170 protein-coding genes, 3 tRNA genes and 3 pseudogenes (2 of these 176 cut by a window edge) are annotated in these 230,686 nt (G+C 43.7%); 79 read left to right on the top strand and 97 right to left on the bottom strand.

What is annotated here, in order from left to right; translation table 11 throughout:
- The 9 genes from BQ7394_RS15485 to BQ7394_RS15525 all read right to left on the bottom strand — a co-directional run.
- A protein-coding gene (locus tag BQ7394_RS15485; RefSeq protein ID WP_235848757.1) for a RagB/SusD family nutrient uptake outer membrane protein crosses the window boundary here: on the bottom strand, positions 1 to 110 show its beginning. 1,372 nt of this gene lie to the left of the window's left edge; only the first 110 of its 1,482 coding nucleotides appear in the window; the start codon lies at positions 108 to 110; its stop codon lies off the left edge, out of view.
- Between the two features lie 16 nt (positions 111 to 126).
- A complete protein-coding gene (locus tag BQ7394_RS15490) occupies positions 127 to 3,264 on the bottom strand; it encodes a SusC/RagA family TonB-linked outer membrane protein (RefSeq protein WP_075558255.1) in 3,138 nt (1,045 codons plus the stop codon).
- A 168-nt stretch (positions 3,265 to 3,432) separates the two neighbouring features.
- A complete protein-coding gene (locus tag BQ7394_RS15495; RefSeq protein ID WP_075558256.1) occupies positions 3,433 to 7,536 on the bottom strand; it encodes a hybrid sensor histidine kinase/response regulator transcription factor in 4,104 nt (1,367 codons plus the stop codon).
- Positions 7,537 to 7,778: 242 nt separating this feature from the next.
- Positions 7,779 to 10,247, bottom strand: a complete 2,469-nt coding sequence (locus BQ7394_RS15500; RefSeq protein WP_075558257.1) for a glycoside hydrolase family 2 protein — start codon at positions 10,245 to 10,247, stop codon at positions 7,779 to 7,781.
- Between the two features lie 29 nt (positions 10,248 to 10,276).
- Complete coding sequence (locus BQ7394_RS15505) at positions 10,277 to 11,518, bottom strand: glycoside hydrolase family protein (protein ID WP_075558258.1); 1,242 nt, start codon at positions 11,516 to 11,518, stop codon at positions 10,277 to 10,279.
- Positions 11,519 to 11,568: 50 nt separating this feature from the next.
- Positions 11,569 to 12,735 (bottom strand): alginate lyase family protein, encoded by a 1,167-nt coding sequence (locus tag BQ7394_RS15510; RefSeq protein ID WP_075558259.1) that lies wholly within the window; start codon positions 12,733 to 12,735, stop codon positions 11,569 to 11,571.
- A gap of 221 nt (positions 12,736 to 12,956) precedes the next feature.
- The gene (locus BQ7394_RS15515; RefSeq protein WP_075558260.1) at positions 12,957 to 13,784 is read right to left on the bottom strand and encodes a DUF5032 domain-containing protein; all 828 of its coding nucleotides are present in this window, start codon (positions 13,782 to 13,784) and stop codon (positions 12,957 to 12,959) included.
- A 241-nt stretch (positions 13,785 to 14,025) separates the two neighbouring features.
- Positions 14,026 to 16,338, bottom strand: coding sequence for a family 20 glycosylhydrolase (locus BQ7394_RS15520; RefSeq protein WP_075558261.1), 2,313 nt, complete (start codon positions 16,336 to 16,338; stop codon positions 14,026 to 14,028).
- Positions 16,339 to 16,343: 5 nt separating this feature from the next.
- Entirely contained in the window at positions 16,344 to 19,043 is a 2,700-nt protein-coding gene (locus tag BQ7394_RS15525) for a glycoside hydrolase family 3 C-terminal domain-containing protein (protein WP_235848758.1), read from the bottom strand.
- Positions 19,044 to 19,228: 185 nt separating this feature from the next.
- On the opposite strand from BQ7394_RS15525, the gene BQ7394_RS15530 reads away from it, so the two are divergent.
- The 4 genes from BQ7394_RS15530 (at position 19,229) to BQ7394_RS15545 (ending at position 26,214) form a co-directional block, all read left to right on the top strand.
- Positions 19,229 to 19,846 carry an RNA polymerase sigma-70 factor gene (locus BQ7394_RS15530; RefSeq protein ID WP_075560065.1) on the top strand — a complete coding sequence of 206 codons (618 nt, stop codon included), beginning with the start codon at positions 19,229 to 19,231 and terminating at the stop codon, positions 19,844 to 19,846.
- A gap of 46 nt (positions 19,847 to 19,892) precedes the next feature.
- Positions 19,893 to 20,858 carry a FecR family protein gene (locus tag BQ7394_RS15535; protein ID WP_075558262.1) on the top strand — a complete coding sequence of 322 codons (966 nt, stop codon included), beginning with the start codon at positions 19,893 to 19,895 and terminating at the stop codon, positions 20,856 to 20,858.
- Between the two features lie 299 nt (positions 20,859 to 21,157).
- Positions 21,158 to 24,598: a TonB-dependent receptor gene (locus BQ7394_RS15540; RefSeq protein WP_235848759.1), complete on the top strand. Its 3,441-nt coding sequence runs from the start codon at positions 21,158 to 21,160 to the stop codon at positions 24,596 to 24,598.
- 17 nt (positions 24,599 to 24,615) lie between these two features.
- Positions 24,616 to 26,214, top strand: a complete 1,599-nt coding sequence (locus BQ7394_RS15545) for a SusD/RagB family nutrient-binding outer membrane lipoprotein (protein WP_075558263.1) — start codon at positions 24,616 to 24,618, stop codon at positions 26,212 to 26,214.
- 65 nt (positions 26,215 to 26,279) lie between these two features.
- Here BQ7394_RS15545 and BQ7394_RS15550 read toward each other — a convergent pair whose 3' ends face one another.
- Positions 26,280 to 28,541 carry a monovalent cation:proton antiporter family protein gene (locus BQ7394_RS15550; RefSeq protein WP_075558264.1) on the bottom strand — a complete coding sequence of 754 codons (2,262 nt, stop codon included), beginning with the start codon at positions 28,539 to 28,541 and terminating at the stop codon, positions 26,280 to 26,282.
- Positions 28,542 to 28,677: 136 nt separating this feature from the next.
- Between BQ7394_RS15550 and BQ7394_RS15555 the strand changes: the two genes are divergently transcribed.
- On the top strand, positions 28,678 to 29,541 hold the full coding sequence (locus tag BQ7394_RS15555) for an alpha/beta hydrolase (RefSeq protein WP_075558265.1): 864 nt from the start codon (positions 28,678 to 28,680) through the stop codon (positions 29,539 to 29,541).
- Between the two features lie 84 nt (positions 29,542 to 29,625).
- A pseudogene (locus BQ7394_RS15560) lies at positions 29,626 to 30,015 on the top strand (SDR family NAD(P)-dependent oxidoreductase); the annotation flags it as partial.
- Positions 30,016 to 30,039: 24 nt separating this feature from the next.
- Here the strand turns inward: BQ7394_RS15560 and BQ7394_RS15565 are convergent.
- The 5 genes from BQ7394_RS15565 to BQ7394_RS15585 all read right to left on the bottom strand — a co-directional run bounded on the left by BQ7394_RS15565 (position 30,040) and on the right by BQ7394_RS15585 (position 36,265).
- Positions 30,040 to 31,569 (bottom strand): fimbrillin family protein, encoded by a 1,530-nt coding sequence (locus BQ7394_RS15565; protein WP_082211971.1) that lies wholly within the window; start codon positions 31,567 to 31,569, stop codon positions 30,040 to 30,042.
- A gap of 139 nt (positions 31,570 to 31,708) precedes the next feature.
- The gene (locus tag BQ7394_RS15570; RefSeq protein WP_075558268.1) at positions 31,709 to 32,704 is read right to left on the bottom strand and encodes an isoaspartyl peptidase/L-asparaginase family protein; all 996 of its coding nucleotides are present in this window, start codon (positions 32,702 to 32,704) and stop codon (positions 31,709 to 31,711) included.
- Between the two features lie 184 nt (positions 32,705 to 32,888).
- Positions 32,889 to 35,105, bottom strand: coding sequence for a GH92 family glycosyl hydrolase (locus BQ7394_RS15575; RefSeq protein WP_075558269.1), 2,217 nt, complete (start codon positions 35,103 to 35,105; stop codon positions 32,889 to 32,891).
- A gap of 101 nt (positions 35,106 to 35,206) precedes the next feature.
- Positions 35,207 to 36,067, bottom strand: coding sequence for a twin-arginine translocase subunit TatC (tatC, locus tag BQ7394_RS15580; protein ID WP_075558270.1), 861 nt, complete (start codon positions 36,065 to 36,067; stop codon positions 35,207 to 35,209).
- 3 nt (positions 36,068 to 36,070) lie between these two features.
- Positions 36,071 to 36,265 (bottom strand): Sec-independent protein translocase subunit TatA/TatB, encoded by a 195-nt coding sequence (locus BQ7394_RS15585; protein WP_007652767.1) that lies wholly within the window; start codon positions 36,263 to 36,265, stop codon positions 36,071 to 36,073.
- Positions 36,266 to 36,405: 140 nt separating this feature from the next.
- On the opposite strand from BQ7394_RS15585, the gene fabD reads away from it, so the two are divergent.
- Positions 36,406 to 37,287: an ACP S-malonyltransferase gene (gene fabD, locus BQ7394_RS15590; RefSeq protein WP_075558271.1), complete on the top strand. Its 882-nt coding sequence runs from the start codon at positions 36,406 to 36,408 to the stop codon at positions 37,285 to 37,287.
- Positions 37,288 to 37,439: 152 nt separating this feature from the next.
- Positions 37,440 to 38,285, top strand: coding sequence for an endonuclease VIII (locus BQ7394_RS15595; RefSeq protein WP_075558272.1), 846 nt, complete (start codon positions 37,440 to 37,442; stop codon positions 38,283 to 38,285).
- Here BQ7394_RS15595 and BQ7394_RS26295 read toward each other — a convergent pair.
- Together BQ7394_RS26295 and BQ7394_RS15605 are read right to left on the bottom strand one after the other, a co-directional pair.
- Positions 38,276 to 38,638, bottom strand: a complete 363-nt coding sequence (locus BQ7394_RS26295; RefSeq protein WP_235848760.1) for a type II toxin-antitoxin system RelE/ParE family toxin — start codon at positions 38,636 to 38,638, stop codon at positions 38,276 to 38,278. The genes BQ7394_RS15595 and BQ7394_RS26295 overlap by 10 nt on opposite strands.
- Positions 38,635 to 38,931, bottom strand: coding sequence for a hypothetical protein (locus tag BQ7394_RS15605; RefSeq protein ID WP_075558273.1), 297 nt, complete (start codon positions 38,929 to 38,931; stop codon positions 38,635 to 38,637). The genes BQ7394_RS26295 and BQ7394_RS15605 overlap by 4 nt, the downstream gene beginning before the upstream one ends.
- Before the next feature lie 89 nt (positions 38,932 to 39,020).
- Here BQ7394_RS15605 and BQ7394_RS15610 point away from each other — a divergent pair, with 89 nt between their 5' ends.
- Positions 39,021 to 39,611, top strand: a complete 591-nt coding sequence (locus BQ7394_RS15610) for a nitroreductase family protein (protein ID WP_075560067.1) — start codon at positions 39,021 to 39,023, stop codon at positions 39,609 to 39,611.
- Positions 39,612 to 39,737: 126 nt separating this feature from the next.
- Here BQ7394_RS15610 and BQ7394_RS15615 read toward each other — a convergent pair whose 3' ends face one another.
- Positions 39,738 to 41,798: a glycoside hydrolase family 2 protein gene (locus BQ7394_RS15615; protein WP_394333716.1), complete on the bottom strand. Its 2,061-nt coding sequence runs from the start codon at positions 41,796 to 41,798 to the stop codon at positions 39,738 to 39,740.
- A 499-nt stretch (positions 41,799 to 42,297) separates the two neighbouring features.
- Between BQ7394_RS15615 and BQ7394_RS15620 the strand changes: the two genes are divergently transcribed.
- From BQ7394_RS15620 to BQ7394_RS15655, 8 genes are all read left to right on the top strand, one after another.
- Positions 42,298 to 42,891, top strand: coding sequence for an HU family DNA-binding protein (locus BQ7394_RS15620; protein ID WP_075560068.1), 594 nt, complete (start codon positions 42,298 to 42,300; stop codon positions 42,889 to 42,891).
- Complete coding sequence (locus BQ7394_RS15625; protein WP_075558275.1) at positions 42,888 to 46,973, top strand: hybrid sensor histidine kinase/response regulator transcription factor; 4,086 nt, start codon at positions 42,888 to 42,890, stop codon at positions 46,971 to 46,973. Before BQ7394_RS15620 ends, BQ7394_RS15625 begins: the two co-directional genes overlap by 4 nt.
- Before the next feature lie 97 nt (positions 46,974 to 47,070).
- Positions 47,071 to 48,195 carry a glycoside hydrolase family 88/105 protein gene (locus BQ7394_RS15630; protein ID WP_075558276.1) on the top strand — a complete coding sequence of 375 codons (1,125 nt, stop codon included), beginning with the start codon at positions 47,071 to 47,073 and terminating at the stop codon, positions 48,193 to 48,195.
- Positions 48,196 to 48,363: 168 nt separating this feature from the next.
- The gene (locus BQ7394_RS15635) at positions 48,364 to 51,399 is read left to right on the top strand and encodes a SusC/RagA family TonB-linked outer membrane protein (protein ID WP_075560069.1); all 3,036 of its coding nucleotides are present in this window, start codon (positions 48,364 to 48,366) and stop codon (positions 51,397 to 51,399) included.
- Positions 51,400 to 51,420: 21 nt separating this feature from the next.
- The gene (locus tag BQ7394_RS15640; RefSeq protein ID WP_075558277.1) at positions 51,421 to 53,028 is read left to right on the top strand and encodes a RagB/SusD family nutrient uptake outer membrane protein; all 1,608 of its coding nucleotides are present in this window, start codon (positions 51,421 to 51,423) and stop codon (positions 53,026 to 53,028) included.
- Between the two features lie 85 nt (positions 53,029 to 53,113).
- On the top strand, positions 53,114 to 55,387 hold the full coding sequence (locus BQ7394_RS15645; RefSeq protein WP_075558278.1) for a hypothetical protein: 2,274 nt from the start codon (positions 53,114 to 53,116) through the stop codon (positions 55,385 to 55,387).
- A 32-nt stretch (positions 55,388 to 55,419) separates the two neighbouring features.
- Complete coding sequence (locus tag BQ7394_RS15650) at positions 55,420 to 57,837, top strand: glycoside hydrolase family 3 C-terminal domain-containing protein (RefSeq protein WP_075558279.1); 2,418 nt, start codon at positions 55,420 to 55,422, stop codon at positions 57,835 to 57,837.
- Entirely contained in the window at positions 57,827 to 58,267 is a 441-nt protein-coding gene (locus tag BQ7394_RS15655) for a hypothetical protein (RefSeq protein ID WP_075560070.1), read from the top strand. Before BQ7394_RS15650 ends, BQ7394_RS15655 begins: the two co-directional genes overlap by 11 nt.
- Positions 58,268 to 58,367: 100 nt before the next feature.
- On the opposite strand, the gene BQ7394_RS15660 is transcribed toward BQ7394_RS15655, so the two are convergent.
- The 3 genes from BQ7394_RS15660 to BQ7394_RS15675 all read right to left on the bottom strand — a co-directional run bounded on the left by BQ7394_RS15660 (position 58,368) and on the right by BQ7394_RS15675 (position 67,230).
- A complete protein-coding gene (locus BQ7394_RS15660; RefSeq protein ID WP_075558280.1) occupies positions 58,368 to 59,852 on the bottom strand; it encodes a RagB/SusD family nutrient uptake outer membrane protein in 1,485 nt (494 codons plus the stop codon).
- Positions 59,853 to 59,876: 24 nt separating this feature from the next.
- Positions 59,877 to 62,957 (bottom strand): SusC/RagA family TonB-linked outer membrane protein, encoded by a 3,081-nt coding sequence (locus BQ7394_RS15665; RefSeq protein ID WP_075558281.1) that lies wholly within the window; start codon positions 62,955 to 62,957, stop codon positions 59,877 to 59,879.
- A gap of 172 nt (positions 62,958 to 63,129) precedes the next feature.
- Positions 63,130 to 67,230 carry a hybrid sensor histidine kinase/response regulator transcription factor gene (locus BQ7394_RS15675; protein WP_075558283.1) on the bottom strand — a complete coding sequence of 1,367 codons (4,101 nt, stop codon included), beginning with the start codon at positions 67,228 to 67,230 and terminating at the stop codon, positions 63,130 to 63,132.
- 449 nt (positions 67,231 to 67,679) lie between these two features.
- Between BQ7394_RS15675 and BQ7394_RS15680 the strand changes: the two are divergent.
- Positions 67,680 to 70,706 (top strand): annotated as a pseudogene (locus BQ7394_RS15680) (SUMF1/EgtB/PvdO family nonheme iron enzyme); the annotation flags it as partial.
- 3 nt (positions 70,707 to 70,709) lie between these two features.
- Here BQ7394_RS15680 and BQ7394_RS15685 read toward each other — a convergent pair.
- Genes BQ7394_RS15685 through BQ7394_RS15695 form a run of 4 tightly spaced genes read right to left on the bottom strand, consistent with a single transcriptional unit; the run spans position 70,710 to position 75,991 of the window.
- Positions 70,710 to 71,567 (bottom strand): HEPN domain-containing protein, encoded by an 858-nt coding sequence (locus BQ7394_RS15685; protein ID WP_075558285.1) that lies wholly within the window; start codon positions 71,565 to 71,567, stop codon positions 70,710 to 70,712.
- A gap of 21 nt (positions 71,568 to 71,588) precedes the next feature.
- Complete coding sequence (locus BQ7394_RS26555) at positions 71,589 to 71,729, bottom strand: nucleotidyltransferase family protein (RefSeq protein ID WP_317043291.1); 141 nt, start codon at positions 71,727 to 71,729, stop codon at positions 71,589 to 71,591.
- Between the two features lie 42 nt (positions 71,730 to 71,771).
- Entirely contained in the window at positions 71,772 to 74,744 is a 2,973-nt protein-coding gene (locus tag BQ7394_RS15690; protein WP_075558286.1) for an AAA family ATPase, read from the bottom strand.
- Positions 74,741 to 75,991 (bottom strand): exonuclease SbcCD subunit D, encoded by a 1,251-nt coding sequence (locus tag BQ7394_RS15695; RefSeq protein ID WP_075558287.1) that lies wholly within the window; start codon positions 75,989 to 75,991, stop codon positions 74,741 to 74,743. Before BQ7394_RS15695 ends, BQ7394_RS15690 begins: the two co-directional genes overlap by 4 nt.
- 199 nt (positions 75,992 to 76,190) lie before the next feature.
- Here BQ7394_RS15695 and BQ7394_RS15700 point away from each other — a divergent pair, with 199 nt between their 5' ends.
- The 4 genes from BQ7394_RS15700 (at position 76,191) to BQ7394_RS15715 (ending at position 84,365) form a co-directional block, all read left to right on the top strand.
- Complete coding sequence (locus tag BQ7394_RS15700; RefSeq protein ID WP_075558288.1) at positions 76,191 to 79,544, top strand: SusC/RagA family TonB-linked outer membrane protein; 3,354 nt, start codon at positions 76,191 to 76,193, stop codon at positions 79,542 to 79,544.
- Positions 79,545 to 79,562: 18 nt separating this feature from the next.
- Complete coding sequence (locus tag BQ7394_RS15705; RefSeq protein WP_075558289.1) at positions 79,563 to 81,362, top strand: RagB/SusD family nutrient uptake outer membrane protein; 1,800 nt, start codon at positions 79,563 to 79,565, stop codon at positions 81,360 to 81,362.
- A gap of 57 nt (positions 81,363 to 81,419) precedes the next feature.
- Positions 81,420 to 82,544, top strand: coding sequence for an Sb-PDE family phosphodiesterase (locus BQ7394_RS15710; RefSeq protein WP_075558290.1), 1,125 nt, complete (start codon positions 81,420 to 81,422; stop codon positions 82,542 to 82,544).
- Between the two features lie 150 nt (positions 82,545 to 82,694).
- The gene (locus BQ7394_RS15715) at positions 82,695 to 84,365 is read left to right on the top strand and encodes a putative transporter (RefSeq protein WP_075558291.1); all 1,671 of its coding nucleotides are present in this window, start codon (positions 82,695 to 82,697) and stop codon (positions 84,363 to 84,365) included.
- Positions 84,366 to 85,045: 680 nt separating this feature from the next.
- On the opposite strand, the gene BQ7394_RS25715 is transcribed toward BQ7394_RS15715, so the two are convergent.
- Positions 85,046 to 85,405 (bottom strand): hypothetical protein, encoded by a 360-nt coding sequence (locus BQ7394_RS25715; protein WP_139317718.1) that lies wholly within the window; start codon positions 85,403 to 85,405, stop codon positions 85,046 to 85,048.
- A 68-nt stretch (positions 85,406 to 85,473) separates the two neighbouring features.
- Between BQ7394_RS25715 and BQ7394_RS25720 the strand changes: the two genes are divergently transcribed.
- The 3 genes from BQ7394_RS25720 (at position 85,474) to BQ7394_RS15735 (ending at position 87,102) form a co-directional block, all read left to right on the top strand.
- Entirely contained in the window at positions 85,474 to 85,893 is a 420-nt protein-coding gene (locus BQ7394_RS25720) for a hypothetical protein (protein WP_139317719.1), read from the top strand.
- 305 nt (positions 85,894 to 86,198) lie between these two features.
- Positions 86,199 to 86,864: a hypothetical protein gene (locus tag BQ7394_RS15730; RefSeq protein ID WP_075558294.1), complete on the top strand. Its 666-nt coding sequence runs from the start codon at positions 86,199 to 86,201 to the stop codon at positions 86,862 to 86,864.
- Positions 86,865 to 86,877: 13 nt separating this feature from the next.
- Positions 86,878 to 87,102 carry an HU family DNA-binding protein gene (locus BQ7394_RS15735; protein WP_235848761.1) on the top strand — a complete coding sequence of 75 codons (225 nt, stop codon included), beginning with the start codon at positions 86,878 to 86,880 and terminating at the stop codon, positions 87,100 to 87,102.
- Between the two features lie 103 nt (positions 87,103 to 87,205).
- On the opposite strand, the gene BQ7394_RS15740 is transcribed toward BQ7394_RS15735, so the two are convergent.
- The 10 genes from BQ7394_RS15740 to BQ7394_RS15785 all read right to left on the bottom strand — a co-directional run bounded on the left by BQ7394_RS15740 (position 87,206) and on the right by BQ7394_RS15785 (position 104,272).
- Entirely contained in the window at positions 87,206 to 88,855 is a 1,650-nt protein-coding gene (locus BQ7394_RS15740) for a Gfo/Idh/MocA family oxidoreductase (RefSeq protein ID WP_075558295.1), read from the bottom strand.
- Positions 88,856 to 88,859: 4 nt separating this feature from the next.
- On the bottom strand, positions 88,860 to 89,366 hold the full coding sequence (locus BQ7394_RS15745) for a DoxX family membrane protein (protein ID WP_075558296.1): 507 nt from the start codon (positions 89,364 to 89,366) through the stop codon (positions 88,860 to 88,862).
- A gap of 59 nt (positions 89,367 to 89,425) precedes the next feature.
- Entirely contained in the window at positions 89,426 to 91,681 is a 2,256-nt protein-coding gene (locus tag BQ7394_RS15750) for a DUF5703 domain-containing protein (RefSeq protein WP_139317720.1), read from the bottom strand.
- A 125-nt stretch (positions 91,682 to 91,806) separates the two neighbouring features.
- Positions 91,807 to 94,137 carry a DUF5703 domain-containing protein gene (locus BQ7394_RS15755; RefSeq protein ID WP_139317721.1) on the bottom strand — a complete coding sequence of 777 codons (2,331 nt, stop codon included), beginning with the start codon at positions 94,135 to 94,137 and terminating at the stop codon, positions 91,807 to 91,809.
- 72 nt (positions 94,138 to 94,209) lie between these two features.
- The gene (locus BQ7394_RS15760) at positions 94,210 to 95,922 is read right to left on the bottom strand and encodes a RagB/SusD family nutrient uptake outer membrane protein (protein ID WP_075558299.1); all 1,713 of its coding nucleotides are present in this window, start codon (positions 95,920 to 95,922) and stop codon (positions 94,210 to 94,212) included.
- A 12-nt stretch (positions 95,923 to 95,934) separates the two neighbouring features.
- Positions 95,935 to 99,351, bottom strand: coding sequence for a SusC/RagA family TonB-linked outer membrane protein (locus tag BQ7394_RS15765; RefSeq protein ID WP_075558300.1), 3,417 nt, complete (start codon positions 99,349 to 99,351; stop codon positions 95,935 to 95,937).
- 167 nt (positions 99,352 to 99,518) lie between these two features.
- A complete protein-coding gene (locus BQ7394_RS15770; RefSeq protein ID WP_161951802.1) occupies positions 99,519 to 100,523 on the bottom strand; it encodes a FecR family protein in 1,005 nt (334 codons plus the stop codon).
- Positions 100,524 to 100,539: 16 nt separating this feature from the next.
- Positions 100,540 to 101,142 (bottom strand): RNA polymerase sigma factor, encoded by a 603-nt coding sequence (locus BQ7394_RS15775; RefSeq protein ID WP_075558302.1) that lies wholly within the window; start codon positions 101,140 to 101,142, stop codon positions 100,540 to 100,542.
- Between the two features lie 188 nt (positions 101,143 to 101,330).
- Positions 101,331 to 102,515, bottom strand: a complete 1,185-nt coding sequence (locus tag BQ7394_RS15780; protein WP_075558303.1) for a THUMP-like domain-containing protein — start codon at positions 102,513 to 102,515, stop codon at positions 101,331 to 101,333.
- A gap of 23 nt (positions 102,516 to 102,538) precedes the next feature.
- Positions 102,539 to 104,272: an AraC family transcriptional regulator gene (locus BQ7394_RS15785; protein ID WP_075558304.1), complete on the bottom strand. Its 1,734-nt coding sequence runs from the start codon at positions 104,270 to 104,272 to the stop codon at positions 102,539 to 102,541.
- Between the two features lie 340 nt (positions 104,273 to 104,612).
- On the opposite strand from BQ7394_RS15785, the gene trpB reads away from it, so the two are divergent.
- From trpB to trpA, 7 genes are read left to right on the top strand one after another with little or no spacing between them, the layout of a single operon-like run.
- Positions 104,613 to 105,800, top strand: a complete 1,188-nt coding sequence (trpB, locus tag BQ7394_RS15790; protein ID WP_075558305.1) for a tryptophan synthase subunit beta — start codon at positions 104,613 to 104,615, stop codon at positions 105,798 to 105,800.
- Between the two features lie 3 nt (positions 105,801 to 105,803).
- The gene (locus BQ7394_RS15795) at positions 105,804 to 107,210 is read left to right on the top strand and encodes an anthranilate synthase component I family protein (RefSeq protein WP_075558306.1); all 1,407 of its coding nucleotides are present in this window, start codon (positions 105,804 to 105,806) and stop codon (positions 107,208 to 107,210) included.
- A 4-nt stretch (positions 107,211 to 107,214) separates the two neighbouring features.
- Entirely contained in the window at positions 107,215 to 107,784 is a 570-nt protein-coding gene (locus tag BQ7394_RS15800) for an anthranilate synthase component II (RefSeq protein WP_075558307.1), read from the top strand.
- A 4-nt stretch (positions 107,785 to 107,788) separates the two neighbouring features.
- The gene (trpD, locus tag BQ7394_RS15805; RefSeq protein WP_075558308.1) at positions 107,789 to 108,784 is read left to right on the top strand and encodes an anthranilate phosphoribosyltransferase; all 996 of its coding nucleotides are present in this window, start codon (positions 107,789 to 107,791) and stop codon (positions 108,782 to 108,784) included.
- A 2-nt stretch (positions 108,785 to 108,786) separates the two neighbouring features.
- Complete coding sequence (trpC, locus tag BQ7394_RS15810; protein WP_075558309.1) at positions 108,787 to 109,599, top strand: indole-3-glycerol phosphate synthase TrpC; 813 nt, start codon at positions 108,787 to 108,789, stop codon at positions 109,597 to 109,599.
- Positions 109,593 to 110,267 carry a phosphoribosylanthranilate isomerase gene (locus BQ7394_RS15815; protein WP_075558310.1) on the top strand — a complete coding sequence of 225 codons (675 nt, stop codon included), beginning with the start codon at positions 109,593 to 109,595 and terminating at the stop codon, positions 110,265 to 110,267. The genes trpC and BQ7394_RS15815 overlap by 7 nt, the downstream gene beginning before the upstream one ends.
- Positions 110,268 to 110,282: 15 nt before the next feature.
- Complete coding sequence (trpA, locus tag BQ7394_RS15820) at positions 110,283 to 111,056, top strand: tryptophan synthase subunit alpha (RefSeq protein ID WP_075558311.1); 774 nt, start codon at positions 110,283 to 110,285, stop codon at positions 111,054 to 111,056.
- Between the two features lie 142 nt (positions 111,057 to 111,198).
- On the opposite strand, the gene BQ7394_RS15825 is transcribed toward trpA, so the two are convergent.
- The 3 genes from BQ7394_RS15825 to BQ7394_RS15835 form a co-directional block, all read right to left on the bottom strand.
- The gene (locus BQ7394_RS15825; RefSeq protein ID WP_082211974.1) at positions 111,199 to 113,544 is read right to left on the bottom strand and encodes a glycoside hydrolase family 127 protein; all 2,346 of its coding nucleotides are present in this window, start codon (positions 113,542 to 113,544) and stop codon (positions 111,199 to 111,201) included.
- A gap of 198 nt (positions 113,545 to 113,742) precedes the next feature.
- Positions 113,743 to 113,829: transfer RNA gene (locus BQ7394_RS15830), tRNA-Ser, on the bottom strand.
- Between the two features lie 166 nt (positions 113,830 to 113,995).
- The gene (locus tag BQ7394_RS15835) at positions 113,996 to 114,547 is read right to left on the bottom strand and encodes an NADH peroxidase (RefSeq protein ID WP_007652517.1); all 552 of its coding nucleotides are present in this window, start codon (positions 114,545 to 114,547) and stop codon (positions 113,996 to 113,998) included.
- 186 nt (positions 114,548 to 114,733) lie between these two features.
- Between BQ7394_RS15835 and BQ7394_RS15840 the strand changes: the two genes are divergently transcribed.
- A complete protein-coding gene (locus tag BQ7394_RS15840; protein ID WP_075560072.1) occupies positions 114,734 to 115,792 on the top strand; it encodes a class I fructose-bisphosphate aldolase in 1,059 nt (352 codons plus the stop codon).
- 102 nt (positions 115,793 to 115,894) lie between these two features.
- Positions 115,895 to 116,836, top strand: coding sequence for a DMT family transporter (locus BQ7394_RS15845; RefSeq protein WP_075558312.1), 942 nt, complete (start codon positions 115,895 to 115,897; stop codon positions 116,834 to 116,836).
- Positions 116,837 to 116,850: 14 nt separating this feature from the next.
- On the opposite strand, the gene BQ7394_RS15850 is transcribed toward BQ7394_RS15845, so the two are convergent.
- The 5 genes from BQ7394_RS15850 to BQ7394_RS15870 form a co-directional block, all read right to left on the bottom strand.
- Complete coding sequence (locus tag BQ7394_RS15850; protein ID WP_075558313.1) at positions 116,851 to 118,389, bottom strand: family 43 glycosylhydrolase; 1,539 nt, start codon at positions 118,387 to 118,389, stop codon at positions 116,851 to 116,853.
- Positions 118,390 to 118,508: 119 nt separating this feature from the next.
- Entirely contained in the window at positions 118,509 to 119,183 is a 675-nt protein-coding gene (locus BQ7394_RS15855) for an RluA family pseudouridine synthase (RefSeq protein WP_075558314.1), read from the bottom strand.
- Between the two features lies 1 nt (position 119,184).
- Complete coding sequence (gene fabG / locus BQ7394_RS15860; protein WP_046148650.1) at positions 119,185 to 119,931, bottom strand: 3-oxoacyl-[acyl-carrier-protein] reductase; 747 nt, start codon at positions 119,929 to 119,931, stop codon at positions 119,185 to 119,187.
- A 23-nt stretch (positions 119,932 to 119,954) separates the two neighbouring features.
- On the bottom strand, positions 119,955 to 120,899 hold the full coding sequence (locus BQ7394_RS15865) for a 3-oxoacyl-ACP synthase III family protein (protein ID WP_075558315.1): 945 nt from the start codon (positions 120,897 to 120,899) through the stop codon (positions 119,955 to 119,957).
- 7 nt (positions 120,900 to 120,906) lie between these two features.
- Positions 120,907 to 121,494, bottom strand: coding sequence for a TetR/AcrR family transcriptional regulator (locus tag BQ7394_RS15870; protein ID WP_028727551.1), 588 nt, complete (start codon positions 121,492 to 121,494; stop codon positions 120,907 to 120,909).
- Between the two features lie 157 nt (positions 121,495 to 121,651).
- On the opposite strand from BQ7394_RS15870, the gene BQ7394_RS15875 reads away from it, so the two are divergent.
- The 17 genes from BQ7394_RS15875 to BQ7394_RS15960 all read left to right on the top strand — a co-directional run bounded on the left by BQ7394_RS15875 (position 121,652) and on the right by BQ7394_RS15960 (position 140,801).
- Positions 121,652 to 121,723: transfer RNA gene (locus BQ7394_RS15875), tRNA-Met, on the top strand.
- Between the two features lie 160 nt (positions 121,724 to 121,883).
- Positions 121,884 to 122,795, top strand: coding sequence for a DnaJ C-terminal domain-containing protein (locus tag BQ7394_RS15880; protein ID WP_075558317.1), 912 nt, complete (start codon positions 121,884 to 121,886; stop codon positions 122,793 to 122,795).
- Positions 122,796 to 122,807: 12 nt separating this feature from the next.
- Positions 122,808 to 123,122, top strand: a complete 315-nt coding sequence (locus BQ7394_RS15885) for a chaperone modulator CbpM (protein ID WP_075558318.1) — start codon at positions 122,808 to 122,810, stop codon at positions 123,120 to 123,122.
- A gap of 176 nt (positions 123,123 to 123,298) precedes the next feature.
- A tRNA-Met gene (locus tag BQ7394_RS15890) sits at positions 123,299 to 123,370 on the top strand.
- Positions 123,371 to 124,288: 918 nt separating this feature from the next.
- Positions 124,289 to 125,416 (top strand): MraY family glycosyltransferase, encoded by a 1,128-nt coding sequence (locus tag BQ7394_RS15900; protein WP_075558320.1) that lies wholly within the window; start codon positions 124,289 to 124,291, stop codon positions 125,414 to 125,416.
- A 17-nt stretch (positions 125,417 to 125,433) separates the two neighbouring features.
- Positions 125,434 to 126,639: a UDP-N-acetyl-D-mannosamine dehydrogenase gene (gene wecC, locus BQ7394_RS15905; protein ID WP_075558321.1), complete on the top strand. Its 1,206-nt coding sequence runs from the start codon at positions 125,434 to 125,436 to the stop codon at positions 126,637 to 126,639.
- A gap of 69 nt (positions 126,640 to 126,708) precedes the next feature.
- On the top strand, positions 126,709 to 127,899 hold the full coding sequence (locus BQ7394_RS15910; protein WP_161951803.1) for an oligosaccharide flippase family protein: 1,191 nt from the start codon (positions 126,709 to 126,711) through the stop codon (positions 127,897 to 127,899).
- Positions 127,899 to 128,987, top strand: a complete 1,089-nt coding sequence (locus tag BQ7394_RS15915; RefSeq protein WP_075558323.1) for a glycosyltransferase family 4 protein — start codon at positions 127,899 to 127,901, stop codon at positions 128,985 to 128,987. The genes BQ7394_RS15910 and BQ7394_RS15915 overlap by 1 nt, the downstream gene beginning before the upstream one ends.
- Positions 128,988 to 128,992: 5 nt before the next feature.
- A complete protein-coding gene (locus tag BQ7394_RS26650; RefSeq protein ID WP_075558324.1) occupies positions 128,993 to 130,036 on the top strand; it encodes an EpsG family protein in 1,044 nt (347 codons plus the stop codon).
- 15 nt (positions 130,037 to 130,051) lie between these two features.
- Complete coding sequence (locus BQ7394_RS15925; RefSeq protein WP_075558325.1) at positions 130,052 to 130,918, top strand: glycosyltransferase family 2 protein; 867 nt, start codon at positions 130,052 to 130,054, stop codon at positions 130,916 to 130,918.
- 4 nt (positions 130,919 to 130,922) lie between these two features.
- Positions 130,923 to 131,972 carry a glycosyltransferase gene (locus BQ7394_RS15930; RefSeq protein WP_075558326.1) on the top strand — a complete coding sequence of 350 codons (1,050 nt, stop codon included), beginning with the start codon at positions 130,923 to 130,925 and terminating at the stop codon, positions 131,970 to 131,972.
- 19 nt (positions 131,973 to 131,991) lie between these two features.
- Positions 131,992 to 133,380, top strand: coding sequence for a phenylacetate--CoA ligase family protein (locus BQ7394_RS15935; RefSeq protein ID WP_075558327.1), 1,389 nt, complete (start codon positions 131,992 to 131,994; stop codon positions 133,378 to 133,380).
- Between the two features lie 266 nt (positions 133,381 to 133,646).
- Complete coding sequence (locus tag BQ7394_RS15940) at positions 133,647 to 134,969, top strand: alginate lyase family protein (protein ID WP_235848762.1); 1,323 nt, start codon at positions 133,647 to 133,649, stop codon at positions 134,967 to 134,969.
- Positions 134,966 to 136,177 carry a glycosyltransferase family 4 protein gene (locus BQ7394_RS15945; RefSeq protein ID WP_075558329.1) on the top strand — a complete coding sequence of 404 codons (1,212 nt, stop codon included), beginning with the start codon at positions 134,966 to 134,968 and terminating at the stop codon, positions 136,175 to 136,177. The genes BQ7394_RS15940 and BQ7394_RS15945 overlap by 4 nt, the downstream gene beginning before the upstream one ends.
- On the top strand, positions 136,174 to 137,334 hold the full coding sequence (wecB, locus tag BQ7394_RS15950; RefSeq protein WP_075558330.1) for a non-hydrolyzing UDP-N-acetylglucosamine 2-epimerase: 1,161 nt from the start codon (positions 136,174 to 136,176) through the stop codon (positions 137,332 to 137,334). The genes BQ7394_RS15945 and wecB overlap by 4 nt, the downstream gene beginning before the upstream one ends.
- Positions 137,331 to 139,721, top strand: coding sequence for an SLBB domain-containing protein (locus BQ7394_RS15955; RefSeq protein WP_075558331.1), 2,391 nt, complete (start codon positions 137,331 to 137,333; stop codon positions 139,719 to 139,721). The genes wecB and BQ7394_RS15955 overlap by 4 nt, the downstream gene beginning before the upstream one ends.
- A 6-nt stretch (positions 139,722 to 139,727) precedes the next feature.
- Entirely contained in the window at positions 139,728 to 140,801 is a 1,074-nt protein-coding gene (locus BQ7394_RS15960) for a Wzz/FepE/Etk N-terminal domain-containing protein (RefSeq protein ID WP_075558332.1), read from the top strand.
- 18 nt (positions 140,802 to 140,819) lie between these two features.
- Here the strand turns inward: BQ7394_RS15960 and BQ7394_RS15965 are convergent, their stop codons facing one another.
- Positions 140,820 to 143,657 carry a bifunctional fucokinase/fucose-1-phosphate guanylyltransferase gene (locus BQ7394_RS15965; protein WP_082211977.1) on the bottom strand — a complete coding sequence of 946 codons (2,838 nt, stop codon included), beginning with the start codon at positions 143,655 to 143,657 and terminating at the stop codon, positions 140,820 to 140,822.
- Between the two features lie 320 nt (positions 143,658 to 143,977).
- Here BQ7394_RS15965 and BQ7394_RS15970 point away from each other — a divergent pair, with 320 nt between their 5' ends.
- The 5 genes from BQ7394_RS15970 (at position 143,978) to BQ7394_RS16000 (ending at position 148,122) form a co-directional block, all read left to right on the top strand.
- The gene (locus BQ7394_RS15970; RefSeq protein ID WP_075558334.1) at positions 143,978 to 144,580 is read left to right on the top strand and encodes a master DNA invertase Mpi family serine-type recombinase; all 603 of its coding nucleotides are present in this window, start codon (positions 143,978 to 143,980) and stop codon (positions 144,578 to 144,580) included.
- A 617-nt stretch (positions 144,581 to 145,197) separates the two neighbouring features.
- Positions 145,198 to 145,659 carry a nucleoside-diphosphate kinase gene (gene ndk / locus BQ7394_RS15985; protein WP_075558337.1) on the top strand — a complete coding sequence of 154 codons (462 nt, stop codon included), beginning with the start codon at positions 145,198 to 145,200 and terminating at the stop codon, positions 145,657 to 145,659.
- A 288-nt stretch (positions 145,660 to 145,947) separates the two neighbouring features.
- Positions 145,948 to 146,457, top strand: a complete 510-nt coding sequence (locus BQ7394_RS15990; RefSeq protein WP_075558338.1) for a DUF4494 domain-containing protein — start codon at positions 145,948 to 145,950, stop codon at positions 146,455 to 146,457.
- Complete coding sequence (locus BQ7394_RS15995; RefSeq protein ID WP_075558339.1) at positions 146,454 to 147,122, top strand: YggS family pyridoxal phosphate-dependent enzyme; 669 nt, start codon at positions 146,454 to 146,456, stop codon at positions 147,120 to 147,122. Before BQ7394_RS15990 ends, BQ7394_RS15995 begins: the two co-directional genes overlap by 4 nt.
- A gap of 22 nt (positions 147,123 to 147,144) precedes the next feature.
- On the top strand, positions 147,145 to 148,122 hold the full coding sequence (locus BQ7394_RS16000) for a dihydroorotate dehydrogenase-like protein (protein ID WP_075558340.1): 978 nt from the start codon (positions 147,145 to 147,147) through the stop codon (positions 148,120 to 148,122).
- A 52-nt stretch (positions 148,123 to 148,174) separates the two neighbouring features.
- Here BQ7394_RS16000 and BQ7394_RS16005 read toward each other — a convergent pair whose 3' ends face one another.
- Positions 148,175 to 148,501, bottom strand: coding sequence for a cupin domain-containing protein (locus tag BQ7394_RS16005; protein WP_075558341.1), 327 nt, complete (start codon positions 148,499 to 148,501; stop codon positions 148,175 to 148,177).
- Between the two features lie 170 nt (positions 148,502 to 148,671).
- Here BQ7394_RS16005 and BQ7394_RS16010 point away from each other — a divergent pair, with 170 nt between their 5' ends.
- Positions 148,672 to 149,037 carry a MarR family winged helix-turn-helix transcriptional regulator gene (locus BQ7394_RS16010; protein ID WP_075560073.1) on the top strand — a complete coding sequence of 122 codons (366 nt, stop codon included), beginning with the start codon at positions 148,672 to 148,674 and terminating at the stop codon, positions 149,035 to 149,037.
- Between the two features lie 65 nt (positions 149,038 to 149,102).
- On the top strand, positions 149,103 to 151,559 hold the full coding sequence (locus BQ7394_RS16015) for a CoA-disulfide reductase (RefSeq protein ID WP_075558342.1): 2,457 nt from the start codon (positions 149,103 to 149,105) through the stop codon (positions 151,557 to 151,559).
- 77 nt (positions 151,560 to 151,636) lie between these two features.
- Here the strand turns inward: BQ7394_RS16015 and BQ7394_RS16020 are convergent, their stop codons facing one another.
- From BQ7394_RS16020 to BQ7394_RS16125, 22 genes and pseudogenes are all read right to left on the bottom strand, one after another.
- On the bottom strand, positions 151,637 to 152,932 hold the full coding sequence (locus tag BQ7394_RS16020) for a DUF3472 domain-containing protein (RefSeq protein ID WP_075558343.1): 1,296 nt from the start codon (positions 152,930 to 152,932) through the stop codon (positions 151,637 to 151,639).
- Positions 152,933 to 153,029: 97 nt separating this feature from the next.
- Positions 153,030 to 154,304, bottom strand: coding sequence for a serine--tRNA ligase (gene serS / locus BQ7394_RS16025; RefSeq protein ID WP_075558344.1), 1,275 nt, complete (start codon positions 154,302 to 154,304; stop codon positions 153,030 to 153,032).
- Between the two features lie 79 nt (positions 154,305 to 154,383).
- The gene (locus tag BQ7394_RS16030) at positions 154,384 to 154,917 is read right to left on the bottom strand and encodes a C40 family peptidase (protein ID WP_075558345.1); all 534 of its coding nucleotides are present in this window, start codon (positions 154,915 to 154,917) and stop codon (positions 154,384 to 154,386) included.
- A gap of 83 nt (positions 154,918 to 155,000) precedes the next feature.
- Positions 155,001 to 155,483: a hypothetical protein gene (locus tag BQ7394_RS16035; RefSeq protein WP_075558346.1), complete on the bottom strand. Its 483-nt coding sequence runs from the start codon at positions 155,481 to 155,483 to the stop codon at positions 155,001 to 155,003.
- A gap of 13 nt (positions 155,484 to 155,496) precedes the next feature.
- Positions 155,497 to 155,907 (bottom strand): D-Ala-D-Ala carboxypeptidase family metallohydrolase, encoded by a 411-nt coding sequence (locus BQ7394_RS16040; protein WP_075558347.1) that lies wholly within the window; start codon positions 155,905 to 155,907, stop codon positions 155,497 to 155,499.
- A complete protein-coding gene (locus BQ7394_RS16045; RefSeq protein WP_075558348.1) occupies positions 155,904 to 156,107 on the bottom strand; it encodes a hypothetical protein in 204 nt (67 codons plus the stop codon). The genes BQ7394_RS16040 and BQ7394_RS16045 overlap by 4 nt, the downstream gene beginning before the upstream one ends.
- Before the next feature lie 53 nt (positions 156,108 to 156,160).
- Positions 156,161 to 156,598 (bottom strand): HU family DNA-binding protein, encoded by a 438-nt coding sequence (locus BQ7394_RS16050; protein WP_075558349.1) that lies wholly within the window; start codon positions 156,596 to 156,598, stop codon positions 156,161 to 156,163.
- Between the two features lie 208 nt (positions 156,599 to 156,806).
- Positions 156,807 to 157,292 (bottom strand): hypothetical protein, encoded by a 486-nt coding sequence (locus BQ7394_RS16055; RefSeq protein ID WP_075558350.1) that lies wholly within the window; start codon positions 157,290 to 157,292, stop codon positions 156,807 to 156,809.
- A 117-nt stretch (positions 157,293 to 157,409) separates the two neighbouring features.
- Positions 157,410 to 157,682, bottom strand: coding sequence for an HU family DNA-binding protein (locus BQ7394_RS16060; protein ID WP_075558351.1), 273 nt, complete (start codon positions 157,680 to 157,682; stop codon positions 157,410 to 157,412).
- Positions 157,683 to 157,757: 75 nt separating this feature from the next.
- Positions 157,758 to 160,754, bottom strand: a complete 2,997-nt coding sequence (locus BQ7394_RS16065; protein WP_082211980.1) for a BACON domain-containing protein — start codon at positions 160,752 to 160,754, stop codon at positions 157,758 to 157,760.
- Positions 160,755 to 160,769: 15 nt separating this feature from the next.
- Positions 160,770 to 161,927 (bottom strand): BF2992 family fimbrillin-A clan protein, encoded by a 1,158-nt coding sequence (locus tag BQ7394_RS16070; RefSeq protein WP_075560074.1) that lies wholly within the window; start codon positions 161,925 to 161,927, stop codon positions 160,770 to 160,772.
- Between the two features lie 35 nt (positions 161,928 to 161,962).
- Positions 161,963 to 163,114 carry a fimbrillin family protein gene (locus BQ7394_RS16075; protein ID WP_075558353.1) on the bottom strand — a complete coding sequence of 384 codons (1,152 nt, stop codon included), beginning with the start codon at positions 163,112 to 163,114 and terminating at the stop codon, positions 161,963 to 161,965.
- A gap of 21 nt (positions 163,115 to 163,135) precedes the next feature.
- The gene (locus tag BQ7394_RS16080) at positions 163,136 to 164,458 is read right to left on the bottom strand and encodes a fimbrillin family protein (RefSeq protein WP_210436535.1); all 1,323 of its coding nucleotides are present in this window, start codon (positions 164,456 to 164,458) and stop codon (positions 163,136 to 163,138) included.
- A 53-nt stretch (positions 164,459 to 164,511) separates the two neighbouring features.
- Complete coding sequence (locus BQ7394_RS16085; protein WP_075558354.1) at positions 164,512 to 165,477, bottom strand: fimbrillin family protein; 966 nt, start codon at positions 165,475 to 165,477, stop codon at positions 164,512 to 164,514.
- Positions 165,474 to 166,442 carry a fimbrillin family protein gene (locus tag BQ7394_RS16090; RefSeq protein WP_075558355.1) on the bottom strand — a complete coding sequence of 323 codons (969 nt, stop codon included), beginning with the start codon at positions 166,440 to 166,442 and terminating at the stop codon, positions 165,474 to 165,476. The genes BQ7394_RS16085 and BQ7394_RS16090 overlap by 4 nt, the downstream gene beginning before the upstream one ends.
- A gap of 33 nt (positions 166,443 to 166,475) precedes the next feature.
- Complete coding sequence (locus BQ7394_RS16095) at positions 166,476 to 167,885, bottom strand: DUF3575 domain-containing protein (protein WP_235848763.1); 1,410 nt, start codon at positions 167,883 to 167,885, stop codon at positions 166,476 to 166,478.
- A 467-nt stretch (positions 167,886 to 168,352) separates the two neighbouring features.
- Complete coding sequence (locus BQ7394_RS16100; RefSeq protein WP_075558357.1) at positions 168,353 to 169,267, bottom strand: tyrosine-type recombinase/integrase; 915 nt, start codon at positions 169,265 to 169,267, stop codon at positions 168,353 to 168,355.
- Between the two features lie 659 nt (positions 169,268 to 169,926).
- Positions 169,927 to 170,034: pseudogene (locus BQ7394_RS16105) on the bottom strand (ATP-binding protein); the annotation flags it as partial.
- A 171-nt stretch (positions 170,035 to 170,205) separates the two neighbouring features.
- On the bottom strand, positions 170,206 to 171,420 hold the full coding sequence (locus tag BQ7394_RS16110) for a DNA/RNA non-specific endonuclease (RefSeq protein ID WP_075558358.1): 1,215 nt from the start codon (positions 171,418 to 171,420) through the stop codon (positions 170,206 to 170,208).
- Positions 171,417 to 172,532: a hypothetical protein gene (locus BQ7394_RS16115; RefSeq protein ID WP_139317722.1), complete on the bottom strand. Its 1,116-nt coding sequence runs from the start codon at positions 172,530 to 172,532 to the stop codon at positions 171,417 to 171,419. Before BQ7394_RS16115 ends, BQ7394_RS16110 begins: the two co-directional genes overlap by 4 nt.
- A gap of 603 nt (positions 172,533 to 173,135) precedes the next feature.
- Positions 173,136 to 175,517: an ABC transporter permease gene (locus tag BQ7394_RS16120; protein WP_075558360.1), complete on the bottom strand. Its 2,382-nt coding sequence runs from the start codon at positions 175,515 to 175,517 to the stop codon at positions 173,136 to 173,138.
- Between the two features lie 13 nt (positions 175,518 to 175,530).
- A complete protein-coding gene (locus BQ7394_RS16125) occupies positions 175,531 to 176,229 on the bottom strand; it encodes an ABC transporter ATP-binding protein (RefSeq protein WP_075558361.1) in 699 nt (232 codons plus the stop codon).
- Positions 176,230 to 176,442: 213 nt separating this feature from the next.
- Here BQ7394_RS16125 and BQ7394_RS16130 point away from each other — a divergent pair, with 213 nt between their 5' ends.
- Positions 176,443 to 177,795, top strand: a complete 1,353-nt coding sequence (locus BQ7394_RS16130; RefSeq protein ID WP_075558362.1) for a sigma-54-dependent transcriptional regulator — start codon at positions 176,443 to 176,445, stop codon at positions 177,793 to 177,795.
- A complete protein-coding gene (locus BQ7394_RS16135) occupies positions 177,792 to 179,015 on the top strand; it encodes a sensor histidine kinase (protein WP_075558363.1) in 1,224 nt (407 codons plus the stop codon). The genes BQ7394_RS16130 and BQ7394_RS16135 overlap by 4 nt, the downstream gene beginning before the upstream one ends.
- 76 nt (positions 179,016 to 179,091) lie before the next feature.
- On the opposite strand, the gene rpmA is transcribed toward BQ7394_RS16135, so the two are convergent.
- From rpmA to BQ7394_RS16165, 6 genes are all read right to left on the bottom strand, one after another.
- Positions 179,092 to 179,358: a 50S ribosomal protein L27 gene (gene rpmA, locus BQ7394_RS16140; RefSeq protein ID WP_075558364.1), complete on the bottom strand. Its 267-nt coding sequence runs from the start codon at positions 179,356 to 179,358 to the stop codon at positions 179,092 to 179,094.
- Between the two features lie 22 nt (positions 179,359 to 179,380).
- Positions 179,381 to 179,698: a 50S ribosomal protein L21 gene (gene rplU, locus BQ7394_RS16145; RefSeq protein WP_007657805.1), complete on the bottom strand. Its 318-nt coding sequence runs from the start codon at positions 179,696 to 179,698 to the stop codon at positions 179,381 to 179,383.
- A 138-nt stretch (positions 179,699 to 179,836) separates the two neighbouring features.
- Positions 179,837 to 180,418 carry a Maf-like protein gene (locus BQ7394_RS16150; RefSeq protein ID WP_075560076.1) on the bottom strand — a complete coding sequence of 194 codons (582 nt, stop codon included), beginning with the start codon at positions 180,416 to 180,418 and terminating at the stop codon, positions 179,837 to 179,839.
- A gap of 14 nt (positions 180,419 to 180,432) precedes the next feature.
- Complete coding sequence (locus BQ7394_RS16155; protein ID WP_075558365.1) at positions 180,433 to 180,954, bottom strand: KdsC family phosphatase; 522 nt, start codon at positions 180,952 to 180,954, stop codon at positions 180,433 to 180,435.
- Entirely contained in the window at positions 180,947 to 181,714 is a 768-nt protein-coding gene (locus tag BQ7394_RS16160; RefSeq protein WP_075558366.1) for a Rossmann-like and DUF2520 domain-containing protein, read from the bottom strand. Before BQ7394_RS16160 ends, BQ7394_RS16155 begins: the two co-directional genes overlap by 8 nt.
- Entirely contained in the window at positions 181,711 to 182,265 is a 555-nt protein-coding gene (locus tag BQ7394_RS16165) for a nitroreductase family protein (RefSeq protein WP_075558367.1), read from the bottom strand. The genes BQ7394_RS16160 and BQ7394_RS16165 overlap by 4 nt, the downstream gene beginning before the upstream one ends.
- 141 nt (positions 182,266 to 182,406) lie before the next feature.
- Here BQ7394_RS16165 and BQ7394_RS16170 point away from each other — a divergent pair, with 141 nt between their 5' ends.
- The 6 genes from BQ7394_RS16170 (at position 182,407) to BQ7394_RS16195 (ending at position 189,539) form a co-directional block, all read left to right on the top strand.
- Entirely contained in the window at positions 182,407 to 184,821 is a 2,415-nt protein-coding gene (locus BQ7394_RS16170; RefSeq protein ID WP_075558368.1) for a TonB-dependent receptor, read from the top strand.
- 190 nt (positions 184,822 to 185,011) lie between these two features.
- Positions 185,012 to 185,422 (top strand): methylmalonyl-CoA epimerase, encoded by a 411-nt coding sequence (gene mce / locus BQ7394_RS16175; protein WP_075558369.1) that lies wholly within the window; start codon positions 185,012 to 185,014, stop codon positions 185,420 to 185,422.
- Positions 185,423 to 185,460: 38 nt separating this feature from the next.
- Entirely contained in the window at positions 185,461 to 187,014 is a 1,554-nt protein-coding gene (locus tag BQ7394_RS16180) for an acyl-CoA carboxylase subunit beta (RefSeq protein ID WP_075558370.1), read from the top strand.
- 21 nt (positions 187,015 to 187,035) lie between these two features.
- Entirely contained in the window at positions 187,036 to 187,920 is an 885-nt protein-coding gene (locus BQ7394_RS16185) for an OadG family transporter subunit (RefSeq protein ID WP_075560077.1), read from the top strand.
- A 22-nt stretch (positions 187,921 to 187,942) separates the two neighbouring features.
- A complete protein-coding gene (locus BQ7394_RS16190; RefSeq protein WP_075558371.1) occupies positions 187,943 to 188,374 on the top strand; it encodes a biotin/lipoyl-containing protein in 432 nt (143 codons plus the stop codon).
- A 4-nt stretch (positions 188,375 to 188,378) separates the two neighbouring features.
- On the top strand, positions 188,379 to 189,539 hold the full coding sequence (locus tag BQ7394_RS16195; protein ID WP_075558372.1) for a sodium ion-translocating decarboxylase subunit beta: 1,161 nt from the start codon (positions 188,379 to 188,381) through the stop codon (positions 189,537 to 189,539).
- A 108-nt stretch (positions 189,540 to 189,647) separates the two neighbouring features.
- On the opposite strand, the gene BQ7394_RS26480 is transcribed toward BQ7394_RS16195, so the two are convergent.
- The 3 genes from BQ7394_RS26480 to BQ7394_RS16205 form a co-directional block, all read right to left on the bottom strand.
- A complete protein-coding gene (locus BQ7394_RS26480) occupies positions 189,648 to 189,779 on the bottom strand; it encodes a hypothetical protein (protein WP_255419298.1) in 132 nt (43 codons plus the stop codon).
- A 222-nt stretch (positions 189,780 to 190,001) separates the two neighbouring features.
- Positions 190,002 to 192,083: a BT4734/BF3469 family protein gene (locus BQ7394_RS16200; protein WP_075558373.1), complete on the bottom strand. Its 2,082-nt coding sequence runs from the start codon at positions 192,081 to 192,083 to the stop codon at positions 190,002 to 190,004.
- Positions 192,080 to 192,469, bottom strand: a complete 390-nt coding sequence (locus BQ7394_RS16205) for an HU family DNA-binding protein (protein WP_075558374.1) — start codon at positions 192,467 to 192,469, stop codon at positions 192,080 to 192,082. Before BQ7394_RS16205 ends, BQ7394_RS16200 begins: the two co-directional genes overlap by 4 nt.
- Before the next feature lie 457 nt (positions 192,470 to 192,926).
- On the opposite strand from BQ7394_RS16205, the gene BQ7394_RS16210 reads away from it, so the two are divergent.
- Genes BQ7394_RS16210 through BQ7394_RS16220 form a run of 3 tightly spaced genes read left to right on the top strand, consistent with a single transcriptional unit; the run spans position 192,927 to position 195,868 of the window.
- Positions 192,927 to 194,039: an SPFH domain-containing protein gene (locus tag BQ7394_RS16210; RefSeq protein ID WP_075558375.1), complete on the top strand. Its 1,113-nt coding sequence runs from the start codon at positions 192,927 to 192,929 to the stop codon at positions 194,037 to 194,039.
- Positions 194,040 to 194,061: 22 nt separating this feature from the next.
- Positions 194,062 to 194,739, top strand: coding sequence for a hypothetical protein (locus BQ7394_RS16215; RefSeq protein ID WP_075558376.1), 678 nt, complete (start codon positions 194,062 to 194,064; stop codon positions 194,737 to 194,739).
- Between the two features lie 28 nt (positions 194,740 to 194,767).
- Positions 194,768 to 195,868 carry a hypothetical protein gene (locus BQ7394_RS16220; protein WP_075558377.1) on the top strand — a complete coding sequence of 367 codons (1,101 nt, stop codon included), beginning with the start codon at positions 194,768 to 194,770 and terminating at the stop codon, positions 195,866 to 195,868.
- Between the two features lie 105 nt (positions 195,869 to 195,973).
- On the opposite strand, the gene tsaB is transcribed toward BQ7394_RS16220, so the two are convergent.
- Positions 195,974 to 196,669, bottom strand: a complete 696-nt coding sequence (gene tsaB, locus BQ7394_RS16225; protein ID WP_075558378.1) for a tRNA (adenosine(37)-N6)-threonylcarbamoyltransferase complex dimerization subunit type 1 TsaB — start codon at positions 196,667 to 196,669, stop codon at positions 195,974 to 195,976.
- 211 nt (positions 196,670 to 196,880) lie between these two features.
- Here tsaB and BQ7394_RS16230 point away from each other — a divergent pair, with 211 nt between their 5' ends.
- From BQ7394_RS16230 to BQ7394_RS16255, 7 genes are all read left to right on the top strand, one after another.
- Positions 196,881 to 197,753: a YicC/YloC family endoribonuclease gene (locus BQ7394_RS16230; protein WP_075558379.1), complete on the top strand. Its 873-nt coding sequence runs from the start codon at positions 196,881 to 196,883 to the stop codon at positions 197,751 to 197,753.
- A gap of 1 nt (position 197,754) precedes the next feature.
- A complete protein-coding gene (gene gmk / locus BQ7394_RS16235) occupies positions 197,755 to 198,324 on the top strand; it encodes a guanylate kinase (RefSeq protein ID WP_075558380.1) in 570 nt (189 codons plus the stop codon).
- Positions 198,321 to 198,497 carry a hypothetical protein gene (locus tag BQ7394_RS26010; RefSeq protein ID WP_167369476.1) on the top strand — a complete coding sequence of 59 codons (177 nt, stop codon included), beginning with the start codon at positions 198,321 to 198,323 and terminating at the stop codon, positions 198,495 to 198,497. The genes gmk and BQ7394_RS26010 overlap by 4 nt, the downstream gene beginning before the upstream one ends.
- Positions 198,482 to 199,069, top strand: coding sequence for a nicotinate (nicotinamide) nucleotide adenylyltransferase (gene nadD / locus BQ7394_RS16240; protein WP_075558381.1), 588 nt, complete (start codon positions 198,482 to 198,484; stop codon positions 199,067 to 199,069). Before BQ7394_RS26010 ends, nadD begins: the two co-directional genes overlap by 16 nt.
- An 83-nt stretch (positions 199,070 to 199,152) precedes the next feature.
- On the top strand, positions 199,153 to 200,883 hold the full coding sequence (gene lysS / locus BQ7394_RS16245) for a lysine--tRNA ligase (RefSeq protein WP_075558382.1): 1,731 nt from the start codon (positions 199,153 to 199,155) through the stop codon (positions 200,881 to 200,883).
- Between the two features lie 8 nt (positions 200,884 to 200,891).
- Positions 200,892 to 201,887: an NAD(P)H-dependent glycerol-3-phosphate dehydrogenase gene (locus BQ7394_RS16250; RefSeq protein WP_075558383.1), complete on the top strand. Its 996-nt coding sequence runs from the start codon at positions 200,892 to 200,894 to the stop codon at positions 201,885 to 201,887.
- A gap of 2 nt (positions 201,888 to 201,889) precedes the next feature.
- On the top strand, positions 201,890 to 203,233 hold the full coding sequence (locus tag BQ7394_RS16255; RefSeq protein ID WP_075558384.1) for a glucose-6-phosphate isomerase: 1,344 nt from the start codon (positions 201,890 to 201,892) through the stop codon (positions 203,231 to 203,233).
- A 94-nt stretch (positions 203,234 to 203,327) separates the two neighbouring features.
- On the opposite strand, the gene BQ7394_RS16260 is transcribed toward BQ7394_RS16255, so the two are convergent.
- Positions 203,328 to 203,933 carry a hypothetical protein gene (locus tag BQ7394_RS16260; RefSeq protein ID WP_139317723.1) on the bottom strand — a complete coding sequence of 202 codons (606 nt, stop codon included), beginning with the start codon at positions 203,931 to 203,933 and terminating at the stop codon, positions 203,328 to 203,330.
- Positions 203,934 to 204,052: 119 nt separating this feature from the next.
- Between BQ7394_RS16260 and BQ7394_RS16265 the strand changes: the two genes are divergently transcribed.
- The gene (locus BQ7394_RS16265) at positions 204,053 to 204,787 is read left to right on the top strand and encodes an inorganic diphosphatase (RefSeq protein WP_075558386.1); all 735 of its coding nucleotides are present in this window, start codon (positions 204,053 to 204,055) and stop codon (positions 204,785 to 204,787) included.
- Between the two features lie 88 nt (positions 204,788 to 204,875).
- On the opposite strand, the gene BQ7394_RS16270 is transcribed toward BQ7394_RS16265, so the two are convergent.
- From BQ7394_RS16270 to BQ7394_RS16300, 7 genes are all read right to left on the bottom strand, one after another.
- Positions 204,876 to 205,763 (bottom strand): sugar phosphate isomerase/epimerase family protein, encoded by an 888-nt coding sequence (locus tag BQ7394_RS16270; protein ID WP_075558387.1) that lies wholly within the window; start codon positions 205,761 to 205,763, stop codon positions 204,876 to 204,878.
- Positions 205,764 to 205,876: 113 nt separating this feature from the next.
- Positions 205,877 to 207,133: an ABC transporter permease gene (locus tag BQ7394_RS16275; protein ID WP_075558388.1), complete on the bottom strand. Its 1,257-nt coding sequence runs from the start codon at positions 207,131 to 207,133 to the stop codon at positions 205,877 to 205,879.
- A gap of 11 nt (positions 207,134 to 207,144) precedes the next feature.
- On the bottom strand, positions 207,145 to 208,323 hold the full coding sequence (locus tag BQ7394_RS16280) for an ABC transporter permease (protein ID WP_075558389.1): 1,179 nt from the start codon (positions 208,321 to 208,323) through the stop codon (positions 207,145 to 207,147).
- On the bottom strand, positions 208,320 to 209,333 hold the full coding sequence (locus tag BQ7394_RS16285; RefSeq protein ID WP_075558390.1) for an HlyD family secretion protein: 1,014 nt from the start codon (positions 209,331 to 209,333) through the stop codon (positions 208,320 to 208,322). Before BQ7394_RS16285 ends, BQ7394_RS16280 begins: the two co-directional genes overlap by 4 nt.
- Positions 209,334 to 209,354: 21 nt before the next feature.
- On the bottom strand, positions 209,355 to 210,746 hold the full coding sequence (locus BQ7394_RS16290; protein ID WP_075558391.1) for a TolC family protein: 1,392 nt from the start codon (positions 210,744 to 210,746) through the stop codon (positions 209,355 to 209,357).
- A gap of 190 nt (positions 210,747 to 210,936) precedes the next feature.
- Positions 210,937 to 211,530 (bottom strand): Crp/Fnr family transcriptional regulator, encoded by a 594-nt coding sequence (locus BQ7394_RS16295; protein WP_075558392.1) that lies wholly within the window; start codon positions 211,528 to 211,530, stop codon positions 210,937 to 210,939.
- Between the two features lie 2 nt (positions 211,531 to 211,532).
- Positions 211,533 to 212,438 (bottom strand): hypothetical protein, encoded by a 906-nt coding sequence (locus BQ7394_RS16300; RefSeq protein ID WP_075558393.1) that lies wholly within the window; start codon positions 212,436 to 212,438, stop codon positions 211,533 to 211,535.
- Between the two features lie 194 nt (positions 212,439 to 212,632).
- Between BQ7394_RS16300 and guaA (BQ7394_RS16305) the strand changes: the two genes are divergently transcribed.
- Together guaA (BQ7394_RS16305) and guaA (BQ7394_RS16310) are read left to right on the top strand one after the other, a co-directional pair.
- A complete protein-coding gene (gene guaA / locus BQ7394_RS16305; RefSeq protein ID WP_075558394.1) occupies positions 212,633 to 214,153 on the top strand; it encodes a glutamine-hydrolyzing GMP synthase in 1,521 nt (506 codons plus the stop codon).
- A 50-nt stretch (positions 214,154 to 214,203) separates the two neighbouring features.
- On the top strand, positions 214,204 to 215,511 hold the full coding sequence (gene guaA, locus BQ7394_RS16310) for a glutamine-hydrolyzing GMP synthase (protein ID WP_075558395.1): 1,308 nt from the start codon (positions 214,204 to 214,206) through the stop codon (positions 215,509 to 215,511).
- A gap of 80 nt (positions 215,512 to 215,591) precedes the next feature.
- On the opposite strand, the gene BQ7394_RS16315 is transcribed toward guaA (BQ7394_RS16310), so the two are convergent.
- From BQ7394_RS16315 to BQ7394_RS16365, 11 genes are all read right to left on the bottom strand, one after another.
- Positions 215,592 to 216,173 carry a sugar O-acetyltransferase gene (locus tag BQ7394_RS16315; RefSeq protein ID WP_075558396.1) on the bottom strand — a complete coding sequence of 194 codons (582 nt, stop codon included), beginning with the start codon at positions 216,171 to 216,173 and terminating at the stop codon, positions 215,592 to 215,594.
- Between the two features lie 48 nt (positions 216,174 to 216,221).
- A complete protein-coding gene (locus tag BQ7394_RS16320) occupies positions 216,222 to 216,920 on the bottom strand; it encodes a 16S rRNA (uracil(1498)-N(3))-methyltransferase (RefSeq protein WP_075558397.1) in 699 nt (232 codons plus the stop codon).
- 34 nt (positions 216,921 to 216,954) lie between these two features.
- Positions 216,955 to 218,271, bottom strand: a complete 1,317-nt coding sequence (locus BQ7394_RS16325) for a NupC/NupG family nucleoside CNT transporter (RefSeq protein ID WP_075558398.1) — start codon at positions 218,269 to 218,271, stop codon at positions 216,955 to 216,957.
- Positions 218,268 to 218,903 (bottom strand): bifunctional nuclease family protein, encoded by a 636-nt coding sequence (locus BQ7394_RS16330; protein WP_075558399.1) that lies wholly within the window; start codon positions 218,901 to 218,903, stop codon positions 218,268 to 218,270. Before BQ7394_RS16330 ends, BQ7394_RS16325 begins: the two co-directional genes overlap by 4 nt.
- Positions 218,904 to 219,185: 282 nt before the next feature.
- Positions 219,186 to 219,971, bottom strand: a complete 786-nt coding sequence (locus BQ7394_RS16335; protein WP_075560078.1) for a M48 family metallopeptidase — start codon at positions 219,969 to 219,971, stop codon at positions 219,186 to 219,188.
- A 23-nt stretch (positions 219,972 to 219,994) separates the two neighbouring features.
- The gene (locus BQ7394_RS16340; RefSeq protein WP_075558400.1) at positions 219,995 to 220,924 is read right to left on the bottom strand and encodes a DUF5106 domain-containing protein; all 930 of its coding nucleotides are present in this window, start codon (positions 220,922 to 220,924) and stop codon (positions 219,995 to 219,997) included.
- A 273-nt stretch (positions 220,925 to 221,197) separates the two neighbouring features.
- The gene (locus tag BQ7394_RS16345) at positions 221,198 to 222,364 is read right to left on the bottom strand and encodes a SusF/SusE family carbohydrate-binding protein (RefSeq protein ID WP_075558401.1); all 1,167 of its coding nucleotides are present in this window, start codon (positions 222,362 to 222,364) and stop codon (positions 221,198 to 221,200) included.
- A gap of 22 nt (positions 222,365 to 222,386) precedes the next feature.
- A complete protein-coding gene (locus BQ7394_RS16350) occupies positions 222,387 to 224,018 on the bottom strand; it encodes a RagB/SusD family nutrient uptake outer membrane protein (RefSeq protein ID WP_075558402.1) in 1,632 nt (543 codons plus the stop codon).
- Between the two features lie 12 nt (positions 224,019 to 224,030).
- A complete protein-coding gene (locus BQ7394_RS16355; protein WP_075558403.1) occupies positions 224,031 to 227,048 on the bottom strand; it encodes a SusC/RagA family TonB-linked outer membrane protein in 3,018 nt (1,005 codons plus the stop codon).
- A 57-nt stretch (positions 227,049 to 227,105) separates the two neighbouring features.
- On the bottom strand, positions 227,106 to 229,316 hold the full coding sequence (locus BQ7394_RS16360; RefSeq protein ID WP_075558404.1) for a glycoside hydrolase family 97 protein: 2,211 nt from the start codon (positions 229,314 to 229,316) through the stop codon (positions 227,106 to 227,108).
- Positions 229,317 to 229,341: 25 nt separating this feature from the next.
- On the bottom strand, positions 229,342 to 230,686 hold the 3' portion of the coding sequence (locus tag BQ7394_RS16365) for a glycoside hydrolase family 13 protein (protein ID WP_075558405.1). The gene runs 500 nt beyond the window's last position; the window shows 1,345 of its 1,845 coding nt (coding positions 501–1,845); its start codon lies off the right edge, out of view; the stop codon is at positions 229,342 to 229,344.

Raw genomic sequence — 230,686 nt, forward strand, 5'->3', positions numbered from 1 at the left:
GCTTCTGACGGAGAGGTCGTCGGAGGTGTATCCAGAATATCTGAGCAAGAAGATACAGTCATCATACCGGCAACCAACAAGGATATATATGATAGTTTATTTATTTTCATAACTACTTATTTTTAATTAAAATTCAAGGTTTACACCAAATGAGATTATACGGTTCTGAGGATAAAATACCAAACGGGTACCTTTGGTCGAACTATAATTACGTTCCGGGTCACCCCCTTGTGGAAATTTACTAAATGTCAACAGATTATCACCAGAGAAATAGAAACGCAAACGTTCAATCTTTGCCTTGCTGGTCAGCGCTTTCGGCAACGTATAACCGAATGTCAGGTTCTTCAAACGGAAATAAGATGCGTTATGTAACCAGTAAGTACTTTCACGCTGGTTCTTTGTTCCTCCCATATCAGCAAAATATAAACGCGGATATTTAGCATCGGTATGCTCTTCTGTCCACATATTGTCTATATAATCCTGCGAGATAGGTGTTCCTTGATAGAATGGACGCAATCCCCACGCAGTAGCATAATGCTTTACACCTTGTACACCTTGTCCCATCAATGACAGGTCGAAACCTTTCCAGTTGGCACCCAGATTCACTGTATATTCGAAATCCGGAGTACGACCATCGAGCACCATACGGTCATTCTCATCAATAATTCCGTCCGGAACTCCATTGGGGCCGCTGATATCGGCATATTTAATATCACCCGGCAACGTTTTGTCATTAAACTGTTTAGGAGAGCCGGAAACATCTGCTTCGTCCTTGAAAATACCGATTGCTTTATATCCGTAAAACGATTCATAAGGTAATCCTTCTTTATAGATCAAACCTTTGGAAGAATCGATAAAATCGGCACCATATTTCGTCAGCTCATTTCTTGTGCGATCGAAGAATACACCTGCATTATAGCTCATACCTTTAAAAATGCCTTCCCGAATATATCCATTATAGGCCAACGTTACTTCAATACCTTTGTTTACCATCTCACCCTGATTTACATTCGGAGGAGTTAATCCTAACAAAGAATTACCTTGTGCTCCACGAAGAATATCGTATGCTCTCTTTCTATACCAGTCAAATGTGATATTAAAGCCATTGAAAGCCGTGATATCGATCCCAAAATCACCCAAAGAAGTCGATTCCCATTTCAAATCGCGGTTACTGATAGCAGTCTGTGCCACTCCTGATTGCAGATTTGAATTGTCAAAACTGTAATCTTTACCGGTCGTAACCAAAGCATAATAAGAATACAATCCGATATTCTGGTTACCCAGTATACCCCATGAACCACGAATCTTCAAGCTATTCAGCCAGGTCCAATCCAGACTCTTCATCCATTCTTCTTCAGTTATACGCCATCCCACAGAGAAAGAAGGGAATATACCCCAGCGGGAATCGGGTGAGATACGTGAAGAACCGTCATAACGGGCATTCACTTCCAATAAGTAACGCTGCTTATACGCATAATTAGCACGGAAGAAAGCAGACATGATACCCCACTCTTCCGATTTACCTTCGTTTGTCTGAACGGAAGAGCTTCCGGCATTCAATTCATGTAACGGGAAATCGAAATTTTGGCGATAACCTTTTAGGTTATCCAATTTATAATATTCCAAGTTGTAACCAGCCATTACAGAAAAATCATGTTCCTTATTAGGGGCTACCCAGTCATATTTCAAATAAGTATATAAATTATAGTAAGAACTATTATCCATCGTACTGGTCAAACCCGTACCATTCGTATTTAAAGTACCATTCTGAACACCATCATGATAGAAATAAACCGGTGTCGGAAGTGCTCCCCAGTCTTTTACATGTTGTTGCTTATAACGCATAGCCCCTTTGGTATACCAACTTAAGCCCTTAACCGGATTTACTTCCAGCCAAGCCTGTACGTTCACATCCGTATTAATATAATTCTTGAAGTTTTCTGTTTCAACGATAGCCGGCATATTCTTGTTGTTACTTTCAAAAGTAAAAGCCTTTGATGTATAACGTCTGATACCTGTTCCATCATCCGGCAACCAGGGCATATAAGTCGGAGCCTGCGAAATTGTCGACAGATAAGCATCCGTATCCCCCTGACGGGTTTCCTGGCGATTGCTGCGGCTACCAGTAAAATACATACCGAAGCGTACCCAGTCGTTCACCTGTGAAGTCAAATCCAACGTAGCATTATAACGTTTAAATTCCTGACCTTTCATTGTTCCCGGCTGATTAATCATACTTAAAGCAGCGTTATAAGAAGTTTTACCCGTAGTTCCGGAAATATTCAGATTGTGTTGTTGAACAAAAGCCGCACTGAACATATAATCAACCCAATCGAAACTCGGGTATTTGTTCGGATCGGACGGATTGGTATAATTAGCAATCATTTCCTGTGAATAACGATCAGTTGCCGGAGCACCGGAGTTATCTTTCGCCATGTTGAAATACTTCATGTACGTAGGAGAATCCCAAATTACATCCAACAGGCTTGTCGGATTGTGAATCGCAAAGTTTCCGTTATAACGGATAGAAACGCGGTCTTTTGTTTCCGAACCATTTTTTGTAGTAATCAAGATTACACCATTTGCTGCACGCGATCCATAAATAGAAGCAGAAGCAGCATCCTTCAAAACAGAAACACTTTCAATAATATTCGGATCAAGGGAGGCCAAGTCTCCCTCGACTCCATTAATCAGGATTAATGGGTTGGAACCGGCACTTGAATAGGTACCCTGTCCACGTACACGAATCTGAACGTTTTCATTACCTGGTTGTCCTCTGTCGGAAGTGATACGTAAACCCGGCATCTGCCCCTGCAACATCGTCGATGTATTGGCAACCGGACGTTTCGCTATTTCTTCACCGGTCACAGCAGATACGGCACCGGTCAGATTCACTTTCTTCTGCGTTCCGTAACCAACAACAACAATTTCATCCAGATTCTGAGTATCTTCCTGAAGACTGATTTTCAGGCGTGCATTACTCATCACTTTCACTTCGTGGTCTTTGTACCCTAGATACTTAACCAAAAGAATATCCCCGATTTTAGCCGAAACGACAAAGTTCCCGTCTACATCTGTTATGATCCCTGTGGTTGTTCCTTTTACCAGTACCGACACCCCAATCATCGGGTCGCCAAACTCATCTAAAACGACTCCGGAAATAGTCTGTGTTTGCGCAAACAAACTTAGGCTCGAATTAAACACCACCATTAATAATAGTAATCGCCAGAGCGATTGTGTGGTCCTTTTGATTTCTTTTTTCATTCAATCATGGATTTAATTAGACTCAAAATTTCAACAAATTCAATTTCACAAAGAAAAGTATTCCCTTTTTCACAAAAGAAAATAGGTTTCCAATTTAGTATTAAATTATTCTATATGAATAGATTGATACAAAAGTGACAGGAATGTGATACAAATTTATCAGTTACTCTATTCCGAATGATCTTTTATCTGTACAAACTCAGTCGGGGTATAACCGTAAAATGCCTTAAAGGAGTTCGAGAAGTAAGAATGACTATTAAATCCCAGATGGACTGCAATTTCGGAAACATTCATTTCCGAATCTTTTAATAATTTCGCAGCCATCTCCAAACGTTTGTTGCGGATTAGTTCCATCGGAGAAAGTTCGGTGATGGACTTCAGTTTGCGGTATAAGTTTGCCCGGCTGATACCAATCTCCGTACATAATAATTCGACATCCAGCTTTTCGTTGGAGATATTCCGTTCAATCACGTCAAACAGTTTCTGGGAGAAACGTTCATCTGCCGATTTGACTTCAATCCCCATCACTTCCGGTGAGAAACGTTTCCCATACAGTTTTTTCAACTGCTCCCTGGAAGCCAGGAGACTGCGGATACGCGTTTGTAACACATCCATATTGAATGGTTTGACGATATAATCGTCTGCTCCGGCCTGGAATCCTTCCTTTATATGTACCACCATGGAACGTGCCGTCATCAGGATCACCGGGATATGCCCTACCCGTATGTCGTTTTTAATCATGGTACAAAGTTCCAGCCCGTCACGCTTCGGCATCATGATATCACTGAGGACAAGATCGGGGAAGTCCTGGATCACCTTTTCATAAGCTCTCACTCCGTCTACCGCTTCTATAACGGTATATTCGGTTTCCAGACTATTCTTCAGATAACTACGCACATCCTTATCGTCTTCAACCAATAAGATTTTATATTTCGGCCCTTCCTGCTTTTCTATAGCCGGGAGCGATACGGATATATCTTCCATATTCGTTACTTCCGATATTTTATCAAACTCTACGTTTTCAATCTGATCTTCTGCGAAAGCCGAACGGGAAATCGGAAGGATGACTACAAAGCAAGCCCCTTTCTGCCCAGTATTGTCCACATAGATAATCCCATGATGAAGCTGTACAATCGTATATACAAGGCTCAAGCCTATTCCCGTACCGGACAGGTTAATCCCGGATGTTTCCGGGATCTGATAAAAAGGTGTAAATATCTTATCCACCTCCCCTTCTTCGATACCTTTCCCGGAATCTTTCACTTTCAATACCAGATAGTTCGCATTTTCCTCCTTATACAGGCCATCGGTACGTTTCGGATCCAATCCGCTCAATGAGGTCTCCGTAACTTCCATCGTGACGGACTCACCGGACGGAGTATATTTGAACGCATTCGATAAAAGGTTGAATACAACTTTCTCCAAAAGAGACTTATCGAACCAGGCCCGGATTGTTTTAGGAGTACAGTTCAACGAGAAAGCAACCTCATTGGTCAAAGCAATCTGGTTGAAAGCATAATAAATCTCTTTTATATATTCGCAAACATCCCCTTCGCTGACCTTCAACTCAAGGCTTCCCGCCTGATTCTTATGTAAATCCATCAACTGGTTCACCAAAAGTAAAAGTTTCTGGGCATTCTTGTAGATAATAGAAAGCTTCTGATGCAGTTCCATCGGAATATCTACCCGCTTGACCAGCTCTTCAAACGGAGTGATAATCAACATCAAAGGGGTACGCAATTCGTGGGAGAAGTTCGTGAACAAACGAATCTTGGCATCATGAAACTCTTCCTGTTTTTGTTTCTCCAACTGCTTCATTCTCAAACCAGCTTCCAGGTTACGCTTGATACTTACATAACGAAGGATAGCATAACCAATGGCTACCAATGCGATCACATAAAACAAGTAGGCATACCAGGTTCTCCATAAAGGAGGTTGAACGATAATAGTCAACGAGCGTCCCTGTTCATTCCATACTCCGTCATTATTAGAACCTTTCACATGAAAGACATATTTACCCGGACTCAGATTGGTATAAAATGCAGAATGACGCCCTCCTACATAATTCCAATCGTTATCATATCCTTCCAGTTTATAAGCATATTGATTTTGAGTAGAATAAATATAGTTCAATGCCTGGTAGGTGATTGAAAAGTTATTCTCGTTATAATGTAAACGGATCGTATCCATACTATCCAGTACCTTATCCAGAATATCCGACTCATCTCCCACAGCTATCGGCTGGTTATTGACGGAAAGTTGTTCCAGCACCACAGACGGAATGTTTTCATTCTTATCCATTGCTGCCACCTGGAAAGTAACAAAGCCATTGCTTCCGGCAAAACACAGATTACCATCCGGCAAAGCAATTCCACTATGTAATGTAAACTCCCGGATATCAATTCCGTTATGACGATGGTAATTTCTGACTTCCCCATCCGCAGGATTAAACATGATTAATCCGTTTACGGTACTCATCCAAAGTTTTTGGTCGCTACTCTCTACCAAGGTACAGATGTTATTATCCAACAACCCCTGTTTAGTGGTCATGATCCGTTGGATATGGTTTGTTTTGTCAAACTTAAAAATACCACCGCCATAAGTAGATACCCATATTTCACCCGATTTTGTGCGGATAATAGCTGATACATAATTATTGGGAATACGGAAACTTTCCACCGATGCTTCGTTGGAGTATTTCATCAATTGCTTCTTATTCGTATCGAAACGGAGTAGACCATCCGCCGTACTGCCTAACAATAAAATGCCATCTTCCTCTTCCAGAATGCAACGGACATTCGATAGATAAAAAGGTTCATCCTGATTATTGGTAAAAGTCGTTACCAGTTGATCGTTCACAAAACAAGTCAGGCCGAATTCTGTCGATGCTCCTCCTACCCACAAATACCCTTTATGGTCCCGCATAATGGAGTAGATGGAATATTCCACTGGGTATTGATGATAAAGAGTAAACTTCTTCGTCTTGATATTAAACTTATAGATCTCCCCTTTAGTGGTTCCGCACCATATATATCCGTCTTCATACAAAACAGATTTGATGATATTCGTATTAAAAGCAAAATTAGCCGAAGGATCTATCAGGTAATATCGTGACTTTCCCGTCTGGTTATTATAATTCAAGAGCCCGTATCCTTCTGTGGCAATCCATAAATCCGAAGGAAACTCATAGGTTATCGCCCCATAAATACCGGTACGAATATTCAATTCATCTTCAGGCCTGTGAAGCACAAAACGATTGGTGTATTTATTCAGATAATTGATACCACCTGCAAATGTGCCGACCCATAACGTATGATCGCGGTCCACATAAAAAGCATAGACGGAATAATGGCTCAACGAATGGTTAACATCATCATAACCGGACACTTTTACTATCTGTCCGGACTTGGGTTCAACAGAGAATATTCCGTCGAAAGTTCCTACCAACAGTTTTCCTTGCCATTCTATCAGGCACCGAACGGAATTATTACTCAACCCGCTATTCTCACTTGTAAACGAAAGAACATCATTATTAAGTAAATCGATCTTATTTAATCCGTACTTGCTACCGATCCATATTTGCTTATATACGTCTTCATATATACAGGTGATATCATTATTATTCAATGACATATTTTTCGACTCACGGGTAAAATGGCTGATTACATTCATGTTATGGTCACACAAATAAATACCTTTTTCCCTCGTTCCAATCCAATACCTGCCCGAGCTGTCTTCAAAGATAGTGGATAGAGTAGCTCCTTTAAATTCATCGTTCAACAGGATTTGTTCAAAACGATCTTCTTCTCTATTATAACGGTTTAAACTTCCTCTGATCTCAACCCAGAGATCACCGGCAGCATCGGTATATACTTTTGTGATACCTCCCTGAGTCAATCCGTCAGTTGTCGAAGTATATCTTTTAATCTGATCAGTATTCAAATCTATCCGGTTCAATCCCTTATTAGTACCCACCCAAAGAAAACCTTCCCGGTCTTCCGTAATCGAAGATATGGAATTGCCGGACAAACTTTGTTCATTTCCGTCTTCCCGGCGATAAATCATATATTCCTTTCCATTAAACCGGTTCAGCCCGTTCTTGGTGGCAAACCACAAATACCCTTTCGAATCCTGGTATATATCCATGACGGAAAGCTGGGAAATACCTTCATTCAAATCCGAATTAAAAGAATACAAATAGTTTGTCTTTTCGGCATGCGTAATTAATACGGAAATGATTATGAATAGTGTAGGTAAAAATATCCTGATCATACATGTAGTGGTTTCAATAGTGATTTTTGTTATACAGAACAAATATAATAAAAAATCCGATAGAAGGGAATAGGCTTCTTATTATTGAAGAATCGTTTTATCGGCATAAAAAACCTTTGCCATTATGGTGGCAAAGGTTTGCATTCCCTTTGGCAAAACTTTGCACATGCGATGGCAAAACATTGCACAAGGCATGGCAAAATATTGCGTTTTAATGCACAATTGTATCGGTGCCTTTTCGTCTACATCAGCTCTATAAAAGTAGTAGGAATGCCATCCGACTTTACAGCAATGATGCTCTTACCTTTATTTAGATTCGCCTTAATCCGGGCTCTTCCATTATAAGCCTGTACCTTGCGACTACCGGTAGATGTTCCCTGATTCTGGATCAACGAACCGTCGCCGGCTATTTCAAACTCGATATATTCCTTTGAATCAAGACAGCGAACACCATCTTTGTCAAAAAGCTGCGCTTCCAATAGAACGGTATCGCCTTCACGGGAAATGACGGACAATGTAACAGATGCTTCTTTGCCCCACTTAGCCGTCTGATATTCCTGGCAGATCTCATCCGTCACCTCAGTTTTTCCTTTCACGGCAACAGCACGAATCTCATTATTTCCCTCTTCATACACACAGTTCCAACGCAGTCCGGCTGCCGGATAATCCTGGCTGTTGCGTTTCTTCACGCCCTGGCTGATGCCGTTAACGAATAATTCGACAGCTTCGCAGTTTGAGTAAACCAGAATCTCTTTACGATCGCCTTTATTTCCCCAGCGTACCGACCAGCTATGGCCATAGATATGCACCATCGGCTTGGTTGTCCAGTAGGATTGGAAGACATAATAGCTTTCTTTCGGAGTAAAATCGCGTTCGACAACTCCCTTTTGATTCACGTATGGAACCGGATTTTCAGGGCGGACAGGTGTCGAGAAATCCTTAAACGGCCAATAGGCAGAACCTGTTAGCCACGGCATTGTTTCCTGCTCTTTCAAATGCCAGTCTATCAGGCGGACAACATAGCTTTCAGACCAGTCGCCATCTTTCGATGCGCGGGCTGCACCTCCGTATAAAGAGGCATCGCCATCGCGTTCGTCTGCACCTTTTCCCGACTCAATGCCTTTCAGGTTGGCAAATCCATTTTCCGAATGACGCCGGGCATGGCTATCACCTCCCCATTCCACATGCAGAAAATGTTTTACTTTCTTCATTTCTTCTTCGGATACAGATTTATAATCGGTGAATATACCGCGATACCAACCTGCCCAGATGGAAGGAGAATAAACATCGACGATATCGCTGCAAAATGCACAACGACGTATGGCAGTCATACGGGTATCATCCAAACGGTGTGACAGGTCGTGTTGCTCTTTCATAAAAGCACGGATAGCTCCTTTATCGAACGTGCTGAAATCATTCGGCCAGTCGTTTTCATTCCCCAACCCCCAGATAATAACAGACGGGTGGTTATGATGCTGGTCGATCATATTCGTCAACATACGGCGTGCCTGCTCCTTATAAGTTTCTCCGCCCAAGCCGCCACGACACCAGGGTATTTCTTCCCAGACCAGAATACCCAGTTCATCACAAAGCCGGAGGATTATGTCCGATTGTTGATAATGCCCGAGACGGATAAAGTTGACACCCATATCTTTCATCATCTGCATTTCAGTACGCATCATATCTTCGGTCATGGCCTGTGCCACTCCGGCATGATCTTCATGACGGTGAGTTCCGCGAAGCAAAAGTCGCCGTCCATTCAGGAAGAACGGACCTTTCTCTTTAAATTCAAATTGACGGAAGCCAAAACGTTCGCTGACGGTCAGGCTTTGACCATCGGCTTTGACAGTCAGTTCGCAAGTATAAAGATTCGGAGAGTCGACATCCCATAAAGCAGGATTTTTGATCTTTGCTTCTGCCAGCAACAGATTTCCAAGGGGCAGGACGTTGTCAACCGTTTGAGAATAGACCTGCTTACGGTCTGCATCATAGATAGCTACGGTGACATCGGCTTCCCGAATATCTTCCGGATTATAGAAAGAGGCCTTTATACGAACGGTTCCCTCTTTCCGTCCGGCCGAAAGTTCCGGCTCCAGTCGGATCAGTTCAAAGGATGTTTTCGGCAAATAGACCAGATTCAGGTAACGGTAAAGACCACCATACAAGTTAAAGTCGGACAAATCGGACGGGATCATTTCCAAATCGCGCGAATTGTCACAGCGGATAGATAAAGGCACTTTCCCTTTGAAACGTTTCACTAACTGATCATCTGCCATAAAGGATTTTACGGCATCGGTTATATCGACACTCCATTCATCGTAACCGCCTACATGCTCGCCAACCAAAGTCGTATAAATATAGACTTTCGTTTTCTGTCCGGCCCCTTCGAAATCGAGTACGACACGACCTTCGGCGTATGGATTATCAATAGTCAATAATGTTTTGTACCAGCCCGGACCCTGATAATAATTGATATCGGGATCTACGGCATCTTCTGCATTGAAGCAATGGGGTAAAGTAACTTTCTGCCAGACAGGCACGGTTTCCGGATTTCCCGGTGAAGCCGGACGTACAGCCTCCCAGATTCCTCCCAAGTCGCCTTTCAGGTATTCCCAATTTTCCGTTAACCGTATTTTCTGATTACTGGGTACTTTTCCTGCCACCGATAAACAGTAGAACAGGAAAAGACAGGTATAAAGAATGTTTCTCATTATGTTTATTTGTTTTATTGATTACTCATTTATAATATCGCAGTTCCTTCCTTTTCCAGTTTCTGTTTTCTAAGGAGAGCTTCCAGATAATAATAATCGGCATATACGATCGGGACATCTACCTCTACGTTATGCATTTTAGAGCCTGTACTGTGTAATAATAGAAAGCCTCTATCTTTGCCGGGCGCAGTACGATACTCCCGGGATAGATTCTCCAGGATCGTATTTGCTTTTGTGACATAATCGGAACGGTTTGCAGAATCATACATACTCAACTCGTATAAAGCGGAAGCCGTTACAGTTGCAGCCGATACGTCACGAGGTTCGGCCGGTATTCCTGGAGCATCGAAATCCCAATAAGGGATCTGATCTTCCGGCAGGTTCGGATGCGAAAAGATGTAGTTCTCTATATGTTTCGCCTGTTCCAGAAATTCAGGCAAACCTGTTTCACGGTAGCACATGGTATATCCGTAAAGCCCCCAGGCCTGGCCACGCGACCAGGCCGATTCATGTGCATACCCCTGATGGGTATGTTTATGCAACACATTCCCTGTTATCGTATCGTAATCAACCACATGATAAGAACTATAATCTTTACGAAAATGATTCTTCATGGTAGTACGGGCATGATTTACAGCAACGTTATAAAACAAGGAATCGCCACTCGTCCTGAATGCCCAGAAAAGAAGTTCCAGATTCATCATATTGTCAATAATGACCGGGCAATCCCATTTATCCCGGCTATGATCCCATGAACGGATCACTCCTACTTTTTCTTTATAACGGGTAGTCAATGTATAAGCGGCCTGCAACAAAACATCTTTGTAAATTGCATCTCCGGTCAGACGATAACCATTCCCAAAACTGCAATACACCTTAAAGCCCATGTCATGCGTTCCCCCGTTCATCTTTTCACGCTCTATCAAAGCGGTTTGTTCACGGGCCTTTTCTTTCCAGAAGTTATTTTTGGTATATTCATACATATACCAAAGTTCGCCAGGAAAGAATCCGCTGGTCCAATCACGGGAAACTACCATGTGCAGTGTGCCGTCGGCTTCAACATTACGTGGACTGGCCAATGGCCCCTGATTCTGCTTATCACGCAAGACTTGCTTCTCTCTGGGTTCTGCGGAACGGACGGCATCCATTTCAACAAAAGCTTGCTTTAACTGTGTTGAAGCAAAAGAAAAATTATCCTGAACAAGGTCCAGGTCGGTTCCGCAAGAGGCTAGGACAACCAATAAAAATAAGACAGGAGTTTTGAGCTTCATATTTTTCCAACTAATAAAGTGAATCTATTATATAATGTAAGACATTGTTTTCACAACCACAGTAACGGATGACGAATAGGTAAATTCCTGACTACCTCATCATGTAACGGAAAATGTTCTAACGTCGACCAGGTAGACATATAGTTTTCATTCGGTGTATCGTAAGCACTGAACAACAAGGCCGGATGTGCCACAGGCCATTCATCCCAATACATCACATCTTTGTCGAAAGGCCATATTGATTTATCTTTTATATAAGGAAAGAGCCACGCCACACCTTTCTGCATATTTCGCCCGTCTTCCGTTGTATATTGCCATAGATTATGATTCTCATCAGAGAGGATATGACAGAGCGTTGCCATCGCATCCAGGTTAAAAAGGGAATATCCATATGGTTTTGTCCGTTTCAATTCTAACGGAAAACTACCGTCCGTATCCATTTGATCCGGCAATAGAACGGTCTGGAAACGATCTCTACAAAAATCCAGAACCTCTGTATTTCCTGTATATTTAGCGAACAGGGCAGCCTGCATCACCCAGCAAGTACCATGATTATTTTTTGCATTCATTTCATCTTTTCCATAGGGATGATTGGCCAGCCAATACAAATACTTTGAAAACCAGTCTTTTATTGCAACTGCCTCTTCTTCCGGAAGTAAGTTATTCTGCTCCATCACGATCAGGGATTGGACGACTTCCAACAGATGAATCGTATCGATAATACCGATTCCACGACCTGTTGCGATTCCTTTGATAGCCTGGGCATATTGAAGATCTGGATTCATGTGTGTTTTAGCATCTATGAACCAGGCATGAATATGTTTTAAGGCTTGCTCAATGTATTTTTCATCCCGGGTAATGATCCAAGCAGAAGTAAGGTCGCCAACGATAGTACTGAAGCGGATCATTGCATGACGGTGGGCCACAAAATTATTGGGATTCGTCTCCCCGTCACGACGGATGTAAGCGCTATCCGGACTGGCTGGATTCGGCCACCAGTAATCGCCTTCGGAATAAAAATCGTGAATTCCACCGACACTTCGTTCAGCCACAAAGGAAGTTACTGTGACAGGTTCCTCTTCCAGCGCCTCATTTCCCCGAAGGACAACTTCATAGCGCAACAGGTCGGATACTTGTTTTTTCAATCGTGCTTTATGAGAGCAGGAACTAAAAACAAATGCGATAATTGAAATCAACGATAAAAACTTTGTATTCATGGCATAGGTCTCAATAGATAGACTTTTATTTTTGCCCAAAAATACTGTTTGTCCTCTTTTATCGTTTTTAATATTATCGCAAAAGCTTGTAGATTTATTGCAAAAGGGATATTTGTGAGATATTTATACAATACCGACAGATAATCGCATCACTTTCATCGGATGCGATTTAACAACTTATACAAACAACCTTTTTAATATCTCTATTACTAACAGGCTTGTTACTTTGAATAGGTAAACGTATAATTATATGTATTCGTCTCTGCTATTTTATCGGTAGAACTGATTTGTTCCTGAATTGTCATGGCGGTAATATAATCGCCGGTAGTTGTAAAATGATACGTGTAATTTGCTGTTGTATCATCCTCTCCGGAAAGACTATAGTAAGTAGCCGATTCAGGTAAGTTCCTACTTCGGTTTCCATAAAGTAGATTTATCGGAGAAAAAGCATCAAAACCTACCGGATTAAAAGATGGTATCACACGCCAGGGAAAATTGGACGGAGTCAAGGCCGCACTATATTTATATTCAATTCTTTTCTTATCCTGGGTGAAAAGGACAACATTATTGTTTTCCCATGAATAAGTTTCTTCTTTGTCAAATGTTTGTGATTCGTAGCCGCCCTCTCCTTCTTTCGGCCAGGTCATTGTTCGTGAAGCACCAGTCAGGCTGGAACCACTATAATTATAATCATATTTATCACTTGTGTAAACCTCTCTATTATAAGGATTATCCTTTTTAACGAATTTGTAGAGAATGACACTTCCTCCCATAGTATATTCAATCCGTTCGATGCCGTCTTCCGGATTCATCATTGTAATCTTTTTATCTACATATATAAAAGGTATCTTCTTTCCATCAACAAAATCGATAGAAGCAATCTTATCATCATTCGTATAATTGATATATGCAAAAAACACCACATCCGTCCCTTTGGTACATGTGATCTGGGATAGTTTGTCCAATTCAGGTACAACAGGTTTATCATCATCTCCGCAAGATAATAATCCGATAATCATTATCATGAATAAAAATGCATACTTTTTCATCTCTTCCGTTTTTATTATTCAACATGACAAAATTAGAACTTTTGGAGAAATAAAGGCTGAAGTAACCAATTTTAAGCAATCGAGCTTGAATAAATCCTATATTCTTTCAGAATTTAAGCAATGTATTCCCTAAGTAAGATATTATAAACAAATATCTTACAGCAGGAAACAACGTATCACAAACAATATTTAATTTTTGATAATGTAAAAATGGAATATCAAACCATCGAGGATGATCACCTTACACTATACTTATTTCATCCACAAACAGGAACGCCGCATTTCCCGGCCACATATGCCACGCAGGAAGCTTGGGAGTTACTTTAATAACGATACGGACATAACGCGTCGGCGTCTCCACAAAGTCCAGGGCATAGGGATAGATACCGTCTTTATCGTTTTTACCTAATATCGGATAAGATTGTGAAGCTACTTTACGGAAGTTTGTTCCATCCTCTGAAAGCAGGACATCAAACCCTACCGGTCCCATAACTGCTGCTCCTTTCGAGACATTTGCTGTAAAAGAAACTCTCTTCACTGGGGTTACTTCCCGAAGATCGATCATTACATCCATATCCGTCAGGAAGCCGAGCCAACGGCCGGTATTATAATTACTGTTTCCCTGTAAACCGTCTGTCAGGGTAGTCGCTCCTCCAAAAGTATAGTTCGAATGAGGTGGACTAAATAGATGAATAGGTTTAAAGGTTGCCTTATTCACTTGTATATTTTCTGTAAAAAGCTCGCTTGTATCTCCTTCGAAGATAACCCGGGCCTGAAGAAGAGCATTTTGATCTACCATAACAGGCGTTGTATAAATTGTTGAACTGATCTCCGGTTCGCTACCATCCAACGTATAATAAATAGTGCGGTTGCCGATGGTCGATAAAGAAACGGCCAATGCTCCTCGGACGGTATCAGGTTTAAAAGATTCCGTTATTTGGAATGCATGTCTTGAATAAGTATATTTCTCCCGATCATAGATATCTACCATACGGTAAAGCCTGTCCATAAAACCGTCAAAGTCATGTTGTTCAGGTGCTGACCAAGCCAACTCGCTTAATGCGGCTACTCTTGGGAGAATCAGATATTCGGCTCGCTCCGGCGTCTCGATCCGTTCCGACCAAAGGCAACCTTGTACACCGATAATATGTTTTTGTATATCCAACGGCAAAGAATCGGGTACAGGTTCGAAATCATATATCCGCCGAATACCACGATTTCCACCAAGTTCCAGCAGTTGTTTACTGCTAAAGTAAAGAATCCCGGCTGGTGTCATAATGACATCATGATGCTGTTGTGCCGCTTTAACTCCGTTTTCCGTTCCACGCCATGACATCACGGTTGCATTCGGAGCAAGGCCGCCTTCGAGTATTTCATCCCAGCCGATTATCTGGCGGCCTTTACTGTTTACAAACGCTTCGATACACGTCATGAAATAGCTTTGTAGTTTATCTTCCGCCTGATGTTCTTTGGTATCTTTCCAGCCCATCTTATGAATTAATTGCTGGCATTTAGAACATTTACTCCATCGGTCGCGAGGGCATTCATCTCCACCGACATGAATATAATGTGATGGAAACAGATCGATAATTTCCGATAGGACATCCTCTGCAAAACGAAGTGACTGCTCATTCCCAATACATAGAACGTCTTTATGGACACCATAAGTTGTAGCTACTTCGTACGGACCGCCCGTGCACCCTAATTCCGGACAGGCAGCCAACGCCGATGTGATATGACCGGGCAAATCGATCTCCGGAACAACTGTTATGTAGCGATCAGCTGCATATTTTACAATCTCCCGGACTTCATCCTGCGTATAGAAACCACCATAAGGAATCCCGTCGAACTTTCCGGAGCCATCGTTCAGTAAGGATTCTTTACGCTGTGAGCCAACCTCTGTCAGACGGGGATATTTCTTGATTTCGATCCGCCATCCCTGATCTTCCGTCAGATGCCAGTGGAAGATATTGATGTTGTGCAGAGCCAGAATATCAATATATTTCTTGATAAAATCCGTTGAAAAGAAGTGCCGTCCAACATCCAGATGCATTCCTCTGTATGGAAACCGGGGATGATCTTCTATCAGGACTGCCGGAAAAATGATTTCTTTATTCTCTGCTCCTGACGGCAATGACTTACGCAAGGTTTGTATACCATAAAAAAGCCCGGCTTCACTTTTGCCTGTAATAGAAACGGTTTTATTATTCACTTCCAATCGATAGGCCTCCGGAGAATTTTCAGAAATATCCTCCAACAGCAAATTTATTCCGTTGGAGGAAACCATACCTTCTGTTGTCTCCGGTTGAAATCCGGTTACTTCCTTGATATAGTCGGAAAGGAAAGCCGCTAGTTGTTCGGCTTTTTCATTACCCACCGGATATCCGATACGCGTTGTCCCGGAAAGAGTGAATGAAGAGGTTTCCGTTTCTTCTATTTTTACCGGCAGAGGTATGATACGATAGTCAGCCGACAATTTTTTTCCACTTTCTGTACACGACAAAAGTAAAACTGCCAGTATCGTCGTTGTTACCTGCTTGATTGATATTCTCATTGTATTTATAGTTTAATAGGTGAAGGTTGGGAAACAGTCCCCAGGTTTATTTTCGATTGCTGATGGATAGTCCCTTTCAAACGGATATCCTTACAGGAGCGTCCTATCATAATACGGAAATCACCGGGTTCTACTACCCGATTCATATCTTTATCCAACATCGACAGATCTTCTTCTGTAATCTGAAAACTTACTTTCCGGGTTTCGTCCGGTGCCAATGGTACCGGTTCAAAATGGATCAACCGGGTGATAGGTTGAGTAACAGAAGCCACTTTATCGAGTAAATAAAGTTGTACGACTTCATTCGCCGAATACTTTCCGATATTCTTTACTGTAAAAGAGACCTTATAAGATGTACGACCGGGAACAGGTTCTATTTTCAAATCTCTATAATCGAATTCCGAATAACTTAATCCATAACCAAACGGAAATAAAGGTTCCCCTGTCAAATTCAGATAATCATCGCTACGCCCGGTAGGTTTATGGCTATAATTCAATGGTAACTGAGCTTCATCGATAGGATAAGTTATCGGAAGTTTTCCGGAAGGATTATAGTCGCCAAACAATACATCGGCAACGGCATTTCCCCCTTCTTCTCCAGGATACCAAGCATTTAATATAGATTGAACATTATCTATCCATTCCGACATAACAACGGCACTTCCCCCTATCAGTACGACAACTGTCGGCTTTCCTGTCGCAGCCACACGATTGATCAATTCCTCTTGCCTGCCGGGTAAAGTCAGATAACCTCTGTCACGAAACTCTCCCTCTTCAAGACCCACCACCACAACTGCAACATCCGACCGAAGGGCTGCTTGTACCGCACGTTCGATACTCTCTTCTTCATTTTTAACTCCATAATCCCAAACCAGGCGGATACGGGCATTACGGGTATTCTCATAGAAGCGGACCTTTATATCGTATTCCTTCCCTTTTTCAAAGCGGAACGGCACAAGAGAGGTTCCAAACGAAGTCTTATAAGGTTTATCGATCAGTTTTTCCCCGTCTACCCAAAGTTGATAACCATCGTTGCCTTCCAACCCGAACTGATATGTTCCGGAAACAGGGGATTGCATCTTCCCTTTCCATTCGACAGAAAACCAGTCAACAGCCAGGCAGGTATCCGGAGCAAAAAGTGTCCAGGAGAATTGTAACTGTTTATCGATCCGTTTCAAATCCGGTTGTCCGTCACAAGTTATGTTATTAAAATAGACTCCTTCCAGGCCAGGTTTCCCTTCTGAAGTAAAAAGGAAATTACCCGGCACCGTCACGTAGGCAGGATTTAACCGCTTACACCCCATTTCATAAAATATCTCTGCCCGATCGCCCAGCTTATTCTTCAAACCATCTAATATACTTACCTTCTTTACGCCGGGACCGCTATATCCTCCTAAGCGAGCAGCTGTTGCATCCTCCCCTATCAATGCGATACGACTGATTTGTTTGGATAACGGTAATACCTGATCGCTATTCTTCAATAGAACCATCGATTTACGGGCCGCTTCACGTGTCAACGCCCGATGCTCGGCACAGGCATTCCATTTCTCCGCTTCAGTTTCATCAACATAAGGATGTTCAAAAAGCCCCAGGCGGAACTTCGCTTTTAAGACTTGTCCGGCAGCCCGATCGAGTGCCTCCTTTGTAACCCGCCCATCCAGGCAAGCCTGTAAAAAAGGAAGATGCTCATCGTAAGTTGTCTGAAAAATAACATCCAACCCACCATTAACAGCATCAGCACCAGCCTCTGCAAAATTATTAACCGTATGATGTAATTTATGAATGATACCGACCGCATCGGCATCGGCTATTGTAAAGCCGTCGAACCCCCATTCTCCTCGGAGCTTATCTATCAATAACCAAGGATTGGCTGTGCATGGTGTTCCATCCAACATATTATAAGCAGTCATTACCGATTGTGAACCACCTTCCATAAAGCAGGCTTTAAACGGTATCAGATGTGTCTCTTCCAAATAGCGTTCGGTAAAATGGATTGGATTGCTGTCGCGTCCTCCATCACCGGAGTTGACCACAAAATGCTTGGGAGTAGTTATCACACCCAACTCTTCAAAGCTTCTCACAAAATTCACTCCCATGCAAGCCGACAAGTAAGGATCTTCTCCATAGGTTTCCTCCACACGTCCCCACCGTACATCCGTAGCCAGATTAACTACCGGTGATAAGATCTGCCGGATACCGCGTGTTTTCGTTTCCATGGCAATGGCATGAGAAACTTTTTTCATTAATGTGGTATCAAAACTGGCTGCTAAGGCAATCGCCTGAGGAAAAGCGGTTGCTCCGCCACGTACCACCCCATGTAAAGCTTCATCAAAAGCAATAATAGGAATTCCTAGACGCGTTTCTTCTACAAAAAAACGCTGAATCTCATTTACCTTTTTAACTGTTTCACGTGCTGTCAAAGTCGGATTATACTGCAATAGTTGTTTCAGTTCGGGATTATTTGCTCCTACTGTCGACACCTGAAAACCCAAAATCCCGTGAAAGAATTTTTCTTTACCTAAATCCAGATCACCCGGCATCATATAAATCTGCCAGAATTTTTCTTCAATCGTCATCCGGTTTAACAAATCTTTCACTCGCTCTTCTACAGGTAATGCCGGATCCTTATAGGGTAGACGTTTTTCCGACTGGGTAAAGGAACACAGAAACAAGACCAAAATACAACAATAACCAGCTATTTTCATACATAATAATATAAGAGATGATTATACAATAATACACAAAAAGTGGTTGTGCATATATAGCTTAGTATATATGCCACAACCACTTCCGCATGCAATATTCAAAAAAAATAACGAATAAAACAAACGAGAAAGAAGAAAAAAAGGGATATATTTGACCTCTGAAAATGAGTATAAAGGAATATTTGATGAAAGACATCTCGCCAGCAGAAAGAATCAAAAATGGAGATCGAAATGCTTTTAACGATCTTTATAAGCAGCATTATTTTTCTGTCCGTTCGTACGCCAGGCTATTGTTGGATGAAAATGAAGCTGAGGATGTCGTTCAGGATGTTTTTTTTAATTTGTGGTTGCATCGGGATACGCTGGATGAAACTCTTTCTTTACGTGGCTATTTGCTCCGTTCTGTTTACAACACCGCTTTAAATATATTGAAGCGCAAAGGTTTACTGGAAAATTACAGTAATATATATAAACAAGAGATTGAAGAGATTGGGTATCAGTACTACAATCCCGATACCAACGACACATTACGGAATTTATATAATCAGGATCTCAGGATTGAATTAAACGCAGCTATTGAAAGCCTTCCACCTCGCTGCAAAGAGGCTTTCTCTTTAAGCTTCTTATATGATATGTCTGCAAAAGAGATCAGCACAAAACTGGGAGTATCCAAAAGCACCGTTGAAAACCACATTTACAACGCGCTTAAAATACTCCGGGAAAAGTTGAAATCCCATAAAGGCACTTCACTGATCATCCCGATTCTGTTCAAATTTATAGAAATTATAGATAAAACGAATTAGGTGTTTTTTCTTATAAAGTTGTATATAACAATAAGAGAACTAGAAAATGGAAGAGGATACTATATATAGATATTTTACCTGTCAGACTACAGAAGAAGAAGATAAGGCTATTTTGGACTGGATAAAAGCTTCAAAAGAAAACGAAGCTCTATTCTTTGAATTAAAAACAATATGGCACACTTGCTCTGAACAAAAAAGAGAAGATCCATGGGTTTTGAAGCATTCATTGAACAGTCTGAACCAGCGTATCGACAATCTGGAGAAACAGCCTGACAAGCGCTCTTATGCCCGGAAATATCTCTATCTATGGAGTAGCGCAGCCGCTATTGTTGCCATCATCCTTGCTTTCTCGGTTTTCTATATGCAAAGACCAGCTTCCTTACCTATGAATACAATTTCCAATGTATTCACCGATTCTGTCATGCAGATAAAACTGACCGACGGTAGCACCGTCTGGCTGAATTCCGGAGCATCTTTGAGTTATCCTGCTGAATTTATCAGCGATACAAGGGAGGTTAAACTCAAAGGAAATGCCTTTTTTGAGGTAGCGAAAGACACGCTGCATCCTTTCATCGTTTCTACGGATTTATACCGGATCAAAGTGTTGGGAACAATCTTCAGTCTTAATACAGATAATGCAGATCATATGGCTGAAGCCGTATTGCTGGAAGGCTCTATCCAATTGGAAAAATCCAGCGGAGAGAACCTCGTAGTCCTTCAACCCGGTCAACAGGCTGTATTTACCAGTGACTGTTCATCCGTCAAAGTAAATAAAATCGATGCCCGCCAGCATACATTATGGCGATTCGGACTGATTTGTCTTTCTAATATTTCTTTACAAGAGATCCTCTCCTGCCTGGAAGAAACCTACCACATAAAAATACAAATGGATACCCAAAAATTCACTAATCGCCGCTATAACTTCTCATTCAAACAGGCCAATAACCCGGAAGACGCGCTGAGACATTTATTCTATCTCACTGGCGTACAAGCCACTATCCTATCCGAATAAAAAAAGTAAACTTTTCTTTAGGTACTTCTTTATACAAAATTGTATTTATTATGTAGCGAATGGTAAAAGCGTAAGGCTGACACCATTGCTGCATAAATAAGTATGCCCGTTCGCCATGTAATAAAGCGGGCTTTCGTGAAAACACGCATTATCAAAATAATGCACTAATGATAAATCAATTATGTTAAACTAAAAAGAAAGCCTATGTGAAGCCAAAGAAAGAACCTCTGTTTTAACCGAGGATACAAAAAGAGTAAATTGTTATCAGTTAATCTTAAGAAAACAAATAAAAAGAATGTATGAAAAGAAAAAGTAGAAACTTTATTGCAGTCAAAAACCTCTGCATAGGACTCTCCTTATGCTGTATGGCAAGCGGAGCGCAAGCTGCAACTAATAGCACATTTGAAAAGAAGTTCGATGTCCAGTTCTCCGTTAATCAAGTAACATTGAAAAATGTTGTAGAACTGTTACAGGAACAAACCGATGTCGTATTCAGTTACGATCATACGTTGGAGTCAATAAAAGTAAACAACGTATCGGTAAAAGCAAAAAACGAAAGTATTGAATCTATACTCGAACAAGCCCTGAAAGGTACGGGTGTTGACTACAAAATTGAAAACCACATTGTTGTACTGTATGCCGCAAACACTTCCAAAAACAATGCGAAAGCAAGTATAACCCAACAAACCAAAAAAGTAACAGGTACAGTAAAAGATGCAACCGGCGAACCGATCATCGGAGCGAACGTCATTGTAAAAGGAACGACTAATGGCGTAATGACCGGTCTGGATGGTGATTTTACGCTCGAAGTGCCTACCGGTGCTACTCTGGAATTCAGTTATATCGGATACGCACCAGTCAGTATTCCTGTAAACGGACAGACTATTTTTAATGTTGTCCTGAAAGAGGATACACAAACGCTGGATGAAGTTGTCGTAACTGCTTTAGGTATCAAACGCCAGAAAAGAGCATTAGGTTATTCTACCACAACCGTAGGAGGTGACGATTTCACGGTAGCCCGTGATCCGAATCTAGGGAATGCCTTGTCCGGTAAGATTGCCGGTGTAACAGTAGCCGGAAACTCTACCGGTAGCGGTGGTAGTAGCCGTGTCGTTATTCGTGGTAATGCCTCTTTAACCGGTAACAACCAACCCTTGTATGTGGTGGATGGCGTGCCTTTCGATAACACCAATATGGGTAGTGCCGGACAATGGGGTGGTCTTGACCTTGGTGACGGTTTGTCAAACATTAATCCCGACGATATCGCCGATATCCAGGTTCTGAAAGGAGCTGCAGCTTCCGCTTTATATGGTTATCGCGGAGGTAATGGCGCTATCCTGATCACGACAAAGTCTGGTCAGAAAGGGAAACCTGTTAGCATCGACTTCAACAACAACCTGACATTCAATGCCATCTATGATTATAGGGATTTCCAGAATGTATTCGGCCAGGGTTCGGAAGGACAACGTCCTCTCACTGCTGATGCAGCGAAAGCAACCGAAGTACTAAGCTGGGGTGAACGTATGGACGGTGGCAAGGCTGTTAATTTCCTGGGAAATGAATATGCTTATTCTCCAGTCGATAACTGGTCGAACTTCTATCGTACAGGTGTTAACAATGCGACTTCATTAGCTATCAGCGGTGCCGGTGATAAAATTACGTATCGCTTTGGTGTATCCAATACCTATGAAAAAGGTATTCTTCCCAATGCCAACATCAGCCAGCAGGGTATCAACATGAATACTACCTACGATATTCTTAAGAATCTGCATCTGAGTGTAAATGCAAACTACGTATTCGAGAAGAACCAGGGCCGTTCAAACCTGTCCGATGGTAATGGTAGTACCAATGCCTCTCTGTTATATCGTGCCAACACATTCGATATTCGTTGGATGGAACGTGAAACTCCGGAAAGCGATTGGGGAACAACTGCCAGTGGTAAAGAAATGATTGGCGGTACGAATGAATATTTCAACAACCCGTATTGGCTCCAATACCGGAAAGTAAACACGACCAACAAAAACCGTCTGACAGGTGGTATCACTTTGAAATATGATATCTTTGATTGGTTGTATGCACAGGGAGGTATAACTCGTGACGGTTTTAGCTTTGAGTTCAGAAACGTGCAGCCTTATGGTGCAGCCGCTGATGCCGCCGGTTATTTGCAGGAATATGAGAAGAACTATTCTGAAATGAACCTGAACTATTTGATCGGTTTCAATAAGGAATTCGGAGATTGGAATATCGGTGCAACAATCGGAGGTAACCGTCAGCGTAATATCACCAAGCAATGGGGTACCGACGGCAATATCAAAAGTTTCCTGGTTCCGGGGTTTGAATCTGCCAACAACATCAGCAACCGTACCTATTTAAAAGACTATACCGAATATCGTGTTAATTCAGTTTATGCAACTGCCGATATAGGTTGGAAGAATCAGGTATTCTTAAACCTGACCGGACGTAACGACTGGTTCTCTACGCTGAATCCGGATCATAATCATTATTTCTATCCTTCCGTAAGTTTGTCGTGGGTATTCAGCGATACCTTCGAAATGCCGGAATGGTTTACATTCGGTAAGGTTCGTGGATCGTATGCCTCTGCATCAAACGGGACAAATCCTTATCAGAATTATTTGACCTATAAATTACAGAACTATAAAATCAACGGTCAGTCTGTAGCGACAGTCAATAATAGCACAGTTCCTAACAGCATGTTGAAACCGGTACGTATCTCGGAATGGGAAGCGGGTTTAAACATCTCCTTCCTTAATAATCGCCTGACTTTGGATGCTGCGTATTATGTAAAGAATACAAAAGACGACATTGCCCAGGTAACAACCAGTAATGCTTCTGGTTTTTCATCAGCTATCCAGAATATCGGTGAGATCCAAAACAACGGTATAGAAATAATGGTGAACGCCGTACCGGTACAAACAAGCAAATTCCAGTGGAGTACGACTTTCAATATCGCTCATAACAATAGTGAAGTCAAATATCTCGGAGAAGGTGTTAGCAGTCTGAGTATCGACGGCGCAACAGCCCGAAGCGGAAATGTGACCGTTAAAAATATCGTAGGAATGTCTTACGGAGAATTGGTCGGCTTCAAATATCAAAGAGACGATCAGGGAAATATCGTTTTCAAAGACGGTGTTGCACAGGCAACTACCAAAACGGAAAACTTAGGAAGCGGTGTTTATAACCTGACTGGAGGATGGCGTAATGAATTTACATATAAAGACTGGACACTGTCTTTCCTGCTCGACTTCAAAGCCGGAGCCAAACTGTTTTCCGGAACAAACTACGGTCTGTATAGCGATGGTTTGCATAAAAACACATTGGAAGGCCGTGGAGATGATGGCAAAGGAACTATCATCGGGAAAGGTGTTATGCTAGACAAAAACGGAAATTATGTAGCTAATAATGTTGAAGTATCAGCCCAGACTTATTGGCAAGGTATCGTAAGTAACAACATCGCAGAAGAATTTATTTATAATGCGAGTTTCATCAAGTTACGTGAATTATCTCTTGGTTATACATTCCCGAAATCATTGTTAGGCAGACAGAATGTAGTAAAGGGAGCCTCTATCTCTCTGGTTGGACGTAACCTTTGGACGATCCTGAAACACACCGACAATATCGATCCTGAATCTGCTTACAACAATACAAATGGGCAGGGATTAGAGTTGAACGGTTATCCTGCAACAAGAAGCATTGGTTTCAACGTGAATGTTAAATTTTAATTTAATGCATTGGTAATATGAAAAAAGCAATATTATATGCTGCGGCGGCATTTTCATTAATGACAGGCGCAACGAGCTGTAGTGATTTTGGAGACGTGAATAACGATCCGGAACAGATGACCCCAGCTATCTTGGATTTTAAACTGGTATTTACACAAGTCATGTCACAGGCTTGCGGTTCAGACTGGGACGTTTGGCGTAATGGCATGATTTATAGCGCATGTATGTTACAACATACTACTTCCGTCACTTGGGATTACGGTACATTTTATGCCTATTCAGATGGATATAATGCTGCTTACTGGGATGGATTTTATAGTGGAGACAGAGCAGCTATCCGTAATGCCTACCTGGTAATGCAAGAATGGAAAGACAGACCTGAGTATCAGAATGAATATCAAATGTGTCGTATTATACGGGCATTTATGTTCCATCGCATGACCGACTTGTATGGTGATGTACCTTATTTCGATGCATCCAAAGGTATAGAAGGTGTAGGATATCCTAAATACGACACACAGCAGGCGATTTACAATGATTTGTTCAAGGAATTAGACGAAGCTCAGGCAGCCTTGAGTACTTCCGTTGCAACGACAGTAAGCAATGAAGATCCGCTTTATGGCGGAGATGTAACTAAATGGAAAAAGTTTGCCAACTCTTTGATGTTACGCCTGGCTATGCGTTTAACAAAGGTAGACCAGGCCACTGCTGAAACATGGGTGAAAAAAGCTATTTCCAACGGTTTGTTTGAAAGTGCAGCAGATAATGCGATGGTAAAACATCCGGATGGTCTGGTTACCGACGATTCGGCCGAACCTTATGGAAAGGTGCTGAGCCATGAAGATACACAAGCTTTCTACCTGAGCGAGTTCTTTATCAATATGCTGAAAAACTCTAACGACCCTCGCCTGCCGTTGATCGCCACAGTATGTTCTAATCCTTCCGAAAAATGGCAAGGTGATTTTGACTTCGGAGATAATGACCCGTCCAAACAGATTGGTTTGCCGGTTGGTTATGATACAAAAGGAAATGAATGGGACTTGTCTAATGCTCCTGGTTATCCGGGAACTAACTGGAGATCATACTATTCTTTACCGAACCGTCAGACCTACGCACGTCCGGATGCACCGACTATGCTACTGACTTACACCGAGAATCAGTTGTTATTGGCTGAAGCGGCTTACCGCGGCTGGGTTTCAGGTAATGCAAAAGATTATTATGAAGCAGGTGTAAGATCAGCTATGCAACAGTTCTCTTTCTATTCTGCTGCAGAAAGTTCTTACAATCGATATCTGAATGCAGAGGCTATCGATAAATATCTGGCAGAGAATCCATTTGATCAATCCAAAGCTCTTGAGCAAATCAATACACAATATTATATCACGACTTTCTGTGATGAATATGAAACATTTGCAAACTGGCGTCGTTCTGGTTATCCGGTATTAACTCCGGTAAACAAAAACTATTCAACTTGCGTTACGAACGGAACTATCCCGCGTCGTTTCCAATACCCTGTAACAGAAAGCCAAAACAACGAGGCTAACTATCAGGATGCTATTGGTCGCATGAATGGTGGCGACAGAATGACCTCACGTGTATGGTGGGATAAAGAATAAATAAAGTTCTTACAAATGTTAAGGGGCAGCCGGCGTAAAGCTGACTGTCCCTTTTCTTTATATATTTACTCTCCTTTTATCAAATCCTGTATCTTACTCTTGTCCCCCACAACCCATACCAGGTCATCCATTTCAAAAATCGTATCGTTGTCCGGCGTTATCAGGGAATCGCCATTACGTTCAAGGCCAACGATCAGACAATTATATCGGCGACCTACATTCGACTGCGTAATACTTTGGCCGAGGAATGGGAAACTCTCGTCGACAATAAATGAGTTGACTGTAATCTCTTCCGGTTGGTTTCCGCAATAGTCATCTCCATTCTGCTGATCTTCCAGTTTAGCCTGGAATGCTTTCAGCTGTTCATCCGTACCTACTACAACCACTTTGTCTTGCGGATAGATATGGTCGGAACCTCCTGGAATATAAATTTTATAATCTCCCCGGATAATCTCTACAATACTTACGCCGAAGTCCTTCCGGAGAGGCAATTCTGCCAACGACTTCCCGGCATAGGGAGAACAAGGAGAAACCGGCACTACGGCCAGATGAATATCCTTATCACTCAACTGCTTGTTGAAACTCGTCTTCAACGGGTTACGCTTGCGGTCTACTTCCTCGCGGCGGTTCAAATTAGTAAGGAAATGGGCTTCCAGTTTGGAGTACTGGTTCAGATCGCGACGGAATAAAATAATCAGGATCAAGACACCAACGGCAATAATCGCACCTATACCATACTGCACATGATAATACTTGATCAATACGATCGAAACGAACAGAATAGCCACAAACACCCTGAACAGCACAAGTGCCACCAGTTTCCCATGATTATATTTGTTATCTTTCCACAAACTCATAAACAACTCCGGCGAATTATTCTTATTTGCCACCAACCCGGCCAGAAAAGGTGTCATCAGGATAAGTGTCAATACACTCATAATAATACTTCCCCACATTTCCATAGCTGGAAATTTCTCAACCATCAACGGATGAATCACCTTGGTAGACAACAATAGGATGGCTGTCAACAATACAGAATGGATCAATATCTTTCCGACATACAATTTCAGCAACTTCCGCCAATCGCTATCATGATTAATCGTCTTCGATCCGGAAGAATACCGGTCGAGGAAATCACACGCCTTATCCGGTAATATTCTGTATAGCCATTCTGCAAACGGCCCCGACAGACGGATAAAGTAAGGAGTCGTAAAAGTGGTTATCACCGAGACTGCCACAATGATCGGATACACAAAGTCGTCGAGCACCTTCAACGATACTCCTAAAGCTGCAATAATAAAGGCAAACTCTCCTATCTGCGCCAAGCTAAAACCCGATTGTATAGATGTTTTAAGCGGTTGTCCCGACAACAGGACACCGAATGAAGAGAAAAAAGCCTTCCCGACAATAGTGACCAACGTAATCAGAATGACCGGCCATGCATATTGTACCAGGATCGCCGGATCGACCAACATCCCTACCGAAACGAAAAAGATAGCCCCGAACAGGTCTTTCACAGGTTTAATAATATGTTCGATACGTTCTGCCTCAATCGTCTCCGCCAGGATCGATCCCATAATAAAAGCTCCTAGGGCAGCAGAGAAACCGGTCTTGGTAGCGACTACTACCATTCCCAAACACAAGCCGAGAGCTATTACCAACAACGTTTCATCATTCATCAGCCTCCTCACTTTTTTCAGCAAAGCCGGGATAACGAAAATACCGACTAAGAACCAAAGAATCAGAAAGAAAGCGACTTTCAGGATACTACCTATCATTTCCTCTCCTGCAAACTCCTGGCTTACCGCCATTGTCGAAAGCAGTACCATCATGATTATGGCCACCAGGTCTTCCACCACCAACGTCCCGAACACGATCCCTGTAAAGCGTTGATTACGTAATCCCAGATCATCAAAAGCTTTTATAATAATTGTTGTGGACGACATCGACAACATCCCTCCCAGAAAAATGGAATTCATGGTAGACCACCCCAGCAAATGCCCGATCAGATACCCCACAATAAGCATGGTTATCACCTCCGTCATTGCAGTGATAAAAGCGGTAGACCCCACATTCATCAATTTCTTAAAACTAAATTCGAGCCCCAGGGCAAACAGAAGGAATACGACTCCCATCTCGGCCCAAAGATTGATATTCTCAACATCGACAACGGTCGGAAAGATGTGGATATAAGGCCCGGCCAATAGCCCGGCTACAATATATCCCAGTACGAGCGGTTGTTTCAGCCATTTAAATAATAAGGTTATTACACCTGCGGAAATAAGTATCAAAGCCAGATCGGAAATCAAATCGGGTAAATGCGACATATATATTTATTAATTAGTACGTTTAGTAAACAAAAATAACATTTTCTGACGTTTTATCAAATATAGCTCCCTCTTTTTTCTAACTTTGTTCCCTGTATTCACAAATAAAGAACTATTAATTTAATACTGTCAGTATATGAAAAACAAATTGCTAATCAGTCTTGTTCTGTGCATTCTGTTCAATTTAAACGGAATGGGACAAAGCGCAGTCTTCGAGTCGTTAAAATTCGATAGTAAGAAGTTAGGCAAAGAAGTTTCTTACTCCATCTACCTGCCATCCGACTATAATACTTCGCAACGTAAATATCCGGTACTTTATCTGTTGCATGGCTATACTGATGACGAAACCATGTGGATACAAACCGGAGATGTGAAAGAAATCGTCGACAAAGCAATCAATAGCGGGGATGCTACACAAATGATCGTTGTTATGCCCAATGCCTGGGACACTTGGTATATCAACCAATATGACGGCAAGGCTCCTTATGAAGATATGTTTTTTGAAGAACTGATTCCTTATATCGAAAAGACCTATCGTGCCCGCAGCCGTCAGGAGTTCCGTGCCATTGCGGGACTTTCCATGGGTGGCTACGGCTCATTCCTTTACTCACTGCATCATCCGGATATGTTTTCCGCCTGTGCACCGCTCAGTGCCGCTATCTTCGACGACAGTGTTATGGAGAAGCGACAGGCTCAATCGCATAAGGATTTATTCAGCCGTTTGTTTGGTCCCGGACTGAACTACTGGCATAAGAACAGTGTGTTGAAGATACTTTCCGAATTGGATAAAGAAAATCTCCCGCGCATCCGTTATTATATAGATTGCGGTGACAGAGACGGATTGCTGGAAGGTAATTACCAGGCTCATAAGATCATGCAGGAGAAAGGAATGAAACATGAATTCCGTGTGCGTGGAGGTGGCCATACATGGTTATACTGGCGTACAGCCCTGCCGGAAGTCTTGGAATTTGTAAGCGGAGCATTCCGCAGAAATCAATAATAATCTTCCAATTTCTTTATATGAAAAAAGGAACAGCTGCCAATTACTGCCGTATCATTCTGATAACCAGAGCCTCTTCAGGGATATTATTCGGCTTCCAAATTTGCCGTGGAAGGTTTCAGTGAAGCTTTACAACACGAAGTACGCCCTTTTGGTATCCGTATCTGCCTGGTCGAGCCGGGAGACTTTTGTACAAACTTCACTGCCAATCGTTGTATTTCAGAAGTAACCCTCAGCCACCCGGAGTATCATGAAGCCTTTACGCATACAATGGCTGCCATTGAGGAGACGGAACAAAAAGGCACCCATCCTGATAAGCTGGCACATACTATTAGCCGCCTGATAAAAAAGAAACGCCCTCCCTTCCGTACCAAAACCGGCCCTGTCGAACAAGTGTTGTTTGCCTGTTGCAAAGATTGGCTTCCGGACAGGTTGGTTGCATGGGTGGTACGGAAAGGATACAGGCTGAAATAAGATAATATCTATACCACTCCTGTTTTAAAAGGCAAGAACGGGACGAACATAGGCAGCTGTGCTGAATTTGCTGGTCGATTGTACCAGGTAAGGAGCAAAACTACGGCTAACCAATAATCCCCAGTAATTCATACCATTGGATTCCGTACTGCAAATAAAATAGTCAGCCATAACATTTGCAACGAAAGGAATTCCGATGCGGTTCGACATATAAGAGTTTATGTCCTCTATACCAGGCCCAAAGTTTTGAATAAAAGCATACCACTGACCTGAAGACGGAATATACCACCCACTGGTATCTTCCAGCTTTTCATTTGGATCCACATTAAAGCTACTCACTGCGGCAAAAGCCGGACAATTAGATTCATAATCATTCAAATTAAAGATTGCTTGTGTTTCCGCATATCCATCCATATTACTATTAGCAATATTCACATTAGTAATAAATATACCACTGTTCGCTCCTGTGGTGGACCATTTTACAACCTCTCCTGTATTCTTCAAAGCAATGACATACCCATTACGCCAACCCCGATCCTTGTCTTTTTGTGAAGTTACCGTACTGAAAACAAGACCGATACAAGTCTTGTTTCCATCTAATGTACTCCCCCAAGTCCCATCGGCATAAAAGAAATCACCAACCTTCACCACATCAGGCAATGAAACTTCGGCGTCAACATCTTTTCCGGTACCATTTCCGGCATTCCAATCGGCTATATCGGAATCGTCGACTATCAAAGAAGAGTTCTTTACCGTAATATTAAAAAGGTAACTTTTTCCTGGGTTAAGTACTTCCGTGAAAGGAATATCAGCTTTATATACATTCTTTCCGATAGTTATAGTCAGCGTAGCGGCAGGTAGGTCCTGCGGTACGACAATCAGTGTTACCGAACGATTTTCATCCGTACCGGTATGTGTAAGCTGCAACTGTCCGGCCTCTTCGTCGGAGGCTGTAACAACACCGGTCGTAACATCAAACTCACCTTTCAGTTTCACACCTTCCAGAACAGCATTCAGCGTTTTAAAGTCTTCATTCGTATTCTCATTTTCACGGGTAATATTAAATATCAACTTGCTCATCTTATGTGAAAAGCGTAAATTCACTTCCGGTGAAGCCTGACTACCTGTTCCCGACGCATACAGGAAATCTATCTTTTTCTGCTCTCCCGGTTGCCCTTGCAAGGTAACGTCTACCGGTATTTTCGAATTATTGATACTTTGAGTATAAGGATAATAGGCTTTGAAAGTTACTACGTCTGTCCCTTCATAAAAATATGTTTTAGCCGGTAGCCAGTCCACACTGCTTCCGCCACCACCTTCAAATGTACAGTTGATATTTTGATAATCAATTACAAGGCTCTCATCTTCATAGGCCGTTATTCCGATGCGGTCACCTTTCTCCCAGGTTGCATCATAAGCTTTTGTATGAGGCTCAATACCAGCTGTAAAGGTCGCTGCGACTTGTTTACTCCCTCCCACAGGTTCTTCTTTACTACATGCAGCGCTCAATACAATGCCGACTACCGCCATTGCTAAAAATAGGTTTTTACTCATATTATTTTCTTTATTAGTGGATCACTTATCTTTCGACAAGGACAAAATAAAGAAAACAAATCAATTCAATTTGTGACATATTGTCACTTGTTGCGCCAACTCGTCCCAGGCTTTAGGATATAGAGCCTACTCCACTCTGTTATTCAGCAATGCTGACCATCGTTTTACCGATACCGACTTTCTTCTCTTTGGCTGCACCGCCCTTTTCCTTATATAGATAGCCCCGGAACATACCGGTACTATTAAAAGGCATCGCTATATTCCCGTCTTTATCGACAGCGATCAGTCCACCATTACCTTCATTGGCATTCAGTTCTACGTTTATGATATAATCGGCAGCCTCTTCTACGGGTTCCTTCAGAAACTTATACCGGGCACACAAGTTAAAGGCCACGGCATGACGAATAAAATATTCACCGTGTCCGGTACAGGATACAGCACAACTCTGATTATCGGCATAGGTTCCGGCACCAATCACCGGTGAATCGCCAATACGTCCCCATTTCTTTTTAAACATACCGCCGGTACTCGTCCCAGCCGTCAAGTTTCCCTGTTTGTCCAGGACAACACAGCCCACCGTCCCGTTCTTTTTACTTTCCTGTTTCAGTTTATCGATCCATTTCATTGTCTTCGGAGTGGCGAAATACATATTATCGACCTGTTCCAATCCTTGTTCGGCAGCAAAGAGATCAGCACCTGTTCCGCTCAGCATAACATGGGGAGTCTTTGTTTTAACGGCGTAAGCAGCGTTGATCGGATTCTTGATTGTCTTAACCCCGGCTACAGCTCCGGCTGAAAGATCTTTACCTTCCATAATAGAAGCATCCAGCTCGAAAGTTCCATCGGCCGTACAGGTAGCACCTTTACCGGCATTGAATAAAGGATTGTTTTCAAAGTAGTTGATCACTGCCATAACGGCTTGAGGACCTTCTCCACCGGTAGCCAGAATACGGTCGCCGATCGATAAAGCCGAATCAAGAGCTGCATAATATTGTGCAGAACGTACCGGGTCACTTTCAAGTCCGGCAACATCACCGGCACCACCATGTACAACGATTACATATTCACGATTCTGAGCCTGTAACAGACAACCACCGGTCAGTAAAATAACTGTAAGAAAGAAATTTCTCAACATAAGAGAATCAATTTAAATTAGCAATAATAATACCAGATGATGCCTAACCAAACATTTTGCCTTCATTGTGGCAGAGTCTTGCCACCGCAATGGCAGTAGCTTGCCATAACTATGGCAAATGTTTGCCACTGTATTGGCAAGACTCTGCCATAGTTATGGCAAAAGCTGGCAGTAGGAATATACCCTACTGTTTATACCAAACCGGTCCCGGCTGGTTACCCATCTCGAATTCAAGCGTTGCACCACTCATGATCAGTTCGTGAGTGATATAGCTCTTATCATAAGGCTGTCCGTTCAGTTTAACCGATTGGATATAGATATTCTCTGCATTGACACCCGGAGCCAGAATCGTAAATACCTTACCATCCGCCAGATGCATTTTTACTTCGGGGAATAAAGGAGTACCGATCTCATACTGTCCGCTCACCGGATCGACCGGATAGAAGCCCATTGCACTGAACACGAACCAGGCAGACATCTGTCCGCAATCTTCGTTACCACAGATACCGTCGGGAGCATTCAGATACAGATCGTGTAATACTTCTGCCACATATTTCTGCGTTTTCCAGGGCTGGTCTACCTTATTATATAGATAGATCACATGATGGCTCGGTTCGTTGCCATGTGCATATTGCCCGATCATACCGGTACTAAAGATAGGCAGGTCTTCTTTTGCATCCGGTGCATACGTAAACATACTATCCAGCTTTTCTGTGAAACGTTCCTTGCTACCCAATAGGCCTATCAGACCATCCAGATCCTGCGGCACATACCAGAAATACTGCCATGCATTACTTTCACAAATATCTTCCGTATAATCCTTGGCATCGAACGGGGTAACAAAGTTTCCTTTTTCATCACGCGGCTGCATAAAGGTTGTTTCGGGATTGTAGACATTCCGGTAGTTCTGCGAACGTTTATAGAACTCTTCTGCAATCTCTTTCTTTCCCATCTTCTCAGCCATACGGGCAATACAATAATCGTCGTAGGCATATTCCATTGTTTTAGACAATGACCAGTTCTCCCATTTGACAGGATCGCTGATAGCCGGTACATATCCTAGTTTCTTATATAATCCGATTCCACGGTAATCATCCCGGTTTGCCGTAGCAATACATGCCTGTAAAGCCAATTCCGGATTGAAGTTTCCGATACCTTTCAGATAAGCATCCACAATAACAGGGACAGCATGGTAGCCGATCATCATATTCGTTTCATGGCCATAAAGGTTCCACAGCGGAAGAGCACCACTTTGTTCGTAGAACTTCAGGAATCCCTGTACCATATCGTTCACCCGTTTCGGATCGGTATAGGTAAACAGCGGATGAGCCGCGCGGTAAGTATCCCACAGAGAGAAGGTCGAATAGTTATTCCAACCGTCCGCTTTATGGATCTGGTTATCGGGACCATAATAAGAGCCATCGACATCACTGAAAATAGTCGGGGCAATCATCGTATGATAGATAGCTGTATAGAACTTAACCAGGTCGTCGGTATTATTTCCATTTACTTCGATCTTCGATAGTTCTTTATTCCAGCGGGCAACCGCCTCTTTATGATACTTATCAAAATCATTCAGGGGAACTTCCGCCTGTAAATTCTTTGCTGCACCTTCCATACTGACACCCGAAATAGCGGTATTAACCAGTATCTCCTCATCCTTCTCCGTATTAAAATCGAAACGGGCTATGTAGGCAGTTCCAATCCGACCTTTATCCTTTGTTGCGATAGCAGTCGTATCCATGTGGTAAGCTACGAACGGTTTAGAGAAACGTGTCTGGAAATAAACATGCTGATCAGGCGACCATCCCTGAGAAAAACGATATCCGCGGATAGTCACGGAATCGACCACTTCTATATAAGAATCGAGGGTAAAGTCCCAGTTCATCGCTTTCTTCAGGTTCAGGAACACGGAAGCTTCCGCTTTCGGGAAAGTATAGCGCTGTATACCGCAACGTTCGGTTGCCGTCAACTCTACATTAATATTATAGTCCTGCAACAAGACACGGTAATAACCGGCCGAAGCCGCTTCTTCATTATGCGAGAAAGTAGAATAAATACCGAGGGGAGCCGGAGCTTCTTTATAAGGACGTGTCACCGGCATAAAAGATATATCATACAAGTCGCCTGCTCCCGTACCGGAAAGATGGGTATGGCTGAAACCGGCAATCGTTGTGTCAGGATAAAAATAACCGGAGATACGGTCCCAACCCGGCAATCCATTGTCCGGACTAAGCTGCACCATACCGTACGGAGCCTGTGCTCCCGGATAGGTATTTCCGGTAAAATCAGTACCGATCAACGGGTTTACGTACTGTGTATAATCTGCCTCCTTCGGTTGCTCTGGCGTGCAGGCTACCAGAGCCAGCAGGGAGACCGCCAATAATGATATGTGCCTCATTTGTTTACAATTTGTTTAAGTCCTGACAAATATACAAAAAAAAGAGACGTATCTGATGAATGATACGTCTCTTCCTATAACTATTTTCCAGTGTTTATAGTTTACTGATCACTATTTTCTTCTTCATCGTCGTCATCAGGCTCTTCTACCGGAGCTTTTCTGACAAAGAATGCACTTAATTCGTACAATCCGTACAATGGGAAGAACACTACGCTCAATGTAAACGGATCGCTACTTGGAGTAATGAATGCCGCAGCAACCAATAATCCGACGATAGCGTGTCGTCTGTATTTGTGGAAAAATCCTCTGTGCAACAGTCCTAGTTTCGATAATAACCAGGATACCAATGGCATCTCAAAGACAATTCCCATCACAAAGATCAGCATAAGGAAGTTATCCATATACGAATCCAGAGAGACTTGTTCAGTAATGTTAGCACTCAATTGATACGTTGCCAAGAAACGAAGTGTCATCGGGAATACCATAAAATAACCTACGGCACAACCCAGGAAAAACATAATCGTTCCGAAAAAGAATACCCACCGGATGTTCTTCTTTTCATTCTCGTACAAAGCCGGGCTTACAAACTTCCAGATCTCATACATTAAGTATGGGAAAGTCAGTACTAGGGCCAGCCAGAATGAGGTTGACATATGAGTAAAAAACTGGGAAGCCAACTTAATGTTGACTATATCTACGTGAAAGCTATCGTTACAGAAGTCAGGCAGAACATCAAACCAGGGGCTTATATTGATAAGCCAGATATTTAACTCACACAACCATTTATAAAGAACAAAATCAGAGTAACAGGGAGCCATAATGACGTGATCGAAAATATCACGCATAAAGGCAAAACTACCGATAGCAAAGACAAAGAGTGCTAAAATAGAACGGAATAAAGTCCAACGAAGTTCTTCCAGGTGATCCCAAAAGGACATTTCATCTTGTTCCAGTTCTTCCATTTCTTACTTTTTATCGTTGTCGTCGAGTTTAATGTCGTCTTCTAATCCTTTTACACCGTCTTTAAAGTTCTTCACACCTTTACCGATACCTTTCATCAGTTCAGGGATCTTCTTTCCACCGAAAAGTAACAACACAACAATGGCGATGATAACAATTTCGCCCGTACCTAAATTCCCTAAAAATAGTAATTCATTCATGATATTATAATATTAGTCATTAAATATTCACCTTTTATAAGGGGCAAAGATACTATTTGTAATGAATAGTCACTCTCTTATTCTAAATTTATTACCTTTGCACCGTCTTAAAAAACTGAAATTAGAAAAAGATTAGAAAGATGAAAGCTTATGTATTTCCCGGTCAGGGTGCACAGTTTGTCGGAATGGGAAAAGACCTTTACGATAACAATCCCCTTGCAAAAGAGTTGTTTGAGAAAGCAAACGATATCCTTGGTTTCCGCATCACAGACCTGATGTTCGCAGGAACAGACGAAGATCTGAGACAAACTAAAGTTACACAGCCTGCCATATTCTTACACTCGGTTATTCTCGCTAAAACATTAGGTGACCAGTTCAAACCGGATATGACAGCCGGTCACTCGTTAGGTGAATTCTCTGCACTTGTTGCTGCTGGAGCATTGTCTTTCGAAGACGGCCTTGTGTTGGTTTCCAAACGTGCCATGGCTATGCAGAAAGCTTGCGAAGCCACTCCTTCTACAATGGCTGCCGTACTGGCTTTGCCGGATGAAACAGTTGAAGAAATCTGTGCAAGTATTCAGGACGAAGTCGTTGTTTGTGCAAACTACAACTGTCCGGGTCAGCTGGTTATCTCCGGTTCAATCCCCGGAATCGATGCTGCTTGCGAAAAATTGCTGGCTGCCGGTGCTAAACGTGCTTTGAAACTGAAAGTAGGTGGTGCATTCCACTCTCCGCTGATGGAACCAGCCCGTGCCGAACTAGCTGCTGCTATCGAAGCAACTCCGATCCATGCTCCTGCTTGTCCGGTTTATCAGAATGTAAGCACTAAAGGTGAAACTGATCCTGAAACGATCAAAGCAAACCTGATCGCTCAGCTAACTGCTCCGGTTCGTTGGACTCAGAGTGTTCAAAACATGATTGCAGACGGAGCCGACCATTTCATCGAACTAGGTCCGGGTGCTGTACTGCAAGGTCTGGTAAAGAAGATCAATAAAGAAATGACAACTGAAGGCATGCAATAAGCAACGATACTACTTCAAGAAAAAGGTTGACAGAATAAAATCAGTCAACCTTTTTTATTTGAAGCCACTTCCATTTTATTGATAAAAAGAGAGTTATTTGTATATTTGTTCTTTTCAAAGCGATCTTAGTCTACATTAAAATTCATACAATTATGATAGAAGCACCGGAAGCCTTGTACATCTCCGAGCAGATGAATCAAACGATTAAAGGGAAAAGAATAACATTTGTCAGCGCAGGATATACACCTCATAAGTTTGCATGGTTCTATGGAGATCCGGCTAATTATTCGGGGATGCTTACCGGTAAGATAATCGGGGAAGCCCATGCCTATGGTGGTCTGATCGAGATAGATATAGAAGATGTGCGTTTATTATTCGGAGACGGAATGAATATCCGGTACTACGCTCCCGGTGAAAAGATACCGGAAAAACACCAGTTGCTCATTGCTTTCGAAGACGAGAGTTGTATCATGGGATCCGTCCGGATGTACGGGGCAGTCATGTGTTTTCCAGACGGTACTTTCGATTGTAGCTTCAGTTCCTATCGTGAAGGGGCACGTACCAAGCCGCAGGTGCTTTCGGAAGCTTTCGACAAAACCTATTTTCTGAGCCTGATAAACAGTGAGGAGAAACAAAAGAAAACGGCAAAAGCCTTCCTTGCGACCGAGCAAACGATACCGGGATTAGGTAACGGTGTTTTACAGGACATCCTGTTCAAAGCCCGTATCCATCCTAAGACTCGTATCAACATATTATCTGAAAGACAAAAAGATACGCTGTATCATTGTATAAAAGCGACACTTCAGGAAATCTATCAGGCAGGCGGACGTAATTCGGAAACAGACCTGCTCGGAAATAAAGGCCGCTATATCCCCATACTATCCAAAGATACCGTTGGCAAGCCTTGCCCGGTTTGCGGAGAAGATATACGAAAAGAGAGTTATATGGGAGGAAGTATCTATTATTGCTTTGAATGTCAGAAGCAGTCTCAACCGTAAGGTTCCATATCTTCACATACCCAGTCGGAGCTATGTTCTATTGTATAACGTAGCTTTCCCGGTTCTTGGTGAGTATCAAAGAACATGGCTATTTTTACGGCACCTGCTTCTACCCAGTAAACGATCTTTAGATTCGGATGCTGAACAAAAGTCCGAAAACATTGAGGGTAGTCTCTTAATGTAGGCTCTACATAACCTAAACCCGGAAAATCAGCCAAAACCCGAAGACATTCCTTTATTGAAAAATATATTTGGTTGGCTCTTGATTCTCCATACAAGACTTGATTAAAAGCTTTCAATTCTTTTAATTGTCTTTTAGCCAAAGGAGACATGATACGTTTTAACTTTTTCATCTATTGCCAGCTTCCTCTTCAATACCCCATTCTTTTTCCAATTCAGCAAAAACTTCATCCGCATCCAACATCCTCCCATTCCGATCATCCTCCAGCACCTGATCGATCAAGCTACGAAAATGTTCTGCGGAACGAATCTGAAAACTCTCCGGAGATGACAATGGCTCCCGATCACCTTGCTGTTGATAAGCAAATATCTGATCTTCCAGAGAGATCAGCAATTCTTCGTCTTCTATTTGACTGATCTGCTTTATCAAGTCTTCCCGACGCCTGTTTATTGAATTGATCGACATGATTTTGATTTTTAAAGTGACTTCACAAAGATAGAAATAATCTTATTGCAATTCCGGATTTTATCCGTTTCAATTTGTATGTTTGCAGTATGAAATGGACATATTCTTTTATCGCATTATTCTCTGTCCTGGTTGCTTGCAACAACCATACAGAATCAAAAGACAGTCAGGAAGAAAATCAGACATTGGAAACAATCTTCAACCGCAAAAGCGTACGTAAATATACGCAGCAACCGGTTGAAAAAGAGAAGCTGGAAACATTAGTCCGCGCAGGAATGGCAGCCCCTTCGTCCAGAGACCGCCGTCCCTGGGAGTTTATCATCGTAACAGACCGTGATATCCTGGATACGATGGGAGACGGATTACCATTGGCCCGTATGTTGAAAGAGACCAAACAGGCGATTATCGTTTGTGGCGATACCGTCAAATCCGGCAATGCCTGGCAGTTGGATTGTTCCGCTGCTGCACAAAACGTACTGCTGGCAGCCGAATCGTTAGGACTGGGAGCCGTATGGACGGCCGCCTATCCTTATCCCGAACGGATGAATGTTGTGCGAGATGCCCTGCACCTGCCCGACCACGTCATTCCTCTTACGGTTATTCCGATTGGCTACCCCATAGGCATAGAGAAGCCGAAGGATAAATTCAACAAGAAGCAGATACATTACAATGGGTGGTGAGAAAGACAATATTAAGGAACACAGATGACGCAGATAAACGCAGAATCTCGCAGACTAAATAATTATATAAATCTGCGAGACTCTGTATCTTCTGCGTCATCTGCGTTCTCTAATATCGACTAAAGATCAGAATCCGGCATGTTCTTCTTTGTTGACCGACTGGTCCGAATCGCGTTTCTTTTCTCCGCTATACATCCATTCGATTTCGTCTTCGTAGGTCTTGCCGTCTTTCACTACGACTGTCTTTACGATATTCTTACCCATATCGAGCGTCACGTTATCTATTATATAATGTACGCGCGTATAACCTTCACGAATACCGCTCAGTTCCTTACCGTTCAGGTAGACTGTCGGCGTACCGATATTGGAGTAAACAGTGATGGATGTTTCCTTTTTCTCACGATCCCAGTTACGACGTTGTGTCAGGAACAGTACAGGTTCTTTGCTCCAGTTGGCCTTATACCAAAAATAAGAATCTTTCTTGATCTTACGGTCGAAAGTAACCAACCCTTTCATATTACGGGCCGGTACACCGCCGCGAACCCACATCGGGGCACAGAAGTCGAACGTATTCCAAAGATAAGAAGCGATGATATACGGATGGGCAGCAATCACGCTCCACTGATATTCGTGTGTCTTGGTGGCAAATGTCTCCGGATAAAATTCTTTTGTCCAGTTCAGGGCATCTCCCAGATATTCGGTCTGATGGTTCAGGTTAGCATCAGCACCGTATTCGGTCAGCATCAGTTTTTGGTGAGGATATTCCTTTTCCAGTCCTTCCACCCAAGGTTTGATATCCTGTATTTTCTTTTCGTACCAGCCAAAATAGCGGTTCATTCCCTGGATATCGGCAACCAGGTTCACCGGATGTTCCATGTGACCATATCCATTTACCGACACCGTATAACGATCCGGGTCTTCCGTCTTTGCCAGGTCGTGCAACGATTGGGTCAACTCTTTTGTATACTGGTGCGGTTGATAGACCTCATTATGCAATCCCCACACATAGATGGAAGGGTGATTGAAACTCTGACGGATCATTTCGCGCAACTGGTTACGGCAGTTTTCCGCTTCCTGGCCGGTAACACGGTTGACAAAAGGAATCTCCGCCCAGATAATCAGTCCCAAGCTGTCGCAACGCGAATACAGATAGTCGGATTGCTGATAATGAGCAAAACGGACAGTCGTTGCACCGACATCCATAATAGTAGCCAGGTCGAAGTCATGGTTCTCATTCTTCAGGGCACTACCCAGTCCCCACCAATCCTGATGGCGGGTAACACCGTACATCGGGTACTTCTCTCCATTCAGATAAAAGCCTTTACCTGCTACAATTTCATATTTGCGCAGTCCCAACGGTTGTACCATTTCGTCGATCACCTGCCCATCTTTGATCAGGCGGCTGACAACCTTATACAGATACGGATTTTCACGTCCCTGCCATAACGTCGGCTTTTTGATTGTGAAAGAAGATTCGTAAGCCTGTTCACCCTGTGCAGTCAGTTCGAACGACTGGCTGTTCGTTGCAATCTGTTTCCCTTCCTGGTCATAGATCGTATTCTGTAAGGTCACAGGGACGGGCTGCAAGGTTCCGTTATCCAGTTTGACCTTTACTTTCACATCCGCTTGCTTTTTGGATACATTCTTCTGGGTTATATAAACGCCCGGAGAGGCACAATCGGTAACACTGATATTATACGGTTCGGTAACGATCAACCATACCGGACGATAAATACCGCCATACACACCAAACAAATTATGATTGACCGGAATCACATCCGGACGCGACTTGTTATCCGCCTTTACGATGATCTCATTCTCCTCTCCTACCTTCAGCAACGGACTGATCTCACAGGCAAAAGCCGAATAACCGCCTTTATGAGAAGTAGCCAGCATTCCGTTCACGAACACTTCCGCACAGGAACCGACACCCTCAAAACGCAGGAAGACCCGCTTCCCTTTCAGGTCGGCAGGGAAGAAATAGTTTTTCTTATAATAAGCCGCCCCTTCATAAAAATTATTGGCCTGTACCTGCATATCCTTGGCATTCCAAGTATGGGGAATTTCCACTTCCGACCAGCCACTCTCCCATTTCGGGGCATTAAGGGCCAGCTCTTTTTCCGCCGGAGCTTTCTTAAATGACCAGCCGGAATTAAAAGACTCCACTTTCCGGCCTTCCGCCTGCATCGTCATCAATCCCAGGCAGGCTAACAATAAGGTTAAACTTAATACTCGTTTATTCATGATTTGTTAATTGAATGAGTTGCAAATATACCTCTCCACTCCCATACTTACTAATAAAATTATCTCATTACCGATCAAGATTGTCTCTATTTGCCGCCAAACTTCCCTACTAAGCCGAATAAGTACCGACTGCAGGCCGACACGTGCCGATAGAAGAGTTCTTTTCGCCTTCACCCGGGGATAAATAAAAAAAGATGCCGTGAGAGATACATTTTGTCCCAATATAATGTATCTTTGGTGCTATCCTAATCTTTGTCCGACGGCAATCGAACAGCTGTCCGACCCGGGTGGGATAGCTGTCTCACCAATGTCGGACAGCTGTCTGACGGAGGTCGAACAAACTTTTTGTCACGAGGAAAGGAAACTTAGAAGGCAGTCTTTTGAAAAGAAGACCGGGACGAGCCAAATAACAACCTATATAAACACTTTAACAGTACTGCAGATGTCAGCCACTTACAACCTATTCAGAAACCCGGGAAAGAAGGAAAACCTCCACGCCCGCCAGGTGAACCAATATACCGTACGTATCGATGCTCTTTGCGAAGAGATCTCACAGATCAGTTCCTTTTCGTCAGCCGATGTGAAAGGGATGCTGGACGCGCTGAAAAGCCGGATCGCTTTTCACCTGAAATACGGCGATATTGTCGAGTTGGAAGGTTTGGGGACGTTCAACGCCTCGCTTAAATGTCCTTCGCTGACAACAGAGAAAGAGATCAAACCCCATCTGGTGAAATTCCACAAAGTAGTATTCCGCTGTTCCAAAGAGTTGAAGAACGAGTTGCGATACATGAAGGTGGAACGTGCCGACGAGCCCAGCCGCCTGAAAGGATACACGGAAGAAAAGCGCAAGGCTAACATTCTGGCTTATATCGAAAAGAATGATACGATCTCGACCTTCCTGTGCCGTTCGCTCAACGGTTGCTCGAAATATACTGCCCTGAAAGATCTGAAAGCCTTGCAGGAAGAAGGGAAGATCGTCCGTCTGGGGTTCCGCGCGAATGCACAATACGGATTAAGAGAGGATAACCAGGAATGAAGACTATATACAAACTTATCATAGCCTGGCTTCTCCTTGCCTGTGGCGTGTTGACGGCTTACGGCAATAACAGCCCTTTCTTCTTTTCCCACCTGGGAGTAGAAAACGGTTTGTCGCAGGTATCCGTTATGAATATATTCCAGGACTCGGACGGATATATATGGTACGGTACACGCAACGGGGCGAATCGTTACGACGGATACGAGTTTAAGATATACCAGAACGAGGTGAACAATCCGGCTTCTATCAGTGACAATTACATCCGCCGGATCGCCGAAGACAAAGAGAAAAACATCTGGATCGGCACCTCCAACGGGGTCAACTGCATCGACTACCGGACGCAACAGATCATCCGTCGTTATCCCCAGGCTATCAACCCGGAGATAACGACGAATGCGGTCAATAACTTCCTTCTCCATGCAGACGGCGAACTTTATGCCCTCACCACCCGGAGCATATTAAAGTGTAATCCGGATAAGACGGTCGAAGAAATGCCTTACCTGAAAGAAATGGATTCGCCCATTCATTCCATTATCCAGGATAAGGACGGGGATATTTTTATCGGAACGGAAGATAAAGGTCTCTATGTATACTCTACCGACTGGAAGCTGAAAAAGCATTTCCTGCCGGATAGTTCCGGTAACCCACAAAAACTTCCTATAAGTACAATATCTATATTATTGGCTGGTGTAGCCAATAATATATTCATTGGTACCAATGAAGACGGTCTATGTGTTTATAATAAGAAAGACGAAACATTCAGACGCCTCAACACCGGTAACTCGGGCCTCAACAACAACTCCGTACGCCATCTTATTCCATTCGGCAAAGATTCGGTATTGATCGCCACCTTCAGGGGACTCAACATCTTGAACACCCGCGACATGACCATCACGGCTGTCAACATGGATATGAAAGCGAAAGGAGCACTCAGCCATTACTCCATCCATAGTTTGCTGATCGACCGCGACCAGACACTCTGGGTCGGTACCTATTCCGCCGGTGTTAACTACCACAGTCCTTTCCATAGACCGACCTCATTCATCACTCCGAAAGCCTTTGCCGGTATACTGGGACAAGGTCAGGAAGATAACAAAGGCAATATGTGGTTCGCCACGGAAGGAGCGGGACTACTTTATTACAACCCACGGAACGGCGAACAGAAGCTTTACCCCATAAAGCCTTTGCAAGCCGGAAATTATGAAATAAACATCCTCAAAGCCATCCTGATACAGGGAGATTCCATATTATGTGCCACGCACTTCGGTTCCGTTTACCTCTTCTCCATCCGTAAGGAGGAATACCGGAAAATACATGACTACAAATACAACGACATCAATACCTTATATATAGACAGCCGGCAACGGTTATGGATACCGACCAATACACCCGACCATACCGTCATGGTGGACAAGGGTAAGACGGTCAACAAGTTTAACGTAGACGGTGTGGAAAAGGTATTCCGGGGAATGTGCCTGATCAAAGAACTGGAACCGGACGTATTTCTATTCGGGGCCATCACTGATAGTGCTTTTGTCTACGACATGAACAAGAAAACGTCTGTCAACCTCACCGCCCGGTTGCAGAACGGCGATAAAAACAAACGGTTGGGAAGTATATCCGGTGTCGTGAAAGATTCCGGACAATATATATGGATAGCCACCACCAAAGGTGGCTTGTTCCGGCTTGATAAAGACCTCAACGTAATACAAAACTATCAGAAGGAAGATGGTCTGTCGGAAAGCTACATCAATTCGCTTTCAATCGATAAAGAGGGAAATATATGGGCCGTGACCGGCAAAGAATTATACAAACTGAACCGTCCGGCAAACAAGTTCGAACAGGTCAGGCCGGTCGACAGCCCTACACAGGAATACTCGTTATATGCCAACAACTGCGTTTCAAAAGACGGGACTCTTTATTTCTCCGGGAATAAAGGAATACTGGCCATCAATCCGCAAAAAGCGATTACAAACCCGAACATACCTCCCGTCTATATCACTTCATTACAGATAAACACGCAGGTAGACCCGGAAGGGTTGCCGACTTACCAGGAACTGTTGCCCCTGCAATACGACAACAACATCACGCTCGAAGCCAGCCAGGGAAATATCACCATCCGCTATTCGGCACTCAACTTCATCCATTCCCAGAATAATTCGTACGCTTATATGATGGAAGGGGCCGACCATAACTGGCACAACATCGGAAACCGCCGGGAAGCCTATTACAGTAACTTATCCCCGGGAAAATATACTTTCCGTGTGAAAGCCGCTAACAACGACGGTATCTGGAACCCGGAAGAGGCTGTCTTGCACATCACCGTAAACCCTCCCTTCTACCAGACCTGGTGGGCTTACCTGATCTATCTATGTATCCTGTCGGTCATCGTGGCAGCCATCGTACAGCGGCAGCACCTCAAACATGAACGGGAACGGGAGGCCAAGTACAAACAGTTGGAACATGAGAAGGAAAACGAATTGCACGAAGAACGTATGCGTATGTTCACCAACTTCTCGCATGAACTGAGAACTCCTCTCACATTGATCATTAATCCGTTGAACGATCTGTTGCAACGGGTCAGTTTCTCTCCGGAAGTAAAGGATGCCCTGCAACTGATCAAAAAGAATACCGGACGTATGTTGCTGCTTGTCAACAACCTGATGGATATCCAGAAATATGAAGCCGGCAAAACGATCCTTCAAAAGACTCGTTTCAATTTCCCGGCATTCATCGAGGAGATGTACCGCTCCTTCGAAAGCGTGGCACAGAACCGGGAGATAACATTCGTATTGAAAAACGAACTACCGGAAACGTTCTTTACCTATTATGATGAAGCCGAAATAGAGAAAGTCTTTTTCAACCTGCTGTCGAATGCGTTCAAGTTCACTCCGGCAGAAGGAAACGTGACAATACGTATCAGCCGGATAACGCAAGACAAATGCGAAGAACTGGCCATGTTCCCCGAACAGGACAGTTCTACCCTGGTAGAATCCCGCTATATCCTGATAGAAATAAGCGATACCGGAAAGGGAATCAACAAAGAGGAAGCCGACAAGATATTCGAACCCTTCTACCGCTCGGAAGAGGATGTACACAAAGAAGTGTCCGGCACCGGAATAGGATTAAGCCTGACACGTTCGATCGTACGGCAACACCAGGGATGTATCTGGACGAACAGTACGGAGGAAACAGGGACAACTTTCCTGATCCTTCTCCCCGATACCGCCAAACAAGACGAAAAGAAAGAGGAAGAGCCTCCCCTGTCCCACTCTTCCGAAATCAGTAAAAAGGTGGCTTTGCTTGTAGAAGAAACAGAAACCCGCAACAAACAAACGGTTCTGCTGGTAGATGACAATCAGGAAGTCCTGCAATATCTGGAACATCAATTACAGCTCGATTACATCGTTTTGAAAGCGAGCAATGGGAAAGAAGCGCTTGAACTGCTGGAGACAACTTCCCCTCATATAATCGTCAGCGACGTCATGATGCCTGAAATGAACGGACTGGAACTATGCAAACGTATCAAGGAAAGTCAACACCTCTGCCACATACCCGTGATCCTACTAACAGGTAAATCTATGGTATCACAGATAGAGGAAGGCTTGGAGGCCGGTGCCGACGATTACATCCTGAAACCGTTCCATGTTTCCATTCTGAAGGCACGCATAAAAAACCTGCTTTCTATTCGCGAAAAGATGAAAAACATATACGGTGAATCGCTGAGTCTCCGTAACCTGGGAGTGGAAGAACCCGAAGAGGACAACGACTTCCTGACTCAATATATCGAGATTGTAAAGGCAAACATCTCCAATCAGGAGCTGGACGTATCGGTTATTTATCAGACACTTGGTATGAGTCGTGCCAATTTCTACCGGAAGGTAAAAGCGGTAACGGGTCTATCCCCCATCGAACTGATAAAGAATATCCGCCTCGAAGCCGGAGCCAAACTGCTGAAAGAATCCAATATGAATGTGTCTGAGATAGCCCAGCACATCGGTTTCAGTAGCCGTTCTTATTTCGCCCGAAGCTTCAAGGCTGTATACGGAATGTCGCCTACCGAGTATCAAGAAAGTAAATGAGACGTTTGTACTCACTTTTGGGATGATTGTGTATTCGCGGAAACTTGTTGTTTTATTCATTTGATTAAACTTATTAATCTAATAAAACAACTGATCTATGATTTCAAAACGAATACCATTTAAACACATTGCTGCTGTTATTATGCTAGGATGTGCAGCAGTCTCTCTACAGGCTGCCGATTTAAAAAAAGATGAAGTAACAACCATCGCACGTAAAGTAGCAGACTGGCAGATCAAAGAGTTTCCTACTAATAAATATGCAGTCAGTGAACCAAAAGGCTGGATTGCAGGGGCTCTTTATATGGGGATGTTCGACTGGGCAGAACTCAGTGGAGACGAACAGTATTTCGACTGGATGAAAAAAGTATTCAACCGTCAACACTGGCAGGTGGCCGACCGGATGTATCATGCCGACGATGTTTGCGTATCGCAGACTTATATCGACATGTATGGTAAATATAAGGAAGATAAAATGCTACTCCCTACGCTGGCACGCATCGATTGGGTAGTCAACAACCCTTCCAAAGGCGGTATGGATATCGATTACAGCAAACCACTGTCCTACGAACGCTGGTCATGGTGCGACGCATTGTTTATGGCACCGGCTGTATATACCCGCCTCTACACGCTTACCGGCAATAGAAAGTATATGATCTTCGCTGATGCGGAATTTAAGGCCACCTACAATCATCTATACGACAAAGAAGAAAAACTCTTCTTCCGTGATAGTCGCTACTTCAACCAGAAAGAAGCAAACGGGCAGAAAGTATTCTGGGGACGAGGCAATGGCTGGGTAATCGGCGGACTGGCTGAAATATTAAAGACACTCCCGGCCGACGATAGCGAATACCGCCCTTTCTACCTGCAACTATTCAAAGAGATCAGCGAACGTCTGGCCGGATTGCAAAACAAAGACGGTTTCTGGCATGCCAGCCTTTTAGATCCGGCCAGCTATCCGTCACCGGAAACAAGTGCCACCGGATTTATTGTTTACGGACTGGCTTATGGTGTCAACCAGGGATATCTTCCAGCCGAGAAATACCTCCCGGTTATAGAAAAAGGATGGGCTGCCTTATGCTCTGCCGTAGAGAGCGACGGAAAACTAGGCTGGGTGCAACCCGTTGGAGCTGATCCCCGCAAAGTAACCAAAGAAATGACCGAACTATACGGAACCGGCGCCTTCCTGATGGCTGCTTGCGAGATCTACCGACTAGCCAGATAAATTTATAGAAATTACATGTTTTTTAGCGTATTGGGACGATATTACATCCTTTTGAGACGATTTTGTCCGCACACAACACGCATCTTTCATTCTTTTGACACAAAAAATCAAAATAGCCACATGGTTAATTTCTTAAATTGTTTAATGCGCAAATAAATTATGAAAAGCATGAGCAGACAACTGGACGGGAACCTGCCTCCCTGTAATAAGGCAGCAGAACGAAAGAACAGGATTCTTTCTTTATTATTCTTTTTTATGGCGTTTATATCTGTACAGGTATATGCGCAAGACATTAAAGTCTCTGGTACCGTTATCTCCGGAGCAGATAATTACCCGATCATCGGGGCTAACATTCTAGTAAAAGGGACTACCATCGGTACTATTACAGATGTAGACGGTAACTTCTCATTTGAAGCTCCCCAGGGTTCTACATTAGTCATTTCTTACATTGGCTACCAGGCACAGGAAATAAAAGTGAACGGAAATGCTCCTATTAAAGTCATTCTGTCTGAAGATTCCGAAAAACTGGATGAGGTAGTTGTTATCGGTTACGGTTCGCAGAAGAAATCGGATATGACAGGCGGTATCGTAGCAGTAGGTAACGAGAAGTTACAGATGGTTACTACCAACAACCTGATGGATAAACTGGCAGGCCAGGTTCCGGGATTGAACATCACAATGGAAAAGGCAAGTCCTTCGGAAGACCAGGTATTGCGTGTTCGTGGTGAAAACTCACTGACAGCCGACAACTCTCCGTTGATCGTATTGGACGGTATTCCTTACAGCGGTTCATTGGGAGACATCGACCCGGATAATATCGAAAACCTGTCTGTATTGAAAGATGCATCTTCAGCCGCCATCTACGGTTCACGTGGTGCCAACGGTGTAATCCTGATCCAGACAAAGAAAGGTAAGAAAGGAACAGCTACCGTATCCTACAAAGGACAGGTTGGTTTCTCACAACCGGAACGCCGCGTCGATGTAATGAAAGGTCCGGAATACGTAAAATTCCTTCAGGACCAGTGGGCTTATATGAACTATAACGGAGTGATCAAAAATCCGGAAGATATTCTGAACGTCAGTGAAATCGAGAACTGGAAGAACGGTATCGAAACAGACTGGCAGGATCAGATCTTTAGAAACGCATTGACCAACAGCCACCAGCTCAGTGTATCGGGCGGTACGGAAAAGACCACTTACATGGCCTCTATCTCACGTCTGAATCAGGAAGGTGTAGTTAAAGATACCGGCATGAAGCGTACCAATGTATCATTGAACATTACCCAGCAATTAGGTAGCTGGCTGACTATCGGTATGGCTACACAAGCTGCTTTGAAAGAATACGGCGGCGTACAGGCAGGCATTTCCGACGCTCTTTGTCAGTCTCCTTACGGCCAGCCTTATAATAGCGACGGTTCGTTGAATTTCTATCCGATGGATCAGACTTTACACGCCAATCCGCTGGCAGACCTGGATGCCACAAGCGATAAGACTTCGCGCAACATTTTCGTATCTGCTTATGCAGATATCAAACTTCCGGTAAAAGGACTGAGCTTCCGTACGAACTTCGGTTACAACTACCGCAATAAATTCGAAGGTTCTTATTACGGACGTAATACGGTGACCGGTAAAGCGAAAAACGGTTCTGCCGCAATCAAGAACCAGCACGACTGGGATTATACCTGGGAAAATGTATTAAAATATGAACTTCAGGTAGGTAAACATAAATTCGATGCAACCGGTTTGTTCAGTATGCAGCAGACTTCACAGGAAATATCCGAACAGAAAGGTACCAGCTTCGTAAACGACGATTCCGAATACCACAACATGGCAGGTGCTGAAGAAAACAAGACGGTTACTTCCGAACTGACTGAAACAGCCATGCTTTCTTATATGTTACGTTTGAACTACAACTATGCCAACAAATATTTGTTTACTGCAACAGGCCGTTCAGACGGTTACTCTGCATTCGGTGAGAATAACAAATATGCATTCTTCCCGTCATTGGCTGCTGCCTGGAACTTGTCTTCCGAAGAATTTATGGAAAATACGAACAGCTGGCTGGATATGTTGAAAGTACGTGTGTCATGGGGTTCCAACGGTAACCAGGCTATCAAAGCTTATCAGACATTAGACCGTTTGAAACTGACAAACTACATCTGGGGTGATAAGGGAACAACCGTTAATGGTGTGATCCTGTCATACAACGCCATCGGTAACCCGAACCTGAAATGGGAAACGACCCGCACAGTCAATGCCGGTGTCGACTTCAGCTTCTTCAACAGCCGTCTGTCCGGTAGCATCGACGTCTATGTTTCGAATACTTCCGATCTGTTGATGAACCGTACGGTTCCTATCATGAACGGTTACAACTCCATCCTGGACAATGTGGGTAAAACACGCAACAAAGGTGTCGAACTGGCTTTGAACTCAGTGAACATGGAAAGTAAGGACTTCCGTTGGAGCACCAGCTACAACTTCTCGTTGAACCGTGATAAGATCGTCGAACTTCGCGGAGACGGCAAAGACGATATCACCAACAAATGGTTTATCGGCGAACCGGTAAGAGCTTACTACGACTATAAGGTAGTCGGTACATGGCAGGAAGACGATAACTTCCTGAATGCAGACGGAAAAGAAATACAGAAAGGTGCAAAACCCGGACATGCTAAACTGGAAGATGTAGATGGCGACGGTACAATCACAGCCAAAGACAAACAAATCATCGGTTCCAAATCACCGAGCTTCACCATGTCATTAGGCAACACATTTGCATATAAAAACTTCACATTCTCCTTCCTGTTGAACGGTGTATTCGGCGCATGGAAAGAAATGATCGATTACAACTTCGACCGTTGGAGTTCTAAATACAATTACATCAGTGGTATGGATTACTGGACTCCGGAAAACCCGACAAACGCTATGACCTCTCCGGGTTATGTTCCTTACGACAAACATTCATTCTACAAAAAGATGAATTATGTACGTATCAAAAATATCTCATTAGGTTACAACTTGCCTAAGACTCTTCTTAACCCGATCGGGGTGTCTGCTTTGAACGTTAACGTAAGTGTTAACAACCTGTATACATTCAGTAATGTAAAGAATGCGTTGAACTTTGACGGAACAGACTACAATGCAAACATTGTCTCTTGTTATCCGACAGCCCGTTCTTATATGCTGGGTTTAAATCTTACTTTCTAATCTCATAAACAAAGACAGAATATGAAAAATATATTAGCCGCTGCAGCTGCAGCATTTTTACTGATCACAACGACAGGCTGCTCCGACTTCCTGCACGAAGATCTGAAAAAGGAATTGGCTCCTGATAATACCTATACCAGTACTTATGGTTTCCAGGTTGGTGTAAACGGATTGTATGCCTGGGCACGTTCTGAATTTAACACCTGGGGTACTTCACCGACAACTTTAGGACAGGCTTGTCCGTACGAATCGTTCCAAGTGGCAACAGACATTGTATACACCGGTCATAAAGATGGCTCGCTGGTTCCTTTCGAAACATTAGCTATCACTCCTTCGCTGACATTCGTTGAAAACTATTGGAAATGGTCTTACGGATTGATCGCATCTGTCAACGAACTATTGACTTATGCCGATAAAAACGAAAACTGGAATGCACCAACAGATAAAATCGGTTTCCAGGCTGAAGCTCGTTTCTTCCGTGCCTATGCTTACCGCTATCTAGTTTATCTGTACGGAGATGTTCCTTATATAGATAAAATTGAAAGCGATTTTCGCATCGACTTCACCCGTACACCGAAAGCCGAAGTGTTGAACCACATGATCGAGGATTTGACATTTGCTGCAGATAATTTGCCGGAGAATCCGGATAATGTAAATGAAGTCGGTAAATTGACCAAATGGGCCGCTATTCAACTATTATCTGAAGTATACTTAATGGCCGGACAATACGATAAGGCTGAAGCTGCTGCTAAACAAGTGATCGATTGCGGTTATTTCCGTTTGATGACAGAACGTTTCGGTGTAAACAAATCAGCACCGGGCGATGTATTCTCCGATATGTTCCTTGAATATAATCAGAACCGTACAGCCGGTAATATGGAAACTATTTGGGTAATGCAGTTGGAATATAATACACCTGGAGGTGGTGATTCTAACGAAGACTGGACTAAACGTGCATGGGTTCCCAAATACTGGAACGAAACAGGTTTCGTATTATGTGACTCACTGGGTGGTCGTGGTCTGGCTCAGATCGTTCCGTTCAAATGGTGGATCGAAAGTGAAGACTTCTATGCTCCTACGGATATACGTAATTCTAAATACAGTATTAAGAGAGACTGGTATTACAACAATCCGGCAACTCCCGAACTGTTTGGCAAAAAATGTGAGATAACAGAAGAAACATGGTCTAAATGCTCTGTTTTCCCAACCATCACAAAGTTCAACTATGGTAAAACAGACGACGATCCTTCTTATGGTGGCAATAACAAAGACCGCATGAAGTTCCGCCTGGCAGAAACTTACCTGCTGTTGGCCGAAGCTCGTTTACAACAAGGTAACGCACAGGGCGCAGCCGAAGCAATTAACGTAGTACGCAAACGTGCCGGCGCTCCGGAAATCACAGCATCCCAGGCAACAATAGACTTCCTGCTGGATGAACGTATTCGTGAATTAGTAGGTGAAGAACTACGTCGCTTCACATTGGTTCGTACCGGCAAACTGGTTGAACGTACGAGAAAATACAACTCTTACAGCAACAAAATAGATGAGCATAATACTTTGTGGCCAATTCCACAATCTATTATCGATTCTAACACAGGTGCTGACTTCCCGCAGAATCCGGGTTATTAATTACTACAATAAAATAAGGGGCATCTACAGGCAATGTATTTGCCCCTTATTTCTCTCCTTTCAAATTCCAAGAAAACATAATATCATGAGATACCTACTGCTAATAATAAGTTTATATATATCCTCTATCCTCAGCTTATCTGCCCAGGATTGGCTGATCGACGGTTCTTCTTATAAATCTGCTGTACAAACAACGCACGAAGGGAAACGTCTCGAACTAACAAACGGCCTCCTGCGCCGTACTTTTCTTCTTACACCCAACGCTGCAACAATAGCCCTCGACAACCTGATGACCGGACAAAATGAATTACGTGCTGTCCGTCCCGAAGCCTTACTCGTCATTAACGGAAAAGAATATCCTGTCGGAGGATTGACCGGACAACCCGTCAACAACTTCCTGACAGAAGAATTTATTAATAACATGCAGGTTTGCGACTCCACTTTTACATTAGTCGATTATCAAATAAGCGAAAGCAAAGAGCGTTTCCCCTGGAAACCAAACTCGCAATGGATATCCAACTTATATCCCTGGCCTGCTCCGGGAAAACGAATCACCTTCAACTATCAGGCTCCGGCAAAAGCACCCCAGGAATGTAAAGACCTGAAAGTTCGCGTCATCTACGAATTATATGATGGGGCTCCCATCCTAGCCAAATGGATCGAAATAGATAATAAAGGAACAGAAACGATCACACTCGACTCCTTCAAGTCGGAAATACTGGCACTGGTGGAAACCGCCCCCAAAGTGCATTATGGTGAACCTCACGAAGTCCGTATGATGGCACAGGAACCGGGTACTTACACGAATGATTTCCGCAAACAACCGGTACAGACAGATGCCCCACGCGATTATATCGACCGTTTTACCCAACTGTTCGTCGTAACCGATTACGCAATGGGCGGAGATATGGAAGCGATGAAAGACAATCCGGCCGTACGCTGGGTATTCGATCATCCGGAATATGAATTTACCGGTATTCGTTATTATGGCCAATATAAACCGGCCCGCCTCGAAGTAACACCTTTACTCGGTCCGGGACTGGATATCAAAGCCGGAGAAAGCTTCGATTCTTGCACGGCTTTTGAAATGCTTCGCGATGCCACCGACCAGGAACGACGCGGACTGGCAGAATGTAAATTCTGGCGTATGATGGCTCCGTGGACACAAGAAAATCCTATATTTATGCATGTACGCCAATCGGATAATGAAGCTGTCAAACAGGCGATCGATCAATGCGCTGCGGTAGGTTTTGAAATGGTAATCATGACTTTCGGCAGTGGTTTTAAAATCGAAAATGATTCCTCATCCTATTTACAACGCATGAAAGAACTGAGCGATTATGCCGCCCAAAAGGGCATTGCCATCGGAGGTTATTCCCTCTTGGCAAGCCGGGGAGCAACAGACAAAGACGCCGCAATCAGTCATAAAACCGGGAAACCGGCCAACACACGTGAAGAAGGTAGCCGTTTTGGCGTATCTCCCTGCATCGCATCCGATTGGGGAGATACCTACTTCCGTAAATTACAGAACTTCTTTACAACAACGGGGATGAATGTATTCGAAAACGACGGTTCATATCCCGGTGATCCTTGTGCTTCGACATCACATAGCGGTCATAAAGGATATCTCGATTCACAGTGGACACAATGGAAAAAAATCAGTCAGTTCTATCGTTGGTGTCGGGCCAACGGTGTTTATCTGAATGTACCGGACTGGTACTTCCTGAGCGGTTCCAACAAAACACCGATGGGATATGTCGAAACAAACTGGTCGTTATCCCGTGCTTATCAGGAGATTATCGAACGGCAAAATATCTATGACGGTACCTGGCAGAAAACACCCAGCATGGGCTTTATGTTCGTACCCCTTACCCAATACCACGGAGGAGGTGAAGCTGCTACGATCGAACCGTTGAATGAACATCTGGACCATTACGAGACACGCCTCCGGAACCTGTTTGGAGCAGGAGTACAGGCTTGCTACCGCGGTCCTCGCCTGTATGATACCGATGCTACGAAAGAGCTTGTTAATAAATGGGTTTCTTTCTACAAGAAATACCGTCAGATACTGGACTCCGATATTATTCATCTGCGCCGCCCCGACGGACAAGACTGGGACGGCATCATGCATGTCAATCCGGCTTTGAAGCAGAAAGGTTTCATATCCGTTTATAATCCGCTGAATACTCCTATCCGGAAAGAAATCAGAATACCTCTCTATTATACCGGACTGACCGACAAAGTAACTATTAAGGAACAAGATCAGAACGTGCAGGTATATGTCTTGGAACGCGACTATTCCGTCACGATCCCTATCACCATTCCGGCGAAAGGATATAACTGGTACATCGTCGAATAAACCGATTTGTATAACCATATAATATAAAAATCATGAATATCAATAACACACCAGCCAAACGTCTGATCCTTTGTTTATCGTTCGGCATCCTACCGATGTTGAATGCAGGCAACAGCAGCTTACAGGCTTCCATGCCCCATCCTGCCAAAAATCAGAAAAAAATATATCACAAAGGCTGGATCGACTTGAATAAGAACGGTCAGAAAGATATCTACGAAGATCCTTCCCAGCCTATCGACAAACGGGTAGAAGACCTTCTCAGGCAAATGACAATAGAAGAAAAAACTTGTCAACTCGGAACCATCTACGGATATGGTGCTGTCCTTAAAGACACATTACCTACCGGTGAATGGAAAACCCGTATCTGGAAAGACGGCATTGGAAATATCGACGAACATCTGAACGGGGAATGGAAACGTACCTCACTGGATTTTCCTTATTCCAATCACGCAGAAGCGATGAATAAGGTACAGGCATTCTTTGTGGAAGAAACCCGACTGGGTATTCCTGCCGATCTGACCAATGAAGGTATCCGGGGATTGAAACATGAAAAATCCACCTTCTTTCCGGCACAGATCGGACAAGGCTGTACCTGGGATAAAGACTTGATACGGGAAATCGGACGTATTACCGGAGAAGAAGCCAAAGTACTCGGATATACAAACGTCTACTCTCCCATTCTCGATCTGTCACGCGATCCGCGTTGGGGCCGTACTGTTGAAAGTTACGGTGAGGACTCCTATCTGGTTGGCGAACTGGGACGCCAGCAAGTACTCGGTATCCAAAGTAACCGGGTTGTCTCTACTCCGAAACATTTTGCCATTTACGGTGTGCCGGCCGGTGGCCGCGACTGTGAGTCGAGAACAGACCCTCACGCCACACCACAGGAAGTACATGAGTTACATCTGGAACCGTTCCGTATTGCTTTTCAGGAAGCCGGGGCTTTAGGAACCATGTGTTCACACAATGATTATAACGGGACTCCCGTCAGTGCCAGTCACTATTTACTGACAGAACTGATGCGTGACCAGTGGGGATTCAAGGGATATATCGTATCCGACAGTTGGTCTATCAGCAAGAATGTCGATTTCTATCATATCGTTTCCACACCCGAAGAGGCGGTTGCCAGCGAATTGAATGCCGGCCTGAATATCCGTACCTTCTTTGAAGAATCGGAAGTGTTTATCGAAACATTGAGGAACGCTCTGAAAAAAGGATTGGTAGACGAAAAGACATTAGATCAGCGCGTCCGCGAAGTACTCTATGTCAAGTTCTGGCTGGGACTTTTCGATGAGCCGTATGTAAAAGATACCAAGCTGGCCGATAAAGTGGTAAACAGTGATAAGAACCGGGAAGTATCCCTTCGTGCTGCACGCGAGTCGATCGTTCTCCTGAAAAACGAGAACAATACGCTTCCTTTATCGAAAGATATCAGGAATATTGCAGTGATCGGCCCACAAGCCGACGAAGTGAAATCACTGACTTCCCGTTACGGTTCACACAATCCGAATGTAATAACAGGTTTGCAGGGGTTAAAGAATTTATTGGGAGACAACGTAAACCTGATGTATGCCAAAGGATGTAATGTCAGAGACAAGAATTTCCCACAAAGTGATGTAATGTTCTTCGAACTGAGCGATAAAGAAAAAGAAGAAATCGACGAAGCGGTAGAAATAGCTAAAAAAGCAGAAGTAGCCATCGTTTACATAGGCGATGACTTCCGCACGATCGGTGAATCCAGAAGTCGTGTCAACCTGGATTTGTCGGGTAGACAAAAAGAACTGGTACGTGCTGTACAGGCAACCGGAACTCCCGTCGTACTGGTCCTCTTCAACGGACGTCCGGTTACCTTGAACTGGGAAAACGCCAACCTGCCTGCCATTGTGGAAGCATGGTATCCGGGAGAATTTTCCGGACAAGCCGTAGCCGAAGTATTATTCGGCGACTACAATCCCGGAGGTAAACTATCGACAACCTTTCCTAAGTCAGTCGGACAAATCCCCTGGGCTTTCCCCTTCAAGCCGAATGCTACCGGTAAAGGTTTTGCCCGTGTAGATGGTGAACTTTATCCATTCGGTTACGGACTGAGTTATACTACTTTTGAAATCAGTGACCTCCAACCGGCAACAACCCGGATTTCTGATGGCGATACCCTGACCGTAACCTGCAAAGTAAAAAATACAGGAGCCATAAAAGGGGACGAAGTGGTTCAGCTTTATTTGAATGATGAAACATCTTCCATTTCCCGTTTTGAAAAAGAACTATGCGGTTTCGAACGTGTTACTCTGGAACCGGGTGAAGAAAAGACAGTCACTTTCAAAGTAAACCGTCGTGCTTATGGAATGTATAACGACAAAAATGAATTTATTGTAGAACCTGGAAAGTTCTTCCTATTTGCTGGAAACTCATCCAAGTCAACCCCGTTAAATGCTGAATTTTATGTGGAATAAATTAATGATAGGCCTGTTGCTGCTGGTAGGCAGCCAGGCCGCTTTTTCTCAAGTATGGCTAGGTAAAACAGATAAGGATTTTATTCAGTTCGTGAACGATAATAAAGAACGGATAAAAGAGAGTCAATTCACCGATAAGCTTTTTACTATGGTTTATCAGGAAGAAGATGAATTAGGACGGCTTTTCGATGTTACCTACCGTTTTACGATCGATAACAATATATGTACCTCTTATCAACAGATACTTCCCGCCCATAGTTATTGGGCTGCAACCATTCAGGAACAGGCCTCCCAACAAGAGGCAGATGCATCGGGGGAGACCATCGATGTGGATGGAGAGACATTAAACACTCACTATCAATTTGATGATTATGACATGCTGATCTCGATGGAAAACGATCGGTTAATTCTACAATATAATAAGAAATAAGCTGGGAGTAAATCTGAATTAGAACCTGTCTGTAATGTTAAGGGGGCGTAACTGGTTTTACCGGTTACGCCCCCTTATTATTATCTAAATATATGACAGATTATAAATTAGGATTGATAATCGCATCATGATTCGGACAAGGGAAATACAACTTTTCTTCCGTTACATTCTTTACCTTTTCCGGATAATACTGTTGGAAGTATTCTTTCATTGTAGACAGATAAGTACCCCAGCGCACCAGGTTGAAACGATAAATACGTTCGTGAGTCGTTTCCAGTGTCCACTCCTTGCGGATAGCTTCACGGAATGTATCTTTACCCAAACCTGACAAATTATCCAGACCGGCACGTAAACGAAGCTGGTTAACGGCCTCATAAGCTGCAGCAGTCGGACCGTTCACTTCATTCTCAGCCTCAGCAAAAATCAACAATACATCTGCATAACGGATGATCGGTATATACATATCCGTGCGTTTACTGCGCTGAGAGAAATCTTCACGTCCGCCATCACACCATTTTTTACCGTGTGGATACGGACTACCGAAATCTGCGGTCGTATACGTTTTCTTATCCACTGTACTAACTATCTCAGTCAGGAATGTAGCTGCTTTACGTAAGTCTTTATCTTCAAACTTATCCAGATAGGATTGCTGTGTATAAAAGAATCCCCAACCTGACTCTGTTCCGACACTGGTAGGACGCCATTCCGCACCACATTGATTATCTCCCAAACCATCTGCGAAGTTAAAAGCAAAAATCGATTCCTTATTATATCTGTTGTTCACTTTCCACAGATCTTCATAGTTACTCAACAATTCGATACCATAGCTACCCTTATTGTCGATCACTTCTTTTGCCTTTGCTGCCGCTTTAGCCCACATCGTATTATCTTTTACCTGTTCTCCGGCCATCGTAATATAAACCCAGGCTAAAAGAGATTTTGCAGCAGCTACGGTCGGACGCTCAGTCCCTTCACTCCATTTGACAGGCAAATTGGTTTCTGCATATTCCAGGTCTTCAATAATCGACCTATAAATATCGATCGCCGGTGTCTTGGATAAATCTGTCGCACTTGTAAAATCTTCCACCGGAGTATCCAGATAAATCACATCATTGAAAATACGGACCAGATAAAAATAAGACAAGGCACGCATATAACGCGCAGCAGCCACATATTGATTCTTCACATCTTCAGAAACCTTCGATGCATCCGGTACTTTCTGGATCATGATATTAGAGGCATTGATGCAGGCATAGAACTGTTGCCAGGGCTTGTACAAACTTTCATTGTCATCCTGCCAGATCAACGAATTCATTTCATCACGGGGAATATTATTTTTTGTAGCACTCACTACCGCATCTGTCGTCGCTTCTGCAATAAAATTGATATGACGCTCGAAGTTGTTACTACGCCAATACGACATCGCTCCCATCAGCAACATATTACATTCTGATTCTGTGTTCGGCAAATTCTCCGGCGACAGGAAATCTTTCGGCTCTTCCGACAAAAAAGACGAGCAGCTACTTGTAAACAGTAACAAAGAACAGAGGCCGGTTGCGACTATTTTATTGATATATGTTTTCATATTTTATTAACAGTATTAAGATTATTATAATGTAAGATTCAAACCGAAAGTATATGACCGGACAGAAGGATAACTACCTCCGTCAAAACCTAAGTTGTAATTTCCTGTGCGTGAGCTAACTTCAGGATCATAACCGGAATAGCCTGTTATTGTAAATAAGTTCTGTCCACTCAGATAGAAACGCAGGTTGGAAATACCCCATTGGGATGTAATGGATTTAGGTAACGTATAACCGAATGTCAAATTCTTCAGACGGATATATGAGCCATCTTCAACAAAGCGGGTAGACATCGGGCCAGCGCCCTCGTTCAGTGCCTGTTGCGTATTGGAAGTACCTTCTCCTCTCCAGGCATCATTCACGACATATTTAAAAACATTCCCACAAGCAGCAGTACTCGGTGCTGTTCCGAAACTAACATTCATCAGGTTGACGATATCGTTTCCATAAGTTCCCTGGAACATAAAACTTAAATCAAAATTCTTATAAGAGAAATCATTACCGATACCAAAGATGAAATTAGGATTGGCATTACCGATAATCGTACGGTCTGCCGTCGTTATCTTGTGATCACCGTCCAGATCCTTAAACTTAACCCCTCCCACTGCGGCTGTCGAACCGGGTAAAGCATTGACTTCCGCTTCATTCTGATAAATACCGTCGAATATATACCCATAGAAATTACCTAACGGTTCACCCACTTTCACAATACCGGTTTCATTAAAGCTTGAACCTAAAGCACCTCCGGAACCATTGGTATAGAAATACTCATCGTCCCCCAGTTCCAGGACCTTTTCACGGTTTAATGCAAAGTTCAAAGAAGTCGACCATTTGAGCTCTCCTACCAGATTCTGAGTATTCAAAGTAAATTCGAAACCTTTGTTCGACTTACTGCCGATATTCTGAGTCTGAGAAGAATACCCTGTATAATAAGGAAGGATCTTGTCATAATGCAGGTCAATAGTCTTCTTATAATAATAGTCTGCAACCAACGAAATACGTCCTCCGAATACGCTTACATCGAGACCTATATCCGTTTGTTTCGTTGTTTCCCATTTCAAATCAGGATTCGGAACCCGGCCCGGAACCAATGCTACGGCTGAACTTCCATTCAGGACATAGCTAGACGAGCTGAAGCTGGCCAGCGACTGATACGCATCGATTGCCTGGCTACCGGTTTCACCGTAACTGGCACGCAGTTTCAGATTCTGTATCCATGTAAGATCTTTCATGAAATCTTCCTCGCTGATACGCCAGCCCAAGGCGGCCGAAGGAAAATATCCCCACTTATTATTCTTCGCAAACTTGGAAGAACCATCAGCACGGAAACTTACAGATGCAAGATATTTTCCCTTATAGGCATAATTGACACGTCCCAACCAGGATGCTATTGCAGAATGGTTACCACCACTAGTAATCGTCAACAAATTCTTATCGGCCAGTCCCATATTCCAGTAACCGAGCGATTCGATGTCGAAACCTTTTCCACTGTTTGTATTATAGAAATAATCAGAGGCTTCAGCGGTAAAACCGGCCACGACGTTCAATGAATGATCTTTATTAAACACTTTGGAATAAGTCAATGTATTTTCTCCTAACCAGTTCGTCGTTTCCTGATCATTTACATAAGCATAACCATCTCCTTTATAAGACAGAAGATTCTCTCCGGAAACGAACTGGCGTTGTTTTCGGTCGCTATAAGTATATGTCCAGGCGGTCTTGAATCGCAGGTTCTTAATAATCTCCCATTCTAAAAAGGCCGTTCCCTGAAAGTAATTCCGGTATTTGTCTACTATCTGGTCATTGATCAGAGCGGCCGGGTTATTCATCTGCGCACCATCCATCAACGGGCCGCTGAATTTACCATTTTCATCATAAACAGGAACTAACGGACTGAATCCAAGTGCACAAAAAGTGACACCTCCACCATCAGAACCATTCATCTGGTTAACACTTGCACTACTGGAAGAGGAACGTGATGCATTGATCAAAGCACCAACAGTTACTCTTTTACCCAATTGTTGTTCAATGTTCGCACGGATACCGGCACGATTAAAATCAGAGTTCTTAATAATACCCTGGTGCATCAGATAATTACCGGACAGACTATATTTTGTCGTTTCCGATCCACCGCTTACAGAGAGGGAATGCCCTGTCATCGGAGCCGAGCGGAATACCTCATCCTGCCAATCCACATCATTCAAATTGTTCGGATCAATCCAGGCCGGTATTTTCATTGAGGTAGAAGGATAGTTGGTTTCCATTTCCTTCAACATACTATACATTTCCGGTCCACTCAACATATCCATCTTTTTGGATATCTGTGATAATGAAATATAACCGCTATAAGAGACTGTCGGTTTACCGGCTTTTCCGCGTTTAGTAGTTACCATAATTACACCATTTGCACCACGGGAACCATAGATAGATGTTGAAGATGCATCCTTCAAAACTTCGATAGATGCAATATCATTCGGATCGATCAAAGCCAGATCTCCACCCAGTACCCCATCGATAACCACCAGTGGCGCATTACTTCCTTTTAACGAGTTTCCACCACGGATAATGATGTTGGGAGATTCACCGGGTGCGGCCACACTATTTTGCACCATAACACCGGCCATTTGTCCCTGCAAAGCCTGGTCAGTACGGGAAATAGAAAGTTTGGTCAGATCCTCTCCTTTCACAGAAGAAAGGGAACCGGTGACATCACTTTTCTTTTGTACACCATAACCCACTACCACTACTTCATCCAGCTTCTCGGAGTCTTCCTGTAATACAATGTTTATTGGAGAACTCCCCTTCACTTTTATTTCCTGCGATTTAAAACCGATATAAGAAACAACCAGAGTCGATCCGGCCGGAGCCTCAAATGAAAAGTTCCCGTCAATATCCGTGATAGAACCGATGGTAGTGCCTTTTACTACGATATTTACTCCGAATAAAGGATCTCCATTTGCATCCTTTACAACTCCACTGACAGGTGAGGACTGTGTGATTTCATTTACAATGCCTGTTTTTTCAGCCTTCGCCATATCAGGCATAAGGATGGGAGACAGACACATCGTTATGCCTAAAGCACAACTTCTCATGTACATGTTATTCATAATACAGCTATTAAGATTAATACTATTCGTGTGTTATTTTTCTGTGGCAAATGTAGGGCCGGAAAACTTTCGACTATTTAAAAATCCTCTCTTTTGTGTTCAATTATATTCCATAACAATAATAAAAGCCGCTGATCAGGCGGCTTTTAGGGGTATTCACGAATATTTCGATTTATTCTTTGTCTGAAACAGATTTATTGCGCTGTACATATTCGGTCGGTGATATGCCATATACATTTTTAAAGCAAGTCGCAAAATAAGCATGGGAGTTAAAGCCGACACTTACGGCAACTTCAGATACATTCATCTCTGTCTCAAGAAACATCTTTGCCGCCACTTCCATACGCTTGTTACGTATCAGGTCTATTGGTGAAAGATTTGTTATCGCTTTCAACTTCCGATATAAATTGGCACGTCCCATGCCAATTCCGTTACATAACATTTCAATATTAAATTCCGGGTTGGATATATTCTGTTCGATCACTCCAAAAAACTTCTGCATAAATATTTCATCTGCGGAAGTCGTCTCGATCCCCAACGATTCCAAAGAGAACTTTTTGCCATACAACTCTTTTAGCCGTTCGCGGGATGACAACAGATTACATATACGGGAAATCAATATCTCCATATTGAACGGTTTTACGATATAATCGTCCGCCCCGCTCTGGAACCCCTCTTTAATATGCATAACCATCGACTTCGCAGTGATGATGATAACAGGGATATGCCCTGTCCGCAAGTCCTGTTTAACCAAAGAACAAAGTTGCAAACCATCCATCTTCGGCATCATAATATCGCTGACAACCAGATCAGGCATAACTTCCGTTATCTTACCGAATGCATCTTCCCCATTATCTGCTTCCAAAACATCAAAATGTCTTTCAAGCCGCTCCCGGATATACCGACGTACTTCATCGTTATCTTCTGCCAACAGTACTGTGTAACGTTTCCTCAGATCTGAAACAGATATATCCGGAAGTTCTTCCTGTTCCGGTAAAGATTCAGTCTCCTCTTCCGCGATCTGTTCCTCTTCATAGGTCTCTTTATCTATCGGCAACAATACACGAAATATAGCTCCCTTGGGCGTATTATCTTTCACCCACACAATACCTTTATGCAGTTTAACCACAGACAGGACCAAGCTGAGGCCAATTCCTGTCCCGGTTGTATTTAATTCCTGTTCATCGGCACTCTGATAAAAAGGGGCAAAAATATGATCCTTATCTATATCACTGATCCCCTTTCCGGTATCTTCTATCGACAGGCAGGCATAACGAGATGAAACAGATAGCCCCGCTTCCACCCGACCGGGATAATACTCATTCAATTCAGCCTGCGTAAAAGATTCAAGCCGGACTGTTACCGATTCGCCCGGTGAAGTATGCTTAAAAGCATTTGATAACAGATTAAAAACAACCTTTTCCAGCAAAGCACGGTCAAACCAGGCCTCGATTCCGGACAGGGCCGATTCAAAGTTAAACCGGATATGTTCTTTCACTGCAATCTGGTTGAATGCAATATAAATCTCCTGGGTAAAGAGATACAGGTCATTTCGGGAAACACGCAGTCGCAGATTGCCGCTTTGGTTCTTTCGTAAGTCCATCAACTGATTGACCAGCAGCAGCAACCGTTGTGAATTTGCATAGACCAACCGTAATACATCTTTCAGGCTCGATGCCATATCGACACGTTGAAGCACTTCTTCCAAAGGAGAAAGGATCAAAGTAAGCGGCGTACGCAATTCATGTGAAAAGTTCGTAAACATCCGGATACGGGACTGGTGGAATTCTTCCTGCCGTTGCTGTTCCTTTTGTTTCTCAATCAGGTCATGCTCCAACTTACGCTTCATATGAAGATAATAATAGATAGTATAAATAAGAATCCCAGAGATCAACAGATAAAACAAGTAAGCGTACCAGGTTTGCCAAAGCGGCGTAAGAATATGGACCGGGACAGAACGTCCTTCCTCATTCCACACCCCATCATTATTAGAGGCTCTGACCCGAAAAATATACTCACCGGGTCTGATATTCGTATAAAAGGCCTCCTTACGGGTCCCCACCTCATTCCAGTCTTTATCGTATCCTTCCAATTTATAGGCATATTGATTCTGGTTAGGATAAAGATAGTTCAACGCGGTATATCCGATCGAAAAGTTATTCTGATTATACTTCAGCTTTATTCCGGAAGTGTAATCAACAACCTCACCCAAAATACCTGACTGGTCATCGGGAGTGATCAACTTATTATTCACGGTCAGAGAAGTAAAAGATACCGGCGGGACAAAAGAGTTCTTCTCCAACTTATCCGGATAAAAAGAGATAAAACCATTATCGCCACTAAAGCAAATCCTACCGTCAGGCAGTCGAATTCCTCCTTTTATACTGAATTCATTGACAGGTATCTCACTTTGACTGCTGTAATTAGTAAAACTCCGGGTATCCGGATCAAAAGAAGAAATACCTTTACTGGTACTTAGCCATATTTTTCCATCATCACCCGCAATAACAGAATTGATATTATCGTCAGAAAGGCCATCTTCCGTCGTTAGCCAATCGGTGATTCCTTTTTCCTCATCAAACAAGCATAAACCACCTCCATACGTACCGACCCAGATACGTCCTTCCATATCTCTGATGATCGACGTCACATGATTATCGTATAGATGTCTCGATCCGGTCTGACGGGTATTATAACGCTCTACTTTCCGGATATTGGAATCATATAAACCAAGGCCTCCCACATGCATTCCAACCAGATAAACACCATTCCTTATTTCCAGAAAACTCCGGAGACTAGGGAAATGGCCGAATATAGTATCTTTCGGAGCCATTCTCTCGTCCGGTAGGAATCGTACAATCCCGTTATTGTCAGTCGTTCCCATCCACAAAGCCCCATCACTACAACGATCGATGGTATAAACACTAAGTATCTTATCAAAAGTATGAAACAATGAAAACTTTTTAGTCCTCGTATCAAAACGATACACAGTACCTTTTTGTGTTCCGCACCAAATCGTATTTCCTTCGATATAGAGAGATTTTATGATATTCCTATCCCCCAACAGATCAGAATGATTATCAAGTAGGTAATGAGAGAAAGAATCTTTATCGATATCATAAGCCAGTAACCCGCGTCCTTCCGAAGCGATCCACAGAATATTAGTTTCCGGTTGATAAGCCATAGCTCCACAAACTCCCGGAAACTGTTCCTGTTCATTTTTTAAACCATGAAAAATAAAACGGCTATTCAAAGGATTACTATAATTCACCCCTCCGGCGTATGTTCCGATCCAAATTGTATTAGCATTATCCACATAGGTCGAATAAATGGAGAAATGACTCAAGCCCCCTTTCCGGGTATCGAAGTCATTATATTTCTGAAAAGAATTATCTTTTAGGTCTATCAGTGTTAATCCATTGAAAGTACCGACTATCACGTAACCGTTATATTCTTCTATCGTACGGATATAGTTATTGCCAAGTGTACTGTTCTCCGTTGTATAACAGGCAACTGTATGTGTATCCCGGTCTATCTTATTTAGACCAGACTCACGGGTACCGATCCAAAGCTGTCCGGTCGAATCTTCATAGATAGCAGAAACAAGATTATCCGTCAATGAACCGGTAGTATTATCTTTCAGGTAATGATCTACCAGGTTTAACTCAGCATCACAAATGTATAGCCCTTTATTAAGAGTTCCGACCAGTAAATTACCTTTGCGATCTTCTTTAATTCGCATGATATAGGTCCGATCCAATTCCCCTTCCAAAGAGACAGGCTGAAAAATATCCTCCTCATAATTATATTGATACAACCCCTTACTCATTGCCACCCAAAGTCTTTGACGGCTATCTACATACACATCGGATATCCACGCCCCATCCACCGGTGATCCGGAAAAAGAAGACAACCCGTTATACGCGATCATACGGTCGGTTTTCAAGTCAAGACGATTCACCCCCCCTGTAGTTCCGATCCATAAATAGCCACGAATATCTTCAGCCAAAGAGGTCACATAATTATTGGAAAGACTCATCGAATCTTTATTACTATGCTTATATACGGTAAAAGATGTACCGTCGAAACGATTCAGGCCATTACGGGTCGCAAACCACATAAAACCTTTATAATCCTGATGAATATTTATAACAGACAACTGCGATAGTCCCTCTTCCAGTTTCAAGGATGAAAAATAAAAAACAGGCTCCGCACCCACTAGCAAACGGCTGAAGCATGCTATAAAGAAAACGATCCAATATGTTTTTTTCATGACATTCAAGCTTTATGCAGCAAAGATAGAAAAAGAAAATCCTTATATTTCATCATCCGGAGATAATAATGATCGCTTTTGATACAATATTACAACTCATCATACCCCATAAACCTATAAATTTGCAGGGTAACTTTAAACGATATCATAACATGAGATATAGAATTCATGTACTTTTTGTCTTATTGGCCTTTTCTGTTTCAGGCATAGCTACTACCAATGCTGATTCATTGTACCAACTACAAATAAACAGATTGAAGGAGCAAATAAACTGGGTCAATCCCGATGCTATCCGCGCTTATCTGGACGACACAAAATCATCATTGGGAGACAAAGCTCCCTCGCTCTATCAAAAATTATCTGAATTGGAGTCACTACTTACAGAAGTAAAATCCAATCTATCAAAAGATATGTCAGAACAGACAATTGCCAATGCAAAGCGCCTATTTTCCCTCAAAAGGGAGATCATACTGGCAAACCCTTTACTGGACATAGATAAGATATTGATAGCCCGTTATCATCTGGGAGACAATGCACGCAAAGCAATGGGACCGTCGCTCGGTACGTCCAATGCAAATTACAATTCCCTTTTCTCCAGTCGCCGTAACGGATACGACGCAGAAATAAGCCAATTATCAAACCTGCGGGGAAATATCCAAAGTCAAACAATCTATAAGCCGGCTACCGATGTGCCGATCTCAGATATGCAACTACACTGGAATGCCGACCGTATCCTGTTCTCTTCATTGGATGAAAACAGGAAATGGCAAATTTACGAGATCAACTCCGACGGTAGCGGCCTTCATCAGAAGATAACCGTAGACGAACCCGACCTGGAGTTCTGCGATGCCAACTATCTGCCGGACGGTAAAATTGTTGCCACCTGCAATATCGGTTATAACGGCGTTCCTTGTGTACACGGCGACGATGTCGTTGCCAACCTCGTTTCGTACGATCCGGAAACAAAAAAGATCCATCGTCTGACATTTGACCAGGACGGGAACTGGGCTCCTATCGTTATTCCTAACGGTCGCCTGATGTACACCCGCTGGGAATATACCGATCTGACCCACTATTTCTCCCGTATCGTTATGCATATGAATCCAGACGGCACGGAAAACAAAGCACTCTATGGCAGCGGGTCTTATTTTCCAAACAGCACATTCGATATGAAACCGTTATCCAAACATAACAGTCGCTTTATCGGTATCATATCCGGACATCACGGTACAGCCCGATCAGGCAGATTGATCATCTTCGACCCGGCCAAGAGCCGCAAAGAAGAAAAAGGGATGATACAGGAACTGCCTTTCAGTAAACGCCCTATCGAACCGATCATCAAAGATGAACTAGTGGAAGGAGTATGGCCTCAGTTCATGAAACCCTATCCGTTGAATGAAAAATATTTCCTGGTCGCCTGCAAACCATCCCCTGATGCCCTTTGGGGGATTTATCTGGTGGATATATTCGACAATCTCACCTTGATAACCGAACAGGAAGGTGAAGGACTGACTGCCCCTATCCCGCTAAAGCAGACAGAAACACCTCCAGTCATCCCATCCAAGATCAAACCGGGAGAAAAGGAAGCAACCGTATTTATTCAAGATATTTATGAAGGTGAAGGCACAGAAGGAGTTCCGCGCGGAACGATCAAGGCTCTCCGTATCTTCGCCTATGAATATGCCTATATCCTTGCCCCCTCCGATCATGACGCGCAAGGTATCCAGAGTGGATGGGACATCAAACGGATTCTCGGAACCGTACCAGTAGAAGAAGATGGCTCCGTCATGTTCAAAATACCAGCCAACACACCGATATCCATTCAACCATTAGATAAAAATGGAGCAGCTGTCCAATGGATGCGAAGCTGGTTGACCGGCATGCCGGGAGAGATCGTATCCTGCACCGGTTGTCATGAGGATCAAAACACCATAGCCATGCCCAAGCGTACAATAGCCTCCACCAGCACTCCCCACGAACTCAAAGTGCCGGAGGGAGGTGTCCGCCCATTCACCTTCCGCCTGGAAGTACAACCCGTACTCGACCGTAACTGTGTTTCCTGCCATAACGGAACAGCAGCCCAACCGGACTTCCGCAAAGATCAGATGGTTACCTATAAACGGGGAATCATGACAAAACTCGAACGCCACTACGAGCAAAGTTATCTCAACCTGCATCCTTACGTATACCGTCAAGGGCCGGAGTCGGATATCTATGTACTTCGTCCGTACGAATATTACGCCAATAACAGCGAACTGATCCGTATCCTGCAAGCCGGACACCACGGCATTAAGATAGCTGAAAAAGACATGCAGACCTTATATACCTGGATTGACCTCAACGCACCTTACTTTGGAGCCTTCACTCAGTTGGATCTGAAAAAAGAGGCACCCAAAAACCAGATAGAGAGACGCATGGAACTGTCTGAGAAATACAGCGGCGTACGGGTAGACTGGCAACAGGAAATTAAAGACTATGCAGCCTGGCTCAAAAATAAAGAAAGCAACAAAACCGATGGTACAACCGGAGCGACGGTTTCATCCGATAAGACAAAAGAAGTCAGGAAGAAAGCCAAAACGGTTAAAGCAAAAGGTTTTCCTTTCAATAAGGAAGAAGCTATAAAAATGCAGGCTGAAACAAACAAAGGTAGCCGGCAACTGACGGTCGCCCCCGGTATTACCTTACAAATGGTTTGGATACCTGCCGGAACTTTTGTTATGGGCGATAATAATATCCCTTCAGCAACCCCGACATTTAAAACACAGGTAAAGAAAGGCTTCTGGATGAGTACCACCGAGATCACCAACGAACAATACGGTGCCCTTTTCCCTGAACACGACAGCCGCTATATCGGCCAGACCTGGAAAGATCATACAACACCTGGTTATGCAGCCAACCTGCCGAAGCAACCGGTCATCCGCGTAAGCTGGAATGAAGCGAACGATTTCTGCAAGAAACTGGGAGAGCAAAACCAATGCACAGTGCTTCTGCCTACCGAAACACAATGGGAATGGGCGGCACGTGCAGGATCTGCCGATGACTTCTGGTTTGGCGATTGCCATGCTGACTTCGGCGCCTATGAAAACCTGGCAGACAGTACGACTGTCGATCTGGCTGTTACCGGTGTAAATCCCAAACCGATGCGCCCCAACGATCCTATGCGTAAATTCTGGGACTTCCTGCCAAAAGAACTGAACGTGAATGATCATCACCTCATATCGGCAGATGTCGCTTCCATGCAACCGAATCCATGGGGATTATATGATATGAACGGAAACGTAGCAGAATGGACCCGTTCCGGATATGTCCCCTATCCCCTGAAAGAAAATAAGGGCAATACAGAAACAGAACAAAAAGTAGTACGCGGTGGCTCCTGGAGGGAACGTCCGAAATATTCCACATCGGCCATTCGTAAAGCGTATTACCCATGGCAACGTCCATTCAATATCGGATTCCGTATTATTATAGAAGAGTAAGTTCTATTTTCTTTTCTTCGTCATTTCTTTATTCACCCGGCGCAGCTTTTCTGCTCCGGTAGTACAATCCGCTGCTTTCGACTTCGGGGCCTTTGGTGGCGAATAAGTTTCAATATTCTTATCCGCCACCATCTGGGATTCGTACCAGGCGATTTTATCTTCACATATCTTACGGGTAATATTTCTCAATATTTCAACACGGGATAAAAGATACTCCAACTGCTCTTTCGTCATTTTAAAAGAACTGTTATAGCGTCCTTCTATATAAGCCTGACATAATAGTTCGAAACATTCTTTTTCAAAAAGAGTATTTTGAGGGAATACAATTAATAACCTACGAGAAAATCCTTTCACCATAGCAGACAACTCTGTCAGTTTATGAATCTTCGGCTTATAGTTCGTACAAACGAGAAGAATAACATAATAATATTTCTCACAGATCTGATGCAGAAGAAAAGCCGCATTCATATAATCCGAATGTGGGAGAAAGTAGGAAGTCAGGGCACCAGTAAGACTTATCGCAGAAGGATAATAATTATTAAACTCGGATTCCGCAATCGTCCGGATCTCATGAAAATTCAACTGACGAGGCTTAGCCAGTTCATACTGTTCATCATTAAACAACAATATTCCATCCTTTACCAGATCCGTAAAGAAATACTGGCTACGCCCCAAGCAGTCATTCAGATATTTGATATTTTCTACAATAAACTGAGGAGGAGTCACATGCGAATAGAACTTCGACATTTCTTCATTATATTCCTCCGTTACTTTAAAACGAAGAATATTCTCCGTCACCTTGTAATTAGAAATAGAAACGACGATCAATATATCAAAATCACTCTGATAAGAAGTACGCACTCCAAACTCGATCCGTTCATCTCAGGTAACATAATCACCACGGGGATAACTTCCATACAAAATCACCATGTTACTAGCCGGGATATGCTTCCGGATCAGTTTCAACAAAAAGGTCAGTTCATGTTGTGTCTGCGCTGAAAAATGTGTTATAGAGTTTTTCATATAGTTCTTCTTAACAATAGCAAAGTTAACAATACTTCCGGCTCATACAACTTCCAGATAACTCCTTCCGTTGCCGGCCCGGCTCACACGTATCTGCACCGGAATGCGTTCCGTCATCTCCTGTACATGCGAGATCACACCTATTTTACGCCCTTGTGTACGCAGGCTTTCCAGGGCATCCATTGCAATACGGAGCGTATCGGCATCCAACGAGCCGAAACCTTCGTCGATAAACAAACTCTCGACCTTCATCCGGTTGGAGGAAAGAGACGATAACCCCAATGCCAATGCCAGCGAGACCAGGAATGATTCCCCTCCCGAAAGACTGTGCACAGTACGAATCTCATCACACATATCACGGTCGATCACCTGTAAAGCCAGGGTTTCAGGAACACGTTCCAACCGATAGCGGCGACTCAGGTCACGTAATTGCACGTTTGCATAGTTGAGCAAGACATCGAGCGTATATCCCTGGGCGATACGGCGGAACTTGGCACCATCGGCCGAGCCTGCCAAGTCATTCAGTTTGGCCCAGCGTTCACTTTCCAGACGGCAAACATTCAACTCTTCCTGTTGAGTAGCAACCTTCAGTTTGTTCTCTGCCTGAGTACGTAAACGAAAAGCATATTCGTTTTTCTCCCGAGTAACGTGAGGCAACAAAATATCTAAGGTTTCTCCTTCATGTTCCCGGTTCCAGGATTCGGACCAGTCGGACAATGCTTTCCGGCGAAGTTGTAAATCTTCCGACGCTTTCTCCAAATCACGGGCAATCTGTTCGGAGATACCTTTCAGTTGGTCGGCAATACCCGATTGTTCAGTCTGGACGGCTTGCAGACGTTTCAGACGTTCTTTTAATTCTTCTTTGCGGTTGCTATATTCCTTTTCAACCTGGTCGGCAGGCTTGCCGGACAGAAGTTTCGAACGTTCAGCCTGCAGAGCGGACAGTTCCGTCCGGTTTTTCTCATACCGCAGGGTGGCATCCTCTACTTCTTTTGTTAATGAAGGGAGGAAAGAGGCAAAGGATTCGCATTCTGCCTTCTGGGCGCTTTGCTCGCGTTGCAGTTCTTGTAACCGTTCTGTATTTTCATGCCACCCGCGGGCAAAGGTTATTAATGTTTCACGGAAAGAATCCGGATCTTGCTGCCAGCCCTTCTGCCATTCATCATTTCCGAAAAGACGGTTGGCGGCAGAAAGAGATTTATTAAGCGTTTCCTTACTTTCCACACAGATGGATTCTTCGCGGACAATCTGAGTTTCTGCCAGCTTCTGGCGTCCGAGGATATCTGTACGTGATTGTTCAGCTTCCGTCAGTTCCTTATGTAGTTGCAAAAGCTGCTGACGTAACTGGTTCAGTTGCTTTTCACTGGCGGTATAGGCCGTTTTACGGGCTGTTAGCTGCTGGAGCTGTAAGGTCAAAGCGGCAATCTGTTTCGGCATTTCAGACACAGTTGCATGAGTCACAGCCGGATGATGGGTACTTCCACACACCGGACAAGGGCTTCCCTCCTGCAATTTCTTCCGTAGCTCCATTATATCACCGCTGGCTGCCTGCCGTGCCTGTTCGATCAATAGATTCTCACGTTCCGCACGAACAGCTTCCAACTGTTTCTCCAATGCTTCCTGATCCTGTGCTTTCAACTCCTGCTCCAATATAAGGATAGATTCTTCCGTCCTTTGAAGAGCCGCGCGTTTAGTCTCGGCAGTTTGTTGTACAGTCTTTAGCTGCATGACCAGACGTTCGGCCGTCTGACGAATCGAGGCAATTGTTTTACCGGATTTTTCCAACGTTTGCCGCGAAGCTGAAGCAGCATCCAGATGCAGCAACAATGCCGAAAGTTGTTCTGCAATGCTCTCCTTACTCGCATAGCGCTTCCGCCAATCGGTCAGGCGGGCGATCTCCGCGGCGCTTCGTTCCTGTTTGGTTTGGGCAGCTTTCAGTTTATCCTCGCCTTCTTTCTTTCGTTGGAGTGCATCGCGGAGACGGGTTTCCGTTTCTTTCGCCGAACGGGTCACTTCATTCAGTTGTACATCGAGTTTGCGGGCCTGCTGCAAATCCTGCTGCAAGGCTTTGAAGTCGGCTTCCGAACGCTGTTCGTCCTGAATGCCCTGCTCATATTCTTTACGGGCTGTATCTAGGAGCTCCGTAGCCCGGAGCAGTTTAGCGGCAGCCTCTTTTTGTTGTTCCTGGCGGGTAGCGATTTGCTGTCCGGTAGATTTAACGGCTTCCTGCAACGCCTGTTCTTCCGCTTTTGCCTTTTCCAGGATTGATAAGGCGGCTTCCGATTCTTTGAGACGGGTCTGCAATTCCTGCTCCACCTCTTCCGTGAGCAGTTCGATTCCCTGGATACGGGCTTGTATCTTGTCGTATGCCTCTTTGGCTACTGCATTCTTTTCAAAGATCAGACGGGAGATGGAAGAATAAAGCTCGGTACCCGTCAGCTTTTCCAATAACGAAGCCTTTTCCCCCTGTTCCGCTTTCAGGAACGTGGAGAAGTCATTCTGTGCCAATAGAACAGAGCGGGTGAACTGTTCGAACGTCAGGCCGATCAGTTCGACTACACGCGATTGCAATTCAGAACGTGTACCTTGTTCCTCCTGTTCCTTATCTATATTATATAATGTAATACGGGGACTCTGCAAACGTCCGTTCTCTTTGTCACGGGCACGTCCGACCGACCAACGGGCCCTGTAGCGGTGTCCGTTCAAAGCCTGGAAATCGACCTCCGCATAACCGGAAGCTGTCCCCCTACGTAATAAAAAGCGGGGATCGCTTTGCGGCAGCACCTCTTCATTCACATCCCGCAACTTCACATTGTTTTCTTTTGCCTGATCCGTACGCGGCGTACGGGCAAACAAAGCCAGGCACATGGCATCCAATATCGTAGACTTTCCCGCCCCCGTCGGTCCGGAGATGGCAAAGATCCCGGCAGACAATAAAGGTTCGACGGTAAAATCAACTTCAAACTCACCTTCCAGCGAGGCCAGATTACGACCCCGTATCGCTAATACTTTCATAAAGAAACCTCCCGCATTACATCCTTGAACAATGATTCGATATCCTCCGGCAACTCTCCGCCATATTTGCTGGTAAAGGCATGCTTCAGCATATCCATCGGATCGATCCGTTGCAGATCGCTGTAAGACAACGGGCGAGCAGTATCCTCCTCCTCCCGTTTCGGGTAAGACGGAACGATAGAGGTCAGGCGAACTGCTTTATCGGCAAGCGTCTCCTCCACCCTGTGGCGAAATCCCGGATCGGGCTCGGTCAATAAAACGCGTACTTCGATATATGGCCAGCGGTTCGGGCTTTCGGAATCTCCCTCTTCGCAGGCAGGCAATTCTGCCAGCCGGCCAATCACCTCTTCCGGTGAAAGAGGCTGCTCCGGAATCCGGTGCAAGTCGACAAGCAAAGGGACAGGCACCGATTCAACCTCCGACAGGCATCCGTTATCAATCGTAACGGCAACGACCTGGTGGCGGTAGTTCTTCTCCGAAAAAGACATCGGCAGCGGACTGCCGGAATAGCGCAGGTTCTCCCTGCCTCCTATCCGTTGCGCTTTATGGATATGGCCGAGACCCGTATAAGCCAATCCCTCGTCGAATGTATCGGAAGAGACGGATTCCAGTCCCCCCATGATGATACGTTCGCTCCGGTCATCCTCCGACAACTCGGCTCCGGTAGCATGCAGGTGGCCCATAGCGACCAACGCCTCGCCAGGTTGTCGCCTGGCATCGGCATAATCATACAATTGGCGGTACATACGGTTAATGCCGGCAATATAGGTATCGTGTATTTCTTCCGAAGCTGGATAATCCCCTTGACGAAGATAAGGGACGGCAAGGCACCAGGCCTCCCGTTTCTTTTCCTTATTATATAAAGGTATCACCAGGGAATTAAAATCGATCTCTCCGGTCTCCGCCCGCCGGATGATCCCGACGATAGAAGTATTCAACTCTTCCAATAAAGGAACGGGAGACTCCAAGCGGGCTGCCGAGTCATGGTTTCCGGCAATGACAACGATTTGCAGGTGCGGATTACGACGGTTCGCCTCCTTCAAGAAATGAAAGAAACGCCGCTGAGCCGCAGCAGACGGGTTAGCCACGTCGAATACATCCCCGGCAATCAACAGGACATCTGTCTGCTGCGCTGCCAACGTTTCGACCAGCCAATTCAGAAAGGCATCGTGTTCCTCCTCCCGGTCATAACCGAAGAAGGTCTGCCCAAGATGCCAGTCGGCAGTATGTATGATCTTTAAAGACATCGTTCGTTTATCTTGTTTTCATTAAATGAAGATTCAAAGATAAAAGATAATTCACATATATCCGGCCTGTCGAAGTCTTTAAATAAGATCTTTCTTTCGTAACAGAGAAGAGACGAAATTGTCTCAGCAATGAAAAACGACAGCAACATTTCCGTAATTCCACGCCTTTACCTTTGCGGCAACAAAAAGAAACAAATTTATGACAAATTTTACTTCTGACTCGCGTATAAGGCGTGTGCTCTTAGTACCGGCCGGAATAGTGGCCTGCAGCTTGTTTACCCCTTTTTGCGCTACTGCCGGGACCGACTTCCCGGTAGCCATCTCCCATCAGGTGCGAACGAAAATACAAGTGAGCGGTACCATTGTAGATGCTACCGGCCTGCCACTGATCGGGGCGACCGTATTGGAAAAAGCCAGTGGTAACGGAACAATTACCGACGTCGACGGGAACTTCAGCTTGGCTGTCCCCTCCGATGCCGTCCTGTCGGTAAGCTATATCGGTTATAAACCGCAGGATGTCGTAGTCAACGGAAAGACTACCTTCCATATCGTACTGGAAGATGATGCAGAGAAACTGGAAGAAGTGGTCGTTGTCGGCTACGGAGTACAGCGGAAGGTAAACCTCTCCGGTTCGGTAGACCAGATTAATGCCAAGCAACTGGAAGCCCGTCCGATCACCAACATTTCCAAAGGATTACAGGGAATGATACCCAACCTCAACATCGACTTTACCAGCGGCGAACCGGGACAGGCTGCCAAGATCAATATCCGTGGAGAAGCCTCCATCAATGGCGGCAGCCCGCTGATCCTGATTGACGGGGTCGCTTCGGATGCAGAAGAGCTGAACCGCCTGCTGCCGGAAGATATCGAAACCCTTTCCGTATTGAAAGATGCATCTTCGGCTGCCATCTACGGTGCACGTGCAGCCTTCGGTGTGATCCTGATCACGACCAAACAAGGTAACACCGATCGCATCCAGGTGAGCTACAATAATAACTTTGCCTGGAAACGCCCCTCTATCCTCCCTAACAAGACTTCCGACCCCTATATCTACCTGAAACTGAAAAATATCGCCGTACTGAACACTCCCTGGAGCTCCGGCCACGTCGCCAGCGACGAACGCCTCGAATGGGCCCGTCAACGTTCCGACAACCCGGACGGCACCGATCCGGTACGCCTCAACCCGCTGGATGAAACACAGTGGGAATATATGGGGAATCGCGACTGGACACGTTATTTTCTGGATAAGAATACGTTTAGCAATACCCACCAACTGTCGGTATCCGGAGCGACGGAGAAAACAAAATTCTATCTTTCCGGAGGTGTCGACGATGAGAACGGTATCTTGGCAAGGATCGTAAAGAACGACAACTACCGCCGTTACAGCATGCGTGCCAAGGTGAGTTACAAAGTTTGGGACTGGCTGACGTTATCGAACAATACGTCGTTCGTGGCAACCAACCGCATCAAGCCCAGTTATCTTTCCAGCCGCGGCGAACCATATATCGACAGTAACGGCATCCGGCAAAAAGGAAACGGCGATTCGAATATGAGTATCTTCTACGACCTCGCTCCTACTGACTGGGATAAAAACCCGGACGGTACCTGGGCTAATAACTCTGCCGGTATCGCTATGGCTCAATTGGTAGATGGTGGAGAAGAAACGACTAAATATAATCGCTTGCAGAGCACTTTCTCCGCAGAAATGTCCTTCCTGGAAAAGATGTTATTGGTAAATGCCAACTTCACCTTTATGAAAGGGAATGAAGATTACAACTGGTTCAAGAACAAATATACCATCGGGTATGGCCCGGACGACATCCGCGAACTGGGTGACAGCAAGGCGTACAAAAGTACAACCAACGATTATTACAGCGTGTTGGAACTCTTCGCGACCTTCAATAAGGCGTTCGGTAAACATTATGTGACCGGTATCCTTGGATTCAACCAGGAATACAACCGCTGGAATTGGTATAAAGCCGAACGGGAGGGTATTATCTCGAGCTCGCTTCCATCCATCGGACTCTCGTCGGGCGACCAGTTCGTCAGCGAACAGTATGCCGACTGGGCAATACGCGGTCTCTTCTTCCGTGCCAATTATACCTACGACAACCGGTATATCTTCGAAGTGAACGGACGTTACGACGGAACCTCCCGTTTCCCGAAAGAGAAACGTTTCGGATTCTTCCCCTCCGCTTCCGCCGCCTGGCGTGTGGATGCAGAGCCGTTCTTCGAATCGCTGCGGGAGACAGTCAGTCAGTTGAAGGTTCGTGCTTCCTATGGTTCGCTGGGTAATCAGCTGGTCGGGGAATACGGATATATCCCGGCGATGAGCTCGCAGCTGGGAAGTTATATCATTAACGGCAAGTTACAACAGGTAGTCACTCCCCCTTCCTTGGTTTCTCCGGATTACACCTGGGAAGAGGTACGTACCTTGAACGGCGGTCTCGACCTGGCTTTTCTCGATAATAAGCTGACGGCCACCGTCGATGTATACCGTCGCGATACCAAAGGAATGCTTACCCTGGGAAAAGAACTTCCCGGCGTACTGGGAGCCAGCGAACCCAAAGAGAACGCGGCCGATATGAAAACAACCGGTTGGGAATTGACCGTAGGTTACCGCGACCAGTTCCAGTTGGACGGAAAACCATTCAACTGGGGAGCCAAGTTCATGTTATCGGACAACCGCTCCTGGATCACCCGTTTCGACAATCCGACCCGGAGCCTGACCCAATATTACGAAGGACAGGAACTGGGCGAAATCTGGGGTTTACAAAGCGATGGCTTCTTCCAGAGCGAAGAGGAAATCAAGAACCTCGACCAGTCGTCCATCATTCCCTGGGGTGCTCTGGAGATTGTCAACGGATGGCCGAAATACAAAGACCTGAACGGTGACAAAAAGATCACCAAAGGAAACACGACCGTAGACGATCCGGGTGACCTGAGCATCATCGGCAACTCTTCACCCCGTTTCCGCTTCGGGTTCAACCTGAATGCCGAATGGAACGGTTTCGACCTGTCCGCTTTCTTCCAGGGAATTGCCAAACGCGACTATTACCCGATCAGTTACTTATACTGGGGATTCTACCAGCAACCCTATGCCGGCGGTCCCGAACACCTGTTCGACTTCTACCGCCCGACAACCGACAGCGATGTGGATATGGCTAAACACTCACAGTCGTATATCGCAGCCGGACTGGCTAACCAGAATCTTAATGTCCGTTATCCGGTGCTCCAATCCTGGCTGGCCGACAAGAACCTGGGAACCGGTATCGATCAGTCGATGGGGCTGGCTATTCCTCAGACCAACTATCTATTAAACGGTGCTTACCTGCGTATCAAGAACATCACGCTGGGGTATACTTTGCCGAGTGAATGGACTAAAAAGGCACACCTGAGCCGAGTACGTGTGTTCGTCAGCGGTGACAATATCTTCGAATGGAGTGCCCTGAAGAAATATTTCGATCCCGAGGCTGTGACCGACGAATCCAACTACGGGTATGTCTATCCATTCAACCGCCAATATTCATTTGGCGTCAATGTGACATTCTAACTATTTAAAAGAGAAAAAATGAAAAAAGAATTATATTCCCTGGCAACGATCCTTGCCTGCCTCGCAGCGACCTCCTGCAACGACAGTTTCATGGACCGTCAACCACAGACGGAAATCGGCGTGGACAGTTACTTCAATACGGAACAAGACCTGAAAATGTATTGCTACAACTTCTACGATTTTCCCAACTTCAATAACTATACAGCAGATGCCGGCACAGATAACCAGGCAACAACGGACGTGGTGGAAGTAAAGAACATCATGATCTCGACCAACCCCAATTCGACAACCGTCAGTGCCGGCTGGGACTGGGATAAACTGCGCACGATCAACCTTTTCCTCGAAAACTGCGAAAGGGCGGCAGTAGCCGAAGACGTACTAGCCCACTATCAGGGGGTTGCCCGCTTCTTCCGTGCCCGTTTCTATATGGACAAGGTGAAACGCTTCTCCGATGTTCCCTGGTACGAAAAGACATTGACTACCGCAGATGAAGATTTATACAAGCCGCGCGACTCAAGGGATTTCGTCATTCAGAAGATATTCGAGGATTTCCAGTTCGCCGCCGAACATGTAAAGACCGGCCAGGAGACCGGTGCCGTAGATAAATGGGTTGTCCTCACTTATATGGCGCGTCATGCCTTATATGAGGGTACTTACCGTAAGTATCACGACGAGCTGAACCTGCAAAGTTCTGCCGGCACTTACCTGAAAATGGCAGCCGATGTTGCCCTTCAAATCATGAACGAAGGAGGCTTCAGCATCTACACGACAGGTGATGTAGACAACGATTATCACACCTTGTTCGAAAGTTCCGACCTGAGTACCAACCCGGAAATCATTCTGGCGACCTACTTCGACAGGAAGATACAGGGGAACGGCTTCTGGGCCTTTATGTTCGGTAATTATATCCCCTGTCCGACCAAAGACTTGGTACAGTCGTACCTGATGAAAGACGGTTCTTACTACTCCACCCAACCGGGTTACGAGACCAAACAGTTCGTCGAAGAGTTCCAGAACCGTGACCCGCGTATGTGGCAGACTCTCGCCTGGCCGGGATGGGAGCTGATCAACACAATGACCTATGCGCCGGGAGCAGGCATCTATGTGCAGAACCTGAATAAAAACTTCTCGGGTTACCATCAAATCAAAGGTTTTATCAATAATAAGGACGAAGACTATTACCTGGGCATAGACTATCCGGTACTCCGCTATGCCGAAGTGTTGCTGACCTATGCCGAAGCCCGTGCCGAACTGGGCGAACTGACGCAGGACGACCTGAACAAAACAATCAACCTGCTCCGTTCACGCACCGGCATCCCTGCCATGAAACTGAATCCGATAGCCGATCCGATCATGCAGAAAGCCTTCCCGAATATCTCTTCCACCCTGCAGGAGATACGCCGCGAACGCCGTGTCGAACTGGCCCTCGAAGGTTTCCGCTACGACGACCTGATGCGCTGGAAAGCCGGAAAGCTATTGGAAAAAGAACCCGAAGGCCTCTACTTTCCCTCTCTAGGCAAGTTCGACCTGACCGGAGACGGCATCGAAGATATTTACCTAATCCCTTCTTCACAGGATATCCCTGCCGAAGCAGACAAAGAAAGCAACTCACTGGGCAAAAAGCTGGTCTATTACAGAACCGGAACGATCGACGACACGAACGCAACCGTCTACCTGACAGAAGGCACGAAAGGAAATATCCTGACCATCAAAGAGATCGGCACGTTCCAGGAGCCTAAGTTCTACTATCGCCCCGTTCCCAAACACGAAATGGAACTGAATCCGGCACTGGCTCCGCAGTTGTTCGGATGGGAATAGTCGAATTAACAATCAGAAGCTAGAAAGAATGTATCATATATTAATGTATAAAAAGTAATGAAGACAACAAACGTATTAATCGCACTATCATTATTGGCGGCAGGTATATGCGCAAATGCGCAGGAAGCACTGCCCAAGCAGATAAAAGCAGGAAAAGAACGCGTCAAGGCACGCAAAGAGATTCGCCTGCCGCAAATCGACGGGTACAACCTATTAAAATGTGACTTCCATATCCACACGATCTTCTCTGACGGTATCGTCTGGCCGACCCTGCGGGTGCAGGAAGCCTGGGAAGAAGGCCTGGATGCAATCGCCATCACCGACCATATCGAAGGGCAGCCGGCACGTCCGGCCATCGAAAAGGGTAATCATAACTATTCTTTCGAGCTGGCCCAGGAGGAAGCGGCACGCCGGGAGATCATCCTTATCAAAGGGGGTGAAATCACCCGTTCGATGCCTCCCGGTCATTTAAATGCTTTATTCGTCAAAGACGTGAATGCCCTCGACCAGAAGGATTATATGAAAGCAATTGAAGAAGCACATAACCAGGGAGCCTTTATCCAGTGGAACCATCCGGGATGGGGTGTCGACTCTATCCAGTGGCACGACGTGCACGAGACACTCTACCAGAAAGGTTGGCTGAACGGTATCGAGGTTTTCAACGAGTTCGAATGGTATCCGGTTGCTTTGAACTGGGTGAACGAAAAGAACCTGACCCTGCTTTGTAACACCGACGTACACGACGTAATCGAACGTTTATATGACTTCCGCACCACCAGCCACCGTCCGATGACGCTTGTCTTGTCGAAAGACCGCACAGCTGAAGGAATCCGGGAAGCGCTCTTCGACCGCCGCACCCTGATCTGGTTTTACGACACCCTGATGGGGAAAGAAGACCTGCTGCAGAAGTTCTTCCAGGCCTCCATCGAAGTGAAACCGATCCACCACACCACTCCCGAACGTTCTTACCGGAGCATCGTCAACCGCACAGATGTCCCTTTCCTGTTAAAGAAAATCGACAAAAATGCCAACGGCTACCCGGAAACGATCGAAGTACCAGCAGGAGAAACGGTCTTGGTTATTCTGCCTAAAAATGAAAGCAGTCAGTCGGTCAGCTATCAGGTAGACAATATGATTGTCAGCCCGGAAAAGAAATTACAAGTACAGTTATTCGGCAAGTAAATATTTACCAACCTTGTAGGGGCAGGTTCTAAACCTGCCCTTTTACATTTTCCTGTTCCCATCCCATTCCCCTATTCCCACATTACTCCATTATTTCGCCTGTTATCAAAATAAACCCCTATCTTTGTACCTTCAACAAATAACACTGGTATGGATTGGTTGCAGGAAGCTTTTTTTGAGCCGACGATGTTGCAGGCTGTTATCGTGATCTCATTGGTTTCGGCGGTGGGATTATTTCTGGGAAAACAGAAGATATTCGGTATTTCACTGGGTATCACTTTTGTTTTCTTTGCTGGAATTATGGCCGGACATTTAGGGATCGTTGTCAATAAGGACATGCTGAACTTTGCACAGAGTTTCGGTCTGATCCTGTTTGTCTATTCCCTGGGGCTACAGGTCGGCCCGGGTTTCTTCTCTTCACTGAAGAAAGGAGGTGTCGCTATGAATATGATGGGACTGGGCGTGATCCTGCTCGGATTGATTATGACGCTTGCCCTGCACTGGACCACAGGTGTTTCACTTCCGAATATGGTCGGATTGCTCTGCGGGGCAGTCACTAATACACCGGCACTGGGAGCTGCCCAACAGGCTTTACTCCAGGTGAATCCTGCCGATTATAAAGAAGTGACCGACATGGCATTGGCTTGTGCCGTAGCTTATCCCCTGGGCGTTGTAGGTGTGATCATGGCTATTATCCTGCTACGGAAAGTATTCGGTAACAAGAACCTGCCGGACGAAAAGGAAAAACACAACTCTAAACCCAGTGTTACCGAATTCCATATCAGCAACCCTGCTGTCTACGACAAAAGTATCAAAGATATCATGAAGCTGACGGAGAAACATTTCGTTATTTCACGGGTATGGCGTAACGGAAAAGTCAGTATTCCTACTTCCGATATGATACTTCACGAAGACGACCATCTATTGATTATCTCCCAAAAATCAGATACTGAAACAATCAAAGTCCTCTTCGGAGAAGAAGAAAACGTAGACTGGAACAAAGAAGATATCGATTGGAACGCAATCGACTCACAACTGGTTTCCCGCCGTATCGTCGTCACCCGCAACCGCGTGAACGGTGTAAAGCTCGGATCACTCCGTCTGCGTAACCTCTACGGTATCAATATCACCCGTGTCAATCGTGCCGGTATCGACCTGATAGCCGACACAAACCTGCGCTTGCAAATCGGCGACCGTCTGACGATCGTCGGTGAAAAGAATGCGGTTAATAATGTAGGAAAGATACTGGGTGATGAGATCAAACGTCTGGACAACCCGAACTTGCTTGCCGTATTTATCGGCATCTCGCTGGGTGTCCTGCTGGGTTCCCTACCTATTATGCTGCCGGGCATGACTACCCCTATCAAACTGGGTATTGCCGGCGGTCCGATCATCGTAGGTATCCTGATGGGAGCCTTCGGTCCACGTTTCCACCTGACCACTTATACAACAATGAGTGCCAACCTGATGCTACGTCAACTGGGTATCGTAATCTATCTGGCAGGACTGGGAATCGATTCGGGAGCCCACTTCTTCGAGACGGTATTCCGGGCGGAAGGCCTATTATGGATTGGTCTCGGTTTCCTGTTGACTATCGTTCCTATACTGATTGTCGGCTTCATCGCCTCTCAATTCCTCAAACTCGACTATGCCCATAACGTCGGAATGCTCTGCGGCAGTATGGCGAATCCTATGGCGTTGACCTATGCCAACACCACAGTGGAAGGCGACGAACCTTCCGTTGCCTATGCAACGGTATATCCCCTTTCGATGTTTATCAGGGTGATATCGGCTCAACTTATTATTATGCTATTTATGTAAAGTCCCTCTCCCCCCTCCCAACAAACTTTAACAAGCCAGTACTGTTGTATCTTTATTTTTTATGTATGCTGGCTGCCCTGTTACTGGGTACCTGCTCGGACGATGAAGTTGGCGGCAGCGGCGGAGGATCGACCCCACAGCCGGAAGCTGGTAAAACAGCCTTCGGGTTCGCCCTGAAAGATTTCGCCAAAGGAAGTGTGCCATTGAGTAAAGCCGACGGCGACAAGCTGCCCGCCAGTGTAGCCGAATCGACTATCGACAGCCTCGCCATCTACGTCTTCAACCAGCACACCAATAACGGACGCGCTACAAGTGTGTTTTATGTCTACCCCGATATGGATAAGGGCGACGGCAGTGCCGACGACGAAAGCGCCACAGCCGCCAACCGCTTCTACCTCACCCTCTACGGCAAAACGAAGAAGACCGGTGCCAGCGTCGTCTACAATGTCTATATGTATAAAGACAATGCGAATCAGATGAAAGACCCGATCATCGTGAAACCTAACAATCAGTACCTGATTAAGATTAATGACCTCGACCCGACAAAGCAGAAAGCCACCATCACCGTACAGGACTGGCTGATCGGCGACACGGTAAACTACGAAATGTCGCTCGGCAGCGTAGCCCTGAGTTGTGTGGAATTTCCGCTGACCGAAGTGACTACCGGTGGTTCCGGCCAGCTACTGCCCCTCCCCACCGCCCGTGCCAACGGTAACGGTCGAGCGGTGAATGTAGCCGTCGAAGCCGTCAGCGAATGGGAACTTGCCAAAGGCTACAACGCCGCCTGGATACATGTCACCGAACAACCGAAATTGAACGAACATGCCAAAAGCATTAAGTTCGACCTCCTTGCCAACGACACCACCCGGACGCGCACCGGAACCATCCGCCTCTACGACCGGCAGGATACGACTATCTACCACGACCTGGTAATCATCCAGGCGGGAATAGCCGCCACGGGAACCATTGAAAAAGAGAGCGAACGCTCCGGCGACGGCTTTACCGACTTCGTCGCCCAGACCGGCGATGTTCCGCAGCATTACGACTATACATTGGGTTTCCCGGTAGGCAAGACTACCGCTGCCCCTTACAGGAGCAGGCTGCCTCCGTGCCGGTCATCACCCTCGACGACCGCCATATCACCGGCAACCAGATCGAATTCCCGGCAACAACGACCGCCGGTGGCACGATCTCCGAATCGGTTCAGTTCATCACCAACGACAACTGGACAGTCACTGCCGTCGAAAACGATGCCGACGGTAACCCGACCGCCACACCGGCCACCTGGCTCACCTTCAGCAATGCCAAAGACGCCACCGGTGCAGCTATCACTGGCGGATCGGGCAGCAAGGTTCTGAAGATCACAGCGGCAGGACAGACTGAAACAGGCGGTGCAGGAACCGGTGCAGCTACACGCAATGCCACGGTAACCATCAAATGCGAGCATCCGGTAACCTCCAACGGTTCGGATAACCCGGTTATCACCCTGGATGTTTATCAGGCAGAGATTGAGGCTACTATACCGTAAACAACTCACAAACAATTTAATAATTAAATAATTATGAAACAATACATATTCCTCCTCCTCTCCCTCCTCCTTGCCTCCTGCACCGAGAAGGAGATCACCAGCGGCGAACCCCCTACGGTTCCGCAAACCGGTTTCCGGCTCTCTGCCCGTCTGGGGCAGGGAGCCGCCACCCGCGCCGTTGGCGACGCCTTCGGCGCCCAGTCAAATGAAAAGCCCCCGACAACGGCACAACGACCCTCGCCGACGATCCGAACCGCGTACACCTCACCGAAACAGCCGTCGACAGCCGCCAGTACACCGCTGAGGTGATACTGACAGCCGGAGGCGGCTACATAGCCGACATCGTCGCTGTAGCCAACCTGCACGAAGACTACGATTACAGCCAGATCATCACCTGGCAGGGCCTGCAAGACAGCGTATTGGTGTGGGCCATCGAAATGCCAGCGTGTACCCCCGGCACAGGGATCGACGACCCCGCCCGCCGCGCCTTTATCATGTACAGCTACGTCCGTCACGAACTGGCAAAAGAAGAGAATAACGCCTTCACACTGGCAATGGAACGCCTCGCCGCCCGCATCGACATCACCAACGAAGCGACGCCGGAGATTTCGAGAGTGACTTGTACAGGCACCGGTTGCAGCTACAGCGACACGGATAAAAATAAAAAGACCGTCAGTGCCCCGGCAACCAATATGGATGCTTCTTTCTCTTTTATGGCAATCTGTTCTTTCGATTCGGATGCCCTGGTATTTTACCCGGAGGAGTATACCGGTAGTGAATGGATCACAGTCACTCAAGGTGATCCTGTCGAGACAAAAGCATCGACAGGTATCAAACGTTCTTATACGATCAACCTGGCGGCTCAGTCTGCTCCCACAGAGGAACGTTCTGCCTTGTTGTTAATCCGCAATGCCGCCAATGCAACGGCACGGGACACGATTTATGTTAAACAGACGGTCACCCGTAAATAAAACATTGAAGGATATGAATAAAACAGAATTGGTAAAATCTATATCCAGCCGCACCGCATATACGGAAACAGCTTGCTGGAATATACTGAATCTTTTGTTGGATACGATGGCAGAAGAACTAAACTCCGAAAACGATATTGCCCTGCATGGTTTCGGTTCTTTCTCACCCTGGCATCAAACCAGCCGCATCGGCCGCAATCCCCAAACTGGTAATTCCTGCATGATCTCCCCAGAGTAAGCGTCAAGTTTAAACCGGGGAAACTGTTATTAAAGAAGCTCAATAATAGGTAAAAAAGAAGCTGCACACTATATAATGTGCAGCTTCTTTTGCTTTATAATTTTTATCCTCTTACGATCTCTTCTTTCTCTTTATCCCAGTACATCGTACGTCCTTCCAGATAAGCATGGGTTCCCATGTGGGCGGTCATGGCTTCCTGGAATGCAGCATCGATATTACAACTGGGTTGCTTGTTCTGACGGATACATTCCAGCCATTCGCGTATATGGAGGTGAGTTGTGTCGTAACGTTTGCCGCTTACATACGTATAAAGCAGGCCACGTTGGGCGAAATACAACTCAGTAGGCGACGTGATGGCATCCACCGAATTTTGTCCCGGTACATAGGTGTAAAATGGTTCATTCGGTTTGATAATTCCCTTGTCGATCTTCTCCTTATAGATCTCGGAAGCTGGGTCGGCCTTCAGGGTAATCGTATTGGAAAGCTCCATCTGGGCGTCGTGTCCCATAATGACTTTACCACGCGGACGGTTGCTCGCCAGGGTGGCACTATACAACATTGTCATATCGCGATCCGGAAATTCGAAGGTAGTCTGCAATACATCCGGCACAGTACGGCCATCCTTGAAGTAATAGACGCCACCGGAAGAGGTTGCCGAGTGAGGAATACCGACATCGAATATCTGGTTGATCGCATCATATTCGTGTGTCAATAGGTCACCGCTCAAACCTGTACTGTAATCCCACCAGCAACGCCAGCGGAAGAAACGTTCCAGGCTGAACTTATCACGAGGATCAGGACCTATGTACCGTTGCAGGTTATTGGAAGTCATATAGTCGGTATATTCCTTGATACGTTCTTCCGGTCCTTCGAACTGTTTCCAGTCGATCGTTTCGGGGGAAGCACCGTCGATCAGCGGATACACCCAGGCTCCGTTCGGATCGTTACGGTTGGTACATACTTCGATCAGGGATACTTTACCGATCAGGCCTTTGTCGATGATCTCTTTAGCACGGATATAACTGTCGGTCTGACGTCCTTGGTGACCTAACTGAAATACAATACCGGTTTCTTTCACCACTTCCCGTACCTTATAAGTTTCGGGAACCGTCCACGAAAGCGGTTTCTCTACATACACATGCTTGCCGGCCTTGGCCGCTTCCATCGCCATCGTACTGTGCCAATGGTCGGGAGTCGCAATGATAACGGCGTCGATATCGTCGGCCGCCAACAGTTCCTGATAGGTTCTGTAACGCTTCGGAGCCTTGCCGAAAGTACCGTTCGATCCTTCGCGGTGGATGTTGGAGGCAGCCAGTACAGCCGCTTCACCATATACATCGAAGATATCGCATACGCCGGTTATTTCGATATTCAGATCGTCTTGTTGCAGGAATTGTTCGTAACGCTTGTCCTTACTGTCATTCTTTGCTCCTTCGATCAGTCCGTCGATCCAGGATGGTTCGGCGAAACCGGCACCACGCATCAACTGTTTACCACGGATACCGAAACCGATCATCCCGATACGTATCTTCTTTCCGTCCGGTTGGGCAGGGATCATATAATGTTCCTTATCGAAACGGAAAGAACTGCCCAGGCTTTTCGTTTTTTTATCGTATTGTTGTTTCCTGTAAACACCAAAGCCCAGTGCACCCAATACAGGGATAGTGGCAAGTGCCTTCAGGGCATTGCGTCGGCCTTCCGATTCAGGGCCTTTATTTTCTTTCGGAGTATTGTTGTTATTTTCTGTTGCCATGATATTACATTAGTTTGAGTTTAGACAATAAGGGGATCGCTTTTTTCAGGTAGCGATCCAGCCCGATAATATGAGAGGTTGGGAAAGCCAACAATACAGCTAATGCCGCCATCTCGACCAGATTCTTGTCTATCCACAGATAAGATCCTTCAAACGGCATCATATATTGTGCACCGATAAATGAAGGATGGGAAAGGTAATAAAACGTAAGCAATATCATTGCCCCGATAGAAGAGAGTTTGCTGAAAGCACCTGTAATCAGTCCAAGACCAATCAACAGCAATGCCCATTCGTTCAACGCGTTGACCATGTTCATCATAGCCGGATCGCTAGCCAATCCGGAGAAAAAGTCTGACATAAAACCTTTGGAATCCATCAGATAAGGCAATGAAGTCCATTTTGGATTCAGGATCTTCACCAACCCTTCATAGGCAAAATGCCAACCAATAAATAATCGCAGTACAACCATCGCGGTCAACTGCGCAGAAGTGTAAGAATCTTTCTGTATCATTTCATGTATTTGATTTAACCCCGCAAATATAGGGATAAAATCCAGACAACAATATTGATTTAGAAGCTATAACCGTTAAAATTACAAATCTTTAGGTTACGGGGACTAGTAACCAGTCGCTCCACCTTTCCTTTTTCGAATGTACATTCAACCACACTTCCTCCATAGCCAAAGAGCTTGAAAGACACATCCCAATCGGCCGGCCACGCTGAAAACAGATTCGTATACCCCCCGCCGCTATTCAATAACATCTTTTGCAAAGCAACCATACCACTGCCTCCCCAGTTAAAATCTGGGATCCAGTCATGTCCGGGGCCAAAGAAAGCTGGAAACTTCACATTTGCGTTCTTATCACTCATCTTTTCGGTGATCAACCGCTTTGCCTCGCCTGTTTGTCCGAGCAGAGCTACATAAGCCGGAGTACATTGCCAACTCCAGAAATCAAGCGCCCTCCTCCTGTCGGCTGGTAAATTATACCAGGTGTTTATCGCTTCCTGTAATCCTTCTTCTTTCCCTAACCTGATCAGGTTGTAAGGAAAAACAGTATACATTTCAGGAAACTCCCACGTATTATCTGCTTTGTCATATTGGTAAGCCGGTTTAATCACAGATTTACCAGCTTTCTCCTCATATCTGATCGATGGTAACCGCCCGGATAAATCAGCAAAATAAGATCGTATATCATCCGGAACAGAACCGGCCGGATAGGCTAGTAGCTCGTCGGTCACTGCTATCAACCCGGCAACTACTTCCACCGGATTTACCGCCTCTTTGAATATCTCCAACCCATTGATAGGATACAATACTAGTTTCCCGTCCGCATCAAACTCCTGCCCTGTCCTCTTTTTCTGCTCAGCTTTATAATGTTCTTCGAAAAAGCGGACAACAGATGTTATGAAAGGTAAGTATTTGTCTATATCCTGCCCGGAGTATTTCGCCCAAAGCAATGCCATATAGGCAAATTCCAGTTGCATCGAAAAATGATATTTCAAATGTGCAGCTGAAGATTCTCCAGTTGGTGTTGCCAGATTATTGACCGGCAGGCCATATAAAGAAAGATGCTCCGCAAATGCTGCCCCTTCATGTTTCCAGTAGAAACGGGATCTTTGTTCGGCCACTTCCAGTCGATCTTTATAAAACAATAGAGAAGGTTCTACCAGTGAATAATCACCCGAAGCCAGTCCGGGCCAGCCGATAAGCCGTTGATTCTGCGACATGAACAGATTACCCCAGCCTCTGAAGTCGGGAGTTCCTTCCCTGAAATACCCTCCTTCTTCCGGCATATTCGGACAATCTTTCCTTTCCAGAGGATCGAAGGTAAAAATACCCCCGTTAAATTTCAGCGGCAGATTATTTCCTTCGTTACATGCCAACATATAACGGAATAACTGATAATTACGCCCGACCTGGAATCCCGGATCAGACGATCCTCTATCGAGATTAATAAAGATATAACTCTTATCCCAGAATGTATGCCAACGATCCCGGTGTTTTTGCCATAACCCTTTCAGAGTAGCGGGTAAAGCCTGAGCCCGGCCCATCAACTCGCCTTTCCATGACGACAGATCCGGATTCTGTTCCGAATTCATTAGTATGTGCAGCGTATGCTTCTTTTGAGGAAGGTCAGTTGCCAAATTCCATGCACTACCTTCCCACACACCTAAAGCAAATGGTTCTTTTCCTTTATACTGCAAATTTTCACCACAGATAAGACCTCCGGATATGCGATTCCGGGTGATATCGGGGATTAGCTCTTTATAGGCTGTAAAATTCTGTTTCTCCAACATCCTGTCCAGTATATCGGAAGTCTTGTTCTGATGATACCAGAACAATTTCCCATCCACCGGTTCCACATTGTCCGCTTTCGTCGTTTCCGTCCCCTGCCTGTTCCAGTTATCCTGATTCACAATTGCATCCCGGTCCCGCCAGGTAATAAACGAAGCCGTTATGTTTGCAGGAACAGAGCTCTCCGCCTCTACATGTACACCATTAAAAACAGGATCGATCCAAAGGGTATAAGAGGCTGTCCTTCCGCTCCCGTCTTTTCCGGATAAGATAATCCGGCTATTATACAGATCCAGTTCCTGCCGGAAATCGTTCATTCCGCCAAACACGTTAGGTTCCATTTGTATTCGGATACCTCCCAGCTTCAACAGATTTCCATTTTCATCATAACTGTTATTCGATGCCAGGTAAAGATACAGTGTCCCCTCCTCCATCCAGACATTGGCTCCATATCCATTACAACCGGACAAAGGCATCGACTCCTTAGATCCGTTAGACTGCTCGTTCCATACGATGTTATACTGTTTCAAGCTGTTTTCCACTTTTGCATTTGTTTCCCTTGCAAACAAAATGCAACTACATATAATCAGGAAATATATATTCTTTTGTATCATCTTGTTCTTTTCCGGTTTTGTAATATTATTAATATACAGAACTACCTGAATCCATTCATGACAATCACGTCTTTCTTCCTGGAAGCAGGTATCACCTCCAGTTCCGAGAGTTTTCCATCGGTGATCTTTCCCTGAACAATGGTATTGTAGGGAGCATGCAATTTAAAATCACACTCCCAATCGGCAGGCCACGCCGGACACAGGTAAATCTTATCTTCCGGAGTCTGCATCAACATATCCTGCAAACCCACCATTGCCGAACCTCCGTGATCCATATCAGGACAGTGACAAAAACCGGGGTTAGCCCAGAAAACCGGAAAGCGCATTTTCTTTACCTGGGGGTCTCCTCCGGGTCCATCCGGATGCAAAAACTTATTCATTGCATAGTTTTTTGCTTCCTGTGTCAACCCTAAATGGGCGGTATAAATTCCTCCCTGGAACCAGCAGATATAATTTTTCTGGGCTGAAGCTTTTGAGTTATGTAACCAGGTATTCTCCGCTATTTTCAATCCCTTCGCATCTTCAAATGAGACCGATTCAAACGGGAAAAGAACGTAAAGTTGAGGAAATTCCATATTATGCTGATCCCCCTCCAACTCCCAACTTTCTGCCGGAGGATAGACTGTATATCCCTCTTTACCGGCCGTAGGAAGATCCGGTAAACAAGCTGAGACCTCTCGGAAATAATTATACTGCTCATCCGTCAGTTCATTACGGGGAAACGACAAGACTCCTTTTACCAAAGCCTGCAACCCGCTAACCACATCGGTCGGATTTTTAGCTCCGGCATATAGTTCAAGTGCACTGGACGGATAAAGCTCCAGTTTGCCCTTCTCATTCAATTCCGCACCTTTACGTTGCAATCGGCTTTTCCGGTAATAATTATCGTAATACTTCACCGCATTTTCTATCATCGGCAACTGGTTCTGTAAACTTTCTTTTCCAAAACGGGCTGCTTCCAGCAACATATAGGCAAAATCGAGCATAGATGTGTAATGGTGTTCCAGATGAATATAGCCACTATGCCCATACTCCGTCCGTTTCCGGGAAGGACAACGGTTAAAACAGTCCACCATGATCTCCGGATCCTGATAAACAGAATGAAGTCCGTATATATTAAGTCCTTCGGGATAAGCGACACCTTCAAGTCCCCAGTAATATTGCGCTCTAGCCTTTTGCAGATCAACCAGATTACGGTACATATTCATGACCGGTTGCATAATATCGTTATCTCCTGTCTTTAACAATGGCCAGTATACCAACCGCTGGTTCTGGGCCATAAATTCACATTCCTGCCAGTTGCGGTATTCCGGTAATTTTCCGTTCTCATTATCAAAATTAAAGATTCCTCCATTGAACAACACCGGATGTCTGGCTCCACGCGAACAACCCAGCATATAACGGAATAATTGGTAATTACGTCCTACCTGCCAGGCAGCGGCAACTGAATCAGAATGAATATCGGCTGTACCGGCAATCGATGCATCCATAGACGGATTGATATGGATATAGCTTCTATCCCAGAAGTCATCCCACCAATCCAGACTTTTTAAACGATCTGCCTCCTTTGTACCACGGGTTCTATCTGCCAGCTGGTCCAATTGGCCACACCATAGCTCCAGGGAACGATCTTGTTCGATCCGAACCGCAACCCGCAAATCCATTGCTTGCAAAGGCTTTTCCGATTTTATCCGGAGTGTCTTATAGGGAGTACCCATATAAATTCCACTATCGGCAACAGACGGGACAAAGTGATCTGCATAAATCAAACCTCCCGAAGTCAGATCGACAATCGGGTCAGTGATCTTATCACGAAACGATTCAGCCTTCTGATCTTTGATCATATTCTCCAATACAATATTGGTAGAAAGGTTCCGATGATAAAACAATATCTTGTTATCCCGGTATTCCTGGTTAAACCGCCAGGTTTCGTAACCGGCTTTAATCTCCAGCGGGATATCCGAATTCATCTCTACATGCACTACCGGGTTAAAGACATCTACCCATAAAGTCAACTTAAAACCATTATCCCCGGAAAAAACGACTTCCGATTCTTTCAACTGTAATTCCTGGGAGAAAGTATTACCGAAAGGATTCGGATGAAAACTCAGCCGCACACGTCCCAGTTTCCCTAATGTATAGCCATTGTCCAGATACGAGTCCGTACTTCCCAGATAGAACAGGATATCGCCTGCTTCACTCCAAGCATTCAGCTGAATATTTCCTCCTCCAACCGGCATAGAACCGGTTACATCTTTGCCGGGAGTTGTCCAACGGATATTATAATCGGACAACAGTTCCTCCGATTTTCTATTTTTACAACCGGACAAGCAAAATGTGACTATCAGCAATGCGATTAATTGTATTCTCATAATACTATCATTTAAAAGGAGGTTGCCCGGGAACTACTCCATAAAGATCATTCCCGAACAACTTTTTATTCTTTACTTAAGCGGATCGAATGTTCCTCCATCCCAGTTATTATTCTGCTGCAATTTAGAATTTGCATCCAGATGCTTCTTCGGGATCGCATAAAAATAATACTGATCTTTCATATTATACGTATACCTCGGACTTTCTTCCACCACTTTTATTTCAAAATGATTCCAGATTTCATTGATATCATCCGTTTTCTTCGGAATCTCCATCCCCGGCTTCAACCAGGATTCAATAGCATAACGCTTTTTCTGGTTATTTATAATATCGAACCTGCGCCAACGCCTCAGGTCATCCAACCTCTTATTCTCAAACAGGAATTCAATAAAACGTTCTTTGATATAACGTTCCCGGATATCATTCACCGAAGTTTCTTTTATACCATAACGATTATCGTTACCCGGCAGGATATTGGCACGCTTACGAATATCATACAGGACTTTCAACGCTTCGTCCGTTTTCCCTATTTCATTGGCACATTCCCCGTAATTCATATAAACCTCTGCGTAACGGATCTCTATCCAATCGACTGTTGCATCATTCACCGTCGCTTTTTCGATACTGGGGTCTACGCTCTTTTTCGTCATAAAGCCAGTGAAAGCCGGTTCAAAGTTCTCTGCCGGATTATGTACCAGAAACTCCAGCGAAGCACCGTCCGGTGTTCTTCCGATCCATAAATGTTCACCGGGATTCAGTTCTTTGATCCGGTAGTCGCAACCATTGTAAGCTATTGTCGCATAAAAACGGTCTTCACGCGATTTGAACAGAGTATCGTAAGCCAAAGGTTTAGTCGGATCGAAATCGGAACCGTCACGCATCGGAAAAGCATTGACTGTATTCAATAACGGCAAGTTCTGGGCTACTGCATCTCTGGTATAAGACATAGGGCGTATTCCTCCCTGGTAGAATTTATGATCCGGAGCAAAGAATTGGTTGACCATCACCACCTCCTGGTTTCTTTCATCATACCAAATATTGGCAAAATCCGGATATAAACCTTTTCCTTGCCCGGTCAGATAGTCTACGGCTGCCTTATTTGCTTCGTAAGCTTTCGTCCAACGCTGAATATCCCGGTCCGGATTAAACAGGGGACTAGCCCAGTACAGTAGAATCCGTCCTTTATATGCCATAGCTGCTCCTTTGTCGATACGTCCATATTGACCGGCATCCCAGGAGTCCGGTAAACCGGCAATTGCATCATCCAAGTCTTTTATCATTTGTTCGAAACAAACAGATGTAGGCGAACGTTCGATAAACAAAGACTCTTTATTCGATACATCTTGCGGCTCCAGGATTAAAGGGACCCCACCATACGCTTTCACCATATTGAAATAGCACCAGGCACGCCAGAACAGTGCCTGCCCACGCCAACCCGGTTTCCGGTCGTCGAACGTCGTCTGTTCGATATTTCTCAGGAAAAAGTTGATTTTCTCGATATGGGTATAAGGCCAGTTATCCCATGAGTCGATCGTGGCTGTCCCTTGTAAAAAAGCATCAAAGCCATCGTTCGGCTGGGCTGCTTCGTCAGAGAGCCAACCGTTATAGGACCAACCGGGCAGCAATGCTCCGTGAATATCGTTCAATACTGCATCGATCATATTTTCATTTTCCCAGACATCCGTGGGAGTAATCGCAGAGAAGTCTTCCTTATCCAAAACGGATGTACAACTGCAGATAAATGCCAGAAGCATTATACCTGATATATTAATTAGTTTTCTCATATTTCCAGCTATTTAGAAGGTTATGTCTATACCAAAATTAAATGATCTCATATTCGGATATGAACCGGTAGAAGGTAGTTCAGGATCCCAGAAATCAAACTTAGTGATCGTCAACAAGTTGGTCGCAGAGAAAAATAAACGGGCATTATCTATAAAACCGATATAATTCAATACGGGCTTAGGTAGCCGGTAAGCGACATTCAGATAACGCATTTTGACAAAACTTGCATTATGGATCGTAAAGGTCGACGTGTAATTATAACTCTTGAATGAATCTGCCCCTTTCGGATCAGGGAAATAAGCATTCGGAGTTTCTTCACTCCAGTGGTCCATCCACTTCCGGGGCATTCTGTTCCATTCATATAAATTCAGATAACGGGAATCCAGTCCTCGCTTATATCCGAAATCACCCTGGAACAAGGCTTCGATGGAGATACCTTTCCATTCTGCTCCCAGCGTCAGACCGACACTGAACGGAGGTGCTGAATAATTACATATTACATCCTGATCGTAAGAGTCGATCTTTCCGTCGGGAACGCCGTTCGGGCCACTCAGGTCTTTATATATCAACATTCCCAGTTCCGGTTTATAACCAAACACCGTATATTCATGGTCTTGTCCGAACTGCTGTTTGTAAGAAGCATTCAATTCATCCAACTGCTGCTGGTTACGGATAATACCGGCATCTCTGTATCCCTTAATGTAATTAAGCGGACGACCGATCGGATTGTCATAATCCGGGGCATCCTGTACAAAGTCTCTTTTAATGACTTCGTTAGTGGCATACGAGAAAATACCTTTTACATAATAACTGACATTCTTGATCTTGTCCTTATAGCTCGCTTCCAGGTCAATACCTCTTGAATGGACTTCACCATAATTTTCTTTCGGCATGGTGAAACCGAAGGAGGTAGGAATAGACAAAATACGGTCGCCCAGGATATCATACGTATTCCTGAACCAGCCATCTATATTGAAAACCCATTTATCTTTCAGGTACATATCGACCCCGATATTATAAGACAAAGACTTTTCCCAGGTCACATTCGGATTCACGATACCCGAAAACTGAATACCCGGATTCGTAGCCGGAGTTGTTCCCAGATAAGCATTTGAACCATACTTATATGATTCCTGCCACTGCCATCCGATAATATTATCGTTACCAGTCAAACCGACAGAAGCTCTGAGTTTCAGCAACTGGATATCGTCCGATTTAAAAAAGTCCTCTCTGGATATAATCCAGGCTGCTGAAGCTGCAGGGAAATAACCGTATTGCTTTCCTTTCGGGAAGTTCATCGAACCGTCTACACGTAACGAAAGATTCAATAGATATTTGTTATCGAACCCATAATTCGCCTGTCCGATATACGATAAGCGGCCTTTCTCCTCGTCACTACCATCCACATACGAATCGGAGCGAGCCGAACTGGTGGCAAACCACTGGTCTTTGATCAGTACCGGGAAATTCTCACGGGCTCCGTTCAACTTCCGTCCCCAGCTTTCTCTCTGTTCATAAACAAATAATGCAGCAATATCGTGTTTACCGAACGTCCGGGCATAATCCAGTTGCAGGTTCAACTGATAAAACTTGAAACGGTCGCTTCGCTGACTAATATATTCCTTTGCTGGTTCGGAACTTTTGATCGTACCGATCACCTCATCAGTCCAGATATGTCCATGGGAACCTTCTTTCTTCACTGTATACAGGTCCTGTTTCTTATTAAATGTCTTATTATACATATTCTGATAAGAATAGGAGAATTGTGCCTTGGCTTTCAATCCTTCCACATAAGGGATCTTATATTCGAGCCTCAGCAGGACATCAGACATCTGGTTTTCGTCTTTATTATATCCGGAATTCGCCTCGTTGGAAAACTCCTTCAAATTACCCACCCAACCCCAGTCCACAGGTTTTCCGTCACTGGTCGTCGAACGGTAATCCGGCTGGATACAACGCAAATGAGTATATATACCGGACATATCTTCTCCAAATCCCCAGCTTATATTATTCTTATTTCCATATGATGAAGCCAGTTGAGTAACCAATGTCAGGTTCTTATTAACAGCAGCTTCCAGATTCGCCCGGATATTATAACGGGAATAGTCCATCTTTTTAAGGAACCCGCTCTGGTTGAAATAAGAACCGTTGATAAAGTATTTCACCCGTTCGGAACCACCACTCAGGGTTAACGAATGGTGAGTCGACATCGGATTGACATAGGAATCATCTAAAACATCAAAACCGTCACCTCCATTCAAATTACGCATATACTCCAATTCTTCGTCATCCCAATAATACCAGAATCCCTTATTGTTACGATGAATATAATTACATAGAAGAGCTGTTTCATAACCGGTAGTACGTTCCATTTCCACTCCCGGGGTCTCTACAGCATAGGAACCGGTATAACGAATCTGAGGTTTACCCTCTTTTCCCTGACGGGTCGTTACCAGAACAACCCCACCGGATGCCCTCGATCCATAGATTGCAGCCGAAGCAGCATCTTTCAATACCGTCACATTCTCTACCTCATTCACATCCAGACGGTCAAAATCGTCTTTTTCACGGACTACTCCGTCGATAACAAATACTGCCGGAGCATCATTCCACGAACCTGCATTACGTATCTGAATTTTCGATGCGACACCGGGTACCCCCGTTGCATTGTTGATACGTAATCCTGACATCGTACCAGCCAATACGGACGACATATTTGAGGAAGATAAGGATTGAAGTTCTTCACCCACTTTTACAGAAGAAATGGAACCGGTCAAAGAGGCTTTTTTCTGCGTTCCGTATCCGATAACAACCACTTCATCCAGGTTCTGGGTATCTTCAGATAGATTAATAGTAAGGGTTGTATTTGTTCCTATCGGGGTCTCTTTCGTTATATAACCGATATAAGATACCAATAAAACAGCCTTTGGCTGAACTTCCAGAGAATAGCTTCCATCCACATCGGTGATAGTCCCGTTGTTTGTTCCCTTTTCTACGACATTTGCTCCAATAATAGGTTCTCCATTCTGATCTGCAACAATCCCTGAGATACGCCGGGTACGTTCACTCTGAACTTGTTCCTGCCTGGTTGCCTCCGGGATAAGAATGATCTGATTGTTCTCCTTTTTTTCAAATGTAAGCCGTGTTCCCGATAATAACTTACCCAGGACAAAATCAATCGATTGGTCTGTTACCTTTAGCGACACTTTCTTATCTAATTCGGTAAATTTAGAATTATAAAAGAACGTATAGGAGCTTTTACTTTCTATTGTTTTCAATGCTTGCTTGATCGTCTGTCCTTTTATATCTATACTGATCTGAGCAAAAACCGGGACAGATAATAGTAAAAAGCATATTATTGTGGTCAATACATGTTTGAAGCGGCCATTTTTTTCGTGTTTAGGCCTGTTATCTGATCTTTTATTCATAATTTTGTATTATTAAGTGATTAACGCCAGTGTACCAATTGTTTTGCAGACGACTTCGTACACTGAGTCATGTTAATTAAGGAGGGAGAATCTAACTGGTTTTCCCTCTTTTGATGGTGTTTTCATGGTTCATTACTTCATAGGCATGCTGTTTTAAGGTGAATAATCTATTTTATCACAGTATTGTACTGCTTTATCACTTGTTTATTTTCGGAAAGAACAATTATGCTATCCTGTATCTGATAGCTCAGGGGGGAGGTAAGTGAAAGTATCTGGAGAATACTCTGGAGGCTGGTATTTCCGAGTGTTCCCGTATATTGATAATCTTTTAACGATTCATCGGTAAAGCGGAATGTTACATTATACTGTCTCGACAACAGATTGGTTATCTCTAATAAACTCTGGTCATCAAGCACAAAACGGTTGTCGCGCCAGGCAGTCACAGTGCGTATGTCTTCCAACCGTGTTTTCTGTAAATATTTATTTCTGTAATCATAGTGTACCACTTCATTCGGCAGGACATACAAATGTTCATACGGCGAACTGACTTCTATACTCCCTTCTATCAAAAGAGCAGAGACTAACGGTTCACCAGGGTATCCTTTAAGATTAAATGACGTACCCAAAGCCGTCACAGAGACATCTCCTACCATCACCGTAAACGGAGCTTCCGGATTTTTAGCAACTTCAAAATAGGCCTCACCTTCCAGTCTTACATTTCTTTTAGATGCATTAAAATTTTTGCCATAATGTAAGCTGGATGCCGAGTTCATCCACACCAAAGTTCCATCAGGTAAAGTTATCGAAGCTTTCTGTCCTTTATCGACCGTTATGGTCATATCTTTAAAAGAAGCATTCTCATTTTTATCTTTCAGAAGATAAACGGTAAACGAGAATAAAAACAATATCACTATAGAAGCCGCTACATTCCAGAATCGACGAAGGGTTGTGAAATAACTCCGTTTCCGGGAAGTTCCCTTGAGGATGTCTTCATACATTTTACGTTCTACACGGGTATCAATCTCACTATCCGCTTTCTCCCACTTGTCTTTCATCCAGCTATCCCACTGGCCCGCATTATCCAGTTGAGACAGTAAATAACGAATATCCTGGCCAGAGGCCTTTCCCTGGAGAAAATCTTCCAATATATGTATATTCTTTTCGCTCTTCATATTCTTCATTTTTTATTCAATCGATCCCTGCCAACAAAAACATTACTATGATTATATCGGCATCATAACGTAGAGACAGGATCTTCCGCATGAATAAGGTCGCTTTATACAGGTTCGATTCAACCGTATTTTCAGAGATATGTAATATTTCGGCAATTTCCTTGTTCGTAAAATGTTGTTGCTTGCTTAACCGGTAGATCCGCTGTCGGGCGGGAGGTAATTGTTCAATCAAACGATTGATCTCCTGCTCCAATAACTTATATTCGATCTCAGCTTCTACCGTATTTTCTGCTTCTTCATATTCCTGTTGCAAAGAAGCCTGGTAAAGGGCTTCCTGAGCACGCCGTTTGACTGTGTTCAAGAACATATTGCGAGACATCGTATACATGAAAGAGGAGACAGACTCAGTTGTATTCATATCTTTCCGTATTTCCCAGATACGAAGAAAAACATTCTGGGTAATCTCTTCGGCCAGGTAAAAGTCGCCACCGGAAAGACTTAAAATGAAATTATAGATTTTTCCCTTATACCTTTGGTACAAGTATTCAAAACAAGTAATATCGCCTGATTTTATCTTGATAAGAATCTGATTATCTGATATTATTTCTTCCCGTCTCATCCTTTTCGTGACTCAAGGTAACACTATTTTCTTTATATATTACACAATCAGGCGGATTAAAACCGTTATCATCCCAACGTAAATTAATCTATTTTAACCAGAAGATTATAAGAAAGGCAAGGCTGTAAAAAGCGCACAAGCGAAGAGGCTTTGATTTAAAGGACAGGGGGGTAAACGTAAAAATAGAATTATGCCTTCCGGCATTCTACCAATATTTTTTCAGATCCTATCTGAGTTGCAAAGATATATATATCGCCCCCATCTGCGATCTTTGTACGCTTACGTAATTCGTCTACGGAAAGGGGAAAATTCCGTACAGAAATGTTTGCCTGTGGAATAAGTCGCGATAAAGTTTTACATAGTTTTCCTGTAAAAGGGTGTATATTTTCTACACGAAAACTTCTTCCGGGAAAATTATCCAACCGGGTATCCGATGTATAAAGGTGGCTATTGACATCTAACTTACCAAGCCCGAAACGAGAGGCCACACTTTTAAAAGCTCCGGCTTTCAACAAAGAAGCATTCGGTTCATACAGAAAATTCTTTACACGGTCTGACAAATGCAATCCTTCCTGCCGTTCATCCTCCCAGACAAAGGAGAAAGATTCTTCCTGGCCACTGCTGGTATAATTAATACAATGGATAAGCGGTGATTCCGTAACGGTATCGCGTTCTACTACAAAGAGCAATTCTTTACATTCATTCTTCACAGACAAAACATGAATCCCGGTAGTTCCCGGCAATAAATCCAGTGTCATTTGAATATCAGCCATCGGAGATAGTTTGGCTATTACTTTAGGTGCATGACGGAACAATTCAGGCAAAAGAGCTGGTAAATCCGGTTCGCAATCCTGCAAGGCATAAACACGCTTATTGCCTTCACCACGACGGGCGGGATCAATATAAAAAGCACTGACTTCTGGCAATCCGGAAATCAATTCTGTACTATCACCTTCCATGATAGTGATATTATCAGCTCCTAATACATAAAAGTTATTGCGCGCCGCTTCACAATAAGCAGGGAAACGTTCTATATAGGTGACATGACGGGCTTTGCGGGAAAGATAATAACTATCGATCCCCAGACCACCGGTCAGATCGCATAGGGTATCACTTTCCTCTACCAACCGCTGTTTATACAAAGCTGTCTGCTCGGACGAGCATTGCTCCGCCGATATTTTAGAGGGAAACAACAAGGCGTCGTTTGCAAACCATACAGGTAGTTTGTCTCTGATCTGACGCCGGGAAGCAATCTGTTCGACAGCAAAGGGAACATCCACCGAAGGATAACGGGAAGCACTCAGCAACAATCGTGTCAAATCGTCGCCAGCATGTTCTTTTACAAATTGCCTGAATTCGTCTGTCTGTTTCATGCGACAAAGATAAGAAGAAATCGTCAGGGATTCGACACAATCCGTTTATAGTCGGAAGGAGACATATCATATCTCTCCCTGAATAACCGATAAAAAGTACGCACAGAACCGAAACCTGATTTTTCAGCTATCAATTCGATCGTATCATCATCCATAGCCGACAAAAGTTCCAAAGCACAAGCCAACCGCAAATTATTGATATAATCGGTAAAAGAGATTCCGGCATATTGCTGAAGAGTCGATATCAACATGTTTTTATTGACACCCAGCCGAGCTACCACCTCATCGCGGGTAAGACTAGGCTTCTTAAAGAGCTGTTCTTCCGTAAGCAGGCGATGAAAAGTTGCAAACAATACTTGTTCCTGTGTATTGGCTGTATCAGCTGCAACTTCCGGTTGAGCTACACCAGCCAAAGGGAATTGAGTCTGTAATAAATCGCGTTCCAACTCGCGTATCCGTTTCTCCATCATCTCACCGAAAGAGAATTGCTCCTTCATCTGTTTCACCATAGCCCTATTTTTACGGCGTATGATGTGCAGATTTCGTGTGATCAACCAGATGATAAGTGCCAGTAAACAAACAGCAATCCCCGCACTGACCAACCAGACCCGACTAATGGCAAGCTGATTCTTTTGTTGTATGATCTGTGCTTCTTTCTCGTTGGTTTCGTATACCGTTGCTAATTCGATGGCAGCACTTTTCTGTTCACGTATCTTCAAACTATCAGTCAGGACAGCGAGTTGTTCAAAATAGACGGAGGAAGAACGGTAGTCTCCTTTAGCCGCGTAAGCCCTCCCCAGTAAACGCTTAATGGTCATCATATGGTAATTGATAGTATCATTCTGCTCGTAAAGGAATTTTTCACGAGGGGCATACAGTTCTATTACATCGTCAAATCGTTTCCTGTCCATCAGGTAAGGACAGATCAGGTAATCGTCTTTCATATATTTATCACCAATGGAATGCCAACGGCCATAGGCTTCGTCAGCTTCCGCTATCCGTCCCAGGCGTGAAAGCAGGACAGCACGCTGAGCATACATTGTTTTCTGTTCTTTCTCTGCCAGTCCACCGATGGAGGGCGTTCCTGCAATATCTGCATTTACAACTTCAGCCAGGAGGTCGAGCGTATGCAGGGCTTCCTCGTAACGCTTATCACGTTGTTGCATGATCAGCAAGGAGTTATAGTTATAGCGGAGATTGTCGTATTTATATTTATAGTCCGATTCTTTCATTAAGGTTATCGCTTCGTTCACAAGTTCGTAACCCCGCTCCTTATCTTCCTGGTAGTAAATCATCTTGCCCATATTGAAGAGAGCGACAGATTGCATTACCAGATTACTGCATTCTTTAGCCTTTTGCAGTAATAATTCCACATAATAGGCTTTTCGAGCTTCATCGTGCAAGCAATCGTAACTAGAGATCATACGGTGGAGTTGTTCCATATAGTCGTTGTCGTTGTTCCGCACCGAATCACTTTCCAATGCACGGCGGTAATATTTCAATCCTGCGTGATATTTACCTGTATTGAAATAAAGATCCCCTTCGGCAATATCGAGTCGATGTTCCGGCAGGAGGTTACGTCGACGCATCTCTTCAATGATACGTACAGCCTTATCATAATCGGTAAAAGTGTATTCGTATATATAGTCTTCCGTCAGCAAAGTGTCGGGTAACGAATACTGTGGCAAAGAGTTTGCTAAACAATTTACAGATACAAATAATAAAGTAAAAATAAAGTTCTTACAGAGGTTTCTCATCTTAATTTATACGCTTGGTTCTTACCTCAAATCATTCTGACAGACAAATATAGCACAAAAAGGAATAGTGGCAAAACTTATATTTTTCAAAAAAAGCATCAAATCATTTGCAGTTTGTCAGAGAATATCTATATTTGCTGCCGTAATAACAAAAACAAAGATGAGAACATTTATAGTAAATACATTTTGGTGGTGGCGCTCTTTACTCCTCAAACGGTCGTAAGGAACGCAGTCCTGTGTATATACTAGAGAAAGATATCATAGAAGGCCTGTCGCACTTGCGACAGGCCTTTTTTCTTTTTTAATAAGATGGAATACAACTAAAATAATATAACAAAAGATGAAAACGTATCAAGTTGACAAGAATGGTTACTATGGTGAGTTCGGTGGGGCATACATCCCAGAGATACTTCACCGGTGTGTGGAAGATTTACAAAAGACTTACCTGGAAGTACTCGAAAGCGAAAGTTTCAAGCAAGAGTTCAACCAATTGTTGCGAGATTATGTAGGCCGTCCCTCTCCTCTTTACCTGGCTAAACGGTTAAGCGAAAAGTATGGCTGTAAGATCTATCTGAAACGGGAAGACTTGAATCACACCGGTGCTCATAAGATCAACAACACGATCGGGCAGATCCTACTGGCACGTCGCATGGGCAAAACACGCATCATTGCCGAAACAGGTGCCGGACAGCATGGTGTTGCCTCTGCAACCGTCTGTGCTCTGATGAATATGGAATGTATCGTTTATATGGGTAAAACCGACGTGGAACGCCAGCATGCCAATGTGCAAAAAATGGAGATGCTCGGTGCTACGGTTGTCCCCGTTACTTCTGGTAATATGACATTAAAAGATGCAACAAACGAAGCGATTCGCGACTGGTGTTGTCATCCTTCCGATACTTATTATATCATTGGTTCTACTGTTGGACCTCATCCCTACCCTGATATGGTAGCCCGTCTGCAATCGGTGATCAGCGAAGAGATAAAAAAACAACTTCTCGAACAGGAAGGACGCGAAAATCCGGACTACCTGATTGCTTGTGTAGGAGGAGGAAGTAACGCTGCAGGAACAATCTATCATTTTATCGACGACGAACGGGTAAAACTCGTACTGGCTGAAGCCGGAGGAAAAGGAATCTGCTCGGGAATGAGCGCCGCCACTATCCAACTGGGGAAAAAGGGTATTATCCACGGAGCTCGTACTTTGGTGATGCAAAGTGAAGATGGACAGATCGAAGAGCCTTATTCAATATCTGCCGGATTGGACTATCCGGGTATCGGACCGATCCATGCAAACCTGTCTGTTTCCCACCGGGCTTCCATCCTGGCAGTCGATGATGACGAGGCTTTGGAAGCGGCATTCGAACTGACCCGTCTGGAAGGAATTATTCCGGCACTGGAAAGTGCACATGCTTTAGGAGCACTTGCCAAGGTGAATTTTAAACCGGAAGATGTAGTCGTATTGACTGTTTCCGGACGTGGAGATAAAGATATGGATACATATATTGAATATAAAAACAGAAAGTAACCGATGAAAAATTATCATTTCAAAACTATAAGCAAACAGGTTTTAGGCGACCTACACACTCCTGTCAGCATTTATCTGAAAGTACGGGATATCTATCCGGAATCAGCTTTATTGGAAAGTTCGGATTTCCATGGAAATGAAAACAGCCTTTCATTTATCGCCCTTTGTCCGCTGGCAAGTATCGGTATCAACAATGGTGAATGCACTGCAACCTTCCCCGACGGAAACCGGGAAATAACCCCACTCACTGAAAGTTATAACGTTGCTGATGCGATGAATGCCTTCCTTAGCCGTTACAGTATCGAGGGAGCAGATAAGAAAGTATGCGGCCTGTTCGGTTACACAGCCTTTGATGCTGTCCGCTACTTCGAGAACATCCCGGTAATGGAAGCCCACCATGAAGAAAACGATGCTCCCGATATGCTATACATATTATATAAGTATATCCTTGTATTCAACCACTTCAAAAATGAACTGACATTAGTCGAGTTATTACAGGAAAATGAAAAAAGTAACTTACAGGAAATAGAGACACTGATCGAAAACCGCAACTATGCCTCCTATAACTTCCAGACGACAGGTCCGGAAACATCTCCCATCACTGGCGAAGAATACAAAGCGATGGTGCGCGAAGGTATCAAACACTGTATGCGCGGCGATGTTTTCCAGATCGTATTGAGCCGCCGCTTCGAACAACCTTTCAAAGGGGATGACTTTAAAGTATACCGCGCATTACGAAGTGTCAATCCTTCTCCTTATCTGTTCTATTTCGATTTCGGCGGTTTCCGCATCTTCGGTTCTTCTCCGGAGACGCACTGCAAGGTGACGGAAGGACATGTAAGCATCGACCCGATTGCCGGAACCGCTTTCCGCACGGGAAATGTGGCTTTAGACAAACAGCGTACAGAAGCCTTGCTGGCCGACCCGAAAGAAAATGCCGAACATGTGATGCTCGTAGACCTTGCCCGCAATGACCTGAGCCGCAATGCCCACAATGTACAAGTCGATTTCTACAAAGAAGTACAATATTACAGCCACGTTATCCACCTCGTATCCCGTGTAAGTGGAGAAGTCGACAGGGAAAGCAATCCCGTTAAGACTTATATAGATACCTTCCCGGCCGGCACCCTGAGCGGTGCACCGAAAGTACGCGCCATGCAACTGATCACCGACCTGGAAAAACATAACCGCGGTGCTTATGGCGGTTGTATCGGATTTATCGGCCTGGACGGCGATCTGAATCAGGCTATCACCATCCGTACATTTGTAAGCCGTGGCAACGTATTATATTATCAGGCTGGTGCCGGTATCGTTGCCAAAAGCAATGACGAACGCGAACTTCAGGAAGTAAACAACAAGCTGGGAGCCTTGAAAAAAGCAATCGACCTGGCAGCAACTTTAAAGAACTAAGAGTATGAGCAAAATATTATTATTCGACAATTACGATTCCTTCACTTACAATTTATTACACATACTGAAGGAGCTGGGTGCAGAAGTGGAAGTGCACCGCAACGACAAAATATCACTGGACGAAGTAGAGCGTTTCGACAAGATACTTCTCTCGCCGGGTCCCGGTATCCCTGAAGAAGCAGGCATCCTGCTCCCATTGATCCGTCGGTATGCTCCGACAAAAAGTATCCTGGGAGTTTGCCTGGGTGAACAGGCTATCGGCGAAGCCTTTGGGGCAACCCTGATCAACCTGACAGACGTGCATCACGGCGTTTGTTCCGATATCCGGGTAATAGCCAAAGAACCGCTATTTGCCGGTCTTGAACCCGGATTCCGTGCTGGACGTTATCACTCATGGGCCGTATCCCGCGACAACTTCCCGGAATGCCTGGAAATAACAGCGGAGGATATGGAAGAGAAACAGATCATGGCTTTACGTCACCGCACATACGATGTACGTGGTATCCAGTTCCATCCGGAATCGGTACTGACTCCGAAAGGCAAGATTATTATTGAAAACTGGTTAAAAGCATAACATAATGAAAGATATATTATACAGACTATTCGAACATCAGTATCTGGGACGTGACGAAGCCCGTCAGATACTACAAAAGATGGCAGCCGGAGAATATAACGATTCACAAATAGCCAGCCTGATCACGGTATTCCTGATGCGTAACATTTCCGTAGAAGAACTATCCGGTTTTCGCGAAGCACTGCTTGAAATGCGTGTACCGGTCGACCTGACCGACTACAAACCGATCGATATTGTAGGAACCGGAGGCGATGGTAAAAATACATTCAATATCAGTACCGCTTCCTGTTTCGTAGTAGCAGGAGCCGGTTATAATGTGGTGAAACATGGTAACTACGGAGCGACTTCTGTAAGTGGGGCCAGCAACGTGATGGAACAACACGGTGTCAAGTTTACGAACAATATCGACAAACTCCGAGAATCGATGGATGCCTGCCACATTGCTTACCTGCATGCTCCTTTGTTCAACCCGGCCTTGAAGGCTGTCGCTCCGGTACGTAAAAGCCTGGGAGTACGTAGCTTCTTCAATATGCTCGGCCCGCTGGTTAATCCGGTAATGCCGGCTTATCAGTTGCTGGGTGTATATAACTTGCCGTTACTTCGCTTGTACAGTTACACGTATCAGGAAAGCGGAACACGTTTTGCCGTTGTCCACAGTTTGGATGGGTTCGACGAAATATCCCTGACGACCGAGTTTAAAGTAGCCATGCCGGAAAAAGAGAAATTGTATACTCCGGAAATGTTAGGTTTCTCCCGTTGTACCGAGCCCGATCTCGACGGCGGACAAACCGTAGAAGATGCCGCCCGTATTTTCGATAGCGTGATGAAGAATACGGCAACCCCGGCACAGAAGAACTGTGTGATTGCCAACTCCGCCTTCGCCATCCAGGTGATCTGTCCCGAAAAGAAGATAGAAACCTGTATCGCCGAAGCTCGTGAGTCACTGGAAAGCGGTAAAGCACTGGCAACATTGAAGAAGTTCATTTCACTAAACAATTAATTATGAAAGATATATTACAAGACATCATAGCCAATAAACGTATTGAAGTAGAGCGGCAGAAACAGGCTGTCCGTATTCAAACGTTACTGGCATTAGGCGGCGAACGGCTTGAACGTACCACCTATTCGATGCGTGCGTCTCTGGCGGCTTCCTCTTCGGGAATCATCGCCGAGTTTAAACGTAAAAGTCCGTCCAAAGGTTGGTTACATCCTAATGCCGCTATTGCAGAGATAGTACCTGCTTATAAAGAGGCCGGGGCTTCTGCTTGTTCCATCCTTACCGACCCGCAATTCTTCGGCGGCTCACTGGGTGACCTGTGCCTGGCACGCAAATTGGTCGATATTCCACTGCTGCGAAAAGATTTTATCATAGACGAATATCAGCTTTACCAGGCCCGTGTCATGGGAGCCGATGCCGTATTACTAATAGCCGCCTGCCTCACTCCGGACCAATGTCTTGAATTGGCAGAACTGGCACATACCTTGCAATTGGAAACACTACTGGAAGTCCATAGCGAAAAAGAACTGGAATATCTGAATCCGCATATCGACATGCTGGGTGTGAACAATCGTAATCTCGGAACCTTCCACACCGATGTGGCTAATTCCTTCCATCTGGCAGAGAAGATGCAGGAAATAGTTCGGGAAAAAGACCTTTCTCCCCTATTGGTTTCCGAAAGCGGTATTTCCGATACAGAAACAGTAGGTCGTCTTCGAGAAGCTGGTTTCCGCGGTTTCCTGATCGGTGAAACATTTATGAAGACCAAGCAACCGGGTGATACCTTGTCTGCTTTCATAGAAGATCTGCCATGTTGATCAAAGTATGTGGAATGCGTGACCCGGAAAATATCCGGCAGGTAGCAACGACAGGGATCGACTGGATGGGATTCATCTTTTACACCAAATCGCCAAGGCGATTTGGCTCAGTGGACAGTGGACAGTTGACAGATGACAGTTTAAAGAAAACTAACAGCAATCACTCCTCTAACTATCTACTGTCAACTATCAATCGTCAACTGAAAAAAGTCGGTGTCTTCGTCAATGCGACTCCCGAGTATATGATGGAAACAGCCAACCTGTACAAACTCGACTACTTACAGTTGCATGGGAACGAATCGCCGGACACCTGTTACGCACTGCAAAAGCGTGGCTATGCAATCATCAAAGCATTCTCTATCGCCTCGATTGACGACCTAGCTTCCACTACCGAATATGAAGGACGTGCCGATTATTTTCTGTTCGACACCAAATGCAACGGTTATGGTGGCTCCGGTAAACAGTTCGACTGGTCGATACTTGCTTCTTACAATGGAAATACACCGTTCCTGCTCAGTGGAGGTATCAATCCCAACAGCGTGGACGCCATCATTAATTTCAAACATCCCCGACTGGCAGGCATCGACCTGAACAGTGGGTTTGAGATCGAACCGGGTATGAAGGATGCAGACAAGATAAAAACGTTTATAGATAAGATTAAGAAATAATAAAAAGACAAGAATATGAATCGTATTACAAATCTATTCGAAACAAAAAAGAACGGCATCCTGTCCGTTTACTTTACAGCCGGTTATCCGCAATTGAACGATACGGTAACCATTCTGAAAGAGTTGGAAAAAAAAGGTATCAACTCGGTTGAAGTAGGCATTCCTTTTTCCGATCCGATGGCCGACGGTCCTGTCATTCAGGAAGCCGCCACGCAGGCATTACGTAACGGTATGTCGCTCCATATCCTCTTCGACCAGTTGAAAGACATACGGAAAGAAGTACAGATCCCGATCATCCTGATGGGGTATCTCAACCCGATCATGCAATTCAGTTTCGAGGCATTCTGCAAGAAATGTGCAGAGGTTGGCGTAGACGGCGTGATCATCCCCGATCTGCCTTTTGCCGATTACATGGCCGACTACAAAGAGACAGCCGACCGCTATGATCTGAAAATGATCATGCTAATCACTCCGGAAACTTCCGAAGAGCGTATCCGCCTGATCGACGAGCACACTTCCGGCTTTATCTATATGGTATCGAGCGCAGCCATTACCGGGACGCAACAAAGTTTCGACGATCAGAAGCAGGCCTACTTCCGCCGTATCAACGGAATGAACCTGCAAAATCCGCGTTTGGTTGGTTTCGGTATCTCCAACAAGGCTACTTTTGAGGCGGCATCCTCTAATTCTTCAGGCGCCATTATCGGCAGTAAGTTTGTGCAGCTATTGAAAAGCGAGCCGACAGCCGCAGCAGCAATCGATAAGTTACTGGAAGCATTGAAAAACTAGTTTAAGTCCTTTCCCGCACGTCGGAACCCCCGGAAATTTCCCCGCAGCGCCTTTCTGCGTGTAGAAAAGGGTAAAAAAGACGTCCCCAGCGTTTTCCGTCAAAAGAAAGACGCTGCGGGACGTTTTTCGAGCTTTCTGACTATTATTTTTTCATCAAACGACAGTTGTACAGGTTGCTCACCCGATTTTTTCCTACTCCCCGGAACATGACTTTTATCTTGTCTTTACCTTCGGTCAGTTCCTTCGGAAGATCGATTACCATCTCTACAAACTCTTCCGGGTTACCTTTGACTGTTATCGGTTGCACCCATGTGTCATCGATTACCAGTTCGAAAGTATATTTGCCGCTGTCGCCACCCCAGTAAGTCATCAGGAACTGGGTCGGTTCATTATAACCACACTTCATGTTGAATGAAAACCAACCTTCTTCATAAGCAAAGCGATATTTGTGGATACCGAATTCACCGACACGGGTGTTTTCGCCTTCCAGATTATGATCGCGTTCAGGCTGCATTTCACCGAGTGTGATATAATCGAGCGTTTTAGCATCCAGACGGGCGATGCGTTCCAGTTCGGCAGTACGCTTAGCTTCCACCTGCTTCCATTCTTCGGGCGAGAACACATCCCAATAAACGGTATAGTATTGATCGTACGTCTTGAAGAATGGGATCATAGCCACATTGTCAGGACCACCGGGGGCAACTGTATGGAAAGTCAGCGGTTGGCCTTTAACCGGCTCGATCTGTTTTACCATATCTTTTTCTTCATTGATGAAAACAGGTACATCGCCTATCTTTCGTTCCTGAGGTCCAAAAACTCCTGCAAGCAAGGAAGGACCATAGAAGACAGCACGACGATCGGCATTATCCGGCATCGATTCGGTGTAAAGCGACATAGGGAAATTAACTTCGATACGATCGCCTTTTTTCCATTTACGGGAAATAGTAATAAAGGAACCGGGCTGAACAGAAACAGATTGTTTCGATCCGTTCACTTTCAGAGTCACACCCGAAATAGCCCAGGCCGGATAGCGAAGATTGATATCAAACTGTTGTGAAGGACATTCTTCCAGGCGGATAGCGACTTTGCCGTCTTCAGGATAGGCCGTTTCCATCTTCAAACGTATATTCCGTTCCTTCCAGGTCAGTACCGAAGGGATATAAAGATTGACATTCAGATCGTTCTTGTCGGTAGTATAGCTATAAATAGCACCACCATACTTGGAATGGTTTTCAAAGCCGCTCCCCATACAGCAGGTAAAGTTGTTATCCTTGCTGTAAAAGTTCTTACGCGTCCCCATTCCCAAAGAAACAAAGTAACAGGTACGGGCATCTTCCGGATGTTGCGAAGCGAGGATATGATTGTATAAAGCCCTCTCGTAATAATCGAGGTATTGCGGATCGTCTGTCCAGCGATAAAGGTGCTGACTCAACTTCAACATGTTGTAGGTATTACATGTCTCGCAGGTGGTTGTTGCCAGACGATCATTCAACTTCCTGGGAGTGGAAAGATATTCGCCCATACTATTACCCCCATTCGCATAGGAATGGGAATGAACGATAGTATGCCAGAAGAACTCGGCAATCTTTTCATCCCGTTTGTTACCGGTCAACTCATACTGGCGTGCACTACCGATAATTTTAGGAATCTGGGTATTGGAATGAAGGCCGGGTAATACGTCGAGACCTTCAGCCAGTTTATCCTGCAACCGTTCGTGATAAAACTTATAAGATGCATCAAGATACTTTTTATCTCCCGTCAATGCGTAGACTTGTGCAAAGGCTTCGTTCATACCCCCATATTCACAATTGAGCATTTCCTGTATCTGTTCGTTACTCAGTCCGGAAATAATATCAGCCAGGTAATCGGAAAGATTCACCAGAACCTTTTTAGCAGTTTCGTTACCGACAAGCAGGTAAGCATCGCTTAATCCCATCATGGTTTTATGTTCGTTATACCAGGGAACCCAAATACCGTTCAGGTCGAAACCCTTGGAGCGGATAATCCCTTTCTTCACTTCTTTGAATACCTTGTCGCCACCCGGCATTCCTCCGATGAAACCGTTGACGAAATTGATCTGGCAGGAATCCAGTTCGCTGACAATATAGTCTACACGACGTTTGCATTCCTCATCGCCAGTCGAAGCATATTGTTGTGAAAGAGCTGTCAGATAATGACCGAGCGTATGTCCGGCAATCCCCATAGCTTCCCAACTTCCATAAGACTCAGCTTTAGGCTCCAGGTCGGCATTTTTGCGGAAGTTGGAGAGTAAGCGGTCCATGTCCAGTTCCATCATCCATTCATTATTCAACTCCATGGCATGTTTAAACGGGCTGTCCAATAGCCGTACATCTTTTAAAGAGAAATAGTTTACTTTGGCAGGAACGACGTCTTTCACCTGTACTAGATTTGTACAATGTTCGCAAGCCAGACTACCTCCGATAATCCCGGTTGCCAACAGGAAGGTTAATATCAGTTTATTCTTCATGCTTTGATATGTATTAAATTTTGATTGAAACAAAGGTACGGTTTAGTCTTATCGGAAAATGGAAGGGAAATCTATTTCTGTATAAGAATTGTGTGATAGAAGGACGATATTTATATTTCCCGGACGATTATTGCATAACCTCTTGCTGAGGAAATAAAAAGTCCTGTACAACAGAATACAGAACTTTCTTTACAACTGCGGAAAGCGAGGGATTCGAACCCCCGGTACAGTTACCCGTACACCGCATTTCGAGTGCGGCCCGATCGACCACTCTGGCAGCTTTCCCGATCGTTTGCGTGGCAAATGTATGAAAAATTTAGTACCGTTATCCTCCGAAGACTATTTTTTTCAATAAGTAACACTACTGTGCCGGCTGGTATAACACTATTATGTCAAAAAAGGGAGTAACCTCCCGGTACTCCCTTCTATCGTGTTAACGAATTCGACCGTCTTATTTGAAATAACGGTTATATAATCCTTCGAAGCCTTTACCATGACGGGCTTCATCTTTACACATTTCGTGTACAGTATCGTGGATAGCATCCAGATTCTGCTGTTTAGCCAAAGTTGCAATACGTTTTTTATCTTCGCAAGCACCAGCTTCAGCTTCCATACGTTTTTTCAGGTTAGTCTTTGTATCCCAAACAACATCACCCAGTAATTCTGCAAATTTAGCAGCATGTTCGGCTTCTTCCCATGCGTAACGTTTGAATGCTTCTGCAACTTCAGGATAACCTTCGCGGTCTGCCTGACGGCTCATTGCCAGATACATACCGACTTCAGTACATTCACCCATGAAATGAGCGTTCAAACCTTCAAGAATAACAGGGTCAACGCCTTTAGCTACACCTAATACATGTTCGTCAACAAACTGTAAAGCGCCAGTTGTTTCTACCAATTCTTTAAACTTGCTTTTCGGTTGTTTACATTGCGGACAGAATTCGGGAGCTTCATCACCTTCATGAACATAACCACATACTGTGCAGATCCATTTCTTTTTCATCTTCGTAAAATTTTATTGGTTGTAAAACTATTAGTATATATAATCATTGTTATTCGCTGTGACAAAATTAACGAAACAAATCTAAAGAACAAGGGATAACTGATAGATATATTCTATGTGTTAATTGATAAAAACTATGAAACCTATTCAGACGGCGAACTGTTTAATTATAAAACTTACATATATATGGATACATTAAAGATTACAAGCTTATTAGGCGACAAAGCCGAGTATTATCTCGGTCATACATGCAAAACGATCGACAAATCGCAGATACATATTCCATCACCTTCTATCATTGATGATATATGGATTAATACGGACAGAAACATTCAAACATTAAATAATCTGCAGAGAATGCTGGGGCATGGACGACTGGCAAATACAGGTTACCTGTCTATCCTCCCGGTAGACCAGGATATCGAACATACTGCCGGAGCCTCGTTTGCCCCGAATCCTATTTATTTCGATCCGGAAAACATCGTGAAGTTAGCTATCGAAGGCGGTTGCAACGCCGTTGCCTCTACATTCGGGAATTTAGGAATCGTTGCACGTAAATATGCACATAAAATTCCTTTCCTCGTAAAACTAAACCATAACGAATTACTTACCTATCCGAACAGTTACAACCAAGTAATGTTCGGAACCGTAAAAGAAGCATGGAATATGGGAGCCGCAGCCGTTGGTGCTACAATCTATTTCGGTTCTGCCGAAAGCCGTGACCAGTTGGTAGAAATAGCAGATGCATTCGAATATGCACACGAATTGGGTATGGCAACTGTTCTTTGGTGTTACTTAAGGAATAATGACTTCAAGAAAGATGGAGTCGATTATCATTCGGCTGCCGATCTTACCGGACAGGCTAATCACCTGGGAGTAACGATCAAAGCGGATATCGTCAAACAGAAGCTGCCTTCTAATAACGGCGGATTCACAGCCATTAACTTCGGAAAAGTAGATAAAAAGATGTACACCGAACTGGCCACCGAACACCCGATCGACCTCTGCCGCTATCAGGTGGCAAACGGTTACATGGGACGTGTAGGCCTGATTAATTCCGGCGGAGAGTCACACGGAGCTTCCGACCTGAAAGATGCCGTTACCACAGCCGTTGTAAACAAACGTGCCGGCGGTATGGGACTTATCAGCGGACGTAAGGCTTTCCAGCGTTCTATGAAAGATGGTATCGAACTGTTACACACCATTCAGGATGTATATCTGAACCCGGAAATTACGATTGCATAAACAAAGAAATGGGCTATATGGAAAGTGCATGGAAGGTTATATCTTTTCATGCACTTTTTTATGTAAAAAGCCATTACCTTTGCACCTATTAATAAAGGCAAAATGAAATCTCAGGCTTATAAAGGGCACTTGGCGATGCTGAGTGCAAACATATTATGGGGATTGATGTCTCCCGTATCGAAAGCAGTATTAACAGCAGGTCCTATCAGTGCACTATCACTGACTACATTCCGCATGGTAGGAGCAGCGGTTATATTCTGGCTGGCTTCCCTCTTTACTAAAAAGGAACATGTCAACCATCAGGACCTGATGAAACTGTTTTTTGCAGCGTTACTGGGGATCGTTCTGAACCAGGGTTCATTCATCTTCGGAGTTTCTCTGACTTCACCGATCAATGCTTCTATCGTTACAACCACAACACCTATCATCACGATGATTATTGCTGCGTTCTATCTGAAAGAACCTGTAACAGGAAAGAAAGTGATCGGAATTTTCATAGGAGCAGCAGGAGCATTACTACTAATACTGAGCAGTCAGAGTTCTGCTGCTGGCGGAGGAAAAAGCAGTAATATATGGGGAGACCTACTCTGCCTGCTGGCACAGTTCAGTTTTTCATTCTATTTTGTATTATTCAAGGGACTGATCGGCAAATACTCACCTATCACATTGATGAAATGGATGTTCACGTATGCATCTATCTGTACGATACCGTTCTCCTATAATCATATTGCAGGTATCGACTTCCTGCATCTTCCTTCTGAATTATATATGGGTATCGCGTATGTCGTTTTGGGAGGAACATTCTTACCTTATCTGTTTATCCCTATCGGACAAAACCTGCTGCGCCCGACAGTAGCCTGCATGTATAATTATGTACAACCGATCGTGGCATCCCTGATAGCTATACTTTGGGGAATGGATACTTTCGGGGTAATGAAAGGTATCGCCGTTGCATTCGTCTTTTCCGGCGTCTATATTGTAACACAAAGTAAATCGAGAGCACAACTGGAAGATTATCAGGCTGCACAAGGCAAGCCTGAATAACCTTTTATTCTGTTTTATTTATTTTGTAAACGGCAATAACCATAAACGGCCGGTTTACTTATATCTCCCTGCTGATAAAGTCCGGGACGGGAAATGCGATCCCAACGTACAAGAGATTTCAAGGCGGACGGTGAAAGATCATACTCTATTTCTTTCCATTTACTGCCGTCTTCACTATAAGTAAATGAACAACGAACACCATCCTTCACCTGCATCCGGAGATACAAGGAAGGAGCCGGCAATTTCATATCAGCCAGTATCTGTTCTTTTCCTTCGTTTACAGCTTTCAGTTTCAGGCGATCCGCTTCACAACCGAGTGTCAATAGGTTATTGTCGTCACCGTACATGACAACACCTTTCCAACTTTCGTTCTGGTTTACCACTGCTGTCTCCAAAATGTAATCGGCTGTCACCGGACGTAAACAGAGGGCATTACCAGTACTGACTCCCGGCTTCGGAGAACCACTCAAATATAAGTTACCGGCTTTCAACTCCATCTTCACATCGGCATACGGATAATTCCAGGACCATTCAGGACGAAGAGACATTGCTGTAAAATCATCGGCAAAGTCGGAAACCGGCTCCTGCACGCAATCGGTGAAAGGCATAGGCTGTATCATACTGGCATATTCTCCGGTGACGAAATAAGGCCAGTTATCTCCCCCCATCCTCATTTCTTGCAGATGAGGCTGACGTCCCTGGAAGAAATCACCATCTTTACGATAAGCATGACAAAGATAGAACATACGCCCGTCTGGAGTAGTGGTCAGCGTACCATGCCCGATAGACAGAATGTCTTTTCCACCATGAAGGATCGGGTTACCTTCATATTTCTCATACGGGCCTGCCAGCTTCTTTGAACGGGCTACTTCCACTGCATAATCACTGTTCGGGCCGCAACAACCGTTTGCTGCATATATAATATAATAATAGCCATTCTGCTTAAACCAGTGCTGCCCTTCCATACCCCGTCTCTCATCATCACGGAGCAGGCTGAAAGGTTCGCCTTCCAGATGCAATCCGTCAGCACTCAACTTACTGGCCAGTAATTCGATCGGCCGTTGATCCAGCCCGTAAGCTTTCCAGGTAATGTAAAGCTGTCCGTTATCTTCCAAAACAAAGGCATCGATCGCCTCTTTACCGAATTCAATAATCGGACCGTAATCCTTGAACTTTCCAGTCGGCGAGTCGGCTATGGCAACTCCGATACATGAAATATTATCCGACTCTTTACGGGCCGTATAATACATATATACTTTACCATTATGATAATACCACTCCGGAGCCCAGAAAGAAGATTTAGTCCAAGCCGGTTTTTCATCAAAGATATGCCCCGTCTGTTTCCAGTTTACCAGATCGGAAGAAGTAAATACCGGATAATAAGGAGCCCATTCCGAAGATGTTCCTGTTGCATAATACGTATCGCCAATCCGGAGAACGGAAGGGTCAGCCAGATCTCCGTGTATAACGGGGTTAGAAAAATAAGTTTGTTGCTGCGCCAGTCCAACCGTGGCGGATGCTGAGCACAATAAGATTGTTAATAGCTTTTTCATGGTCTGCCAATTATTAATAACACAAAATTACAGCAGGCAAAGATAAACAAAAAGAAACTGCATCAAAATGCCTGACGACATTTCAATGCAGTTTCCTGTTATTTTATTTCATTTGACTCTTATAGTCCCGCCGAAATGCTCTTCCAAAGATTATCATCGGGTACAGGAGCCACGATCTTTACCGCTTCTTTCGATACCGGATGAATGAATTCGGCACTACGGGAGTGAAGACTGATACCACCGTCTTTATTCGAACGGTCGGCTCCATATTTCAAATCACCTTTGATAGGACATCCCATCTTTGCCAACTGGCAACGTATCTGATGATGACGACCGGTCTTCAGGTCAATCTCCAGTAAATAATAATTATCTGAACGTGCAATCACTTTATAATGCAGGATTGCTTTCTTGGAGTCCGAACGTTCAGTATCGTATGCATAACTCTTATTCTGCTTCTCGTTGCGAACCAGCCAGTTTACCAACTCACCTTCATCAACCGGCGGACAATTCTTTACAATCGCCCAGTAAGTCTTTTTCACCTCTCCTACCCGGAACATTTCGTTCAGGCGGGGTAAAGCTTTACTTGTCTTGGCAAACAGAACGACACCGCTAACGGGACGGTCTAACCGGTGAGTTACACCTACATAAACATTTCCCGGCTTACAATACTTCTCCTTCAGCCACGCCTTCAGCATTTCCGAAAGAGGAGTATCACCGGTTTTATCTCCTTGTACAATCTCACGGCATGTTTTATTTACCGCGATGATATGATTGTCTTCGTAGATAACTTCCATATTACATATTCATACCGCCGTCTACCTGGATCACCTGTCCGGATACATAAGCAGACAAGTCAGAAGCAAGGAATGTAGCCACATTAGCCACATCTTCTGTCGTACCGCCACGACGCAAAGGAATTTTCTTGTTCCACTCTTCTCTTACCTCTTCAGGTAATTTAGCAGTCATATCAGTAATAATGAAACCCGGAGCGATCGCGTTGGCACGGATACCACGTGAACCCAGTTCCTGAGCTACCGATTTAGCCAAACCAATCATACCTGCTTTTGAAGCGGAATAGTTACTCTGACCTGCATTACCATGAACACCTACAACGGAAGACATGTTAATAATATTTCCGGCACGTTGTTTCATCATGATCGGAGTACAAGCATGGATGAAGTTAAATGCAGATTTCAGGTTTACGTTGAGGACAGCATCCCACTGACCTTCGCTCATACGCATCATCAAACCGTCTTTTGTAATACCGGCATTGTTTACGAGGATATCGATACGACCGAAGTCTTTCTGGATCTCAGCCACTACATTATGTGTATCTTCAAAGTTAGCTGCGTTAGAAGCATAACCTTTTGCTTTAACACCTAAAGCTTCAATTTCTTTCTGTGTTGCCTCACCGTTTTCGTCGATGACCAGGTCTGTAAATGCGATATTTGCACCTTCAGCGGCAAACTTCAAAGCAATGGCCTTACCAATACCACGTGCGGCACCGGTAACAATAGCTACTTTTCCTTCTAATAATTTCATAATACTTTTATTTTATGTCTTAATTAACATTGAATTAAACAAGCACCAGCAGAATATCCTCCACCGAATACGGTCAGACAAACCAGGTCGCCTTTTTTAAATGTCTTATCGTTCTGGGCATATACCAGGGCAGAACTAACCGAACCGGTGTTACCCAGTTCCTCGATGTTATGCAGGAATTTTTCTTCCGGTAGGTTCAACTGCTTAGCGATGTTAGACATGATACGCATATTAGCCTGGTGACCGATAAAGTAAGTCAGGTCATCCAATGTAAATCCGTTCTTCTCCAACAAATATACAGCATTCTTAGGCATATAGGTACAAGCCTGTATAAACACGTCGCGACCTTCCGGCATCAGGATACCACCGTCGCGCGGACGTAATTGAACGCCTTCCGGCCCCTTTCCCAAATGTCCCAAACCTTGCGTAAAGACCTCGAGTATGTGTGGATCATTTTCCGTCACACGTTCCTTCGATATAAAAAAAGCAGCTGCCGCATCGCCCCACAGGTGACCGGCTTTCGGATCCGTTTCATTATAATAGGCAGAGTTCTTATCTGCGGAAAGGATCAAGGCTTTCGTTGCCTTTCCCATCGCAAAATAACCTTCCACCACCTCCAATGCGTTCAGAAAGGAGGAACAGGCTGAAGACAAATACAACGCTTTTGCGTTTGTAATATTAAATTCACGCTGAGTATAGTGAGCTGCAGTTGCTACTGTATCGTACGGCGAATAGGAAGCTGAGATAATTAAATCAACATCCGTAATGTCATAAGGTAATTTAGGCAGCGCGTTATGTACGGCTTCAATACCCATTGTACAAATAGTCTCTTCCGGTCTAGCTTTAGAACGGGTTTTAATGCCGGTTCTTTGTTCAATCCACTCGCTTGTCAACCCGTTTAATTCCAAAAAATGTTGGTTATGTACCCGCTCTTCAGGCACATAAAACCCTGTTGCATTAATAAACATCTCTGGTTTACTTTATCTTTATTCCGTTGAATATTAAATTCATCACATTATCTCTTCTCTTTATTCGTTGGCTGATATTATCTCCCATAATACCCCTTATATAAGGAACTTCCAATCCCTTTAAGGCATGATGAAGCACAACCGCAGTAATTTCTGTATCAGGCATTTCAAAAATACCTTCCTTTACACCAGCATCCAGGATTCCTTTCAATAATTCAGTCTCCCGAATGTCAAAGCTCTTTCGAACTTTTTCCACACGCCAGATATCCCGAAAGAAATTCGCTTTCAATGTTCCGTTACGGAACACAAGCGCTTTGATAGCATCCAATCTTGCATAAATGAATGTCATCAGCTTCTCGTCGGCAGGCAAATCCTTTCCAGCAACATCGAGTAACATCTTATATAATTTATCCAGCTCCGATTCCACCACAGCCAGATAAATTTCATTTTTACTCTTAAAATACGTATATAACGTACGTCTGCCTTTCCGGGAAGCCTGTGCAATATCGTTCATTGTCGTATTATCCACCCCCATGCGGGCAAACAATTGCCTGGCCACATCCACCAACATTTCGCGTGTTTTAGAAACTGTCATCGGCATCGTATTGCACATTTTGATTAAAACTGTGCGCAAAGTACCTAAAAAAGATTGGTTCTACCAAGTATATTAAAAAAAACTTGCAATAAATTTGTTTTGTAAATGAAAAACCTTACCTTTGCACTCGCAATCAGGAAATGATTGTAAACTATATCGCGGAGTGGAGCAGTGGTAGCTCGTTGGGCTCATAACCCAAAGGTCGTAAGTTCGAGTCTTGCCTCCGCAACTATCTAAAGGCTTTCAGTTTTTAACTGAGAGCCTTTTTCTTTTTAATTTCTCTAAGGTTTATTATCCAAAATTAAACGATCAAATTACTCCCAGGCATGTTTATTGTAATGTATATGTATGGTTATCTACTGACATAAAGACTTAACAATATAAATAATATGGCTTATATAGACTATTACAACATTCTTGGAGTAAACAAAGGTGCTTCTCAGGACGAGATAAAGAAAGCGTACAAGAAGCTGGCCCGCAAATACCACCCAGACCTGAACCCGGGTGATCCGGATGCTCACCGGAAATTTCAGGAAATCAACGAAGCCAATGAAGTATTAAGCGATCCTGAAAAACGGAAGAAATACGATCAATATGGCGAAAACTGGAAACATGCCGATCAGTTCGAGGCTCAACAACAGCAATACGGACAGTATCAGAACGGCGGTTTCGGTGGTGGCGGCGGAACTTACTGGAGTGCATCCGACAACGGAAGCGGATTCTCCGATTTCTTCGAATCGATGTTTGGCGGCAGAAGCGGTCGTAGCAGCGGTGGCGGTAATCATATGTTTCGTGGACAAGACTACACAGCTTCACTGAGCCTCTCCTTGACAGATGCGGCAAAGACACATAAACAGGTCATCACCGTTAACGGAAAGAACCTGCGTATCACTGTCCCGGCTGGTATTGCAGATGGACAGACCATCAAATTAAAAGGCCAGGGAGGCCCGGGTGTAAACGGAGGTCCTGCCGGAGATCTGTACATTACTTTCAATATTACTGACGACAGCAGATTCAAACGTGTTGGCGACGATCTATACCTTACCGTTCCTCTTAACCTGTACACCGCCATCCTGGGAGGCGAACAGATCGTGGAAACAATGGACAGTAAAGTAAAACTGAAAGTCGGCCCCGGTACCCAGAACAATACAAAGGTACGCCTGAAAGGCAAAGGTTTCCCTGTCTATAAGAAAGAAGGAGAATTCGGTGATCTGATAGTGACCTACTCTATCGAAATACCGACTAATCTGACAGACAAACAGAAAGAGCTGTTCCGCGAAATACAGAGTCTTAACCAATAAAACATGAGTAGTATGCAAACAGATTTAATTATAGTCAACGAATATTGCCGGATATGTCATATTGAACCCTCTTTTATCTTTCGTCTGGAAGAAGGAGGATTGATCGAGATCCGTATTGTAGGAGGTGAAAAATTCTTACAGGCCTCCCAATTGCACGATATTGAAAGGTATACACGTATGTATTACGACTTGTCTATTAATTTTGAAGGAATAGATGCTATTCATCATCTGTTAAACCGTGTCAAGTCGATGCAGCAGGAGATCGGCCATCTGAGAAAGAAGCTGACGATATACGAAGCAAAAGATTTTGAAGAAAATGAATTATAGCCTCAACTGACACATTTACCTTACAATCAGCCAGGTAAATGTGTCAATTTGTCGCAAAACCAGTATTCTCATCCCCTCTACAAGCAGAAATACACAAACTATTTGTAAAATAATTTGGTTTGTAAGAAATATTTCGTACCTTTGCACTCGCAATCAGGCAATGATAGCAACTATATCGCGGAGTGGAGCAGTGGTAGCTCGTTGGGCTCATAACCCAAAGGTCGTAAGTTCGAGTCTTGCCTCCGCAACTATCTAAAGAGAATCAACAAAGTTGGTTCTCTTTTTTTTATACATTAAGGTTCATGCATTCATTTCATACCCTTATACAGCTTATTCTCTGTACAATAACTATATGAATGCACCTGTTTTTTTGCATTCATCTTGCATTCACAGAGCTTTCATTTATCTCTCCTATCTTCTACTTTATCCCTCTATAACAGCCCCTGTATGAATAATCCGGCAGATATTATCCCTACAATTAAGATCTTTCTATAGGAAGATTAATTCCATACCTCCCTACTATTAGATAAATTTCTCCTTAGTATTAAAAAAGAAACATATAGATTACAAATACGCAAGGCATAGAATACAAATATGTAAGGCCTGCCTTACTCTTTAGAAAGGCAAGCCTTACATATTTAATATAAAGGAGAAAAAGAACTAAATCTCATAGGTTACGATCTTAATTATAGTATGATTAAGAATTAACGGTAACGGGGTAGTAGTCTTAATCAGGTATTGTGTATTCAAACAGCAAACCTCAACGATAATCAAACAGACAAATCAGCTCGTAAAAAACACTAAACAATTGTTTCTGTAAAGTAAATATTCCACACTTTTCTTATCTCAAAAAAGTCGTCTTTAACGACAAAATACAATCATTTGTATAGCCGAATTATCAGGCGTTGACAATCAGCACTTACTTTCCATACCTCTTCAAATGTGTTGAAATTCAGCGTTAAAATAGAGTAATAACCTTTTAAGTGATGAACGTTTTCAGAAACATTCTGTTTATATACACAGCTAAACAAAAGACACATACCTTCCCAGGGAAACGCCCCCTCAGTCAGAAATCCAGGTATGTTTGTTATGAGCAAAATTATTTCCCGACAGTCCCATTTATTGTGACTGACGAACATTGTCATATAACTTAACTTACAACGCAAATGATATATCTCTTGATTTTATTAGCTTTTATAATATCAATAGTCTTTTCTATGCTGATAATACCACGTATCCTGATCGTGGCATTAACGAAAAGACTCTTCGATATGCCTAATGAGCGGAAAATACATACAGGAGCCATTCCCCGTTTGGGAGGAATATCATTTGCCCCGACTATTTTATTCTCATTAGCATTTGTTTCTGCCATCTCTTATATGGGATATCTGTATGGTTTCAAAATACCTAAAGATATTACTCCTCGTATCACCCCCGACTTCTATTTACTTACCTGCGGATTGATCGTTCTTTACCTGGCCGGTATCAAAGACGATTTAATAGGCCTGCGGTACCATACTAAGTTTATCGTACAGATACTTGCCGCCACCCTACTCCCCCTTTCCGGATTATGGATCAACAATTTTTACGGATTATTCGGTATTCATGAACTGGCACCGTGGATAGGAATGCCGCTTACGATCTTCGCTATTGTATTTATTACCAATGCAATAAACCTAATAGACGGTATCGACGGACTTGCATCCGGACTAAGCGGGGCAGCCCTGCTTATATTGGGGGCTTTGTTTCTGCATAATCACATGTGGGCGTATGCCATGCTATCTTTCTCGACCCTGGGTGTACTGATCCCCTTTTTCTACTATAATGTATTCGGACAGGCAGAGCATGGACGAAAAATATTTATGGGAGACACGGGAAGCCTGACTTTAGGATACATCCTGGCATTTCTCTGCATCCGCTTCGCTGTATATAATCCGGATGTAGCACCCTATTCGACCAGTGCGATATTGATATCTTTCTCTACGCTGATCGTTCCGATGTTTGATGTGATCCGGGTTATGCTGATCCGGTTCCGTAGAAGAAAAAGCCTGTTCTCTCCGGACAGAAATCATATTCATCACAAATTTCTGGAGATGGGCTTTTCACCGCACAAAGCATTACTTTATATTCTGGGGATCTCATGGATATTCAGTAGCCTGAATATCATACTTGCTCCCTTTATTAATATCAATATCCTTTTTATAGGTGATATAGTAGTCTGGACGGTATTGAATATCTGCTTGGATAAGATACATCGCAAAAAGGAAATTATCAATGAAAAGAAAATTATTTAAAAGACTGAACTAAAAGTATGAAAGCATGTTTTATGGGGCTTGGTTACATAGGCCTGCCCACAGCAATAATAGCAGCCGGCAACGGTATTGATGTAGTTGGTGTAGACATCAACCCTCAGGTTGTAGATATGACTAATAAAGGACAGATCCATATCGTAGAGCCTGGATTACAGGAGTTATGCCAGCAGGTAGTAGTATCCGGTCATCTGAAGGCCTCGGTCAAACCGGAGGTCAGCGACGTGTACCTGATTGTTGTACCTACACCTTTCAAAGGGAATCATGAACCGGATATCTCTTATGTCGAAACGGCAACACGTTCCGTTATTCCTCTTCTGAAAGAGAACGATCTGTTCATTATAGAATCGACCTCTCCGGTAGGGACGACGAATAAAATGACAGAACTTATTTTTACTCTTCGACCGGAGCTGAAGGGCAAGATATACATCGCCTATTGTCCGGAACGTGTATTACCGGGTAATGTAATTTATGAGTTGGTACATAACGATCGGGTAATCGGTGGTATCGATCCGGCATCAACGGAAAAAGCGATAGAGTTCTACAGTCGTTTTGTAAAAGGGACATTACATAAGACGAATGCTAAAACGGCAGAGATGTGTAAGTTAACGGAGAACTCTTCCCGTGACGTACAGATCGCTTTTGCCAATGAGTTGTCGCTGATATGCGACAAAGCAGGGATCAATGTATGGGAACTGGTAGAACTGGCCAACAAACATCCCCGGGTAAATATTCTTCAACCGGGTGCCGGTGTAGGTGGACATTGTATCGCTGTCGACCCTTATTTCATCACGGCAGAATTCCCCTATGAATCGCAACTGATAGCCAAAGCACGTGAGATCAACAACTACAAAGCTTTCTGGTGTGCAGAAAAGATTGAAAATGCCATGCTCAGATTCGAACTGAAACATCATCGTAAACCGATTGTCGCCATGATGGGCTTGGCCTTCAAACCGAATATCGACGATTTACGGGAATCACCGGCCAAATATATTACCACGAAAGTGATGCAAGGCCATAACAATGCCGACATTCTAGTTGTGGAACCAAACGTCGAAATACACAAGGTATTTAAACTCACCGATTACAAAGAGGCATACGAAAAAGCGGATATCGTAGCATTGATGGTGGCACATAAGGAGTTTAAAGAGTTGCCTTACAGGGAAGATAAGGTGATATTGGATTTTTGTGGGATATTCAAAAAGTAAATGATTACAAACCTCAGAATAAAAAATATAATAAACAATCATAAAACAGTAATCACGAACTACTGTTTCATGACTATTATAAAATTCGTAAATTCTTTCTTTTATTTATTGGTTTATCCTTTTCTTATCCGAAAGTTAGGAACAGACAGTTATGGACTATTCGTTTTTGCATCATCCATAACGACTTATTTTCAAACTTTTATATCTTTCGGATTTGATTTTCCTGCAGTTAAAGTTATATCCACCCAACCGGATAATATTGAAGAGAAATCCTCCATCGTATCATCTGTTTTAACAGCCAAAATATATTTAACCGCGATTTCGATAATAATATTTATCCTATTAATAGGGTGCTTCGACTTTTTCAGAAAGGATTGGATCATCTATCTTATTTGCTATTCCAATATTATAACGACAATATTATTACCAGTCTGGTATTTTCAAGGAATGCAAAAAATGAAATCTGTCACGATTGCACAGGTCGTAACAAAAGTCATGTCGTTACCATTCATTTTTCTATTTGTAACAAATCCTTCCGATACTTGGATTATAGCACTCATTATATCTGTTAGCGGTGGAATCAGTGGTTTATATATCTTGTACCTTTTAATAAGAAAAGAAAAACTAATTATCAGATGGCAATCTTTTTCCGCTATTAAAAAGTTATTCAAAAATTCAATTCCTTTCTTCTTTTCTTCATCGGCCAGTATAATAAAGCAGCAGTTTACTATATTTATTATCGGGATTTCATTTTCCATGTCTGATGTTGCTATCTATGATCTCGCGAATAAGTTAGTGGCCGTCCCCATGAACTTTATTGCACAAATAAACAATGCTTTATTTCCTAAAGTCATAAAAGAATACAACAAACAATATATTAAAAAAATTATCTATATGGAAAGTGCGCTATCGCTGCTAATTATAGGTGGCTTGGCTATTTTCGGACAACTGATTATCAAATTATTTGCCGGAACCAATATGTTACAGGCCTATCCGCTAATGATGATTTTAAGTATCATAATACCTTGCTGGCTACTGGTAGGTTGCTTTATTAACTTCATCTACGTTCCACTAGGGTTATATAATTATGTTACAAAGAGTCAGATAGGGGCATTGATCATTTTCATAGTGGTCTGCCTATCTGGAGTATCTCTCATTAAAGAAATAGGTATTATCGCTTTTGCTGTTAGTCTATCTGGAATATTCGAACTTACTTACAATTATTACATCATAAAGAAAAAGAAATTATTAGCAAGATAATGGGAAAACATATATGTTTTTTAATGCCGGCTGTCGGATATGCTCCTTCTGGAGGATTCAAAGTTGTTTTTGAATATGCAAATAGATTTGTCAATGATGACTTTCAAGTTTCCATTGTATTTCCGGCTGTACATTTCTATAACACTCTCAGTCGAAAGAAAAAAGTTAAAGCAATAATTCGCTATTTATTAAACTTCAGCCCCAAGAGATACACACCTTATAGCTGGTTCAATTTAGATAAACGTGTCAAACTATTTCCAGTATGGGATCTTAGTGAATCAAATATTCCTGCAGCTGATATATATATTGCTACAGCAGTTCAGACTGCTGTTTATTTAAATGAGTACAAAAAAATCACTAGTCATCAAAAGTTTTATTTCATACAAGGATTTGAGACCTGGGCTTTACCAGAAGAAAAAGTATTAGAAACATATACTTATCCACTTCAAAAAATAACAATTGCTCCCTGGTTAATGGATAAAATAGAATCAGCTGGAGGAAAAGCTGATCTTATCTATAATGGGTTTGATTTCAAGTATTTCAAAAAAGAAATAGATTATAAAGACAAAAACAAATATTGTATTACTATGCTTTATCACCCTATGCCAGAGAAAGGCTGTAAAGATGCATTTGAAGCTCTTTCGATCGTAAAAAATAAATTTTCTAATTTACAAGTCAACCTTTTTGGTTTTCCCAAGCAGCCACCTGATCTGCCGAATTGGATAAACTATTATCAGCAGCCAGACAAAAAAACACATAATCGTTTGTATAATGAAGCTGCAATATTCATTAATGCCAGTCATGGAGAAGGATTTTGCCTAACTCCACCGGAAGCCATGCAATGTGGTTGTGCGATCGCTTGTACAGATATTGGAGGGTTTAAAGTAGTCTGTCATCATGAAAAGACTGCTTTATTATCACCGGTAAAAGACCCTGTCGCTTTAGCCAATAATATAGAAAGGCTCATCACTGATAATTCATTAAGATATAAATTAGCAGAAAACGGGCATAAATACATTCAACAGTTCACTTGGGAAAAAGCGTATTCAAAATTTAAAGATTTAATCGATATCTCTACCAAAGTATAAATATTATGTATATCGCAACTTTGGCACTAACTATTTACTTCTACGCATTAGATCATTTTCTAAAATTCAATAAAAGGACTAAATTCCTGATATATGCGACTCTTTATATCTGGATTATAATTCTTTTATCTTTATTACGTAGTGATAATATCCCCGATACAATGGAATATAAAGAGATTTATCTATTTCACAGTATGGAAGATATCGTGGAAAAAGGATTTATGTTTATCAATAAATCATTTCTCTCTTTCGGGGTAAGCTTTCATCTTTTTCTATTCATCTATCTCTGTTTTTTATTTTGTTGTTTCTTCTTATGTACAAAAAAACTCGTTGAAAACGTAAATTTAGCATTTCTACTATTCTTACCTTATTTCGGATTTTACTATTTTGGAATCATCATACGAGTTGCATTAGCTATATCTATTTGTTACATAGGAATTACATATTTACTAAATCATAAAACAACATATGGAATCTGTTTTTATTATGCTATCGTCACAATTGCTTTTTTTATACATCAGACTACCATATTATTCTACATTTTGCCATTAGTTGGATTTATTAATATAAAAAAGAAATATCTTTATATAATACTGAGTATAGGGATTTTCCTTCCATTTCTATCTCTACAGAATCATATATTAACACAGTTGGAGACAATGTCACAGCTTTTATCATTCTCTCCAAGATTTCAGAAGTATATAGATCATGCAGACATTAGTTCACAAATGTATGGTCTGTCAAAAATAAAATTCGGTTTATGTGGTATTCTGTTTGTTTATTTAAAAGATTATATATATCCAGAGAAATTGAAAACGTACAATTTCTTTTTAAACACATACTGTATCGGGACTATTCTTGCTCTCATGTTTTACTTTGTTCCGGCTGGTGGAAGATTAGGAGAAATATTCATATTTTTTGAGTTCATTTTGCTCACTTACTTATATGAATACTCCTCTTTAAATAAAAACATTGTACTGACAGCCTTATTTTTCAACATCCTTATAGAATATACAATGTTTGCACGATTAGTTCCAGAAATGATTTAATTTAAAATAAATCTAATGAATACATTATCAATTATCATTCCTGTATATCATTTGTTGGATAATAAGAATAAAATATATTTTGATATACTTATACAATCGATAGCTCAAAATCTTCAATCGACCTACACCTATAAAAGATTTAGTGAAATCGTCATCATAAATGATTGCCCGGAGGAAGATATAGAAAAGTTTGTTTATTCTGTGTTTACTAAATATAACATTCCTCGATCAATAATACGTAATAACCAAACTAACAAAGGACAGGGATGTTCACGCAATATTGGAGCAAGTCTAGCTTCCGGTAATTATTTACATTTTATAGATCAGGATGATTATATCTCACAGAATTTTTATTCTATACTACTCAGAGCCATCGAAAAAGAAAATGCACAGATTGCTTTTTCTGGATTCAATCTATACAATATGAATACGGGCAAATACTTTAATCCCTTTCGTCCCCAAACAACCAGAATGTATACAAAGGCTAAGTATTTAACCGATCTAAAAATATTTCTCATGTCAAATATTGCTGTTTCACCAGGACAATATATTCTTAGTAAAAGTTTATTTGAAAATGTAGGAGGCTTTGCTGACTTACGAAATAAAGGGACCGATGATTGGGGTCTATTCTATTCACTTGATATACAACATCCTGATACAATCATAACATTTAGAAGTGAAGCTGTTTTTACATATAGAATACACAATACACAAAATCGAAAAAGTTTGGATATGAAAGCATCACTTTCTGAAATGTTCAGCAAAGTAAATCATAAAAAAACAAGCTGGTACAAATTTCTTTATTTCTTCAAAATAAATCCGGTTGGTCTATTATTAAATAAAATAATTTATAGAATATATTGGAGAGTTCCTAATTTTTAAACCTATGAAAAAGTACAATAAAACAACACTCATTATAGGAGCTATTCCTTATAAAGACAGGGAGGAAAGTTTTGGAGGGACAACTGTCTTGCTACAAAATCTTATAGATTACATGGCTAGAAAACAATATCCTTATAAAATAATCCCGACAAATCGCTTTAATGGAAAACTCTTAAAAAAAATAAATTTCTTATACGTAATATGGAAATACGTAATCAATCTTAACAATATAGATATCGTAACTTTTCATGTCACCAGCAAAGGGGCTTTTATACTTTTTCCTATTTTAAGCCCGATAGCTTTACTTTTCAACAAAAAAATTGTTTTTCGAAAGTTTGCAGGAAGTTTTAAAAGCGTTTACAAAAAACAATCACCTATTACCAAAGCTTTCTTTCGCTTTTTTTTAAAAAAAGCGGATCTGACATTTGGAGAAACAAAAGAATTAGTATCATTCTTCGCAGAACTAAGTGGAAACCCCGATAAAGTACTATGGTTCCCTAATGTGCGAAAGAAAAGCAAAATAATCAAAATATCACCTTATCAAAAACGCCTTGTTTTTATATCACATGTTAAACAGAGTAAAGGTATTAACGAGATTCTGGAGGTATCTAAACGGTTACCTCCGGATTATACATTGGATATTTACGGCCCCATTAAAGACGAGAGCTATACTGCCGACTATTTCAAGCAATATAATGTGACCTATCGCGGCACTATCAATCCGGATCAAGTAACGAACACCCTTATTAACTATGATATACTGTTGCTCCCAACATTCCATTCGGGAGAAGGATATCCCGGGATCGTTATCGAAGCTTTTTCTGTGGGAATACCTGTAATAGCTACAAACTTCGGAGGAATCCCTGAAATCGTAACAGATCGATATAACGGAAGATTAATATCACCTCAGAATACCGATGAACTGGAAGATGCTATCTTATCGTTTCATTCAAAAAATTACTCGAGTTATTCTCAGAATGCCTTACTTTCTTTTCAGGAAAATTTCGATTCTGACACAGTAAACAAGCGCATCACAAATAAAATTATCTCATAACTCCTAATTGACTTTTTATATGAATTATGAAAATATATATGCAAGACTAACACCGTCTCTGCAAAATTTAGCTTGTTCCCTATATGGATACAAACTTAAAGAACAACGATTTAATAAGGATTTTTATGCTATCCGTAAGTTTTTAGACAGTACCTCCAATTGGAATCCTGACCAAATCCTGTCTTATAAAGAAGATAATATTCACAGGATCATACATCATGCTTATAACCATTGTCCTTATTACAAACAAAAATACTCTTCAGTAGGCTTATCTCCTGCTGACTTTAAATCAATAGATGATCTGTTGCTATTCCCGGAATTGACTAAAGAAGAAATACGTATGCACTGGAAAAAAATGCTTGCAGATAATATCCCTGCCGGAAAACTTATCCAATATCATACCAGTGGAAGTACCGGAACTGCTTTAAATTTCTATTGGACTCAATATAGTACACAATTCTACTGGGCTGTTGTTTACAGATATATGGCCAGGTTTGGAGTTAAGTTAGGTGATAGATATCTCACTCTTACAGGAAAAACAGTCGTTCCAATATCAATAAACCAACCTCCATATTGGAGAAAAAACACAATATTAAATCAATACCTCATTAACATGCAACATATTACCAAAGATAAAATAAAATCCATCACCGACTTCATCAATCAAACCGATTTCAAATATTTCACAGGATATCCTTCCATCCTCTACCAACTCTCGCTTCAGATTGAGGAAGCGGGACTCATTATATCAAACTCTCCCGAACATATATTTACCGGAGCCGAAAAATTATACGAATATCAAAGAAATCAAATTGCCAGAACATTTAAAGGATGTGAGATTCATGAACATTATAGCTTTTCAGAAGAAGCTGCCTCTGCCTCTCAATGCACAGACAACAAATACCATGAAGATTTTGAATTAGGACACTTTGAACTGGCTTCCTCCGTACAGAACGAAGGTGAAGAGTCAGGAGAATTACTGGCAACAGGCTTCGCGAATTACGGAATGCCTTTCATCCGGTATAGAAATGGAGACACTGCCATATTCGATAACCATCCGTGCTCATGTCATTTAAAAAGTCAGATAATTAAAGAAATCACAGGAAGAATAGAGGATTATATATTAACTCCGGAAGGAATAAAAATTATGCGTTTTGATTATCTGTTCAAAGATACTCACGATATAAAAGAATGCCAGATAGTACAAACAAAACCAAATGAAATAACATTACGGATTGTACGCCGAAATAATTATTCTGTCCAAACAGAAAACAACATCCGCAAGCAAGTTAAACATTACATAAGTCTCAATATGCAAGTTCTTTTTGAATACGTATCTGAAATACCTCGCACCAAAGCTGGAAAATTTAAAGCTGTTGTATCCGAATTAATACATCCCCAACAATGAAGCTATCTTTATATTATCATACTTTACGCCACCTGAGGCCAATGCAAATTATTTATCAGATAAAACATCATATCAGGCAAATACAAAAAAAAACTCTTCGCATAAATAAATATAGTAAAGGAGAACCATTATCTCTTTTAACATATATAGATAAACCTATCTGTCTACAAACAGACGGATCTTTTACGTTCCTAAACATCAATAAAAGGGTTAAAGAGTGGAATTATACCGAAGGATCCAAGCTATGGATGTATAACCTCAATTATATGGATTATCTGTTACAAACAGGATTGGATCCGAAACTAGGTATTGATTGGATCAACCGCTTTATACAGGCCCAATCAACAAATAGAACAGGATTAGATCCTTATCCGATAGCTCTTCGTAATATCAATTGGATCAAATTTATATCCCGATATTATTATCTGATTTCGGAAACGGAACTAACTCAATGGAACACTTCTATATATTCCCAGTATCAAAGATTATTCAGTAACCTCGAATTCCACCTCTTGGGTAATCATCTCCTTGAAAATGCTTATTCTCTTTTATGGGGAGGACTTTATTTCCGGGAAGATAAATTTTATGAGAAAGCAGTCTGGCTGTTGACGCAAGAGCTCAATGAGCAAATTCTTCCGGATGGGGCCCATTATGAACTGAGCCCGATGTATCACGAAATACTTCTGGACCGGTTACTGGATTGTATCAATGCTTTAAAATACAATTACCGTTTTGAAGGACAAGAGAGTATTATTGCTTTTCTGGAAGAAAAAGCCCGACTTATGCTTAGCTGGCTAAATGCTATTATCTATAAAGACGGAACAATCCCCTTATTGAATGATTCCGCTTACGGAATCGCTCCTTCCGCCAGGGATTTATTCGCCTATGCTAAACGACTGGGAATCCAATGGTCTACTCATAAATTAAAAGAATGCGGATATCGAAAATTTGTATCCGACACGTTTGAAATGGTTATGGATGTCGGAAATATCGGTCCCGATTATATTCCGGGACATGCTCATGCCGATACATTCAATTATGAACTTCGCATTGACGGAAAGCCTTTCATTATTGATTCCGGTATTTCTACTTATGAAAAAAATAGCCGTAGGCAATACGAACGTGAAACACATGCCCATAATACCGTTCAGGTAGATGGAAAAAGTTCCAGTAAAGTATGGGGAGGTTTCCGGGTTGCACAACGAGCAAAGATATCCAGCTTAAAAGAAGATAAATTCTGTATTACGGCAAGTCATAATGGTTTCAGAGAAACAGGAATCAGTCACCAACGGATATTTAACATGAATGAAGAAGAGATCATGATTTGCGATTCTCTTCTACCTCTATCCGGAAAAAACGGAATCGCCATGATTCATCTTCATCCGGATATAAGAATCATATCCGTCAATAATGACTCTATAAAAACCAATCTGGCAATCTTCAAGTTTTACGGAACAGATGAAATATGGATAGAAGACTGCGAAGTAGCTTTCGAATACAATAAGCGAGTCGCCACAAAAAAAATATGTATAGCATTCACGAACCAAATGCAATACACTATTAACAAATTAAGAATAGAACACGAATGAAAATTTTATTTTTAACAGACAACTTTCCTCCAGAAGTAAATGCACCCGCTACACGTACTTACGAACATTGCAAAGAATGGGTTCTACAAGGAGCAGAAGTCACAGTTATCACCTGCGTCCCCAATTTTCCACAAGGGAAAGTATATAAAGGATACAGTAATAAATTATACCAACAGGAGACGATGGATGGCATTCATGTTATTCGTGTATGGAGTTATATCACCGCCAACGAAGGATTTCTGAAACGTACACTTGATTACATTAGTTTTTCTGTATCTGCATTCTTCGCCGGCCTCTTTCAACAGGCTGATATTATCATTGCAACATCCCCTCAATTCTTCACGGCTCTCTCAGGACGCACATTAGCTTTCTGGAAAAGAAAGCCCTGGATCATGGAGGTACGCGATCTTTGGCCGGAATCGATCAAGACAGTCGGAGCCATGAAAGATAATCCAATCATCCGTTATTGCGAGTGGGAAGAAAAAAGATGTTACCGGTCGGCAGATAAAATCGTTGTCGTAACCGACTCCTTCAAAAAGAAGCTGGAAGAAAAAGGTATTGCATCTCCTAAGATAGAAGTAATAAAGAATGGAGTAGACTTGACCAGGTTTACCCCAGTCGGGAAAGATGAAAAGCTGATCGAAGAATTAGGCTTGATAGGGAAAAAGGTGATCGGATATATCGGCACACATGGCATGGCACATAAACTGGATTTTATTCTGCAATGTGCCGCCAACATGGACGGTAAAAATAATTACCATTTCCTTCTGATCGGAGCCGGGGCGGAAAAAAAGAATTTACTAAAACTAAAAGAGCAATTAAATATAAAAAATGTAACCATGCTCGATCCGATCTCCAAACAAGATGTAAAACGCTATATATCCATCCTTGATATAGCCTTGATAAACCTACGTAAATCGGATTTGTTTACCACTGTGATTCCTTCTAAAATATTCGAAAATGCAGGTATGGAGATTCCTATTCTTATGGGCGTAGATGGAGAAGCCCGCCAGATCCTAGAATCTTATCAGGCCGGATTGTTCTTTGAACCGGAATCAGAAGAAGATTTTAACAGGAAACTTCATTTGCTTCTATCCGATCCTACCTTATACAAGCAATGTCAAGAAGGATGTCGGAAACTGGCTCATGACTTCGATCGTAAATTACTCGCCAAACGAATGTTACATATAATAAAAGAAACAATATGAAAAAGATTATGCTAGTCTTCGGTACTCGCCCCGAAGCAATAAAAATGGCTCCTCTGGTAAAGGAGTTTCAAAAAGATACCGACAATTTTCAAACCATCGTTTGTGTCACCGGACAACATCGTGAAATGCTGGATCAGGTGCTTCATATCTTTGAGATCCATCCCGACTATGACCTGAACATCATGAAGCTAGGACAGGATCTGTATGATGTAACAGCCCGCGTCCTCACCGGAATGAGAGATGTTCTACAGGAAGCCAGGCCTAATCTGGTACTGGTACATGGCGATACAACCACTTCTATGGCCGCAGCACTGGCTGCCTTCTATCAACAGATTCCCGTCGGACATATAGAAGCAGGATTGCGGACTCATAATATATACAGTCCCTGGCCGGAAGAAATGAATCGTCAAATTACCGGGAGAATTGCAACTTATCACTTCTCTCCTACTTCTTTAAGCAAAAAAAATTTGCTAGCGGAAGGGATCGCAGAGGAACGGATCACAGTAACAGGCAATACCGTTATAGACGCTTTGTATCACGTGGTCAGTCAAATAAAAAACAAGGATAATTTACGCCAACAACTTAGGAATGAACTGGAAAGAGCAGGTTATAAAATAAATCGACTGTCAGAACAAAGTTACCGGAAATTGGTTTTAATAACAGGTCATCGCAGGGAAAACTTCGGTAAAGGTTTTATAGCCATGTGTAAAGCCATCAAAACTTTAGCGAAAAAATACCCGAAAGTAGACTTTGTCTATCCGATGCATCTGAATCCGAACGTTCGGAAACCCATACAGGAAGTATTTGGAGACACGCATCTCCCGAATATGTTCTTTATAGAACCATTAGAATACCTTCCGTTTGTCTATCTGATGGAACAGTCGACAATCGTCCTGACCGATAGCGGCGGTATCCAGGAAGAAGCCCCCGGATTAGGTAAACCTGTATTGGTTATGCGCGATACAACCGAACGCCCGGAAGCGTTAGACGCCGGAACAGTAAAACTGGTAGGAACTGATTTCATAAAAATATTGGATGAGACCTCCCGGTTATTGGAAAATCAGAATCAATATAATCAAATGAGTAAAGCCGTTAACCCCTATGGGGATGGACTGGCCTGCCAAAGAATTGTAACACAAATAAAAAAGATTTTATGAAAACTTTGAGCCGATACATTTTCTGTGTTTTATGTCTCTTTATACCAGCTATCACTTTCGCCCAAATACCGCAAGAGCTATTGGATAAAGCAAAAGCCGCAGGTATGACGGAAGAACAGATTCAGCAGGAGATGAGAAAACGCCTGGAACAACAGCATTCTAATCAACCGGTCATCTCTGCTGCCGAACATCCGGTTACGGACAGGATCACAATCGATACAGAGATACCTCCACTGGAGTTACAACGCGAAAACAATACTCCGCAGGATAGTAGCAAGAACCTCGTCTTCGGCCGTGAAATATTCTCAAATAAAAACCTGTCTTTCGAGCCGAACCTAAACATGCCTACCCCCAGAAACTATCCACTATCAGCCGGTGACGAATTACAAATCAATGTATGGGGAGACTCTGAGTTAAATCTGCAACTTACCGTATCACCCGACGGCACAATTATTATACCGAATGTAGGTCCTGTACCTATTAGCGGCCTAACAGTCGAACAGGCGGAAAACCGTATCAAGCAGGAACTGGGAAAGATCATGACAAACCTGGTGGATGGAAGCGAGCCTAACACCTTCGTTTCCGTCGGACTTGGAAAGATACGTAGCATTAAGGTTAATATCGTAGGAGAAGCAGTCGCCCCCGGAACGTATACCCTTCCTTCATTGGCTAGCTTATTCAACGCTTTATATGCAGCCGGAGGTGTCAATGACATCGGTTCCTTACGTAACATACGGGTATATCGCAACAATAAAGAAATTGCTAATCTGGATGTGTACGACTATCTGCTAAAAGGTAAATACGATACGAATATCCGTCTGGAAGATAATGATATGATTATCATCGAACCTTACGACCAGTTGGTCAACACCAAAGGGAAAGTAAAACGTAATCGTACCTTCGAACTTCGTAAAGGCGAAACTTTAAGTGATTTATTGAAGATGGCAGGAGGATTTACCGGAGATGCTTTCACCGAAGACGTGACAATCAAACGAAAATCTGGTTCACGCTATCAGATTGCAACTATTACAGAAGAAGACTTCCCTACCTTTATTCTTCATGACGGCGACTCCCTATTGGTAGACTCCGTTATCCCTTTCTACGACAACCGGCTCACAATAACCGGAGCCGTATGGCGTCCCGGTGAATATGAGTTAAGTCCGCGGGTACATACCGTCAAGCAATTGATAAACCAAGCTGCCGGACTGAAAGGAGACGAATTTATCGGAAGAGCCCATATCACCCGGTTGAACTCGGATTTTACCAGTACAGTAATAGCTATCGACGTTCAGGATATCCTGAACGGGAAAGCCCCTGATATTGAATTACAGAAAGAGGATAAATTACATATCCCTTCTCTCTTCGAGCTGCGGGAACCTTATACCATCAAAGTAGGCGGAGCGGTTAATTATCCCGACACAGTCCTTCCTTTCAGTAAAAATATGACGGTTGAAGATGCAGTTATACTGGCAGGTGGCTTACAAGAGTCAGCCTCTACGATCAATGTGGAAGTGGCACGGCGTATAAAAGATCCGACAGCCGACAAAAGCACAAACCAGATATCCAGGATATATACAGTTTCATTGAACAATGATCTGAAACTATCCTCAAAATCATCCGGATCGCATACAGATACACTCTTCACGCTGGAACCATTCGACGATGTATTCGTACGCTTCTCTCCAGGTTACGAAAAACAGCAGGTTGTTAAAGTAAACGGTGAAGTAACTTTCACCGGTGATTATGCATTGCCTACCAAAAACACCCGGCTAAGTAATATCATAGCCCAATCCGGAGGTGTCACCAAAGATGCCTATGTAAAAGGAGCCAGTTTGAAACGCCAGTTAACACGGGATGAAATGCGTCAGGTAGAGACTTTATTGCATCTAAGCAACAATAATAGACAAAGCAAAGACTCCATCGCCCTATCACTTGCAAACATAAAAGATTATTCAGTTGGTATCGACCTGGAGCAGGCACTGGCACATCCTGGAAGTACACACGACCTGGTGCTCCGTAACGGGGATGCAATCTATATACCTCAGCTACAAAGTACCGTAAAGGTGAGCGGTTCTGTTACCTATCCCAACAGTATCACCTATACAAAAGGAGCCTCCGTACGCGACTGCCTTTCACAGGCCGGAGGATATAACGACATTGCCCGCAAATACCCGATCGTTATTTATATGAACGGTAAAGTAGCCACTACACGCAGGGTCGGCATCTTCTTTAAGCGTTATCCTAAAGTCGAACCGGGATGTGAAATCGTCGTACCTTCCAAGACACAACGCGACAGACGGTCGAACCTGGCTGAAATACTAAGTATAGCGAGTTCTACAACCTCTATGGCTGCCATGGTTACTTCAATAATAAATAATTTAAAATAAGTAATGATGGATACAACAGAAAACAAACAATCCGGAGCAGAACAGGATATAGACATTATCGCTATCGCCCGGTATCTGTGGTCTAAGCGAAAGCTACTAATAAAAAGTAGTATTATAGCTATACTGGCCGGACTTATCATAGCTTTCAGTATCCCCAAAGAATATACAACGACCATCAAACTTATGCCTGAAACAAACAATCCGGCTAATAAGATGGGAAACCTGGGCGGATTAGCTGCCATAGCAGGGATAGATTTGAATAGTACAACCAGCCCGGATGCAATCTCACCGGAATTGTATCCGGACGTGGTTCACAGTACACCTTTCCTACTGGAACTATTTCCGGAACAGGTAACCAATAAGAAAAAGACATTGTCGGTCTCCGTATTCGATTATCTGGCCGAACATCAGCGGGATGCGTGGTGGAGTTATATCCTGAAAGCGCCACTAAAAGGGTTATCATACTTAATCGGACTTTTCGGAGACCAAGAAGAGAAATCAGATAAAGTCGACCCTTTCTTCCTGACCAAAGAGCAGGAGAATATTATTAAGGAATTGCAAAGCAGAATATCCGTCTTTGTCGATAAAAAGACACAGGTGGTAACCGTATCCGTCGAGATGCAAGACCCGGTTATTTCAGCGCAGATAACAGAAAGTGTAGTAAGTAAATTACAAACTTACATTACCAACTATCGGACACAAAAGGCCAAACAGGATCTTGAATTCACCGATAAAGTACTGAAGGAGGCCCAGGCCGCCTATTATAAGGCACAAAAGGCTTATGCTACTTTCGAGGATAGTAATAAGAATATCATTTCAGCCAGTTACCGGACAGAACAGGAAAGATTGCGCAATGAAATGACGCTGACATTCAATGTCTATAATACACTGGCACAAAAGTTGGAACAGGATAAACTGCGGGTACAGGAACAAACACCGATCTATACGATCATAGAGCCGGCTACTGTCCCGCTAAAAGCATCAGCACCTAAAAAGGTACTGATACTTATCGGTTTCCTGTTTATTACGCTGACGGGAATGGCCGGTTACCTATTAATCAAGGATAAACAATTATTCTAACAACTCTGTCTCTTCCTGTCAGGACCGGCTGATCTGCAATCCTTTATCCGAAAGCCCCATTTCTACAAAACGGGCATTCGGATTACGCGGAGAAGCCGTCAACTGTTTACGTATCAGCAAAGCAGCTTCCGGGTCTTTTGCTACGATATACAAATAGCCGCCACCTCCTGCTCCAGGTAGTTTATAACCTAAGGCATACTCTTTTATCTGCGCGATCAGTTCTTCTACCGCAGGAGGATTCGTTCCGGAATCGAGTGCCTTCTTCTGTTCCCAGGTCTTTGCGATAAGTTTACCGTACATTTCAAAATTACCGCATTGAATAGCATCGAACATATCCAGAGCATGCGTTTTCATTTCTGAAAGCAGACGAAGATGCGTGGTACTATTCAGGAACATACCTTGTACAATCTCTGCCAGGATATTCTTGGCCGTACGGGTTATTCCTGTATAATATAACAAATGACAAGCCTGATATTGCGGGTCGGTAAACAAATATTCCGGTAACCAGCGCACGGAAGGATTCTGATTGAAGCCTTCTCCTGTCTGTAACAGTTTCAGACCATGTAATACCCCGCCATACTGATCCTGCCAGCCCCCGCCTGTTGTAAGCAGTTGCTCTAAAATCAAGGTACGATATCCTATCTTACTTTTATCCCACGCCAGACCACAAAAATCGGATATTGCTCCAAGCACGGTTGCTGCCAAAATGGAACTGGTCCCGAGTCCCGATCCAGCCGGAATAGCCGCCAGTAAAGTAACTTCCAGTCCACAACCAAAACTTTTCAACTGATCTTTCAGTGAAGAGTGATGCGTTGCAGAAAATTCAGGGATAAAGCCGGCTAGAGACAAAGCCGCTTTTGGGATAGAGAAAGGAGAACCGATCTTTTTATAATCACGCAATTCATCCCAGGTAGAAACAACTTCCATCGCCCCCAGGTCGATAGAACGCAAGATGATCTTATATTCTTTCGAAGGCTTTACATATACCTGCAAAGGTGGTTGACCGTTCAACTCGATGGCTACATTGACCACATTCCCTCCGGCGTACATGCAATAAGGAGGAGTATCAGTCCATCCACCAGCCAGGTCGATACGGACCGGACTTCGCCCCCACACAATTTGGTCACGATATACATTCAGATAAGGAGATTGCTTTTCTCCGGATACAGAGCCGATCAACCCTTCCCGTAATAAAGAAAAGGCTTCCTGTTGCTCTCCCTCATACGGTTTCCCTTCCAATTGTAATACACGAGCCCGAAACATCCGGTTATGTATCTGTTTCATCAAAGGTGTTTCAGAATGAAGTACATCCGGTAAATCCAGATTCCCCCCTGAAAATTCGCGAGCAGCATCTGCCAGGTCCAATTGGTAGAATACGCTTTTCTCGTGATTGGCTGCCAACATAGGCCAATTGGCATAACGGAATTTCTCACGCTGGACAAAGAGTCTGCTCAGGTTGGCACGATCGGATAATTCATTCGCTGACATTTTCTCTGACGACTTCCATATATCCCTGCCACTTTGCAGTTCCGGTTCAGAAACCATCCACCGCATAACCAAACCCAATTCTTCTATATTCTTACAAACTGGGAATAATGCAGCATTCTGTAAGTCAGCGAAAGCCTCCAATAGGATGCCTCTTTCCTCTGCCCACTTAGCGACAGGATATCCCATAAAAACAGTTTTCTCATCAGTCGATGCTCCTTTAAACGGATCATTGAATCCATACGGACGGGCCACCCAGTCCTGTTCTCCGACAGGTACAACATCAAGACAAACACCGGACGGGATATCTAACACCCAATCATTTTCAGGAACTCCGGTTATAATATGTCGGTTATCCAGCTTCCAGTGCTTACCTATATAGCTGTTCTCAATCCATAACTCCGAGTTCGCGGCAGTCAGGGTAATATTAATCGATGCATTCTGCACAAACATGGCAGGATGAGGTTTAACCTTCCGGTGCATGATAGCCCGCTGGTCGCGGACCAGATTCTGCACGGTCAGCGTCGAAGAGATCAGTTCGCGGCTCGTCCCATAATGATAAAACTCCCCTCCCTCCAAAGGAAGGATAGCCACACTCAACTGGTTCAACTCATCATCAGGAATACGGGGGTGTTCACCCAAAGCCAGTCCGAATTCGGAATAGAGGTCGTACGACTTCATTGTCTTTCCATCGGCTGTATACGAGTGTTTCATCAGCAACTCCATAGCCCGATCACTTAGTAACCACACGCCTATATCCATCAGAAAAAGATGGGCCTGGGCCAACTGCCCCAGATCGGCCAGAGATGGTTTCTGAAGCATAAAGTCAAGCTTATCGGGTGTCTGCCTGTTCGACACGAACACGCCATGATTGGTTGCCAGGGCCGGATCGACCCACAGCCCGTAACAAACGACATCCACATCCGGAATATCTTGCAACGGTTGACTATTTCGTATATATACATCCCCACTGGCAATCAGTGTATGGAGCGATTCAGGGGCTTTCTCCATAATCTCCTCATAGAGAGGAAGCTGTAAAGACAATAGATTTTGCGATAACTTCTGTCCCCTCGCCCACCGGAAAACAGGAATCGGTGTCAATATTTTTCCGGAAGGAGCATACCCCGGTAAACGCCGGCTCTGCCCTCCGGCATGCAATAATATTCTTTTTTCCCTACCCAACCATTCCTTTACCGGTGTTTCCGGAGCTTCATTTTGCCGGCAAGCTTCCACCAGCCAGGTAGTACCTCCCCCGGATCCTAAACGGTCACCAACCGGATCGGATGTGCAAAACCATTCATTCCTGCCGACTTTCGCGATTTCATGAAAACTACTCACCAAATTGGGAGGGAGCGATAACAACTTTTTCATACTTATAATTACATGGAAACGATGAAAATCGCTTCTGTTTAATAATCTATTCTTTAATACAAAAGTAATTTTTCCTACTCAATAGCACAATAAAACAATCCAGATATTATTTTTCGATCCTGTTTTGGATGTGCCGACATTGAATTTTAATTTAATTTCACAATTCAGGATACTATTGATTTAAATTATTATATTCATATTTGCAGGGAAAAACAACTTACATATCCAGTTGACGATAAAAAACGTTGGTTTTTACTAATCACCCCTTACCATTTAGTTTTCTGACGTATCTTTAGTTATTCATTTAATTTTCAGATTGTATGATATACGGTTATGTAAGAGTCAGTACAGACAAACAAAGTACTGAAAATCAGCGATTCGAGATCGAAAAATTCGCAAAAGTAAAGAACATGCGTATTGATCGTTGGGTAGAAGAAACAATCAGTGGTACAACTGATGTTGCAGAACGGCAACTTGGTAGATTAATTAAACAAATCCGTAAAGGGGATGTTTTGGTCACAACCGAATTATCCCGGTTGGGTCGTAATCTTATGCAGGTTATGAGCTTTCTCCATCAATGTATGGAAAAAGACATTTTCGTGCTTACGGTAAAAGAACGCTACGAGTTAGGAAACAACATCAACAGTAAAATTTTGGCTTTTGCTTTTAGTTTAAGTGCCGAAATTGAACGTAACCTGATTTCCCAACGAACCAAGGAAGCATTGGCCAGAAAAAAGAAAGAAGGGACCAAGCTTGGTCGTCCTAAAGGTGGTAAATCCGAGTTGTATAAGTTATCTGGAAAAGAAAGCCAGATACGCAAACTTCTGCAGGAAAAGAAAACCAGATTGTATATAAGTAAGAAGTTAGGAGTAAACCGGCAAACACTGAGAGACTTTATGAAAATGAATCCTGAGTTGGATTAAATATAGAAATATTAAGTTATTGTCAACCGGAGAGTTACTGTCTAAATTGTTAAACAATGCAATCCCAGCTAATGAAACCTAAGCTAAATTGTTTATTTAAACTTGTTTGTTCTAAATATGTGGAAGACACTTGTCCCAAAGAATTCAAAGTTAAGAATGTTTGTGTTCTGAAGGGATATTTTACACTTTATTTCATGATGATTATAAGCACTTTAGAATTAAAACTTAATCAAGAAATATTTCAGATTGGATGATTCACATATCAAAGGCAAACATACAGTCAATCTTCGGATAAAAACAGATATTTTTGGGTATAAAACTGTGATTGTAACAAATACACCCAAGGACGAAAATTCAAAGAATATAAAAATATGGACACAAGCTTATAAAAATAAAATGCAGAATAATCAGATAGCTGGACAACCAACTTAAAATGGATAAACAGCCCAGTTCCCACTTTAGTATAGAATTATATTTGTAATAGTGAAAACCTGTTATTTTTATCTCGTTTTTACACATTATTATACTATAAATTAATTAATAGTGAATAAATACACTATCTTTGGGATTATTAGTGCTATCAAGAATATTCGTAGAACCTTATAAAAGAAAACAGTATGGAAAAGACACTTGTTATATTAAAACCATGTACCATTCAACGAGGTTTGATCGGTGAGATCATTTCCCGTTTTGAAAAGAAAGGATTAATACTCTGTGGCATGAAAATGACCTGGTTGACTGATGATCTCTTAAGCGAACACTATGCCCACCTCAGAGAAAAATCCTTCTTCCAAAGAGTAAAAGATGCCATGGCTGTATGCCCGGTCATTGTTTGTTGTTGGAAAGGAGTCGACGCAGTACAGGTAGTTCGTACCTTGGCCGGAGCAACAAATGGCAGAAATGCTGCACCCGGAACCATTCGCGGTGATTATAGCATGAGCGTACAGGAAAATATTGTACATGCATCCGACTCTCTCGAAACAGCAGAGATCGAATTAAAGAGATTCTTTAATGAGGATGAACTATTTGACTATAAAATGAATTATTTCCCCAGTCTCTACGCAAACGACGAATTTTAAGGATTCAAAGATATAATAAAAGCCGGAAAGGAGTTGATAAGTCTTCTCTTTTCCGGCTTTCTTATTTCAGATATCTCATCCTATCCTCCCGGACCGGATGAACAACCTCATTACTAATCTAAAAATCTAATACCATGAAAAACACACTATATCATATAAACAAGCCCTTTGCATGAAATGTTTCCAAATAAATAAAGAAATTCATTGCAGTTGTATTATTCCCGAATTGAACCTATATTTGTACTGTATTTTAAACATGAGTACAGACAAAAATTAAAAGAAAACAATATGCACAGTTGGTTTGAATGTAAAGTCTCCTTTGAAAAAGTACTGGAGAACGGAATGCAAAAGAAAGTAACAGAACCTTACCTGGTCGATGCCCTCTCCTTTACGGAAGCAGAAGCACGTATCATCGAAGAAATCCGCCCGTTCATTTCCGGCGAATTTACTGTTACAGACATTAAACGCGCACGCCTCTCTGAATTATTCTTCAACGAAAACGGCGACCGTTTCTACAAGATCAAGGTCTATTTCATCACGCTCGACGAGAAAAGCGGTGCTGAGAAAAAAACAGCAGCACAAATGCTTGCCCAGGCATGCACATTAAAAGAAGCCATCGCCGTACTGGAAGAAGGCATGAAAGGGACAATGGCCGATTACACGATCGCATCGGTTACGGAAACCATGCTGATGGATGTTTTCCCCTTCTCTGCCAGCGACGACAAAACACCTAAATCAGGAGAAGAACTGATTGCTGAACAGAAGAAACAGGCTGAAGACAAAGCACAGGAAGCATGAGCATCTCCCAGAATATAGTACAGCTAAAGGCATCGTTACCGGCAAACGTCACGCTGGTAGCCGTGTCTAAGTTTCATCCGGCAGCAGCATTGGAGGAAGCCTACAATGCTGGCCAGCGTGTCTTCGGCGAAAGCAGGGCACAGGAGCTGACGGCTAAACAAAAAGTACTACCGGGTGATATAGAATGGCATTTTATCGGTCCGCTGCAAAGCAATAAAGTGAAAGATATCGCACCTTTTATCCATACGATCCATAGCATCGATTCTCTTAAATTATTGCAGGAAGTAAATAAGCAAGCTTTAAAAAACAGCCGTGTTATCCGTGTCTTGCTGGAAATACACGTTGCACAGGAAGAAACAAAACACGGACTGTCACCAGACGAATGCCGCGAACTTCTGCAAAACGAACAACTCGCCGAACTAAGGAATATTCAGATATGCGGATTGATGGGAATGGCGACCTATACAGATGATACAACGCTCATCGAACAGGAATTTCACACCTTGCATGAACTTTTCAGTGAATTAAAATCTATATATTTCAAAGGAAATGATAATTTTGCAGTGTTATCCATGGGAATGAGCCACGATTATCCGATTGCCATTCGTCAGGGTAGCACTATGATACGGGTTGGAACCAGTATTTTCGGCGAACGCGAGTACTAATTACATTAAAATTGAATCTGACATGATTGACATTAAAACCCAATACGCGGGACTAACACTTCGCAATCCTTTAATTGTAGGAAGTTCAGGTTTGACAAATAATCCTGAGCGAAACAAAGAATTCGAAAAAGCCGGTGCCGGAGCCATTGTTCTCAAATCTCTTTTTGAGGAACAAATCGAAATGCAGAGCGATTCGCTTATGCAGGACTCCGATTATCCGGAGGCCGCTGACTATATCCGCGGTTATGTAAAAGCAAACCAGGTAAACAACTATCTGGAACTGATCAAAAAGACGAAAGAACAGTGCACCATTCCTATCATTGCCAGCATCAACTGTTACAAGTCTGATGTATGGATTGATTTTGCCCGCCAGATAGAGTTGGCAGGAGCAGACGCTCTAGAACTGAATGTATTCTTCCTTGAAACGAGTTTGGAATACAACCCCGACGAGATACGCGACCTCTACGTCAATATCATCCGGAAAGTAAAGGAAACGATTTCAATACCTGTTATTATAAAGATCGGGAAAAATGTCGGAAATATCCCGGCACTGGTCAACACATTAAAGGTAAACGGAGCAGACGGTATCGTTATGTTCAACCGTTTCTACCAGCCGGATATCGACATTAATAATATGCAGATAGTATCCGGCAATGTGTTCAGCAACCACTCCGACCTAAGTGATACGATCCGTTGGACCGCAATTGTATCCGGAAAGGTACCCGGAATAAGCATTGCTTCTTCTACCGGTATTCATGACTGGGAAGACGTGATCAAATGCCTGTTGGCAGGAGCTTCAGCCGTACAGATGTGCAGCGCATTATATACACATGGCGGTGAAATCATTTCACAGGTACTTACCTGCATAGAAGAATGGATGCACCAGGCACACTATCAAAGCCTGTCACAATTCCAGGGTAAACTGAACTATGCCAACATTCCTAATCCGGCAATGTACGAGCGTTCACAGTTTATGAAATACTTCTCAAACAGAGACTAAATTCATCTTATAAAATAAAAATGGACAAGGTTGAGAAGCCTTGTCCATTTTTTTATCCCTTGATCATAGTCAAAAGCATTTTAAATCGTTCTGTAGCAGTTAAAGCATGCGGAACGTTCGCCGGAAGTACCAACGACTCCCCTGCTTTCATTTTCGAATGATTTCCATCAACTACTATTTCCATTTCACCTTCCAATATTTGAACCAGGGCATCAAAAGGAGCGGTATGCTCACTCAGTCCCTCCCCTTTATCAAAAGAAAACAAGGTTATATTACCTGCTGCACTTTTTACAATCTGTTTGCTGACTACTCCGCCTTCAGAATAATCAACCCAACTACTTAAATCAACTACAACTCCTTTTTGAAATAACTTTTCCATTTTATCCGAATTAAATGTTTTACATTTCTTTCCAATATTCCTTATTAGAACAAGTTCCAAAAAACAAATGTTCTAACCGCCTTTATTATAGAAAGAATAAAATATTTTCCACTAAACACTATTTATATCTGAAATATTATTATATTTGCACCATCATTAAAGAAAACAAGATGGAAGCAATTTGCGTAATAAAGGACATCTATAAAACATTGTACCAATTTGAGAAAGCATTCTCGGAGGTACATGAGATCACAATCAATGAAGCCATGCTGCTTTGCTGCCTGAAAGACAACCTGGCAAAATCAGCCGGTACGATTTGTGATTATATCGGTTTATCGAATTCACGAGTATCCAAGGTTATTACTTCCGTCGAAAACAAAGGATTCATCCACCGTGCAATCAGTAAGGAAGATAAGCGGCAGATGTTCTTCTCTCTTACCCCGAAAGGTAAAGAGAAAGTTCAGCAGATGATGAATGCCGAATTGCGTTTCGATAGTCTGTTCGATAAATTGCAACAATGCATGAAAAAAGGGTAAAACCTTTTTTTATCAATATGTTTTCCATTGACAAATATGTATAATAAAAATAATATATCTACAACATGAAATACTTAATAGTTGGAGGAGTTGCCGGTGGAGCTACCGTAGCAGCCCGTTTACGCAGAATCGATGAAAATGCAGAAATAATCCTGTTCGAACGAGGCAAATATGTCTCTTATGCCAATTGCGGACTACCTTATTACATTGGCGGAACTATTACTGAGCGCGACAAACTGTTCGTACAGACAGCGCAGGGATTTACCGCCCGTTTTAATATAGATATTCGTACCGAGCAGGAAGTCACAGCCATCCATCCGAAAGAAAAGACTGTTGAAATAAGAGAACTCAATACAGCCCGGACATACATTGAAAATTATGACAAATTAATTCTTTCTCCCGGAGCGGAACCGCTTCGTCCCGGCATCGAAGGGATCAATAGCGATAAGATATTCACATTACGTAATGTACCCGATACAGACACAATCAAAAAATACGTCAGCCGGAATAATCCGCGCCATGCAGTAGTAGTGGGCGGTGGATTTATCGGATTGGAAATGGCAGAAAACCTGCATCATCTAGGCATCCAGGTAGCGGTCGTTGAGATGGCAAACCAAGTCATGGCTCCGTTGGATTATTCCATGGCTGCCATTGTACATCAGCAATTAATAGAAAAACAGGTGGACCTCCGCCTGGAAGATGGTGTATCTCGTTTCGAAGAAACACCTGAAGGGATCATCGTTCATCTGCGTAGCGGAAAACAGATTACAACCGACCTGGTATTACTCAGTATCGGAGTTCGTCCTGAAACCAGGTTGGCAAAAGAAGCCGGATTATCCCTGGGATCATTAGGAGGCATTGCCGTAAACGATTACATGCAAACTTCCAATCCGGACATCTACGCCTTGGGAGACGCCGTTGAAGTACTCAATCCGGTAACAGGAAAACCAGCCCTGATCCCACTTGCCGGGCCGGCTAACAAACAGGGACGCATCGTTGCCGACAATATCGTGTTCGGCAACCGTGAAACATACAAGGGCACTATCGGCACCTCTATTGCAAAGGTATTCGACCTGACAGTTGCTGCTGCCGGAGCCAATGCCAAGTTGTTAAAACGCGAAGGTATCCCCTATCAGTCGTCGTATACGCATTCGGCATCACATGCCGGTTATTATCCGGGAGCAGTCCCGATGTCTATCAAAATATTATTCTCACCGGATAACGGACAGCTGCTGGGCGCACAGGTTGTCGGATTCGATGGAGTGGACAAACGGATCGAAATGCTAGAACAGGTTATACAACGCAAAGGGACAGTCTACGACCTGACCGAACTTGAGCAGGCCTATGCTCCCCCCTATTCATCGGCAAAAGATCCGGTAAATATGGCCGGATATGTGGCAGAAAACATTCTTACTAAAAAGGTAGAGGTTATAGATTGGCGTAAAATAAGCCAACTGAATAGCGACACCATCCTGGTAGACGTACGCACGGCCGACGAATATTCTTTGGGATCTATTCCGGGTGCAATCAATATACCGGTCGACGAACTCCGCAACCGCCTGTCGGAATTGCCTAAAGATAAACCGATCGTGGTGACCTGTGCCGTTGGTCTGCGCGGATACCTGGCTTACCGCATTCTGGTTCAGCATGGCTATAAAGATGTAAAAAACCTGTCCGGTGGTTATAAAACATGGAGTATCGCGACCGCTAAACCGGTTTTAAAACAGACCGAAAGTAATCAACAAACAACAAAACCGGAAGAACCGTCTGCTGTAACCTCCGCTCGCCCTGCTTCACAGAAGACCGTACAGATCGATGCCTGCGGCTTGCAATGCCCCGGACCGGTTATGCAATTGAAAAAGCATTATGCCGAAATAAATACAGGCGATCGTTTGCTGATCACAGCCACCGACCAGGGTTTCGGCAAAGACGTAGGAGCCTGGTGCAACATGACAGGGGCACAATTGGTGAGTGTCGAGAATAAATCAGGTATCATTCACGCCACAATCGAAAAAGCAGAACCCAAAAGTTCCTGCAAAATGGTAAACGGGGCCGACAATAAAACACTGATCGTATTCAGCGACGACCTGGATAAAGCGCTGGCCTCCTTCGTCATCGCCAACGGAGCGGCCTCTACCGGTAAGAAAGTGACCATGTTCTTTACCTTCTGGGGATTGAACGTAATCAAGAAAAGGCAGAAACCGGCCGTATCGAAAGATATCTTCGGAAAAATGTTCGGCTGGATGCTTCCTGCTCACAGCGGTAAACTGAAGCTATCGAAGATGAACATGGGAGGCGCCGGAAGTTGGATGATGCGTCTGATCATGAAGAAAAAACATATCGACAGCCTGGAAAGCCTGATCGCACAGGCCGCTGAAAATGGTGTCGAAATGATTGCCTGCACCATGAGTATGGATGTGATGGGCGTCAAGGAAGAAGAACTGATGGATAACGTTACACTGGGCGGTGTTGCCACTTACCTGGAACGCGCAGAAGATGCCAATGTAAACCTATTCATCTAACCAAGATTAGCTACAAAAAAAGGATGCACCCTCTTCGTGGAAAGGGTGCATCCTTTTTTTAAAGAGGTCATATGCTTTTACTTTAAAGGCAACGTCGTTACGTCGACTTCAGGAGCCACTCCATTCGGCTGGCGCATAAAAACTGATTTAAATTCCGTATTATCATTAAAGAAACCGCCGTTACGAAGGAAGAACATATTGTCAGCCACACCACCGGCATAGTCCTGACGAACACCGGCCCGGGCAGTTGCATCATAAGTAAACATCCCTTCCGTAAGTTCCTTCCATTCACCTTTAGCCGTACGAGCCCACTGATTGCCAAAACGTACGCTACGTTCCAGATAGCCTTGCCCCGGAATAAAGTTTTCAAGGAAAGAATGCGCTCCGGTATACCAGGCATTTGTTTGCGGGCGAAGGAAACCTGCTATCAATCGCCACTGATTCTCCTCGGGAGCAAAAAACCAGGCATAATAAGCGGTATTCCCTTTTCCATCTGGATGGACACGTGTAATCACACGATAAGTTTGCCCGGCTTTCCAGGGATAAATCAGATAACTTTGACCACCCGAGCCTTCGTTGCCGAACTCTCCGATATGTACATCTTTCCCCTGAGCCAGTAACTTGATACGGTGGTCTTCCGGGATAGCCTTCGGATCATCCGTTTCAAACGGACTCCAGACAGAAAACAAAATACGTCGTTCCGTATCGCTATTCGCCTGGATACCACAATATCCTTCACCAAAACCATTAGTCATGAAATAACTGCCGATCTTATCTTCCCCTTCGGGAACGGTTATTTCGTTGTAGAAATATTCAACCGGCTCTTCAGGCAATGTGTATTTCATATGTACCGAAGGCCCGCGCATTCCCCAGTAAGGTTCAAAGTCCCGGATAAAATAAAGAGGCTCCTGAGCGGCCGGCCCATCAATCAACAGTTCGGAAATACCGGCAAACTGAGCACCTTCCTTCTTCTCCCCTTGTAAATCCACACGAACATAACCCGGTTCCGCAAGCAATACGCTACCCACCGGAACAATCGTTTCTTCCGCATCTGTGATCTTTACTGTAAAACTTTTCCCACCGAAAGTAACTTTCACAACCGACGGACCATCCGTAGCAGTAGCCTTCAGGAACAATTTCAATTCTCCAGCCTGGCTAACCTTAAACCACGACGAAAGAACAGCATCAGAACCTGTCCACGACTTGATGCCTGCGGTAGAAACTTTCGCACCCTCTTTTCCGGCAGTCACATACGTATTACCACCTAACGGAACAGCGACTGCTTCTGCAGACAGTTCCAACTTCTTACCCTGGCAGCTGCACATCATCCATACAGCCATACCCAGTAAAATAACTTGTTTGATCTTCTTCATTGTCTATTTCTTAGATTTAAAGCAAAACGGGACGGAAGTAAACCTATTACTCTCCGCCCCGTTTCCTGTTATTTCCTCCGCAGCTAATCTACGAATATTATTTGATCATATCAAATCCTGTGTAAGGTATTAACGCTTTCGGAATGCGGATACCTTCAGGAGTCTGGTTGTTTTCAAGCAAAGCTGCCACGATACGCGGTAAGGCTAAAGCACTACCGTTCAAAGTGTGACACAGCTGAGTCTTTTTATTTTCATCGCGATAACGACATTTCAAGCGGTTTGCCTGATAAGTGTCGAAGTTGGATACAGAACTTACTTCCAACCAACGCTTCTGAGCTTCTGAATAAACTTCAAAGTCAAAGCAAAGAGCCGCCGTAAAACTCATGTCCCCACCGCACAGACGAAGAATACGATACGGAAGTTCCAGCTTCTGAAGCAGGCCTTCCACATGATCTAACATCTCCTGGTGTGACTGTTTTGAATGTTCCGGCTTGTCGATACGAACCAGTTCTACCTTGGAAAACTCGTGCAGACGGTTCAGACCGCGTACATCCTTTCCGTAAGAACCTGCTTCACGACGGAAACACTGTGTATAGGCACAGTTCTTGATCGGCAACTGCTTATCATCCAAAATAACATCGCGATAAATATTTGTTACCGGAACTTCGGCAGTCGGTATCAGATAAAGATCATCTACTTCGCAATGATACATCTGTCCTTCCTTGTCAGGAAGCTGACCTGTACCAAAACCGGAAGCGGCATTTACCACTGTCGGCGGCATAATTTCCATATACCCGGACTTGCGGGCTTCATCCAGGAAGAAGTTTATCAGGGCACGCTGCAATTGTGCTCCCTGTCCTTTGTAAACCGGAAAACCTGCACCTGTAATCTTCACACCCAAGTCAAAGTCTATCAAGTCATATTTCTTTGTCAATTCCCAGTGAGGCAGTGCATCTTTCGGCAATTCCGTTTCCATACCGCCCATTTTCTCTACCACATTATCTTCGGCTGCAACACCTTCGGGTACTTCATCATAAGGAACATTCGGAATGGTATAAAGCAAGTTCTGCATTTCTTCCGACGCCTGATCCATTTCAGCCTGGATCCCCTTGCTGACTTCCTTGATTTCGGCAACACGCTTTTTAGTAGCCTCAGCTTCTTCCTTTCTGCCCTCTTTCATCAGGCCACCTATAGCTTTCGACAGCGAGTTTACCTCTGCCAGGTTATTATCTAATTGATTCTGTGTACTACGTCTTTTATCGTTTAGCTCGATCACTTTAGCGATAGCTTCCTTAGCATCCTTAAAGTGTTTCTTCTCCAGACCACGAATTACGCGGTCTGTTTCTTCCGTAATCATTTTAAGCGTCAACATACTTGATCTATGTTTATTTATTTTGAAGTGCAAAGATACATAAAAAAGCAACTTTCGGCCTGATGTTCACAAAAATATCTTACTTCACCCGTCCACCTGTTATCCAGGTCCGCGTATAATAAGGTTCACTCAGGCTACTGACCATCACTCCCTTCGAGGTACTGGTATGTATGAACTTTCCGTTTTTCAGATAGATACCGACATGGTTCGGCACTTTTTTCTTCCCGCTGCCTGTCCTGAAAAACACCAAATCCCCCTCTTGTAACTTAGAGCGACTCACTTTCTTACAATTATGTTTCAACATATCCGCCGACGAACGAGCCAATTGTTTTCTATAAACCTCGCGAAAAACAATCGCCACAAACCCGGAGCAATCCACTCCCCGCTTCGTGCTTCCTCCCATCCGATGAGGTGTACCAAGCCATTTCGCCCCTTCATTGTAAAGAAAGATATTATCATCGGGAGTAATACGAACACCATATAAACGTGACAATTCTTTCGGCCCTTTGAAGTCAGCAGGAAGTGCAACACGTTTTTTACTGCCGCAGGACGTCAAAACCAGTGTAAACAAAAATATCCAAAGAAAAGACAGGATGAAATTTTTACGAGTCATGATTATTTATTTGTGGATACAACCACAAATATAACATGCTTTTCGTAAGTTCTTAAGGTTATAACCCTAAAAACTCTATAATACTATTTTTTTCTTAGGGTTATAATCTGAAATAAAAGTCCCCCTATCATAAACATGAAAAGCCATTTGCCAGGGGAGATACTGGCGGCATGTTCTTTCTGCAAAGAGTCGGAACTGAGCTGATGGCTACTGGTTTTTGAGTCGGATCGAATGGATGTATTTACTTCTGCCTGGTCCCGTTCATTAATAGTGATACGGGTAACAGAATGCGGCAACAAAGCTGATGCCGTACAAGATGTGACACAGGAAGTATCCGGATTAACGGTACTCAAGCGGCAAGTATCAAAGACAATATGCTCTATATCAATTGTTCTTTTTCGGGAAGATTGGAGCATTTCGCGTAAAACCAGGCTATCCGTGCGAACAGTCTGTGTTTCGGAGGATGTTTCACGATGCAACCTGCTTTGCCGCCCGGCACTACAGCCAGGCGACAAAAGAACCGGTATACCGATCCAAACAATCAGAGATCTGACAGATATATTCATATCATTTCCCTTTCTATTTATTAATAATTATCTGATACCGGTTCTTTCCACTTACCTTTAGCGAAAGATGCAGAAACTTCTTTCGTTTATACAGGATCGCCTGATCGAAAGGCAACTTGCAAAAACGCAACACATTCAGCAACACCTCCGGGTCAGGTACATAACAATCGGCAGCCTCCCCTTTTACATGCTGGCTCGACGGTACACCGCCTACCAGCCGGTTCACTTCCGGACTGCGATAACCGCTCGTTATTGCAATCGGTCCGGCATAAGCGATACGCAACGGCTGCAACAAACGCTTTACCAGATGTTTCATCGCAATCTCCGCTTCTGCCGGAGGAACGTTGCGCAACCCGTTTTCCACTGCCACCCGGCTATATGTCATTTCCTCCCAGGTAAAATCCCGGCTTATTCTTCTGTTCATTTTTGTATCGATTTTATTTTATACGAATAATCCACCCCAAACAAAGCTCCGGCAAACGTACAGATCTCTCCGAAAGCCACCAGCACACTATTATGAATCTCCCCTTCCGGAGCCACCCAAAAACCGGAGAAAAGAAGAACAATCCCGCTCAGAACGAGCAGGATTGCCATTGTCAATTGAACAGTCAGTTTATTTTTCATACGTTCCCCTTCCCTTACTAACTAATTTTCAACTTTCAATTCTCAATTTTCAATTACTCGATCACCGGACGGTCATCTTCGTCCTCTTTCTTTTCAACGACTTTCACATCGTCTTCTTCAAATTTCGTGATCTCACTTGCCCAACGCAGGCTGGTACCCGGCGAAAAGATAATACGTGCCTTTTTTATCATGGAAGCATTAAAGGCATCTTCCGTTTCAGTTCCTTTCGAACGAACCGAGAAGCGAAAACTCCCGAATTCCCCTACCTGAACAATACTTCCCGAACGAAGTTCCAGCCCCATAGCCCAGTTCAGGGAGTCGAGAATAGCCTTTACATCGGCACTCGACATGGCCGAACGGCTGGAGATCAGTTCACACAACTTTTCCATGTCGCAATAGTTCGAAGACTTTGCAACGGCATACGTCTTGGTTTTACCCTTGTCGTCGCCACTCAACACCTTACGTTGTACTTTTCTGAATTTTAATGCCATACCTTAAAATTTAAATGGTTTATATATTTGTTCCGGGGAACGATACAAAGGTAAGGGGATACAGATTTGTTAAAAACGCAACTAGACAATTCAATAAAGCGATATCTATCAAACTGTTACATATATAATAAATCTTAAATACCATTTTTTGACAATACTTCGTTGCGGTAGTTTTGGTTATTATTTAACTTTTATCAACTAAACGGTATCAACCATTATAGTCATCCTTAATTTTTGTTTTGCCGGATAGGATCAGGAGTTCTTCGGAGATAGGTTTTTCTTTACTGATATTTTCAGCCAATGTTTTGACTTTTTCGGAAAAGTCGAAACAGATGGCAATCGACATAGCCAGGCGGCTCAAAGAGGTTTTGGCGGAACGTTCTATTGCTTCTATTAAATGAAGCGTTCGGATAAACAAAGCTGGATAACGAAGTGTGTAGCGGATATGCCCCATCACGGTTTTCTGCTGTACAAAGTCTGCGTAAGCTTGCCGGTCATGTTCGATCACAGCCTCTATAAAATTCTGTTGAGATATTGGAAGTGCAGTCCAGACAATAAAAGAAACCTTATATATTTTTTCAAGAAACTTTTTTCGCCCTTCTTCCGACATAGCATCCAGGCTTCGGTTAAATTCGTTTACATCAGGAACTTTCCCCTGAGGAAATAAAAGTTCAAACTTATTCTTCTTTTTCATACTAATAATAGACAGGTTTCACTTATTAATTAAAAAGGAACTGTAACCATTACAGTTCCTTTTATCAAGCAATTACCCGGAGTGATATTTCACACCAGTGACATATACCCCATTATTTTAAGAGTTCAAAGCCTTGAGTAAGAGCTTTCCGGGTTTAAATTTCACACTCGTACGAGCCTCTATCACACAGGGAGTACCTGTATGCGGATTACGTCCTTCCCGCTGCTTCTGCTGCCAGGGCTCAAAGCTTCCAAATCCCTGAAGCATGATAGCCTCATGCCCCAATGTTTCTTTCAGGATTTCCTGAAACGCATTAATAAACTGCCGAGACTGACTCAGAGAAACATTCATCTTTGCTGCTAATTCATTTACTAATTCAATTTTGTTCATAATCTGTTTTCTTTGATTTCTGATAAATAATTTCTGTTCCTTATATATTGTAGCAATTTCTTATCTGAAGCGATTCTAAAGATCCCGAACACACCGAACAGTACCGCCGTTGTTCGTGACTTTGGTGTAGAAGAATGCGCCAGTGTCGAAGTAGTGTATACACCTTTCACTGCCAGCCTTATAGGCCGAACTACTCCAGTACCATCTACCGGACAACGGGCTGGCACCCGTTGAGCTCCCTATCGCCTCTCTGTTATTATAGATAGCACGCAACTCTATCATAGTAGGTAAACGCCAACCAGTACCATTCTCATCCAATTCAGAGCAATAAGTTTGCATTGTAGAATAATTACTAAGACCGATTTGTCCATTTTGTACTTCTATAGAATAAGAACCGTTCATTGTAGGAGGGTCAGATAAGTCGACAGTAATCCTATGAGAGGGTGCTGTATTTGTCCCATCAGCATCAAACGGAGGATGTGTTATCCAAGTGTATTTATTTTTAGCCATTTGAGTATAATAATCCTCTAATACACTCTGATCGACTGTTACAATAAAACCAACCAAACCAGCATCCTGCTCTACCTCCACTGTCTTTGAATGGTCACCACCGGTTACAGCAATAGTAAATGTAACAGAACGGGCATCACCCGAATTCGCAGTAGCAATAAACGTCAAAGTCTGCTTATCACTTCCGGTTTCAGAAGATATAATATCAGGTGTAATACCGCTTTCCTCTACAGAAGGAGTCACTGTCCAGGGCAAACCGCTGGTTCCTGCCACCTCTACTGTGCCGGAACCACCTTCTTTTTTAAACGACAATGCTGTTTTAGATACGCTAAATGTAGACCCCGATTGTGTTACAACCACCTTTTTCTCTATATTTCCCGCTTTTACCGTTATATCACCCGACAGTTCCGTACTATTGCGATTCACCCCGTTTGTTTTATATCCTAAAGTTTGATTGCTGCCATCCGTTGTTCCCAGAGTTGAACCTGTCAGGGATAACCAATCAGGAGTAGTAATAGAAAATGGTAATCCCGAAGTTCCTTTAAACGTCAGTGTTCCGCGGGCGTCAGCTGTTGCATCCAATTTTGCAGGACTACCTGAAGCAGTCAGCGATGAGGCTTTTTGGCTTACCGTTATTTTCGCGGTTGGCCCCGCGGAAGCGTCTCCCGCCCGGACTGTTATTTCATCGCTTCGAGACTCTGCTTTCGGATTTACCGACACATTATAAATTATATTCTGGGCAGAACCGGTTGTCGGGCCACCGGAACTTTCAGCTAAGGTAATCCAACTACCATCCGTTACACTAGCCGCCCAGTTTAATCCGGCTGTAGCCGTAAAGGAAGAGGTCAAGCCGTTAACAGCCTCGGCATTTACTTCTTTTGAAGAACCCGTTACGGTAGAACCCTCCTGAGAAACATTGATATCTTGTTTTAATCCGTCGGTATCACTCTCATTCCCCACCGATACTCCGGCTTTTATCGTTATCTTTCCGGAACGTGCCGTTGCCGATGGATTACTGGTTTTCGCCTTAACAGCTAAGGTTTGTGCCTCTTCCGGAGCTTCACCACCGTCCGGATTACCCGTTACCCAATCGAGCCATTCTTTGTCACTTAAATCTGCCGACCATTGCAAACCTTTTGTAGCGGTAAAGGAGGAAGTGCCCTCTGATCCCAAAGCAGCCTCCAGGGATATATCCCCCCCTTTTGTCAAAGTCGAGCCACTTTGCGTAATAGTTATATCCTGATCAACACCGTTCACTTTCAAGTTAAACGTCACACTTCTTTCTACCGCTTTCGGATTGGCGGATGCAGCCTGAAAGACCACTTTATAGGGGCCATGATAAGAAAACGTAGCACCAGCCGAAACGGCAGTGCCGTCTAATAAAGCCGACAGCCATTGGGGCATGTCGAAACTCCACGGTTGACCCGGGCGGGCCGTAATCTGTACCTCTTTTATTCCACCTTTTTCCGCCGGCATCTTTCCCTCGTCAACGATAATAGGGGGTATTTTCCCCACTGTGATACGTTCGTCAGAAACATCGATACCGACCAGGGTGACACTCATCATATAATGCGAGTTGCGTATAATATCATAATTATTCATATCGCCACCCGGATAGAACCGGAAGGTAACCTCCTCATACGTCACCCCGCCCTGTACTGCCACACCGGTCAGTTCGATACAGGTGGCCTTCGTTACACCGGTACCGATCTTCTTCTTTTCCGAGTCGACAGCTTCAGGACCACTGACCGTACCCGCCATGTTTTCCGGCAGATACCAGTAGATCGTCGCACCATCAGCACTGGCCGTTCCACTATACGTGTCATAACTTAGGTCGGATAATTGTGTTGTCGGAGCTGTTACCTGCGATTTATTCGGGACGGATCTCAGCGCCACCGAGGTCGGAGTAAACGAAAAGTCGGGTCCCATCGAATAAGTAAACGTAATTTTAGCCAAAAGACGGGTCAGTTCCACTTCGATATCTTTCATACCGTCAGCTACAACCTTTCCGTTCCACATGCCGACCATCCGGCATAAGTTATCACTGGGTAAGCCTTCGGTAGAAGTATAGGTTAATGTATGTGTTTTTAATGTGCCTTCATTGTCTATTTTACCCAGGTTGCCTGCGTTGGATATGAAGTACACGTGGCTATCGCTCTCCTCTGGGATCTGTTTCAGTTTCAGGTTAACTGTAGTGCCGGTCATCGATTCAAAATACTGATTAAACAGGTGGTCACCCGTTGCCGCATTATACTGCCCGACCCATAGGTTGGCGATCTGGTTTTCCTGGTCGGTTGTCAATGCCACTTTAGCACGCGTCTGTAATGTATCAGTCATACCGGCTACCAGGGTATCCGACTCGACCGTGCCAGCGGGTGTAAATGTGATGCTACGGGTAACAGGAATACTGCTGGCCAGCACCTTCAGATTGAATCCGGCCTCCACCTCCTTCAAAGCATGAGGCGGAACATCACCATCTTCCACCTCCGTCTCAGTGCAACCACTCACAACGGAAAGAAGTAACCACACCAGCAACCATATCGTTTCATTCATCCGTCTCATTGTATTTCATTTTATTTATTCTTCCGCTCCAACATTTCCATTTCCTGTCCAATCGATGTTATTCCATTGGGCTACCTTTATAGTCGTACCTATACCTTCGTTGATATCCGGATCGGTAGGCGACTGACCGGAGCCTCCTACACCGGCATCTGTAAAAGCGATCGTATTCCAGTTGAGTACTTTCATCAATAAGGAACTTTCGTTGTTCTTTATCTCAAGAGTAAAGATATAGCGCTTACCGGCATCGAAAGTAATATTCTGATCGATCGTTGCATGCAAAGTGGCCGTTTCCTGATCCCTGACTACGGTTATCTCCACATCGAAAGCCTTATTGTCTTTGGGAAGGACAACTCCTTTCGTCTTATTCAACCCCATTTCATCAATGTCGGGTGCAGCCTCCACCGATTCAAATTCAACGCTTTCAAACGTTACCTTTGCCTCATCGCCCACACTGCCGCCTGTCGGTGTTATCCCCGTATCTTCTCCGGCTATCAGGCTAGCACCCGAAGAAGATATCCTACTAACCACCAGCTTTGTTCCGTATAACTTCTTAAAAGGAAGTGCGTTATCCTGCGAAGGAGCCACATTGAACACTACCGACGCACATTTCCGGCAGAAAGTAGCCAGAGTCACCCGCCGGGAAGTGGCCGATATAGTTACGCCACGAACAAAAGAAGTCATCACATCCTCCTTATGAGGGATATCCCTTATCTGATAAGCATTGTCTCCCCCTTTTTCCAGCACTCGTGCAGGCGAAACAGCATAGAAGTCATACACACCTCCCTTCACGGTCAGTCCATCGGCTTTTCCATCTATCTTTTTACCCGTCGCATCGACCAAACAGGGCGACAACGAACCGTCAATACCAACCACATAAGTAGCCTGAAACGAAGGAGCCAATGCAGAAAACGAGATCGGGCCTTGTACACTCTCCACATTTCCTCTGAAGTAAGCTCCGATCCGTACCGTCGTACCTTTGGGAAGCGGCTTAGGGACAGCTGTTTCCCCGCCACGGCTCAAAACTTCCGGTACTCCCAGATCCGGCTTACCGAAACTAAGGGTTACCGGCCGGTTCTCCTCCGGCACGATCTCCTCCACCGGTCCTGCCGTACACCCCGCCAGCAGGCCACCGACCAGTAAACCCAATAGATATCGTCGTATTATTCGTTTCATTCCCATTAATTCCACATTGGCATATTGCCACATTATTATTCCATCGGCACCTCAGTAACTCCACCTTCGTTCCAACCGGCTACTACCACATCGGCTATTTCGATTCCCTGCGGGGACATACCTATATTGTAGATGTAATTGTTTCCCTTTTCCCAGTTTACCGAAAATGTTCCGGGAACATCTGTCCCTTCGGAAGGGGACATGGTGAAGACACGGTCATCTTCGAGCGTCAATTCCAAGGTTACGTCGGCACCCATTACCGGAATCACCAAACCGAATGCCTGTATCGGGACACCGGCAATATCGGCCGCTTCACTCACACCGGTTCCTATAACGCGCATATCGTCAGTACCGGCCGCCGTAAACGACAGTTCACTGGCTGCAATCATCGTATCGCCCAGCTCACCCGTAGAGAGATTCAGTGTAGCGGTAGCGGACTTTTTTAATCCCCCACTGCTTTTCAGCACCACCTTTTTCACCTTACACCCGGCAAAAGCCGTACCTCCTTCTTTTTCCACCACACGGAAACTAACCTTTGCCAGCGCATGATTCATTAAGAGCGACACGGCCGGATGCCAACGATCTACCTCTGTTGCAACTTTGCAATACAGGTAATCAGCCTGATCGGTATCCCACTCCACACTACCGGCAGCCTTCGCTGCTCCGGGGGGAGCAGCAAATTTGAATGTTTGCTGGTCGAGCACCTTCACGTTGCCCATTATAGGCACCTTAAATGTACCCGATAGCGACACACTTTCTCCCGCCGGAGAATAAGCATACACCGTTCCCTTCACCGACGACAACAAAAGTACTTCCTGTCCGACCATCGGCTCCCAGGCTGCAGCCGGACTAGCCATACCATTGTAAACAAACCATGTCGTCGTATTCCCGTCGTCGTAGACACTGACTGTCCCACTCTCATCCTTCTTCGTGACGTAAAGTTCCACCTCTGTAAGCGGATTAGGGTTTGTATCAGCAGTACCGTCACCCGGACCTCCTGTCACGATGCTTCTCGATTCTACCTCCACCGACAAGCCCAGATTCTTTACTCTCAGAGGGACCTCCCCTTCCTCCGATCCGCCTTTTCCATCGTCTCCACCGTCACCCGTAAAGATCGTTGCTTCTGTACAAGCGTAAGCCAACAAAAGAAAAACAGCAGTCGAAAATATGTAGATAAACAGTTTCATGGGCTTTGTTTTTGAGAATAATTAAAGAGGTATTTCAGGTTGCTCTTTGTCTTCCCACTGTTTTACACTTACATCCACAACCGTCAGCTTAGTACGACTGGCAGAGAAGGTATAGATGTAATTCAAACCGGCAGCCCAGGTGTTACCCGGCAGAGTGATGGTATAGTCTACAGCAGACCCAGCACCTTCTTTCTGCAAAGAAATCACTACATCGATCTGATCTTCTCCAAAACTCTCGATCGGATAGACAATAGTACTGACTGTTTTAGAAACGGTCTTACCGTTTGTTGAGGTTGGAGCGGATCCCGTCGGGATAAAAGCATGTTCACCTTCGGTTTCGCCCTCTTTGAGCTGTCTCATCAGTATGTAATCGGTTATCGTACGGGTCATAGAGGTAGTGGCGGCCGTTTCTGTGATCGCTCCGTCTTTCAAGGCCATCTTACCGTCTCCTGTTTTGAACAGATTGGAGCCATCGGCATGATTCTTTATCTCGAACTTCGTGAATTTCACGTCATTGTCGCTTAGATTTCCGCCGTCGTAAACACGGAAGGAAACCATCGCCATCGCATGTTTCATATCCAGGTTAATTTCGTAACCGGGGTTAGTGGTATTGGTATTATCCCCGTGACCCGGAGTAATAAGCGGCTGGCCGTCAGCACGTCCGTTATTTACGTTACGCCCTTTCGTTCCGGCAAAATAGAGATAATCATTTTCGGTGGATGAGGACAGGTTGACCAAGTCGTCAGCATCTGCTACAACCCATGCGTTTGCGCCATTCCACTTTTTCTTTGCATTGTTGTTCTTGGCATCGATCGCCTCTCCCGTGGCAGGAATAGTCACAGGAATCTTAAGACTGGATTCGTCACTAATGCCTGTCAGACCATTTGCCGCATCCGCTTTAAACGGATAATAGGCATACACCTTTCCAATCTCTTTTGTCAGATAATACGGGACTTCTTCCGTTTCGCCATATGTACCACCTTTGGTTGTGATCGCAATCCAGTTGGCTCCCGCTTCATCCCCCATATACCATACATGATGTTTTTTGGTCTCGTCGTCGGGAGTATACCAGCCGTTTATGTCACTATTGGTTATCAACACGCCTATACCGGGTGCAGTGGTATAATCGGTATAAGTAATAGCTTCACCGCTCACCACCGATTTACTAACCGACCTGGCTCCGGCATCTACTTTCAGGTTTGCCGCAACTCCTAATGCGACCTGATCACCATTACCATCCGGTTCCGGTTCTATTGCAGTCTCTGTTTCCGAACAGCCTATCGCTGCCAGGAGGGCTATCAGCATAGCCCACGTTGTCACAGTCTTTTTCATTTTCGTTTTCATTTTGATTGATCTTTATTGTTATTACTTTTATCTTAATACAATTTCTATGGATTCTAAATCGGCAATTCGCCGGCATCGTATTCTGTCCAGGCCTCCACACGGACAGAGGATATCCGTACCACACCATTTCCGCTGAAAAAGAGTGAGACAACATGGCGTCTGCCGGGCAAAAAGCCGCCTTCTACCCTGACGGATGCAGGGATAACGGTTTCCACGGCATTTCCCCGACCGTCTTTTGTTGTTGTAATCAGCAAATGCAGCGGATGTTCTGCCGTACCGTCTGCAGGAGAAACCGGAAGCAGGATATACCCCTGGGGATCGGGAAGCTCCCCTCCTTCCATTACCTGTGAAACTGTCAAACCGATGATATCCTGCACCGCAAGATTCTGTATTCCACCTTCGGAAGAAACATCCGTCAGAGATGGCGACTTGCACCGGTAATCCAATTCCTGCAGCGTATGTACTTCCACAGCCTCTATTTTCGTGACTACTCCCCACAACTCCGGCCGGTCGCCGTAACAGATCCATGCGATCTGTGTCAGCAGATGACGGAACGTACAGGTGTGTACCGGCTCATAAGTGCTGCCAGAAAGGCAACCTGTAGCCATTATATCCGTTTTCCCGTTTATGGCAAAAGTCACTTTCCCTGCCTGTACGTCCACTGTTCCGTTTCCTGCCGGATAATACCCATGCAAATGGATATCCCGCCCGTCCGGGGGATACCATTGAGGCTCGTCAAACACGATCGGGCGGTTCCCCACACCTCCCTCGCGTACCGCCTTGCATACACTCCATTCGCCATAACTTTCTGCGGACGCAGTTGTTTCATCCTGCCGGGCAAAGACGACTTCCAACTCTTCTTCGCAGTCGGAACCGATCACTGCACGGGTAGACAGGCCGATCGTCCCTTCCAGGCGAACCGTCAGCTCAGGAACAGACGGTTGCACAGGATTACCGTCCGAACAGGCGGTAAAGGCCGGCAACAGGAAAATGGAGGTTATTTGTATTAATTTGCTCATCGCTGTTCGTTTTTACTGGGAGTCACAACTACACTGCCCCCGTTACCCGATAACCATTCAGCGATACCGGCTTCCGCTACTATTTTGCCGTCTTCCGTAAATGTGAGTGTGATCAGATGCGATTGCCCGGCTTTTACACCCTCGCTGATGTTATCGATAGCAAGTTCCTGTGTACTTTCCTTCCCCTTATACGTCGCTGTTACTTCCAGGTTGATAGCCGCCGCCTCCGTTCCCATATTTGTCACCGGAAAAAGCATCAGATAGCCGGTCGGAGAGTTTATAGCAGTAGCAACTGAAACAGCTCCCGGACAGTTCTTTACGGTCAGCGTCCGGTTCGCACTTCCTGTCGCAGTCAATTTCGCTCCGGTCATTTTATTCAGTGAAAGATTCAATACAGTATGTGCATTCGCTACATTTATAGAAGTAACCCTCGTCCATTGGGTAACAGCTTCTGCAGAACCTATACATTTGAATTGCAGCTGTGCCAGCAGGTGCTGAAAAGTGAGTGAAGTAAACTTATGATTCAGGGAACCCACCTGTACCTCTGTTGCCATAATGTCCTCTTCCCCCGTTATCTCGTACTTTACGTTTGCCGGATTTGAAGTGCCGCTTTCCAGCCCCTTACGGGGATAATAACCTATCAAGGCTGATTGGATATTCCCCGACAGATAATTTTGTTCCGGATTAAAAGAAATGGATGTTTTACCTGCACCGCCGGTGCGGACGGCCTCGATGGCGGGACTATCCCAATCGGAAGCCGTAGCAAAATTATCGATACGGGCGAACGATACATCCAGATTATTTGCATAACCGGCATTGATCACCACGCGCGTAGTTTGTCCGATATCGGCAGTGAGACAGATCTCTTCTCCGCTGTCTGCTATTACTGGTGCTTCCAGGTTGGTACAATCTACCAGAAAAGCGATGGCAAACAGGCTTGCCTGTAAAATCTCAGTTGTTCTCATATTATACCAGTGTTACATTATTACTGTCTTTCCTTATTTGATCTGAAAACGATATACCAGGCAGACTTTCAGACCAATCATAAAACCTGTCGAGACAAAACGGGTCTCCAGATAATTTTTATCGTCTATTTTATCGTAGCGGTATTTCTTTCCATCGAAAACCGAGCGATACCCTGTACGCACACTCACTTCCGTATAGAAGCCTTTTCCAAAAGGAATAGCGCAACCCACCGAAGCGCCTGCCGTCCAGAAACATCCGGTCCTGCCGTAAAGCACATCAGGATCGGGATCGATCTCACTGCCGCGTACATCGAAATCACCGTATTCGGCAAACAAGCCCGTATGCAACCAGCGAAACTCCCCCGGGGCCAACGGCCAAATGCGGGGTTCGACCGAGAATTCGGAGACGGACCAGTGGTCGCGCGTTTTATCTTTATAGGCAAAATCGGAATACATACCCGATACGACCACCGACCAACGGCCGTCAAAAAAGCACTCCACCTCCAGGTTGGGCATAAAAGAACCGGTCTGCATCTCCACGTCGCCCGTACCCAAAAGAATGGAAGGGGCCACGGTGCACCAAGGCACCAAGTTAGTTTTGATAGCCATAAAGACAGGCGCAGGTTCAGACCGGGAAACAGGTTGACGAACGGCAGCTATTTCCGGTTCATTTTCTTCGTTTACTATTTCTTCCGGCGCTAACTCCTGTTCCAGTCTTTTCTTTTTTACTGTCCGTACCGTTTCACGAATGGTTATAATGGTACCGCGTGTCTCCAATGTATCCACCACCGAAGCCAGACGATAATCTTCGAGCTCCGAAGGGTCAAACAACGGGTCGTCGATGCGGTACACCTCACGATCGTAGCCGGCGGCTTCACTGCGACGGAATAAATCGACGTAAGGAACAGCACCGTATTTTTCCAAGGCTTCCCGGATAGCTTTCGGATAACGGCTCTCGCTATACCGGATTGCCGTATTGGCAAACCAGGGAAGTGGCGACTCTATGAGATACACATGTACCCGGTCGCGATAACTTCCGCTTCGATCGATATAAAAAGCCACACATTCTGCCGGGATCTCCAGCCGGGTTTTCAGATAGGCACGGATACGTGCTCCACGAAGCGAAGCCTCATTGATCACTGCATCCTCCTCACAATCATAAGCACTCACATGAGATATAATTAACAAATGGTAATTTCCCGCCAACAAACGATTTCGGAAAGCCGGCAGCTGCTGTCCCATCCGTTCCAGCTGGTAAGCATTGTCGCCATAATCAGCCAGGAAGATATCATTCTCTTCTTTAAAGGAGAATAAAAAAGATTTTGCTTTTATATAGGAGGCCGTTTGGGCATTCATACCCGACAAAAAAAACAGGGAAAGTACGAATGGAAAAGCGATCTTTCTCATTAACACTATTGTCCATTTCCTAATTTGCTGTTTCATCTTATTTACACCCTACTATTTCTGATATTCAACCTGTATTGAAAAATCTACCCTTATTTCATAAATAAGAGAGAGGCGTAAAAAAACGTCGCTTGAAGTAACGATATCTGTCCCTCTGGATACAAAAAATAATAGGATTGAATCTTTTTAAGGTTCTTTTGGGGAGAAAATAAACAGAAATAATGATATTTTTTTTCTAATAGAAATTGAAGGGATGACATTCCCAGCCCCTTTTGTGCCTATACGTCTGAGAAATCATATAAAAGGGCTACAAAACAGGAAATATACAAATAAAGGTTAAATAAGTATGTTTTTTTTAATAAAATTCGATTCAGACCTTGTTTATTCGTAAGAAACTATCTATACTTGCAAAGTATTTTATCTCCAATGATAAATCAGAGATATTATAAATACCTGTAATTGAGATAAAAAAGGGACATTCTCCCTTATTTATGAAATAAGGGTAATCATCCTTTCAGCAGTAATTCCACTTTTTCAGCAACTTGTTTAACAGCTTTTCCCACTTCTTTTGCACTGAAAGACTGCAAGTAGACATGTGTCATTTTCTCGGAGGTATGTCCCAAAGCCTGGCTGATGATGCTGATCGGCACATGGCTGTGATACGCTTCCGAAGCCCAGGAATGGCGGAAGACGTAAGTGGTCAGTTTACCATCCCAGTTTAAGAGTTTACCGATCTCTTCCAGAAATTCGTTTTGACGGGCAAGGCAGCATTTATATTGTTCGTGCGTGGCATTCTCCGGCAAGACAGGAAAAAGATACCGTTCACCCGGCCGGCTGTACCGGTCTATCAGGAACTGCATACCCACAGTCACTTCTATCTGGATCAACGCGCCCGTTTTCTGTCGGTTGTACGTCAACACTTTCCCGTTTTCTATCAGGTTCTCCCGCGTCAGATGCACCACGTCCACGAAAGGCATCCCGCAAGCCATAAAGGAGAAAAGTGCCAGGTCGGCAGCCAACTGTTTCTTAGGCTCTGCTTTCAGGTCGAGAGAGGCTATCTGTTTAATTACTTTGGCAGGTGCAGCCCGTTTGAGTGTTTCCTCCTGCCTCAAGTGGAGTCCGGCAAACGGCGAATCCTGCGGTTTTCCTTTCCAACTACGACAGGCACGGTGGTACATCGCCCGCAGATTGCTCAGATAGCTGTTTACGCTATTCGTCCTCAATCCTTTCTCACGCAACCATTCCACAAAAGCATATACCATCGTTGGTGTTATATCCTTCAATGATAATTCACGCCCATTGTTGAAACGTTTAAAGTGATTCCCGGCAGCCCGGTACAAGTCCGCAGTACTTTCATCTCCTGCAGAACGTTTCTTCTGTTCCTGCAGTTTCATTTCTTTATAAAAATCCTTGTTTTTCATATTCTTTCCCTCATTTTTTAGAGAGTAAAGATATAACATTTACAGGGAATGGAATGTTAGACAACCCAGATTTCAAAAAGACATCAATATCGATATTTTACTTTCAAAAAACACAGATTTTGTTTATTTTAAATAACATCAATTTTACAAATCCTGTACCTTCCGGAAACACAGACAGCCATTTCTCTCCCCTTCCGCAACCCTTTTCCGGATTCATCACAATGATTTACCCTATTTATCACAATGTCTCTCTCTACTCATCACAATGACTTCAGCCAGTCATCACAATAATTCCCCCAAATCATTACAATGATTTTTTTAATACTTGCCTCAAAGGGGGCACCCCCCCAAAAAACAACCTCCCTAAAAGCCCAAACCGCCCCTTCTGCACGCTGCAATCTCTTTTTCAGACAATCATTTATCTTCTGACAGATAGACAGCTATTCCCCGTCTTATCTATCATTCACTCATCGTTCATTGTTATGAGTTCTTTTCCGTCTTACCAAATGCCGCAATAAAAAAGGAAATGCTTTCAATCCGTTATAGCTAAACTCCGGATCAGGCGCATACAACAACCCCCTACCATCCCTGCTCACATACAAAGCAAGGATAATAGGGGTTCGTTTACTATATGACAATTTGATAGAGACAATTAGAATTCAATGTTTCACCCCTTCTATATTATCCTGAAAGAAATCATCCATACTTACTACATATTTGGGATAATGATCATTAATAACAAGCAACGGAGCAAATTCGCGTTCCACAAATAACAGATTTACCACTTCTCTGAATACTGATCATAACCTTTACAAAAGGTTTGTCTATAAATGGTTCTATCTGTTTTATATACGAATCACGACTTATCATATAAATAGTTTCAGGGATATAACCACAAGTATAGTAATAAAAACACAAGACTCTCGTGTCATTCAATCCTAATTGAAAATTTCCATATATTCTCTCACTCCATCTATTTCATACCAAACCTTAAACAAAATAGGTCGCCCCTTATCATCGTCATATTTTAATTCTATTTTCAACGTAACTTTTTTTCCAGCCTTCAATGATTCAGAAAGTTTATTTTCTAATGGTTTCCAAAAGCTTCCTCTATTTTCTGTCTTAAGTTGTGGCACTATATTTATAAGTTCTACAGGACCACCTATTTGCTGACTAAAAAGATGGCCGCCATCATCTATATGACTATTAGTTCCACTATTTTTACCATAACCATCACGACCTATTGCTTGCAAGTCTACATTTCGTCCTCTATTCCCCTCTGACAAAACAGCTTCAGCATTAAACACTCTCCCCCTATTGTCTATTGAATATTTAAACCGACCATCAACCCAATAAATACTATTAGGACATAAGTTCTGATTCAAAAAATTATTAACATTATCCTTATCCACAATTCCTTTTTCATTTTTCTTACCAGCCCATGCATAAAAGATACCACCTTCTTCTTTTGCAAGTATCTTATCTCCATCTTTATAAATCAACACCTCATCTAATTCTTCTATTTGCAAATTCTCTATACTATATTTATTTTTCAACTTTTTAGCATTAGATACCTTATCACTGTTCCGTTGTAAATTTTCCAGCCAATCTAATTTTCTAACATCAGTTCTAAACGATGTTTTATACAATAGCTTATAACCGTCCAATTTTTTAGTTGTATTCATATGATCCAACAACAATGCATTGTTTTGCAAATCATTAAGTAATTGTCCAACCATAATATTATTATCACTAAACTGAATCATAGCTGAACTCAATTCATTACAAAGAGGCAATTCTTCAATACAATCCACTAATTGTTTATCATAACCTTTTAGCAGAAGTTTATCTTTAAGCTCCTTTTTCTCCTGCAAATCTTTAAATGTAAGATCTGCCAATTTTTTTCTACGCAACTTTAATTGAGACTTTTGAGATTTTGCAGTTTTTCTCAAATTCACTTTCGTTGCAGTAGTTGCATATTTATCCCAACGAAATGTTTTTGGTAACGTTTTCATTTGTTTTACTCGTGTCCCAAACAACTCAACCAGCTCATCCCAATATTTTTTAGCATATTTTGTACCCGATTTAACAGGACCGGCTAATAAAGTAAAATTCACAAAAAGAACTATGACTAATATAAATATCTGTCTCATAAATTCATTTTTATTAATCGGTACATATCTTCATCTTCTTTTTTTAATCGTTTTTCCAACAATAAAGCTTGTTTTGAAAACTCGTTTATTAACTGCTTTTTAGTGTGCAAAACAAGAAACAAAGATAATTTTTGTTCTGGAGACGCATCATCCCATGAAGAAAGAATTTCATACCCCCAAACACAAGTTCCAATAAAAAGGCCTCCTATACCTGTCACATCCAAAATCCAATCACGCATTATTAAAAATGTTTCACTATTCGTATAGTGACTGACTTTCTCACGAACTTCTTCATTCCACGGATACATAAAATTAATATCATGTAATGATATATTATGCACAGAGTGATACCCCCAATTTTCATAATATTCATTTCTACTTTCACATAGCTGTCGTACATAAATATCTAAATACTTTTCCAATATATTAGAATTTATATTCTTATCATTGTTAACATTTTTATACCACAATTTTTCCGCATAAGTTACCCCTTTTCCCAACAAAGCTTCTAACTTTTTGTATTCCAAGAATCCACCAGAATAATCATTTACAAACTTTTCTGTATGTTTTATTAAAAATGAATCAATTTCATTTAAGAAATATTGAGTAATACTATCTTTAAAAAAAGTAATTTGATCCGTTCTATTCTGATCTATTTCATTCTTAATTTCTTTCAATAAAAACGATTTTCGTAATTGCGTAACACTATCAACAATCTCAAATAGTGGAGTGCCTGACAAATTATTACACACATTTTTTAGTTCGAAATAATCAGACTGTTCAGCAAAAGGTATTATAATACTCCTGAATATTTCTATCAAACATGATTTTTTTTTATAATTAGCCTTATAAAATCGTGAAGCTTCCTCAGGAGACATATTCATAAGAACTTCTTTTATTTGAACTTGCTCTAGTGTACAAGAAATCTCAGAAGGAAACATATCTTCTTCATTCTTATCCGATTTATTTAAACTAACCAGAGTTTCTATATGAAATTTATAATCAATCCATTCTGTTTGAACAGGCAACTCATTTTTGAATCGACCATACCCCCAAAAAGCTATAAAAACAAATATCAAAACGCTAGAGCAAACACATTTTAAATATTTCAAATAGAAATCATTCCAAGAGTCATTTTTGACCTGAGAGCCTTCCCTAAAAGAATATTTATTAACACAATATATCACAAAAGCCCAATATATAAGACAACAGGAAATAGCACTAGCTATACAAAACACGCACAAATTCATATAGTAACAGCTCGTTCCCACAATGAATAAAGAAAAGATAATGGAACAACATAATAGAATAAGTTTACCTACCACGTAAATATATTCTATTACTTTTCTTATAAGTTTTATCGTATTTATAAAAAAATTCATCATGAATCTATTAAATTTGTATCATAGACAAATACGAGTTCTCACCCAGGAACAGATGAAATATCTTACATGGTAGAAAGAATGGTTTATCGCCACGCTGCAGATGATGTAAGCTACACACATTCTACGTCAGGCTCGGGCAGCTAACCCTCTCAAGCATTCACCAGCCATGGCACAGTCGGACTTCATACAAAAACTGAAATCACCGGATGCGTTATCGCTAAAATTATATTTATCGTCGTCCATATCGCTTTTTTTATCGTACAACCTTTAATAACAAAGGATACCCATGCAAAGATAACATTTTTCCCAGTGATCGACAATTTGTTCCACTCACTCAGTCTTTATTGATTTTACCGGATTAGCAACCGCCGCCCTCAGCGACTGGAAACTAACCGTCAGAAGAGCGATCAGCGTGATAAACAAGGCTACTCCGGCAAAAATATCCCAACCGAGCATAATCCGATAGTCATAATCCTTCAGGTAATGATTGGCTGCATATAAAGAGATCGGAATACCTACCGCAAAAGATATAAGTAAAAGTACCGTATACGCTTTACCTAACAAAAACAGAATATCGATTATAGTAGCACCTAATACCTTACGTACACCGATCTCTTTGGTTCGCTGCTCGGCAGAGAAAGCACTCAATCCCAACAGTCCCAGACAAGATATAAAAATAGCCAAAGCTGCAAACAATGCCGACAATTTCTCTATCAGGCGTTCATCACTAAACATACGATCGAAGCGTTCAGTCATAAAGGTCGGTTCAAACGCATGATACGGTGTAAAGGAACGTAATACTGTCTGTATGCGTACTATTGCTTCTACTGCATCGACATCCGGTTTCAGGCGTACAAATAAATAATTAGCTCTTTTAGGATTATAGAAAAACAAAGCAGGCTCCGGTTCCAGTGCATAAAGATTTCCAAATACAAAATCTTTCATGATACCTACAATCTCATTTTTGTTACCTTCCGACTGGCCGATCTTCCCTCCTACACGCCCTTCCGGTCCCATTAATTTAGCCAAAGCTTCATTGATCAAAACTCCTGTACCGCCTTTACTATCTTTCTTAGAGGGATCAATATCAACCCCATCGACCAGTTTTATTCCGGCAGCATCGATCAATCCATCCGATACAAAAGTGAAACAGACTGAAACTTCTTCATCCGGATCTTTCCCATTCCAAACCCAGGGATTCGTAGTGTAACTTACCTTTAGAAGCGGACTATCTGCAAATCCGCAGCTCTGTACCAAACCGGTATTCTTCAATTCATTCTGCACAGCGGAATAAGAATTACATAATTCTTTTGTGGCAGGAAAGCTAATCATATTCTCTTTTTCCATCCCGATATCACGGTTTTGTGCCAATCGTATCTGCAGAAAGATCACAAAAGTGGTACAGATCAGAATAAATGCCATCGTAAACTGAAAAACAACCAACCCCTGACGTATCCAAGCCGCACTCCCCCCTTTACTCACTTTCTGCATTTTCAGTGTAGTCAACGGATTGAAAGAAGATAAATACAAGGCAGGATAGCTACCGGCCAGGAAGGTACAGAACAAACCGATCGCCACCAGGCCTATCACAATCGTCGGATTGAGAAGACTAAAGGATAGTTGAGTCTCTATAAGTCCATTGAATAAAGGAAGGGTCAACCAGATCAACCCAATCGAAATGATAAGAGCTATTGCTGTTATCAAGCCTGACTCTGCCAGAAATTGCCGGATCAGGTATTTACGTTTAGTTCCGAACGTTTTCCGTACCCCAACCTCCAATGCACGCTTTTGAGAACGCGCCGTCGAAAGATTCATAAAATTAATGCAGGCAATCAAAAGAATCAGTACACCGATCAGAAAGAAAAGAGAAACAGTCTTGATATAACCGCCTCCGGTTTCCACCCCATTTTTAAACTGACCATACAATAATATTTTATCGAGAGGATAGAAAAACATTTGGATAGATTTATAAGTAGGACCGGCCTTTTGGGAAGCCAATACATTCATTTTCTTATTCAACAGGTCTATATCCACACCCGGTTTCAATTCTACATAAGTTTTTAACCAGGAAACACCCCATTCGTCTATATTCAATATTTTTTTCATCGCCTGTGCCTGAACACGAAAAGGTATTACCCATTCAAACTGGAAGGAAGTATTACCGGGCATATCTTCAAATACACCCGTCACCTGATAGATAGTACCTTCATTAATCAAGCCTTTCCCTATCGGGTTTTCTTTTCCATAAATCTTCCGCGCCATCGAACGACTGAGAATGATCGAATATTGCGGTTCAAAAACATAGGATGCATCACCATAAATAAACTTCATACCGATCATATTAAAGAGAGTAGAATCGGCATAAGCTCCTTTTTCCTGAAAAGAATCCGTTGTATTTTCCGGTACAAAAATAAGTGTCTTGTCATTGTATCTCGTACTGTTTTCCACTTCCGGGAACTCGTCATCCAGTGTTTTCGCCAGCGAATTATTTGTTTCAAAAACAGTGACACAATCTCCCGTAGTTGGATAATAGGTATAAGCTCCGATATACATATTCCGGTAGTTGGGAATAGCCTTATTAAAATTCACTTTACTCTCGACCCAAAGGAAGATAAGCGCTGCCGAAGTAATCCCGATTGCCAGCCCGATGATATTCAAAAAACTATATGTTTTGCTCCGGAAAATAATCCGGATAGATCTTCTTATATTCATTCGTATTACTTTTTTAGTTTGTAGTGTAAGCCAATTCTTTCAGGAAGTTTTCCGTAACCGGTTTTCCATCCAGCATGTGAACGACACGATGACTGTAACGGGCGTCATGTTCGCTGTGCGTCACCATAACGACGGTAGTACCCGCATCGTTGAGAGATGTCAATAGATCCATGATTTCCAGACCATTCCGGCTATCCAGATTGCCGGTCGGTTCATCCGCCAGGATCAGTTTCGGGTCATTGACTATGGCGCGGGCAATTGCCACCCGCTGCTGTTGTCCACCGGAAAGTTGTGACGGGAAATAGTTACGGCGGTGATTAAGCAAAACGCTTTTTAAAGCCTTCTCCACTTTCATTTTCCGCAAAGAAGCCTTCATTCCGCAATTCTCCAGGGGTAATTCAATATTCTCAAATACGGTAAGTTCTTCGATCAGGTTGAAACTCTGGAAAACAAACCCTATATTCTCCCGTCGCAAATCGCATCGTTTATTTTCATTCAGGCCGGTCACTTCGACACCATTAAGAAGATAAGAACCCGAAGTCGGATCGTCGAGCAATCCCAGGATATTCAATAAAGTGGATTTACCACATCCCGAAGGCCCCATGATAGCAACAAATTCATGTTCCTTTACATGGAGCGACATACTGTCCAGCGCAATTGTCTCTACTTCATCCGTCCGGTATACTTTTCTCAAATCATTTATTCTAATCATAGTATTATAAGTTATTCAGCATATTACCTATATTCGAAAACAAGCAGCGTACCAAAACCTTAACATCCTATTTATTAAACCATTAATCCAACAAACAAGTCTCCAAAGTGTCCATTACCGGACACCTTCTGTATGTCTGTGGACAAAAAACAGAAACAACTTTGGGATTCACCTCATTCTTGATATATTTGCAATCTACTAAAAAGAGTTATTATGAACTTACACCAGGCAAATATACTGATTGTTGATGATGATAAAGACGTTCTGACCGCAGTACGTTTCTTGCTGAAGATGGAAGTAAAAACGATATTGACCGAAACGAATCCTGAAAATATCCATAAGCTGATCATGACCAACGATATCGACATTGTTATGTTGGATATGAATTTCAGAAGTTCCATCAACACAGGCAATGAAGGTATTTTCTGGTTGAAGGAAATAAAGAAATGGAAACCTGCTCAATCTGTCATCATGATCACCGCCTATGCTGATATCGATCTGGCTATCAAAAGCCTGAAAGAAGGGGCAGCCGACTTTATCGTCAAACCCTGGCATAATGAAAACCTGGTAAATATCCTGAGGGAAACGCTTCACAAGCAGACATCTGCCGATGTCAAAGAAAAGATAAATGAAAAGAAGACAGATGTAAAGATTGTAGGAGCTTCGGAAAGTATGCAGCTATTGTTTCATAAATTACAAAAGATCGCACCTACCGATGCCAATATACTAATACTGGGAGAAAACGGGACGGGAAAGGATCTGGTAGCCCGTTATATCTATCAGTTATCCCTGCGCCGGAACTACCCGTATATAAAAGTGGATGTAGGTTCCCTGACAGAAACTCTTTTCGAAAGTGAGCTTTTCGGACATAAAAAAGGAGCCTTTACAGATGCACGCGAAGACCGAACCGGATTGATCGAGGCAGCCGACAAGGGTACACTCTTTCTGGATGAAATAGGTAATATCACTTTACAACAACAGGCCAAACTGCTGACCGTATTACAAAACCGGGAGGTAACACGTCTGGGAGCCAATGCACCGACACCGGTGGATATCCGTCTGTTATCCGCCACCAATCTACCATTACGGGAACTGGCTAATGAGACACGTTTTCGTAAAGACCTGATCTACCGGATCAATACGGTAGAAATAACGGTACCTCCTCTCCGTGAGCGGGGTGAAGATATTATCTTGTTGGCAGAACATTTCCTGGAGATGTATGAGAAAAAGTATTTCAAGCAAAAGTTCCGTTTATCCGACTCAGCCAAAAAGAAACTGATGTTGTATCATTACCCGGGAAACGTACGCGAACTGCAATATACCATTGAAAGAGGTGTTATCATGTCAGACAGCAATATTCTGAAAGCCGAGGACATCACCTTCTCTCCTATGGAACAGCCGGAAGGGAACAATCAGCCGATACCTACCCACAACCTGGAAGATCTGGAAAGAGCCGCTATCGAGCAGGTGATCCAAAAACATAACGGAAACATATCACAGGCGGCCAAAGAACTGGGACTGACCCGGGGAGCTTTATACCGCCGGTTAGAAAAATACGGACTATGACCATCCTGTTATCCACCTTAATCGTCCTGCTCCTTATATATATAATATATGTACGGAGAAAAACAAACCGGGAAATCGACGAGTTTGCCGAGTCGATTCTTTACAAAGACTTTTCCAAAAAATATCCGCGCTTCCAGACCATCACGGATGCATTCCTGAACCTGGCACGTGAAAAAGAGGCCCAGCAACATTATCTGAAAGAAATGTTGGAACTGGTCGACACCGGCATTCTCGCCTACGATATAGAAACCTATAAAACGTTATGGATGAACGACGCTTTTACTACGATGCTCAACATTCCTCATATCAAGAATATCAACTGGCTAAAAAAACAGAACGAAGGCTTGTTCAATGAATTGCTCGATATTCCGGTAAACGAAAGTACCCTGCTGACTATCCATGCCCGGAAACAAACCATCAAAACAATGACCAATGCTTCCGTCTTTCAAACAGGAGGAAAAACCTATAAGCTGATAGCTTTCCACAACGTAAGCGCCACAATGGAAGAGGTCGAATCGGGCGCATGGAAAGGATTACTTAATGTGATGACCCATGAGATAATGAATTCTATCGTACCCGTCTCTTCTCTTTCGGATACGCTCAGAAGGAAGATACATACACTGAAAGAGACTTCTTCCCCACTGTCGGAACCGGATGTGGAAGATATGGAGTTTGCGTTAGACACCATTCACCGGCGGAGTGACGGATTGCTACGTTTTGCCGAAACATATCGTAGTCTAAGCCAGAAGATAGTGCCTGACATGAAATTCTACAACCTCTACGAGCTGTTAAACGCTATTCATTCCCTGATGAACCCGTCTTTGCAGCAGAAAGGAATCGGATTCACCCTTAAAACAGATAATCCGGACGTGACAGCCTATATGGACAGGGATCTGATCGAACAGGTGATAATTAATTTTGTCACCAATGCGACTTATGCCGTAAAAGAAAAGGAGAATCCGGAAATCCATCTTTTTTCCGGCTGTGATAACGAAGGACATCCTTACATCACCGTTGCCGATAATGGATGCGGTATATCCGATGCAATACGTGACAAGATATTTATCCCATTCTTCAGTTCTAAAAAAAACGGAAACGGCATCGGACTGAGTATTTCGCGGGAAATCGTCAAACTTCATAACGGAAAGCTGCATGTGCAAAGCCAGGAAGGTGCAGGAAGTGCTTTCACCGTTTTATTCAGCTCCCCAAACAAACATTAGCCTCCTCCCGATGAAACACAAAAGCGGAACATCCTTTCGGACATTCCGCTTTTCCTATTCTTTCGAGTAAAGCGAATTATGCTTCTGCTACGATTTCCTGGATAGAAACGAAAGATCTGTTTTCTTTACTTCTACGGAAAGTAACAACACCATCTTTCAAAGCGTACAACGTATGATCTTTACCGATACCAACGTTTTCACCCGGATGATGAACTGTACCTCTCTGGCGAACTAAAATGTTACCAGCTTTAGCAACTTCACCACCAAAAAGCTTAACACCTAATCTTTTACTTTGTGATTCACGGCCGTTCTTAGAACTACCCACACCTTTCTTATGTGCCATTTCTTCTTTTCTCCTTTAAACGTTAAGCAACAATTTCTTTAATACTCACTTCAGTGAACTGCTGACGGTGACCGTTCAGTTTACGATAACCTTTTCTTCTCTTCTTGTGGAAGATCAGCACTTTATCACCTTTTACCAGCGGAGACAGTACTTCACATACTACCTTTGCGCCTTCTACGGTAGGAACACCTACTTTAACTTCACCATTGTTGTCAACCAACAATACTTTGTCAAACTCAACAACAGCTCCGCTTTCTGCGTTCTGAATGTGATGAACGAATAATTTCTTTCCTTCTTCAGCTTTGAACTGCTGTCCGTTAATTTCTACGATTACGTACATCTGTCTTTTTATATTTAAACAGGTTATGTCCCGGGGGTGGATACATATTAAGTATCACTTGTTTACCCTCTGCAGAATTTCAGACCGCAAAATTACTGTTTCCGAATATATTATGCAAGGATTACTGGTATTTTTTAATCAAAATTTCTTCAATTCCTGATATAACCGCTGTACCGGCAACCCCATTACATTATAAAACGATCCATTAATAGCCTCTACACCTATATAACCGATCCATTCCTGTATGCCATAACTGCCGGCCTTATCGAACGGACGGTATTTGTCTACATAATAAATAATATCATCATCTTCCAGCTTCGCAAAGCTGACAGCCGAAGCTACAGAAAAAGAAATGCTCTTTTCCCTGGTAGTCAAGCAAACGCCTGTCACAACTTCATGCACATGATCAGACAAATAACGTAACATTTCGATCGCCTCTTCACGATTCGCAGGTTTACCCAAAATATGATCGTAAGTGGCAACGATCGTATCAGCCGTGATCAGCAGTTCGTTATCAGTCATTTTCCCCATATATGCTTCCGCTTTCTTACGGGCAATATGCAAAGGGATCTCTTCAGCCGTCAATGTTTCGGGATACGACTCATCGATACCGGGAATGACTTCGACCTCAAAGTTGAGATCCAGCCCGGACAATAATTCTTTTCGGCGGGGCGAGTTCGACCCCAGCACAATACGGTATTTTAGTAGGTTAGTCAACATATATTTCATTGTTATTACCATCCGAAGGCTTCGTCGCTCATCCAATGGCCTTGTGCTTTCATTGTCTGTTCAATTACATCGCGGGCAATACCTTCGCCCCCTTTGCGCAAAGAGATGTATTTTGCAATCTGTTTGATTTCAGGAGCAGCGTCGGCAGGAGCGACAGGCAAACCGACCTGTTGCATGACTTCATAATCGGGAATATCGTCACCGGCATACATTACCTCTTCCGGCTTCAATCCGGTCTTTTGAAGAAAGTCGTTAAAATCATGTATCTTCACGGCACTCCGCATATAAATATGCACAATACCCAACCGGGAGAATCGGATCTGCACAGCCTCCGTATACCCTCCGGTAATGATACCGACATGATAACCTTTCTTCACCGCCAACTGCAAGGCATATCCGTCTTTGATATTAACCGTACGCATCGGATCGCCGTTTGGATGGAGTGAAACCACATCACACGACAAGACACCGTCTACGTCAAACACAAATGCTTTTATTTTTGTCAGGTCATAATTGATACTACTCATTTTGGGCCTCCTTATGTATACTCTGGCTCAAAAGCCGGTAGATCGATTTCATATCGGGATCGTTCAGCATAGCCAGATGTTTATTTATCACATTCTCGTCGTACCGGATTGCCGGACCGGTTTGGGCGGCAGCCGGCGACATGAGATGTATCTTTGCAGCCGTTTCATCTATCAGCGGCAAAAGTACATCGGCAGAGATTCCTTCTTCTTCAAGCAACTTATAGGACAATGCATAAATATGATTGGTAAAATTGCAGGCAAAGACAGCAGCCAGGTGTAAGCTACGCCGTTTTTCTGATGACATAAAACGGACATTTTCCGAAAGCGCACTGGCTACATTCTTCAGATAGTCGGCATCCTTTTGGGTATTGGCTTCCAGAAAAAGCGGGATCACATCGAAACTGACCTCCCGCCCCTTACTGAATGTCTGTAAAGGATAGAGTACGCCATAACGCGCAGCGTGTCCCTCAAAAATATTCATCGGCATACTTCCGGCAGTATGTATCCACAAACCGTTGTTCGGCTTTACCTTTGCGATCACCTCAGCCAGAACTGTATCTTTCAGTGAAAAAACATACATATCCGCATCCGGCTGCAAAGCTGAAAGGTCTGTAGTCCAGGGACACCCCAGCTTAGTAGCCAACTGTCGGGCATTCTCCTGAGTACGACTATATACCTGTCCGATCTGCATACCGACCCGTTGCATAGCTAACGACAGGCGAGTCGCCAGATTACCGGCACCTATGAATACTATTTTCATACTTCACTATTTTCTTCCGGCATCTTATAGGTACCGAGATGTATTTTTTCCCATTGCAGATGTGCTTCGTCAAACGGTTTACGTTCCTGATCTTTATATCCGAAACCGATAATCGATAACACTTCGAGCTGATAAGGGACATCCAAAAGATTACGGACATACACATTCGCATCCGTATCGTCTTCTGTCTGCCGGTTACGAATCTGGCACCAACAACTTCCCAGCCCCAGATCTTCCGCCTGAAGTTGCATGTAAATGGAAGCAATCGAGGCATCTTCTACCCAGACATCACTTTCCATCACATTTGCCATCACCACAACAGCCAAGGCACAACCTTCAAGGAAAGACGAACCCGCCGGTTTACAGGCAGACAGTTTTTTTAACATCTCCTTGTCTTCCACAACCACGAACTGCCAGGGATTTTTACGCTTGGATGCCGGAGCCATCAATGCAGCTTTCAGTATCATCTCCACTTGTTCGGGCGAAAGCAACTGGTCGGTAAACTTACGTGTACTTCTTCTATTCTTGATAAGAGTTGCAAAGCTGTCCATTTTTATCTTATTTTTGTAGCTGTTAATTAAATTCTTTATGTTGGGAACGCATTCCCCATAGGGCAAAGATAAAGATTTTTTACATGCTGAATATACGCTTCCTTTATTTTTCGCGTTAGTAAAGCTATAACATTATTAATTATGAAGATTCGTGCGATAGCTGCACTGCTATTTATATTATTTTCTATCAGTGCTTTTGGACAAAAGCATGTTAAAATCACAGGATATGTTCGTGACGCCGATGGCAGTCCGCTTGAATTGGTTCTTGTCCAGATAAAAAACACCCTGAACGGAGCGATGACCAACGAAAAGGGATATTATTCGCTCACAACGTCTCCCGGAGATTCCGTTTCCGTCATTTTCTCGTGTCTGGGATATAATAAAGCCGAACGTATTTTACCAAGCGTGCAGCAGGACATGCGCCTGAATGTACAAATGAACTATACCAGTATTGACCTGGGAGAAGTGGTTGCAACTGCCATCCGCAAACAGACGACAACCCTTGAAACACTCGACGCTAATCGGGTTAAGCTCCTACCCGACCCGGCCGGTGGTAGTATCGAAAGCCTGGTTGTCACTTTCGCAGGTGTTTCATCCAGCAATGAATTAAGTTCACAATATTCGGTTCGTGGTGGTAGCTACGATGAAAATATCGTTTATGTGAACGGGCTGGAGGTATTCCGCCCCTTATTGATACGTTCCGGGCAACAGGAAGGATTGAGTTTTATCAACCCCGACATGACCGAGTCGGTCAATTTTGCAGCCGGGGGATTCGAAGCCCGCTATGGAGATAAAATGAGTTCGGTACTCGACATCAAATATAAAAAACCAAAAATATTCGAAGGTTCGGCATCTGCCAGCCTGCTGGGAGCGAATGCCTATGTGGGCAGTTCGATCGGCAAATTCACACAGGTTACAGGTGTTCGCTACAAAACAGGCCGTTCATTGCTGAAAACGATGGACACAGATGCTGAATATCAGCCGGACTTCGTCGACCTCCAGTCATACATGACCTATCAACTGGCTCCCAAATGGGAAGTTAACTTCCTGGGAAACCTGGCTTCAAACACATTCAAATACACACCGCATAAACGCGAAACAACTTTCGGCACAGTTGAAAATGCTAAAAGATTCGAAGTTGCTTTCCCTAACAGTCGCGAAAGTGATAAGTTTCAGACCTTATTCGGGGCATTGACATTAAAACACAATCCAAACGAAAATACCGAACTGGGTATCCAGGCTTCTGCCTTCACCAGCAAGGAAATAGAGACATACGACATCACCGGCGAATACTGGCTGGGAGATGCTGCGGAAGAAAATGAGCAAGAACAAGTTCCACTCTCCGTCGCCCGTTATCATGAACATGCACGCAACCGGTTGAACTCAACCATCATGAATGCCGGACATTATGGTAGTGCGCGCATTAAGAATAACACGATCAAATGGGGAGCAACCGTACAGATGGAAAAAATCAACGACCGTATCAGCGAATGGGAAAAACGCGACTCGGCAGGCTATTCGCTTCCACAAACGGGAACGGGCGTAAACGTTATCTCCAACCTTTATTCCGATAATGACCTGTCCAGCACACGACTATCCGCTTATGTGCAGGATGCTTTTAAGTTCCGTACAAAACAAGGAATGTTTACACTGGTAGGCGGCCTTCGCGGAAGCTATTGGAGCTACAACAAGGAATTTATCATCAGCCCGCGTGTATCTCTCGGATTCATTCCGAACTTCGACCAAAATCTCACATTCCGGGCAGCGAGCGGTATTTACTATCAATCACCGTTTTATAAAGAACTACGTACCACTGTACGGGATGAAGCGGGAAACGATATTATTGCACTGAATAAAGATATCAAATCGCAACGTTCCATCCATTTCATTGTGGGAGGAGATTATACATTCCGTGCGGCAGACCGGAACTTTAAGGTAAGTGCCGACCTATATTACAAAAAACTGGACGACCTCATCCCTTATACTGTCGACAACGTCAAGATCCGTTATTACGGAGAGAACTGCGCCAAAGGACATGCAATGGGTATCGATGTAAAATTCTTCGGCGAATTCGTACCCGGCACCGACTCATGGATCAGTTTTTCGCTAATGAAGGCCGAACAAACGATACGCGACCAGGTAACCGTTCCGATGCCTAATAGCCAGGGATACAATGTTTCACTTTTCTTTCAGGATTATTTCCCGGGATACAAACGTGTAAAGCTAAACCTGAAAGGCGTTCTTTCCGGTGGTCTGCCCTTCATTGCCCCCCGGACGAAATACGAGGATGTAAAAAGCGTCTTCCGTACTCCGGCATACAAACGTGTCGACCTGGGGTTCTCTTATCAGCTTGCCGGGGAGTCGGACGCAATCATGGACCGGGGCTTTTTCCGCCACTTGAAAAATATCTGGGTAGGAGTCGACGTATTCAACTTGTTTGACATAAAAAATGTAAGCTCATACTACTGGATCACCAATATAGACAACCAGCAGTTCGCCGTACCGAACTACCTGACAGGCCGACAGCTTAATGCCCGTCTGATAGTTGATTTCTAAGAATATACTAATCATATAACAGAGCAAAGAGCCAATAAAAGATACCCCCTTTCATTGGCTCTTTTAATTATTGGCAAAATGACACATTATTACCTTTAATAATTGATGAAATTTTTCTTGATTCTTCAAAAAAGAATGTACCTTTGCCTGCAAAACAAAAAGCATTATAAATTTTTAAATTATTATTGACATGGAAATTACACATATTGAGCACCTGGGCATTGCAGTGAAAAGCATCGAAGCATGTCTGCCGTATTACGAAGAAATTTTAGGCATGAAATGCTACAACATCGAAGAAGTAGCTGACCAGAAAGTGAAAACTGCTTTCTTTAAAGTAGGCCAGACCAAAATTGAATTACTGGAACCGACCAGCGAAGACAGCACTATCGCTAAATTCATCGAAAAGAAAGGCGAAGGCATTCATCATATCGCATTTGCTGTACCCGATGTACAGGCTGCTTTAAATGAAGCTGAAGAAAAAGGCGTTAAGCTGATCGACAAAGCTCCCCGTGGTGGTGCAGAAGGTTTGAACATCGCTTTCCTTCACCCGAAATCAACTTGCAGCGTTCTGACAGAACTTTGCATGCCGGGTAACAAATAACAAAAACACTTCATTTCTAACAACAAATCAGAAATACAATGAGTAACCAACTTGAAAAAGTAAAAGAGCTTATCGCTCTTCGCGAACAAGCCCGTCTCGGTGGTGGAGAAAAAAGAATCGAGTCTCAGCACAAAAAAGGCAAGTACACAGCACGCGAACGTATCGCCATGTTACTTGACGAAGGTAGTTTCGAGGAGTTCGATATGTTCGTTCAACACCGTTGTACCAACTTCGGTATCGAAAAAACAAAATTCCTGGGTGATGGCGTTGTAACAGGTTATGGTACGATCGACGGCCGCCTTGTTTACGTCTATGCACAAGATTTCACAGTATTCGGCGGTGCTTTGTCAGAGTCATTAGCTATGAAGATCTGTAAAGTAATGGATCAGGCCATGAAGATGGGTGCCCCTGTCATCGGTCTGAACGATTCAGGTGGAGCACGTATCCAGGAAGGTGTCAACGCTTTGGCCGGTTATGCCGAAATTTTCCAGCGTAACATTCTGGCCTCAGGTGTTGTTCCACAGATTTCCGGTATCTTTGGCCCATGTGCCGGTGGTGCCGTTTATTCTCCTGCACTGACAGACTTCAACATCATGACACGCGGAACAAGCTACATGTTCCTGACTGGTCCGAAAGTTGTAAAAACTGTTACCGGAGAAGACGTAACCCAGGAACAACTGGGTGGCGCAAGCGTACACACGACCAAATCGGGTGTTGCTCATTTCGCTGTCGACACAGAAGAAGATGGTCTGCAACTGATCCGCAAATTGATCGGCTTCCTTCCGCAGAATAACCTGGAAGAAACACCGCTGATCGAATGTAACGATCCTATCGATCGCTTGGATGATGTATTAAATGATATTATTCCGGATAACACCAACCAGTCATACGATATGTATGAAGTGATCGGAACAATTATCGACAACGGCGAATTCCTTGAAGTACATGCCGATTATGCCAAAAATATTATCGTTGGTTTCGCTCGTTTCAACGGACAGACAGTTGGTATCGTAGCCAACCAGCCAAAAGTTATGGCCGGATGTCTCGACAGCAATGCATCACGTAAAGCAGGTCGTTTCGTTCGTTTCTGCGACGCATTCAACATTCCTCTGGTAACATTGGTTGACGTTCCGGGATTCCTTCCGGGAACAGGACAGGAATACAATGGTGTAATCCTTCACGGAGCTAAATTGCTTTATGCTTACGGTGAAGCAACTGTACCTAAAATCACAGTTACCCTGCGTAAATCTTATGGTGGAGCTTACTGCGTGATGAGTTCTAAACACCTGCGTGGCGATATGAACTACGCATGGCCGACTGCAGAAATCGCAGTAATGGGCCCGAGCGGTGCAGTAGAAGTTATCTTCGCAAAAGAAGTTGCTGCATCGGAAGATCCGGCAAAAGCAACTGCTGAAAAAGAAGCAGAATACAAGAAAGCATTTGCAAACCCATACAATGCTGCTCAGTACGGTTATATCGACGATGTGATCGAACCGCGTAACACTCGTTTCCGTATTATTCGCGCATTACAACAATTGCAGACTAAGAAGTTAAGCAATCCTGCTAAGAAACATGACAATCTGCCTCTATAATTCTTAAAACAGGAAATGAATATGATTAACAAAAGAATTGGAGTATTGCTGTTGTTCGTTTTGCTCGTTTCATTCGGAGCAAAAGCACAGCGTGCAACCTCCATGCGAATAAATGAAGTGTTGGTTATCAACGAAGACAACTTCGTTGACGACTACGGCAAACGTCACGCCTGGATAGAATTATTCAATACTTCTGCCGGAACGGTAAACATTGCCGGTTGTTATTTGACAGACGACAAAAACAACCCAAAAAAATATCCGATCCCGAAGGGTGATGTATTAACTCAGATTCCTCCTCATCAGCACACATTATTTTGGGCTGACGGAGAGCCGGATCGCGGAACTTTCCATGTTAATTTCACACTAGACCCGTCGAAAGAAAACTATATCGCTTTATACGATGCGGATGGTAGAACACTGATCGACGAAATCACGGTTCCGGCTGCACAAAGACCGGATGTGAGCTATGGTAGAGTAATAGACGGTCAGGAAGAATGGGCACAGCTTACAAAAGTAACTCCCAGCACAAACAACCTGACACTCGACTCGAATGAAAAGATCGAAAACTTCAAAAACAATGACTCTTTAGGTATCGGTATGACGATTACAGCCATGGCTGTTGTATTCCTGGGACTGCTCCTTCTTTACCTTATCTTCAAACAGGTCGGTAAAGCTGCGATTGCCGCCAGCAAACGAAATGCAGAGAAAGCCGGAGCTCCAGTCAGTGCCAGCGCACCTGACGAGGTTTCAGGAGAAGTCTTTGCAGCTATCGCCACGGCTCTGTATGAAATGAGCGATGACAACCATGACATCGAACATACAGTACTTACGATCCGTAAAGTTCGTCGTGCATATTCTCCATGGAGTTCAAAGATCTATAGCTTACGTGAAACTCCCAGAAAGTGATTATCTCTAAAAACAAACAAGAATGAAAAGTTTTAAATATACCATCAACGGTAACGTATATAAAGTACACATCAATTCAGTGGTCGACGATATCGCTGAAGTAGAAGTAAACGGTACACCCTATAATGTAAAGATGGAGAAACCGGCAAAAAAACAAATGGTTACTCTGAAACGTCCGGCTCAGGCTCCGACAACCCCTTCAGGAGAATCGGTTATCACACGCCCGGCTGCCTCTACCACACAGGGAGCTGTTAAAACTCCGCTGCCCGGTGTTATCCTGCAGATCAAATGTAATGTAGGCGACACTGTAAAAAGAGGACAAACTCTTCTTATCCTTGAGGCCATGAAGATGGAAAACAACATCAACGCAGACCGCGATGGTAAGATTATTGAAATTAAAGTACACAAAGGAGATTCTGTACTGGAAGGTGCCGATCTCGTCGTAATCGGATAAGAATATGCAAGAGAGTTTTATGTCATTCCTGGGTGACAACCTACAGTTGTTCCTCACCTACACAGGGGTATATAATGCAACTCCGGGCCATATCGTCATGATTTTGGTAGGTTTGCTCTTTATATTCCTTGCGATAAAATACGAGTTTGAACCTATGCTTCTGATTCCTATCGGATTCGGTATCCTGATCGGTAATATTCCTTTCAAAGATGCAGGATTACAGGTAGGTATTTATGAACAAGGGTCTGTACTGAACATCCTCTATCAAGGGGTAACCTCCGGATGGTATCCACCATTGATCTTCCTCGGTATCGGGGCCATGACCGACTTCTCCGCTTTGATATCCAATCCAAAGTTGATGTTGATCGGTGCTGCTGCCCAGTTCGGAATCTTTGGTGCTTACATTATTGCTCTTCAGATGGGATTCGAACCGAACCAGGCTGGTGCTATCGGTATTATCGGTGGTGCTGACGGTCCTACGGCTATCTTCCTGTCTTCAAAACTGGCTCCAAACCTCATGGGTGCTATTGCGGTGTCAGCCTATTCGTATATGGCATTGGTACCTATTATCCAGCCGCCATTCATGCGTCTGCTTACCACAAAGAAAGAACGTCTGATCCGTATGAAACCGCCGAGAGCCGTTTCTTCTACGGAAAAGATCATCTTCCCGATTATCGGTCTGTTGCTGACTTGCTTCCTGGTTCCTTCCGGTTTGCCTCTGTTGGGTATGCTATTCTTCGGTAACCTGTTGAAAGAAAGTGGTGTGACACGTCGTCTGGCAGAAACTGCCCGCGGTCCGCTGATCGATACAATCACAATCCTGTTAGGTATCACGGTAGGTGCTTCTACACAAGCAACTCAGTTCCTGACCTTGAACTCTGTTAAGATCTTCGGCCTTGGTGCATTGTCATTCGTAATCGCAACATGTGCCGGTGTATTGTTCGTTAAGTTCTTCAACCTGTTCCTGAAACAAGGTAACAAGATCAATCCGCTTATCGGTAACGCCGGTGTATCCGCCGTTCCTGACTCTGCACGTATCTCTCAGATCGTAGGTTTGGAATATGACCCGACCAACTATCTGTTGATGCACGCTATGGGTCCGAACGTAGCAGGTGTGATCGGTTCTGCTGTAGCTGCCGGTATCCTGTTAGGATTCTTAGGATAAGATTTGAAGGATATTCTGAATATCCCAGAAATAAAAGATGGCATGTGTAAATGGACATTAAACTCCATTTTACATGCCATCCTTGTATTAACGACAATTCTTACATATTTATTCAACCACCATCGGACTCACTACCGGATCAGCTACTTCTTCCACTGTTGTTCCGACGAATAACCATACCATCAGGAGAACAATTGCCACTACTACCCCAATGACCAACCAAACATTTTTCTTTTTCATATTTATGCCATTCTGTTTCTATTATGAGCATAAAACAGCAAATGCAATGATTTGGTTTAAAATCAGCTACCATAATTCTTTTTTCACAAAACAACCATCATACTATCATTAATCAAACATAAAACAATGATTATAAAGCTATTAACCTTATGATAGTTATTCATTTAAACCATCATAACATCTATCATACGATCATATCAGACTTCATAAACATAATGATATTCAACCATTTATTTCTTTTACATAATAACAAGTCCCTCTATTCGTCCGCTTATTCGGTACGTTATTTCGCTTCAAAAGTTTGCCGAAGTTGAGTATCATCGTTTTTGTGATGATAAAACCGGGGTGTTTTTCGGCTATAATATCCAGTATTTCGGTAGCGAGCAGCGGTTTCAAACCCTCCGTATCTTCCGGGATCGTGAAATAACGAAGGAACAATTGCTCTTCGGCCGGGACTTGCTGGAAACGCTGGTTGTTCTCCACGATTGCCGCTTCCTCCTCGTGCGTGAACCAGAAACGCTCGCCACGGCGCAACATTTCTTTCGCTTCGGCGTAAAGCTGTCCGTAATCGATCGGCTGAATATAATCGATCAGGCCTTCGATCTCTACACAGACAAAACGGCGACTTCCGGTCGGATCGGTCAGTAAATCAAAATTATTACTGGTAGCGATAAAAGTCGCATAACGACGAAGGCTGCGCGTCGAACTCTGATAAGGCAAGCGGGCATTGACCACCGCCTTCTGCAACACATGCTTCAGAAAACTCTGGTGTGAAGCCTTCACCGAATCGAACTCGTCGATATTGATCAACGCATAGCGGTGCAAAGCCAGTTCCGCCTCCTTCTTATTGCCGAAATCGATACTGTCCGTATAAAAAGGACGGAGTGCCGGCGGTAATAAGTTCAGGCAAAAAGTTGACTTTCCGCATCCCTGGTCACCCACCAACAAAGGCGTCGTACTGTTCCCGTGATCCTTATCCATCTGCATCCAATGGGCAACCATACTCAGGAACCAACGGTAAAAACAATCCTGCCACAGCGGATTACTGTTAGGTACCCGATCTGCCAACACCCGGATATGCGGTTTGCCATCCCAGGCCGGAAGGTTAGCCAGGAACGACTCGATCGGATGATACGACGGGATTTGGTCGGAATGCACATACCGGTCGATATCCTTATCCCACACATTCAGCCCCTCTTTCTGCGCCTCCAGGCAGATAGTATTACGAACCTTCTGTGTATAAGGATGATAAACAAACTGGATAACCGATCGATCCAGATATTCCACCTCCCCGTTCATCTCGTTCAAACGGAAATAATAACGCCTCGACATAAACTCTTCCAACTGCATCACCAGCGAAAAACATTCCGGCAAAGGCAATTTGCCTTCCCCGACCTTCTTCAGCAAATAAACCGAACGGAATACACTGCGTATCAGCACCTTCTGAGGTTTCAGCAAATCATACCGAAGCATCCATCCTACCGCTTCTTCCTCCGGTATTCCCAGACGGCAACAGTTTTGCGCCATCTCCGTAAATAATGCCTGAAGATCGTTACCGCCGATAGCGGCAAATTTACGGACAACCTCAACCAACGCCACACTGAAAAGCGTAGCAACCTGCGAGTTACGCTCCAACCCCGGCAACAAGCGGTCGACCGGATCGACCGGAGCATCCTGCACGATACGCAGTTCACCCTCGGAAGGCATCTGCAAAGGTTGCTCTATCCGGATTGCCATCGCATCCGGATTATAATACAACCCGGCATCATAACTGACCCGGGTACCCCGCGAAAGCACCGGCTCCTTCAACGTGACCATACTGCTCAACTGAGGCTGGTAATACCTGACAGCCAACTGGTAAGCTGCCGCATGAAATAATTTCGCCTTCTCTTCCGAGCGGGGTAACTTTCCGTCCGGCAAGGTAAACGGCACGATTATCTTCACCGACTTGCCGCTCAACCCGATAAAAGCCAACAACGTCTGCGGCATAGCGGAAGCTTCTTCGCGCACACGAGCAGCCTCTGCCATATCCGACAAACCGTTCACTTCCAAAACAATACATCCCGTATAGGTCTTTATCCGAACCTGCCCCTCTTCTTTTCGATAAGTGGCGCCCCAAACAATAACCGGCATTTTTCCAGTCCATTCATTAAGATATCCAGGCAATGTAAAACAGATCCTGTTACGTACTGCAGCAATCTGTTCCGCCAGACTGTCGGAACGCAACATATCTACAACCGCTTCCAGGTTACGGATCTGCACCATTAGTTGCTCTTTCTTATAACGGTATTGTGTAACTTTCATTCGAACGGGTATCTTTCAAATTTAAAAAACTTCATTTCTTTACGCAGGCGCGGACTCATCCTGAAACAAACGCGTTTCGCTTTCACCCGATGGGGAGTGCAATCCTTTTTGTCCTCATATCCTTCACTGGCAGCCGAAAGATATAAGTCACCCATATCCTTGAGTTCTACGGAATATCCGTCTTTAAGGCATTCCTTAATCACATCGCTCAGCTCGCAGACGGTTACCAGCACATCTCCGCGCGTCAATGAACAACGGTCGGCTATCACTTCAGCCAACTTTTCGGTTGTAACTCGTCCCGTACTAACCGGAACACCATAAAACAGCTTCTTTTCTACCGGACCTGTCTTATCCGTTTTTGCTCGGACTACATAGAAATGTGCCATAAATAAGGAGTTTTTATTAATAATAATACTAGTAAACTTCACCAAGACGGGCATTTTAGCCCATTTTACACCCGGATCTGAACGATGCTTACATCCGGGTGTAAATACCCTCGAGACCCGGATGGCGGCAACTTTATCTCCTTACAAATATAAGAAAAGTATCGCATATAAACAATGTTTTTCAATAGTTTATTTCATTTTTTCTTATTGCATTTTTCATATAGAAAGAACTAAAAACCGGGCGTTCCTGCAAATAAAAGAGTGATAGTATGGTGATAGATAGTGATAGTTTATTTCACATACTATCACGCTATAAATAGATAATAATCTTATATTTATAATAAAAAGTGATAGTATGATAGTTATTTTTTATAAAATCTATGTATATTTGTCAGAAATGAGAAAACTACTTTAGTAAAAATAAAAGGAGTATAGAACCACTAAATTGAAAATAAAAATGGGACTTTTTAGCAGACCAACAGTACCATCGCCTTCCGGCGGGCATTCGTTCGTTGATGTAATTCAAAATGAGGGCAACAATACGGGACGCGGACTTATCGCCTGGCGACATCCCAGTAGCGACTTCAACACCCATTCAAAAATACTTGTCCGCAAAGGAGAAGAGGCCATTTTTGAAAACGGTGCCAGCGAATGGGCGGTCTTTCCCAGTGGGACGGAATGCGAATTGAAGACACAGAACATTGCAGTGATACGGTCTTTCCGTGAAGCATTGTCGGGCGGAAAGAGCTATTTCCCTTGCCGGGTTTATTTCGTTTCCGTCGAAGAATTTGAAATTCCCTGGGGTACCATAGATCCCATCGGATACACATGCCCTTTGTTGGGTGCCGGTGCCCAGTTGAGAGGTGGCGGTATTTATGTCATACGCGTTATCGACACGGAAACTTTTGTTAAGAAGGTGTTACGAGACAACAGCAGCTACACGACAGATCATTTGAAAGAGAAGCTGTTCGAACGTGTTTACCAGGAAATTGCAGACATCATTTCTTCGGTATTGGAGAAGAACGGCATCAATTCGATGGAGTGCTCGAAAAAGAAAAAGGAGATAGCACAACTCAGCCTGCCGGACATTCAGAAGTTATTGGAAGCTTACGGTATCATGCTGGTCGATTTCACTATCAGTCTCGAACTGGATGAAGAACAGCGCCAGATGTACGAGCAAGCTGTCCGCCTGCAACGCATGAGTGCACAAGGCGAAGCACAAGCCCGTATCATCGGCGCACATAGCAAAGTGGAAGAACTCCACACGATGGGGAATGCCTACGCCACCATCAAGGGGATGGATATGCTTCAGACGATTGCAGAAAATCCGGGAGCCGGCGGTATAGCCAGCGCAGGTGCCGGCCTAGGAATGGGCATGGCGGCCGGTGGAACGTTTGCCAATATCACCCAATCCGTATTTCCCGGCAACCAGGTTCAGCAACCCGCACAGGCACCGGCACAGCCCGATCCGATGGAGTCGTTGCAAAAAATGAAGCAAATGCTGGATGCCGGATTGATACCTCAAGCTGTCTACGACCAGAAAGTAGAAGAGATATTAAGCAGATTGTAATACCCTATATCTAATCATATTTATGAAAACAACATTAATCCGTATTGTTTTTACATTGGTGTTCCTGGTGGTCTTCAACACGTTGTTTTTTCTACTGTGCGGCACAGACAATCCGACTTCCGTATGGGTTTCGTATGCGTATATCCATGTGGCGTATTTCACCATACTCTTCCTGCCCGTATTGAAAACGAAGGGGGATGCTTCTTACTACCTGTCTTCCGTCCTCTACGGACAGGCCATAACGTATTTCATCCTGGAATTGATAGCCGGTGTGGTTTTCATTATCTACCGGATGGAATCACCTGTTTGGTCGCTGGTGGTACAGACCGCTCTCTGGCTGATTTTCGTAGTCCTCATTTTAGGAAATGCCTGGGCGAATCAGGCAACTGCGCAATCGCTTGAAAAACGCAAGCAGGATATAGATGCTTACCAGTCGATGAGGATGAGCCTGAAAAGGCTGATGGCGAAAACAGACAAACCGGAACTGAAAAGACTGATCGCCGATTGCTCCGACAAACTGGAAGCCAGCTCTTCGCGGCAGACCCAGGAGTCTGAAAAGATCGACATCGAGATAGAACAGGCGATCGCTTCCCTGCGACAATCCATAACGGAAAGTAATGTTGAAGAATCCACATCATTAGCCAGACAGCTGGCAGGCCTGATCGAAGAAAGAAAAACAATATTAAAATATTCTCATTAACTTATTAACTCATTTAATATTTGATATTATGGCAGAAACTATGCAATTGCAGATCGTGAAGTGCCCGGCATGTAATCAGACGCTCACTTCATTCAGTGCTTTTAAGTCGACAGCAACATGTCCCCGTTGCGGCACCGTGATGAAGAACCCGTTGGCGACCGCTAAAGAAGAAATTCGCCCTGAACGCATCATCCCGTTCACTACACAGGAAAGTAACTTCGAAAAATGTTTGGTGGATACCCTGATCAATCAGGATTTCGTTCCCAAGAACATCTTCGAATCCATCAACACCGACAATGTGTTCCGTGCTTATTTGCCGATGTATCTTTTTGAAGGTACTTACCAATCTTCATGGAGTTGCGAATCGTCTTACGAAGACCAGAAAGTAGATATTTCGAGAAACTGGACAGACAGCGGCAAGACTATTTCGACAAAGACCGTAAAGAAATGGCGTCCGCAAAACGGTAATGCAGCAGGCAATTTTGCATTTTTATGCCTTGCCAATGAAGACAGTGAAGACTTACCGGTAGAACTCCGGAATTTCACCTATCAGTTCCCCTACGACGTGATGATGTCAAAACAGTTTGACGGTGATATGCTGAACGATGAAGATGAACGCATGATAACTATCCCCCGTAATGCCGACACCAATATAGTATGGCAGAAACACGGGAAAGATTTGGTAGACGACACGGCACAGGATGCTGCACTCAACCAAATCGGCGATCAGGAAATACGTAACTTCCGCGCGTCTTCCAGTTTCAACCTGGCCACGAAAGGAGAATACATCCTGGCTCCGTTCTGGTTTGTGTACTACACTTACAACAACCAGCGGTATAATTTTATGATGGACGGAACCGGACAGCGTACCTCTTACAACTATCCGATAGATCAGGACGAAGTAGATTTTGTCAATGGAAAAGAAAAGATCAAGAAAATCGTCAAATGGCTTTGGTTACTGTGCTTTGTGTTAATGTACCTCATCGACATCACATCCGGCATTGTATTCCTCGTCCTCTGGTTCATCGGCAAATTCATAGTAAACAAAACAATGGATAACCAGATTCAAACCCATCTGCAGGAATCGAAGGCCGCCCGCCAGACAAGTGCGGCCAGGCTGGGTGTATAACAAAGAATATTATTCCGACACAACTGCTTATCGGGTTCGCTTAAATGCCCGATAAGCAGTTTTTTATTTATAGCAAAGACAGGAACGACTGCTTTCGAGCCGCCGTTATCCCAACACCTTATTCTTCGCGATCGTAGCCTGGAATTCTTTCAGGTAGAACGGTTCGAAATAGGCGACATCTTCAAACTGCCCGGCAGCAAAAGCCTTTTCCGCCAGGGGAATCATATTGACAGCCAGGGGATGAATACCATCGATAAAAATGGCATTCGACGAAGCGATCACTTCGCGGCACTTTGCGGCACCGTTGCCAAAGAAACAGACAGTTCCTTTTTCCAGGTAAGCGGCATAAGTCTGCTCATCCACGACATCGGCCGATGTTGCACGTATAGTATTCAGGCCGGCATCATAGAGGGTGGCATACACTTCCATACGGCGTGCATCGAGCATGGCGCAATACAGCCCGCCGTCAGCCAGCGGTTGTTGACGGATAGCGGTAGCGGCCAGAATATCGAGCGTATGGATACCGATCAGCGGAATGCCAAAACCGAAACATAACCCTTTCGCTACGGAAACGCCGATACGCAGGCCGGTATAAGAACCGGGGCCACTGCTGACGGCCACAGCATCCAGCGTCAATGCTTTTGCTTTCAATACAGCAAGGGCTTCTTCTACAAATACGCCCAGTAAGGCGGCATGCGAAGGTCCGTCGAAAGAGGTCTTTTCAAAAAGCACCTCTCCGTCTGCCGATAGGGCCAGGGAACAGACCAATGTTGAAGTATCAATATTTAAAATACAAGACATAACAGTTGACAGTTGACGGTTGATAGTTGACAGGTATTTTTTAATTGGACACTGCCGGTTATCAACCGGATTAATTGGTCGCAAAAGTACTAAATCGTCTTTACACGAATGAGAAAATAACGAACTTTTTATACATAGAACCAAATAATTGTCAACTGTCAACTGTCAACTATCAACTGAATAAGCTATCTTTGCACAAATTTTTAGAACAATGATACAATCAATGACTGGATTCGGTAAGGTTACAGCCGAACTTCCTTCAAAAAAGGTAACCGTAGAAATAAAAGCGCTCAACAGCAAGCAACTGGATTTATCAACCCGCATTCCGTCTATCTACAAAGATAAAGAAATGCAAATCCGTAGCCAGCTGCTTCAGTCGCTCGAACGGGGTAAGGTCGATTTCAGCATTTACATTGAATATATAGGAAAAGATACTCCTACTCAGATTAACCTCACAGCTTTTGAGAGCTATTACAGCCAGATCAAAGACATCGCTGACAAACTGAATATCGCACTTCCTACAGACTGGTTCCAGACATTATTGAAAATGCCGGATGTTATCAAGTCGGAAATCGTTGAGGTAGACGAAAGCGAATGGGAAGTGGTTTTCACAGCAGTAAAAGAGGCCATCAAGCATCTTTGCGACTTCCGTATCCAGGAAGGAGCCATGCTGCAGAAACTGTTTGAAGAGAAGATCGGTAACATTGCCCGTCTGCTCACCGAAGTGGAAGAATACGAAGGCGAACGTATCGAAAAGATCAAAACGCGCATCATGGACAACCTCGAAAAGATTGCCAACCAGGATTACGATAAGAATCGTTTTGAACAGGAAATGATCTATTATATAGAGAAACTGGATGTAAACGAAGAAAAGAACCGTCTCGACAACCACCTGAAATATTTCATCAGCACAATGAAAGACGGACATGGACAGGGTAAAAAGCTCGGTTTCATCGCCCAGGAAATGGGACGCGAGATCAACACACTCGGTTCGAAAAGCAACCATGCAGAAATGCAAAAGATCGTCGTTCAGATGAAAGACGAACTGGAACAGATCAAAGAACAGGTATTAAACGTTTTATAAAATGGCTGGTAAACTAATTATATTCTCTGCCCCGTCAGGCTCAGGTAAATCAACCATTATCAACTATCTGCTAAAGCAGAACCTGAACCTGCATTTTTCCATTTCGGCAACAAGCCGTGCTCCTCGCGGAACAGAAAAGAACGGTGTGGAATACTATTTCCTGACTCCCGACGAATTTCGCAGCCATATCGCAGCCGGTGATTTTCTGGAATACGAGGAAGTATATACCGACAAATATTACGGAACACTGAAAAGCGAAGTGGAACGCATCCTGAACGAAGGTAATAACGTGATATTCGACGTCGATGTAGTAGGCGGTTGTAATATCAAGAAGTTCTATGGCGACCGTGCTTTATCGGTTTTCATTCAGCCTCCCAGTATCGATCACCTGCGTGAACGCCTGGAAGGTCGTGGAACAGATACACCGGAAGTGATCGACAGCCGTATCGCCAAAGCGGAGTTTGAGCTGGGATTCATCCCCCACTTCGATGTTTGCATTGTGAACGATGATCTGGAAACGGCACAGAAAGAAGCCTTTGAAGTAATCAAAAACTTTCTGACGAAGCCATGAGTACCAACGGTAAGCTACCACGTAAATGGGGATACATATTTGCCCTGACTGCTCTTGCTGCGCTGGGTACTTGTATTGCCGCCCTTATTTATAAAGAATATATTATAGCCTTAGCCACCGGATTGGTATTCGGTGCACAGGCATTTAATTTCATAAAGTGGAAACGACAATAAAGAAACTAAAAACCGGAATCTTTTCCGGCTCGTTCAATCCGGTTCACATCGGCCATCTGGCATTAGCCAACTGGTTGTGTGAATTTGCCGGACTGGATGAACTCTGGTTTCTTATCACTCCACACAATCCTCTGAAAGACCGCGAAGAATTAATGGACGACCAGCTTCGTTATGAATTAGTCGAAGCAGCTATCGCCGGTTATCCGAAATTCCGCGCCAGCGATTTTGAGTTTTCTCTTCCCCTGCCGACCTATACGATCGACACGCTCCGGGCTCTCGACCGTACCTATCCTGACCGTCAGTTCCATTTTATCATGGGAGCCGACAACTGGGCTTTCATAAAACGCTGGAAAGAATCCGATGTACTCATATCCAGCTATCCGATTCTGATCTATCCCCGTAAAGGATATGAAATCATTCTACCGGCAAACTTTCCGGATATTCGTGCAGTAGAAGCACCATTGATGGAAGTCTCATCTACTTTTATTCGGCAATCTTTAAAAGACGGCAAAGACGTACGTTTTTTCCTTCCAGAAGCGATACGTAATCATAAGTGCCTTTCAAATATATAATTAAGTAAACTACGACTCACTTTTGACCGATAAGTGAGAAAAGTTTTGTACTTTTGCGCCGTATTATACAAAATAATAGCGTAATGAATCTATTAGAACTGAGTGAACAGGAAATCATAAGACGCAATAGCATGGAGCAATTGCGCCAAATGGGGATAGAACCTTATCCCGCTGCCGAGTATGTAACAAACGCATTTTCCAATGAAATAAAAGCATCCTTTAAAGACGATGCCGAACCTCGTCCTGTAAGTATTGCCGGACGCATCATGAGCCGCCGTATCATGGGTAAGGCTTCTTTCATGGAGCTGCAGGATTCTGAAGGCAGAATACAGGTGTATATCTCCCGTGATGATATTTGTCCGGATGAAAACAAAGATTTATATAACGTCGTTTTCAAAAAGTTGCTCGATATCGGAGACATCGTCGGAATCAAAGGTTTTGTATTCCGCACACAGATGGGTGAAATCTCTGTACATGCACAAGAGATAACGGTATTGTCCAAATCACTCAGACCGCTGCCGGTCGTTAAATACAAAGACGGTGTTGCCTATGACGGATTCAACGATCCCGAACTGCGCTATCGCCAGCGTTATGTCGACCTGATCGTAAACGATGGCGTAAAGGATATTTTCATGAAACGTGCAAAAGTGATCAAAACAATGCGCGCTGTGCTCGACGATGCCGGATATACGGAAGTAGAAACTCCGATCCTTCAGTCTATCGCCGGTGGTGCAAGTGCACGTCCGTTTATCACGCATCATAACTCATTAGATATCGACCTCTATCTGCGTATCGCAACCGAACTGTATCTGAAAAGACTGATCGTCGGCGGTTTCGAAGGGGTTTACGAAATCGGCAAAAACTTCCGTAACGAAGGTATGGACCGGACACACAACCCGGAATTTACCTGCGTGGAACTATATGTGCAGTATAAGGATTACAACTGGATGATGAGTTTCACGGAACAACTGCTGGAAAAGATCTGTATGGCTGTCAACGGCACATGCGAAACCGTAGTCGACGGTAAGACCATCAGCTTCAAGGCTCCTTTCCGTCGTCTGCCTATTCTGGAAGCCATCAAGGAAAAGACCGGTTACGACCTGGAAGGCAAGAGCGAAGATGAAATCCGTGCAATTTGTAAAGAATTGAAGATGGAGATCGACGATACAATGGGTAAAGGTAAACTGATCGATGAAATCTTCGGAGAATTCTGCGAAGGTACATTTATCCAGCCGACATTCATTATCGACTATCCGGTTGAAATGAGCCCATTGACCAAAATGCATCGCAGCAAACCGGGACTAACAGAACGTTTCGAATTGATGGTGAACGGTAAAGAGTTGGCAAACGCTTATAGCGAGCTGAACGACCCAATCGACCAGGAAGAACGTTTCAAAGATCAGTTGAAGTTGAGCGAAAAAGGAGACGACGAAGCGATGTTCATCGACCAAGACTTCTTACGCGCACTGCAATTCGGTATGCCTCCGACATCCGGTATCGGTATCGGTATCGACCGTTTGGTGATGTTGATGACAGGACAGACGACGATCCAGGAAGTTTTATTCTTCCCGCAGATGCGTCCGGAAAAAACAGTAAAGAAAGATACTGCTGATAAATATGTAGCATTAGGAATCGACGAAGCTTGGGTTCCTGCTTTACAAAAAGCCGGATATATAACCGTCGATACTCTGAAAGAGTTAAATCCTAACAAGTTACGTCAGGAGCTTTGCGAAATGAACAAGAAGTATAAGTTGGAACTGCAAAACCCTGCGGCCGAAGAGGTTGAAGCGTGGATTGCAAATGCGGCTAAATAATATATACCATGAATTTACCCGGAAAAATTGCAATAATGGGAGGCGGTAGCTGGGCTACTGCCTTAGCCAAGATTGTACTTTCTACACAGGATAGCATTAACTGGTACATGCGCCGTCAGGACCAGGTGGATGATTTTATAAAAACAGGGCATAACCCCAGTTATCTCTCTGCCGTCAAGTTCGATACGGATAAAATTAATTTTTATACAGACATCAACGCCGCAATCGAGGATTCCGATACCTTGATTTTCGCAACACCTTCTCCGTTCCTGAAACAGCATTTGATGAAGGTGACTACTCCTTTGACCGATAAGTTTATCATTTCGGCCATCAAAGGTATTGTTCCGGATGAAAACATGCTGATCGCAGATTACTTTACGGAATATTATAATGTTCCGCAAGAAAACATTGCAGTGATCGGTGGTCCATGCCATGCAGAAGAGATTGCTCTCGAACGCCTCTCCTATATCACCCTGGCTTGTTCCAAGATAGAAAATGCACGGGCGGTAGCTCCGGTGTTTCAGAATCCATATCTGAACAACTACTGCTGCAAAGATGTTAGAGGTATAGAATATGCATCCGTCCTCAAAAATGTATATGCTATCGTTGCCGGTATCTGTCACGGTATGAAATACGGGGATAACTTTTTGGCAGTCTTCATCTGTAACGCAATCGAAGAGATGCGGAATTTCCTGAATTCGGTACATAGCCTGGAGCGGGATGTTACCGACTCTGTTTATCTCGGAGACTTGCTGGTGACAGCTTATTCACGTTTCAGCCGTAACCGTACTTTCGGAACTATGATCGGGAAAGGATACTCTGTCAAGATAGCCCAACTTGAAATGGAAATGATAGCCGAAGGATACTACGGGACAAAATGTATTCATGAAATAAATGAGAAATATAAGGTAAACATGCCGATCCTGGATGCCTTATACGATATATTATATGAAAAGAAATCGCCGACTACCGTTATACGGCAGTTGACAGAAACATTTAAATAGGTATGAAAAACATCAGTCTTAACATCGACAAAGCACTGGGCGCTGTTACAAAGGAACAGGTGTACGCACAGGAAGCTAAGGCAAACGAATGTATTGCCACTTTACATAACGGAAACGGAGCAGGTAACGACTTTCTGGGTTGGCTCCATCTTCCCTCTTCTATCACAGACGCAGAGTTAACTGACATCGAAAATACAGCTAATGTGCTTCGTTCCAAATGCGAAGTTGTCGTAGCTATCGGTATCGGAGGAAGTTACTTGGGAACAAAGGCCGTTGTTGAAGCCCTGAACAACAGCTTCGACTGGTTACAGTCCGACCGTAAGAACCCGGTAGTTTTATATGCCGGACAAAATATCGGTGAAGACTATCTGTACGAACTGTGCGAAGTACTGAAAGATAAACAATTCGGTCTGATCAATATATCTAAATCAGGTACGACTACGGAACCTGCCCTTGCATTCCGTATGCTGAAAAAACAATTGGAAGATGCCGTAGGTAAAGAGGAAGCTAAACACCGTATCGTTGCCATCACCGATGCCAGGAGAGGTGCCCTTCGTACACTGGCTGACCAGGAAGGTTACAAGACATTTATCATCCCCGATAATGTAGGCGGACGTTTCTCCGTACTGACTCCGGTTGGTTTATTGCCTATCGCAGTAGCAGGTATCAGCATTCGCGATCTGGTTTCCGGTGCTGTTTCCCTGGAAAAAGCAACAGGTATCGAAGTTCCTTTCAAAGAAAACCTGTCAGCTATCTACGCTGCAACCCGCAACGAATTATATAAGAGCGGTAAGAAGATTGAAATCCTTGCCAACTTCCACCCGAAACTTCATTACATCGGCGAATGGTGGAAACAGTTATACGGTGAAAGTGAAGGCAAAGACGGAAAAGGTATTTTCCCGGCTTCTGTCGACCTGACAACTGATCTGCACTCTATGGGTCAATGGATACAGGAAGGTGAACGTATTATCTTCGAAACAGTAATATCTGTAGAAGAGCCAGAACACAAAGTGATCGTTCCGACCGACGAAGCAAACCTGGACGGATTGAATTTCCTTGCAGGCAAACGCGTGGACGAAGTAAATAAGATGGCAGAACTGGGTACTCAGCTGGCACACGTTGACGGTGGCGTTCCTAACATCAAGATCACGATGCCGGCAGTAAATGCTTATTACATCGGTCAGTTGTTCTACTTCTTTGAAAAAGCTTGTGGTATCAGCGGTTATATGCTGGGAGTTAATCCGTTCGACCAACCGGGTGTTGAAGCTTACAAGAAAAACATGTTCGCGCTTTTGAACAAGCCTGGATATGAAAAAGAAAGTGAAGCTATCCGTGCAAAATTATAAATCGGATATTCAACTATTATAAAAGAAAGCAGGTGAATCCGGTATTAACCAGGTTCACCTGCTTTTTTATTATTGATTAAAAGATATTTCCTTATTACATCCGATATCGTATACCAGCCATAGCCGTTCCCATATGGCCGAAACCGACCTCTACAAAACCTGCAATCTGCCTTCCTAACTCAAGCCCGATAGGTGATACCTGATACATAAAGAAGGCTTTTATACGGGTATCTTCATCCGGTTTATTCTCTTGATTGATAAAAGATGCTTTTGCCGTAGCAATAGCGACACCGGCATTCAACCGGGAGTATAACGTAACAAAGTTATAATTATACCAGTTGTATTTAAAAGAAGGACAAATCGAATGGTACGAGTTGATGAAATCGCCAATTATTTTGTCATTGGCAATAATACGCTTATCACTATTCGTATAAGAATAAACCAACCCGATACCCCAGTTTTCATCCGGATAAAAGAGATAACTGATATTCAATGCTCCGAACTTACCTTTATCATCATATAAATCGACCGACTCGGCAGATGGATCGAAGTAACGTTCATAATGGTGCAGTAAATCTGCTACCGGAAGACCACCATAACTCAAAGAAACCTCATGCTGCATATCAGTCCAATCCTGGGCCTTGCTTTGAAAGCTAAAAGCAAACAGCATCACTGCTAATACTAGTAAACTATTCTTCATACTCATCAGTTTTTAATCGTTATTACCATACCCGGCTTTACAGGTTGTTCACATCAAAGATAGGAAATAAGTATAAGAATTTTCGTAACTTTGCAAAGATTATTAAGAATATGAACATAATGATACAAGAAGCTATCAACCGTTATCTGCTAAAACATAAGCAGAATACTCTTTCCCCCAAAGCTGTACTTTTCGATATGGATGGTGTACTCTACGACTCAATGCGCTTCCACGCCCGAGCCTGGTACGAAACAGCAATGAACCATCAACTTCAGGCTGTAAAAGAAGATTTCTATATGTTTGAAGGCCGTACCGGAGAAAGTACCATCAACGAGTTATACCAGCGCACATTTCAGCGTGACGCAACAGATAAAGAGAAACAGGAGATATACGACGAAAAAGCAATGCTTTTCAACAAATACAACGACGGTAAAGCAATGACCGGTGCCGGAGAAGTACTAAAGCAGGCTAAAAGTCATGGATTACAGACACTGGTCGTCACCGGTTCCGGGCAACACAGCCTGATCAATAAGCTGGAACATACTTATCCTGGTTGTTTTACCCGCGAAAAAATGGTTACAGCTTTCGATGTAAAGTACGGTAAACCTCATCCCGAACCTTACCTGATGGGACTGGAAAAAGCCGGAGTAAAAGCAAATGAAGCATTCGTTGTAGAGAATGCTCCTATGGGTGTCGAAGCAGGAACTGCCGCCGGTATCTTCACTATTGCAGTCAACACCGGCCCCCTCCCCGACAAAGTGTTGTTGGATGCAGGCGCCGACTTATTATATCCGGATATGACGAGCCTGGCTAACGACTGGAATAATATTATTGCGTGTATAAAGGCTATCTGACCTTTTAATCAAAAGAAAAGACGATGCTTATCGGTTTACAATCCGACAAGCATCGCCTTTATAACGAATAACTATCTATTCAATACGTTTATTTCACATAATCCGCTTTGTTCAGGAAGTCGAAACTTTGCTGACAACTTTCAACCGGATCGTTGTTTGTGTATTCTTCCACTTCAACATACCAGTCTTTTACCCGGTTGGCATTCATCTGATCGAAGATCGGTTTGAAGTCGATCTTTCCGCTTGCTCCGATTTCCATGTCATCTTTAATATGGATAGTCTTGAACTGTCTCGGGCGTGCTTTCAGATAAGCCACAGGATCGGCACCACCTTCTTTCACCCAGTAAACGTCCATCTGGAAGAATACATGGTTGGGACTTACGTTATCCAACAGGAAATCGTAGATCAACTGATCTCCTATCTTACGGAATTCGAAAGCATGATTATGATAACCGAATGCGATACTGGCAGCAGCAGTCTTATAACCTACCGTATTGAAATAGTCGCAATACATCTTCAAGTCGTCAAGAGTCGTTTTATCGTTTACAGGCATCCAGGGTTGAACCATGTATTTAACACCCAACTCGTTGTGAGCGGCAATAGCCTGATCCCACCAACTCATTACCTCTGCTTCTTTCTCTTTGGTGAACTCTTGTCCCAGGTGGGCACTCGTACATTTCATACCGAGGTCATTACACCTTTTCTTGAATTCAGCAGGAGCCATACCGTAGATCTTACCATTGTCGTAACCCGCTGTTTCCAGATTTGTATATCCCATTTTAGAAGCTGCTTCCAATACTGCCTGAATTCCTTCATCTTTTACAAGGTCTCTCAAAGAATACAACTGTAAACCGATATGTTTGGACGATTCGGCTGCCGTCCTTTTTTCGGCACAAGAAGATAATAACTGAGGTGCAACTATACCCCCGGCAAGCATCATAGAGGCCCGCTTTAAAAAGTCACGTCTGTTTTGCATAGTACTAATTTAATTAAGTTTGATTGAGAATTTATACAAAAGTAAGACTATATTTGAAGGATTCTAACATTATTTCGTTAAAATCAGCAAAAAGAAAAGGGGTAGTCAGTAAACTACCCCTTCTGGTGCAACATCCGTTGCATCTTCATATATCGGTATTGTTTTATTATCAATTCACGGCTACGTATGATCTGGTATCTGTAAATCATACAAGCTGTTATGAAATAAATTCCAGCCTGCACCCAAAGAGTCCGGTATTCATGAGCAACTTCGCTCAACGTCGCTCCCGACGTATTGATCCGGATAAATCCTTGTATTCCCGGTGTGGATGGGAAAAGATAACCGACCGCTTTCCAGAATGGCGGAATTGCTTCCTTCGGCCAGGATACGCCGGAAATAAACAACAGGATTACCGAAGTAAAGACAAACACGAGCATAGGAGATTCGCGGCTCGTCATAAACCCGGACAAAGTCATCGACAGGAATATACAAGCGAACAGATAAGGTAATACAAACAACATCACTGTCCACGGTTCCCCGACCTGGGGTAGCGAAAACAACTTCGGCACTACTGCCAACGCCCATATACAAACGACAACGTACAGCAATATATAGGTAAACGACTTGCCCAATACGATACGCAATGTTCCGTTAAAATGACGACTGACCGGAACAAGACTATGGAAGCGGTTCTTCTCGCGGGCTGTCCCTCCCAACATACCGATACCCAGAATCAGTGTCTGCTGGATGACCAAAATCAGAATAGCCGGCACCAGAAAACTGGCAAAACCGTTCTGCGAGTTAAAGATGGCAACCGATTCGTAAGGAATTGGATTAACCGTTATTTTCTCCTGTTCTTCTGTCGAGGAAGGATGGTTTTGCGCACGTATCTCCTTTCCGATCTCAAGCGAAACTTCTGTCGTAGCCAACAGGAACGCCTTATAAAATAACAATGCGCTCATATCGCAATACAATGAAACAGTAGCCTGCTTTCCTCTATGGATGTCTTTACTGAACTCACTGGGGAAATACAGAATACCATAGGCTTTCTTTTCATCCATCATTCGTTTTGCCTCTTCCATATCCGTACAGACCGCAACCACCTTTACATCGGCAGTAGCATCGACCTTCCGGATATATTCACGGCTCAGATAGGTATCAGACTGGTCGACTACCACCATTTTGGCTTCGTGCACTACCTCGTTATTATATATGAAAGCATATAGAAGAGGATAGATAAACGGAACCAGGAAGAAGAAGATCATAACGCCCGAATCTTTGAATACATTCTTCAGTTCGTCTTTCCAGATAAAAAAGGTATCTTGTATTCCCTCCCTTATTATATATCGTAAACGATGTTCTCTTTTCATTACTTTCTGATTTACGGAATATACTTAAAATACAACAGAGCCTTCTTCAAATTCCTTCCGATCAGGAAAGGTAAGATCAGGAAACCTGCCAACCAGACATATTCAGTCCATGTATAGAATAAATCCCTTCCGTTCAACGCCTGATCGACATAAATCAGGAAATAGTGACGAAGCGGGAACAAGTTACTCAGCGCCTGCAAAGTCGGGTCCATCCCCAGGACAGGAAAAGAAAAACCGACAATAGAAAACGCAATCATACCGAATAAGCTGGCAAAACTCAACCCCAGACGCAAGGTAGGCAAAACTCCGATCATAAACACACCGACAGCCTGTGAAGCCAATACCAGCAGAATCATTGCCGATATCATAGGCATCCAACCGCTGTTTAGCGGGAAGGAGTTGAAACCATACAGAGCGGCACAACACATCATGGCCACCACGATAAATATCACCGTCTGCGGCAGCAACTTACCTAGCAAACTTACAGTCAATGAGTTTCCTCCGGTCTGCAACCATTGCCGTGAAGTTGAATACTTGATCTCCGTCCCAATACTGAAAACGGTAACCAGAAAGATCATCAGCTGCAATACACCGGGCAAAACCGTATTATTCAGATAAACCGAATAGTTCAGCCAGGGATTACCGATGACATGCGAGTCGATCACGATCGGCTGCAATTGTGCCATGATCTGGTCGGTGGTAAGCCCTTTAGCCAACCCGGTCTGTAATCCGACCGATGCACCGGCCAGTACGGACATCGTCTTCATATCCCTGAAAAGTAGTGATGCTGCAATCAGATAGGTTGCATTCGTATAGAATGAGAGCGTAGGCTGCTTACCCGTTGTTGCCTCAACAGAAAAGTCTTTGGGTATATAGAAAATCCCGTACACATTTCCTTTTTGCATTTCCCGGCGTGCCTCGTCAAAAGAAGCGGTCTTATAGACAACTTCCGTCTGTGCAAAAGCATCGAGCTGGCGGATCAGATTGCGGGAAGTGGCCGAGCCGTCCATATCGACCACTGCAATGGGCAGGTTGGTCGGCAGTCCGTCTTTCATCAACGACAGGAAGAAGATGACACAGAGAGCCGGAGCGATCAGCATGCAGAAGAAGTAGATCGGCTTCGATGTCAACCGCTGTACCTCCCGCTTCGCAACCTTCCAGATACTATGTAAACCCTGCTTCAATGTCATAATATTTCGTTCCCTTTTTTCTTCATTACAACGGACATTCCAGGACGCAGGTCGGCAATCTTTTCCTGCGGACGGGCACGTACTTCGAACGTTTTCGAATCAAACTGACCGGTCGTTTTAGTCGCTTTCCAGGCTGCATACGATCCCATATCCTTTAAATAATAGACTTTTAATTTAACCGGCTTATTGTCGAGTGCCGGAATAAAGGCATTCAATTCGGAACCGATCTTGATATCTTTCAGTAAATCTTCGCGAACACTGAAAGTAACCCACATATCATTCAAATCAGTGATATTCATAATCGGTGCTCCGGTCCCTACCAGCTCTCCTATCTGCGGAAAACGTTCGGAAACTTCTCCATCGATCGGTGAGATCAAAGCCGACTCTTTTAAATACGATTCCACTTCGGCAACTGCGCCACCCGCCTGTTGCACCAATGCTGCTGCAGCCGCTTTATCTTCCGAGCGGGCACCATCCATCGCCATATCGTATTGCGACTTCGCAGCTTTCTCGGTAGCGACCATCGCTTTATAATTAGCTTCCGCCTCATCTCTTTTCTGGGCTGACATTACCCCTTTCTCATATAAGTTCTGAACGCGGGTATACGACTTCTTTGCTATTTCAAGACCGGCCTGTGCCTTCTGCCACATTTCATAAGCTCCGGCTATTTCCTGTACACGAGCTCCTTTAATCGCCTTGGCACTTTGTGCTTCAGCAGCCTTCCGGGCACCTTCCGCCTGTTGCAACTTAGCTAAAACTTCCGGAGTATTCAGATAGACCAGTGTATCACCGGCTTTTACCCGATCTCCTTCATCGAAACGATAAGATTCTACACGTCCGGGTACTTTTCCTGAAATCCGAACCTGGTTTGCTTCGGCTTGCCCCATTATAATATCATCGGGAGGAGTCAGCAGAAAGAAACCGGTCAGTGCGACTAATCCGATCACGACTAATACCGTGATAAATGCCAACATCATGTTGCTGATCGAAAACTTTTTATTCTCGTTCATCTCTGTATATTTTTATTGTTATTACTTCTGTTCATTGACAGACAGTTTTCCCATCGCCTTGGTCAGGTAAACTTCCGTTAGTTTCATTTCTATCTGAGCATCTATCAGGCTGGAACGCGCGGATACCCAAGCGGTTTGTGCTTCCATCAGGTTCAATGCAGGAATTACGCCTTCTTCAAAGCCCAGGTTGGCATGACGAAGATTTTCTTCTGCATTTTCCATATTACGCGATGAAGCGATGTACTTCTTGTTCGCTTCATTCACCTTATACACAGACTGGTTCACTTGTAACTCTACTTTCTCACGTGCTTCCATCAACTGAAGTTTTTGGATACGTGTTTCCGCACGGGCGGCATTCCTCTTATGAGTACCTTCCCACCAGCCGGACAACGGGACTTTGACCATCACTCCTACATTGAACATTCCGGCAAACTCGTTTTTAAAACCATTGAATGCATTAGGATTAGTCACCAGGTAATTGGCAGACAGGGCTACATTAGGCAACATATCAGCCAACACGATGCGTTCTTTTTTCTGGTAGATTCTGGCAGCCAGTTCCAGGCTTCGCAATTCATCACGGTTAGCGAACGCTTCATTGACATTGGCTGAAATCTCATTTGATTTTACAGGAAAATCCTCAATATTCTCATCGGCCAAAGCCATCGGATCATCTAGGGGAAGTCCGCATATCTGGGCAAGAAGCATACGCGAAAGGGCCAACCCGTTATCGACTTTAGTCTGCGCCATTTCCGCTTCATTCAGTTTCACCTTAACCGACAGACCGTCGGCTTGTGTAGCTACACCTTCCGAAATCATGGCCGTCACATCACTATCCATTTTTCGTAATAGATTGACATAAGCGTCAGCCAGCTTTTTCTTGTTGACAAGCGAAATGACCTGCCAGTAAGTCTCGTCAGTCTTATAAATGACTTCCTGCAACTGCAGGTCATTCATAGACTCTGCCAGCTCACGGGCATATTTGGTAATTTGATTGTAAGAGACGATCTTTCCTCCCATAAAAACAGGCTGAACTAATGAAACACCGCCTACCCAGATGTTCTGAACATCCAAATGCTGCATCTCATCGACACCTCCCATTAATTGTCCAAACACAGGCAGTTGAGCGATCGGTCCCAAAGCCGAACCGAGCTTAGCACTCAAAGCATCCATATCCAACAAATTGATATCTTTCTGATTCCACATATATCCTCCCATAGCTGAAAGTTGTGGAAAGTATTTGGTAAAGGCAGCCTTCCGCTCTTCGTCGGCGGCTTTCACTTTTTGCCCGGAGATCTGTAACTCCTTATTATTCTGGATAGCCAGATTCCGGCATTCTTCCAATGTCAGTGTCTGTTGGGAACTTGCATAACCAGACCAGACCAATAACCCTACTAATACGATAATCCGTTTCATCTTTTTATTGTTTTTTCATCCGGAGATTTTATATTATAAAACAATTTATCACCCTTATTCCTAAATAAAAAACAACAGGTTATCACCGATTGTTTACACCTAAACAGATATACATTCATCGTTCTCAGACAAATGTACGATTTATCGATGCAAAAGTACTGGTTTGCTTTAAATATAAAATTGAATTAATTCAATTAAAGATGCGCTTTTTCAGCTTGCAATACCATGCATTGCTGATTCCCATATATTGAGCAATATATTTGTCGGGGACACGCTGCATGATCCACATGTAGTGATTATAAAGATATTTGATGAATTCCTCGGCGGTACACGACTGCCGGATAGCAAACATAGAATAAAGTTTCGATATGATAGTAAGCATCGCATTCTGATAATAGGACGCAAATAACGGATAACGTAAAGATAGTTCTTCTATATGTACACGTGAAAACCGGAGCAGTTCGCCCGATTCCAACGCTTTGATTTCAAATTCGGATGGTGCCTGCGTAAAATACCCGATGGCAGACAGAAAAGGATATAAATAATCAGAAGAGAAACCTGTTACATACTCATCCCCCTTTTCACTTACATATAAATTAATGAATAAGCCTTTATTGATAAAATAGGCATCCTGGCATAGTTCACCTGTACGGAGCAAATAATCCCCTTTGTCGACAGATACCACCTGTGAGATATTCTTCAATTCATTTACAAAAACTTCATCGCGTGCCAGGGATTCCGGGAGATCCGCTAAAAGTTTCGCAAAGTAGTTATCTGTCTCCATTATTAATCTTCCAGAACGAAGTTTCTCTTTCCGATCATATTTCCATCAATGAATATATCCACGCGATAAGATCCAGGAGAAAGGAATTCCTCGATATCCCAATACATCGTAACCGGATATTCTTCTCCATCGTACTCGATCAGTTTTTTCATCGAATAGTTAATATCTTTTCCTTCGAAGGGGAAAACATCTGCACGGCTCTTTACAAGCACATCGTCATCCGGTTTCAGAATTCGTACATATACGGTCTTTTCTCCGACAGGAGCAGTGATATTCTTTGCGATACGGAAGTCTACGACGAAACGTTCCATTTTTTTGATTTTCTTAGCCAACTTTCCACGGGAATTGACCGGAGTCACCGTTATACCTGTCGCATCCAAACGGCTGGCAAGCGTAACACGTTCCGATAATTTTTCCTTTTCTTTCTTTAATGTGGCAGCCTGGGAAGTTGCACGCTGGTATTTTTGAACGACTTCTTTCTTTTCAACTTTCAGCTGTTCATTTTCTCTATTCAATGAATCGATCTGAGCGACATAGTTACGCATGATCTTACGAAGCGTTTCGAGCTCTTTCTTCAAACGGGCGATTTCTTTGGTATTGGTAGCCTTTACGGTACGCAATTCTTCCATCAAACGTTGCACCTTAGCCTGCTCGGTAGACAAAAGGTTCATCAGCGAATCATTCCCTACCTTAAATTGATATCCCTCATATTGCATCGACAACTCATTAAACTCATCTTCAAGCGATTCCTTATCCAAATCATAAGCCTGGACCAGGTCAGTCATCTGCTGTTTCTGCTGATAAATATAATACCCGGCACCACCGATAATCAGTAATAACACGATGATCGCCATGATTAATAATGAGAGCTTATTTATTTCCTTTGTTTCTTTCTTTTCTGTATCCATACGGTTCCTGATAAAATGAACGTACAAAGGTAATGTTTAATCGGATGTATTAAAACACATCCGCCCTATTTATACACTTTTTAAGAAAGAGGGATATCATTCAACATTTGCATAGTCAGATATGGGAGATGCGTTACAATATTTTAGAAATAAAATTACTACCTTTGCCCCACTCAATTAAATAATAACACTGCATGCACGAGAAACTTATTATTCTTGATTTCGGCTCGCAAACAACTCAATTGATTGGCCGCAGGGTCAGAGAGTTGAACATGTATTGCGAGATTATCCCCTACAACAAATTTCCGCATGACGCAACCGACGTAAAAGGAGTGATCCTTTCCGGTAGCCCGTATTCTGTTTACGACGCCGATGCTTTCAAAGCTGATCTAAGCGAAATTCGCGGAAAATATCCGGTACTCGGCATTTGCTACGGGGCACAGTATCTGGCTTACACATCTGGTGGTAATGTCGAATCTGCAAACTCACGGGAATATGGACGTGCCAACCTGTCGTACGTTAACAACGAAGATCCACTATTGAAAGGGATCAACACAGGTTCTCAGATTTGGATGTCGCATGGCGATACAATAACCCTGCTTCCTGACAACTTTAAAGTAATCGCCAGCACAGATGATGTAAAGGCGGCTGCATATCATGTTGAAGGCGAGCAAACCTGGGGTGTACAGTTCCATCCGGAAGTATTCCACTCCACCGACGGAACAAAATTACTCGATAATTTCCTGAATATTTGCGGATGTGCCAAAGACTGGACTCCTGCTTCATTCATCGAATCGACTGTTGCCGAACTAAAAGAGCAACTGGGTGACGATAAAGTGATCCTGGCGTTATCGGGAGGTGTCGATTCTTCTGTTACAGCTGTTCTTCTGAACAAAGCTATCGGCAAAAATCTTACCTGTATCTTTGTAGACCACGGATTGCTTCGTAAGAATGAATTCGAAAACGTAATGAAAGATTACGAACATCTGGGGCTGAATGTGATCGGGGTAAATGCAAAAGATAAATTCTACAGTGAACTGGCCGGTGTTTCCGATCCGGAACAGAAACGTAAGATTATCGGTAAAGGCTTTATCGATGTATTCGACCAGGAAGCGCACAAACTGAAAGATATCAAATGGCTGGGACAAGGAACTATCTATCCGGATGTGATCGAGTCTCTGTCTATCACCGGTACAGTAATTAAAAGTCACCATAACGTAGGAGGTCTTCCCGATACCATGAAATTGAAGCTGGTTGAACCGCTTCGCCTTCTTTTCAAAGACGAGGTTCGCCGCGTCGGTATGGAAATGGGAATGCAGCCTCATCTGATCAAACGTCATCCGTTCCCGGGTCCGGGTCTGGGTATCCGCATCTTAGGCGATATTACACCGGAAAAAGTTCGTATCCTGCAGGATGCAGACGAGATCTATATGTCGCTAATGCGCGAATGGGGATTGTATGACAAAATCTGGCAAGCCGGGGTGATCCTGCTTCCGATCCAGTCTGTCGGTGTTATGGGTGATGAGCGTACCTACGAAAATACGGTCGCCTTACGTGCCGTAACTTCGACCGATGCAATGACTGCCGACTGGGCACAATTGCCTTACGAATTCCTGGCAAAAGTATCCAACGAGATCATCAATAAGGTAAAAGGGGTGAACCGCGTCGTGTACGATATCAGTTCCAAACCGCCTGCAACAATCGAGTGGGAATAAGAATACAAGAAGGATAATCTAATTAACTTAATAATTTTAGGAGGAATACGATGAAACAGGATATGATCGTTATTTTAGACTTGGGAAGTCATGAAAATACGGTATTGGCAAGAGCAATCCGTGCATTGGGTGTATACAGTGAAATTTATCCACACGATATTACCGTTGCGGAATTGAAAGCATTGCCAAATGTAAAAGGTATCATCATCAACGGTGGTCCTAACCATGTAATCGACGGTGTTGCCATCGATGTGGATCCGGCCATCTATACTGCAGGTTTCCCTGTTATGGCAGCCGGCCATGATAAGGCACAATGTGAAGTAAAACTCGCTGAATTCACCAATGACGTTGAAGCTATTAAAGAAGCTGTCAAATCATTCGTTTTCGATACCTGCAAAGCTGAAACAAACTGGAACATGACAAACTTCGTCAACGACCAGATCGAACTTATCAGACGTCAGGTTGGAAACAAGAAAGTCTTACTGGCTCTGTCGGGAGGTGTCGACAGTTCGGTTGTTGCTGCATTACTTTTGAAAGCGATTGGCGACAAATTGGTTTGCGTTCATGTAAACCATGGTTTGATGCGTAAAGGTGAGTCGGAAGATGTGGTCGAAGTATTCAAAAACCAGCTGAAAGCCAACCTGATCTATAAAGACGTAACCGATCGTTTCCTGGATAAATTGGCTGGTGTTGCTGATCCCGAAGAAAAACGTAAAATCATCGGTAGTGAATTCATTCGTGTATTCGAAGAAGAGGCCCGTAAACTGGACGGCATAGATTACCTGGCTCAAGGTACTATTTATCCGGATATCGTAGAAAGCGGAACAAAGACAGCCAAGATGGTAAAATCTCACCACAATGTAGGTGGTCTGCCTGAAGATTTACAATTCGAACTGGTAGAGCCTTTACGCCAATTATTCAAAGACGAAGTTCGTGCTTGTGGCTTGGAGCTCGGTTTACCTTATGAAATGGTTTTCCGCCAGCCGTTCCCTGGCCCCGGTTTGGGTGTACGTTGTCTGGGAGCTATCACCCGCGACAGACTGGAAGCTGTTCGTGAAGCCGATGCTATTCTGCGCGAAGAATTCCAGAAAGCCGGACTGGATAAGAAAGTATGGCAATATTTTACTGTCGTACCTGATTTCAAATCAGTCGGTGTAAGGGACAATGCCCGTTCTTTCGACTGGCCTGTTATCATCCGTGCCGTCAACACAGTTGATGCCATGACTGCCACCATCGAACCGGTAGACTGGCCTATCCTGATGAAGATTACAGATCGTATCCTGAAAGAAGTCAAAAACGTAAACCGCGTTTGCTACGATATGTCTCCGAAACCCAATGCAACTATTGAATGGGAATAACAGATATATCTGACTAAAAATATAAACCCCGGTATCAGGATAGCGTGATACCGGGGTTTTCTTTTTATTATTTTTTAATCTCATTTATCAAAAGCTGTTTCTGTCTGTTCTATTTCTTTTATTACCCGGCAAGGGTTACCAACTGCCAATACATTCGATGGTATATCTTTTGTGACTACACTGCTGGCACCGATCACTGTATTGTCGCCAATAGTTACACCCGGAAGAATACATACGCCTGCACCTATCCATACATTATTGCCGATAGTAACAGGGCGAGCATATTCCAACCCACGATTTCGCTGTTCGGCATCCAAAGGATGACCGGCTGTATAGATACCGACATTAGGCGCAATAAATGCATTTGCACCGATACAGACCTTGGCACCATCCAGTATTACCAGGTTTACATTGGCATAGAAGTTCTCTCCTACCTCTATATTATATCCATAATCGCAGGCAAAAGGAGGTTCGATAATCAGATTCTCGCCGGTCTTACCCAGAAAAGATTTCAACAACTGTGTTTTTTCTTCCTGTTGTGAAGGGCGCAAACGATTATAATCATAAAGTAATTCTTTTGCCTTCTCACGATCCAGTAGCAATTCTCTATCATAATTAGCATCATACAATAGCCCCAGATGGCATTTTTCTTTTTCGGTCATATTCGTTTTTATTAGTGGTTATCAACTTTGATAGAAATCTTTTAAAACTCACTGATTCAGTACATGTATCGTATGACAAGCGACCAATGCAGCCGTCTCCGTACGCAGTCGGCTCTCACCTAATGAGATAGGTTCAAATCCCTGTTGTAAGGCCAGTTCTATTTCTTCAGGACTGAAATCCCCTTCAGGACCAATAAGTACTAAAGCATTCTCACCCGGATGATACGTATGTTTCAGTAATGTTTTATCCCCATCCTCACAGTGGGCAATAAACTTACGGCCATCAAACGGCTGGCTTACAAATGCTTTGAAGTCTGTCATTCCAGCCAATTGAGGCAAGGTCGCTTTCTGCGATTGTTTCATAGCACTGACCAGTATCTTTTCCAGACGGGCCGGTTTTATTTCCCGGCGTTCCGAGAAACGACAGTTCAGACAAGTTATGAAATCAATACCTATTTCTGTTGCCTTTTCAGCAAACCACTCCATCCGGTCCATATTCTTTGTAGGAGCAACTGCTATATGAAGACGGAAATTCCACAAAGCCGGCTGTTTCCTGCTTTCCAGGATAGATACCTCACAATGTTTATGATGAGCACGGCTGATAGCCGCTTTATAAAAAGAGCCTTTACCATCAGTCAGTAAAATTTCATCGCCCTCAGTCAGGCGAAGTACACGGATGCAATGCCCTGCTTCCTCTTCCGGTAATTCCGGATTTACAGCTATATCCGGAGTATAAAATATCTGCATCTCAAATTATCAATTTTCAACTTTCAATTATCAATTACCCAAGTATCATACCAATGATGGTTGCCGATAGAACAGAAACTAAAGCTCCTGCTATCATGGCCGGAAAACCGAAACGGGTAATCATTTCTTTCTTCTCCGGAGCCAACACACCCATTCCGCCCAGTAAAATCCCGATGGAAGAGATATTGGCAAAACCACATAAAATATAAGTAGACATCAATATGGATTTCTGGTACATAAACATACCGGCATCTTTCCATTCCTGCAACTGAAAATAAGCGACAAACTCATTCAGTATCGTCTTTTGTCCCAATAACGACCCAACCAACATAATATCAGGAGAAGGAATCCCTATCAGCCACATGAACGGGGCAAGGATCACGCCTAGTATAAACTGGAATGTCAATCCATGTACTTTTCCGTCTGTTACCGAAACAATCCAGTCGTTCAAGCCGGTATATCGCCCGATCAATCCTTCCAACAAATAGTTTGCCAAAGCAACCAACGCAATAAATACCAACAACATAGCAGCAATATTTACCATCAAACGGATACCCGTCGAAGTCCCGGCCGCTAATGCATCCAAGGCCGTCGGATGAGCACTTTTCTTCTCCAGGCTGGCAGCATGATCGGCTGCAACTTCTGTTTGCGGACAGAGCATTTTAGCCAGGACGATCGACCCGGGAGCAGCCATTAAAGAAGCAGATATCAAATGCTTGGCGAACAGAACTCTCGCTACCGGATCACCACCGGAAAGCATACCTATATAAGTGGCCATTACTGTTCCGGCAATAGTACCCATTCCCGAAACCATTACCAGGAATATCTCAGAACGGTTCATAGCCGGCAGATAATTCTTAATCAATACCGGTGACTCGGTCATACCCATAAATATATTACCGGAAGTCACAAGACCTTCAGCTCCTGAAATATTCATAAACTTCCGCAGTAGCCAGGAAAAAGCTCCTACCACACGCTGGATAATCCCCCAATGATAAAACAAAGAGACTAAAGCCGAGAAGAAAATAACAACCGGCAAAGAGTGGATCAGGAATATAAAGCCATTACTTTTCGTAGCATACGGGCCAAGTAGGAAACCGACCCCAGCCTGAGTAAAATCCATCAGTTTAATGAATGCCTTCCCGACAAACTCAAGAGCTGTTCCTACAAAGGGTAAATTAAGAATAGCCAAAGCAAAAATTAACTGCATGAGAAGCCCACCGCCAATCAGTTTCCAGTCGATCCGTTTACGGTTATAACTCAGGGCGTATGCGACAGCCAGAACCGTTATAATACCCAATATTCCACGCAAAAGCGATTCAAGGCTAATCCCACTCTGTTGTTCTATCATTCTGTTTCGTCCTCCTCTTCACGCCGACGGATCTCGTCTTTATACATCTTCGCATATTCGTAATTCTCATCAGAGACAGCTTCGTCCAGCCGTTCGGTCAACTCTTCTTCATCCAGAAGAGAAAGCCATTTCTTCAACTCTTCCTCGTCTTCGATATCTTCCGGCTCCTTGTCTAATAAAGAATATTCATCATCATCTTTATCACTCATAGAAGATACTTCTTCCAATACGACACCGCATTCGGTAACGATCTGGTCGGTTGTATAAATATCGCATTTTACACGTAAAGCGATGGCTATCGCATCCGAAGTTCGCGAGTCAAGACGCACCTGGGTAATTCCGTCATCGAATAATAATTCGGAATAGAATACCCCGTCTTCAAACTTATAAATAAAAACTTCACGTAACTGAATGCCGAAAGCCTGCGCAAAAGTTACAAACAAGTCGTGAGTAAGAGGTCTGGGAGGCGTAATATGTTCCAATGCAATAGCAATAGATTGTGCCTCTGATGTTCCTACTATAATAGGTATACGACGAGCCCCGTCTTCCTCAGCCAGTATCAATGCATACGCACCCGACTGGATCTGACTATTGGTCAGCCCCTGAACCCGTAATTTTATTTTTGTATCCACACCATATAAATTTATAGTAACTATACAAAAGTAATATTATTTCGGAATTAAAAGTGGGAAAGGCTGAAAATGATTGAGTAAGGTATATAAAAAAAGAAAAGGTCATCCGTCACGGACAACCAATCTTCATTGCTAACCTTAAATCTAATACCATGAAAAACACAATGCAAATATAAGCACTTTATGTTATTCAGCATAGTTTTCCAGCACAAAAAGGTTCTTTTTTAGCAATATTTCAGTAAAATAACCCCTTGTTTAAAGGATACTAACATAATATAGATGTTATTTTGTATGATTATCTGCTTTTTCTTTCATTCGTTGAACTCGTTTCTCCGTTTCCGGATGGCTGGAAAAGAGCTGGCGAAACTTTGAAGACTTTGGAGCTTCTTCACTCAATTTCAACAGTTTAGCCAACGAGTCATGCATACTATACGGATCATATCCATTTGCCACACTGAACTCAAAGCCATAATCATCTGCTTCATTCTCCTGCTTTTGCGAATACTGGGCACCGGCCAAAGCGGTAGCCAGATCGCCTAGCTGAGAATCAGACAACTTAGCAACAACATCGCTGGTTGCCCCTGCCGCATTCTTGGCTGCCGAAGTCAAATAGGCATTCTTCATCGCATCTTTCGAATCGGAGTGAAGTACATGACCGATTTCATGGCCAATAACAGCCATCACTTCATTGTCGTCCATAATCTCCATCAAACCACCACAAACACGTACACTTCCGTCGCCACAAGCAAATGCATTTACGTCAATTACATTATATACTTTAAAGTTCAAGTTCAGTCCATCCACCTTTATATCTTTTGTCAGTCTTTCCAGACGCTGTCCCATTTCGGTATCAGGACCTGCCACTTCATTGTGGGTATCCATCCACTCGATATACTCGCGACTCATAGTTGCAATATCCGCATCACTCAAAGTAACCGCCTTAGCGACATCGGTTGCTGCACTTACAACTTTCTTGGTGTTAATGGTTTTCCCTCCGATTTTTAACTGTGCGGATGCTGTTAAGCTGACACCCGCCAGAAAAGCTAAAGATAATAACGTTGTTCTCATACTCAATTTGTTAATGTACATACTTAGTTCGTTTGTATTTGTAAAAATTCTTCCAGCTGGTTAAATGTGACATCTTTCAAAATGACCTTCTTTTCCTTATCCAATAAATAAAGTGTGGGTATGGCTTTCAGATCATATATTTCATCGTTCTTTAAAGAGACAGATTCGTCATAGGAGTTTATCCAGCTTGCCGGCACATCCGGTATATGCTTTTTCCAGGCTTCCAGGTCTTCGTCGGGATAAACTGCCAGTATCTTCAAGGTCTTATCCTTTTGCAACTTCTCTATCAACGGAGAGTTCTGTATCTGTCCGGTTATTTCTTTGCAGGCATGACAATCCGGATTATAGAAGAACAATAAAAGATAAGGGGCTTTTACATTATATAATGTACCTGTTTTACCATCGGCAAGTGTATAAGTGAAATCCGTTGCCGCTTCTCCTACCCTGTTCTTCAAGGCCAGGTCCAGTAAATGGGCCGGACGGATCTTATTCGCGTCATCAAAAACAGAGGCTGACAGGATCGATTCCAATACATTAATATATAAAGATTCATCACGCATCGGGGAATTAGGATCGTACAGATATTTTTCATACAGGTCGGCCATATAAGCAAAGACGGTACTATCAGTTTCCGCTTTATGCATCATACTTTTAATAGAAGATGAAGCAACCTCCGGAGTTACATATTTCATCAGGTCGATATAATTGGAAACAGCCTGCTCCGTTATCTCCGGCAGGTGCACATAAGCTGTATCCGTAAAATCAAACTTATCCCAATAATGTTCGACTAAATACTTAGCACGTTCTCCCGGATCTGTTATCATACTGGGGACAGATACCATTTCAAACGTTCGCGGTGTTGTATCCGTATTTTCTGTTTTTGTTGTTTGCTGACCGTGACATGAGTTTAAAATCAACGAGAATGCCAGCAAACAAAGCACTCTGACTATCATAGTATTACGTTTTTATGGCACAAAGATATAATATTATCGAAGATAAGAGAGAAATATCACATCCATTTCTTAAAAAACATACGAACAAAGCAACAAACGCTCCCGACAAACCTGGCTGCCGATAATCATAAACAAGCCTGTCGACAATTGTCGGCAAGCTTGTTCATAATTATCAACAGGCTTGCTCACAATTGTCGACAGGCAAATAATAAATAACCGAAGAATGAAATCGTAAGCCAGAAATTAAAATCTGACAGATAAATTACGGGAAAACTACTTGATACGTCCTGTGCCATCCAGGAAGTTAAGGTAAGCCTTCTGGCCGGCAGAGACGTTGACAGCTTCCTGATCTCCTCCGTTTTTCCGATATTCAATCTTATTGTTCAGAATGGTAAACTCGGAGCGCCACCAATCGGTCGACGTCAACTTGATACACATACGCAAGGCACCGGAAGCCACAAATGCCGGTGAAACAAACTCACCTTCTCCGTTCGGAACGGTAAACTTACGTGCCTCATCAAATGTATCCCAGCCGCCAGAAGGATCGCCGGTCAGATAGATATCGGGAGAAAGGAATTCGAGGGTATAACTCAAAGCTTTTCCATCCAGAGCAGAAGTAACAACCATGATATACCAGCCGGCATTCTTCACACCGATATTCTGTCCGCCACTGCCATCATCCACACCGGATACACCAGCATAGGAGGCTGATGCGTCAGGAACAAGACCTTCCGCATAAGCGACCTGGTTACCGTCCCAAGTGGGTTGGGCATTGAACTTCATCACATTATTTCCTCCGAAATACTGTACGGACCAGAATTTCCCCGGAGTATCCGTTACCGGAATCATTTCTACCCATTTACCCCAGCTACTTCCGGACGCAAAATCACCTACCAGAAACATCTGAGCGGGTAAAGATACGGGAGGCTCTACGTTATACCCCAAGACCTTCGGCAGTTCGATTACGTTGGAAACAATCTGTCCCATTCCATTGTTCGACAAAGCAGCGTTCAAACGAATATAGACCGGCATCGGTGTTTCCGGCAATTCGGTACTCCCGTTCGATACTTTCCACAAGTCCAATAAAGCCATAGCAAACTCCATTGCATCCACTTTCAGGTCCGGTAGGATGTAAGTGGTGGACAGAGTGACGTAATTGGCTTTTGTTCCCGCTGTTTCGTCGGCATCCTTGAAGGCGTTTTCCAAAGAAAGTTGTACCTTATAGGCTGTGGAGGCCACATAGCCGTAGTTGGGTTGCGAACAAGTCAGTTCGATAGTTGAAAGATTCTTCAGGTCATACACATCGGAAGCCTGGGCCGGAGTGTTCAGGTTGAACTCTGTCGGTTCCTGAAATACCGGATTATCGTCTCTGTCGTCTCCGCAACCGGCCCATAATAATGAACCGGAGAGGAGAAGAATAAATATATTAAGTTTCTTCATTTGTTTACAGATTTAGATGTTTTTACTTCAATGATTCATAACCAGGGTTCTGAACCAGATTCGGATTGGCTGTCAGGTCGCGGTCGCTGATCGGATAGATATTGAAACGACTGTCGATATTGGCCACACCTTCCAGTGTACCCCCTTTATAAGCCCAGGCATAATCTTTCGTGAACTTACCAAAACGAACCAGGTCTGAACGGCGTTGGCCTTCCCAGTATAATTCGCGGGCACGTTCGTCGAGGATAAAGTCGAGCGTGAGATCGGATGCTGTGATATTGGCACTCTTATCTCCATTAGCCCGTTCGCGAAGCAAGTTTACGTATTCAACAGCTTGTGCCTTATTGGTGCCGGCGGCATTGCGGGCTGCACATTCTGCATAAATCAGATAGATATCTGCTAAACGGAACAATGGGAAATCGGTGTTCGGATCGGGAGTCGGCGTTACCGGTGCACCGTCCCAGCCCAGGTTGGTGAATTTATAACATAGATAGCCTGAGTTCCAGTCCTGCATTTTCGATTCAGGCGTGCGTGTTCCAGCACCGTCATAAAAAGCATACCGTTTATCTTTCTTTACCAAACTACCATGGCTATCCGTACCGGCCTCCGGGCTTCCACTGAAGAATTCGATCATCTGCTGTGTCGGCTTCAGGCAAGTCCAGGAAGAAGACATACCAAACCACGTTTGATCCATATCGCCTCCATAAGCAGCAGCAGTCAACATAATTGTACTACCGAAGCTTTTTGCATTGACGTTGTCAAAGGGAATGGCGTAAATGATTTCGTTCTTATGCGTACCGGTCAGATGGTTTTCGCCACAGAACAGGTTAGCATAATTATCTTCCAGACCGAAGCCGGCATCGATCACTTTTTTGGCATAGACAGCTGCTTTATCATACATCGGTGTGCCGACGTAGACTTCCGCATTCAGATACATCTTGGCCAGAAGCGTGTTAATGACAGGTTTGGTTACACGCCCGTAAGTTACCATAGAAGGTGTTTCGTCCAGGTTTCCGTTCTCAGAAAGATCGACCAGTTCGGCAACGATCTTATCAAAAAGGGCCTGTGCTCCTATTTGTGACGGCTTCCAAGATTTATCGTCCGTTGGACTATCGTCCCATACAAGACCCGGATTACGGTAAAGGTCTATCAGGTAATAATAGTTCATGGCACGCAGACCGCGTACCTGGTCACGATATTTCTGAACATCAGGGATATTACTTTCATCAGAGTAAACATCCAGGAATTCCTTACAATAACGGACATTCAACATAGCACGCTGATAGAAAGAATAGGCGTACGGCAAAGTATAATCCCAGTTGAGCTGGCATAATTCAACGATACCTTCATCCGCCCAGTTCCAGATCGCCTCATCGGAAGGGAACAACTGCAAAGAAAGCAATCCGCGGAGAAATACCAGCGAACCCTGATCGCCTCCTTGTAAATCGGGTTCAACATTCGGATCGGACGAGTTACCCGACAGGCCGAAGCCGGAATAGATTTTTGCCAGAAACGCCTGACAATCGGCTGCGTTGTGGATAGACTGGCTGGATTTATCCAGTATAGGTTCCTGGTCCAGATCCCCCAGACAGGATGTAGCCCAGACGCAACATAAAGAAGCAATGCCTAACGATATATATTTTTTCAGTTTCATGATCGATACGTTTTAGAAATTAATGTTAACACCGAACAATACAGTTACCGGACGAGGATAAACGTTGTTATCCATACCGTCGTTCACTTCAGGATCGAGACCGTCATATTTAGTAATGATGATCGGGTTCTGTACGGTTGCATAGAAACGGGCGTTACAGCCTTTTACCAGGAACCGGTCTACATTATATCCCAATGTAATATTATCAATCTTGAGAAATGATGCGTTCTGGATATAGTAGTCGGACAAACGTTGACGTGACTGGAAGCCGGTTTTCAATACCGATGTAGGTTTATTACTCAACGCATTGTTTCCGAACAATTCGTTGACGCCCAATGCAGCATTGGCTGCCGTTGCGTTAAAGTTGTAATTACCCAGGCTGATACGTCCGTTGAAACCGAAGTCCCAATTCTTGTAAGTAAATTTTGAGTTAAAGCCCATCAGGACATCTGCCACCGGGTTCTTATAGCGATACAGGTCGTTGTCGGTTATCACACCGTCACCGTTACGGTCTACGTATTCTCCTTCGATAGGATTTCCATTGGCATCATAAACCTGCTGGAATACATAGAATGAACCCGGTGCATATCCGACACTGTGGATTTTCAGGCGTAAACCTCCATCACCACCTGTCGACTCGTAACGTTTACCTGGAGAGTCCGAGTTATCGTTATAGGTCAGTTCCGTAATCTTTGTTTTGTTGTAAGCTACATTAAATCCCAGATCCCAGCTAAAATCGCGGCTTACGAAGGGGCGGGTATTGATAGAAAACTCAACTCCCTTATTCTCCAATGAGCCGATATTCGATACGACATACTCGGCAAAGTCGGTACCTGCCGGAACGTTTACTTCCGCATTGATCAGGTCTTTTGTCTTACGGAAATAGCCATCGACAGAACCGGTGATCCGGCCGTTCAGGAAACCATAGTCGAAACCGACGTTGTAAGTCGTCGTCGTTTCCCATTTCAAATTCGGGTTGGCGGCAGTCGGAGCCATTACATTTACCCAGGTAACGTTTCCTGCAGCATCATAAGTCGGATACATAGCTCCCCCTTTTCCATCCCGATAGAAAGAAAGGTACGGATAATCGCCCTGGTTGATATCCTGCTGTCCGGTAACACCCCAGCCTAAACGCAGTTTCAGTTCATCCAAATTACTGAAATCTTTCATGAAGCCTTCTTCGTTAATCTTCCAACCCAAAGCCAGTGACGGGAATAGTCCCCAACGCTTGTTCTTGGCAAAACGGGAAGAAGCATCATCACGTAGGGTGAAAGTCAACAGGTATTTTTCCATCAGCGAATAGTTCATACGACCGTAGAAAGATGCAAGTACATATTTCGTATCTGTTTCCTTAAACTCATTACTTACTGTTGTATTCTGTCCGAATGTTTCGGGTTTGCGGGACAGATAGTAAGTCACATTGTCTGTTTTAGTACGGTAACTCTGGTAAGAATATCCGGCCATGATATCGAAACGGCTGGCCAATGAAGGCAATTCTTTCGCATATTGAGCATAGAAATCGAACAGTTTGTTATTATGTGAACTGTTATAGATACGGTTGCTTCCGGTGGCATCGTCGTCCGGCTGGTAAGAACCGGGAGCGTTCGGATCGACATATTTTTTACCTTCTACGGAGGCATAATCGATACCCATATTCATATTGAACCGCAAGTCTGGTAAGAAATGCAGTTTGTAATCGAACTGAGCATTTCCGATAAAAGACTTTGCCGTTGAACGGTCGTTAGTCATTTCCAACATGGAGACCGGGTTGACACCGGCTGAAGTCGACCTTGTTCCGTCAGGCGTATAATCACCAGTCCAAGTGAAAAAGCCACCGTACTTACTATTATTATATACCGGCTTGGTAGGATCGAAAGCGACAGCACTGCCCAAGGCGCCGGTATCAGCAAAACGGTTCTTAATATAAACACCTTTACCATTCAGGTTTACGTGCAGATGATCGTTGAAGAAAGTCGGAGTCAACGAAAGACTTCCCGTATAACGCTGAAAGTTGGATGTTTTCAGAATACCGTTCTGATCGGTATATCCGAAAGAGACACGATAAGGCATAAATTCCTTTACAGAGCCATACGCACTGATATTATGATCGGTTGAGACTGAAGTGCGCAACACTTCGTCCTGCCAGTCTGTACTGACCCCCGGATAGAGGTTCAATGCAGTCCGCATTCCTTCTGTTGTACTCGGTGAATTTGTGATATAATCGCGGAACTCATCGGCACTCATCACATCCATTTTATTACGCTTGGTACTGATCGATACATTTCCGCTATAATTAATCTTCACACTGCCGCTCTTTCCTTTCTTTGTCGTGATGATGATAACACCATTCGACGCACGAGAACCGTAAATTGCTGTTGCCGAGGCATCCTTCAAGACTGTAAAAGATTCGATATCAGCCGGATTGATCGTGCTCAACGGGTTACTTAACCCGTCGGGAGCACTATTACTCATAATCACACCGTCGATAACAACCAACGGGTCATTCTTTGCTGACAAAGAAGAACCTCCACGAATACGGATCGTAGAAGACGAACCCGGTTGTCCGGTAGAAGAGGCAACAGAGACACCTGCTACTTTACCCATCAACATATCCTGCGGACTGACCTGCAATCCCCGGTTCTTCTCGTCCGGTTTGATGGCAGTGACAGATCCGGTGGCATCATTTTTCTTTACTGTACCGTAACCGATCACGACTACGTCTTCCAACATCTGGGAATCTTCTTCCAAAAGAATATTCATGTTGGCAGCAGCCGGAAGTTCCAATGCTTTATATCCGATAAACGATACGGAAAGGATCTGACCTTTGGAAGCAGACAACATAAACTGACCGTCTACATCGGTGACAGTACCGTTCGTTGTCCCTTTTATAATGACATTCGCCCCGATAACCGGTTCTCCTGTAGGATCTTTCACAACTCCAGTCACTGTTATTTGCTGGGCAAACACAGAGATGGACATACACAAGCCTGCGATGAGTATCAACAAAGCTTTAAACCTTAAACGTTTCATGTGCTTAAATTTAAGTTCTTTACAAGTTTACTTAATAACCTTAACAATCCTTATACCTTATAGATTTTTTAACCCTTTTATATCTTTCAGCTCTTTCACCTCGCAGATACTGATCGCGTAGCCACCACCGCTGGCAGCCTTCAAATTCAATTTGCTCTTGTTTGTCAACAGTCCTTTCTTAATAGTATAGGCCTGCGGATTATTTTTCCAGTCGGCATCTTTTGCATCGGCATATACTGTTGCGATGTATTTCTTACCCGGTTCGAGGAAGTCGAAAGAAAGACGTGAGTCATGCCCGTTCTCGTCTGCCGTACAACCGACAAACCAGTCACCTGTACCTTTTGCCTTACGTGCAATCGTGATATAATCGCCCGGCTCGGCTTCCAGATAAAGGGATTTTTCCCAATCGAGAGCAACATCTTTGATGAACTGGAAAGCATCGGCATATTGTTCGTAATGTTCGGGAATATCGGCAGCCATTTGAAGCGGGCTGTACATCGTTACGTAAAGAGCCAATTGGCGTGCCAGCGTGGAACGTACCTGTGAGGTGTTCGACGAGTTCATCGCACTGCAATGTGTTTCGAAAATACCCGGTGTATAATCCATCGGGCCACCGATCAGACGGGTGAACGGGAGGATCGTGGTATGGTCGACATTATTACCTCCGAACGATTCATACTCGGTTCCGCGAGCCGATTCGTTTCCGATCAGGTTCGGGTACGTACGGCACAGGCCGGTCGGACGGGTGGCTTCATGGGCGTTTACCATAATCTTATAATCAGCAGCTTTCTTTACGGCATACAGATAATGGTTACACATCCACTGTCCGTAATGATGTTCGCCGCGAGGGATGATATCACCTACATAACCGCTTTTCACACTGTTATATCCATTGTCTACCATGAACTGATACGCTTTGTCCATATGGCGTTCATAGTTACGTACGGAAGCCGAAGTTTCATGGTGCATCATCATCTTGATACCTTTGCTTGCCGCATAACGGTGGATTTCCTGTACATCGAAATCCGGATAAGGAGTTACGAAGTCGAACACATAATCTTTACTCTTTCCGAACCAGTCTTCCCAACCTTCATTCCATCCTTCCACCAGGACAGCATCGAAACCATTGGCAGCTGCAAAGTCGATATAACGTTTCACATTAGCCATATTGGCTGAATGGCGACCATTCGGTTTCACCTTTGTGTAATCCGTTTCGCCCAATTTGACACTGCTCAACTCATCCGTATAAGCCCATGTTCCTTTATTGGTGATCATATCCCACCAGATACCGATATATTTAACCGGCTTGATCCAGGAAACATCTTCCAGTTTACAAGGTTCGTTCAGATTCAGAGTGATGCGTGAAGCCAGGATGTCACGCGCATCGTCACTCACGATAACTGTTCTCCACGGAGACTGGCACGGCGTTTGTAAATACCCCTTGTCCCCTTTTGCATCCGGAGTAAGCCAGGATTCGAAGACCATATTCTTATCATCCAGATTGAGGTGCATACAAGAATAGTCTACCAAAGCTGCCTCATGCAGGTTGATATACAAACCATCCTCCGATTTCATCATCAACGGTGTCTGAACGCCAGTCTGGGAAAAAGGCGTTTGTGAAGAGTTAGGCGTAACGGCTTCTTTCATCAACCCGCGGATCTCGCTCAGGCGGGAAGTCATCGTGCTGTATTCCTGTGTGTCGTAATCGCCCGGCAACCAGAACGCCTTATGGTCGCCCGCCATGGCAAACTGCGACTTTTCATCCTTGATCACGAAATAATTCAGCTCCTTCTGCTGGGGAAATTCATAACGGAAACCCAACCCGTCATTAAACAGGCGAAAACGGATAACGATAGAACGGTCGTTTGCCGGTTGATCCAACGTAACGGCCAGTTCATTATACTGATTACGAATTTCTTTTTCTTCCCCCCATACCGGTTGCCAAGTTTCATCGAAAGCAACCGTGCGGGTATCCGTTATTTTAAATCCGTCATACAGGTTCGTCTTTTTATCCAACGCAGCAACATCTTTGCGTTGTTTGAACTCGAAGTCGACAGCGGCATCCGCATCTTCCTTCTTCAACTCCAACCCTAGTTTACTGGGTTTGATCACTTCTTTCTGTTTATAACTCAGGTCATAAACCGGTGCACCCTTTTCATCCAGCTTGAAAGTCATTTTCAGATTTCCATCCGGTGAAAGTAATTGTTGGGCGTATGACACCGCACAGCAGCCGAACAATGCGGCCAAAAATAAAATACTACGTTTCATGGTGTTTTTATGATTTATATTAACATTAAAATTCAAGGATCACAACATCTCTTGCAGAAAGAGACAGGGAAGAATCCAACCGGATATTCTTGCCACTCAGCAACTCATTAGCCGAAGAAGCAGGGAGAATTTCCCGGTAGGGAGCAAGGTCAAGCATTTTCTTTTCATCCGTACCGTTCAGGAAAACGACAATGGAACGGTTACCCAATCGTCTTTCGTAGACATAAACACCGTTGCGCGGAATGAAATGTGTATAGGAACCTTTGGCGACCACCTCATTTCCGGCACGCCACCGAAGGAGTTTCTGCATATAGGCGAATGCTTCCGTCTGCAACGAATCACGTCCTGCCGGGGTGAACGCATTTACTTTATCTCCTTTCCAGCCTCCGGGAAAATCGTTACGCAAAACACCGTCGCCGTTCGCTTTATCACCGGCCATCAATATTTCTGTTCCGTAATAGATCTGGGGAATCCCACGGACAGTCAACAGAAAAGCCAGTGCCTGTTTGTAACGGTTCAGGTCGGAAGACGGTTTCGTTTTATAGAAGCGTGAGGTATCGTGGTTATCCAGGAATACCAACAGGTTCATCGGATTGGCATACACAATATCCTGTGACAGATAATCATAAATCTTCGCCAGCCCTCTGTCCCACTCGTTCGTTTCCTCATCGAAAACATACGACATCAGACCATTCAACGGAAAGTCCATCACGGTAGGTAAATAAGAATTGCGAGGATAAGCCACCTTACTGTCTTCCTGCCAGAAAGAAACACCCACATTGCTGCCAAGCCAGGTTTCGCCGACAATATTGAAATCAGGATATTCCGTTTTGACCGCCCGGCACCAGCGTGCCATCATCTCAAAGTCAGCATACGGATGTGTGTCCTGACGGATACCGTCTATTCCGGCATATTCGATCCACCAGATACTATTCTGTATCAGATAGGTAGCCACATGACGATTGCGTTGGTTCAGGTCGGGCATGGATTCAGTGAACCAGCCGTCCACACTTTTCGTCTTGTCATAATCCGAACGGTGTATATCCATTTGCGGCATAGTCTGATAAGAAGTCTGTGTGTAATTATCCTGGAAGTTGAACCAGTTGTCGGACGGTTTATCTTTAAAGAAGAAATGTTCGCTGCCACAATGGTTGAAGATCATATCCATCACAATCTTCAAACCCTTATTATGGGCAGCATCTACCATCCGGCAGAAGTCCTGATTACTACCCAAACGCGGATCGACGGCATAATAATCAGTGATCGCATAGCCGTGGTAAGAACCTTCGCGCATGTTGTTTTCCAGGATAGGGTTCAACCAGATAGCTGTCACACCCAGATCGGTAAAGTAATCCAGATGATTTTCTATT

Origin of the sequence: Parabacteroides timonensis (assembly GCF_900128505.1) — a bacterium.
GTDB lineage: Bacteria > Bacteroidota > Bacteroidia > Bacteroidales > Tannerellaceae > Parabacteroides > Parabacteroides timonensis.

Excerpts from the sequence above, each read along its gene's own strand:
- BQ7394_RS16345 (WP_075558401.1), bottom strand. The coding sequence starts at position 222,364 with ATGAAGAAACTTAATATATTTATTCTTCTCCTCTCCGGTTCATTATTA.
- BQ7394_RS15735 (WP_235848761.1), top strand. The coding sequence starts at position 86,878 with ATGAATAAAACAGAATTGGTAAAATCTATATCCAGCCGCACCGCATAT.
- BQ7394_RS16165 (WP_075558367.1), bottom strand. The coding sequence starts at position 182,265 with ATGGACAGCTTTGCAACTCTTATCAAGAATAGAAGAAGTACACGTAAG.
- BQ7394_RS16215 (WP_075558376.1), top strand. The coding sequence starts at position 194,062 with ATGAAAACAACATTAATCCGTATTGTTTTTACATTGGTGTTCCTGGTG.
- BQ7394_RS15570 (WP_075558268.1), bottom strand. The coding sequence starts at position 32,704 with ATGTTGAGAAATTTCTTTCTTACAGTTATTTTACTGACCGGTGGTTGT.
- BQ7394_RS16205 (WP_075558374.1), bottom strand. The coding sequence starts at position 192,469 with ATGGCACATTTCTATGTAGTCCGAGCAAAAACGGATAAGACAGGTCCG.
- BQ7394_RS15925 (WP_075558325.1), top strand. The coding sequence starts at position 130,052 with ATGAATACATTATCAATTATCATTCCTGTATATCATTTGTTGGATAAT.
- BQ7394_RS15915 (WP_075558323.1), top strand. The coding sequence starts at position 127,899 with ATGGGAAAACATATATGTTTTTTAATGCCGGCTGTCGGATATGCTCCT.
- BQ7394_RS15575 (WP_075558269.1), bottom strand. The coding sequence starts at position 35,105 with ATGAGGCACATATCATTATTGGCGGTCTCCCTGCTGGCTCTGGTAGCC.
- BQ7394_RS15850 (WP_075558313.1), bottom strand. The coding sequence starts at position 118,389 with ATGAAAAAGCTATTAACAATCTTATTGTGCTCAGCATCCGCCACGGTT.
- BQ7394_RS26010 (WP_167369476.1), top strand. The coding sequence starts at position 198,321 with ATGAGTACCAACGGTAAGCTACCACGTAAATGGGGATACATATTTGCC.
- BQ7394_RS15785 (WP_075558304.1), bottom strand. The coding sequence starts at position 104,272 with ATGAGAAACCTCTGTAAGAACTTTATTTTTACTTTATTATTTGTATCT.
- BQ7394_RS16125 (WP_075558361.1), bottom strand. The coding sequence starts at position 176,229 with ATGATTAGAATAAATGATTTGAGAAAAGTATACCGGACGGATGAAGTA.
- gmk (WP_075558380.1), top strand. The coding sequence starts at position 197,755 with ATGGCTGGTAAACTAATTATATTCTCTGCCCCGTCAGGCTCAGGTAAA.
- BQ7394_RS16055 (WP_075558350.1), bottom strand. The coding sequence starts at position 157,292 with ATGAAAAAGAAGAATAAGTTTGAACTTTTATTTCCTCAGGGGAAAGTT.
- BQ7394_RS26555 (WP_317043291.1), bottom strand. The coding sequence starts at position 71,729 with ATGAAAAACTCTATAACACATTTTTCAGCGCAGACACAACATGAACTG.
- BQ7394_RS15630 (WP_075558276.1), top strand. The coding sequence starts at position 47,071 with ATGATTTCAAAACGAATACCATTTAAACACATTGCTGCTGTTATTATG.
- BQ7394_RS15880 (WP_075558317.1), top strand. The coding sequence starts at position 121,884 with ATGGCTTATATAGACTATTACAACATTCTTGGAGTAAACAAAGGTGCT.
- BQ7394_RS15855 (WP_075558314.1), bottom strand. The coding sequence starts at position 119,183 with ATGGAAGTTATCTACGAAGACAATCATATCATCGCGGTAAATAAAACA.
- BQ7394_RS16150 (WP_075560076.1), bottom strand. The coding sequence starts at position 180,418 with ATGTTGACTAACCTACTAAAATACCGTATTGTGCTGGGGTCGAACTCG.
- BQ7394_RS15610 (WP_075560067.1), top strand. The coding sequence starts at position 39,021 with ATGAAATGGACATATTCTTTTATCGCATTATTCTCTGTCCTGGTTGCT.
- BQ7394_RS16130 (WP_075558362.1), top strand. The coding sequence starts at position 176,443 with ATGAACTTACACCAGGCAAATATACTGATTGTTGATGATGATAAAGAC.
- tsaB (WP_075558378.1), bottom strand. The coding sequence starts at position 196,669 with ATGTCTTGTATTTTAAATATTGATACTTCAACATTGGTCTGTTCCCTG.
- BQ7394_RS16325 (WP_075558398.1), bottom strand. The coding sequence starts at position 218,271 with ATGATAGAACAACAGAGTGGGATTAGCCTTGAATCGCTTTTGCGTGGA.
- BQ7394_RS15740 (WP_075558295.1), bottom strand. The coding sequence starts at position 88,855 with ATGGCAACAGAAAATAACAACAATACTCCGAAAGAAAATAAAGGCCCT.
- BQ7394_RS16135 (WP_075558363.1), top strand. The coding sequence starts at position 177,792 with ATGACCATCCTGTTATCCACCTTAATCGTCCTGCTCCTTATATATATA.
- BQ7394_RS16040 (WP_075558347.1), bottom strand. The coding sequence starts at position 155,907 with ATGAACAGAAGAATAAGCCGGGATTTTACCTGGGAGGAAATGACATAT.
- BQ7394_RS26480 (WP_255419298.1), bottom strand. The coding sequence starts at position 189,779 with ATGAAAAAGAAAAATGTTTGGTTGGTCATTGGGGTAGTAGTGGCAATT.
- BQ7394_RS15520 (WP_075558261.1), bottom strand. The coding sequence starts at position 16,338 with ATGAGAATATCAATCAAGCAGGTAACAACGACGATACTGGCAGTTTTA.
- BQ7394_RS15535 (WP_075558262.1), top strand. The coding sequence starts at position 19,893 with ATGGAAGAGGATACTATATATAGATATTTTACCTGTCAGACTACAGAA.
- BQ7394_RS16020 (WP_075558343.1), bottom strand. The coding sequence starts at position 152,932 with ATGAAGAAGATCAAACAAGTTATTTTACTGGGTATGGCTGTATGGATG.
- BQ7394_RS15495 (WP_075558256.1), bottom strand. The coding sequence starts at position 7,536 with ATGATCAGGATATTTTTACCTACACTATTCATAATCATTTCCGTATTA.
- BQ7394_RS16070 (WP_075560074.1), bottom strand. The coding sequence starts at position 161,927 with ATGAAACGAATAATACGACGATATCTATTGGGTTTACTGGTCGGTGGC.
- BQ7394_RS16100 (WP_075558357.1), bottom strand. The coding sequence starts at position 169,267 with ATGAAAAACAAGGATTTTTATAAAGAAATGAAACTGCAGGAACAGAAG.
- BQ7394_RS15760 (WP_075558299.1), bottom strand. The coding sequence starts at position 95,922 with ATGAGAAAACTAATTAATATATCAGGTATAATGCTTCTGGCATTTATC.
- BQ7394_RS16320 (WP_075558397.1), bottom strand. The coding sequence starts at position 216,920 with ATGCAGATATTTTATACTCCGGATATAGCTGTAAATCCGGAATTACCG.
- BQ7394_RS16010 (WP_075560073.1), top strand. The coding sequence starts at position 148,672 with ATGGAAGCAATTTGCGTAATAAAGGACATCTATAAAACATTGTACCAA.
- BQ7394_RS16255 (WP_075558384.1), top strand. The coding sequence starts at position 201,890 with ATGAAAAACATCAGTCTTAACATCGACAAAGCACTGGGCGCTGTTACA.
- BQ7394_RS16335 (WP_075560078.1), bottom strand. The coding sequence starts at position 219,971 with ATGAGAACAACGTTATTATCTTTAGCTTTTCTGGCGGGTGTCAGCTTA.
- BQ7394_RS15990 (WP_075558338.1), top strand. The coding sequence starts at position 145,948 with ATGCACAGTTGGTTTGAATGTAAAGTCTCCTTTGAAAAAGTACTGGAG.
- trpA (WP_075558311.1), top strand. The coding sequence starts at position 110,283 with ATGAATCGTATTACAAATCTATTCGAAACAAAAAAGAACGGCATCCTG.
- BQ7394_RS16360 (WP_075558404.1), bottom strand. The coding sequence starts at position 229,316 with ATGAAACGTAGTATTTTATTTTTGGCCGCATTGTTCGGCTGCTGTGCG.
- BQ7394_RS16220 (WP_075558377.1), top strand. The coding sequence starts at position 194,768 with ATGGCAGAAACTATGCAATTGCAGATCGTGAAGTGCCCGGCATGTAAT.
- BQ7394_RS16060 (WP_075558351.1), bottom strand. The coding sequence starts at position 157,682 with ATGAACAAAATTGAATTAGTAAATGAATTAGCAGCAAAGATGAATGTT.
- BQ7394_RS15900 (WP_075558320.1), top strand. The coding sequence starts at position 124,289 with ATGATATATCTCTTGATTTTATTAGCTTTTATAATATCAATAGTCTTT.
- mce (WP_075558369.1), top strand. The coding sequence starts at position 185,012 with ATGGAAATTACACATATTGAGCACCTGGGCATTGCAGTGAAAAGCATC.
- lysS (WP_075558382.1), top strand. The coding sequence starts at position 199,153 with ATGAATCTATTAGAACTGAGTGAACAGGAAATCATAAGACGCAATAGC.
- BQ7394_RS15665 (WP_075558281.1), bottom strand. The coding sequence starts at position 62,957 with ATGAATAACATGTACATGAGAAGTTGTGCTTTAGGCATAACGATGTGT.
- BQ7394_RS15935 (WP_075558327.1), top strand. The coding sequence starts at position 131,992 with ATGAATTATGAAAATATATATGCAAGACTAACACCGTCTCTGCAAAAT.
- BQ7394_RS15970 (WP_075558334.1), top strand. The coding sequence starts at position 143,978 with ATGATATACGGTTATGTAAGAGTCAGTACAGACAAACAAAGTACTGAA.
- BQ7394_RS16315 (WP_075558396.1), bottom strand. The coding sequence starts at position 216,173 with ATGACCGAAAAAGAAAAATGCCATCTGGGGCTATTGTATGATGCTAAT.
- BQ7394_RS15965 (WP_082211977.1), bottom strand. The coding sequence starts at position 143,657 with ATGAAAAAGTTGTTATCGCTCCCTCCCAATTTGGTGAGTAGTTTTCAT.
- BQ7394_RS16080 (WP_210436535.1), bottom strand. The coding sequence starts at position 164,458 with ATGAAAACGAAAATGAAAAAGACTGTGACAACGTGGGCTATGCTGATA.
- BQ7394_RS15745 (WP_075558296.1), bottom strand. The coding sequence starts at position 89,366 with ATGATACAGAAAGATTCTTACACTTCTGCGCAGTTGACCGCGATGGTT.
- rplU (WP_007657805.1), bottom strand. The coding sequence starts at position 179,698 with ATGTACGTAATCGTAGAAATTAACGGACAGCAGTTCAAAGCTGAAGAA.
- BQ7394_RS15930 (WP_075558326.1), top strand. The coding sequence starts at position 130,923 with ATGAAAAAGTACAATAAAACAACACTCATTATAGGAGCTATTCCTTAT.
- BQ7394_RS15490 (WP_075558255.1), bottom strand. The coding sequence starts at position 3,264 with ATGAAAAAAGAAATCAAAAGGACCACACAATCGCTCTGGCGATTACTA.
- BQ7394_RS15995 (WP_075558339.1), top strand. The coding sequence starts at position 146,454 with ATGAGCATCTCCCAGAATATAGTACAGCTAAAGGCATCGTTACCGGCA.
- BQ7394_RS15870 (WP_028727551.1), bottom strand. The coding sequence starts at position 121,494 with ATGACAGTTTCTAAAACACGCGAAATGTTGGTGGATGTGGCCAGGCAA.
- BQ7394_RS16170 (WP_075558368.1), top strand. The coding sequence starts at position 182,407 with ATGAAGATTCGTGCGATAGCTGCACTGCTATTTATATTATTTTCTATC.
- BQ7394_RS15815 (WP_075558310.1), top strand. The coding sequence starts at position 109,593 with ATGTTGATCAAAGTATGTGGAATGCGTGACCCGGAAAATATCCGGCAG.
- BQ7394_RS15715 (WP_075558291.1), top strand. The coding sequence starts at position 82,695 with ATGGATTGGTTGCAGGAAGCTTTTTTTGAGCCGACGATGTTGCAGGCT.
- BQ7394_RS16280 (WP_075558389.1), bottom strand. The coding sequence starts at position 208,323 with ATGACATTGAAGCAGGGTTTACATAGTATCTGGAAGGTTGCGAAGCGG.
- BQ7394_RS15775 (WP_075558302.1), bottom strand. The coding sequence starts at position 101,142 with ATGAGACGGGAAGAAATAATATCAGATAATCAGATTCTTATCAAGATA.
- BQ7394_RS26295 (WP_235848760.1), bottom strand. The coding sequence starts at position 38,638 with ATGAAAAAGTTAAAACGTATCATGTCTCCTTTGGCTAAAAGACAATTA.
- BQ7394_RS16265 (WP_075558386.1), top strand. The coding sequence starts at position 204,053 with ATGATACAAGAAGCTATCAACCGTTATCTGCTAAAACATAAGCAGAAT.
- BQ7394_RS15500 (WP_075558257.1), bottom strand. The coding sequence starts at position 10,247 with ATGAGAAACATTCTTTATACCTGTCTTTTCCTGTTCTACTGTTTATCG.
- BQ7394_RS26650 (WP_075558324.1), top strand. The coding sequence starts at position 128,993 with ATGTATATCGCAACTTTGGCACTAACTATTTACTTCTACGCATTAGAT.
- BQ7394_RS16120 (WP_075558360.1), bottom strand. The coding sequence starts at position 175,517 with ATGAATATAAGAAGATCTATCCGGATTATTTTCCGGAGCAAAACATAT.
- BQ7394_RS16075 (WP_075558353.1), bottom strand. The coding sequence starts at position 163,114 with ATGAAACTGTTTATCTACATATTTTCGACTGCTGTTTTTCTTTTGTTG.
- BQ7394_RS15540 (WP_235848759.1), top strand. The coding sequence starts at position 21,158 with ATGAAAAGAAAAAGTAGAAACTTTATTGCAGTCAAAAACCTCTGCATA.
- ndk (WP_075558337.1), top strand. The coding sequence starts at position 145,198 with ATGGAAAAGACACTTGTTATATTAAAACCATGTACCATTCAACGAGGT.
- BQ7394_RS16050 (WP_075558349.1), bottom strand. The coding sequence starts at position 156,598 with ATGGCATTAAAATTCAGAAAAGTACAACGTAAGGTGTTGAGTGGCGAC.
- wecB (WP_075558330.1), top strand. The coding sequence starts at position 136,174 with ATGAAAAAGATTATGCTAGTCTTCGGTACTCGCCCCGAAGCAATAAAA.
- BQ7394_RS16065 (WP_082211980.1), bottom strand. The coding sequence starts at position 160,754 with ATGAGACGGATGAATGAAACGATATGGTTGCTGGTGTGGTTACTTCTT.
- BQ7394_RS15800 (WP_075558307.1), top strand. The coding sequence starts at position 107,215 with ATGAGCAAAATATTATTATTCGACAATTACGATTCCTTCACTTACAAT.
- BQ7394_RS16285 (WP_075558390.1), bottom strand. The coding sequence starts at position 209,333 with ATGAACGAGAATAAAAAGTTTTCGATCAGCAACATGATGTTGGCATTT.
- BQ7394_RS16275 (WP_075558388.1), bottom strand. The coding sequence starts at position 207,133 with ATGAAAAGAGAACATCGTTTACGATATATAATAAGGGAGGGAATACAA.
- BQ7394_RS16085 (WP_075558354.1), bottom strand. The coding sequence starts at position 165,477 with ATGAGCAAATTAATACAAATAACCTCCATTTTCCTGTTGCCGGCCTTT.
- BQ7394_RS25715 (WP_139317718.1), bottom strand. The coding sequence starts at position 85,405 with ATGCTGCGGAACATCGCCGGTCTGGGCGACGAAGTCGGTAAAGCCGTC.
- BQ7394_RS16195 (WP_075558372.1), top strand. The coding sequence starts at position 188,379 with ATGCAAGAGAGTTTTATGTCATTCCTGGGTGACAACCTACAGTTGTTC.
- BQ7394_RS15505 (WP_075558258.1), bottom strand. The coding sequence starts at position 11,518 with ATGAAGCTCAAAACTCCTGTCTTATTTTTATTGGTTGTCCTAGCCTCT.
- BQ7394_RS16340 (WP_075558400.1), bottom strand. The coding sequence starts at position 220,924 with ATGATAGTCAGAGTGCTTTGTTTGCTGGCATTCTCGTTGATTTTAAAC.
- BQ7394_RS16290 (WP_075558391.1), bottom strand. The coding sequence starts at position 210,746 with ATGAAACGGATTATCGTATTAGTAGGGTTATTGGTCTGGTCTGGTTAT.
- BQ7394_RS15585 (WP_007652767.1), bottom strand. The coding sequence starts at position 36,265 with ATGAATGAATTACTATTTTTAGGGAATTTAGGTACGGGCGAAATTGTT.
- BQ7394_RS16300 (WP_075558393.1), bottom strand. The coding sequence starts at position 212,438 with ATGGATACAGAAAAGAAAGAAACAAAGGAAATAAATAAGCTCTCATTA.
- BQ7394_RS16185 (WP_075560077.1), top strand. The coding sequence starts at position 187,036 with ATGATTAACAAAAGAATTGGAGTATTGCTGTTGTTCGTTTTGCTCGTT.
- BQ7394_RS15530 (WP_075560065.1), top strand. The coding sequence starts at position 19,229 with ATGAAAGACATCTCGCCAGCAGAAAGAATCAAAAATGGAGATCGAAAT.
- fabG (WP_046148650.1), bottom strand. The coding sequence starts at position 119,931 with ATGAAATTATTAGAAGGAAAAGTAGCTATTGTTACCGGTGCCGCACGT.
- BQ7394_RS16030 (WP_075558345.1), bottom strand. The coding sequence starts at position 154,917 with ATGACTCGTAAAAATTTCATCCTGTCTTTTCTTTGGATATTTTTGTTT.
- BQ7394_RS16250 (WP_075558383.1), top strand. The coding sequence starts at position 200,892 with ATGAATTTACCCGGAAAAATTGCAATAATGGGAGGCGGTAGCTGGGCT.
- guaA (WP_075558395.1), top strand. The coding sequence starts at position 214,204 with ATGAAACAGGATATGATCGTTATTTTAGACTTGGGAAGTCATGAAAAT.
- tatC (WP_075558270.1), bottom strand. The coding sequence starts at position 36,067 with ATGGAAGAACTGGAACAAGATGAAATGTCCTTTTGGGATCACCTGGAA.
- BQ7394_RS16155 (WP_075558365.1), bottom strand. The coding sequence starts at position 180,954 with ATGAGTAGTATCAATTATGACCTGACAAAAATAAAAGCATTTGTGTTT.
- BQ7394_RS15945 (WP_075558329.1), top strand. The coding sequence starts at position 134,966 with ATGAAAATTTTATTTTTAACAGACAACTTTCCTCCAGAAGTAAATGCA.
- BQ7394_RS15650 (WP_075558279.1), top strand. The coding sequence starts at position 55,420 with ATGAATATCAATAACACACCAGCCAAACGTCTGATCCTTTGTTTATCG.
- BQ7394_RS15845 (WP_075558312.1), top strand. The coding sequence starts at position 115,895 with ATGAAATCTCAGGCTTATAAAGGGCACTTGGCGATGCTGAGTGCAAAC.
- BQ7394_RS16160 (WP_075558366.1), bottom strand. The coding sequence starts at position 181,714 with ATGAAAATAGTATTCATAGGTGCCGGTAATCTGGCGACTCGCCTGTCG.
- BQ7394_RS16350 (WP_075558402.1), bottom strand. The coding sequence starts at position 224,018 with ATGAAACTGAAAAAATATATATCGTTAGGCATTGCTTCTTTATGTTGC.
- guaA (WP_075558394.1), top strand. The coding sequence starts at position 212,633 with ATGCACGAGAAACTTATTATTCTTGATTTCGGCTCGCAAACAACTCAA.
- trpB (WP_075558305.1), top strand. The coding sequence starts at position 104,613 with ATGAAAACGTATCAAGTTGACAAGAATGGTTACTATGGTGAGTTCGGT.
- BQ7394_RS15910 (WP_161951803.1), top strand. The coding sequence starts at position 126,709 with ATGACTATTATAAAATTCGTAAATTCTTTCTTTTATTTATTGGTTTAT.
- BQ7394_RS16005 (WP_075558341.1), bottom strand. The coding sequence starts at position 148,501 with ATGGAAAAGTTATTTCAAAAAGGAGTTGTAGTTGATTTAAGTAGTTGG.
- BQ7394_RS15840 (WP_075560072.1), top strand. The coding sequence starts at position 114,734 with ATGGATACATTAAAGATTACAAGCTTATTAGGCGACAAAGCCGAGTAT.
- BQ7394_RS15835 (WP_007652517.1), bottom strand. The coding sequence starts at position 114,547 with ATGAAAAAGAAATGGATCTGCACAGTATGTGGTTATGTTCATGAAGGT.
- BQ7394_RS15640 (WP_075558277.1), top strand. The coding sequence starts at position 51,421 with ATGAAAAATATATTAGCCGCTGCAGCTGCAGCATTTTTACTGATCACA.
- BQ7394_RS15620 (WP_075560068.1), top strand. The coding sequence starts at position 42,298 with ATGTCAGCCACTTACAACCTATTCAGAAACCCGGGAAAGAAGGAAAAC.
- BQ7394_RS15625 (WP_075558275.1), top strand. The coding sequence starts at position 42,888 with ATGAAGACTATATACAAACTTATCATAGCCTGGCTTCTCCTTGCCTGT.
- BQ7394_RS15885 (WP_075558318.1), top strand. The coding sequence starts at position 122,808 with ATGCAAACAGATTTAATTATAGTCAACGAATATTGCCGGATATGTCAT.
- trpD (WP_075558308.1), top strand. The coding sequence starts at position 107,789 with ATGAAAGATATATTATACAGACTATTCGAACATCAGTATCTGGGACGT.
- BQ7394_RS16090 (WP_075558355.1), bottom strand. The coding sequence starts at position 166,442 with ATGAGAACAACTGAGATTTTACAGGCAAGCCTGTTTGCCATCGCTTTT.
- BQ7394_RS16295 (WP_075558392.1), bottom strand. The coding sequence starts at position 211,530 with ATGGAGACAGATAACTACTTTGCGAAACTTTTAGCGGATCTCCCGGAA.
- BQ7394_RS15825 (WP_082211974.1), bottom strand. The coding sequence starts at position 113,544 with ATGAAGAATAAACTGATATTAACCTTCCTGTTGGCAACCGGGATTATC.
- BQ7394_RS15770 (WP_161951802.1), bottom strand. The coding sequence starts at position 100,523 with ATGAAGAGCGAAAAGAATATACATATATTGGAAGATTTTCTCCAGGGA.
- BQ7394_RS15525 (WP_235848758.1), bottom strand. The coding sequence starts at position 19,043 with ATGAAAATAGCTGGTTATTGTTGTATTTTGGTCTTGTTTCTGTGTTCC.
- BQ7394_RS15595 (WP_075558272.1), top strand. The coding sequence starts at position 37,440 with ATGATAGAAGCACCGGAAGCCTTGTACATCTCCGAGCAGATGAATCAA.
- BQ7394_RS15700 (WP_075558288.1), top strand. The coding sequence starts at position 76,191 with ATGACAAATTTTACTTCTGACTCGCGTATAAGGCGTGTGCTCTTAGTA.
- BQ7394_RS15960 (WP_075558332.1), top strand. The coding sequence starts at position 139,728 with ATGGATACAACAGAAAACAAACAATCCGGAGCAGAACAGGATATAGAC.
- BQ7394_RS15765 (WP_075558300.1), bottom strand. The coding sequence starts at position 99,351 with ATGAATAAAAGATCAGATAACAGGCCTAAACACGAAAAAAATGGCCGC.
- BQ7394_RS16190 (WP_075558371.1), top strand. The coding sequence starts at position 187,943 with ATGAAAAGTTTTAAATATACCATCAACGGTAACGTATATAAAGTACAC.
- BQ7394_RS15705 (WP_075558289.1), top strand. The coding sequence starts at position 79,563 with ATGAAAAAAGAATTATATTCCCTGGCAACGATCCTTGCCTGCCTCGCA.
- BQ7394_RS16355 (WP_075558403.1), bottom strand. The coding sequence starts at position 227,048 with ATGAAACGTTTAAGGTTTAAAGCTTTGTTGATACTCATCGCAGGCTTG.
- fabD (WP_075558271.1), top strand. The coding sequence starts at position 36,406 with ATGAAAGCTTATGTATTTCCCGGTCAGGGTGCACAGTTTGTCGGAATG.
- trpC (WP_075558309.1), top strand. The coding sequence starts at position 108,787 with ATGAAAGATATATTACAAGACATCATAGCCAATAAACGTATTGAAGTA.
- BQ7394_RS15615 (WP_394333716.1), bottom strand. The coding sequence starts at position 41,798 with ATGCAGGCGGAAGGCCGGAAAGTGGAGTCTTTTAATTCCGGCTGGTCA.
- BQ7394_RS15865 (WP_075558315.1), bottom strand. The coding sequence starts at position 120,899 with ATGTTTATTAATGCAACAGGGTTTTATGTGCCTGAAGAGCGGGTACAT.
- BQ7394_RS15940 (WP_235848762.1), top strand. The coding sequence starts at position 133,647 with ATGGATTATCTGTTACAAACAGGATTGGATCCGAAACTAGGTATTGAT.
- BQ7394_RS16000 (WP_075558340.1), top strand. The coding sequence starts at position 147,145 with ATGATTGACATTAAAACCCAATACGCGGGACTAACACTTCGCAATCCT.
- BQ7394_RS16095 (WP_235848763.1), bottom strand. The coding sequence starts at position 167,885 with ATGAAACAGCAAATTAGGAAATGGACAATAGTGTTAATGAGAAAGATC.
- BQ7394_RS16015 (WP_075558342.1), top strand. The coding sequence starts at position 149,103 with ATGAAATACTTAATAGTTGGAGGAGTTGCCGGTGGAGCTACCGTAGCA.
- BQ7394_RS15655 (WP_075560070.1), top strand. The coding sequence starts at position 57,827 with ATGTGGAATAAATTAATGATAGGCCTGTTGCTGCTGGTAGGCAGCCAG.
- BQ7394_RS16270 (WP_075558387.1), bottom strand. The coding sequence starts at position 205,763 with ATGCAAAACAGACGTGACTTTTTAAAGCGGGCCTCTATGATGCTTGCC.
- BQ7394_RS16260 (WP_139317723.1), bottom strand. The coding sequence starts at position 203,933 with ATGAAGAATAGTTTACTAGTATTAGCAGTGATGCTGTTTGCTTTTAGC.
- wecC (WP_075558321.1), top strand. The coding sequence starts at position 125,434 with ATGAAAGCATGTTTTATGGGGCTTGGTTACATAGGCCTGCCCACAGCA.
- BQ7394_RS15545 (WP_075558263.1), top strand. The coding sequence starts at position 24,616 with ATGAAAAAAGCAATATTATATGCTGCGGCGGCATTTTCATTAATGACA.
- BQ7394_RS15695 (WP_075558287.1), bottom strand. The coding sequence starts at position 75,991 with ATGTCTTTAAAGATCATACATACTGCCGACTGGCATCTTGGGCAGACC.
- BQ7394_RS15550 (WP_075558264.1), bottom strand. The coding sequence starts at position 28,541 with ATGTCGCATTTACCCGATTTGATTTCCGATCTGGCTTTGATACTTATT.
- BQ7394_RS16200 (WP_075558373.1), bottom strand. The coding sequence starts at position 192,083 with ATGAAAGTTACACAATACCGTTATAAGAAAGAGCAACTAATGGTGCAG.
- BQ7394_RS16230 (WP_075558379.1), top strand. The coding sequence starts at position 196,881 with ATGATACAATCAATGACTGGATTCGGTAAGGTTACAGCCGAACTTCCT.
- rpmA (WP_075558364.1), bottom strand. The coding sequence starts at position 179,358 with ATGGCACATAAGAAAGGTGTGGGTAGTTCTAAGAACGGCCGTGAATCA.
- BQ7394_RS15755 (WP_139317721.1), bottom strand. The coding sequence starts at position 94,137 with ATGAGAATACAATTAATCGCATTGCTGATAGTCACATTTTGCTTGTCC.
- BQ7394_RS15690 (WP_075558286.1), bottom strand. The coding sequence starts at position 74,744 with ATGAAAGTATTAGCGATACGGGGTCGTAATCTGGCCTCGCTGGAAGGT.
- BQ7394_RS15555 (WP_075558265.1), top strand. The coding sequence starts at position 28,678 with ATGAAAAACAAATTGCTAATCAGTCTTGTTCTGTGCATTCTGTTCAAT.
- BQ7394_RS15510 (WP_075558259.1), bottom strand. The coding sequence starts at position 12,735 with ATGAATACAAAGTTTTTATCGTTGATTTCAATTATCGCATTTGTTTTT.
- BQ7394_RS15780 (WP_075558303.1), bottom strand. The coding sequence starts at position 102,515 with ATGAAACAGACAGACGAATTCAGGCAATTTGTAAAAGAACATGCTGGC.
- BQ7394_RS15605 (WP_075558273.1), bottom strand. The coding sequence starts at position 38,931 with ATGTCGATCAATTCAATAAACAGGCGTCGGGAAGACTTGATAAAGCAG.
- BQ7394_RS15645 (WP_075558278.1), top strand. The coding sequence starts at position 53,114 with ATGAGATACCTACTGCTAATAATAAGTTTATATATATCCTCTATCCTC.
- BQ7394_RS16110 (WP_075558358.1), bottom strand. The coding sequence starts at position 171,420 with ATGAGACAGATATTTATATTAGTCATAGTTCTTTTTGTGAATTTTACT.
- BQ7394_RS15635 (WP_075560069.1), top strand. The coding sequence starts at position 48,364 with ATGAGCAGACAACTGGACGGGAACCTGCCTCCCTGTAATAAGGCAGCA.
- BQ7394_RS15795 (WP_075558306.1), top strand. The coding sequence starts at position 105,804 with ATGAAAAATTATCATTTCAAAACTATAAGCAAACAGGTTTTAGGCGAC.
- BQ7394_RS15565 (WP_082211971.1), bottom strand. The coding sequence starts at position 31,569 with ATGAGTAAAAACCTATTTTTAGCAATGGCGGTAGTCGGCATTGTATTG.
- BQ7394_RS15675 (WP_075558283.1), bottom strand. The coding sequence starts at position 67,230 with ATGAAAAAAACATATTGGATCGTTTTCTTTATAGCATGCTTCAGCCGT.
- BQ7394_RS16035 (WP_075558346.1), bottom strand. The coding sequence starts at position 155,483 with ATGAATATATCTGTCAGATCTCTGATTGTTTGGATCGGTATACCGGTT.
- BQ7394_RS15955 (WP_075558331.1), top strand. The coding sequence starts at position 137,331 with ATGAAAACTTTGAGCCGATACATTTTCTGTGTTTTATGTCTCTTTATA.
- BQ7394_RS16180 (WP_075558370.1), top strand. The coding sequence starts at position 185,461 with ATGAGTAACCAACTTGAAAAAGTAAAAGAGCTTATCGCTCTTCGCGAA.
- BQ7394_RS15660 (WP_075558280.1), bottom strand. The coding sequence starts at position 59,852 with ATGAAAACATATATCAATAAAATAGTCGCAACCGGCCTCTGTTCTTTG.
- BQ7394_RS16045 (WP_075558348.1), bottom strand. The coding sequence starts at position 156,107 with ATGAAAAATAAACTGACTGTTCAATTGACAATGGCAATCCTGCTCGTT.
- serS (WP_075558344.1), bottom strand. The coding sequence starts at position 154,304 with ATGTTGACGCTTAAAATGATTACGGAAGAAACAGACCGCGTAATTCGT.
- BQ7394_RS15515 (WP_075558260.1), bottom strand. The coding sequence starts at position 13,784 with ATGAAAAAGTATGCATTTTTATTCATGATAATGATTATCGGATTATTA.
- BQ7394_RS15710 (WP_075558290.1), top strand. The coding sequence starts at position 81,420 with ATGAAGACAACAAACGTATTAATCGCACTATCATTATTGGCGGCAGGT.
- BQ7394_RS16210 (WP_075558375.1), top strand. The coding sequence starts at position 192,927 with ATGGGACTTTTTAGCAGACCAACAGTACCATCGCCTTCCGGCGGGCAT.